This is a genomic window from Arthrobacter sp. LAR12-1-1.1, from assembly GCF_040676555.1.
Taxonomy (GTDB): Bacteria; Actinomycetota; Actinomycetes; order Actinomycetales; family Micrococcaceae; genus Arthrobacter.
On sequence record NZ_JBEGIG010000023.1, the window covers coordinates 395,192 to 620,125 of the forward strand.

The window sequence follows — 224,934 nt, forward strand, 5'->3', positions numbered from 1 at the left end:
CTCGCCTCGGACCACGGTTCCTACATTTCCGGAGCAGTCCTTCCGGTCACCGGAGGCAAAGGACTCTGAGCCCGCTCCGGACCCGTCCCAATGCCAGCTAGTCCCATTTCCAACGACAGGAGCAATGACATGACTGACAACCAGCAGGATCCGAAGACCGCCAAAGAAGAGGGCGGCTACGGCGCGCCGACCGCCGAGCAGGAAATGGCCGGCCGGCATGTCCGGGCGGAGTCCGGGGCTGCCGTGCCGTCTGCCGAGGCCGAAATGGACCCGGCAAATACCGACGAGCCTGCCCCCGGGCGGTCCTTCTCCTCAGAGTCCGGGCAGGATGCTGCAGGATTGCCGGACGGCTCCGGGACGGACCTGCCGGAGAGCAGGTCGCCGAAGGACCGCGACGACGACAAGGACGCCTTCGACGCCGGCTAGTCCCCGCGCCGTCGCCCCCCGTCGCCCCTCCGCTGCGGCGCTGCCGTCCCAAGGAGTGGCCCTGACAGCGAAGGAGGCCGGACTCCTGCCTGTGGGCGGAGTCCGGCCTCCTTCGTCTGCGGTAAGTAGCCCGTTCGCGGCGCTTCTTAGCGGAGTTTTTTAGCGGCGCTTCTTGGGAGTGCGCTTTGTGGCTGCCTTGACCGCGGCCGTCGAGGCCGCAGCCGGTGAAGGATCTTCAGTTTCCGGCTCTGCCACCGTGCCGCGCACCTTCGCGATTGCCTTCATGCCGTGGTAGATCACCAGCGCCGCAGCCGAGCCCAGCGCGATCCCGGTGAACTTCAGGTCCCCGATGGTCCAGGTGTAGTCGGCAATCCCGACAATGAGGGCGACGGCGGCCGTGGTCAGGTTGATCGAGTTGGAGAAGTTCACCTTGTTCTGGACCCAGATCTTCACACCCAGCACGCCGATCATGCCGTAGAGCATCGTGGCCGCGCCGCCCAGGACGCCGGCGGGGACGGTGGCGATGAGTTCGCCAAACTTCGGCGAGAAGCTCAGGATCACTGCAAAGACCCCGGCTACCCAGTACGCCGCCGTCGAATACACCTTGGTGGCAGCCATGACGCCGATGTTCTCGGCGTACGTGGTGGTCCCGGACCCGCCGCCCAGACCGGCAAGTACAGTGGCGGCGCCGTCTGCCAGCAGCGCCCGGCCGGAGACGCCGTCGAGGTTTTGCCCTGTCATGGCCGACACGGACTTCACATGGCCGATGTTCTCCGCCACCAGCACCAGCACCACCGGCACGAAGAGGCCCACGACGCCGAGGTGGAACTCGGGAGTCTGGAAGTGCGGCAGGCCGACCCACGCCGCGCCGTCTATCTTGGAGAAGTTCACCTCGCCCCGGATCATCGCAACAAAGTAGCCCACCAGAACGCCCACCAGGATGCTCAGCCGGCCCAGCATGCCGCGGAACAGCACGCTGACCACGATGATGACGGCCAGGGTGATGAAGGCTGTCACCGGGGCCTGGTCGAAGCTGCTCTTCGCCGCGGGCGCCAGGTTCAGCCCGATCAAGGCCACGATCGCGCCGGTCACGATCGGCGGCATGACCCGGTTGATCCAGCCGGCGCCGAACTTCTGCACCACGGCACCAACCACGGCGAGGGCCGCGCCGGCCAGCACCACGCCGCCCAGCGCCCCGGGGATGCCGAACTGCTGCTGGGAAGCCATGATCGGTGCGATGAACGCGAAGCTGGAACCGAGGTAGCTCGGCACGCGTCCCTGCGTGATGACCAGGAACAGCAGGGTGCCGATGCCGGAGAAGAACAAGGTGGTGGCTGGCGGCATGCCCGTGATGATCGGGACCAGGAAGGTGGCACCGAACATGGCCACAACGTGCTGCATCCCGATCCCTACCGTCAGGGGCCAGATGAGCCGCTCATCCGGCCTGACGACCTCACCGGGGCGGATGGACTTGCCCGTGCCGTGGAGCTTCCATTTGGTGCCGAGCATGCTCATGCCGGGAGCCTTTCAGAGAATGTGGGGAGGGGGCGGAAGGAATCTTCCCGAGCAACTTTACCGCCCAGGGGTTTACCGGCCGATCCTCTACCGGCCGTCCGTTGCCTCCGGAGGGCGTGTGTTGGAGGGCGTGGATCGGGACGGCGCGGATCGGGACGGCGCGGATCGGGACGGCGGGGTGTGCCGGGCTGGTGTCCGACGTCACAGGACGCCGCGGGAAGCAGACGCAGGCCGTTGAAGTTGCAACTATGGACAGCAGGAGAAGCCGGCCACCCAAGAGTGCGCCAGCCCAGGGAAAGGGATGCGAATGACGATCGCCCATGAAGAAGCAGTAATCGACGCAGCAGCGGTGGACGCCATCTTTGCCGAGGCCCGCACCGCGAACGCCTTCACCGGCGACGTTACTGAGGACCAGGCCCGCGCCATCTACGAACTGACGAAGTTCGGCCCCACCGCCTTCAACTCCCAGCCGCTGCGCGTAACCTACGTGCGCTCCGACGAAGCCCGGGCCACGCTCGTGGACGCACTTTCCGCCGGAAACCGTGCCAAGACGGCCTCCGCGCCGCTCGTCGCGGTCCTGAGCTACGACACCGCCTGGCAGGAACAGTGGGACGCGTTCCTTCCCGGCTACAACGCCCCGAAGGCCATGTATGACGCCGCGCCGGACCTCGCCGCGGCCACGGGCAACAACAACGCCCACCTGCAGGCCGGCTACTTCATCCTCGCGGTCCGCTCCCTGGGCCTCGCGGCCGGCCCGATGACCGGTGCCGACTTCGCCAAGATCGACGCCGCGTTCTTCCCCGACGGGAGCCAGAAGAGCTTCCTGGTGGTCAACATCGGCCAGCCCGGGGAAGATGCATGGGGCGCAGCCAAGCCGAAATTCGCCTACGAGGACGTCGTCCGTACCGTCTAAGGCCCCAGCGCCGCCCTCCGGCGCTGTCCGCCCCTGGAGGTGCCTCCGGCGCTGTCCGCCCGCGGAGGTGCCTCCGGCACTGTCCGCCCGGCGCCGCCCTCCGGCGCTGTCCGCCCGCGGAGGTGCCTCCGGCACTGTCCGCCCGGCGCCGCCCTCCGGCGCTGTCCGCCCGCGGAGGTGCCTCCGGCGCTGTCCGCCCGCGGAGGTGCCTCCGGCACCATGGGGGACAGGCCGGAGGCACGCGGGATGCGATTCTGCGGTTCAGCGCAAGGCCCACATCCAGGGCCACTTCCTATTTTAGTCCGTGCCTTCGCCGCCGGCACTGTGCGTTTTGCGACGGCCGCCCGGTCCGTAAACGCCGCGACGTGGCACACTTTTCCCATGCGGAACCTGATCGCGGTGGCCTTCGTGGAACCGGTAGCCGAGGGGCTCGAGTTTCCCCGTGATGACTGGCCGCTGCACCTCACCCTGGTTAAGTTCGACGTGGTTAAGTTCGATGTGGTTAAGTTCGGCGCCGTCGAACCCCGCGAGGAAGCCGGCACCGAACCTGAACCTGACGCGCCGGCCTCAGTCGATCCGCTCGCCGAACGGATCGCCACCCTCATGGCGGACCCGGTGACCGCTGCCCTGGGCTGCCGGCTCAGCGTGGACGGCGAAGCCGGGTTCGGGCGCGCAGGGTCGATCCCGGTCAACCTGATTGAGCCCAGCGAAGAGCTGCAGTTCCTCCACAACGAGCTGGTCCGGATCGTGGAGCAGCTGCCCGGCAGGATCTCGACGCCCGCCTACACCCTGGAAGGATACCGGCCGCACGTCTCGCACCACGGCGACAAACGGCTCCAGCAGGGCGACACCTTCGCCCTTGACCGGATAGCGCTGGTGGACATGGCGCCCGACGGCGGGCACGCCACGCGCCGGATCCTGAAGTTGTGGACCGAAGACCCGGCGTAAGCGCCGGAACGGTCTCATGGGATAGCCTTCCCGTCATATCCGGGACACCGGCGGTGGATTCCTGCGGGCCGGGTGCCATACTTGGGTCAACTTCGACGGTGAAGTGACGTATTCGGGCAAATCACGGCGGACCGGGGGGACCACTAAATGATGCTTGACACCGCGACACTGCGGGTTGCCTTGGCGCTTGTCGACCTCACACTGCTCATGCTGTTCTACTTCATCACGTTCCGGCGCACCCGGTCGCCCTACAGCGGCTGGTGGTGCATGGCCCTCTTGCTGTTCCTGGTCGGCAACGCCGCGTACCTGCTGGACGGTACGGTGCACCAGGGGTGGGCCAACCCTGCCGGCAACGTCCTGCTGGTCGCCGGTGCCGCCAGCATCTGGGCCGGCGGACGATCGCTGAGGGCCCCCTCACCCCGGCTCTGGCACCTCGCGGCCGGCCCGGCTGCCACCGCCGTCGCTTCAGTTCTTGACCACCCGGCCACCAACACGTGGGCCGGAGGCCCCGTGTACCTGGGATTCATGGCCGTGCTGATCGGCTTGGGATCCCGGGAGCTGTTCCTGCTCGAGCGCGACTACTCGCGCGTCCACCGTCCCCTCGCCGTCGGCGCCGGCATCCTGGCCGTTTTCTACCTTGGCCGCCTCTTCGCCTTCCTGACGAAGGGACCGGACGGTGCGGTTTTCACGTCAGTCTTCGGATCCGTCCCCATGACGGTCTTCTCGATGGTGACGCTGGTGGTTGCTTCCTTCACCATGGCCGAGCTGAGCTACGAACAACAGACCCGGGATCTGCGGGCCCGCGCCACCGTGGATGGCCTCACGGGCCTGCTCAACCGCTCGGCGTTCCTGGATCTTGCGGAAAACGAACTGCGCCGCTTGCGCCGGACCGGCACCACGGCGTCGCTGATCCTGGCGGACCTGGACCACTTCAAGACGATCAACGACCAGTTCGGCCACTCAGCCGGAGACTCCGCCCTGCAGGCGTTTGCCAGGGCCTGCGCCGGTAGCGTCCGCTCCACCGACCTCGTGGGCCGCTACGGCGGCGAGGAATTCATCCTCCTGCTGCCGGGCGTCACGCCGGACCGGGCGCAGGAAATCGCGGCCGACATCAGCGTCCGGCTCCATCAAACCGGCTCGGCAGCCGTTCCCCGGCTGCCCACCGTGAGCTACGGCATCGCGTCCACCGGCTCCGGACCGGACGGCCTCGACGCTGCAGTGGTCCTGGCCGACGCGGCCCTCTACCAGGCAAAAACGCTTGGCAGGGACCGCGCCGAGTTGGCCACCGGCGGCTGAACTACGAAATAACGCCGTCCACCAGCGCCTTCGCCTCGGCCTGGACCTGCTTGAGGTGCTCGGCACCCTTGAAGGACTCGGCGTAGATCTTGTAAACGTCCTCCGTGCCGGAGGGCCGGGCCGCGAACCAGGCGTTCTCGGTCACAACCTTGAGGCCGCCAATCGCCGCGCCGTTGCCCGGTGCCTCGGTCAGCTTCGCCGTAATCGTTTCGCCGGCCAACTCTGTCGCGGTGACGTCGGACGAAGAGAGCTTGCCGAGGGCCGCCTTCTGCTCCCGGGTGGCCGCCGCGTCGATCCGGGCGTAGACCGGGTCGCCGAACTGGTCGGTGAGGCCCTTGTACAGCTGCGACGGTGACTTGCCTGTTACCGCCGTGATCTCCGAGGCCAGCAGTGCCAGCAGGATGCCGTCCTTGTCGGTGGTCCAGACGCTGCCGTCCATCTTGTTAAAGGAGGCACCGGCGGATTCCTCGCCGCCGAAAGCGCCTTCTCCGGACAGCAGCCCGGGGACGAACCACTTGAAGCCCACGGGAACCTCGACAAGCTTGCGGCCCAGGCTTTCAGCCACGCGGTCAATGATCGAGGAGGAGACCAGGGTTTTGCCGATCACGGACTGCGGGTTCCAGCCGGTGCGGTGCCGGTACAGGTAATCGATGGCGACGGCGAGGTAATGGTTCGGGTTCATCAGCCCGCCGTCCGGCGTAACGATTCCGTGGCGGTCGGCGTCCGCGTCGTTGCCGGTGGCGACGTCGAACTTGGCGCCGTCGGACATGCGGTTGATCAGGGAGGCCATCGCCGACGGCGAGGAGCAATCCATCCGGATCTTTTCGTCCCAGTCGAGGGTCATGAAGGCCCACTGGGGGTCGACGGTGGGGTTGACCACGGTGAGGTTCAGGTGGTGCCGCTCGCCGATCTCGCCCCAGTAGTCCACCGACGCGCCGCCCATCGGGTCGGCGCCGATCCGCACGCCAGCCTCGCGGATCGCATTCAGGTCCAGCACCGAGGGGAGGTCGTCGACGTAGCTGCTGAGGAAGTCGAACTTGCCGGTGGTCCCGGCGGCGAGGGCGTCGGCCACTGGGATCCGCTTGACTCCGCGCAGGCCGTTTTCGAGGAGCTCGTTGGCGCGGTTGGCGATCCAGCCGGTGGCGTCGGTGTCGGCGGGGCCGCCGTGCGGGGGGTTGTACTTGAATCCGCCGTCTCCCGGCGGGTTGTGGCTCGGGGTCACCACGATGCCGTCGGCCTGCGGCGCGCCCGGAGCGGCGTTCCGGTTGTGCGTAAGGATGGCGTGGCTCAGGGCAGGGGTGGGGGTGTAGCCGTGGCGCGCGTCGATGAGGACGTGCACGCCATTGGCCGCCAGCACCTCAAGGGCGGAGTTTTGTGCGGGCTCGCTCAGGCCATGGGTGTCCTTCGCCATGTAAAGGGGGCCGGTGATGCCTTGGCCCGCGCGATATTCCACGATCGCCTGCGTGATGGCGAGGATGTGGGGTTCGTTAAAGGACGCCTTCAGGCTCGATCCCCGGTGCCCGGAGGTACCGAAGGCCACCCGCTGGCCCGGGTCCGAGAGGTCCGGCGAAACGTCGTAGTACGCATCCAATAGCGCAGTGAGGTCAACAAGGTCTTGGGGTTGGGCAACAGTGCCCGCGCGGCTAGCCATGGCACCAGCATGCCAGACGAGGGCGGGGTGCAGCACGGTTTCGCGTCAAACCCGTTCCTGTGACGAAAGAAAACCCGCCGATCGGCCCGGTCCCAAGCCAACCCTGCGGCGGTACGCTGGATCCAGAGACTTCTTGAGGGGACATGCCATGACTGAACAGCCAAAACAAGGCAAAGACGAGACCCCGGAGGGTTACCAGCCGACCCTGCGGCTCCCGGACCACCAACCGGACTTTCCGCCAGAGCAGGCACCGCCCGCCAGTAAGGACCACGGACAGTCGGCGACGCAGCAGTTCGCGCAGCCGGGGTCAGGGCAGCAGCCCTATGCGGGCGCGCAGCCGGGGTCCGGGCAGCAGCCCGACACGGGCCAGCAGCCCCACGTCGGCCAGCAGCCCCACGCGGGCCAGCAGCAGCCCGGCCAGCAGCAGCCCGGCCAGGCGGCACCTGGCCATGGCCAGTTCTCAAGCCCGTACCCTCCGATCTACGGCGAGTCCGACCGGGCGCCATATGCGGCGGGCCAGCCGGGCTACGGCCAAGCGGCCTACAACCAGCCGGCCCCACCGTATGGCCAACCGTCGCCGTACGCTCAGCCGGGCAGTCCCAACGCCTACGGTCAGCCCGCGTACTACGGCGCACCGGCGGCGCCCAAGAGCCTGAGCATCGCCAGCATGTGCTGCGGCATCGCCGCGCTGGTGGGATTCGGATTCTTCCTGCTCCCGCAGCTGGCCGCCGTCATCCTGGGACACCTGGCCCTGCGGCGCGAACCGGCCGGCAGGGGCATGGCGATCGCCGGCCTCGTGATGGGATACGTCGGCATCGCCGTCACTATCCTGGTGCTGGTCATTTTCGGACTGGTCATCGGCACCGCACGCAACAGCGGATACGGCGTCTAGGCCTGCCCTGCGGCCGGGGCCTGCGTCGGCTCAGCGTGTCAGCGCAGCCACGAGCGCTCCGGCATTGGCCTCAAGCCAGGCACGCCGCCGGTTGATCTGGCCGCCCACGCCGTCCTGCCACATCCGCGCCCAGCCGCCGCCCAGGGCCGCGGCGTTGTGCCGCATCCGTTCGAAGCTGAGCGCCGCGGCCTCGATCCCGGCGCCGGGCACCCGGCGTCGTTCATCCTCGGTCCAGCCGTAGGCGTCGGCGAAGGTGCGCAGCCGGCGGAACGGGTCGTGGTCATCCCAGCCCGGCCACGCGTCTGACGGGTCGCGGAGCGGCACCCAGTGCATGGCGGTATTGAGCGAATCGTGGAGTGCCGTGGCGGGTCCGGCGAGGTCGAAATCCGCCAGTCCCGCGGCCAGGCCGTCCCGGACCACCACGTTCTGGGGTGTGACGTCCAGATGGCAGATGAGCCCGGCGGCATCGGAGGGGTTCGGCCGGACCGGCCGGGGCGGGAACGCGTGGACCTGCGGCACGAAGCCCGCTGACGCGGTGTGCAGGCGCCGCACCAGGCGGGCCACGGAGGCCAGCAGGTCCTCGGACTGCACCCAGGCTTCCGGCGGCGCCCCGGCGCACTGTCCCGGCACGAAGGTCAGGACGTCCCGGCCTTCTATGTCGCGGCCGAGGAAGCGCGGGGAGCCCTCAAAGCCGGCGTCGTGGAGCCAGTCGAGATACTCGGCGACGGCGAATGATTGTTCCTGGTGCGGGCGGCGGATGGTTCCGCCAACCCGCACCACACCCGCGGTGACATCGCCCGCCGGCATACTTTCGACGTCGGACGCCTCGCCCGGGGCGGGGGTGTAGACGCGCGAAGCAACCGGGACGCGATGCACGGGGTTCATCGGGTCAGCGTACGCCGCCCATGAGCTTCTTGATCGCCGGGGAGGCGACCGCCAGGCCCACAGCCAGCAGCATCGCGGTTCCACCGATGCCGATGAAGTAGGGCAGCTCGTCCTGCGGGTTGTACAGGCCGGACAGGATGCCGGCCACCGTGGTGCCCAGGGACACGGAGAGGAAGAACAGCGCCACCATCTGGGTGTGGAAGGCCTTGGGCGCCAGCTTGGTGGTGACGGACAGGCCGATGGGGGAGAGAAACAGCTCCGCGAGAGTGAAAAGGAGCAGGATTCCAACGAGTGCCAGCAGAGGGGTCTTGCCGGCGCCGGCCAGCGGGATGAAGGCAAGGAAAGCAAGGCCCATCACGAAGAGGCCTATCGAGAACTTCAGCGCCGAACCGGGCTGCTTCCGGCCGAGCCGGGTCCACAGGGCGGCCATGATGCCGGCAAAGATGATGATGAACACCGGGTTAATGGACTGGACCCAGGCGGCAGGCATTTCCCAGCCGAAGAGATTCCGGTCCAGTTTCTCCTCCGAGTACACGGCAATGAACGTGAACTGCTGCTGGAACAGCGCCCAGAACGCGGCCGAGGCGATATACAGCGGGATAAACGCCGCCACCCGTCCGCGCTCGGTGGCGGTGATCTTCTTGCTGCTGAAGATCAGGGCAAAGTACAGCACAGACGCGCCAATGGCGGCGTAGGCCATGGACACGGCAAGGTTCTCGGCGTTCACGGTGCCGGTCACGAGCAGCACGGCGATGATCACGGCGATGCCGGCGAAGATCAAGCCGTACCGGGTGCGCTGGGCGGCCGGGAGGGGATTCGGTACCCGGTGTGCTTCTGCGGGCAGTTTCTTGCGGCCCAGCGAGTAGATGACCAGGCCCACGGCCATGCCGACGGCGGCGGCGCCGAAGCCCCAGTGGAAGCCCTGGCTTTCCTGCAGCCAGCCGGTGACCAGCGGGCCGATCAGCGCACCGGCATTGATGCCCATGTAGAAGATGGAGAACCCGGCGTCGCGGCGTTCGTCCTTCTCGCCGTACAGGCTGCCGACGAGGGCGGTGGCATTGGCCTTCAGCCCGCCGGAGCCGACGCCCACCAGCACCAGTCCGGCGATCAGGCCGGGTACGCCGGGCACGAGTGCCAGCCCGATGTGGCCGGCCATGATCAGGACGGCCGCGCCGAACAGCACGCGCTCGGACCCGAAGAGCCGGTCCGCGAGCCAGGCGCCGAGGATTGTGGAGAGGTAGACGCCGCCACCGTAGGCGCCGACCAGGCCGGCCGCCAGGGCCTGCGGAATCTCAAGGCCACCCTGGGCGGCCGAGAAGTACATGTAATAGAGGAGGATCCCCTGCATTCCGTAGAAGGAGAAGCGCTCCCACATCTCTACGGAGAAAAGGCTGGCCAGCATCTTTGGGTGGCCAAAAAACGACGTGTCGTCCGGCGTCTTCGTGGGGGGACTGAACGAGGGATCGCCCGGCGTTGTAGCGGGGGGATGGGATAAATGAGTTGTGCTCATTTACTTAATGGTGACATTGTGACGCGCGATTGTCACATTCGCGCAGGCCCCAGGCAAGCAACCCAAACCGTGTTTTGCCTCTCTTTCGGGAGGACTTCCCGGGGCGTGCCGGGCCGCGCGGCTATGTCCTAGGCGGTCTCCCCGGCGGGCTCGCCGACGGGCTCGTCCGCGTCGAACATGATGATCTGCCGGATAGCGTGGCCGTCTGCCAGCTGGTCCATGGCCCGGTTGATGTCGGCCAGGGCGATGCGGTCCGAGATCAGCTCCTCGACGGGGAGTTTCCCGTCCCGCCACAACTGGGCGTATTTCGGGATATCCCGCGACGGGACGGCCGAGCCAAGATAGCTGCCCACAATTGTCCTGGCTTCTGCGGTGACGGTCAGGGGCGCCAGCTGGGCGCGGGCATCGGGGGAGGGTAGCCCGGCCGTGACGGTGGTGCCGCCGGGGGAGGTCGCAGCGAACGCGGTTTCGAACGCGCGCGGATTTCCCGCGCACTCGATCACGAACCTGGCTTTAACCCCGGCCTCGAGGACCTGCTGCGGAGTGTATGTCTCGTGGGCGCCGAGGCGGCGGGCGTGATCGAGCTTCTGCTCCAGCGTGTCCACGGCGATGATCCGCGAGATTCCTTGGGAGATGGCGGTGATGAGCGCCGCCATCCCCACGCCGCCGAGACCGACGATCATGATGCTGTCCTGCGGGCGGGGCCGGGCCGCGTTGAGCACCGCGCCGCCGCCGGTCAGCACGGCGCAGCCCAGGACCGCCGCAATGTCCGCGGGGATGTCGTCGTCTACCGGCACGGCGGAAGCGCGGTCCACCACGGCGTGGGTGGCGAAACCTGAGACGCCCAGGTGGTGGTGGACGGGTTCGCCGTCGCGGCTCAGGTGCCTGGATCCGTGCAGCAGCGTTCCGTCGTTGTTGCTCTGCGAGCCTGCCGTGCAGGGCAGCCGGCCGTCCTCGGCGCAGTTCGCGCAGCTCTCGCACCGGGGCAGGAAGGACATGACCACCCGCTGGCCGGGCTGAAGGTCCGTGACGTCGGAACCGACCGTCACGATGCGGCCCGCCGCTTCGTGGCCCAGCAGCATGGGTACCGGCCGGACCCGGTTGCCGTCGACAACGCTCAGGTCCGAGTGGCAGATCCCGGCGGCCTCCATCCGGACGAGGATCTCGGTGGGCCCGGGAGCCGCGAGTTCCAGCTCGGAGATGCTGATGGGCCTGGAGTCCGCGAAGGGGCGCGGGCGGCCGATTTCCTCAAGTACTGCACCGGTGATCTTCATTGATCCTCTTTCGCGGCCTGGTCGGGTTTGAGTGAACGATAGCCGCCGGCCGCAGCCAGCGTCCATTTGGGGCTTCCCGACGGCGCCCGCGCTGGCCGTTAGCGGCTGGCGGAGGGCCGCGCCCCGGCGCCACGGAGGGCCCCGGGCCGCCCCCGCAGGCAAGAAAACCTCAAGGTGGCAGGGCCAGAGTGTGAACCATGGCTGGTCGGGGAAAGCTCTGTCGTCCCCCGAACCCGGCAGGGCCGCGGTGAGGGTGGTGAGGGTATTGCCTTCCTCAACAACGGCCTCTGTTCCGCGGCCACCCCGGTGGCCCTCGGCCCCGGCCCCGTCAGGAAGGTCCGCCACATGGGCCCACGGCCGGTGGCTTCACCGCTTCCTGATCGGCCTGGCGGTTTCTGCCCTCATGATGGCGGGCCTTGTACCGGCGCAGGCTGTAGGGAAAGTCACCACTCTTCACGTCTTTCTCGCCGCCGGGCAGTCGAACATGTCCGGGCGGGGCGTTCCCATCATTGAAACGGCAGACACGGCGCCGAACCCACGAATCTTTCAGTACGGAGCCAAGATCCGCTCGCTCCGCCCTGCCTCTGTCCCGCTGGACATGAACGACACGCCCAGCGGCATTTCCCCCGCGATGACCATGGCCCGCGAGTATTTGAAGACCCAGCCCCCCGACGTCGGAGTCCTCATCATCCCGGCCGCGCACGGCGACACCGCATTCACCAGCTTGCCGGGGACCCTGACCTGGGCCGTCGGCGCGGCTTCGGCCCCGGAGTTCGATTTGCCGACGCTCGCCGTCAAGCAGACGTTGAGCGGCATCGCGGCGGCGAAAACGGCCGGCTACACCGTGAGCCTCAAGGGCATCCTCTGGCACCAGGGCGAGAGCAACTCCGCCACAAGCACTGCCACCTACAGTGCGAGGCTGGACCAGCTCATTGCCTTCTTCCGCGACCGGCTGTCCGCGCCGAAGCTGCCCTTTGTGCTGGGACGGATGTCGCCGGAAGGCATCGCGGCCACTCCGGGCAGGGGCAACGTGGACAAGAGCCAGTACCAGACTCCGGGCCGCGTCGCCTATACCGGCTTCGCGCCCTCCCTGGCCTGCGCCCTGAATCCGGGGGACATGACCCACTTCTCCCGGGCCGGCATCGAATACCTGGGAAGGTCATACCTTTCCGCGTATCGGAAGGCGATCGCGAACACTCAAGCGTCCGGCATTGCCACTCCGGATCTCGCAGTGCCGAACTGTGCGGGCCGGGCCATTGCCATCGATCCGACGCGATTCCTGGACACCAGGGTCTGGCCGGGCCGGGTGGCTGCGGGCAAGTCGGTAACGTTCCGCGTTGCCGGCGTCCGCGGCGTGCCGGCCGACGCGTCCGCCGTCGTCGTGAACCTGACGGTGACCTCGCCGACGTCGTACGGCGTCATCACCGCCTACGCCTCCGGAACAAACAAACCAGGCACCTCAAACCTGAACTACGTTGCCGGGCAGACCGTTTCAAACCTCGCCATGGTGCCCCTGGGCGCGGACGGCCGGCTGACGCTCACCAATACCTCGTCCGGGACAGCGCATCTGATCGTAGATGTGTCCGCCTATTTCCACGAGGGCAAGCCGTCGTCGCCGGGGACGTTCAGTTCCGTGGCGCCCACCCGGCTGCTGGACACGCGGCTGTCCTCCGGGCCGGTTGCCGGCGGAAAATCGGTGTCCTTCATGGTCGGTGGCAAGCTGGGGATCCCGACGAACGCCTCGGCGGTGGTCCTGAATCTCACGGCGACCCAGACAGCGAGCTTCGGTTTCCTGACCGCGTACGCCGCGGGTTCCTTGATGCCGAGGGCGTCCAATGTCAACTACTCGGCGGGGCAGACCGTGCCCAACCTCGTCGTGGTCCCCGTCGGGACGGACGGGAAAGTGACGGTGTCGAACACCTCATCCGGGGCCGCGCAGGTCATTGCTGACGTCGCGGGATACTTCCTGCCCGGCAAACCCGTCCAGGCAGGCGCCCTCCGCGCCCTGAGCCCCACGCGCTTCCTGGACACGCGGGTCTCCTCCGGCCCCGTCGCGGCCGGGGCCTCGCTGACGTTCCACGTGCGCGGCGTCAAGGGAATCGCGACAACCGTGGCCGCCGTGGTGGTCAACCTGACGACCACCGAGGCAAAGTCCACCGGGTTCCTCACGGCGTTCGGCTCGGGGTCGCCCACGCCGAACGCCTCGAGCCTGTTCTACGTGCGCGGCCAGACGATCGCCAACCTGGCCGTGGTTCCGGTGGGGCCGGACGGCAACGTCAAGATTACGAATAACTCGAGCGGATCCGTCCAGATCATCGCCGACGTCGCCGGCTACTTCCGCGGGTAGGGGGCCGATCCGTCGCGGAACGAAGGGCGGCCCGCTGGATTCCTGGGTGCCACGGGGTAGGTGTCTGGCTGGCTTCCTGGGCCCGGCCGGGGGACATGCCCATTCTTGGCGCCCGCGGGTGGACATGATGGCATTGTGTCCAGCGGCCGCGGCAAGGGGTGGGCATGTCCCCGATGAGCACCGGACATGTCCCGGGTGCGGCGTGGGGAATGGGCATGTCCTCAACGGTGGAGGGTGGGCATGTCCCCTGTTTGACCTGCGTTCCGAAAATGTCCCGTGTCCGGCGTGAGAACTGGGCATGTCCCCGGTGAGTGGCGGGTCCTTGGCTAGAACCCCAGTTGGGCGGCCACCTGCAGCAGCAGCCCCTCGGAACCCATTGGCCCGATCAGCTGGATGCCCATCGGCAGGCCGGAACCGGGGGCGCCGCCGGTCCAGTGCACCGGGACACTGATCGCCGGCAGCCCGCAGACGTTCACCATGGACGACCACGGCGCGTATTCGCACTGTTTGCGGTAGTCGTCGTCGGCGTCGCCCGCCCATTCCGCGACCGGCCAGTAGCCCCCGCCGTGGGTCGCGCCCGTGAACCAGCCCACCGGGCGGGGTGTCTGTGCCAGGGCCGGCGTCAATATGAGGTCCCATGGGGTGTACTGCGCGATCGTGTCCCGCTGGAACTGCCGGAGGAACCCGACCGATTCGTTGACTTTGGCCGCACTGCGCTGCTGTGCGCGCCGGCGGAACGTCCTGGTGAGCGGGGTCAGCAGCGCCTCGCGCTGGGGCGCGATTCGCGCGCTGCCAATGCCGGCGGTCCACGCTGTGGTGAAGGCATCCGGGTAGCGGTTGTCATAGCGAATCGCTGCAGTCGAGGTCTCGTGGCCCGCCGCCTCAAGCCGCGCGACGCCGTCGGCCAGCGCGTCGAGCGCCTCCGGGTCCGGGATCACAGGGAAGATCGATTGCCACGGGCTGTCGAGGCTTATCCCGATCCGCAGCCGGCGCGGCTCCCTGGCAGTCAGTTCGAGATATCCGGCCTCCGCCGGGCCTGCCGCGGCCGGTCCGTCCTCACTTTGGCTTGCACCGTGCGGGGCCGCGCCGGGCATCAGGGCATCGAGCAGCAGGGCGGCATCGGCGGCGGAGCGGGCGAGCGGTCCGGCAACCACGAGCTGCGCGGGATCGCCGGAGCTTTCCCCGGCCGGCACGAGCCCACGTCCGGGCTTCAGCCCGACCAGCCCGCACGCCGCGGCCGGGATCCGGACGGAGCCGCCGCCGTCGGACCCGGGCGAACGGCAACAGTCCCGCGGCCACGGCGGCAGCGCTGCCGCCCGAGGAGCCGCCCGAACTGCGGCTGAGCGCATGCGGATTGCGCGACGGCGGAGCGACCCGGTTCTCGCTGTAGGCTGTCAGGCCGAACTCCGGGACCTGGGTCTTGCCCAGCGAGATAACCCCCGCAGTCTTGAGCGCGACGGGAAGTGCGCCGTCGGCCAGCGCCGGTTTACGCTCCAGTGCGGCGCTGCCATGCGTGGTAACGACCCCTGCCACATCCGTCAGGTCCTTGAACGCGACCGGTATCCCATGCAGCGGCGGCAAGGCGCCGCCGTTCCGGCTCCGGAGGGCGTGGAGCCGGTCAGCTGCCGCGGCGTCCTTCTGCGCCTGCTCCGCGGTGACGGTGATGAAGGCCCCGAGCTGCCGATTGTGGGCTTCGATGCGGTCCAGGAAATGATCTGTGGCCTGCCTGGCGGACAGTTCCCCGGACCGGAGCGCATCGCGGAGCTCGACGGCCGAGAGCTCGTGGATCTCAGCCAAGGAGATGGGGTCCCGGCCGTTCCGTGGGCCGCGCGGCCCGAATCCCCGCGGGACATGCCCATTCTTGGGAACTGCGGAAGGACACAATGGCATTATGCCCAGCGCTCGCGGCCAGGGGAGGGCATGTCCCGTGGCGGGGGCCGCGGACGGACCGCTCCGCGGGGTGTTGGGCTGCCATGAGGTCTCCTTTGCGGTCTCCAGAAGCGTAACCTGCCGCCGGCGTGGGCGCGCTGGAAGCGGCGGGGGATACGCTGGGATCGGAGCTTCAAATCTGCGGAAAGGGTGAACATGAGCGACTTCCAGACCGTGAGCGTGTCGGGCATCCCCGATGGTGCCAAGATCGTGGACGTCCGCGAGGACTACGAATGGGTTGCGGGCCACGCCGAGGGTGCCCTGCACATTCCCATGGACCAGCTGCCGGCCCGGGTCGAGGAGCTTGACCCGGACGAGGACCTCTATGTTATTTGCCGCACCGGCGGCCGTTCCTACCGGGCCACTCAGTGGCTGGTCGGAATGGGATATTCCGCGGTGAATGTGGCCGGCGGCATGGACCAGTGGGTCGAGTCCGGCATGCCTTTGGTGTCCGACAACGGGCTTAAACCGGTCGTCCTGTAACCGAAGAAGGAAGAACTGATGCCCGCACCAACGCTCACCTACACATTCCTCGGACCCGAGGGCACCTTCACCGAGGCTGCCCTGATGCAGGTCCCGGACGCGGCCGAGGCCATCCGCATCCCGTCCTCGAATGTGAACACGGCGCTGGACAAGGTGCGGAACGGCTCCGCCGATGCGGCCATGGTGCCGATCGAAAACTCGGTCGAGGGCGGCGTCACGGCCACCCTCGACGCCATCGCCACCGGCCAGGAACTCAGGATCCTCCGGGAGGCCCTGGTGCCCATCAGCTTCGTCCTGGTGGCCAGGCCCGGCGTCGCAATCGGGGACATCCGGCGCGTCTCCACCCACGGTCATGCCTGGGCCCAGTGCAGGCTCTGGGTTGAAGCTAATATTCCCAATGCGGAATATATCCCCGGGTCTTCCACCGCCGCTGCCGCCATAGGCCTGCTGGACGGCGACAGCGTCCATTACGACGCCGCGATCTGCGCCCCGATAGTGGCCACAGAGCAGCCCGGCCTGAAGGTGCTTGCGGAAAACATCGGCGACAACCCGGGCGCGGTCACCCGGTTCGTGCTCGTGGGCCGGCCGGGCGAATTGCCTGCCCCCACCGGCGCGGACAAGACCACCGTGGTGGTGCCCCTGCCCGAGGACCGGCCGGGTGCGCTGATGGAGATCCTGGACCAGTTCGCCACCCGCGGCGTGAACCTGAGCCGGATCGAATCCCGGCCGACCGGGCAGTACCTGGGCCATTACTTTTTCAGCATTGACGCCGACGGCCACGTGGCGGACGCCCGGGTGGCCGACGCGCTCGCGGGTCTGCACCGGATCAGCCCGGCCACACGCTTCCTCGGTTCCTACGAGCGTGCCGACGGCCATCGCACCAGCGTTGCCCCGCATACCTCGGACCACGCATTCCGCGCCGCGCATGCGTGGGTGAAAGACATTCTGGGCGGCGCATCTGCTGAGGCGGAATATACCCCGGGGGCTTCGCCCAGAGCGTAGGCAAATGCCATATGGCGCACTTCCACCACTTCCCAACTGTGCGTATGCTTGCCTGATCCATATTGGGGAAGTCCCCTACGGGAGGGAGCGGGTCATGTCAGGCACCAGCACAGAAAATGACGGCCAGGGAATGATTGTCAATCCCAAGCCGACTGCTGAGAACCAGGACTGGGACGGCGACGACGCCGACCGCGCGGACCGCTTGCGCTTCGAAGAGGAGCAGGCAATGATCCGGGAGCAGTCCGAAGCCCGGGCCGCCAAGGCTGCAGCAGAGGCGAAAAAAGCGGCTGAGGCGAAGAAGGCCGCCAGCGCCTAGCCCTCGCTCCAGCCGCCGTCGGCGCCTAGCCGCCTTTGATACCGTCCTTGACCCGGACCAGCAGGGATCCCGGGGCCACTTCCACGACGACCTTCGTGGCCTCCCCGGAAGGATCGCCGTCCACCTGGGTGGGCATAGGTTCGGGGCATCGGATGGTGATCTTGCCGGAGCGGTAATAGGTCATGACCGGCAGGTCTTTCTTGTGCTTTAGCACGATTTTTGTGGACATGGCCAGCCAGCCGATTGCACTGCGCGGGCTCATCACCACGATGTCCAGCATCCCGTCATCGATCATGGCCTGCGGGATGAAGTCGATTCCCCCGGGGATCAGGCCGCAATTCGCGAACAAAACGCTGCGGATCTTCCGGGTCTGCTCGGGTTGGTCATCGAGCGCTATCGAGACCCTCTTGCGACGCCCCGCAAGGTGCCGGACCCAGGCTTCTGTGTACGCCAGCCAGCCCACGGCCTTCTTCAGGCCATCTAGGGTGTCAGTGACCACTTCGGCGTCCATGCCGATGCCCGCGATCACGAGGAACGTGTACTGCGCGGATTCCCCGGTGCGTGAATTCTCCAAGGTGAGCCGCGCCGTATCGATGAACCGCTGGTGTCCGAACAAAGAGGCCTGCACGTTGCCGGGGAGGTCGTTCACCTCCAGATGCACATTGCGGGCCAGGAGGTTCCCGGTGCCCAGCGGGACCAGGCCCATCGGGATGTCCGTCCCGGCAAGGACCTCGGCCACCACACGCACGGTACCGTCGCCGCCACCGGCCAGTACGACGTCGGCCCCGTAGGCCACCGCCGCCCGCGCCTGCGAGAAGCCGGGGTCCTCCGCGGTGGTTTCGAAGACGCGCGGCGCCGGCCAGCCCGCCTCCGCGCACGCGGCTTCAATCAGGCCCCGGGCCTCGGCCGATCTCGCCTTGATCGGGTTCAGGACCACGGCAACCTTCTGGCGGCCCGTGCCAGGGCTGTGGGTTTCCTCCCACACGGCAGGGCGGGTGTGCTTGGCCTTGAGCCGGCGCACCCCCCACCAACTGGAGGCGGCAAAGACCAAGACCCCAGCGATGACGAGGTAGAGCAGCCAGTCGCGCATTGTGATCCAACAGTATCCCGCCAGCGCCCCCGACCGGCTTGCCCGGCAACGGTGGCCGGATTGGATACTCTTGTCTGGTGATCGACGTAAAAGACCTCAGCGAATATCCGGACAAGTTCCGTGCCAGCCAGCGCGCCCGCGGCGCCGACGAATCCGTGGTGGACGCGATCATCGCTGCGGACTCGGCCAGGCGAGCGGCGCTGATCCGGTTCGAGAACCTCCGGGCCGAACAGAATGCCTACGGCAAGAAGGTCGCCCAGGCCAAGGGCGAGGAAAAGCAGGCCCTCCTCGCCGAGCTGAAGGTTCTGGCTGCCTCCGTCAAGAGCGCATCGGCCGAGGCCGATGTAGCTCAAACGGCCCAGGAGGAACTGCTCCGCGCCATCCCCAACCTGATCGAGGACGGCGTCCCGGCTGGCGGCGAGGACGACTACATTGTGGTCAAGAAGGTGGGCACGCCGCGCGAATTCCCCGACTTCGAGCCGAAGGACCACCTGGAGATCGGTGAGCTAATCGGGGCCATTGACATGGAACGCGGGGCGAAGGTTTCCGGATCCCGGTTCTACTTCCTGCGCGGAGTCGGCGCCCGGCTGGAAATGGCGCTGCTCCAGATGGCCATGGAACAGGCGATCGAGGCCGGGTTCGTCCCCATGATCACGCCCACCCTGGTCCGCCCGGAAACCATGCAGGGCACCGGCTTCGACGTCAAGCACGACGCCGAGATCTACCGTCTCGCCGAAGACGACCTGTACCTGGTGGGCACCTCGGAAGTGGCCCTGGCCGGCTACCACGCCGACGAGATCCTGGACCTTTCGGCCGGCCCCATCCGCTACGCGGGCCAGAGCTCGTGCTACCGCCGCGAGGCAGGCTCGCACGGCAAGGACACCCGCGGCATCATCCGGGTCCACCAGTTCAACAAGGTGGAGATGTTCATCTACACCACGGTTGAGGAGGCGGCCGCCGAGCACGACCGCCTCCTGGCGTGGGAAGAGGAGATGCTGGCCAAGTGCGAACTCCCGTACCGTGTCATTGACACCGCTGCCGGGGACCTTGGCAATTCGGCGGCGCGGAAGTTCGACTGTGAGGCATGGGTCCCCACCCAGGGCGCGTACCGGGAGCTGACCTCGACCTCGAACTGCACCACGTTCCAGGCGCGCCGCCTGAACATCCGGGAACGGGTTGTGAACGAGGACGGTGCGCCCAAGGGCACGCGGGCCGTGGCTACGCTCAACGGCACCCTGGCCACCACGCGCTGGATCGTGGCCATCCTGGAGCACCACCAGAACCCCGATGGCTCCGTCAACGTCCCCGCCGCGCTGCAGAAGTACCTCGGCGGCATGACGGTCTTCCCCGTCCTCTAACCCCCGTCCCTAACCCCAGCCAGGCCTCCGGTGGCCGCCGGGTAAACATTCACACTGGGGAGAAGCTGTGGGTGTTTACCACAAGTTAACACGCTGCTGTGGCGTGTGTCCTAGCGGCCGTCGGGGGTGTCTGCTCTACTTGTGAGATGACAACCATGACTGAATCCTCAGTCGCCGGCAACGATGACCGGCGCACCACACACCAGAACACGACAGACAAGAACACGGCAGACCAGAACACGGCAGCCCCGATCAAGTCAGCCCCGATCAAGTCAGCGCGGGACAGAAGCGCCCGGAACGGCGCCGGCGAAAAGATGCTGATCGCCCTGGACGTCGATGGCACCCTCGTGGACCACGACGGGCACATGTCGGTTCCCGTCCGCGAGGCCGCCCAGGCCGTCGTGGCCGCCGGCCACCACGTCATGATCGCCACCGGCCGCTCCCTCAACGCCACGTTGCCCGTGATCGAACACATCGGGATCGACAACGGCTACGCCGTGTGCTCCAACGGCGGTGTGATCCTGCGCGTCGACTCCGGGCTGCCGGACGGCTATGAAATCCTCCATAAGGCAACATTTGACCCCGGGCCGGTGCTCCGCGCCCTGCGCAAGCGGCTGCCCACTGCCAAGTACGCGCTCGAGGACGCGGACGGCAACTTCCTGTCCACCGAACGCTTCCAGGACGCCAGCTTCGGCGTCGAAGCGGTCGGCGTCGACTTCCAGACCATGCTTGAGGCAACCGCCGTGCGCGTGGTGGTCTTCAGCTCGGAGAACACCCCCGAAGAGTTCAACACCGCGATCCGCCACATCGGGCTCGCCGGCGTGACGTATTCGGTGGGCTGGACGGCGTGGCTGGACATTGCCGCCGCCGGAGTCACAAAGGCCAGCGCGCTGGAACAGCTCCGGGACCGGCTCAGCATTGAAGCGCACCGCACCATCGCCGTCGGGGACGGCCGCAACGACATCGAGATGCTGACCTGGGCGCGCCGCGGCGTGGCCATGGGCCAGGCCCCCGTTGAAGTGATTGCCGCCGCAGATGAAGTGACGAAATCGGTCTACGACGACGGCGCCGCGCACGTGCTTCGCAGCCTCCTCTAGGCATCGCGGGGCGGACGGTTCCCGGAAGGGACCGGGCCGGCTAGCGGACGTCCAGGATGAGGCCCAGGAGCCGTGCCGCGCCCGGCCGGGCCGCGTGCTCTTCGTTCCACTGGGACCGGGCCACGGCTTTGCTCACGGCCTGCGTAGTGATCCCGAGTTCCTCCGCGACTGCCTTCTGCTGACCCCGTACCCCCGGAGTGAGCAGGTCCAGCACCCGCCATTCCGCGTGGCTCCGGTCGTGCACAATGTGGCCCAGGAGGCGCAGGACGGCCTCGGCTTCTGCCGCAATATCGGCCAGCGGTCCCTCCACGGCCACCCGAACGCGGTCCTTGTGGTTCCGGAGGCGATCCACGGCGCGCCTGGCATAGATCAGCCCGTGTCCGGAGGCGTCCTTGATCTGGTTCGGCAGGGGTTCATTGACCGGTCCCACGCCAATGCCGACGTACCAGCTGCCGCTGCGCAGGGCGATCATGGCCGCTTCCACCGCCTGATGCGGACAGTCCACGATCCCCTGTACCTCGTCCTCCACGGAACGGTCGAAATCGAGGCGCGCCGGAATGTGCCGCAGGTCCCTCAGGAGCTGCGGCACGCGGTCGCCGTCGCGCCGGCTGTCGGTTTGATTGATGGTCAGCGTGAACATTCTGGATGACACACTACCTGCTGGCACTTGGGGGGCAAGTCGCCGGCAGCGCCCGTGGACCGGGGTTGTGTCCCGTCCGCCGGACGTGTTGCGATGGACAAAATACGCCGAGGCAGGACCACGGATGCGAGGACCCCAGTGAGCAGTGACATGTCCAGCAGTGACCTGAATGGAAGCACCCGCACTCAAATGCCGGCCGACGGCCCGATTCTGGCCGGCCCGATCCCGGACGGTGCGGCCATGGACCTGGTGGACCGCTGGTGGCGGGCGGCGAACTATGTCTCAGTGGGGCAAATCTACCTCCGGTCCAATCCGCTGCTGCGCGAACCCCTCAGCGCAGAACACACAAAGTCCCGGCTCCTTGGCCACTGGGGGACCACGCCCGGACTGAATTTCGTCTATGCCCACCTGAACCGGGCCATCCGCCGGGACAGCCAGCAAATGCTGTTCGTCGCCGGTCCCGGCCATGGCGGCCCCGCATTGGTGGCCAACGCCTGGCTGGAAGGCACGTATTCGGAGATTTACGGGCACGTCGGCGACGACGAAGCCGGCCTGGCCGAGCTGTTCCGGCAGTTCTCCTACCCGGGAGGCATTCCAAGCCACGCCGCCCCTGAGACCCCCGGCTCGATCAGCGAAGGCGGCGAGCTCGGGTACTCACTCGCACACGCGTACGGGTCCGTCTTCGACAACCCGGAGCTGATCACCGCCGTCGTCATCGGTGACGGCGAGGCCGAGACCGGGCCGCTGGCCGCCAGCTGGCATTCGCACAACTTCCTGGACCCGGCGGCCGACGGCGCGGTGCTGCCCATCCTGCACCTGAATGGCTACAAGATCGCCAACCCCACGATTTTGGCCCGCATGCCAGAAGCCCAGCTGGAACAGCTGCTGCGCGGCTACGGGCACGTCCCCCATTTCGTCACCGTGGCCGATCCGGCGGACACGGCCGCGGCCCACCGGGATTTTGCGGCCGCGCTGGACACCTGCCTGGCCCAGATCCGGACCATCCAGCAGGCCCACCGCAGCGGCCGGACGGCGCAGGACGGCACTGCGCAGGACGGGGCAGCGCAGTGGCCGATGATCGTGCTGCGTTCCCCCAAGGGCTGGACCGGGCCCAAGGAGGTGGACGGGCTGCAGGTGGAGGGAACCTGGCGCAGCCACCAGGTTCCGCTGGGCGGGGTCAGCACCAACCCCGAGCACCTGAGCCAGCTGCAGCAGTGGCTCGAGTCCTACCGGCCCGAGGAACTCTTCGACGGCCGCGGACGGCTGCTGCCGGAGACGGCCAGGAACGCCCCTGCCGGCCCGCTGCGGATGAGCGCAAACCCTCACGCCAACGGCGGGCTGCTGCTGCGTCCGCTCACCCTGCCGGACTACCGCCGGCACGCCGTCGACGTCGCCGAACCCGGCGTCGAGCGGATCAGTCCGATGACGACGCTCGGACCCTGGCTGCGGGACGTTATTGCCCTGAACCCGGACACCTTCCGGCTCTTGGGCCCGGACGAGACCGCATCGAACCGGCTGCAGGCCGTCTACGACGCCACCGACAAGGTCTGGCAGTACAGGATTGATGCGCTGGATGAGCATATTGCCCGCGCCGGGCGGGTGATGGAAGTCCTCAGCGAACACCTCTGCCAGGGCTGGCTCGAGGGGTACCTGCTGACCGGCCGGCACGGGGTGTTCAACTGCTATGAGGCGTTCATCCACATTGTCGATTCGATGTTCAACCAGCACGCCAAGTGGCTCAAGGTCCACCGGCAGCTGCCGTGGCGCCAGCCCGTGGCCTCGCTGAACTACCTGTTGTCCTCCCATGTGTGGCAGCAGGACCATAACGGTTTTTCGCACCAGGACCCCGGTTTCATTGACCACGCCGTCAACAAGAAGGCCGAGATCATCCGGGTCTACCTGCCGCCGGACGCCAACACACTGCTGGCCGTGATGGAGCACTGCCTGGACTCCCGCGACTACATCAACATCGTGGTCAGCGGAAAGCAGCCCTCGCCAACCTGGCTCGGGCCGGACGAGGCCTCGCACCATTGCCGCCGCGGCCTGGGCATCTGGGAGTTCGCCGGCTCCGAAGTCAGCGGTGAGGAGCCCGACGTCGTCCTGGCCTGCGCCGGCGATGTCCCCACAGTCGAAACCGTTGCCGCGGCCGAACTCTTGAAGCAGGGGGCGCCCGGGCTGAAAGTGCGGGTGGTCAACGTGGTGGACCTCATGCGGCTCCAGGACGCCAGCGAGCACCCTCACGGGCTGACGTCCCGGGACTTCGACGGCATTTTCACGGCGGACAAACCGGTGATCTTCGCCTACCACGGCTATCCCGCGCTGATCCACCGGCTCACGTACCGGCGCACCAACCAGGAGGGCCTGCATGTGCGCGGCTACAAGGAGGAAGGCACCACCACGACCCCCTTCGACATGGCCATGCTGAACGGGATCGACCGGTTCCAGCTGGCAATTGACGCGATCGACCGGGTCCCAGGGTTGTCCGAGAAGCACTCGCTGCTGCGCCAGTCCCTGCAGGACAGCCGCATGCGCGCCCGTGACCACACCCGGGAGCACGGCGAGGACCCGGCCGCGATCAGCAACTGGTCGCTGCGAGAGTAGCCCCTCCGTCGGGGCTAGCCCGAGAGCTCTTGCAGCCCGCCCCGGGGGATGTGGATCCAGCCCTCGGTCAGGGCGACCCGGCGATGTCCGTCATCGGGGTGCAGCGTCCTGCCCAGGGCCACTGCCCGCGCGGTCAGGGAGGCGATGAGGGCGTCGAACATGTCATCGGAGGCGGCCAGCCGGTCATCATGTCCGGCCAGGTCCAGCCACGGTGCGGCCGTCGACAGCGCGTCCAGGGCCACTGCCAGCCGCTCCGTTTCCGGTGCGCCCCGCCCCTTGTAGCCGCGGGTCGGCAGGCCCCACAATTTCAGCGAAGCCGCCGGGTACACCTCGGCGAGCCGGCCGCTGCCGTCCCTGGCCTGCACCCCGAATTCCCGGGCGATCTTTGCCTGGATGACGGCACAACGCATCGCCGGGTGGGCCAGCCGGTCAGCGGAGACGCTGAGCGGGATCAGGCCCGTTTGGCCGGTGACGAACCTGTCTGTGTCCCGGTAGGCCAGCAGCCGGCGGCCTTCGATCCCGTCATGGTCCAGCACCGGATGGGCGTCGAAGTTCAGGTGCCCGGCGATAAAGGGAAGAAACGCGTCCGGCCAGCCCAGGGGGCAGTCGATTCCCGTCATGTCGCTGGTGCCGAAGAGCCGGAGGATCTCCTCGTCGCCAACGTCCAGGGACAGTTGCGCCAGGCGTGCCGCGCCGTCGGCCCATTCGATGACCGCCACCGCCGTTTTCTTCTCGGCGGCAGCGAGGTCGACGCCGAGGGTCCTCACCGTTGCGCCGTCAGTAAATAAAGAAACGCGGGGTCACTTGCCGCCCGGTCCGGAGGTCCGGATGGGCGGCAAGTAACCCCGCGTTGGAGCGCAGAAACGGTCAGTGGCCGGCTGCCGGAACGTAGCGCTTGATGGACGCAGCCAGTTCGGCTTCGGCGGCGGCGCGGTCGCCCCAACCTTCGGCCTTGACCCACTTGCCCGGCTCCAGGTCCTTGTAGCGGGTAAAGAAGTGCTCGATTTCCTTGATCAGGAACTCGCTGACATCGCTGATCTCTTTGATGTGGTCGAACCGGGCATCGGTCGGGACGCACAGGACCTTGGCGTCCCCGCCGCCGTCGTCGGTCATGTTGAAAACGCCGATCGGGCGGGACTCGACGATCACGCCGGGGTAAAGGTCGAAGTCCTGCAGGAGCACCAGTGCGTCCAGCGGATCTCCATCCTCACCCAGGGTGTTCTCGAAGAAACCGTAGTGGGTGGGGTACTGCATCGACGTGAACAGGACGCGGTCCAGGCGGACGCGGCCGGTCTCGTGGTCGACTTCGTACTTGACGCGCGATCCCTTGGGGATCTCGATGGTCACGTCATGCTTCATGGAATGCTCCTTGACGAATTCAGGGGTGCGCGGCACGTGCATAAGGGCTGTCGGTGCCGCCGACTACTATTGAGGATATAGCGAGAGGCGCTGGTTTCAGGAACTAGTGGGGACATTTCAGGACTAAGGACCAGCAGCAGCATGAAACCGAGAACCAGCCGCGCGGGCACCGAACAGGCGGCCGGCAGGATTCGCGGGATCCCCGTACTGCTGCTCCAGACCCTCCTGGTGGTAGCGGTGGCACTGCCCGCCGGCATCGCCATCGCCCCGGCATTCCTCGGCCCTGACCGGCCCTTCGGCGCCTCGCAGGCAGCCCCGCCCTGGCAGCAGATCCCCGCCACGCTGAGCGCCCCCGGCAGCGGTGCCGCTGGAATCGGGCCCCTCAGCGATAACGCGCCAGTCCCAGCCGGCGCTGCCCTCGCGGCGCAGCTCAACGGGACGCTAAAGCCCGACGGCGCCGGCTCCTTCACCGGGATCGTCCAGGATGCCACCACGGGGCAGGTGCTCTTTGACCGCGCGGCCGACGAGGCCCGCATTCCGGCGTCGAACATGAAGCTCCTCACAGCGGGCGCGGCCCTGCGCGTCCTGGGCCCGGACCGCCGCTTCAGCACCCGGGTGGTGGCGGGGCCAACCCCCGGCTCGGTGGTCCTGACCGGCGGGGGCGACGTCCTCCTGGGCTCCGGAGAATCCGCCCCCGGGGCCGTTCTGGGCCGTGCCGGGCTCGCGACGCTCGCCGACGCGACGGTCGAGGCCCTCCAGGCCGGCGGCGTGACCGGCGCCGTGAGCGTCCTGCTGGATGACTCCCTCTTCACCGGCCCCTCGCTCAGCCAGGCATGGAGCCCCGAGGACGTGGCCGCCGGGGAGATGGCCCCGCTGTACCCGCTGGCCCTGAACTCCGCCAGGTTCGATCCCGCCAAGACCACCGGACCCCGCCCGCAGGACGGGGCCATGACCGCCGCCGAGGCGTTCGCCGCCCGGCTCGCGGCGGCCGCGGCGGCCGCGGGGCTGTCCGTGGCCCCCGGGGTCGCCCGGATCGGCGCCGGCGCACCGGACAGCGCATACGACAGCGCACACGCCAAGGTCCTGGCCGAGGTCCAGTCCGCCACGGTGGGGCAGCAGGTGGACTTCATGCTGCAGACCTCGGACAACTATCTCGCCGAGGTGATGGGACGGATGACCGCCCTCGGCGCCGGCCGGCCCGGCAGCAGCGACGACGCCATTGCCGCCGTGCTGGCGCAGGTCCGGGATATGGGCGTTCCCACGGACGCCCTCCGGGCCGCGGACGTCTCCGGCCTGGCCCTGGCCAACAGGGTCTCGGCCCGGCAGCTCACGGACGTGGTCCGGGCCATGACCTCGGGGACAGACGCCCGGCTGCGCGCCGCCCTCAGCGGGTTCCCGGTAGCCGGTCTCACCGGCACGCTGGGGGACCGGTACACGGACGCGGCTTCGGCCGCGGGCGCCGGGCTGGTCCGCGCCAAGACGGGCACGCTGAACACGGTCATTGCGCTCAGCGGCTACGTCGTCGACGCCGACGGCCGGCTTCTGGTCTTTTCGTTCGTCGGCAACGGGCTGACCCCGGGTGCCGCGAACAAGGCCGCGCTGGACCGCTCCGCCGCTGTCCTCGCCGGCTGCGGCTGCCGCTGACAGTCGGCGGCCCGGCTGGACCCCGGTGCCCGCCCGTGACTTGGGCCGGCTGGTTCGCCGGTCAGCGAAAATTAAGGCGGATTGTCGGGCCTCTGTGTTCTGATGGATCCCATGGAGCCCTCTGCACGCGAGACATCAAGCAAGCCATCACCAAGGACGCCGAGTGGGACATCAAGCGAGGTCCAGGCCCAAGATCTCATCAACTGGGAGCTCGCCGCGTCCACGGCGGCCCGCCTGACCCCGGCGGGCCCTGTTTTGAGCGCTGCCGAGATCGGCGCCGCCGTCGAGAACCTGCGGCTCATGGCGGACATTTCCGTGCCGCACGTCCACGACATCACCGGCCTTGACGCCGCCCGGGACCTGCGCGACTCCGAGGTCCTCGTGGTGGACAGGGCCTCATGGGCCAAGGCCAACACGCAAAGCTTCGCCGTCATGCTCAAGCCCGCCATGGAAAAGCTGCTGGAGGGCCGCGGATCCCTCAGCCCCGGAGCTGCCGGCGTCAGCGCGGCCATCACGGGCAGCCAGCTCGGCGCCATCCTGGCCTTCCTTTCCAGCAAAGTCCTGGGCCAGTACGATCCCTTCTCCGCGTTGGCTGAAAACTCCACGGCCCCCGCATCCGGGCGCCTGCTGCTTGTCGCTCCGAACATCATCTCCGTGGAACGCGAATTGAACGTCGAGCCCGCGGACTTCCGGCTCTGGGTCTGCCTCCACGAACAGACGCACCGGGTGCAGTTTGCCGCCGCCCCGTGGCTGCGGCACCACATGCTCCAAGAGATCGAAAACCTGAGCGGGCTGTTGCTGGGCAACGTCGATTCCCTGATGGAACGGGCCTCCGCGGCCGCGAAGTCGCTGAAGGACCGCGCGGCACCCGGCGCCGCGCCCGGACGTGGCGCCATCCTGGACCTGCTCCAGAACCCGGAGGAAAAGGCGGCCCTGTCCCGCCTGACGGCTCTCATGAGCCTGCTCGAGGGCCACGCCACTGTTGTCATGGACGCCGTGGACGCCAGCATCGTCCCCTCGGTGAAGACCATCCGGCAGCGTTTCAATGCCCGCGGCCAGGACCGCGGCATGATCGAGAAGTTCATCCGCAACCTGCTCGGCCTCGACGCCAAGATGCGCCAGTACACTGACGGCGCCAAGTTCGTCCGGGAAGTGGTGGACGCCGCCGGCATGGCAGGCTTCAACAAGGTCTGGGAGTCCGCTGAGCATCTCCCCAGCGAACCCGAGATCCACGACTCCAAGCTCTGGCTCGACCGGATGGGCCTCTAACCGTCATGACTGCCCGCAACGGGGCCGGTTCGACCTCAGTTTCCAGCGGACGACGCCGGCCCGGCCGCCTCGCGCCGGTGGTCGGCACGGCGCGAAAAATGCTGCAGGACGCCCTTGCCGGGGCCGGCTACCCCGAGCGCGTCCTGGTCGCCTGCAGCGGCGGGCCGGACTCGCTCGCTCTCGCCGCCGTCGCCGCCTACTTCGCCCGCCGCGGTCACGTGGGCGGCCGCCCTGTGTCCATTGGCGCCGTCGTCGTGGACCACCAGCTGCAGCCGGGCTCGGCCGGGGTCGCCGCCACCGCCGCCCGGACCCTTGAGGACCTCGGGCTCTCTCCCGTGCAGATCCGGACTGTCGACGTCGCATCCACCGGCGTGGGCCCCGAAGCGGCAGCCCGGGACGCCCGCCACGCGGCCCTCGAGGCCGCCGCGGATGAGGCGGGTGCAGGCGCGATCCTGCTCGGCCACACCCTCGATGACCAGGCCGAGCAAGTGCTGCTCGGCCTGGCGCGGGGGTCGGGCACCCGGTCCCTCGCCGGGATGCGACCTTCCCGGGGCAGGTTGCTGCGCCCGTTCCTGGGCCTGCGGCGTGCGGACACCCTTGAGATCTGCCGGGTGGAGGCCCTGGTGCCCTGGCACGACCCGTCCAACACGGACCCGGTGTACGCGCGCTCCCGGACCCGGGTTGAAGTGCTGCCCCTGCTTGAGGACAAGCTCGGCCCCGGCGTCGCCGAATCGCTCGCCCGCACGGCCGCGATCCTCCAGCTGGACGCCGATTACCTGGAGGACGTGGCGAACGACACCTTCGACCGGCTGCGCGAGCAGACCGGGGAGGAGATCAGCCTCCCGGAAGCTGAGCTGCGCGATCTTGCCCCGGCCGTGAGGTTCCGGGTGATCGCCAAGGCCGCCGCCGCCGTCGGAGGCCAGCAGCCCAGCTACCAGCGCCTGCTCGCAGCGGAAGCACTCTTGCGCCGGCAGGGATCAGCCGGTCCGGTGGAGCTTCCCGGTGCGGTCAGCGTCTACCGGCTCTCGCTCGCGCAGCTCCTTGCTGCGGAGCCGTCCGGTGCCTCCGGTGTTCCCCGCGAAGCCGCCCGCTGTGGGAAGCTTGTATTCCGGCCTCAACAGCCGCCCCGAAATTAGTCGCACCCCGCATCTACACAGGAGCCATTGGTGGATTCAAACGACGTCCAGGCAGACCTCAAACACGTTCTCTACACCAAGGAACAGATCCAGGAACGGATCACCGAACTCGCGGCGCAGATCGACAAGGACTACGCGGGCCGTGACCTCCTGATCGTCGGCGTGCTCAAGGGCGCCGTCATGGTCATGGCGGACCTGGCCCGTGCACTGCACAGCCACGTCTCCATGGACTGGATGGCCGTCTCCTCGTACGGCTCCGGCACGCAGTCCTCAGGCGTGGTCCGCATCCTGAAGGACCTCGACACCGATCTGATGGGCAAGGACGTCCTGATCGTCGAGGACATCATCGATTCCGGCCTCACACTGTCCTGGCTCAAGACGAACCTGGAATCCCGCGGCACGGCGTCGGTGGAAATTTGCACCGCGTTCCGCAAGCCGACGGCCGCCAAGGTCAAGATCGACGTCAAGTATGTCGGCTACGACATTCCCAACGAATTCGTCGTGGGCTACGGCCTGGATTACGCCGAGAAGTACCGCAACCTGGACTTCGTTGGCACCCTGGCCCCGCACGTCTACGAGTAAATCGTTCGTGCAGAGGCACCCCTCCGCCCGGCGCCCGGGTGCCGGGGAGGCCCGGCCCCGCTACGCCCACAGGGAACTTTTGCACTCCGCCGTGCGTGAGTTAGTGCGACGGTGTATAGCTAGAACCTGACGCAGCACCACACGCGCGCAGAACGGTCGCCGTGCAGCACTACCAGGAGGGACGGGGCCAGCCCCGAACAGATGAAAGCTAAGAGTTTCTTCAAGGGCCCCGGCATCTGGATTGTCGTCGTGGTGGCCATGCTGCTGCTGGCATTTGCCACCCTGGCACCGGGCGGCGCGAGCCGGATCGACACCGACAAAGGCCTTGAACTGCTGACGGCCGGCGGCAAGGTTGAACAGGCCAAGATTTTCGACGCCGAGAACCGTGTGGACCTGGTCCTTAAGGACAACCTGCAGGTCGACGGGCAGGACAAGGGCAAGAACGTCCAGTTCTACTTCGTCAACGCCCGGGCCCAGGACGTCGTCAAGGCGGTCACGGACTCCAAACCGTCGGGCGGCTTCACGGACCAGCCGCTCGAAAACAACTGGTTCTCCGGGCTCTTCTCCCTGCTGGTGCCCGTGCTGTTGCTCGGCGTCCTGTTCTGGTTCCTGCTCTCCCGGATGCAGGGCGGCGGGTCCAAGGTCATGCAGTTTGGCAAGTCCAAGGCCAAGCTCGTCAACAAGGACATGCCCCAGGTGACCTTCAGCGATGTCGCCGGCGCCGATGAGGCCGTCGAGGAACTCGAGGAGATCAAGGAATTTCTGCAGGAGCCGGCCAAGTTCCAGGCCGTCGGCGCCAAGATCCCCAAGGGCGTGCTGCTCTACGGTCCTCCGGGCACCGGCAAGACCCTCCTGGCCCGCGCGGTTGCCGGCGAGGCCGGCGTTCCCTTCTTCTCCATCTCCGGCTCCGACTTCGTGGAAATGTTCGTCGGTGTGGGCGCCTCCCGCGTCCGCGACCTCTTCGAGCAGGCCAAGTCCAACGCGCCGGCAATCATCTTCGTCGATGAGATCGACGCCGTCGGCCGGCACCGCGGCGCCGGAATCGGCGGCGGCAACGACGAGCGCGAGCAGACCCTGAACCAGCTGCTGGTGGAAATGGACGGCTTCGACGTCAAGACCAACGTCATCCTGATTGCCGCCACCAACCGCCCCGACGTCCTGGACCCCGCACTGCTGCGTCCGGGCCGCTTCGACCGGCAGATCTCGGTCGAGGCCCCCGATTTGATCGGCCGCGACCAGATCCTGCAGGTGCACGCCAAGGGCAAGCCGATGGCTGCCGGCGTCGACCTCAAGGCTGTTGCCAAGAAGACCCCCGGCTACACCGGCGCGGATCTGGCCAACGTCCTGAACGAGGCCGCCCTGCTGACGGCCCGCTCCAACGCCAACCTGATCGATGACCGCGCCCTCGACGAGGCGATCGACCGCGTCATGGCAGGCCCGCAGAAGCGCAGCCGGGTCATGAAGGAACACGAACGCAAGGTCACCGCGTACCACGAAGGCGGCCACGCCCTCGTGGCGGCTGCCCTGCGGAACTCCGCCCCGGTCACCAAGATCACCATCCTGCCCCGCGGCCGTGCCCTCGGCTACACCATGGTGGTCCCGGAAAACGACAAGTACTCCATCACCCGCAACGAGCTGCTCGATCAGATGGCCTACGCCATGGGCGGCCGCGTCGCCGAGGAACTCGTCTTCCACGATCCGTCCACGGGTGCCTCCAATGACATCGAGAAGGCCACCGGAATCGCCCGGAAGATGGTCACCGAGTTCGGCATGAGTGAAAGGGTCGGGTCGGTGCGCCTCGGCCAGGGCGGCGGCGAGCCGTTCCTGGGCCGCGACGCAGGCCACGAGCGCAACTACTCGGACCAGATCGCCTACATCGTCGACGAAGAGGTGCGCCGCCTGATCGACGGCGCGCATGATGAGGCTTACGCCATCCTGACCGAGAACCGGGACGTCCTGGACGAACTGGCGCTGGAACTGCTCGAACGCGAGACGCTGAACCAGGCCGAAATCGCGCAAGTTTTCACCAACATCCGCAAGCGCGACTTCCGCGACGTCTGGCTCTCCAAGGAGACCCGCACGCTCCAGTCCGCCGGCCCGGTGGAGTCGCGCCGCGAAAAGGCGGAGCGTGAAGCGCAGGAGGAAGCTACGCAGGCCCGGCTCGAAGAGCCCCTGGATGCCCAGCCCCCGCATGCCCAGGGCGTGTCCGGACAGGAGTCCTTCCAGGGCGGTGCAACGGATATCGGGACTGATGGTCATCCCGGCTAGGCTTCTTCTGTGACTTCTAACTTCGACGACGACGTTCCCGCCCCCGCTGCTGCTTCGGCGGGGGACGGGGAATCCCCGCATTCACGGTCCAAGGTGGACCGCCCCAGGATCGAAGCCGCCGTGCGGGAAATCCTGCTGGCCATCGGCGAGGACCCGGATCGCGGCGGTCTCCTGGACACCCCGAAGCGGGTGGCCAAGGCCTATACGGAAATGTTTGCCGGCCTGCACCACGACCCCTCCGAGATCCTGGCCACCACCTTCGACCTCGACCACGAGGAACTCGTGCTGGTCAAGGACATCCCGTTCTACTCCACATGCGAGCACCACCTGGTGCCGTTCCACGGGGTGGCGCATGTGGGCTACATCCCGTCTCATGACGGCAAGGTTACGGGCCTGAGCAAGCTGGCCCGGCTCGTGGACATGTTCGCCAAGCGCCCGCAGGTACAGGAACGCCTGACCACCCAGATCGTCGAGGCCCTCGTCACGCACCTCAAACCGCGCGGCGCGATCGTCGTCGTCGAATGTGAACACCTGTGCATGTCCATGCGGGGAATCCGCAAGCCCGGCGCCAAGACCGTCACCAGCGCAGTGCGCGGGCAACTGCATGACCCGGCCACCCGTGCCGAAGCCATGAGCCTCATACTCGGAAGGTAAGAACACAGACTATGGACTCCCTAGCTGCAGCCCCGGGGACCGGGCCCGCCACCTCGCCCCTGCCCATCCTGCGCAAACCGCGCCCGGCGGCGAAGTTCCAGGACCTGCCCGCGGACCGGACACTCGTGATGGGAATCCTCAACGTCACCCCCGACTCCTTCAGCGACGGCGGAGCGCACGCGACCCCGGACACGGCGATCGCGGCGGGACTGCGGATGTTCTACGCCGGGGCGGACATCATCGACGTCGGCGGCGAATCCACCCGCCCGGGTGCCACGGCAGTCGGCGTTGACGAGGAACAGCGCCGGGTCCTGCCGGTCATCGAGGCCCTGGTCAAGGCAGGCGCCCTCGTCAGCATCGACACCACCCACGCCGTGACGGCGGCTGCGGCCCTGAAAGCCGGCGCCGCGATCATCAACGACGTCTCGGGCCTGACTATGGAGCCTGAAATGGCGGAACTGGCCGCCCGCACCAAGGTCCCCTACATCCTGACGCACCGCCGCGGCGACGCCAGCACCATGAACTCCCTGACGGACTACCGTGACGTCGCCGGCGAAGTGGTGACGGAACTCGCCGGTGTCCGCGAAAAGCTCTACGCCGCCGGCGTCACGCCGGAGCAGATCATTGTGGACCCGGGACTGGGCTTCGCCAAGAACGAGGTCCAGAACTGGGAGCTCCTGCAGCACCTGGATGTGCTGCAGGCCATGGGTCACAAGGTCCTCGTCGCCGGCTCACGCAAGCGCTTCCTCGGCAGCCTCCTGACCGTCGCCGGCAAGGCCGCCCAGCCCGTTGAACGCGACGCCGCGACCGCCGCCGTGACCGCCATCAGCGCCTTCCGCGGTGCCTGGGCCGTACGCGTGCACGACGTCGGCGCGAGCCTCGACGCCGTCAAGGTCGCCGCCCGCATGGCACCCCCGACGCCCCCGGCAACGGCTGGTTCCGCCGACGCCGGCACCAACTGATCCGGCCGGCGCCATGGACCAGATCACGCTGAGCGGCGTCACCGCCGTCGGCCATCACGGTGTGTTCGATTTCGAGCGCCGCGACGGCCAGCCGTTCGTCGTTGACGCGGTGCTGCACCTGGACTTCAGCAAGGCCGCGGCTTCCGACGACGTCCTGGACACGGCGCATTACGGCGAAGTGGCCAATTGCATTCGGGACTGGATCACGGGTGTTCCGCTGAACCTGATCGAGGCCCTCGCCGTGCGGATTGCCGAGGACGTGCTGCAGAAATTTCCGGTGGCCGCTGTGGACATCACCGTGCACAAGCCCAAGGCCCCAATCGAAGTCGACTTCGGCGACGTTTCCGTCAGCGTGCACCGGAGGCGGCCGTGAGCCCGCTCTACACCCGCGCCGTGATCGCGCTCGGCAGCAATCTGGGGGAGCGCAGCGACACGCTCTCTGCCGCCGTCGCGGACCTCGTCGACCCGCCGGAGGTGCGCCTGCTGGCCATCTCGCCGATCGTCCAGACGAAGGCCGTGGGTGGCCCGCCCGGCCAGCCTGACTTCCTGAACATGGTGATTGCCGTCGAGACGTCCCTGCCGCCGCGTGCCCTGCTGGAGCACTGCCACGCCGTGGAGCAGAAGCATTTGCGTGTGCGCGAGGTCCGGTGGGGGCCGCGGACCCTGGACGTGGACATCATCACCTACGGGGACGTGGTGAGCTCCGACCCGGAGCTCACCCTGCCCCACCCCCGGGCCGCGGAACGGGCGTTCGTGCTCTACCCGTGGTCGTTGATCGATTCCGCGGCGGAGCTCAACGGCGAACGCGTGGGCGACCTCGCCGCGAAAGCCGCCGATTTCGGCGACCTCGCCACGTTTGACGGCTTCCAGAGCACCGCTGGCGCGGACATCGCAGCCACAGGGCGCTCCGGCGTGTCCGGCGCGGCGGAGCGGCCGTGAAGCTGACCAGCCCCTTGCTCCTGCTGGCCATTTGCGTGGTCCTGGCCGTGGCCGGCTGGTTCGCCACCATGCTCTCGGGCCGCTACGGCCTGGCCACCCCGGTGCTGCCGCTGACGGGGCTGCTGACCATGGGCGTGATCGTGGCCCTCACCCTGGTGCTGGGCATCCGCGTGCTCCGGTGGCGCAACGGCAAGAAGAAGAAAATCCTCAACCCCATCCTGGCGGCCTGGACCCTGGTCCTCGCCCAGGCCTGCGCCTATACCGGCACGGTCCTGCTGGGCTGGCACGCGGGAATTGTGCTGGAGCAACTGCGGCTGTGGAACCTGCGCAGCAACCAGGACCTCACCTGGCAGGCCCTGGCAATGGCCGGCGGCGGGCTGATCATGGTGATCGTGGGGCTCGTCGTCGAGCGGTTCTGCCGGATTCCGCCCGAGGACGGCGAGGCCGAATCCCGGCCCGGCGTGCAGGGAAAGCGCAGCAAGCCCTCGGCGGAAGGCGAATATGCGTACCGAAGCGATTGATCCCCCGGGCATCGACTGGCTCAGGGTGTCCCCGAAGTACGTCACGGTGCGCCTCGCCGGGTGGGCGCTGGGAAACCTGATCGCGGTGTCCCTGCTGTCGCTTCCCCTGGTCCTGGTGCTTGCCGGCGCGTGGACCTGGCCGCCGGTCTGGCTGGGCATCGCCATTCCCGCCGCCTGGCTGCTTCTGGCGTTGTGGCGGCTCGTGCTGATTCCCCGGCAGGTGCGCTCGATCGGCTACGCCGAGCGGGAGGACGACCTCCTGATCCGGCGGGGCATCTTCTTCCAGCGCACCCTCGTGGTCCCTTACGGGCGGATGCAGTACGTGGACATCTCGGTGGGCCCGGTCGAGCGTCCGCTGGGCCTGTGCACCCTGAAATTGCACACCGCCGCAGCCGCGACCAGCGCCGAGATTCCCGGCCTGCCCGCCAGCGAAGGGGCCAGGCTCCGCGAACAGCTGTCCGCCCGCGGCGAAGCCCGGCTGGCCGGGCTGTGACGGGAAGAGCGTGACGGGATGGCGCTGACACCGCAGGGCGCCGGACCCGCCGGCGACGGAATCGCCGCCGGAACGGCAGACGCCGGCGGACCCGCCGACGACGTCTGGCTGCGCGTGCACCCGGCGTCCCCCTTTGTCCGCGGCTGGGTGGCGCTGGCCGCACTGTTGTTCTTTTTTGGACGTGACAGTTTCGAACGTCTCCTTCAGGGTGGCCCGCTCTTTGACGAGCGGTTGGCCGGACGGGCGCCGTGGCTGCTGGCCGGCGGCGGCATCCTGCTGCTGCTGACTGTCTTCGGTTACGTCCTGAGCTGGTACTTCACCCGCTACCAGGTCGCAGGCGGCTACGTGCGCGTCAACACTGGTTTCCTCTTCAAGCAGCAGCGGCAGGCCAGGCTGGACCGGGTGCAGGCAATCGACGTCGTGCAGCCCCTGCTGGCACGGATCTTCGGACTCGCTGAACTGAGGTTCGAAGTCGCCGACGCCGGCGAATCCGCCGTGCGCCTGGCGTACCTGCGCGCGGACGAGGCCCGACAGCTCCGCGCGACAATCCTGGCCCGCGCCTCAGGCGCCTCAGGCACCTCCGGCGGGTCGCTGTCGCCGTCGCCGGAGCCGGGACAGCCCGAGACCGCCGCCGTGGAGGCCCCGGAACGGGTGGTGTTGACCGTGCCGCCGCCACGCCTGATGGGCTCGCTGCTCCTGAGCGAACAAAGCGTCGTGATCCTGGCCGGCGGCATCGCCTCAGTGCTGCTTTCCGCCGTCACCGAAAACCGGAGCTTCGCGGTCTTCCTGATCCCTGCCGCGATCGGACTCGTGGCCTCCTATTGGTCCTCGTTCAACAAGGGCTACAACTTCACCGCCGCCGTTTCCCCGGACGGCATCCGGCTGCGCTACGGCCTGCTGGACACACAGGCGCAGACCGTGCCGCCGGGCAGGATCCAGGCGCTGAAGGTCAGCCAGCCGCCGCTGTGGCGGCTGTTCGGCTGGTACCGGATCCAGGTCAATGTGGCCGGTTACGGCCTGGCCGCCAGCGCCGGCGAAGGATCAGCCCGGACCACGCTGCTTCCGGTGGGATCCCTCGCCGACGTCCTGGAAATCCTCGCCCTGGTGCTCCCGGATCCAGGCACTCCGGATCCGCTGGGCGTGTTCACCGCAGGGATCACCGGCCTCGCGGACGCCGCCGGGACGCCAGGCAGCGGAGGCGGGCAGGACACCGACGGCGGCTTCGTGACCAGCCCGCGCCGGGCCCGGTTCCTGGCACCGCTGGGCTGGCGGCGCAACGGCTTCACGGCAACGGAGACCGCCCTGCTCCTGAGATCGGGCCGGTGGTGGCGGAACCTCGTGGTGGTGCCGCATCAGCGCACCCAGTCCATGGCCCTGCAGCAGGGCCCGCTCGCCCGCAGATTCCGCGTGGCGGACCTGGTCCTGCACACCACGGCAGGTCCGGTGGCCCCGCGGCTCATCCAGGCCGGCCTCGACGAAGCCCGGGCCCTGCTCGATGCCCAGTCGTCCCGTGCCCGCGCCGCGCGCAAGCGCCAGAAGAGCGAGCACTGGATGGAGCCGGCGGCCAAGCCGGCCGCACCACCCGCAGACGACCCCCAGGAAGGCCCGCATCATGGCTAAACCAGGACGCCTCGGCGTCGGAATCATTGGCGCCGGGAAGGTCGGTGCCGTCCTGGGGGCGGCGCTGCGCGGAGCCGAGCACGCTGTCATCGGGGCGTCCGCCGTTTCGGACGCCAGCCGGGAACGCGTCGAAACACTCCTGCCCGGCGTCCCGATCCTGGACGTGCAGGACATCGTGGAGCGCGCCGAGCTGGTCCTGCTCGCCGTCCCTGACGATGCCCTGGGCCCGCTCGTGAACGGCCTGGCCAAGCTCGGCGCCTGGCAACCCGGCCAGCTCGTGGCGCACACCTCCGGGCGCTTCGGCGTCGGGATCCTGCACCCGGTCCGTGCCGCCGGCGCCGTGCCGCTCGCGCTGCACCCGGCCATGACGTTCACGGGCATGAGCCTGGACCTCACGAGGCTCCTGGACTGCACCTTTGGCGTCACGGCCGACGCCGCGATGCTGCCGATCGCCCAGGCACTCGTCGTCGAAATGGGCGCCGAGCCCGTCGCGATCGCCGAGGCCGACCGCGTCCTCTACCACGCTGCCCTCGCGCACGGCTCGAACCACCTGGTCACGCTCGTGGCGCAGGCCTCGCAACTGCTCCGCGACGTCGGCGTCGAGGCCCCGGACCGGATGCTGGGCCCGCTGCTGCGCGCCACCCTCGAGAACGCCCTCGCCTCCGGCGAATCGGCCCTGACCGGGCCCGTAGCCCGCGGCGACACCGGCACGGTTGCCGCGCACGCCGGCGCCCTCCGCGAATACGACGGCGGGGCCGCCGGCGATATTCTTGAGGCGTACCTGGCCATGGCCCGGGCGACAGCCCGCCGGGCAGGAAGCCGCGGACTCCTGAAGCCGGAACAAATCGACGGCATCGAACAGGCGCTCGGCGGCCCCGACCAGAACGGGACGCACGCCCCGGAAGGACCCTGACATGGCAATCCAACTCGTGACCACGGCCGCCCAGCTCCGCGCCGGAAGCGCCCGGCTGCTGGCGCAGAAAGGTGGCACGTCCCAGGGGCTCGTGCCGACCATGGGCGCACTGCACGAGGGGCATGCCCAGCTGGCCCGGACAGCCGTCGCCCAGAACGACGTCGTGGTGGCCAGCATCTTCGTCAACCCGCTGCAGTTTGGCGAGGCCACGGATCTGGAACGCTACCCCCGGGCGCTCGATGCCGACCTCGCGCTGCTCGACGCCGAGGGCGTGGACCTGGCGTTCGCGCCCGGCGTCGAGGAGGTCTACCCCGGCGGGGCACCCCTGGTACGGATCACGGCGGGACCCCTGGGGGAAAAATGGGAGGGCGCGTCCCGGCCCGGCCACTTCGACGGCGCGCTGACCGTCGTCGCGAAACTGCTCCACTATGGCTTCCCGGGGACCGGCCTGCCCGGCGGCGGACAGCCGGCCTACCGCGCCTATTTCGGCCAGAAGGACGCGCAGCAGCTGGCGCTCGTCCAGCGCATGGTGGCGGACCTGAATTTCCCTGTGGAGATCGTGCCCGTGCCCATCGTGCGCTCGGCCGACGGCCTGGCACTGTCCAGCCGCAACCGCTTCCTCTCCGAGGACCAGCGCGAGGCCGCCCTGGTGCTCTCCCGCGCGTTGCGGCTCATCGGGGAGCGCGCCAACGCGCATGAGCCGCTGGACATCGAATCCGCGCAGGACCTGGTCCGGTCCCAGCCGCTCGTGGAACTGGACTACTTCGAAGTGGTGGATCCGCGCACCCTCGAGCCCCTTGCGGAAAACTGCAGGGACACCCCGTTCCGCGGCGAGGGGCTGGCGATCATCGCCGCCAAGGTCGGTCCCGTCCGCCTCATCGACAACGCGCCCCTGAACTCCTGACACATACCCCACATTGGTTTTCCGGCGACGGGAATGCCCCCGGGGCCTAGACTGTTGGAATCTGCAGCAGCGCCGACGCTCACCGGACCCACACCCAACTCCCTGAGGGAATTCCCATGTCAACAGACATCTCTTCCAACGCCGCCGGCGATCCCGCACGGGGCGCTGCCCCGGCCCTCGCAGCGCCTGCCGCGTCTGCAGCAGCGACGACGGCGCCCACCGCGCCGGCGAAGATGTCCCGGGAGTCCGTCACCATCATCGTCACGCTGCTGGTGGCCACCTTCGTGGTGATCCTCAACGAAACCATCATGAACGTGGCCCTGCAGCGGCTGATGGTGGACCTGAACATCGATGCGCCCACCGTGCAGTGGCTCTCCACCGGCTTCATGCTCACCATGGCTGTCGTCATTCCCACCACCGGGTTCATCCTGCAGCGCCTGAGCACCCGTGCCGTCTTCATGCTGGCCATGGGACTCTTTTCCGGCGGCACACTGCTGGCCGCCCTCGCGCCGGGCTTCGAAGTCCTGCTGCTGGCCCGCATCGTCCAGGCCGGCGGCACCGCCATCATGCTGCCGCTCCTGATGACCACCATCCTCACACTCGTGCCGCTGGAACGCCGCGGCGCCGTCATGGGAAACGTCAGCATCGCCATCTCGGTAGCGCCGGCCCTGGGCCCCACGGTTTCCGGCCTGATCCTCCAGCACTTTTCCTGGCGGTTCATGTTCGTCTTCGTGCTGCCGATTGCCCTCGCCGCGCTGGCCATCGGGGCCAAGTATTTGACCAACATCGGCAAAACCGAAAAAACGCGGTTGGACGCCCTTTCGGTGGTGCTAACGGTCCCGGCCTTCGGCGGCCTCGTCTACGGCCTGAGCCAGATCGGCGGCGGCCAGGCCGGATCCCGTACCCCGGCGGTGCTGTCGCTGGCCGTCGGCGTGGTGGCCCTGGCGGTGTTCGTCCTGCGCCAGCTGAAGCTGCAGAAAACCGACGGACCCCTGCTGGACCTGCGCGCCTTCACTTTCCGGATGTTCACGGTGTCCGTGCTGCTGCTGGTTGTGGCCATGATCGCGTTGTTCGGCGCCGTGATTCTGCTGCCGTTGTACCTGCAGGAGATCCGCGGCCTGACCTCACTTGAGACCGGCCTGGTGCTGCTGCCCGGCGGCCTCGCCATGGGCCTGCTGGGGCCCTTCATCGGCCGCGTTTTCGACAAGATCGGGCCCCTGCCGCTGACAGTGACGGGGTCGATCATGATGGTGCTGTCCCTCTGGCAGTTCTCCATGCTGGACGCCGCGTCGCCGGTGGGGTGGATCATTGCCCTGCATGTGGCACTGAGCCTGGGCCTGGCGCTGCTGTTCACCCCCGCCTTCACGACCGGCCTGAACCCGCTGCCGCCGCACCTGTATTCACACGGGTCGGCCATCATGAGCACGCTGCAGCAGGTGGCAGGCGCGGCCGGCACGGCGCTCCTGGTCTCGATCTATGCCTTCGTGTCCGAAGCCTCGGGCATGGTTGCCGGCATGCATGCGGCCTTCCTGACCGCGGCCGTCATAGCGGTCGCCGCCGTCGTGCTGTCCACTATGATGCGCAAGACCGAAGGCGCGCCGCACCCGGCCGCCCACTAGAGGCTCAGCCCGCGTAAAACGCGCTGAGCTCTGCGATCAGTTTGTCCGGCGCCTTGTTGACACCGTCGTGGCCCATGCCCGGCAGGATCGTATAGCTGGAACCGGAGAGGACGTCGTGGATCTGGGCACAGGCCACGCCGAAGTATGCCGGGCTCTTCTCGCCCACGATGATCAGCGTCTCCAGCGGCAGTTCCAGGAACGGTTCGGCCGGCATGTCCGCGGCGATGATCGCCTTAATCTCGCGGACACCGGTCTGCATCAGGTCGCGCAGCTGCTTGCCCATCGGAGTGCCCGCCGAAAGCTTGTTCGCCAGCGTCAGCATGGACAGCGGCATCCGGGACAGGGCGCTGCCGGTCTCCAAGCCCCTGAGCAGGACGGCGAGGGCCCGGTCGTCGTCGCCAGCTGCGGTCGCCCGCTCGTATTCGGGCGTCCAGTCCGCCGTCACGCTGTGGTTGACGGACACGGCGGGGTCGTACACGGCGAGCCGTTCCACCGGCAGGGTGCGGGCCGCGTGCAGGGCCACCGCCCCGCCGAAGCTATGGCCGAAGACGTCGGTGCTGGCCGTGTGCTTCATGACGGCGTCGAGATCGTGGATGTCCACGTCCAGGGTGTAGTCCTCCGGCTGCGGGGAGGAGGAGCCGCGGCCGCGACGGTTGAAGGTGTGCACCGGCCGGCCCAGTGACGCGCTGAGTTTCTGCGCGAAGCGCGTGTAGTCGGCGGCCGTCACCATCGAGGCCGGCACGACGACGATGCCCGAACCCGCCGAGGCGAGCTCGGCGCCCGTGCTGAAAAGCTCGATTGTTCCGCCGTCGGGGGTTCTGATGTTCTCGCGGGTCATGCTCCGAGCCTAGCCGAGGCCGCGCCCCAGTGCAGTAAGCCGCAACTCAGTAGGCCGCAGTGCAGTAAGCCGCAGTTCAGTAGGCCGCAGTTCAGTAGGCCGCAGTTCAATTGGGTACAGCATTGCGCCGGCGCGCTGGCGCTAGTTGCCCAGGCGGCCGCCGGAGACCTCGAGGTAGCAGGCGCCGCAGAGCGACTCGTACCAGACGTCCTGGCCGTCAATCGCAACCTGGTTTCCGTCGAAGACCACCTGGTCCCCGATCCGGCGGGTGTTGAAGATGGCCTTCCGTCCGCAGCGGCAGATGGTCTTGAGCTCTTCGAGGGTGTGCGCAATCTCCAGGAGCCGAAGGGAACCGGGGAACGCGCGGGTCCGGAAGTCGGTTCGGATGCCGTAGGCAAGGACGGGGACGTTGTCCAGGACCGCGATGCGGAAAAGATCGTCCACCTGCTCCGGTTCGAGGAACTGGGCCTCGTCAACCAGCAGGCAGGCCACCGGCGGGGTGTCCACGTGCTGCAGCAGGGCGTCGGGATCGTCCCCGTGGGCCTGGGCGGTGAAGAGCTCGCGGGCCGACGCGCCGGCGGGGATCAGGAAGTCCACCGAACGGGTCATGCCCAGGCGGGACACGACGTCGGAGTCGCCTTTGGTGTCCACGTCCGGCTTGGCCAGCAGAACGTGCTGCCCGCGTTCCTCATAATTGAACGCCGCCTGCAGCAGCCCCGTAGATTTGCCGGAGTTCATGGCGCCGTAGCGGAAGTAGAGCTTGGCCAAGGGGGTCCTTTCGAAAGGGTCGCCCACCGATTGTAAGGCGCACCCGTCAGTGGCCCAGCTTGAGCCGCCGCCTGGGCGCCGGGAGGGGCCGCAGGTGTCCTTCGCCGGCAAGGAGGAAACGCGCAGTTGCCCGGGGCAGTCGGATCCCGGGCCGGAGCGGGCTTTCATGGAGCTGCCCTGGCAACACGGCAAATTCAAAGGAAGGGACGGCGGCGGCAAGTTGCCGGCCGGTCTCGGTAAAGTACTCCGGGCTCCAGCCGCCGCTGAGCAGCAGCGTGGGGGTGGTCACGGCTGCGAAGTCGTCCAGTTCGGCGTCGGCGTCGAGCACCGCCCGCATCTCCGCGACGGCGGTGGGCAGCAGTTTGCGCATCTCGGCGCCCATGTTGGTCCGGGCGGAGAGGATGCTGAGCATCCGCAGCGCGCCCAGCGGGAGCTTGGATACCGGTCCGCCCACCTCAATGCCCTGGACCAGATGCGCCCAGGCCTCGTCGAGTTCCCCGGCAGCAACTGAACGCTCCAGTTCGGGCCGCCAGCGGTGGGTGAGGTTTCCGGAGAGGGACACGGCCGCGTCATAGGTCACCATCCTGCGGATCGGCACCGTCCGTGCCGCCTGCAGGGCCACGAAGCCGCCGTAGCTGTGCGCCACCACGTCGCTCGATCCCGTTTCCCGCATCACCGCCGCCAGATCACCGACCTCCGTGGCCACCGAGTAACCGGCCGGTTGCGGGGAGGACCCGGCGCGCCCGCGCCGGTTGTAGCAGTGCACGGGGCGGCCCAACAGGCGGCTGATCTTCCGCGCGAACGGGCGGTACAGCGCGGCGGTGATCATGGTGCCGTGCACGACGACGATGCCTGGCGCGGGCGGCCGTCCGGGCGTCGAACCTGGCGCGGGTCCCGGGGCGGGTGCTGGCGCCGGAGCCGGGCCGGCAGCCGGACGGAAGGAGTGCAGCTCGAGGTGCCCCTCGCCGTCGTCGGTGCTGATCCTCCGCGTCTCCACAGCCTGAGTCTATTCCGCCGTGGCCATAGCCGGGCGGAACCCGCCCCGGTGGAATCCCCGGTAAACTTGGGGATTGTGACTTCCCAAAACACCCCCGCCCCGAACACCGCCGCCGAGCCGCACGATGCCAGCGAGCAGACCCGCATCCGCATGGAGAAGCGCGCCAAGCTGATTGAACGCGGCGTCGAGGCTTATCCGGTGGGTGTCGAACGCACACACTCGCTCACGGAAATCCGGGAGAAATACGCCTACCTCCAGGCCGATGAAACCACCGGCGACGTCGTCGGCGTGACCGGCCGCATTGTCTTCATCCGCAATACGGGCAAGCTGTGTTTCGCCACCCTCCAGGAGGGCGGAGTGGACGGGAAGGCTGTGCGGCTGCAGGTCATGCTGAGCCTGGCCAACATCGGTGAGGAGGCGCTCGCGGAGTGGAAGTCCCTCGTGGACCTCGGCGACCACGTCTTCATCAAGGGCGAGGTCATCTCCTCGCGCCGCGGCGAGCTGTCCGTCATGGCGGATTCCTGGACCATGGCTTCGAAAGCGCTGCGCCCGCTGCCCGTGCTGCACGCCGGGCTTAACGAAGAAACGCGCGTCCGCCAGCGCTACGTGGACCTCATTGTCCGCGACGAAGCCCGCGAGATGGTCTACACCCGCGCCGCGATCACCCGTTCCATCCGCGAAACCCTGCACCGCCAGGGCTACGTCGAGGTCGAAACCCCCATGCTGCAGCTGGTTCACGGCGGCGCCACGGCCCGTCCCTTCGAGACGCACATGAACGCCTTCGACCAGAAGATGACGCTGCGCATCGCTACCGAGCTCTACCTCAAGCGCACGGTGGTCGGCGGGATCGACCGCGTCTATGACATGGGCAGGGTCTTCCGCAACGAAGGCGTGGACTCCACGCACAGTCCCGAGTTCACCACTTTGGAGTCCTACGAGGCGTGGGCGGACCAGTTCGTCATGGCGGACCGGATCAAGGAGATCATCCTGGACGCCGCCGACGCCGCCGGTGTGGGCCGCGTGCTGCAGACCGAAGCCGGGGAGATCAACCTCGACGGTGACTGGACCTGGCTGGCCGTCTACCCGGGACTGTCCGAATTCGTGGGCCAGGAAGTAACCCCGGACACCACGGTTGCCGAACTGCTGGAACTGGCCGCCAAGCACGACGTCAAGGTCGACGCCGGCTGGGAAGCCGAGAAGCTCGTCGTCGAACTCTTCGGCGAACTGGTGGAGCCCACTTTGCTCAACCCCACGTTCGTTTACAACTATCCGCCGTCCGCCCAGCCGCTGGCCCGCCAGCACCGCGAAGACGGCCGCCTGATCGAGGCCTGGGACCTCATCATCGGCGGCATGGAGCGGGGCACGGCGTTCTCCGAACTGATCGACCCGGTGATCCAGCGCGAACGCCTCACCGAACAGTCCCGCCGGTCCGCCGCGGGCGACGTGGAGGCTATGCAGCTGGATGAAGACTTCCTCCGTGCGCTCGAGTACGGCGCGCCGCCCATGGGCGGGATCGGCCTGGGCATCGACCGCCTCGTGATGCTCTTCACCGGCGCCGGCATCCGCGAAACGATCCTCTTCCCCCTGTTGAAGCCTGAAGGACACTGAGCATGGACTATATCGCCGTATTGCTGCCCCCCATCGTGGTGGGCCTGCTTTTCTGGTTTGCCATGAAATCCATATTCAATGCCGACAAATCAGAGCGGCAGGCAGAAGCCCGCGCCCATGCCGAAGCGGAAACGCGAGCGGTAGCTCAAACCAAGGAGCAGGATTCCGGGCCCTCGGGGGCTAATTACCCGGGAAAGTAATAGTCCCCTATTGCCGCCTGTGGTTTTCCTTTGAACAGAGTTTTGCGCTTTGACTCCCTGCTGTAACGCGGAGGATACTTATTCCAGATACATCCTGCTTTTCTAAACGCTCGATCTTTGGAAAGAGAGTCCTTTATGGCACAGAAAGTAAAAATCATCCTCGTTGATGATCTGGATGGGGGATCCGCGGACGAAACTGTCCGGTTTGGCCTTGACGGCGTGAGCTACGAAATAGACCTGTCGTCAAGCAATGCTTCAGAACTGCGCTCCGCGGTGGAGCGTTTTGTGGTGCACGCACGCAAGACGTCAAGCGGACGCGCCACGCGTACGAAAATTTCCAGCGGACGGAATCAGGACTCTGCCCAGATCCGTCAGTGGGCACGGGACAACGGCTATGCGGTAAACAGCCGCGGACGTATCCAGGCTGAAATTCAGGAAGCGTACCAAAAGGCTAATTCCTAGCCGGGACCGCGCGTCAGGGTGCCGTATCAGGACCCAGTAACAGGTCGCAATCAAGTCCCAATGAAGTCGCAGTCAAATGCCAATGCCCCCGTTATCTGGCGGGGGCATTTGCATGCCGACGGCGGTGCGCCCGTGCGCCCGTGCGCCCGTACCGCACGCCGGCCCGCCGACGGGCCGGGCCGGAACGTCCGGTTGCGCCCGCCGGGAAGGGGCGGAGGGTCCCGCCCGGGACATCCGGTTGCGCCCGCCGGGAAGGCTTCCGGACGGTTCCCGCCCCGTCCGGGGACGGGGTCCGGGCAGGGGCGCGCAAACCCTCCGGTTTCCCCTGTGGCGAACAAGCCCCAAATCTGGAACCCGGCCACGTAGCATCAAAGTACGTCGTAGCTAGGAGTGTGGCGAAATGTTTGAGCGATTTACGGACCGTGCCCGTCGCGTAGTTGTGCTTGCCCAAGAAGAGGCACGCATGCTGAACCACAATTACATTGGTACCGAACACATCCTCTTGGGTCTGATCCATGAGGGTGAAGGTGTTGCCGCCAAAGCCCTTGAATCCTTGAGCATTTCGCTCGACGGTGTCCGCGAGCAGGTCCAGGAGATCATCGGCCAGGGCCAGCAGGCCCCCTCCGGCCACATCCCCTTTACCCCTCGCGCCAAGAAGGTCCTGGAGCTCTCGCTGCGTGAGGCCCTGCAACTGGGCCACAACTACATCGGGACCGAGCACATCCTCCTCGGCCTCATCCGGGAGGGCGAGGGCGTTGCCGCCCAGGTGCTCGTCAAGCTCGGCGCCGACCTGAACCGGGTCCGCCAGCAGGTCATCCAGCTGCTCTCGGGCTACCAGGGCAAGGAGGCCACCGGCGCCGGCGTCGGCCCCGGCCAGGCCGAGGGCACCCCCGCCGGTTCCGTGGTCCTGGACCAGTTCGGCCGCAACCTGACCCAGGCGGCGCGCGAGAACAAACTGGACCCCGTGATCGGCCGCGAGCAGGAAATGGAACGCGTCATGCAGGTCCTTTCCCGCCGCACCAAGAACAACCCCGTGCTGATCGGCGAGCCGGGCGTCGGCAAGACCGCCGTCGTCGAGGGCCTGGCCCAGGCGATCGTCCGCGGGGACGTCCCTGAGACCATCAAGGACAAACAGCTGTACACCCTGGACCTCGGGTCCCTCGTGGCCGGCTCCCGCTACCGCGGCGACTTTGAAGAACGCCTGAAGAAGGTCCTCAAGGAGATCCGCACCCGCGGCGACATCATCCTGTTCATCGATGAGATCCACACCCTGGTGGGTGCCGGAGCCGCCGAAGGCGCCATCGATGCGGCCTCGATCCTGAAGCCCATGCTGGCCCGCGGCGAACTGCAGACCATCGGTGCCACCACGCTGGACGAATACCGCAAGCACATCGAGAAGGACGCCGCCCTGGAGCGCCGCTTCCAGCCGATCCAGGTCAAGGAACCCTCCGTTGCGCACGCGATCGAGATCCTCAAGGGCCTCCGCGACCGGTATGAGGCACACCACCGCGTCACCATCACCGACGGCGCCCTCGCCTCGGCGGCGGCCCTTTCCGAGCGCTACATCTCGGACCGGTTCCTGCCGGACAAGGCGATCGACCTGATCGACGAGGCCGGGGCACGGCTGCGCATCCGCCGCATGACCGCCCCGCCCGAGCTCAAGGTCATGGACGAGAAGATCGCCGCCATGAAGCTGGAGAAGGAATCCGCGATCGACGCGCAGGACTTCGAAGGCGCCGCGTCGCTGCGCGACAAGGAGCAGAAGCTCATTGCCGAGCGCGCCGAGAAGGAACGCCAGTGGAAGACCGGCGGCATGGACGACATCTCCGAAGTTGATGAGGACCTGATCGCCGAGGTGCTGGCGAACTCCACTGGCATCCCGGTCTTCAAGCTGACCGAGGAAGAGTCCTCGCGCCTGCTGAAGATGGAAGATGAGCTGCACAAGCGTGTGGTCGGCCAGGACGAGGCCATCAAGGCCCTGTCCCAGGCGATCCGGCGCACCCGTGCAGGGCTCAAGGACCCCAAGCGTCCGGGCGGCTCGTTCATCTTTGCCGGCCCCACCGGCGTCGGCAAGACCGAGCTCGCCAAGGCCCTCGCCGAGTTCCTGTTCGGCGAAGAAGACGCGCTGATCACCCTGGACATGTCCGAGTACTCGGAGAAGCATACGGTCTCGCGGCTCTTCGGTGCCCCTCCGGGCTACGTTGGCTACGAGGAAGGCGGCCAGCTGACCGAGAAGGTCCGCCGTCGTCCGTTCTCCGTGGTCCTGTTCGATGAAGTGGAGAAGGCGCACGCCGATCTCTTCAACTCGCTGCTGCAGATCCTGGAAGACGGCCGCCTGACCGACTCCCAGGGCCGCGTGGTGGACTTCAAGAACACCGTGATCATCATGACCACGAACCTCGGCACCCGGGACATCTCCAAGAGTGTTGCCACGGGCTTCCAGTCCGGCACGGACACCCAGACCGGCTACAACCGGATGCGCGCCCGGGTCACGGAGGAGCTCAAGCAGCACTTCCGCCCCGAGTTCCTGAACCGTGTTGACGATGTTGTGGTCTTCCCGCAGCTGACCCAGGACGAGATCATCGAGATCGTGGACATGTTCGTTGGCCGCCTCGAGAAGCGCCTGAAGGACAAGGACATGGGCATCGAGCTCACGTCCGCGGCCAAGGTGCTCCTGGCAACCCGCGGCTACGACCCCGCCATGGGTGCCCGGCCGCTGCGCCGCACCATCCAACGCGAGATCGAGGACCAGCTCTCCGAGAAGATCCTCTTCGGCGAACTGCACTCCGGCGACATCGTGGTGGTGGATGTGGAGGGCGAAGGCGACGACGCGAAGTTCACCTTCGCCGGCAACGCCAAGCCGCGCATCCCGGAGATCGCTCCGAGCGTCTAAGCATCAAGACCAAGGCCCCGCTGTCCTGTCAAGGACGGCGGGGCCTTCGCGTTTGCTCTTCCCGGGCCGCGCTCCGTGGGGGTTCTGGGGACCGGGGCTGCCAGCGCCCCACGTGTCTGGGCCATTTGCCAGAGATGGCCGCTAAGGGGCCGGGCGTAGCGGCCATCGTCGTCAATTCGCTGACCTGTAGCGCCTCATACGCGGGTCTGTGGCGCCTGCGCGTCCCGGCGGTGATCGCACGTGCTTAGACCGGAGTGCCCGCTCGTACTCTGAAAGCACCGTTTCACTCTCAGTGAACTTTCTGTGATCGATGCCACATACAGTGTTGAATCGGTGCATGGCTGCCAAGGACTCAGAGACCCTGAGCGAACAACCCGAGACCCCCTTCCATGATCTGGACCACTACCTCGCCATCCCCAAAGTGAGTGGTTTAACGCTGAGCCCGGACGGTGACCGGCTGGTCACCACTGTGGCGACACTCGGCGCGAAGGGCACCGAATACTGCACCGCGCTGTGGGAAGTGGACCCGGGCGGGGTCAAAAAGGCCCGCCGGATCACGCGCAGCGCCAAGGGGGAGGCGGGTGCGGTGTTTGCCGCCAACGGCGACCTCTACTTCACCTCGGCCCGTCCCGATCCGGAGAGCCCCGAGGCTGACCCCGTCAGCGCCCTCTGGATACTCCCGGCCGACGGCGGCGAAGCCCGGGTGGCCCTGTCCCGCGCCGGCGGAATCGGCGGGGTCCACGCCGCCAAGGACGCCGACACCGTGGTGGTCGCGGCCTCGGTGCTGGCCGGCTCCACGGACGAGGACAATGACGAAGAACGCCGCAAGGCGCGCAAAGACAACAAGGTCGCGGCCATCCTGCACAGCGGCTACCCCGTCCGCTACTGGGACGCGGACCTGGGCCCGGCGCAGCCGCGGCTGTTCGCGGTCGAACCCGGCGAGCCGGTGGAGGCCGGTAAGCCGACCACCGTCGACGCCGCGCCGCCGCTGAAGCTCCGCAACCTGACGCCCGACGCCGGCACCCGGCTCAGGGACGCCGAATCGGTGGTCAGCCCGGACGGCACGATGATTTACAGCAGCTTCGCCAAGCCCTTCGCGAACGCCGATTCACGTTCCGTGCTGGTCGCCATCGACGTCGCCACCGGCACCCGGACGGTTCTGCTGGACACGGAAGGTCTGAGCTACTTCCCGGGCCCGGTCAGTCCGGACGGGCGGAGCCTGGTGGTGGTCAGTGAAAGCGACACCACGCCGCTGGCGGCCCCGCAGGTCAAGCTGCACCTCCTCGACGTCGCCGGCCCGGCAACAGGCGAGGCCGCCCTGACGCCGCTCGCCCATGACTGGGACCGCTGGGCCCGCCCCGCCGCGTGGCTGCCGGACGGATCGGCCCTGCTGGTCACCGCCGACGAGGACGGCGCATCGCCGGTATTCCGGATCGGTGTCGCGGGGGACCCGGGCCAGGCTGGCCAGGTGCTCCGCCTGACGGACGACGCCGCCGCGTACACCGACGTCGTCGTCTCGCCGGACGGACGCAGCGCCTACGCCCTGCGCAGCTCCTACGAATTCCCCGCCGAACCTGTGCGGATCGACCTCGCCGGCGGCGGCGTCGTCCGCCTGCCCGCACCCGCTGAGCGCCCGCACTTCACGGGGACGCTGGAGCGCGTGGAGACGACGGCGGCCGACGGCGCCCGTGTGCCCGCGTACCTGGCCCTGCCCGAGGGCGCGTCCGCCGCGAGCCCGGCCCCGCTGCTGCTGTGGATCCATGGCGGCCCGCTGGGATCCTGGAACGCCTGGACCTGGCGCTGGAACCCGTGGCTGCTGGTGGCCCGCGGTTACGCGGTGCTGCTCCCGGACCCTGCCCTCTCCACCGGCTACGGCCAGGAGCACATCCAGCGCGGCTGGGGGGAATGGGGCAAGGCTCCCTTCACCGACCTGATGGCCATCACCGACGCCGTCGTGCAGCGCCCGGACATCGACGAGACGCGTACCGCCGCCATGGGCGGTTCCTTCGGCGGGTACATGGCCAACTGGGTAGCCGGGCATACGGACCGCTTCAAGGCAATCGTCACGCACGCCAGCCTCTGGGCCCTCGACCAGTTCGGTCCCACCACCGACGCCGCGCAGTACTGGCTCAAGGAGATGACGGCCGAGATGGCGCTGGAGAACTCCCCGCATCTGCACGTGGAAAACATCCGGACTCCCATGCTGGTCATCCATGGCGACAAGGACTACCGTGTCCCGATCGGTGAGGGGCTCCGGCTTTGGTACGAGCTGCTCGCCAAGTCACAACTGGCGGCAGACGGGAACGGCGAAACGGACCACCGTTTCCTGTACTTCCCGGACGAGAACCACTGGATCCTGCAGCCGCAGCACGCCAAGGTCTGGTACGGCGTGGTGGAGCACTTCCTGGCCAGGAACCTGCTGGACAAGGACATTCCCGTCCCCGACGAACTGGGTCTCTGACACTCCGTCCCCGGGACCGGCCGCGAGCCGGCCGGACCCGGGGCACCCGTAAGATTGGGCTGTGACTGAGACCGTGACTGAGACCGCGACTGAGACGATCCGCATCCGCCCTGCCCGCACCGGCGACGTTGGCGCCATCAAGACGCTCGTGGCGCCGCTGGCCGACCAGCGGATCCTCATGGCCAAAGAAACCGTGGCCTACTACGAAAGCCTGCAGGAATTCCGGATCGCCGAATCGCAAGACGGCGAGGTGATCGGCTGCGGAGCGCTGCATGTCATGTGGGAGGATCTCGCCGAGGTGCGCACCCTCGCGGCTTCGGATGCCTGGCGCGGCAAGGGCGTGGGCCACGCGCTGGTGGAGCGTCTGCTGGGGGATGCCCGCGCGCTGGGAGTCTCGCGCGTCTTCTGCCTGACGTTCGAAGTGGATTTCTTCAAGAAACACGGCTTTGAAGTCATGGCTGACCAGAGCGCGGTCGATCCCGTGGTGTACTCCGAACTCCTGCGCTCGCATGACGAAGGCGTGGCCGAGTTCCTGGACCTGGCCCGGGTCAAGCCGAACACGCTCGGCAACACCAGGATGATCAAGGAGCTGTAGCGCCCGCCGGCTGTGCCCGTCCGGGGAACTTTCGGCGGATTCCGGCCGGCACCCGCAGCCGCCTGGAACACGACGTCCGCCCGGGGCTTCCCTTCAATAAATTTGGTGGATAAACTGATCCCGGCCCAGGGGGTGGGCCGCCATACTTTCGGAGGCAAAAAATTGCATAAAGACGTGATTTTTCCCGATTTCTCCGCCGTTCACAGGACAATAGCCAGCGCTCCGGCAGTGCCGCCGGTCCAGCTGCCCGGCCAGCCGCTGGAAGCGCCACCGGTAGAATCCACCAACCGCTCCTCGCCCGGCACGGGTGCTCCCGTGACGGGACAAACCGCTGGCCCGGCGCCTGCAGCCGCAGCGCCACCGGCCACGTCCCGCGCCCGCAAAGGCCGGCTCGCAGCGCCGCCGTTCTCATGGCTGGGCGTCGACGCCTGGCCGCATTTCCCGGCGTGGGCCGACAAACAAGCCTGAAGCATCCGCAGGAACGCACCGCAACAACCCGCCGGTCCGGGATTCGAAGCCCCGCCAGGAGCCCCCGGGCCGAGGGAATCGGGAGCCTACCGCCGGCCGTGCCCCGGTAGTAGGGTCTAAGCAAGCAGCCAGGACACCATCCAGGGAGCACCGCCATGAAGAAACTCATCAATGATCCCAAAGCCGTGGTCGACGAGTCAGTGGAAGGGTTCGGGCTTGCACACGCCGACCTCGTGACCGTCTTTCCGGACCCGAAATACATCGTGCGCAAAGACGCGCCCGTGGCGGGGAAAGTCGGACTCGTCTCCGGCGGCGGCAGCGGACATGAGCCGCTGCACGGCGGCTACGTGGGAATGGGCATGCTCGACGCCGCCGTTCCGGGCGCCGTGTTCACCTCGCCCACCCCGGACCAGATCCTGCCGGCCACGCTGGCCGTGAACTCCGGCGCCGGCGTCGTGCACATCGTGAAGAACTACACCGGTGACGTCCTGAACTTCGAAACCGCCGCCGAACTCGCGCAAGCAGAAGGCGTCGAGGTCCGCACCGTCCTGGTCAACGACGACGTCGCCGTGCAGGATTCGCTGTACACGGCCGGCCGCCGGGGCGTCGGCGGTACTGTCCTGGTCGAGAAGATCGCCGGGGCGGCCGCCGAACGCGGCGACAACCTGGACGCCGTCGCCGCGATCGGTGACCGCGTCAACCAGAACGTGCGCAGCATGGGCGTTGCTTTGTCCGCCTGCACCGTTCCGCACGCGGGAGTCCCCAGCTTCGAGCTCGAGGAAAACGAGATCGAGATCGGGATCGGCATCCACGGCGAGCCGGGACGGCACAAGATTGCCATGGAAAACGCCGACGGCATCACCGACCGCCTCCTGGACCCGGTGGTCAGCGACCTCGGACTTAGCTCCGGGGACCAGGTGCTCCTCTTCGTCAACGGCATGGGCGGCACCCCGGCAAGCGAGCTGTACATCGTGTACCGCCGGGCCGCGCAGAGACTGGCGGAGCAGGGCGTCACCGTGGCACGCTCCCTCGTGGGCAACTACATCACGTCCCTGGAAATGCAGGGCTGCTCCATCACGGTCCTGCGCCTCGATGACGAAATGACGTCGCTCTGGGACGCTCCCGTCCACACTCCGGCCCTCCGCTGGGGCGTCTGACGGTGGGGCTGGATGTCGGCTGGGCCGTGCGCTGGCTGACCCTTTCGGCGCAGGCCATGGCGGATCACCGGGTGGAGCTGATCGAGCTGGACCGGCCTATCGGGGACTCGGACCACGGTGAGAACATGGACCGCGGCTTCAAGGCCGTGATGGACAAACTCGCCGAGACACCGCCGGAAACCCCGGGCGCCGCACTGAAACTGACGGCCATGACGCTGATGTCCAAGGTGGGAGGGGCGGCCGGTCCGCTGTACGGCACGGCATTCCTGCGGGCCGCCACAGCGCTGGGCAACACCTCCGACGTCGACGCCGCCACCTTGGCCGCCGCCCTGCAGGCCGCCCGCGACGGCATCGTCGTCCGCGGTAAGGCCGAGTCCGGGGACAAGACCATGGTGGACGCGTGGACGCCCGCGATCGAGGCCGCCGCTGCCGCGGCTGGCGACGGCGACGTCCGGAAGGTGCTGCTTGCCGCGGCGGAGGCCGCCGAAGCCGGCGCCGTGTCCACGGATCCGATGCTCGCCCGCAAGGGCCGCGCCAGCTACCTCGGGGAGCGCAGCATCGGCCACCGTGACCCGGGAGCGGTCTCCAGCGCACTGATCCTGCGCGCCGCCGCCGGGGCAGCCGAATGACAGTCCGGCTAGTCGTTGTCTCGCACAGCGCCAAGATCGCGGACGGCGCCGCCGAGCTCGCTGCCCAGATGGCCCCCGACGTCCTGATCCTCCCCGCCGGTGGTACCGACGACGGCCGGATCGGCACGAGCCTGGAGAAGGTCATGGCTGCGCTCGAGCAGGCCGCCGGTGACGGCGTCGTGGTACTCACGGACCTCGGATCCGCCGTGATGACGGCCGAGTCCGCAGCGGAGTTCGCGCCGGATCCGGGATCGGTGCTGCTCGCGGACGCACCCCTGGTGGAAGGACTGGTTGCAGCAGCGGTGGCTGCCCAGGCGGGGGCCGAAGCGGCGGCGGTGAAGGACGCGGCCGAGGCCGTCTACCGGCCCCCGGCCCACCCCGCGGAGGCCGAGCACGTACACCAGCAGCCGCCGGACGCCACGGGGGACTTCGAGCTCGTCAACCAGGCTGGCATGCACGCCCGGCCGGCGGCGAAGATTGCCGGCGGCCTGTCCGCCATGGACGCCGACGTGACCGTCAACGGCGCCGATGGCGCCTCCATGACCGAGCTCATGATGCTCGCCGCGGGCAAGGGAACAGTCCTGCATGTGGAGGCCAGCGGCCCGGACGCCGCCAAGGCGGTCGGCTACCTGGAGCGCCTGGTCAGTTCGGGGTTCGGAGAACCGTAGGCGGGGCCTGGATTTCGCAGGCAAACCTGGCGGGCCGTGCGGGTCTGGCTGGCCGAGCGTCCGGGGCTGGGGTTCCGGGGTGCCGGGGTTAGGGTGCCTGCCGAAGGCCGGCCGCGTCCAGCACCACGCCGGCCGTGATGAAGGTTCCGCACTGCTCGCCAAACGGCTGCGCCGCGCGGGGCGTGAAGGCCGCGGTCCGTGCCGGCAGCGGGTTCCCGGCGGTATCCGTGCCCGTGGCCGTCACCCCGATGGGGCTGGCCGTCAGCGTCTCCATCATCAACATGCCGGTCAGGGTGCCGTCGGGCGAAGACGTGGCCGAACAGACGCCGTCGCCGCCGTAACGGCCGGGTTCGCAGCGTTGGTCCACGGTGGTGCTCCCGGGAACCAGTTCCAGGTCCGCTTCCTTGCAGCGGCCGTCCTGGCAGGCCAAAAGGTGGATGGTCCGCACCGACGGTGCGTATTCCCGGTCCACGGTCAGGGACACGACGGGCGCCTGAGCGATCGCCGGGCAGGCGGCCTCCGGCCGGCACGAGGTTACCAGGACGGCGGTGAGGGCCAGTGCGGCCGCGGCCGCCAGCTTGCGCATGCTCCAGCGTAGATCCTCAGCCCGGAAGCCGGAAGCCGCCCCGGTGCAGTTCCGCGAGGCCGTCGCCCAGCAGGCCGGCCAGCGCCCGTTCCAGCTGCTCGGGAGCCGCGTTGAGCCGGTGCAGGGCCGCGAGCGGGATCCCGATTCCCTGCGGTTCGAAGCCCAGGTCCGCAGGGGCCTCGTGGAACAGCACCGGCGACACGGGGTCCTCGGCTACGCGCAGGACGGCCATCACGGCGCCGCGCACCTGCCGGTCCGTGCCGTGCCAGGCCTGTCCCTTGGGCGTGTACGTTGGCGGCGGCTCGCCGGCAGCCAGCCAGGCGCAGGACTCCCGGACAGGGCACTGGCCGCACTTGGGGGCCCGCGCCGTGCAGACCAGTGCACCGAGTTCCATGACGGAGGCGTTCCAGCGCACCGAGGCGCCGGGGTCGTCCGGGAGCAGGGACGCCGCCAGCCGCATTTCGGCAGCGGTCAGGGCCTGCGCCGGCAGGGCCGAGCCGGTGAGAAGCCGCGCATGGACCCGGCGGATGTTCGTGTCCACCACTGTTTCGCGGCGTCCGTAGGCGAACGCCGCGACGGCCGCGGCCGTGTAGCTGCCCACGCCGGGGAGATCCAGGAGCTCGGTGTAGGCGTCGGGGACGGCGCCGTCGTGGCTGTCCCTGATGGCGACGGCGGCCGCGTGCAGGCGCAGGGCGCGCCGGGGATACCCCAGCCGGCCCCAGGACCGGACGGCTTCCCCGGCGGGCTCGCGCGCCAGATCGGACGGCTCCGGCCAGCGGCGCAGCCATTCCTCCCAGACCGGCAGGACCCGGACCACCGGCGTCTGCTGGAGCATGACCTCGCTGACCAGCACGCCCCAGGGCGTGCACTCCGCAGCCCGCCATGGCAGTTCCCTTGCATTGGCTGCGAACCAGTCGTCCAAGGCGGCATGAAGCGCGGTGAGATCGGCGGCGCGGGCGCGCGGCCCGGCGGGCAGGGGTTGCCGCTGTGCCGGAGCGGATACGGGGGGCGTTGGGGTTAGAGTTTCGATCCATTCAGCGTAATAGATCGGGGTAACGGATCGGGACGGCGGCAGGTCCCGCGGCGTGGTCGGGCGCCATAGCCCGCACGGTTCTCTAGGCTAGAAGAATGGTCAGGCAAGGCAATTCAGGAACGGGCGGTTCGAGGACGAAAGGTTCGCCCCCAGGACAATCCGGGCGGAAAACCGGACGGCCACCACTCCGCCCGGTATACCGCCGTCGCCGGCTGTTTGCTGGCCTGGTCCTGCTGCTCGTCATCGCCGTGGTCTTCGGTGGCTTCGTCGCGGTCTCGAGTGCCATGAGCGGCGGCCAGTCTTCTGGCGACCAGCCGTCCGGAGCGGCGCCGGCGAGCCTGCCGGCCGCGTCCGCGTCCGGTAGCCCCAAGGCGTCCAGGGATCCTTCGGCGTCACCCGCCGCATCATCGGGCGATGGCTGCGAGCAGAACCTGGTGATAGTCACAGCTGCCACCGACAAGCAGGTCTATGCCGCGGGGGAGAAGCCGCTGCTGAGCCTCAAGGTGACTAACAACAACAAAGTGCCGTGCGAGGTCAACATCGGCACTTCCCAGATGGAATACATGATCACCAGCGGCTCGGACCGGATTTTCTCTTCCAAGGACTGTCAGGCGGAGAGCACGGACCTGACGAAGACCATTGCGCCGGGCAAGAGCGAGACCGCCAACTTCCCGTGGCAGCGCAACCGCACGGTGCAGGGCTGCGAACCCGTCGAGGCCGAGCCCGGTGCCGGCGGCGCCTACTATGTCTTCACCGCCCGGCTGGCGAACAAGACCAGCCCCAAGGCCGTGTTCCAACTCAACTAACCCCAGTCAGCCCCGCTAACCCCCGTCGGTAGGTGCCCTTTTGGGCGATCAAAAGGGCATCTGGGCCCACGCCGGCAGGGTTCCCTGGCCGAGCTTGCGAGGCGAGGGGGCCGGCGGGGAACAACCGACGGGTGTTGGAGGGGGTTAACGGGTATTGGAGAGGGTTAGAGGAACCGGTCCAGCAGGCTGGCCTCGGCCATGCGGCTCAGGCCTTCCCTGACGGTCCTGGCGCGCTGGTCACCGATCCCGTCCACGGTCATGAGGTCATCGATCGTTGCCGCCATCAGGAACTGCAGGCCGCCAAAGTGGTCGACGAGCCGGTCGGCGACTGCCTTCGGCACGGCCTTAAGGCCGGAGAGCAGCCGGTAGCCGCGCGGCTGGACGACGGCGTCGAGGTTGGCCTCGCCGCCGGCGAAGCCGACGATCCCGGCGATCTTGCCGAGGTCAATCAGCTCGGTTGGGCCCAGGCTGACAAGGGCTTTGACCGCGTCGTCGATGTCCTCCGCCGTTGCGGCCGGGCCGGAGTAGTCGCGGATGATGACGTCGCTGCCCGGGCCGCGGCCCACGGTGAGCTCGTCCAGCTGCAGGGAGAGCAGGCGGCCGTCCTCGCCCAGTTCCAGGACGTACTGGGAGATTTCCTCGGAGATCCTGCGCACCATTTCCTGGCGCTGAAGCGTGACCGCGACGTCGCGGACCGTCACCATGGCCTCGATTTCCAGGGCGGAGAGCGAGCTGGTCACCTGGTCCAGGCGCGAGCGGTAGCGTTCCAGGGTTGCCAGGGCCTGGTTGGCGCGGGCCAGGACTTTCTCGGAGCCCTCCAGGACGTGGCGTAGTCCGTGCACGTACAGGGCGATGATCTGCATTGACTGGCTGACTGAGATGACCGGGACACCCGTCTGGATGGCCACTCGTTCCGCGGTCCGGTGCCTGGTGCCCGATTCCTGCGTTTCGATGCTCGAGTCCGGGACGAGCTGGACCGCCGCGCGCAGGATGTTGCTGGCATCCTTGTCGCAGACAATGGCACCGTCCATCTTCGCCAGTTCCCGCAGCCGGGTGGGGGAGAAGTCGATGCCGATCTCGAAGCCGCCCGAACAGATGGACTCGATGGTCCTGTCGATGCCCAGCACGATCAGCGCGCCGGTCCGTCCGCGGAGGATGCGTTCCAGGCCGTCGCGGAGGGCTGTGCCCGGTGCCACCCTGGCCAGAGTCGCCTTGAGCGCATCTTCAGGGCTCCGAGCCATAGATTTCCCCTTCAAAGGTGCAGGCGAGAGCCTGCAAGTGCGCCGGTTTCCAGGGTCCCCCGGCAGGATCAAAAGTACTCAGTTCCCCGCTCTCCCCATGATAGGGGCAAAGTACCGCAACTTCCGCACAGGCAAGCCTTAAAGTGGTCCATTGCGGCATGCCGCCGGAAGCCCCCGGAACGGCTGTCCCGGGTCCCGTCCGTGAAGGCATTTTGGCGCTGAATGGCCGCCGCTTCGTGCGCGGTCCGCGGCCTGCGATAAACTTGAGTCCTTGGGTGTACCGCGGGCTCTCCGCGCCGTGACCCGTCCACAGCCGCAGCGAAAGTAGCATCGTGTCTCAAGAAGTCCTCAGCCCCGCCCGAGTCCAGGAGATTCACAAGCAGGCGGCCCGGCGCCGGACTTTCGCGGTCATTTCGCACCCCGACGCCGGCAAATCCACCCTGACGGAGGCCCTTGCGCTGCACGCAAAGGTGATCGGCACGGCCGGCGCCTCCAGCGGCAAGGCCAACCGCAAGGAAACGGTCTCGGACTGGATGCAGATGGAAAAGGACCGCGGCATCTCCATCAGCTCCGCCGCCCTGCAGTTCGGCTACCGGGACACCGTCATCAACCTCCTGGACACCCCGGGCCACGCGGACTTCTCCGAGGACACCTACCGCGTGCTCGCAGCCGTGGACTGCGCCGTCATGCTGGTCGACGCCGCGAAGGGCCTGGAAACCCAGACCATGAAGCTCTTCGAGGTCTGCAAGCAGCGGAACCTGCCCATCATCACGGTCATCAACAAGTGGGACCGGCCCGGCCTGGACGCCCTGGCCCTCATGGACGAGATCACCGAGCGCACCGGACTGCAGCCCATGCCGCTGACCTGGGCCGTGGGCATCTCCGGCGACTTCCGGGGCGTCTGGGACCTGCGCAACGACCGCTTCGCGCAGTTCAAGCGGAACAACTCCGGCGCCAACATCGCCCTCACCGAATACTTCACCCCGGACGAGGCCGCGGCCAGCCAGGGCGAGGACTGGTCCAACGCCGTGGACGAGGCCGGGCTGGTCATCGAATCCAACCTGGCGTTCGACGTCCAGGCCTTCCATGCCGGCAAGGCGACGCCGATCCTCTTCAGCTCGGCCGCGCTGAACTTCGGCGTAAAGGAAATCCTCGACGCCCTCGTCGACTTTGCGCCGCCCGCTGCCCCGCGGCCCGACGTCGAAGGCGAGCCCCGCCCGGTCGATGCCCCGTTCGCCGGATTCGTCTTCAAGGTCCAGGCCGGCATGAACAAGGCCCACCGGGACCACGTTGCCTTCATCCGGGTCTGCTCCGGCATGTTTGAGCGCGGCATGGTGGTCACCCAGAGCCGGACAGGGAAATCCTTCGCCACCAAGTACGCCCAGCAGGTCTTCGGCCGCGAACGCGAGGTGATCGACGAGGCATTCCCGGGCGATGTGGTTGGCCTCGTCAACGCCTCCTCCCTCCGGGTGGGGGACAGCCTGTTCCTGGACCAGCCGGTGGAGTTCCCGGCGATCCCGCTGTTCGCCCCGGAGCACTTCCAGGTGGCGCGCTCCAAGGACCCTAGCCGGTTCAAGCAGTTCCGCCGCGGCATCGAACAACTCGAGCACGAGGGCGTTATCCAGGTGCTCCGCTCCGATATCCGCGGCGACCAGGCGCCCGTCCTTGCCGCCGTCGGCCCCATGCAGTTCGAAGTCGTCGAAGACCGCATGGCACACGACTTCAGCGCCCCGATGCGGCTGGAACGACTCCCGTATTCCATGGCCCGGATCTCGACCGCCGACGCCATGCCGGCGCTGGCCAACGTCCCCGGCGCCGAAGTCCTGTTGCGCTCTGACGGGGAATATCTGGCCCTGTTCAACGACGTCTGGGCCCTGCGCCGGATCGAAAAGAACCACCCTGACCTCACCCTGGTGCCGATCGGGACCCACAACCCCGCGAAATAGCGGCAGGACGCCGGGCCGGAAGACCGCCCGGACGTCTTCCGAAATCCGGTTTCCGCGCTATCATAAGTAAGCTTGCTTATGATGCGGGTGCCGGGATCAGTTTTCCGGCTTTGGACTGATCCGCCCGATTCCAGCGGCGGCCCCATTAGAGGGACCACGTAGACCTTTTGACAACCATGGACCCCGGTTTCCTGCTCAGCGGGCGCTACCGGATCGAAGAACTCATTGGCCGGGGCAGCCAATCGAGTGTGTACCGTGCCACGGACGAGGTCCTGGGACGCGAAGTGGCGGTCAAACTTTTCCGCGACGGCACTGTGGACGAGGAACGGACCCGCAGGCAAAGCGAGGAAGTGCGGATCCTGGCAGGGATGGCCCACCACGCCCTCGTGACACTGTTCGACGCCGGGACCGACCTGAGTGACCCGAGCCGCCGGCTCAGCTATCTGGTGATGGAACTCGTCCGCGGCCCCGACCTCCGGCGCCGCTCGGCCGAGGGCCCGCTTTCGGCGGCCCACATGGCGCTGATCGGGCACGATCTCGCCGACGGACTGGCGCACATCCACCACCACGGCATCATCCACCGGGACGTCAAACCGGCCAACATCCTGCTGGTGGACTACAGCGCCGAGGACCGGCGTCCACGCGCCAAACTCAGCGACTTCGGCGTGGCCATCACCGTCCGCGAGGGCCACTGCGGCGACCCCGACGACAGCTCCGGCACCCCGGCCTACCTCAGCCCCGAACAGGCCGCCGGTGAACCGGCCGGCCCTGCCAGCGATGTCTATTCGCTGGGGCTGGTCCTGCTGGAAGGCCTGACCGGGAAAATGGCGTACCCCGGCGCGCCGGTCCAGTCCGCCCTGGCCCGGCTGCTCCAGGACCCGCACATCCCCGAAGAGCTGGCGCCCCTGTGGTCGGTCCTGCTGACCTCCATGCTGGACAGGGATCCGGCGGCCCGCCCGCCGGCCCGGGAAGTGTCCCTGGCCCTGCGCCAGGAAGTCATCAATGGCGCGGGTCGCCACCGCAGGGAAGCGGCCGCGCTGCTGACCGACGAAGACGGGCGGATGCAGGCGGTCGGGCGGTACGGGATCCTCGACACTCCCGCGGATGGCGCCTTCGACCGGATCGCGGCGCTGGCCGCACGCATGTTCTCGGTGCCCGTGGCAATTGTCAGTGTTGTGGACCATGACCGGATCTGGTTCAAGTCCCACCACGGCACGGACGTTACCGAGATCGGCCGGGACCCCGGGTTGTGCGCCTCCGCCGTCCTGCAAGGGGATGCCTGGATTGTCCGGGACGCCATCAACGATCCCCGGACGCTGTCCAACCCTCTCGTGGCCGGCGAGTTCGGCCTGCAGTTCTATGCAGGGGTGCCGTTGCGCACTCCGGACGGCTACAACCTGGGCACCTTGTGCATCCTGGACCGTGAGCCCCGAGACTTCAGCGATGAGGACACCGCTGCGCTGGAGGACCTGGCGGCGCTCGTGATGCACGACCTGGAGCTGCGGCTCCACAGCCGGCGGGCGCTCGCCGGGTAATCCGGGGCCCGCCGCCGGGCGCGGGCGCTCGCCGGGTAATCCGGGGCCCGCCGCCGGCCCCCGAAGTCGGTGCCGACGTCGAACGCCGGCCTCGCCCGGCCGCCTACCGCCGGCCGGCGTGCAGGGCCAGTTCGAGTTCGAAGCGCGCCGTTGGATCCTCGAGGGCGTCGCCGAAGAGCTCGCGCAGCTGCGCGGCCCGGTAGCCCACGGTCTGCGGGTGGATCCCGAGCTCGGCGGCCACAGGTGCCCGCTGGCCCCAGTGCCGCAGCCAGGAGAGCAGCGTTTCGGCGAGCCGCTCGCGTTGCGCGGGCCGGAGCCCTTCGAGCGGCGCGAGCCGCCGGGTGGCCAGTTCGGTGATTGCCGAGGGCTCCGCTCCGAGAATCACCTGCGCCAAATGCTCGTCGGCCCAGATCGGGGGATCGTCCGGCCCTTCGCGCGGAGGCAGCGCCGCGGCCGCCAGCACGGCCAGCCGCAGTGAATCCGGAACCCTCTCCCAGCCGCCGGACGGCCCCACGGAGGCGCCGCGCCCCTTCAGGGCACGGTCCAGGTCCTCCCGGGCGGACTGCGATTTCCGCGCCGGAACCAGGGCCACGACGTCGGTCTCGCGCTCAATCACTAGGGTGCCTGGACCGAGGCGCAGCCGCAGCCCGGCTGCCCGGTCCAGCGGAAGCGTCACCACCGCCATGCGCTGGGGCAGGGACCAGTCCGCCATCGCCGCCGTCTGGCGCAGGGCCGCCTCGTCGGCCTGGCCGAGCAGGAGCAGGTCCAGCAGTTCTGTGCGTCGCCGGTCCACCGCTCCGGCGCGTTCGGATTGTTCAAAGGCGTAGGCCTCGGCGCTGACCGCCGACAGCTCATCGATGTACGCGAGGATCGATTCGCCCAGATCCACCACGACGCCCTGGCCCAGGTGGTGTTCCACGGAAACCTTGGACATTTCCCGGAAGGTCACGCGGGCACCCATCCGGTAGGCGCTCAGGAGCGCGTCCATGCTCCGCCCCTGCCGGAACTCGCCGCTGCCCAGCCCGGCCACCAGCTCCCGGCTTTCCTCGGACAACGCCGGCAGCCGGGTCCCGGGCAGTTGCAGGAACCGGTCCAGCGCCGCGGCCACGCCCCTTCTCAGGCCCCTGCCGAAGCGCCCCTCAATCGGCCTGGCGTACGCCGGAACGAGCTGGGGGACGGCCTCGATGATCGCCTCGACGATGCCGGGCATCCTGGGACGCAGCATGTCGCTGACCTCCCGCGGCAGGGCCAGCCATGGCGGATCGTAGGCGGGGGCGGGGCCGGCGGGCTCCCTGGCAGGGTATGCGTTCATGGACAATCCGATGAGTTGTTGCGGCGGGATAGTTTTCTCGAGTCGATCGTATGCCTTGGGTGAAGAAGTATGGCCCAATCTGACATAAGCTTGGTGAATGATCCGGCTCCGTAAGCTGGCGCGCGCCGCATCTCTACTGACCACCCCCCTAGCTCCAGAAGACATTCTGTCGCTGTTCAATCCTGTGTTTTCCGCCCGCCAATTGCGCGGCGTGGTTACCAAGGTGGTTCCAGAAACGGCCGATTCCGCCACCATTTTCTTCCGTCCCGGCCGCGGCTGGCAAGCGCATCTTGCCGGCCAGTGGGCCCGTATTGGCGTCGAGCTCGACGGCGTCCGCCACTGGCGGTCTTATTCGCTCAGCGCCCCCGCCGGACAGGATCCGGCAATCACCGTTACCGACATGGGCGCCGTCTCCGGGGCCCTCGTGCGCGGCACCAAACCGGGCGACGTCCTGTTCCTGGCGCCTCCGCAGGGCGACTTCGTCCTGCCGGAACACCCGCGCCCGCTGCTCATGCTCACAGCCGGCAGCGGAATCACGCCGGTGATGTCGATGATCCGCACCCTCGTGCCGCACCGCCCCGACTCCGACGTCGTCCTGATCCATACCGCCCGCACCGCCGCGGACACCATCTTCCGTGAAGAACTCGCCGAGCTCGCCGACCAGTTCCCCAACCTGCGCGTCACGCACTGGTTCACCGGGGAGCGCGGACGGCTGGACTTCACCTCTGCCGCCGACCTGGACCGGCTGTGCCCGGACTGGCGCCAGCGCGCCGCCTACGCATGCGGCCCGGAAGGCTTCCTCAACGACGCCGAGGCGCTGTGGGAAGCCGAAGCCGAGGACGCTCAGCAGGCCGCGGCGGCCCGGGCGGGCACCCTGACGATCGAACGCTTCAGCACCAGCCTCGCCGGCGGTGCCGGGCACGACGGCGGACTGGTCACCTTCGAGGCCTCCGACCGCGAAGTCGAGGCAGACGGGGACACCCCGCTGCTCGATGTCGGCGAGGACGCCGGCATCCTGATGCCCAGCGGCTGCCGCATGGGCATTTGCCACAGCTGCCTCATCCCGCTGCGTGCCGGCCAGGTCCGTGACCTTCGCACGAACGAAGTGCACGGCGAGCCCGGCCAACTAATCCAGACGTGCGTGTCGGCAGCCGCCGGCCCCGTTAACCTCGACCTCTGAGGAGTATCACCGCATGACGATTGTTTCCAACAAACCGGATATTTCCGACAACGACGCCACCGCCGCAGGCGGTACAGACGGGTCAGCCGCCGGCGCCCCAGCAGCAGAGGTGCGAACGGCCGCGAAGACGCGGCCCGGCGCCCTGGCCGAGACCGGCAGCCCGTTGCTGCGCCCGCCCGCGGCCGCCCACCTCTCCGACGAGCAGGTGGCGGAGCTGGGGCGCGAACTCGACGCCATCAAGGACGACATCCTCGCCAAGCGCGGCGCATCTGACGCCGCCTACATCCGGCGGATGATCAAGATCCAGCGCGGCCTGGAGCTCTCCGGCCGTGCCCTGCTGCTGGTCAGCAAGAAGAAGCCCGCCTGGATCGCCGGCACCACACTGCTGAGCTTCGCCAAGATCCTGGAAAACATGGAACTCGGGCACAACATCCTGCACGGCCAGTGGGACTGGATGCGGGACCCGGACATCCACTCCACCACGTGGGAATGGGACTTCGTCACCCCCGCACGCTCCTGGCAGCACACCCACAACGATCTCCACCACCGCTGGACAAATGTGGTCGGCAAGGACAACGACATCGGATACAACCTGCTGCGGATGGATCCGGACCAGGAATGGACGCCCTTCAACCTGGGCAATCCGCTCTACAACGCACTGCTGGCACCCGTCTTCGAGTGGGGCATCGCGATCTACGACCTCGAACTGGTGGACTACAAAGAGGGCCGGAAATCCAAGGAAGCCCTGACCAAGGACCTGAAGGCCCTCGGCCGCAAGGCCCTGACGCAGTTCACCAAGGACTACGCCGCCACGCCCGCCGTCGCCATGCTGACCGGTTCCGGCAAACAGGCCCTCTACGGCACCCTGACCGCCAACGCCGTCCGCAACGTGTGGGCGCACGCGGTGATCTTCTGCGGCCACTTCCCCGAAGGCACTGACACCTTCACCGAGGAAATGGTGGAAGGCGAGACCCGCGGCGACTGGTATGTGCGCCAGATGATCGGCTCGGCCAACATCTCCGGCTCCAAGTTCATGCACCTCATGACCGGCAACCTCTCGCACCAGATCGAGCACCACCTGTTCCCGGACCTGCCCTCGAACCGCTACGCGGAAGTGGCACCGAAGGTGCAGGAGATCTGCAAGCGCTACGGACTGCCGTACACCACGGGTCCGCTGCTGAAGCAGGTCGGTTCCACGTGGGCCAAGGTCTTCAAGCTGGCCCTGCCTCCGAAGAAGGCCTAGCCGGCCGGGCCCAACTTCCAGGGCCCAGCGGCCCGGTTTGAACGCCGGGTTTGAATGCCGGGTTTAAATGATTGACCAGAGGGGCGTCTGCCATCGCGGCAGGCGCCCCTCTGTCGTGCGCCCCCTCCGTTGTAACGGCGTATGCGGGCCGGGGGCTCAGGACTTGCTCGCCATCCCAAGAACGTGGGCAAGCCGCGGGTTGCCGGGGAGGACCGAAAAGCCAAAGCGCTCGAGGCCCTGCACGGTGAGGCCGGCCCCGGCGATCACGGCGGCTGTGTCGCGGTTCGGGTGGCAGCCGCCTGCCACCCGGCTCCATAGCGGGGTGACCAGGTCTTCGGCGGCGCCCAGGACGCGGTGTGCGGAGCGGACGTGTTCATAGAACAGCAGCAAGCCGCCGGGGCGCAGGACCCTGACCACCTCCGCCAGCGCGGCGGACTGGTCCGCCACGCTGCACAGCACCAAACTGGAGACGACGACGTCCACCGAGGCGTCCGCCGCCGGCAGCGCTTCCGCCACGCCGTCTTTCACCCTGACAGGCACCGGTGCCTTGCTCGCGGCGGCGAGGGCCAGCCCCCGGAGCGTGGGGTCCGGTTCGAGGGCCAGCACACCGGTCACCGCTGAAGGGTAAAACGCGAAGGTGGCCCCGTAGCCCGCCCCGATTTCGATGACGACGCCGTGAGCCGCTGCCACGAGCCGCCGGCGGTGCTCCGTTGCCCCGCGGGCATCCATCCGCGGACCCACGCGGGCATAGGATCTCCCGAAGGATGACTCGCGGCGGCTGGTTTCCGGCATGGGGGCGTCCTTGCGGTCAGCCGACAGCGGCCGGGTTGAGCTTGAGCCTGCGCAGCAACTGGGCGTTGAGGGCAACCACAATGGTCGACGCCGACATCATCACGGCGCCCGCGGCGGGGGAGAGGACGATCCCCGCGAAGGCGAGGACCCCGGCCGCCAGCGGCACCGAGATGATGTTGTATCCGGTGGCCCACACGAGGTTTTGCCACATCTTCCGGTAGCTCGCCTTGGACAGATCCAGCATCGACAGCACGGCCCGCGGATCGTTGCCGGCCAGGACCACGCCCGCGGATTCCACTGCCACATCCGTGCCGCCGCCAATCGCGATCCCCACCTCCGCCCGTGCCAGTGCGGGGGAGTCGTTGACGCCGTCGCCCACCATGGCCACTTTCAGTCCGCGGCCCTGCAGTTCCGCCACCTTCTTGTCCTTGTCGGCGGGGAGGACCTCGGCGAACACTTCATCGATGGCAAGTTCCGCGGCGACGGCGTGCGCCACCTGGCGGGCGTCGCCGGTGACCATGGCCACCTTGATGCCGCGTGCCTGGAGGGCCCGGACGGCCTGGCGGGACTCGGGCCGCACGGCATCCTCGAGGCTGACAGCGCCCACGACTGTGCCGCCGTCGACGATGTGGAGCACCGCCGCGCCGCGCTCCAGCCAGGCGCCGGTGGTGGCGGCCAAAGACCGCGGTTCCTGCAAACCCAGCTCCCGGAGCAGGGCCGGGCCGCCCACCTGGACCGTGCGGCCATCGACCGTGGCGCGGACTCCGCGGCCGGTCAGCGAGGTGAACCCGTCCGCCGTCGGAATCTTTAGTCCCCGGTCCCGGGCGGCGGCAACGATCGAGCGGGCCAGCGGATGTTCGCTGTCCGCCTCCACGGCGGCCGCGAGTCCAAGCACTGCGTCCTGGCCGGCTGCTGTGCCCGTGCCTGCGGCGGCGACCTCCTTGAGCTCCGGCTCGCCCCTGGTCAGGGTTCCGGTCTTGTCGAACAGCACGACGTCGACTGTCCGCATGCGCTCCAGCGCCATCCGGTTCTTGATCAGGACGCCCGCCCGGGCCGCCCGCTCAGTGGAGATGGCGATGACGAGCGGGATGGCAAGCCCCAGCGCGTGGGGGCATGCGATCACGAGCACGGTCACAGTGCGGGTGACGGCGTCGGTGACGCTGCCCATCAGGGTCCAGAAGATGAAGGTCAGGACGCCGGTGCCGGCGGCGAAGTAGAAGAGGAACGCCGCAGCCCGGTCGGCGAGGGCCTGGGCCCGGGAGGAGGATGCCTGTGCCTCGGCCACGAGGCGCTGGATCCCGGCCAGGGCGGTGTCCTCGCCGATGGCTGACACCCGGACCCGCACGGAACTGTCCGTGGCGATGGTACCGGCCACCACGGGATCACCGGGTGTTCGCAGGACGGTCTTTGATTCGCCGGTGATCATCGATTCGTCGAAGTCGGCCTGGCCGTCGCTGACCGTGCCGTCGGCCGGCATCCGGCCGCCGGGGCGGACCAGGATGGTGTCCCCGGCGCGGAGCTGGGAGACGCTGACAGTCTCCAAGCCGGCGTCCGTGACACGTTCCGCCTCATCGGGCAGCAGCGCCGCCAGGGCGTCCAGTGCGCCTTGGGCCGAGCCGAGGGCGCGCATCTCGATCCAGTGGCCCAGCAGCATGATGGGGACCAGCAGCGCCAGCTCCCACCAGAAGTCGAGATCGAAACCGCCGATGCCGAGGCTGGTCACCCAGGAGGCGATGAAGGCGACGCTGATGGCCATGGCGATCAGCAGCATCATGCCCGGCTTACGGGTCTTCAGTTCATTGAGCCCGCCCTTGAGGAACGGCCGGCCGCCGTAAAGGAAGATCACCGTACCGAACACGGGCGGGATCCAGGCAGAGCCGGGAAAGGCGGGAGGTGCGTAGCCCAGGAGCTCCGCGAACATGGGGCTGAAGAAGAGCACCGGCACGGCCAGGGCCAGCGTCAGCCAGAACCTGTCCCTGAACATGGCGACGCTGTGCCCGGCGTGTTGGCCGTGGCTGTGCACGGTGTGGTCGTCCCCGGCGGAGCCTGCGGTGGCAGGGACGGCGGCGGGGGAGGCGCCCGGCTTCGCAGCATGGTTACCGTGCGGCGTCGGGTGCGTGCCTTGATTCTGGATGCCCTGGTCCGCGCCTGGGCTGCTGTGCCGGTGTTCCATGGTGCGTGCTCCTGAAGGAAGTTCAGTCATCTGCGGCTACGCCAAAGATACCCCCGGGGGGTATCTTTGGCAAGAGCTTATCTGTTTCAGCGGACCTGGATGACACGCATCATCCCGCGCGCCGCGGCCTCCGCGGCGTCAGCTGATCAGCAGCCCCAGCGCCTCGGCCAGGTGGCCGACCTCGCGGACCGAAAAGCCCGCGGGAACCGGGCCGTGCCCGTTCGGGCTGGCCGGCACCACGGCATGGGTGAAGCCGAGCCGGTGCGCCTCCTGGATGCGCTGATTAATGCCGGGCACTGGACGGACTTCGCCGGCCAGGCCCACCTCGCCGAACGCTATCAGCCGCTGGGGGAGCGGCTTCCTGGCCTTGGCGGAAGCCACCGCCAGGGCCACGGCGAGGTCCGTGGCGGGTTCGCTGAGCTTGACCCCGCCGACCGTTGCGACATAGGAGTCGTCCTTGTGCAGCAGGCAGCCGGCGCGCTGCTGCAGGACGGCCAGCAGCATGGCCACGCGCGAGCTGTCCAGTCCGCTGGTGGCGCGGCGCGGCTGGGAGCTGGCGCTCTCGGCGAGCAGCGCCTGCACCTCGGCCAGCAGCGGGCGGCGGCCCTCCAGCGTGACCGTGATGCAGGTTCCCGAAACGGGCTCCTTGGTCCGTGAAACGAACAGTCCACTGGGATCGGCGAGGCCCTCGATGCCGTCCTCGTTCAAATCGAAGCAACCGACGTCGTCGGTAGGTCCGTAGCGGTTCTTGACGGCGCGCAGCAGCCGCAGCCGCGAGTGCCGTTCGCCCTCGAACTGGCAGACGACGTCCACGAGGTGTTCCAGCAGCCGGGGCCCGGCGATGGAGCCGTCCTTGGTCACGTGCCCGACCAGCAGCGTGGTCATGTTGCGGCGCTTGGCCGCGGCGATCAGGGAGGCCGCGACCTCGCGCACCTGGGACACCCCACCGGCGCTGCCCTCGACGTCGGCGCTGCTGAGGGTCTGCACGGAGTCCACCACCAGCAGCCGCGGTTCCAGCTTCTCCACCTGCCCCAGGGCCTGCCCGAGGTCCGTTTCGGCGGACAGATACAAGGATTCGGCCACGGCGTCGATCCGGTCCGCGCGGAGCTTGACCTGGGCGGCGGATTCCTCACCGGTGATGTAGAGGACGTCCTGCGCCGTGCGGGCGAACTTGGCCGCGACATCCAGCAGCAGCGTGGATTTGCCCACCCCGGGTTCGCCCGCGAGGAGGATGACGGCGCCGGGCACCAGCCCGCCGCCGAGCACGCGGTCGAGTTCATCCACCCCGGTGGGCAGGAAAGCGGCAGTTGTGGCGTCGACGTCGGCGATCCGGCGGGCCGGTTCAAGGACCGTAGTGGCCGCCGTCGTCCGGGCGACGGCGGTGCCGGTCTCCTCCACGCTGCCCCACGCCTGACACTCGCCGCAGCGGCCCACCCATTTGGCCGTAGTCCAGCCGCATTCGGCGCATTTGTAGCCGGGTGCCTTCGGCCCCCGGGAAGTCTTCGTAGCCATTGGTCCACACTATCGGGGCCCAGCGACAACCAAGGGCGCCGGCGGTGGGGTCAGCAGTGCCAGGGCGGGCTACAGCGGGGGAAGAATGTCCCGGGCTTCCTTGGAATCCAGCCCGGCGGCCTCCAGTAGGTCCACCATGAGCGGGCGGAACAGCATGACCACCGTTTCGCCCTCAAGCAGCTGGACGTCCAGCATCCGCGGATGCAGGCGGACGGCGATCTCCCGCAGCTCGGACCGGGCCGTGCGCAGGTGGGCGCGGCGGGCGCCGTCGTGGACTTCCGCCAGGCCGCGCGAGAGCTCGTCAACGGCGGCGGCCGTCTCCTGCAGGACCTCGGAAATGTTCTGGGTGGCCTCGTCCGAGAGCGCCGCATGGTTGATGGCGCTGGTCAGGCGGCGCGCAAAGACCCGGCTGTTGCGCAGCGCGAGGTCGATGTAGTCCAGTGACTGCTCCATATGGTCCAGCTCTTCCCGGTGCCGCCGGTAGGCGGGGGCCAGGGTTGCCACTTCGCCGGAGGCGCGCAGCGACTGGCGCATGGCGTCGACGAGGGGCTGGCAGTTCCGGCCCCGGATGAGGGCATGCCAGGCCTGGGTGGAGTCGCTGTAGCTCAGCGCCGACGCGCATTCCCGCAGCACCTCGGCGAGCTCGTGCAGGAGCTTCTTGACGTCACTGCGGGGTTCGCGCCGGGGGTCCTTGGGAACGAGGATGGTCACCAGGAGCGCGAATACCCCGCCCACCACGGCGTCGATGCTGCGGGTGAAAGGCCCCCCGAGGGGCGCGGGCAGGAGCACCACGAGCACGGACTGCAGGCCCAGCTGGGTGGTGAAGATCGTCCCGCTGTCCAGGAACCTGGCCAGCAGGATGGAGAAAAGGAGCACGACGGCGGCCTGCCAGATTCCGGAGCCCAGCCAGTGCAGCAGCAGGTCCCCGACCACGATTCCGATTGTGCAGCCCATGCCCACCTCGATGACGCGGCGCAGCCGGGGGTCGCGGGAAAACCCGAGGGCAATCAGGGCTGACGTCGCCGCAAACAACGGCGCGGAATGGCCCAGGACGTATTCGGCGAACGCGTAGGCGCCGACGGCGCAAGCGGTCATCTGGATGGCCGGGACCAGGGAGTTCCGGCTCCGGACAAAGCCGGTCCGGACCCGGCCGCGCAGGAATCGTGCGCTTGCGGTGAGTCCAGTCGCGGAGGCCATGCCCTCCAGTCTATTTGCTGCCCGGGGGCGGCCGTTCGCGGCAGGCCGTTCGCGGCAGGACGGAGCCCGGGCCAATCAGCCGGGACAGCACCCGCCATCACACTGAAGCCGATACGACTGTGACGCACAGAACACAATGCCTGCCCGGCATATGTAAGCCAATAGCCCTGCGTCGTTAACCGGCTGTTCACTTTGGTCCGCAATTCTCTTTACCTGGGCCACCTACGGTCGGTAAAGGTACAAACCGTACGCATCCCTGCGGGCCTTCTCCTGGCCCGGCACTCACAGCCCTGGAAGGGGTACAACTCAGTGAAGGCACTCCGCTTCGGCCGCAACGCGGCTATCGCTGTAATCGCCGTCGGCGCACTCGCGCTGACCGCCTGCGGTTCGGACAACGCAACCAACACGGCCCAGACCACGGCGCCGTCCGCCTCGGGTCCCGCGGTCACCGGCACCCTGACCGGTATCGGTTCTTCCGCCCAGGGCGCAGCCATGGATGTCTGGAAGACCAACTTTGCTTCAGCCAACCCGGGCGCCAATGTGCAGTACTCCCCGGACGGTTCCGGCGCCGGACGCAAGGCGATCCTTGACGGCTCGGCCCAGTTCGCCGGCTCGGATGCCTACCTCAAGGATGAAGAGCTCGCCAGCTCCAAGGAAAAGTGCGGTCCCGACGGGGCCATCGACATCCCGGTCTACATTTCCCCGATCGCCGTGGCCTTCAACCTGCCTGGCATCATGGACCTGAAGCTTGACGCTCCCACCGTTGCCAAGATTTTCCGCGGCGAGGTCGCCAACTGGAACGACCCCGCCATCGCGGCACTGAACCCGGGCGTCACGCTTCCGGACCTCAAGGTCACCCCGGTGAACCGCTCCGATGACTCCGGCACCACCACCAACTTCACGGACTACCTCGCCGCCGTCGCCCCTGAGGTTTGGACCGACAAGGCCGCCGGCATCTGGCCCGCGAGCCTGAAGGGCGAGAACGCCAAGGGCACCTCCGGCGTCGTCAAGACTGTCACCGACACCCCCGGCGCCGTGACCTACGCCGACGACTCCGCTGTGAGCGGCAAGCTCGGTACCGCGCAGATCAAGGTCGGCGACTCCTTCACGAAGATCTCCGCCGATGCCGCTTCCAAGGCAGTCGACGAGGGCAAGCCGGTTGAAGGCCGCAGCGCCAACGACCTCGCCATCAAGCTGGACCGCACCACCACGGTCGCAGGCGCCTACCCGATCGTTCTGGTGTCGTACCACATCGTCTGCACCACCTACGACACCCAGGCCACCGCTGACCTGGTCAAGGCGTTCGTCAAGTACGCCGCTTCCGACGCGGGCCAGCAGTCCGCCGCCGACGCCGCCAAGTCGGCGCCGCTGTCCAAGACCCTCCAGGACAAGGCAATCGCTGCCGTCGAAACCGTCAAGGCCAAGGCCTAGGGTTACGCTGCACCGCGAGGCATAGTGGAAACACGAGCCTAATCAAGGTTCCCTGCATCATGGCGGCCGTCACCGGCGGCCGCCATGGAGCAGGGAACCGACGCGTTTGTTCCATACATCAAGATTTGCCGGGCGCCGGCCGCGGGGCTTTCCGCAGCCGGCAGCCGGATCCCGATCCAAACCGAAGGGCCGTGAAGTGACCACCACCTCCCTGACCAAGTCCCGGGGCGCAGGCCACGTCGGTGACAAAGTCTTTTCCGCAGCCACCTTGGCGGCAGGGTGTCTGATCCTCGTCGTGCTCTTCGGCGTGGCACTGTTTCTGGTTATCCAGGCGTTCCCGGCCCTCGTGGCTTCGCCGGACAAGATCCAGGGCGGCGAAGGATTCTTCACCTACATCTGGCCGCTCGTCATCGGCACCCTCATCGCATCGGTGATCGCCCTCGTGATCGCGACGCCGATCGCGATCGGCGTCGCGCTGTTCATCTCGCACTTCGCACCTCGCAAGCTCGCCTCCGGCCTGGGCTACGTGATTGACCTGCTCGCAGCAATTCCTTCCGTGGTTTACGGTGCCTGGGGCGTTGCGTTCCTGGCCCATGAAATCTCCCCGGCCTACAACTGGCTGGCCAACAACATGGGCTGGCTGCCGATCTTCCAGGGTCCCGCTTCTGCCACCGGAAAGACCATCCTCACGGCCGGGATCGTGCTCGCCGTCATGGTCCTGCCGATCATCACGTCCCTGAGCCGCGAAATTTTCCTGCAGACCCCCAAGTTGCACGAAGAGGCCGCGCTTGCGCTCGGGGCCACCCGCTGGGAGATGATCCGGATGACCGTGCTGCCGTTCGGCCGGCCCGGAATCATCAGCGCCGTGATGCTGGGACTAGGCCGGGCCCTCGGCGAGACCATGGCCGTGGCGCTGGTCCTGTCCTCCGGAGCCCTGACCGCCAGCCTGATCCAGAGCGGCAACCAGACCATCGCCGCCGAGATTGCCCTGAACTTCCCCGAGGCCAGCGGGCTCAAGGTCAGCACGCTGATCGCCGCCGGCCTGGTGCTGTTCGTCATTACCCTCGGCGTGAACATGATTGCCCGCGGGATTATCACCCGGCACAAAGAATTCTCGGGAGCCAACTAAATGACCTCCACCCTGACTCCGGTACGCAAGCGCTCGGCACTGACCAAGGGCCAGCTGCCCAAGGCTGCGCCGTACATTGTCCTGGCCGTTGCCCTGGTCCTCGGCGCGGCGATCCTGGCGCTGATCGGCTTCAATGCCTTCGGCTGGGCAATCGTCTCCGCCATCCTCTTCGCCGCCGGCCTGGTGGGCTGGAGCCTGGTTGTGGAAGGCGCCCGCAAAGCCAAGGACAAGCTGGCCACCTGCCTGGTTGTGGGCGCCTTCCTGGCTGCCCTGCTGCCCCTGTTCTCGGTGATCTGGACCGTGCTGGTCAACGGGCTCCCCGGGCTCCTGGACCCCGGATTCCTCACCACCTCCATGAACGGGGTCACCGGCGCCTTCGACAACAAGACGGTCGAGGAAGGCGCCCCGTTGCTGGGCGGCATCTACCACGCGCTCATGGGCACACTGCTGATTACGGTGCTCGCCACCATCATCTCGGTCCCCGTGGGCCTGCTGACCGCGATTTACCTCGTGGAATACGGCGAGGACCGCGCGCTGGCCCGGGCCATCACCTTCTTCGTGGACGTCATGACCGGCATCCCCTCGATCGTCGCCGGCCTGTTCGCCGCGGCCGCCTTCTTCGCCGTGGTCGGCCCGGGCACCAAGACAGGCGCCGTTGCCGCCGTCGCACTTTCGGTGCTGATGATCCCGGTGGTGGTCCGCTCCAGCGAGGAAATGCTCAAGATCGTGCCGAACGAACTCCGCGAGGCCGCCTACGCCCTCGGCGTCCGCAAGTGGCGGACCATCCTCAAAGTGGTCCTCCCGACGGCGATCTCCGGCATCGCGTCCGGCATCACCCTGGCGATCGCCCGCGTGATCGGCGAAACCGCACCGATTCTGGTCACCGCCGGATTCGCTACCACCATCAACACCAACGTGTTCAGCGGCTGGATGGCCTCCCTGCCGACGTTCATCTACACCCAGATCCTGAACCCCACCTCGCCGTCCAACCCGGATCCGTCCTCCCAGCGGGCCTGGGGCGCGGCCCTGGTGCTCATCATCCTGGTGATGCTGCTCAATCTTGGCGCCCGCCTGATCGCCCGCATGTTCGCCCCCAAGACAGGCCGCTAGGCCACCGCCGCGCCCGCCGCCCATACCTCCAGCAAGTGAAGGAACACCATGTCTAAGCGCATCGACGTCAAGGACCTGAACGTCTACTACAGCAAATTCCTGGCCGTCGAAGACGTCAACATCAACATCGAGGCCAAATCCGTCACTGCCTTCATCGGCCCCTCGGGCTGCGGCAAGTCCACCTTCCTGCGCACCCTGAACCGCATGCACGAGGTCATCCCCGGTGCGAGGGTTGAGGGCGAGGTGCTGCTGGACGGTGACAACCTGTACGGGCCCGGCGTTGACCCGGTCACGGTCCGTTCCCAGATCGGCATGGTGTTCCAGCGACCCAACCCGTTCCCCACCATGTCCATCCGGGACAACGTGCTGGCCGGCGTGAAGCTGAACAACACGAAGATCTCCAAGGGCGAGGCCGATGTCCTGGTGGAGCGCTCCCTGCAAGGGGCGAACCTGTGGAACGAGGTCAAGGACCGTCTGGGCAAGCCCGGCTCCGGACTCTCCGGTGGCCAGCAGCAGCGCCTGTGCATTGCCCGCGCTATAGCCGTGGAGCCCCAGGTGATCCTCATGGACGAGCCCTGCTCCGCCTTGGACCCGATCTCGACGCTGGCCATTGAGGACCTCATCAACGAGCTCAAGGACCAGTACACGGTGGTGATCGTGACCCACAACATGCAGCAGGCTGCCCGCGTGTCGGACAAGACGGCCTTCTTCAACATTGCCGGTACCGGCAAGCCGGGCAAGCTGATCGAGTTCGGCGACACCCCGACGATCTTCAGCAACCCGACCGAGAAGGCCACCGAGGACTACGTCTCCGGCCGCTTCGGATAACCGGCGAGGCCCTTACAGGCCGGCCACCGGCGAGAGCGCCAGCTGAAGGACGAACGCGGCGCCGGCGGTGGCAATCGGGGTCAGGACCCAGAACGCCAGGATGCGGATCACCAGCCGGCGGTTGGTGTCCGGGAAATTCTGGTTGGCGCCGGCGCCGAGGGTTGCCGCCGTCACCGTGTGCGAGGTGGAGACGGGCCAGTGCAGCCCGATCGCGCCCACGAGCAGCATTACCGTGCTGAACATTTGCGCGACAAAGCCGCGCAGGGGGTCGATCCGGGTCAGCCGGTAGCCGATGGTGTACGAAATCCGCCAGCCCCCTGCCAGGGTCCCGGCAGCCATCATGACGGCCGTCAGCAGGGCCACCCAGACGGGCACGGATCCGCCGTCGGAGAGCCCGGCCGCGAGCAGCGCCAGGATCACCACCGCGCTGGTGCGCTGGCCGTCCTGCAGCCCGTGGCCGAAGGCGACGGCGCCGGCAGCGATGGCCTGGGCCCGCCGGGAGCGGGTGTTGACGACGTTGGGCGGCGTGTAACGGCCGGCCCAGCCGGCAGGCCAGACCAGCAGGAACGACCCGACATATGCGATCACCGGTGAGACCAGCAGCGGGATCACCACCTGGGACAGGAGCGAGGCGTCAACGCCCGTCACGGGGTTACCGCCGACGGCGACGCTCGCGACCCCCGCCCCGGCGAGCCCGCCGACCAGGGCGTGCGTGGAGGACGCCGGGATGCCGCGCCACCACAAGTACAGGCCCCAAAAGATAGCGCTGAGCAGCCCGGCCAGGAGGATCGTCAGGCCGTTCGTGCCCGGCGGCAGTGACAGCCACGCCTGGCTCACGGCCAGCGTCAGGGCGGCGCTGAGACTGGCGCCGATGAAGTTGAACAGGCTTGCCAGCAGCACCGCCACTGTTGGAGTCAGCGCCCGCGTCCGCACGGCCAGGGCCACCGACGAGGACGCATCCCTGAAGCCGTTGAGAAATGCGAAGACCCCGGCGCTGAGCAGCACCAGGGCAAGGAAGAACATCACCACGTCAGGATTCCTTGACGATGATGCTGCCCACCTGCGTGGCGATCCGGCGCATGTCCTTCGTGACTTCCACGAGCTGGTTCGCGACATCGCGGTTGCGCGCGTACTGCATCGCCTTCATCTCGTGGAGCATGTCCGCGACCCAGACCCGGTGAGTGCGTTCGGCACGTTTGGCCAGGCGCAGGATCTCGATCCAGTAGTCCTCAAGGTCGTCCAGATTGTTCAGCTGCCGCATGGCCTCGACCGTGAGTTCGGCCTGGCGGCTGATGATTTCCAGCTGGTCCGCGGCGCGTTTGGGCAGCCGTTCGAGCTTGTAGAGGGACACGAGCTCGGCGGCGGCGTCGAGCTTCTCCATGGCCTCGTTGAGGAAGCGGGACAGCGTGTACATGTCCTCGCGGGGCAGCGGGTTTACGAAGCTGGTCCGCATGTGGGTCAGGAGGGCAAAGTGCAGTTCCGCCGATTTGGCCTCATGGTTGTGCATGTCTTCCACGAGCCGGGCATGCTCACTGGCCGGGGCGCCGAGGATCTCCGAGAGTGTGCCAGCCGCCAGCACGATCTGGCGCGCCATCTGGGAGAGCAGGTTCAGTCCGGCGGACTCTTGCGGGAACAGGCGCAGCTTCACGTGGTGTCACCGGTCTTCCGAAGAGGGGCTCGCGGGTGGAGTCGGCCGGCCGTGTGACTTGACGGAGACCAGCGCATACGCATTACCTTACCGTCCGTGTTGGGCCCGGACCGGCGGGACGCGGCATATGACGGCGCAGGCAGGAACGCATCTAAAAGGGCAGCTCAAACGGACATGAAAATGGTGCCGAACCGGATACGCCTCTCGGCGGTAGGCCGCTCTAGGCGGCTAAATGTTGAAGCCCGGGGGTTTCGCGGTTCGGCACCGCTTTCAGTTTTCTACGTAGGTTCTTGCAAGTCAACATTGACAGCCTGCCCCTGCCGTGCGTGGCCGCCGGTAGTGCGGGCCCGGCGTCCGGGTGCCCGCCGCCCGCCGGCTGGCCCTTCAGTCCAGTTCGCCGAGCCGCCACGCATTGGCGGCGTGCTCGAGGTCTTCGGCCGTCTTGACCAGAAGATGCGAGTTGCGGGTGAGCTTGCTGGCGTGGTTCTCGTTGCTGTGCTCGGCGTTGTCGGCAAGCGTCGCCTGGCCCAGGGCCACCACGCGGCAGAATGCGGCAGAACGTTCCAGTGCGACGTCGAATTCGCCGTCGAACGCCCCGGAGAGAATGGCGTCCGCCATGGACTTCATCTCATCCGCGCCGGGCGGTTCGGCGGCGCCGGCCACCACATGCGAAACCTGGGCCGTGTCCTTGCCCGCCTTGAAGTAGACGGAGATCCGCTCGGGATCCTGGATGGTGGCGGCCCGCAGGGCGTACAGGCGCCAGAGCGCGCCGGGGAGGGACCGAGCGGGGCTTTCGGCCCACATTTCGGCGATCGCTTCCAGGCCCTGCTCATCGGCAAGCTTCACGAGCCGCTTGGTGACTTTGGGATCGTCACTGTCGCGGCCGCGGCGCACCAGCGCCTGCGCGGCCAGATGGGCCGCCTCCGAGACTCGGGCGGGATCGGCCCCGCCGGCGAAGGGCTCAAAGTCGATCGGCGCGAAGGGTTTCGGCTTGTGGTGCCGCGGGGCGGGGGCGCTTGATCCTGCTTGCTCGCTCATGCCCCCACGCTACTCCAGTGCCGCAAGGGAATCGAGGATGGGCCGGCGCTGCTGCCGGTGACGCCCGGACCGACGACGACGCCGGTCCGGGCAATGTGAAAAAAGCCGGCCCAGGTCTGGGGTACAGTGTTAACGTCCAGAAATGGACTGGGCTGAAACGCGCCGCAGCAGCGGATTTATCCGCTGGTTCGGAGCTATCGGCTGGGGCCTTTAGCTCAGTTGGTAGAGCATCGGACTTTTAATCCGTGGGTCGTGGGTTCGATCCCCACAGGGCCCACTCTTTAGCGAAGAGTGGAAAAATCCCCGGTTTCCTGGCAACAGGAGGCCGGGGTTTTTTGTGCCCGCCGTCGGCCTGGATTGCACGGCAGGCTACTTACCAGTTCCGCTAGGCTTGGCGGATGGACTCCCACGGCGCCTCCGGATATTGGTATGGCCCCGATGGCAGCCTGGACCCCCCTGCGGCCATCCTGCAGGCTCTCCGCGACTATCGGATCTCGGAGGTGGCGACCAGGCGGTCCACCCGCGATTCGATGGGGATGGGCGAGACGGACCTGCTGGCCCTGCGCTACCTGCTGCGGGCCAAGGCGACCGGCGAACGGGTGGGGCCGAAGGACCTCAGCCGCGTCCTGGGCATCACCACCGCTTCCACGACGTCGCTGATCGACCGGCTGGTGGCCAGCGGGCATGTCCGGCGCGAGCCGCACCCGACCGACCGGCGCTCGCTCGTGATCGTGCCTACGGTGGAGACGGATTCCGAAGTCCGCGCCATGCTCGGCCACATGCACCGGCGGATAATGGAGGTGGCCGAGTCCATGAGCGCCGAGGACGCCTGGGTGGTCATTACGTTTCTGCGCCGGATGGGCGCGGCCATTGGCGACGAGCGGCGCAACTAGCTCGTTTAACTATTCATATGTATGCTTACTACTTGATTTTCGACATCAGACGAGAGTAGGCGACGTGGCTGAATCCGCAACCCTTGCCGGGAACCCGGCAACGGTTCCCTCGCCCTGGGCCCCGCTGCACTGCGGCGCACCCATGCAGTGGCGCTCGCCGGAGCCGGGCGCCATGTCCTCCTACTCGTTCGGGCCAGCCGACCCTTCCTTGGCCCTCCCGGCTGTGTGGCGCTGCCCCTGCGGTTTCCAGCTGGACGGTGATTTCCAGCCGAACGGTGATTTCCAGCTGAACGGTGATGTCCAGCTGAACGGTCTCGAACAGGATCACGCGGGCGTCAGTCCCTCAATCTCGCGTTGAGGGCCGGGCCGGCACCAGCGCGGTAGGGGAGGCCACAGGGAGCCGGTCCGCGGGACTTTCCGGCAGCCCTGATTCCGCGTCCAGGGGAAACGTCACGACGTCGCCGGAGCGTTCGTGGGCGACGTGCAGCAGGCCATTGCGGACCAGGTGGTGCCGGGGCCAGTTGCCGCCGCTGGGGACATCGGCCACCGGACGCAGCGCCGCGCCTCCGGCCCCCACCTCCAGCACACTGACCCGGTTCGAGCCACGGACGCCCACGTAGGCGTGCCTGCCGTCGGCCGCCAGCGCGATCTCGGCCGCCGAATCTCCCGGCAGCGCCCCGCCGGCGGTGGCGGACCCGACGAAACCGAGCCGGAAGGCCCCGGACTCCGGCGACAGCCCGGCCACGGCAACGTCAATTGAATACTCGGTCACCACAAAGACGTTGCCGCCCGGGTGCTGGACCAGGTGCCTGGGGCCGCTGCCCCGCGGCAGGACCACCTCATGGTCCAGGACCGGTCCCAAAGCCAGCCCCGGCCCGGGGCGGACCTTCCAGATCCGCAGGAGGTCGTGGCCTAGATCGGTGGTCATCACCCGGCCGTCGGCCAGCATGAGCGCGGCGTGGGCGCGGCTTGGCCGCTTTTGTTGTTCGGGGGCACTGCCGTCGGGAGCGTCACCGTAGGGGTCGCGTGATTCCGTCGCGGCGGTCCGGGCCGTGATCCCGCCGTCGGCGTCGAGCCCATAGAACAACACCTGGCCGTCGCCCCAGCAGCACACCACGAGGAACCTGCCGGAGGGCTCGACGGCGACATGGCAGGCCGCCTCACCGGCCGGCCATGCGGGGCCCGCGGGCTCCAGGCCAAACGCGCCGTCCCGGCGGTAGGCCCGGACAGTCCTGGCCTGCTCGGCCACGGCGTAGACCACTTCAAGTGAGGGGTGTACCGCCAGGAAGGACGGAGAGTCGGCCGCCGCTGCGACACCGAGCCAGTGCAGGGTGCCGTCGGCCGCCGTGGCAACCGCGCCGATCCCCGCGCCGCTGCCGCCAGAGTCTGCCGTGTAGGAGCCGGTCCAGATGAGGCCGTGTGCAGGGATGGAGTCCATGCTGACATCCTGCCAGCCGCCCGGCCAAGGTGCGGCACCCCAGCAAACAACCGTCCCAAACAAACGTCACGAACCGCAGCAGCAATCACCGCGGGCCCAATCAGCTGGGAACCTGCGCCTTCGGTAGCATGGGGGAGTCCGAGCAACTGCAGCAAAAGGAGGTGGGTCCCGTTCACGCAAGTCCAGAAAGGGTGCCCTCCCAGCGCCGGCTGCGGCCAGCTCACGGTGAGGGCGTCTGACACCAGACCGAAAGGCGCTCCCATGCCAGCAATCCGCCAACTTTCCCCGCACGAGACCCTCACGGCCAGGCTCCGTGCATCCGGCTGCGTGTTTGCCGAAGACGAAGCCCGCCTGCTGATCGACGCAGCCCCGACGCCGGAGGCACTCGAGGCGATGGCCAGCCGGAGGGTTGCCGGCCTGCCCCTGGAACACATTCTCGGCTGGGCTGAGTTCTGCGGACTCCGCATCGCGGTCGATACCGGAGTCTTCGTGCCGCGGCGCCGGACGGAATTCCTCGTCCGGCAGGCCGCCGCGCTGCTGGACACCTGGCGCATAGTGCCCGGTCCTGGCCGCGCGGCGCCCGTCGTCGTCGATCTCTGCTGCGGATCCGGTGCTGTCGGCGCGGCGCTTGCCGCGCTGGCCGGCCCCGCCGAACTCCACTGCGCGGATATCGACCCCACGGCCGTGGCATGTGCGCGCACCAACGTCCTGCCACTGGGCGGGGAGGTCCACGAAGGCGATCTCTATGCTCCGCTCCCCGCTGGACTTCGGGGCCGCGTCCGGTTGTTGGCCGTCAATGCCCCCTACGTTCCCTCGGCGGACATTGAAACCATGCCACAGGAGGCGCGCGTGCATGAGCCGCGGGCCTGCCTCGACGGCGGCGCCGACGGGCTGGAGGTACAGCGGCGGGTCGCCGCCGGCGCGCGGGAGTGGCTGGTGCCCGGCGGCCATGTGCTGATAGAGACCAGCCGCCGGCAGGCCGCACAGACGGCCGGAATATTTCGCAGGCACGGGCTGGCGGCCCGCGTTCTGCGCTCGGAGGAGCTGGGGGCTACGGTGGTGGCCGGCGCGCTGGTGCCTTCCGGCGGGCGGTAGCTGCCCGAGGGAGGCTCAGGCGGTCCCTGCCGGGAACGCCTAGGGCAGCTTGTCCCCGCCCACACTGGTGGCCGGACCCGCCGGGGTGGCGCCGCCCTCGTCCGACCAGTCCTGGCCGTGCTGATCTGTGAGCGCCGGGTCGGAATGGACATCAGGGGCCACAGTCACGGGCGTTCCGGGCGTGGCTGTGCCCTGCGTGGGCGCGGAGGTGCTCCCGTGTCCGGCATCGCGGTGAACGGCGGAGCTGATGACAGTACCCGCGCGGCGGGCGGCCTCGCCGAGCTGCTCGGAGACCTCGGGGGCTTTATCCTTGAGCGTTTCGGTGGCCGCGGCCACCTTGTCCTGGACGGGCTTGCTGCGCCACAGTTCTGCACTCCGGGCTTTGAGCTGGTCATAGGCGGCGCGGCCGGACCTTGATCCCAGGACATATCCTGCTGCCACTCCGATGCCGAAAAGAAGTTTGCCTTTCATGCTGTACTCCTGCTCCCTGACGTAGGTGAAAAGTAGACGTTTCTGAACAGGGGTGGCGGGGCCGACTCAAGCGGTCCGCAGGCCACCTTCCCTGTCAAAGTAGTGCAAAAAACCGGCCCCGGGAATATCCCGGGACCGGTTTCCGGTCAGTCTCCGTGTTAGCGGGCTGAGCGCTTGCTGATCATGCCGTAAACGAGCAGGACGATGATCGCACCGCCGATGGCCAGCAGCCAGGTCGACAGCGAGAAGAACTCATTGATGCCCACGCCGAACAGTGCGCTGCCGATGAATCCGCCCAGGAGGGCGCCGACGACGCCGAGGATCAGGGTGATGATAATGCCACCGCCCTGACGGCCCGGGAGGATGGCCTTAGCGATTGCTCCGGCGATGAGGCCCAGAATCAGAAATGCGAGAAAACCCATTTTTTCGTTCCTTCTTCTTTCATAGAGGAGGCACCCGGATCGCCGGGTGCGCTTCATCCTTCTGCCTCAATACTAATCATGCTTAGTATCAAAGAGCCACCCGGCCTGTCGTGGGTTTGAGCGGCGGGGTGCCAAAACAGCCAACTGTGGCCGGACGATTCACGGAAGTTCATGCCGTGTGCGGGCGTTGTTCGGGCGTCGTTCAGTTGTTCGGTAGTCCAGTTGTTCGCTGGGATGCCCGACGCCTACCATGCGTAGTCTTCGGGGGCCGTGCGGTGGCCAGGGAAAATCTCGTCAAGGCGCTTGAGTGCGTCGGCGTCGAGCTTCAGCTTGTGCGCCCTGATGGAGCCTTCGAGTTGATCGAGGGTACGCGGGCCGATGATCGGAGCGGTGACTGCCGGCTGGTGGAGCAGCCACGCCAGGGCCACGTCCGCCGGGTCCTGACCCAGTTCGGCGGCGAAGTCCTCGTATCGCCGGATCTGTTTCTGGTGCGACTTGAGCGCATCGAGGGCGCGGCCCGCGATGCGGCGGACGCCGTCGGCCTCATTCTTCAGCACTCCGCCCAGCAGGCCACCGTGCAGCGGCGACCATGGCAGGATCCCCAGTCCGTACTGCTGGGCGGCAGGGATGACTTCCAGTTCCACGCCCCGGGTCAGCAGGTTGTAGATCGACTGTTCGCTGACCAGCCCGTAGTAATTCCGGCGGGCGGCGGTTTCCTGGGCGCGGGCGATGTGCCATCCGGCGAAGTTGCTGCTGCCGGAGTACAGGATCTTGCCCTGCTGGACGGCGACCTCGATAGCCTGCCAGATCTCCTCCCAGGGCGTGTTCCGGTCCACATGATGGAACTGGTAGAGATCGATGTAGTCCGTCTGCAGCCGTTTCAGGCTGGCATCGAGCGCCCGCCGGATGTGCAGGGCCGAGAGCTTGGACTCGTTGGGCCGGTCCGTCATGGTGCCGAACAGTTTGGTGGCGAGCACCGTGCGTTCACGGCGCTCGCCACCTTGGGCGAACCAGCGGCCGAGTATTTCCTCCGTCCACCCGCGGTGGCTCGAGCCGCCGTACACGTTGGCGGTATCGACGAAATTGATGCCGGCGGCCTGGGCGGTGTCCAGGATGGCGAAGGCCTGGGTCTCCTCGGTCTGCGGGCCAAAGTTCATGGTCCCCAGGCACAGGCGCGAGACCGTCAGGCCGGAGCGGCCAAGATGCGTGTAGCGCATGAAGCGTTCCTCTCCGTCCTGACCTCCTCTGCCCTGACGTGTTGCGGGGTTTCTCCGAAGGCCGACCGGCGCGTGCCGCCGCCGCTCCGGAGGCTGGGCTCAGCGCTCCAGGCGGAACCCGAGCTTGATGGTGACCTGCCAGTCGGCGACCTGCCCGTTTTCAAGGTGGCCGCGGATCTCCTTGACTTCGAACCAGTCAAGGTTTCGGAGGGTCTTGGCGGCCTCGGCGATGCCGTTCCGGACGGCCGCATCGACGCCCTCGTTCGAGGTTCCGACAATTTCAGAAATGCTGTAAGTGTGATTAGACAACTTCGCTCCTCGTGATCGCCATCGATTCCCGGCTGGGGGCCGTTCCTGCAGACTAGCCGACTGAACCCGGCCGGACTAGGGGTTTGTGCCCGGAGTCGGGAACCCCGGGAGGCGGACCCGGCAGCGGGCGTTTGGCCTGCCGCGGCAGGGCGTCCGCCCGCGGCCTGATCCGGCTCACCACCCAGGGCAGCATGTAGTGCGCCACCCAGGCCAGGTCACCGGCCCGGGCTTCCCGCCAGTTGCCCGGCGGCATGGGCTTGGGCTCCAGCGGCCGCAGGCGGTGTGGCACGCTGAGCGTGTCCAGGACCATGGCCGCAATGGTGTGGTGCCCCAGCGGCGAAAAGTGCAGGCGGTCCGGGTCCCACATCCGCGGATCGCTCAGTTGCCGCAATGCCCACAGATCAGCGATAACGACATCGTGCCGGGCGGCGATGACGCGGATATGTTCATTGAATACCGCGACCTTCCCCCGGATGTGTCCGAACACGGCCGTCTCGCCCCAGTCCGGGCCGGTGAACAGGACCACCGTGGCCCCGGTGGCCGAGAGTGCCGCCACGGCGTCGTCGAGCGCGGCGGCCATCCGGTCCGGATCGCCGCGATGGAACACGAGATCGTTCCCGCCGGCTGAGAGGGTGACAAGGTCCGGCTTAAGGCTCAGGGCCGGTCCGAGCTGCTGGTCGAGAATTTCGCGCAGGACCAGTCCGCTAATGGCAAGGTTTGCGTACCCGAACTCGCCGCGGCCCTCACCGAGTTCCTCGGCAATGCGGTCGGCCCACCCCCGCATGCCGCCGGGGCTCAGCGGTTCCGGGTCGCCGACGCCAGCCGTAAACGAATCCCCCAAGGCGACGTACCGGCTCCAGGGCCGCGAACGCCGGATGCCGGAATGCCCTTGTGCGGAGCTCTGATCCCCTGAATGCCACGGCCCCGCGGCGGGGATATTGACGCCGGTATGGCCGGCGTCCGGTTCAAGGAACCTGGCGGCGTTCACATCACCAGCATTACGCCGATATTCCATGCCGCGCTAGGTACTTATGCCCCTAGCGAGGCATCCTGGAGGCGTCCGCGCCCGCACCGCGCCCCTCGGCCGCCAGGCGGCCAAAATACTCAGGGGGGTATGATGTGAAGCCCGACGCATCGAACCGGAGGAACCAATGGAACTCGATCCCACCGACATGAAGCCTGTCATCAACCGGCTTCGCCGCGCCCAGGGACAGCTCGCGGCAGTCACCAGGATGATCGAGGAGGGCCGTGACTGCAAGAGCGTCGTGACGCAGCTGGCCGCCGTCTCGAGCGCCCTGGACAAGGCGGGATTCTCCATCATCGCCACGGGTCTGCAGCGCTGCATGCAGCAGGACGACCCCACTCTGGACCGGGCCGAGCTCGAGAAGCTCTTCCTCTCGCTCGCCTGAGCCGGGCATCCGGCGAAGCGCGGTTTCGCGTCAGGCGGTCCCCTCGGCCAGCACGAACGTCTTCAGGTCGTCGAGGGTCTGCTGCATATGGGCGTCCATGGCGTCACGGGCGCGGTGCGGGTCGCGTGAGGCCAGCGCATCCGCGATGTTCTGGTGGTGCCCGATGGCATGCTCCTGGATCTGGGGCACCTTGGACGTTTCCGTCCGCCGCTTTTCCAGCACGCGGTGCAAGGGTTCGAACAACACGGCGACGAACACGTTTTCCGAGGCCTGCAGGATGAGGTCGTGGAAGGCGAGGTCCGCCTCGACGAACGCCGGAAGATCGTTGTTCTCATGCGCGAGCCGCATCTTTTCGACCTGCGCGCGCAGGGCCTCGATGTCCGTATCCGCCATCCGCCCGGCGGCCAGTTCGCAGGCGCCCGTCTCCAGCATCCGGCGCAGCTCAATGAGCTGAATGGCGGCTGAGGCGTCGTTCTCGCCCTCCGAGGCCGCCCGCAGCACAGCGTCCAGGGAGCCCCAGCGGTTGACCGGGTTCACGAACGTGCCGCGGCCCCGCTCCACGCTGAGAATCCGCTGGGCTTCAAGGGTCTTCATGGCTTCGCGCACGGTCATTCGGCTGACTTCGTGGCGGGAGCTGAGCTCAAGTTCGCCGGGGACGCTCGCGCCGGGCGGAAACTCGCCGGCAATGATCCGGTCCAGCAGTTCGTCGGCCACAACGCCGACCAGCGATTTCCTAGCCAATTCTCCCCGTCCAGCGACCCGGCTTTGCCTGATGGCGTGCTCCTGATGGCCAAGTCTACTTGCGCGTCGTTGTGCCATATGCCACACTAACACCCAGAAATAAAATGTCTGACATCTTACATTTACTCAATTCTGTGGCTCCCGTAGAGCCGCAGGTTTCCACCGATTGATCCCCACACAATGGAGTGCATAGTGCCCCTCGAAGCAGACGTGCTGGCCGCCTTCCCCGCGGAAGTACAGATCCCCGCCCGGCTAGTGGCAGACAGCGTGGCTGCCTCGTCCGAGGCATCTCCCCGCGTCCTGGTAGTGCTCGACGACGACCCCACCGGCACCCAGTCCGTGTCGAACCTGCCGGTCCTCACCCGCTGGGACGTGGCGGACTTCGCCTGGGCGTTCGGCTACGAAGTCAACGGCCAGCGCCAGCGCGCGGTCTACGTGCTGACCAACACGCGCAGCCTTGACCCTGCCGAGGCGGCCGCCCGCAATGAGGAAATCGTCCGGAATGCCCTCGCGGCCGCCGCATCCGCGGACCCCGCGCTGCGGCTCAGCTTTGTCAGCCGCAGCGATTCCACGCTCCGCGGCCACTACCCGCTCGAACCCGACGTCATCGCCGCCACTGTCACCGCCGTCAACGGCGAGACGACGGACGGCGTCGTGATCGTTCCCGCGTTCCCCGACGCCGGCCGCGTGACGATCGGCGGCGTGCACTTCACCCGCGGCACCGGCGAGGACGCCGGACAGCTCACCCCCGTGGCCGAGACCGAATTCGCCCGGGACGCCAGCTTCGGCTTCGCGAATTCGGAGATGGCCAAGTACGTTGAGGAGAAATCGAACGGCCGGTTCCCCGCGGATTCGGTGATCGTGCTGGATCTGGACATCATCCGGGCCTCCACCGATCCGAACATCTCCGCCAAGGCCATCGCCGACGCCATCGACGCCGCCACGGACTCCACCCCGATCGTGGCAGACATCGTCACCGAAAATGATCTGCGCGCCCTGTCCCTGGGCCTGGAAGAAGCAGAACGCCGCGGCAAGAAGCTCCTCTACCGTGTGGGCCCGCCGTTCGTCCGGGCACGGATCGGACAGGAAATCCGCACCGAACTCAGCGGCGAAGAAGCCTATGCGGGCAACACCCCCTCGGTTGCCGGCGGCCTGATCGTCGTCGGCTCGCACGTCGGCGTCACCACCCGCCAGCTCAACGCCCTCACCGAGCAGCACAGCGCGGCCCGGATCGTGGAGATCGACGTCGAAAAACTGCTCGGCGAGAGCGCGCGGGAGTACCTGGACGAAACCGTCGACACGGTTGTCACGGCCCTCCGCGGCGGCGACGTGATCGTCCACACCAGCCGGCTCCTGATCAAGACCGCCGACGCCGCCGAAAGCCTGCGGATCGCCCGCACCGTCTCCGCCGCGGTCGTCGCCGTGGTGAACCGCACGCTCAAGACCTTCCCGCCCCGCTTCGTGATCGCCAAGGGCGGCATCACGTCCTCGGACGTGGCCGCACACGGCCTGGAGATCCGGCACGCCATTGTCCGCGGGCCCATGCTGCCGGGCATTGTCAGCCTGTGGGAGCCGGTGGACGGCCCGGCCAAGGGCATCCCTTACATCGTTTTCGCCGGCAACGTGGGCGATGACCAGTCCCTCGCCGATGTCACGCGCAAGCTCAGCAACACCTTCTGACCAACATCTTCTGCTCAACACCGCACGCCACAACACGTCATTCGATGGAGAACACCATGACCAGCAACTACACCGTCACCGTCCTGGGCCTTGGCGCCATGGGCCTGCCGATGGCCACGCGCCTGGCAAGCCAGCTCACCGTCCACGGCTTCGACATCGCCGAGCCGCGCCTGAAGCTGGCTGAAGAGGCCGGCATCCGCACGTTCGCCTCCGCCCGGGAAGCCTCGGAAGGCGCCGATGCGCTGCTGCTGGCAGTGCGCAACGGCGAGCAGCTCAACGATGTCCTCTTCGGCGAGAACGGCGTGGCCTCCGTGCTCAAACCGGGCTCCGTCGTGATCCTGGGCAGCACCGTGGGCACCGACGCCATCCCCGCCACGGTGGACCGCCTGGCCGAATACGGCGTCGAGCTGGTTGATGCCCCGCTTTCCGGCGGCCCCAAGCGTGCCGGCGAAGGCGACCTGCTGATCGTGGTGGGCGCATCGCCCAAGGCCCAGGAAAAGGCCCGCCCGGCCCTCGAGCTGCTGGCCTCCACCCTGACCGTGGTCGGCGACAAGCCCGGCGACGGCCAGGCCCTCAAGACCGTCAACCAGCTGCTCTGCGGCATCCACATCGCCGCCGCCGCCGAGGCAATGGCCCTGGCCGACGCCCTCGGCCTGGACCAGGCCAAGACCCTCGCCGCCCTCGAAGCCGGCGCGGCGGGCTCCTTCATGCTCTCCAACCGCGGCCCGCGCATCCTGGAGGCCTACACGGAAAACGGCGCCGAGGTCCTCAGCCGCCTGGACATCTTCGTCAAGGACATGGGGATCGTCGGCAAGGCCACCCGCGCGGCCGGCCTCGCCGCCCCGGTGGCCGCCGCCGCGGAGCAGCTCTACCTCCTGGGCCAGGCCCAGGGCCTGGCCGCCGCGGATGACTCCGCCGTGATCAAGGTCCTCGCGCCCACCAAGCGCACCGCCTAACCAGCCATCCCACCCCCGACGACGGCGGTCCCCCCTCCGCCGTCGTCGGGCCCCTCCCCGCCCCTGGTCCCGACGACTGACTCGTCGGGCGACTTTCCTGTCGAAGGAGACGCCTCTTCATGACCCCCCTGCTCAATTCCCTGATGGTGCGCGCGGCCGACGCGCCCGTCATCAAGCCGGCCGTGGAGCTGGGAACTCCGCTGCTGCTGACAATCGCGGCTGCCAGCGTCGCCCTGCTGCTGATGATGATCATCCGGTTCAAGATCCAGGCCTTCGTGGCCCTGCTGACCGTCAGCATCCTGGTGGCCGTGGCCGCACAGATCCCGCTCAAAGACGTGTTCACCGTGGTTGCCGCTGGAGTGGGAGGCACCATGGGCAAGGTCGCCCTCCTGATCGCGCTCGGCGCGATCCTGGGGCGGATGATCGAGGTCTCCGGCGGCGTGCAGTCCCTCGCGGCGCACTTCACCGCCAAGCTCGGCGCCCGGCGAGTGGCCGTGGCCCTCACCGGGGTTGGCTTCCTTGTGGCAATCCCGGTGTTCTTCGAGGTGGGCATCATCGTGCTCGTACCGATCGTCTACGCCTTCGCGAAGATCGCCAACGTGCACCCGGTCAAGTTCGGCCTCCCCATGGCCGGCATCATGCTGTCCATTCACGTGGCTGTGCCTCCGCACCCGGGCATCGTGGCCGGTGCCGGGGTGTTCGGCGCCGACATCGGACTGATCACCCTCATCTCGCTGCTCATCTGCATCCCGCTCGGCTTCCTGTCCTACTGGGTTGCCAGCATCATGAACAGCAGGGATTACGAGCTGCTGCCCGCCGTCAAAGCCCAGGTGGACGAGTACGGTTCAGACTCCCTGGTGCGCGTGGGCCACGAAGGTCCAGGTGCCCACGCCGTTGCCCCGCCGCGTCCGGCCCTGATCATCTTCCTCATCGCTGCCCCGATCGTGCAGATCCTGATCGGCACCCTGGGCACCCTCACCATTCCCAAGGACAACGGCTGGTACGGCCTGGCCGCCTTCATCGGCAACCCGTTCTTCGCCCTGCTGGTGGCCGTGGCACTCTCCTTCTTCCTGCTGGCCGTCCGTCGCAACTGGTCACTGAAGGAAACCGGCGAAATTTTCGAAGGCGCGCTGCCTCCCATCGCGTCCATCCTCATGGTCGTCGCGGCCGGCGGTGTGTTCGGCGAGGTCCTGCGGACCTCCGGTATCGGTGCAGCCCTGTCCCAGACGCTGGACCACCTGGGCCTGCCGGTCATCGTTCTTGGTTTCATCATTTCCCTTGCCCTCCGCGCCGCCCAGGGCTCAGCCACTGTCGCGATCGTCACGACCACCGGCCTGCTGACCTCCGCCGTTGCCGGCGGCGGCTACTCGCCGGCCCAGATCGCCGTGATTGTGATCGCCATCGGCTTCGGTGCCCTCGGCCTGTCCCACGTGACCGACGCCGGATTCTGGACCGTCGTGCGCTACTACGGCCTGACCGTCTCCGACGGCCTCAGGACCTGGACGGTGCTGACGACTATTCTCGGGCTCGCCGGCTTCGCGCTGACGTTCGTGGCCTGGATCCTGGTGGGGGGCTTGAGCGCCTGATGCGTACCCAACTCGATCACCTTGTGGCCTCAGCCCTCCAGCAGGGCTCCGCTGTCCCTGCCTTCACCTGCTACGACTTCACCACCGCGCTCGCCGTGGTGGCGGCGGCCGAGGAATCCGGCCGGGGCGCCATCCTGCTGGTCGCGCCGAAGACCGCGGCCACGCCCAACGGGCTGCGGCTGATCGCCGCTCTCCGCGGACTCGCCGACGCCGCCGGCGTTCCGATTGCCGTGCAGCTCGATCACGCCACCGACCCGCAGGTGATCGCCGACGCCGTCAGCGCCGGGGCCGACTCGGTGCTGGTCGACGGGTCCTCGCTGCCCTATGAGGACAACATCGCCCTGGTCCAGGGCGTCCGGGCGGCCTTGGCGGCGCAGGGCAGCGCCGACGTCGTAATTGAAGCCGAACTTGGCGGACTCGCCGGTGACGAGGACCGGGCCTTCGGGACCGACGTGGCGGAGGAACCCGCCGGCCTCACCGACTCCGCCCAGGTGGAGGACTTCGTGGCCCGCACCGGGGCGCAGCTGCTCGCCGTAGCCGTGGGCAACGTCCATGGCAAGTACACGGGGGAGCCCCGGCTGCGCTGGGACGTGCTGCAGGACATCGCCGTGCGGACCCGGATTCCGCTGGTCCTGCACGGCGCCTCGGGCATCCCGGCCGAGGAACTGGTCAAGGCCGCCGCCATGAACGTGGGCAAGGTCAACTTCAACACCGAGCTGCGCACCGGCGTCCTGGCGGTCCTTGAGGAACAGACCGCCGCCCACCGGGCCGACGGCGAGAACCTCCAGGCGCTGCTGGGCCACTGGGATGCATCAGCGCGGACGTTCGCCGCAACTGCCCTGGCCACACTCTCCCGCTGACGGCCTGTTCAACCCGCAACCGGCGGAACGGGAGGCTGGGATCGAACCATGATCCTGGCCTCCCTCGGCATGCTGGAGCTGCTTAGCGCCTGAACACCGGCACGGAACTGGGCCAAACTGCTCTGGCCGTCAAGGCGCCCCAGGGCCGACAATGATGCGACACAGCCGGCCTTCCCAGGGGGCGCCATGGTTCCACAGCAGCGGTCAGCCGGCGGCCCGGCCCCGATGCCGGACCGCGACCCGGTGATCGACCTTGTCCGGTTCTTCTGCCTGGCATTGGTGGTGGTCGCGCACACGATGATGGTCAGCCCGGTCCTGCACCCGGACGGCACCGTGACCACCGAGAACATCCTGGGCGATCAGCACTGGTTTGAGCCGGTGGTGTGGGTCTTCCAGATCATGCCGCTGTTCTTTGTGGCCGGCGGGATCACCGGTCTGCACTCCTGGCAGCGGCTGCGCGCCAGGGGCGGCAACGCCTTCGATTTCATGCAGGGCCGGTTGCTGCGCCTGATCCGTCCGGCTGCCGTCCTGCTGGCTGTCATGTTCATCGCCCTGTCCGCTGCCCGCCTGGCAGGGGTTGACGCCCAGGTCATCGAGCTGCTGACCAGCGGAGCCGGAATGCCGCTGTGGTTCCTGGCCGCGTACCTCGCCGCGCAACTCAACCTTCCCTGGCTGGCGGCTCTCCACTCGCGCGCGCCGTGGCTGACCCTCGCCGGGCTGACCTCCCTGGTGGTGGCGGTCGATTGCCTGCGGGGAGTGCTGCCGCCGCTGGCCTACCTGAACATGGTGTTCGTGTGGTGCGCCGTGCAGCAGCTCGGATTCATCGTGGCAGACGGCGAGCGGCTGCTGCCGGGCCGGCCGGCGCATTTTGGCATCATGGTTGCCAGCAACATGCTGCTGGGGCTGATAGTGCTGCTGCGGCTGTACTCCGGGAACATGCTGGTGAACCTCAATCCGCCGAACGTGACGCTGCTGCTCCTGGGCATCTCCCAGGCCGCCGCCCTCCAGCTCTTCCGGCCGGGGTTGTCCCGGATCGCGTCCCTGGCCGGCGTGCGGCGGATGATGGGCGTGGCCGGCCGGCGGTCCATGACCGTCTACTTGTGGCACCTGCCCCTGCTGGCGGCGATGTCCGGGCTGCTGCTGCTGACGGATTTTCCCCAGCCGGCCGGAGGAAGCGCGGCCTGGTGGTGGGGGCGGCCCCTGGTGCTGATGGGCGTCATCGCGCTGTTGCTGCCGGTGCTGGCGCTGTTTGGCAGGCTGGAGGAGCGGCCGACGGCGTCCGGCCCGGCGCAGAGCCGCCCGGCGGCCGCCGTGCTGCTGGCCGCGGTCGCCGTTTTTGTCCCGGCGGTCAACGCGGCGCTCAACGGGCTCATGCTTGGGCTCCTCGGCGGGGGTGCCGCCTGCTTCGCGCTCGCCGTCGTGCTCCTGGGACGGATTCCTATCCGGCTGACCACCCCACATGACGGGCAGAGCGGATCTGAACCGCCATTGCCACGCCCGCCATTAAGTGCCAATGTCGAACCATGACGGAGAACTCGGCAACCACGGAAGACACCTTCGCCCCGGACGTCTCCACCATCAGAAACGACGAGCTGCACCGCTACGAACTCCGTGTCGGCGGCAAGCTGGCCGTCCAGGTGCGTTTCATCGACAGGCCGGGCCATATCGACTTCATCCACACGGATACGGCTGAGCAGTTCCAGGGCCAGGGGCTCGCCAAGGTGCTGGCGCACTTCGCCCTCGATGACGTCGTTGCCTCCGGCAAGCGGATCATCCCGAATTGCCCGTTCATGTACCGCTACCTGCGCAAACATGAGTCGTACCACCAGTATGTGGACTGGCCCGAGCGGGTACCTGAGGGGGCCTGAACGCCTGATCCGGCAGGCCCGGATCTGTACGGGTGCCGGGCCCGCTTGTGAGCCGGAGAACAACCTCGTAAAGTTTGAGCAGAGTTATGCAGTTGGCTCTTGGACAGGTCCCTTTGGAGAACCCCATGAACCATAAACTGCGTGTGTTTGTCCGGATGGACATCGATCCCGCCCGTGTCACGCTCGAAATTACCGGCTGCGTCGCCCCGTCGGATTCGGCTGCCCTCATGCATATCGTGCGTCGCGCCGGCCGCATCGGTGCCGGGGACGAGGTGATCGTAGACCTCCACGGCACGTCCCACCTGGACCCGGATGTGCTGCTGGACCTCCGGCGGCTCGCGGATGCCAGCCCCTTGCCGTTTCCGGAGCCCCAGGATGCCGTGGACCCCGGAGCGGCCGTGCCATTCCGCCTCACCCTCGAGGAACCGGCTGAGCTGCCTATCTGCCTCCTCCACGTCGGCGCCGACGCCGAAGTCCTCGCCGGACTCGACGCCGGTCTCAACTCCGGGCTCGACACGGGCCTGGACTCCGACCTGGACTCCGGGCTTGGGGCTGCCAACATTCCGCTGGCCACGGAGGCCGGCATCGTCAGTGACCTTGGCGCCATGGACGGGCTGGCGCTTTCGGAGTACTTCGAGGACACACTGGATCCGGCGGCCACGGTCCGGGCCCTGTCCGACACTGCCCTGTGCCGGCTCGCCGACGCCCTGTACCGCCACCTCGACACCAGCAGTCCGTCGTACGGAGCGCACACCTGGTATGAACTCGCGGCCGAAGAGCTTCAGAACCGCCACCTGGCCGATGGTGACGGCCTGGCGGAGGGCGACGGCCAGACGGGGGACGAAGTGGCGTCGGACACGGCCTTTGCCTGAGCCGGTACACCGCTAGGCTGTCGCTATGAATCCACAAACAGCGTCCACTCCGGACACCACCGCTCTCATTACGGGCGCCACGGCAGGCCTGGGCGCCGAGTTCGCCCGCCAATTGGCCGAACAGGGCCACCGCGTGGTGCTCGTGGCCCGGGACGCTGGCCGCCTCGCGGCCACTGCGGCGGAGCTGGAGAACAGCTACGGGGCCGGGGCGGAGACGATCGCCGCGGACCTGACCGACGACGCCGGGATTGCCGCCGTCGTCGCCCGCCTCACCGATCCCGCACGGCCGGTGGAGATCCTGGTCAACAATGCGGGAATCGGTTTGTTGCGGTCCTTCGAGGACAACGACATTGCCGAGGAGAAGAAGCACCTGAAACTCCATGTCGAAACCGCCATGGAGCTCAGCCACGCCGCCCTGCAGGGCATGCTCGCGCGCCGGTCCGGCAGGATCATCAACGTCGCCAGCGTGGCGGCCTTCCTGCCCCGCGGAACGTACTCCGCAGCGAAGGCCTGGCTGCTGAGCTTCTCGCGCTCAGCCAACATGGCCTACGCGGCGCGCGGGGTAAAGGTCACCGCGGTGTGCCCCGGCTTCACCCACACCGAGTTCCACGACCGGATGGGGATGGACAAGACCGTGACGCCGCGCTGGATGTGGCTCGAGGCGCGGCAAGTGGTCAGCGAGGGCCTGGCGGACAACGCTAAGGGCAAGGCCGTCTCCATCCCCAGCAAGCGCTACAAGGTCCTGACCTCGGTTTCACGGGTGCTGCCGTCAAAGCTCGTCGCTGGGCCGGCGCGGCGCGCCAAGTAGGCGCCGGGCACATCAGGGCATAGCCAGGCGCCCGCGCCGTATCAGCACGACCACCAGAATCCCGACGGCGGCGCCCACGCCGGTCTCTACGGCCCGTTCGGCTATCAGGACGCCGGGATCGGTCGGCGCCGCCAGCTGTCCGACCAGCAGGATCACCGGGGTGAAGGACACCATGGCCAGGCCATAATGCCGGGTCATGAACAGTTCGGTGCTGAACTGCAGGACGATCACCAGGCAGACCAAGACGGCGGCCTCCTGTCCGGGGAAGGCCAGCAGCGGCGAGCCCGGCCACGGGAACAGGATGGCTGCAACCACCACCAGGCCCACGAGGGTGCCGACAATCCGGTGGACGCCGCGGTACACGCTGCTGGGCAGATCCGCGCCGGAAAGCGGCACCGCCGCCGCGGCCATGGCCCAATGCGGGTGGCCGCTGCCGCTGAGGACCCCGAGGGTCCCGGCGGCGGCGACAGCGCTCACGTAACGGGCGGCATGCAGCCACACCGCCCGGCGGCCTGCCCCGCTCAGCACCGTGACGTCCCGCCGCCAACCTCGCTGCCAGGTGCGGCCCCGGAACCAGCCGCCAAAGCCGATCACGATCGAGAACGCGGCCGATCCCGCGGCGATGAGAACAGCCGCCTGCCAAGGGACTGCGGCCGGAACAGAAGCGCACGCGCCCAGGGCCAGGATCCCGAAGAAGGGGCCGGCCGGTTTCAGGGCCGTCCTGTCCGTGAACAGCGAAGCCACGCCGGCAAACGCGGCCTCCGCGATCACCAGGGCCCACGAATGAATGTGATGGACGGAGAGGAAGACGCCGACCCCCACACCGCTGAGCAGCAGGACAGCCGCCTGGCCTTGGTGGCGGAGCCGGAGCTGATGGGGCTCGGTGCGGCCGTACATGCCCGTCAGCGCGCCGAAAACGGCGTAGCCGGTCAGCTCGGGGCGCCCTGCCGCCAACAGCACCAACGACGGAACGGCCACGCTGATCGCCACCCGCCAGGCCGACACGTGGTCCTTGTTGGCCGGGGCCAGGCTGTGCAGCGAACGGATGTGGTGCAGCAGGGTCATCACAACTGCCTCTCCGTTTTCGGTGTTTTTCCCCGGGGCCCCGGGTCCCCGGGGACTGAAAGTGGTGTGGACACGCCTAAGGCCTGTTCCGGATGCTCCCCCAACGGGTAAACATACGGAACAGGCCTCGAAGGGCGGGGCTGTCAGCTACGTAGCCTGGGCTACCGCTGCCGGGACCGGTCGGACCGGGCAGGTCAGACTGAGGCCGGAACTTTCTCGGCTTCCCCGCGCCCTGCGGTGGCCGGTGCGACCATGGGCATATCCATGTGCTCAAGGTCGATCAGCGGGTTCTCGTCCTGCGTCGCGACCAGTTCCCGGGCCTCGGCCTGGGTGTCCACGCTCGGCATGGAGCCAGGCAGCGGCATCTGGGCGGATTCCTTGAGGAAGTAGATCGCTACGGCGCCGATCGCCGAGGTGGCCATCAGGTAGTAGGCCGGCATCATGTCGTTGCCGGTTGCGGTGATCAGGGCAGCAACGATGAACGGCGTGGTGCCGCCGAAGATGGCCACCGAGAAGTTGTACGCGATGCCCATGGCGCCGTAGCGGCTTGCCGTCGGGAACTGGGCCGGCAGGGCCGAAGCCAGGTTGGCCACGTAGAACGTCACCGGGAATGCAATCAGGGAAAGGCCGGCCAACGTGGACCAGACTTCGCCGATGCCGATCAGGAGGAACGCGGGGGTGGCCAGGACCACCGTGCTGATGGCGCCGATCCACAGCACGGGGCGGCGGCCGATCCGGTCAGAAAGCTTGCCGGTCAGCGGGATGCAGAGGCTCATGATGACCAGCACGGGGATGGTCAGCAGCGTGCCGTGCAGCTCGTCGTAGCCCTTGGACTCCGTGAGGTACGTCGGCATGTAGGAGGTCAGTGCGTAGCCGGCGGTGTTTGCTGCCGCTACCAGGATCATCGCGACGATGAGGGAGCGCCAGTACGCCTTCACGATGCCCACCGGGCCCTTGGAGGCTGCGGTGTCCGAGGCGGTTGCGTCCTTGGCGAGGCTCTCCTGGGCATCCAGGGTTGCCTGGAACTGCGGCGATTCCTCGATCTTGCTCCGGAAGTACACGGCGATCAGGCCGAGCGGGCCGGCAATGAGGAACGGGATGCGCCAGCCCCACTGCTCCATGGTGTCCTGGCCGAGGGTCAGCTGCAGCACCGACACGAGGGCTGCGCCAAGGGCGAAGCCGAGGTAGCTGCCCATGTCCAGGAAGCTGGCGAAGAATCCGCGGCGCTTGTCAGGGGCGTACTCGCTCACAAAGGTCGTGGCGCCGGCGTATTCACCGCCGGTAGAGAAGCCCTGGATAACTTTGAACAGGACCAGCAGGACCGCAGCCCAGATGCCGATCTGCGCGTAGCCGGGCAGGAGCCCGACAGCAAAGGTGCTGGCGGCCATGATCATCAGGGTCGTGGCAAGGACCTTCTGGCGGCCGATCTTGTCGCCAAGCCAGCCGAACACGACTCCGCCGAGGGGGCGGGCGATGAAGGTGGCGGCGAAGGTTCCCAGCAGGAACAGGGTCTGGACGGACTTGTCCGCCTCCGGCAGGAACACCGGTCCCATGGTGGTGATCAGGTAGCCGAACACGCCGACGTCGTACCACTCCATGGTGTTACCCACGATGGTGCCGCCGAGCGCCTTCTTGAGCATCGGCTGGTCGACAACGTTGACGTCGGACTCGCGGAGTCGACGGCGACGTAGCTTTGGTTTCTTCACACCCTTGGGCGCGCCTTGGTTGGTTCCGCTGGCGTTAATAACGCCTGCTGAAGAGTCGGTCGTGCTTCGGTCTGTGGGCATTTGGGCCACTCCTATGGAGGTCATTTGCTTGCGACTTGTAGCTGCCCCGCTCTGGGCAGGCTTTCAATTTTACGGGATTTCTCTGGAGTTTCCGAGTTTGGTGCCGTATGATCGCTCATTTCGGGTGGCATTTGGGGCCACTCCGCTATTTTCTTTTGCCCCGTTTCGCCGCGCGATTACTGGGAAGCGGCGATCCCGGCGGCGCCGCGGCCAAAATTTTCCGCACCAGCCCTTGCAAACGCGGATTTTTGGGCGGAATTCGGGCCAATGGAGAGTCAGCCACAGCCACTACAGACATCTCATCCGTGCAGTCCTACGATTGATGGACACTTCACTTCACAGCGGTTATTACAGCGGAAAGGAAGATCAATGGCGGACCATCAATTCGGAGAAGAAATCGAGCCCGAGGTCGCGGGCCATCTGGCGCAGTCCATGGCTGACGCGCCCGGACCGGAGACCCTGCACCATGCTCCCCCCGGGGCGGGCCAAGGACAGCAATGGCCGGACGGCAGTGGCAAGCAGCGTCACCCCAAGGACCGCGATACCGCCCGCGGGCGGCAAGGCCAGCAGGTGGCCACTGGAGCCATGCACCGGCAAAGCCGTCCACAGATGCCCCACCACGACTAGCCCCATCACAACCGGCCCCCTAACTAGGGGCCGGCGGCAGGGTCGACCACGACGTCGGCTGGCGTCTTATCCAGGCGCCAGCCGCGCCACACCGGGTGCCGGAGCTTCCCGGTGCCGGTCCATTCCCCGAAGGTGACCTCGCCGACGAGTTTTGCACTCACCCAGTTGGCGTCTGCGGCGTCGGCGTGGGGCACCTCCCGGAACGGGGAGGTCTTCCGCGGCAGGGCGTCCAGTTGTTGCCTGAGTTCCTTGAGTTCACGGTCGCTGAAGCCGCTGCCCACCCGCCCCACGTACCGTAGCTTCGAGCCGTCCGGTATTCCCAGCAGCAGCGAGCCAACGGAATCCCCGCGTTCGCCCTTTCCGGGCCGCCAGCCGCCCACCACCACCTCCTGGGTCCGCTCAATCTTGAGCTTCAGCCAGGACCGGCTGCGCTGGCCGACATAGCGCCCGTCTGTCCGCTTGGCCATGACACCCTCCAGCCCCAGCTCGGCGACGCTTTCCAGGATGTGCGCGGCGTCGCCGTCAATCACGCCGGAGAGTTCCACCGGGCCGGCGGAAGGGCGGAAGAACTGCTCCAGCCGGTGCCGGCGCTCACTCAGCGGCAGGCGGCGCAGGTCCTGGCCGGCGTCGAAGAGCAGATCGAACAGCATCAGCCGCACAGGCGTCGACTCCTGCGCCCTGGTGACGTCGGCGGCCTTGCTGAGTTTCATCCGGCTCTGCAGCAGGCCGAAGTCCGGCCGGCCGGAGCGCCCGACGGCGATGATCTCGCCGTCGGCGACGAAGCCCTGTTCCGGCCAACGGGCCCGGTCCGTGAGTTCGGGGTAGCTCACGGACATGTCGATGCCGTTCCGGCTGATGAGCCGGATTCTGGTGGCGTCGCCGATGACCAGGGCCCGCACGCCGTCCCATTTGAGCTCGTACTGCCAGTCCAGGTCCGGCAGGTCCGCCAGGGTCCCGGACGTGGCCAGCATCGGACTGAACCCGGAGGCGTCGGGGGCCGGTTCGGCGCCGGTGCCGGCGTCCGCTCCGTCGTCGCCCTCGACTTCGCCCTCGACGTGGCCGCCGCCGCCGTCGTCGGCGTCGTCCGCTGTGCCGGACGGGCGCCGCGCGCCGGGGTGGCCTTTGGCCGAGCCCGCCGGGTCCATCAGGTGGATGAGCCATTGGTCGTTGGCCTGACCGGTGTGGATCAGGGCGAACCTGCGGGGCCCGCCAAGGCCGCCGCCCTCCGCTCCGGTCAGGGTGGCGATGACCTCCTTGCCGGCGATCCACTTTTCGCATTCGTAGTATCCGCGGTCCCAGATGCTGACCGTCCCGGCGCCGTACTGGCCCTGGGGAATGTCACCTTCGAAGTCGGCGTAGTCCATCGGGTGGTCTTCGGTCTGGACCGCGAGGTGGTTCTTGGCCTTGCTGGTCGGGACGCCCTTGGGCAGTGCCCAGGACACCAGCACCCCGTCGCGTTCGAGCCGGAAGTCGTAGTGAAGCCGCCTGGCGTGGTGCTCCTGGATGACGAATTTCTCCTGCCGTGTCCCGCCGTCGTCCCCGGCCTGGTGCCGTTCCGCCGTGAAGGGCTCTGGCGTGCCTGCCCGGTCCCGTTTGGTGCGGTACTCGTCCAGCCGCGGGTCGGTGTCGCCGCCGTTGCCGGCCTGCTCGGGAGATGTCTCGGTCCGTCCTCCGGGTGGGTGTTCCGCCGCGTGGGCCGCGGCGGCTCCGCCGTCGTGCCGGCCGCCGGAGACGGGAGCGAACGGATCCTTGCCGGCGGCGACGCGTTTCATTACCTCCTGGAAGTCCAAGTGGTGCAGCGAGGGGGAGCCGAGTTCCCGCCACGTGCGCGGTGCGGCCACCGTAGGCCGGGGCCGGCCGCGCAGCGAGTACGGCACGATGGTGGTCTTGGCGGCGTTGTTCTGGCTCCAGTCCACGAGCACCCTGCCGGCGCGCAGGGTCTTCTTCATGTCGCTGACGGCCAGATCCGGGTGGTCTGCTTCGAGCGAGCGGGCCAGTTCGTGGGCGAAATCGGAAATCTGGTCCGAGCTCTGGGATCCGTCCAGGGCGGCGTAGAGGTGGATGCCCTTGCTGCCGCTCGTTACGGGCACGGGATCTAGGCCCACGTCCTGCAGGATGGTGCGGGCCAGCCGGGCCACCTCCACGCACTCCGCCAGTCCCGCACCCTCGCCGGGGTCCAGGTCCAGCACCAGCCGGTCGGGAGGCAAGGCATTGCCGTGGGAGTCCACCCGCCACTGCGGCACGTGGATCTCCAGGGCCGCGATCTGGGCCAGCCAGGTCAGGGTGGCGGGATCATTGACCAGGGGATATTGGATGGTCCGGTCCTTGTGCGTGATGGCGGCGCGGGGCACCCAGCCGGGCGTTGAATGGTCCAGGTTCTTCTGGAAGAACATCTCCCCGGGGGCATCGGCGGTCCCGACGCCGTGGACCCAGCGCTTCCGCGTGGCCGGCCGGTTGCGGGCCGCGGGGATCAGCACTGGTGCGACGGCGGCATAGTAGGCCAGGACGTCGGCCTTGGTGGTGCCCGTCTCCGGGTACATGACTTTTTCCAGGTTGGTGAGCACCAGTTCGCGTCCGTCCACCCGGACGCGCTCTTTACCGTTGGGCAAAACCCTTCACCTCCGCGCAACTGTGATGTTCACTTGATCCATGAGAGCCATCTGGAAAGGCGCAATAGCGTTCGGGCTGGTCAACGTGCCGGTCAAGGTCTATAGCGCCACCGAGGACCACGACATCAGCCTCCACCAGGTCCACAACGCCGACGGCGGCCGGATCCGCTACCAGCGCCGTTGCGAGGTCTGCAGCAAGATCATCGACTACGAGGACATCGACAAGGCGTATGAGGACGATGGCCGCACGGTGGTCCTGACCCGCGACGAGCTCAAGTCCATCCCGGCGGAAAACAGCCACGAAATCGAAGTGGTCCAGTTCGTTCCGGCCGATCAGCTCGATCCCATGATGTTTGAAAAAAGCTACTACCTTGAACCCGACTCCAAGTCGCCCAAGGCCTATGTGCTGCTGCGGCGGGCCTTGGAGGACACGGACCGTGTGGCAGTTGTGCAGTTCGCGCTCCGGGACAAGACGCGGCTGGGCGCGCTGAGGATTCGCGATGAGGTCCTGGTGTTGCAGTCGCTGTTGTGGGCCGACGAAGTCCGCGAAGCCAGCTTTCCCGCACTCGAGACCTCCATCCGGATCTCGGCGCAGGAACGCGAGATGTCCGCCGCCCTGGTCGATTCGATGGCCTCCGACTTTGAGCCGGACCAGTTCACGGACGACTATCAGGAGCAGTTGCGCCAGCTGATCGAGGCGAAGCTGGACAAGGGGGAGTCGCTGGATACGGAGGAGACCTTCGGCGCCCCTGCCGAGGCCGGCGAGGGCGAAGTGATCGACCTGATGGAAGCCCTCAAACGCAGCATCGAGAAAAAGCGCGGCGGAGGGGGAGGTGCCGCGGAGGCGCCGGCCGGGGCTTCCGGACCGGCGGCCAAGGCCGCCCCCAAGGCAGCCGCGAAGACGCCGGCGTCCAAGTCCACAGCCACCAAGGCGGCATCCACCAGGGCTGGTTCTGCCAAGACTGCGGCTTCCAAGACGGCGGCGGCTCCCACAGCGACGGCCGCGAAGACGGCCCGAAAGGGTGCCTGAGCCCGGAAGCCGGCTGGCGCCGTCGCGCACGCTAATCAGGAGTTCCGCAGGGCGGAGATGAGCTCGCTCTTCTTCTTGGCAGAGTAGCCCGTGAGGCCGATCTCCTTGGCGCGTGCCTTCAGCTGCGGCACTGTCCAGTCCTCATAGTCTCCGGCCTTGCCGCCCTTGCGGCCGACTGAGGAACGGCCCCGTTTGGCGGCGGCGTTGGAGATCCTGGCGGCTTTTTGCTTGGAGGCGCCGTCCTCGAGCAGCTTCTCGTAGAGCTCGGGGTCCTTGATGCTGGGGCTTTCTGAGCCGCGGGGCTCGCCCTTCTTTGTTGGCATGGCTGCGCGATCATCTCCTTCGGCCGGGAACCACTTGGGCGGCGGCCCGCGGACGGTGCCGCCGGGGATTCCAAACTAGCCGCGCCGCGGAGCCGTGACAAGCATTCACTAAGCTCACTGACAAAAATCACGGTCTCCCGCGCAGCCAGCCCAGCCAGCCCAGCCAATTCAGCCAATCCAGCCAGTTCAAGCCGGCGCAGCCACAGGGGTGGCCCGGCAACGCGAAGGCCCGGCCGGCCCCTCATCGGGGGCGGCCGGGCCTTCTGAAGCTGCCGGTGTTCCGGCGCGGGGCCGGAAGGTGAGGCTATTCGGCGTCGTGATCCGTCTCAAGGATCTGCACGAGGCGGTCCAGTGCCGCGTCGGCGCCTTCGCCCTTGGCACGCAAAACCACAACCTCGCCGTGGGAGGCGCCCAGGCTCATCAGCGACAGGATGCTGGCGGCGTCCATGGCCTCGTCCTCCGGCTCGCCCAGGCGGGCGATCGTGATCTCGAGGTTGTCGAACTCGCCTGCAGCCTCGGCGAAGATGGCTGCCGGACGGGCATGCAGCCCAACGCGGCTGGCAATGGTGGCGTTACGTTCGGTCATTTCTGCTCCTTGAAGTCAGCTTCTGTGTTTATCAGCTGTGGGTGTTTGCTTGAAAGAATCATGCACTGGTTCAGGCGGCTACGGGAACCGTTTCCACCGTATCAACCGGCTTCTTGACTGCCCAGCGTTTGAGCGCGATCACGGCGAAGGCACTCACGACGGTACCGGCCGCAATGGCGACGACGAACATCAGGAAGGGATCGATCGCGAAGAAGACGAAGATTCCGCCGTGCGGGGCCTTGGACCCCACGCCCGCCGCCATCGAGATGGCGCCTGTCACGGCTCCGCCGAGCATGCTGGCGGGGATGACGCGCAGCGGGTCGGCGGCGGCGAACGGGATGGCGCCTTCGGTGATGAACGAGGCGCCCAGCAGCCAGGCGGCCTTGCCGTTTTCCTGTTCCGCGAGGCTGAAGAGCTTCTTGTTCAGCACGGTCGCAGCAAGTGCCATGGCCAGCGGCGGGACCATGCCGGCGGCCATGACGGCTGCCATGATCTGCCACGGGGCCTGGTTGGTGATGGAGGCTGCACCCAGGCCGGCGACGGCGAAGGAGTAGGCCACCTTGTTGACCGGACCGCCGAGGTCGAAGCACATCATCAGGCCCAGGATGACGCCCAGGGCGATGGCGCTGGCACCGGTGAGGCCGGACAGGAATTCGTTGAGCCCGACAGTGACCCGGGCGATGTAGGCGCCCAGGAACACGAACAGCAGGCCGGAAGCCGCGAGCGACGCTATGAGCGGGATGATGACCACCGGCATCAGGCCGCGCAGCCAGCGGGCCACGTTGAGCTTGCCGATCGAATGTGCCACGTAGCCGGCGATCAGGCCGCCCACGATGCCGCCGAGGAACCCTGCGCCCATGAAGACGGCAACAGCGCCGGACACGAAGCCCGGGGCGATGCCGGGCCGGTCAGCGATGGCGTAGGCGATGTAGCCGGCCAGTGCGGGTACGAGGAAGCCCAGGGACAGGGCGCCAATCTTGAACATCACGGCACCGAGGTATGCGCCCAGCGGGCCCCACGCCAGTTCCGGATACACGGTGGGCAGGTTGAAGAGGCTGTTTTCCGCCAGGATCTTGTCCGCGAAGGCGGTGATGTCGTAGCCGCCCAACAGGAAGCCTAGGGCGATCAGCAGACCGCCGCCGGCCACGAACGGGATCATGTAGCTGACACCGGTCAGGAGGGCCTTCTTCAGCTTCGTGCCGATGTGTTCGCTCTTTTCCTCGGCCGCGAGCTCGGCCTGCTCCTCGGCGCCGAAGTGCGGCACGCGGTGGGCGTGCGGATTGTCCGCGGCGGCGAGTGCTTCGGCGACCATCTTGTCCGGTTCGTCGATGCCGCGCTTGACCGGCGCGTTGATGACCGGCTTGCCGGCGAAGCGCTCCTTGCCGCGCACATCCACGTCCACGGCGAAGATCACGGCGTCGGCGGCCGCGATCACGGCGGGGTCAAGGGCCTTGGCGCCGGAGGATCCCTGGGTTTCCACCTGCAGGTCCACGCCGACTTCCTTGGCCGCGGCAACCAGCGAGTCGGCGGCCATGTAGGTGTGGGCGATGCCGGTGGGGCAGGCTGTGACGGCGACGAGGCGCTTGGGCCTCTTGGCCTTCGCTGCGCCGGCACCTTCTCCCTCAGCACCCGCGACAGTGGCTGAGGCGGCGGCCGCGGAAGCGGCGCCGGTCGCTTCGGCAGGGGTGTGGGCGGCCGGCTTGTCCGCCAAGGCGGCGTCGACGAGCTCGACAATCTCCGCCTGGGAGGTCGCGGCGCGCAGGCTGGCCGTGAAGTCCTTTTTGATCAGTGACCGCGCCAGCTTCGACAGCAGCTTCAAGTGGTCCTGGTCCGCGCCTTCAGGAGCGGCGATGAAGAAGATAATGTCCGCGGGCCCGTCCTTGGCGCCGAAGTCGACCGGCTGGGACAGCCGCGCCATCGCCAGGGTGGGTTCGGTGACCGCCGTCGAGCGGCAGTGCGGGATCGCGATGCCGCCCGGGACTCCCGTGGCGGTCTTCGATTCCCGGGCAAAGGCGTCGGCGAAGAGGCCTTCGGCCTCGGTGGCGCGTCCGGTGGCTGCAACTCTGCCTGCCAGATGCCGGATCACGTCCTCGGGCGAGCTGCCCAGATTCTGGTCGAGCTCGACCAGTTCGGTAGTAATGAGCTGTGTCACTGTCAATCCTTCCGGAGGGCCGTGATGGTTACGGCATCAGGGGTGGTTTGGTTGACTGCCGGGACAGTGGAGCCAGGCAGGGAAGCGGCGGCGGCACCATGGGCCACCGCCTGACGGAGGCAATCGACCGGGGCGGCGCCCTGGCTGGATGCGAGCAGGTATCCGGCCAGCGAGGAATCGCCGGCGCCGACAGTGCTGACCGCGGTGACCGGCGGGTGCGTGGCCAGCCACGCGCCGTCGGCCGTCACAAGAACGGCGCCCTTGGAACCGAGGGTGGCCAGTACAGCACCCACTCCGGAGCGCACGACGGCGGAGGCGGCCGCTGCTGCAGCCTCCGGGTCCGCTTCGAGCTCCTCGGCGGACTTGTTCGTGGCGAACCCGGCTGCGGCAGCCAGTTCCACCAGTTCCTCGGCGTTGGGTTTCAAGAGGTCCGGTTTTCCCGAGGTGTCGCCGGAGACCGCTGCGGCGAGGGGTTCGCCGGATGAGTCGACGGCGACCCGAGGTGCGGTCTCGCCGTCGAACAGGGAACGCAGCCGCCGCGTGACGGTCGCGTAGAAGTCGGCTGGAACCCCGGGTGGGAGCGAGCCGGCCAGGACCACCCAGGCGGCACCGCGTGCGTGGTCCAGCAACAGGCTGATCAGGGCCTCCTGCTGATCCGCGCTGAGGACCGGTCCGGGTTCGTTGATCTTGGTGGTGACGCCGCCGGGCTCCGTGAGGGCCACGTTGCTGCGCAGCGGCTCGCCAATCGGGAGGGCCGCGAACGGAACGTCGGTCTCCCGCAGGCCCGTGAGGACAGGGTCGGCCTCCGAGCCGGGGAGGACAGCAATTGTCTTGAGCCCCGAGGCGACGAGGGCGCGGGAGACATTGACTCCCTTGCCCCCGGATTCCTGGCGGACGGAGATGGCCCGCTGAACTTCCCCGCGGAGGAGCGGGCCGGGCAGCGCTACGGTGCGGTCCAGGCTGGGGTTGGCGGTGAGGGTGACAATCACGCGACCACCACCTCCACTCCGGCTTCCGCAAGGGCGTCGGCGAGTTCCCGGCTGGGTTGCGTGTCTGTGATCACGGTGTCCAGATCTTTCAACGAGGCGAACTGGACAAGCGTCTCCGCGTCCAGCTTGGAGGAATCAGCCAGCACCACTATGCGGCGCGCTGATTGGACGAAGGCAGCCTTGACAGCGGCTTCTTCAGGATCGGGTGTGCTCAGCCCGAAGGCTGCATGGATTCCGTTGGTGCCGATGAAGGCGATGTCCGGGCGGATCCGGCGCGCGGCCTCCACCGTGGACTGGCCGACAGCGGCCTGGGTCAGGCCGCGGACTTTGCCGCCGAGCAGGTGCAGGGCGATGCCGGGTTCGCCGGAGAGCCTGGATGCGATGGGCAGGGAGTGGGTGATGACGACGAGTTCGGCGTCGGACCCGGGTCCGGGCAGACTGCCGGCTGCGGCGGCTCCGGCGGCCCGGGCGGACAGGAGCTCGGCGAGGGCCTCCGTGGTGGAGCCGGCGTCGATCAGGATGCTGCCGGTGAGGCCCGGGGGCATGAGGGCAAGAGCGGCCTCGGCGATCCGGATCTTCTCGGGCTGCCGCTGAACGGTCCGCTCGAGGATGCTTTCCTCCGTGGTGCTGAAGCGGTCGGGGGAAACAGCGCCGCCGTGCACCCGGCGGACGCTGCCGGCGGCTTCCAGGGCGGCGAGGTCCCGGCGGACGGTTTCGGTGGTGATGCTGAAGCGTTCGGCCAGGTCCGTGACGCTGGCCCGGCCGCTGGCGTAGATGAGCCCCACGATCAGCTGCTGGCGCTCTTCGGCGAACACTTACCCTCCATTGCGTACTGCGTCTGACTTGGTTTTGTTCTTGCCCGGGCTTCCGTATTTCGAAAACCCGTTCCCGCCGCTTCGGTGACTCCCGTCACATGAAGTGGAATTGTTTGACTTTATCTTCGTTCGTGTTGGTTTGTCAATGAAAAACCACATGAACGCAGAAAGTTGTGTCCGCGGCGGGGGACATGTCCATTGTTCGGGGATGGCTGCGGGGCGGGTTCTGCGGGACATGTCCAGTGTTCGGGCCGGGGAGCGGGCAGGTTGGGATTATGTCCATGGCTCCTCCGGGGGGCGGGACATGTGCTCCGCCCGGGGTGGCTGCGGGGCGGGTTCTGTGGGACATGTCCAGCGGTGGGAACAAACAGCCCGCATGGCGGAAGCCGGGCCCGACCTCAAGGTCCGGCCCGGCTTCCGGGTCGTTGGATTCCGCGCCGCGAAGGGTGCACGGGAAAGTCTCAGAGGCCCGCGTCGCGGCTCTCATTGCGGGTGATGGTTTCGCCGGTGTTGGGGTCCACGACCGTGCGGCTTTCGCTGACCCGGCGCGTGCGGCCGCGTCCGGGGGAGGCGAGGACGAGCGAGGCGATGAGCCCAATCACGCCGACCGCCATCAGGATGTAGCCGATCATGGCCTGGTTCACGTTGGGGATCAGCCCCGGGGCGACGGCCCAGGCAAGGATAGCGCCGATGGCGATGAGGAAGATTGCGGAACCGATTCTCAAGACGATCTCCTTGGTGCCTGCAGGGGCAGTTTGGTGATGCTAAGCATGCTGTCCAGCGTCACGCTACAACCCCGACCCTGCTGTTTCAATGAATCACCCCCGGACCGGCCGGGATATTTCCGCGCCGATTCCGGACATCCGGCCCGTAATCGGACGGCCGCGCCGCGGATCCGGGGGGCAGAAGTCCGCTTCCGCGGCGGAACTCGGGGCCGGTCAAGGACGCTGCGCCAAGCATGCTGCGCGGAGCCCGAGCCCGCGCTGGATAGGCTGGGCCCATGGAGACGGTCGTCTGGTCAAAACCCGAACACGAACGCGCCGGCACGCCGCTGCTGGTGATGCTGCACGGCTACGGCACGGACGAGTTGCGGATGTCCAAGCTGTTCGGTTCCCTGCCGCCGGAGTTCAGTTGCGCCGCCCTGCGCGGGCCCAAGGACATCGGAGACCACCACGGCTGGTTCCTTTTGGATTACTTCCTCACCCACGACTTTGCCGATGTCATTGCCTCCACGAACGCGGTCTTCGCCTGGATCGAGTCCGTCAAGTCCCGGCACAGCAGCGTCAGCCTGTTCGGATTTTCGCAGGGGATGGCCATGGCCAGCACGCTTCTGCGGCTCCGGCCTGACCAGTTCCGCGCGGTGGTCGGGCTCTCGGGTTTTGTCCTGGACAACGAACTCCTGACTATGAGCGAATCCTTCACCTCCCGCCCGCCGTTCTTTTGGGGCAGGGACAGGGCCGACGTCGTGATTAACGACGCCGCCGCCGAACACACCGAGGAGTGGCTGGAGCAGAACACCCAGCTCACGGCCCGGACGTACCCCGGCATGGGACATTCGATTTCCAAGGCCGAACTCGTGGACGTCAGTGCGTTCCTGCGGCACTACGTACTGCGCTGACCAGACGCTGAGCAGCCGCCGCCCGCCCGCAGTCCTGGACGCCGTCCCGCCGGCCGCCCAAACACCCACCCGACATGGGACCATCCACTTGCATGCCAAATTTGTAAGCGCTTACAATCGACCTCGGCCATGAACACCGGGCCCACTACTTCGGGGGGAGAAAGGGCTGAGCCCGTGCCGCAGGCCAAGACCTCGCGCGTGAGAATCCAGGACGTCGCCGCGCTCTCCGGGCTCTCCATCTGCACCGTCTCCCGTGCACTCCGGCAGCTTCCCAACGTCTCGGCACAAGCCAAGGCAAGGGTCGGTGCCGCGGCAGCCCAGCTGGGCTACAAGGCCTCGGCGGCAGCATCCCGGCTGGCCGGCGGCAACACCGGTTCCGTGGCCATCATCGCCCCGACCGCCACGGCATGGTTCTTTGCCCGGGCGGTGGAAGCGGCCGAGGAAGTCTTTGCCGACAGCGGCTATGACACCGTCCTGATCAGCCTCCGGAACCGGCCCAGCCTGCAGCAGAAGCTTTTCGGCGACCTCGCGGGCCTGGCGCAGCGCGTGGACGGTGTGCTGCTGCTCAACATCGGCCTCGGTGAGGCCGACATGGCCGCGCTCGCAGGGTCGGGCCTCGCCGTGGCCAGCGTCGGGATGCACGGCGTGCCGTGGGACAACGTGGGGATCGACAACGCGGAAGCCGCCCGCGCCGCCACCAACCACCTGCTGGAACTGGGCCACCGGGACATTGCAATCCTCGCCGGCAGCGAAACCGGTGCGCCCTCCCTCGTGACCGCCAGCGAGCGGCGGCGGGGCTTCGAGCAGGCCCTGGCCGGCCACGGCCTCGAGGTCGATCCGGACCTCGTGCTCGACGCCGGCTCCAGCATCGAAGGCGGCCGGCTGGCCATGGTGGAGCTCGTGGAAAACCGCAGAATGCCGTCCGCGATCTTCGCCGGCTGCGACGAGACAGGGTTCGGAGCGCTCATGGCGATGCGGGAGTTCGGTTTGTCAGCGCCGGAAAACGTGTCCATCATAGGAATAGACGATCATCAGATGAGTTGGTTCCTGGGCCTGACCACTATTGCCCAGCCAGTGGCCGACCAGGGCGCTTTCGCGGCCACCCTGCTGATTGAAAGACTTCATTGCTCGGGACTTCCCAATCCGCCCCTTGCCGGTCCGCCGTCGAACCATCTGCTGGACACCAAACTGCTGGAACGCACCAGCACGCGCCGCCGCTGATCCGGACGGCGCCCGCCGCCGGAACGACCCCAAACACAGCAGCAAAGGCCGGGGCCGCCGTCGCAACGGACAGCGCTTGGACCGACTGCCCTGCACTGACTGCCTTAGACCATAACTTTGATCAAACCGTCTTGCCTGCCCGTTGTCTGAAAGGACTTTGACTCATGACTGTAGTTCCCGACACCTCCGGCCTCGCCGGTGCGCTCTCCGGCGCATCCGCCATCCTTTTTGACCTCGACGGCGTCCTGACGCCCACCGCGGTGGTACACGAGCAGGCCTGGAAGCAGCTCTTCGACGGCTTCCTGGCCTCGGTCCCTGAGGCTGCGCCGTACCGTGAGAGCGATTACTTCGACCACATCGACGGCAAGCCGCGCTTCGACGGCGTCCGAGACTTCCTGGCCTCCCGCGGGATTGTGCTGCCCGAGGGTCCGGCGGACGACGAGCCCGCGCATGACACCGTCCATGGGCTGGGCAACCGCAAGAACAAGGTCTTCAACGACATCGTCGAGGCCGGCGGAGTCCAGCCCTACGAGGGCTCCGTCCGGCTTGTCGACGCAGCACTGGCCCGCGGACTCAAGCTCGCCGTCGTCTCCTCTTCGCGCAATGCCCCTGCTGTGCTCAAGGCTGCCGGGCTCTCCGATTACTTCCCCGTGGTGGTCGACGGCGTCGTCGCCGTCACCCAGGGGCTGCCCGGCAAACCCAGCCCGGCCACCTACGAATACGCCGCCCGGCTCCTGGATCTGCCGAGCCAGGACTGCGTCGTGGTGGAGGACGCCGTCTCCGGCGTCCAGGCCGGCAGCGCGGGAGACTTCCGCTCGGTGATCGGCGTCGACCGCGGAGCCGGCCGGCAGACGCTGCTCGACGCCGGGGCCACGGTTGTGGTCAACGACCTCGCCGAACTGCTCTAGCTCTGCGACGGCTTCCGCCGCCTAACACCTCATCCCTCCCGGCTCCCACCGCCTAGCCCACTGCCCACTCCCGCCGAAGGAACCCCCTAAAACCATGGCTCTCATCACCTCGGACCGCGCCCGGTTCCCCAACGATCCCTGGCAGCTGGTCGAGACCGTCCATCTCCCCGGCAATGCCGGCACCTTGGAGACCCTGTTCAGCCTCGGCAACGGGCACCTGGGCATCCGCGGCGCGCATTGGGGCGCCGCTGATGCCGAACTTCCCGGCAGCTTCATCAACGGCTTCCACGAGACCTGGGACATCAAGCACGCGGAAAACGCCTACGGCTTCGCCCGCACCGGCCAGCGGATCCTCTACGTCCCGGATGCCAACAACTTCACCGTCATCATCGACGGCGAGCCGTTGAGCCTGGACGAGTCCACGGTGCTGGACTACCGCCGCTCGGTCGATTTCGCCACGGGTATCTACGAGTGCCGGATCACGTGGCAGTGCCGCTCCGGCGCGACCGTGACCACCACCGAACGCCGTGCCGTCGGCTACGAATCCCGCGGCGCGCTGGGCATCAGCCTCGAAGTGGCGGCGGACCGGGATATCTCCGCCGACGTCACGTCCTCGGTCATCAACCGCCAAGACCAGCCGGTGGACGACCACTCCGCCCACGATCCGCGCCGCGCCGGCCGCCACGCCGGGCGCGTGCTGCTGCCGCTGAGGCTCGACGGCGGGGACGGCTCCCTGCGCCTGTCCTGGGAAGCCTCCGAATCCAAGCAGCGGCTCGGGATGGCCGTGGACCACTGGACCTCGGCCGGGGTGCAGCCGTTCGACACCCAGGTGGACCAGGACGACAGCAGCGTCCGCTTCGTGCTCGCCGTCAGCGCGGACGTACCGTTCGTGCTGGAGAAGAGCGTCAGCTACGCCGTGGGCCAGGCCGCCGAGGACCTCGCGGACAGCGCCGAAGCCAGCCTCAAGCCGGTCAGCGAGATCTTCACCCAGAGCGAGGACTACTACCGCGGCTACTGGAGCACAAGCGACATCGTGGTGGCGGGCCAGACCGAGCTCCAGCAGGGCATCCGGTGGAACCTCTTCCAGCTCGCACAGGCCACTGCCTGCGCCGATGTGGCCGGCATCCCGGCCAAGGGCGTATCCGGCTCCGGCTACGACGGCCACTACTTCTGGGACCAGGAAGTGTACCTGCTGCCCTACCTGACCTACACGAACCCAGGCAACGCCCGCCAGGTCCTGGAATTCCGCCACGACCTGCTGCCCGAGGCGAAGATCCGCGCCAAGGAGCTCAGCGTGGACGGCGCCCTCTTCCCCTGGCGCACCATCAACGGACTCGAGGCCAGCGCCTACTACGCGGCAGGCACCGCGCAGTTCCACATCGCCGCCGCGATCGCGTTCGCGACCAACCGGTACATCTGGGCCAGCGGGGACACCGAGTTCCAGGACACCCTGGGCTCCGAGCTGCTGATCGAGACCGCCCGGATGTGGGCGTCCCTGGGCTTCTTCGGCAAGGACGGGCTCTTCCACATCCACGGCGTCACCGGCCCCGACGAGTACACCGCCGTCGTCAACGACAACCTGTACACAAACGTCATGGCGCGGTTTAACCTGCGCGCCGCGGCGGCGCTGGACCACCCGGAGATCGACGACGCCGAACGCGAGTTCTGGGAGCAGGCCGCCAACCGGATGCAGCTGCCCTACGACGAAGACCTCCAGGTCTACTCCCAGGACAACGACTTTATGACCCTGGAGCCGTGGGACTGGACCACGCCACGGTCCAAGTACCCGCTCCTGCTGCACTTCCACCCGCTGGTGATCTACCGGCACCAGGTCCTCAAGCAGGCGGACAGCGTGCTGGCCATGTTCCTGCAGTGGCAGGACTTCACGGCCGAGGAAAAGCGCCGCGCGTTCGACTTCTACGACCCCATCACCACCGGCGACTCCACGCTGTCCGCCTGTGTCCAGGGCATCATGGCGGCCGAGGTCGGCTACGGCAAGGCTGCGCTGGACCACTTCACCCACGCCCTGTTCATCGACCTCGACGACACCCACGGCAACACGATCGACGGCGTCCACATCGCCAGCACCGGCGGGGTGTGGAGCTCGCTGGTCAGCGGCTTCGCCGGTCTGCGGGACCAGGGCGCGGTGCCGTACTTAGATCCGCGGCTGCCGGCCGAATGGGACGGACTCGAGTTCCACCTGAAGATCCAGGGCAGGCTCCTGCACATCGGGCTGGAGCAGGGCTCGATCAGCCTGACCGTCCGTGAGGGCGCGCCGCTGGAGGTCGACGTGCGCGGGGAACTGCTCACCGTCGACGGCAACCCGGCCCGGGTTCCGCTGGCGCCCGTCACGGACCCGGAGCCCACCATCTTCCCCAGCGGCCTTCCCACGGCGTCGATCCCGGTGGTGCGCGCCGCGGTCTGAGCCCCCGCGGCCTGAGGCGCCGGTGCCCTGACGGTGCGGGCGTCCGGTTTGCGGCGGTCGCCGCGGGGGCAGATGAGGGCGGATCGGCGGCGTCGATCCGCCCTTAACTGCCCGCCAGACCGTCCTCGGCGGGTTCTTCCGCGCCGCTGGATTGTTCTGTTTCACGGGCCTCTTCGGCGCCGCCGGCGAGCGGATGGGCCAGCTCGTCGGCCGGCATCCGCGCCACCACCATCGCGACGGCGGCCATCACCGGACACACGGTTCCCGCGACGAGGAAGATCAGCCACAGCGGCAAGACTTCGGCGGCCGGTCCGGCCAGTGCCATGGAGACCGGCATGAGGGCCAACGACACGAAGAAGTCCAGGCTCGAGACGCGGCCCAGCAGATGCGGCGGCACACGGCGTTGCAGCAGGGTTCCCCAGATCACCATGCCCACGCTGCCGGTGGCGCCGAAAACGAACAGTGCGGCGGCCACGGCCCAGAAACTGTCCATGATTCCGATGGCGGCGATCGGCAGGCTTCCCAATCCCCATGACACCATCATCACGGTGAGGTAGCGGCGAGGGAGGGGAAAAGAGGCCGTGGCCAGCGAGGCTGCGGCGCCGCCGACGCCCATGATGGCGAGCAGGAAGCCGAACATGCGCGCGTCCCCGCCGAGCTGGTCCCGGACCACGAACGGGATGAGGACCTCGATGGGGCCGATCAGGAACAGCACTGAAATGCAGGCCCAGAGCAGCGTCCACAGCAGCCAGGGCGTGCGGACGGTATAGCTGACGCCCTCGCGGAGGTCGTGGCGCAAGGACTTCTTGGCCCGCGTCTGGCCTGAAACGTTGGCCCCGCCGCCGGCCGTACCCTCGCTGCCCACTGTGCCCGGCGCCCCTGCCGCGGGCTGGCGGTGGAGGAAGTTCAGGATGCAGAAAGCCAGCAGGTGGCAGACCGCCACACCGGTGACGGCGTACGCGGGGGACATGGCCGCCACCAGGACCCCGGCAACGGCCGGCCCGGCGGCCTGCTGCAGGATCGGCCGCATGGTCCCCTCCAGGCCGTTGGCCGCCAGCAGGTCCTCGGGCGGCAGGATCCGCGGCAGGATGGCGGAATAGGCGGGGAAGAAGAACGCCGCCCCGACGCCGAGCACGAAGGCCCCCAGCGCCAGATGCCAGAGCTGCAGCAAACCGGCCATGGCCAGCGCGCTGATGCTGGCGATGACGGCGAGGTTGGCGCCCTCGACCGCGATGATCAGCAGCCGCTGGGGGACGCGGTCCGCGGCGATGCCGCCGGCCAGCAGAAATGCCACGAGCCCGACGCTGCCCGCCGCGGCCACGAGCGAGAGTTCCAGCGGACCGCCGCCGAGATAGATCACCTCGTAGACCATCGCAACGGCCCACATCCCGGAACCGAAGATGGAGATGGCCAGCGCCGTGATCAGCACGCGGTACTCCCGGTGCGCGAAGGGGCTGAGGGCTCGCAGGGCGGGCATGGGCCCAGTCTAGTAGCCGGCCACGCGGCCGGACCGGAGGGGTGCGCCGGCCCCGGGGCTGGGTCTGGCCGGCCCGTGTGTAGTGTTAAGTGCACTTAGTTTTATGGTTCCGACGAGAGGCGATCATGGCCAAGCGCAGCAACCCGGCAATGAAGATTGCCCAGGAAACAGCCCACAGCGCGATGTTCGACGCCGCAGGCCAGCCCCGGCCCGGCCTGCACAAGGTGCTCCTGCGCGCGGTTGAAGTCCAGCGGCCCCTGGTGCTGGCCAATATCCGCAGGCTCCAGCGCAGGCACCCGCACGCCACCGCGGCGCAGCTCGCCGCCATCCTGGAACGCGACTACCTGCTGGCCGTCACCGGCGGCGGCGCGCTGGTGGGCGGGGCGGCCGTGATTCCGGGCGTCGGAACTGCCGCCGCACTCGGTCTCTCGGCCGCCGCAGCCGTCGGGTTCCTCGAAGCCACCGCACTGTATTCCACAGCGCTCGCTGAACTGCACGGCGTGCGGATGGTGGATCCGGACAGAGCCAGCACCCTGGTCATGGCGATCATGCTGGGAGAGGAAGGCACCCAGCTGCTGAGCTCGCTGAGCGGACAGGCGGCGGGCCGGGGCAAGGGGCCCACCCAGGCCTGGGCCGCGGCCTTCACCCGGCGCGTCCCCCTCGCCGGCTTCGGTGCCGTGCGGGCCAAGATCCAGACGATGTTCCTGCGCTCCCTCCTCAAGACCCAGGGCACAGCCTGGCTGGGCCGTGCCCTGCCCTTCGGCATCGGCGCCGTCGTAGGCGGAGTGGGCAACCGGGTGATGGGCCATGCGGTCGTGGCGAACGCCAAGGAAGCCTTCGGGCCCATCCCGGACACGATCCCGGGAGAACTGCAGGCCTTGGCAGAAACCACCGGGCCGCTCGCGCTCTACGAAACTTCCCTGGACACGCCACCGGGGACGACGCCGGACAGCGGCACCCCGAGCAGCGGCACCCCGAACAACCCAACGAAGGGCGGCGGCACGTTTTGGATCTGAACGCTGACCTGGGGGAGTCCTTCGGGACCTGGACCATGGGCGACGACGCCGCGATGTTTCCGCTTGTCACGAGCGCCAGCGTGGCCTGCGGGATGCACGCCGGCGACCCTGTGACCATGCTCGACACCTGCCGGGCCGCCTACGAGCTCGACGTCAACGTCGGCGCCCACCTTGGCTACCCGGATCTGGCCGGCTTCGGCCTGCGCTCGCTGGACATGACCTTCGATGACCTGTTCGGCGCGGTGCTGTACCAGCTCGGCGCGCTCGACGGCGTTGCCCATGCCGTGGGCGCCTCGGTGGACTACGTCAAGCTGCACGGGGCGCTCTATGACCGCACCGTGCGCGACGCCGAGCAGGCCTCCGCAGTGATCGCCGCCATCCAGGCCTACGATCCCGGACTGCCCGTCCTGGGCTTCCCCGGCTCAGCCTTGCTGCAAATCGCCCGGGACGCCGGACACCCCGTCTTCGCCGAAGCCTTCGCCGACCGCGCCTACCTCCCGGACGGCACCCTCGTGCCGCGCACGGAGGAAGGCGCCGTGCTGCTCGACGCCGGACAGGTCGCCGAGCGGGCGGTCAGGCTCGCCACGAAGGGCGAGGTCGAGGCGGTGGACGGATCGGTGATCGCGGTGAGGGCTAATTCGCTCTGCCTGCACGGGGACACGCCCGGCTCCGTCAGCGTTGCCGCCGCCGTGCGGGCCGCGCTGGAGGCCGCCGGCGTGGAGCTGGAGAGTTTCGCCTGACCCGCGGCCGGGCAGCCCCCAAACCGGCACCGGCCGGCGTGCGCACCGTGTCCTAAGGCCCTATCCGGGCCAGAAAGTGCATCCTAGCTTGAAGGCATGACTGCCGGAGGCGCCGCGGGGTTGGACGGACCCGCCTCGGATGCAATGTTGAAATTGGGCCGATTTTTCACGAAATGGGACCAGACCGACGACGGCAGGGCGGTGTTCCGGGAAGGCGGCCGCAAGGGCGACATCTTTTACCGGGACCGGTGGAGCCACGACAAGGTGGTCCGGTCAACCCACGGGGTGAACTGCACGGGCTCGTGCTCCTGGAAGGTGTACGTCAAGGACGGCATCATCACCTGGGAATCCCAGCAGACCGACTACCCCTCGGTGGGCCCGGACAGCCCGGAATACGAGCCGCGGGGCTGCCCCCGCGGGGCGGCCTTCTCCTGGTACACCTATTCGCCCACCCGGGTGCGCTTTCCCTATGCCCGGGGTGTCCTCATCGAGATGTACCGCGAGGCCAAGGCGCGGCTGGGTGACCCGGTGCTGGCCTTTGCCGACGTCGTGGGGGACCCGGCGCGGCGCCGCCGCTACCAGCAGGCCCGCGGCAAGGGCGGCCTCGTGCGCGTCTCGTGGCAGGAGGCGATCGAAATTGCCGCCGCCGCGCACGTGCACACCATCAAGGCCTACGGGCCGGACCGCTGCGCCGGCTTCTCGCCCATCCCGGCCATGTCCATGGTCTCGCACGCCGTCGGGACCCGCTTCATCCAGCTGATCGGCGGGGTGATGACGTCCTTCTACGACTGGTACGCGGACCTGCCCGTGGCCAGCCCGCAGGTGTTCGGGGACCAGACCGACGTCCCGGAATCGGGGGACTGGTGGGACGCCCGGTACCTCATGATGTGGGGCTCCAACGTCCCCGTGACCCGCACCCCGGACGCGCACTGGATGGCCGAGGTGCGGTACCGCGGCACCAAGGTGGTCACGGTCAGCCCGGACTATGCGGACAACACGAAGTTCGCCGACGAATGGCTGCCCGCCCAGGCCGGGACGGACGCCGCGCTGGCGATGGCCATGGGGCACGTGATGCTCAAGGAATTCTTCGTCGAGCGCGACGTGCCGTTCTTCACCGACTACGTCCGCCAGTTCACCGACCTGCCGTTCCTGGTCCGGCTGGAACGGCGCGACGACGGCTCCCTCACCCCGGCCAAGTTCCTCACCGCCAAGGATCTTCCAGACGAGGCCGGGGCCGAGGACGCGGCCTTCCGCACCGTCCTGTTCGACAAAGCTACCGGCCGTCCGGCCGTGCCGAATGGCTCTTTGGGGTTCCGCTACTCCGGCAGCGGCGAGGGCAAATGGAACCTGGACCTTGAGGGGATCGAACCGGCCCTGTCGCTCCGCGAGGTCTCCGGGGACAGCGCCGAGATCCTGCTGCCGTGCTTCGAGGACGCCGGCGGGAACGGCAGCGTGCTCCGCCGCGGTGTTCCCGTCCTGGAACTGGATGGCCAGCTGGTCACCACCGTGTTCGACCTCATGCTTGCCCAGTACGGGGTCGGCCGGGACGGGCTCCCGGGGGAGTGGGCCGCCGGCTATGATGACGCCGCGACGCCCTACACCCCGGCCTGGCAGGAGGAGATCACTTCCGTCCCGGCACAGGCCTGCATCCGGGTGGCCCGCGAATTCGCCCGCAACGCCGAGCAGTCCAAGGGCCGGTCCATGATCATCATGGGCGCCGGGATCTGCCAGTGGTTCCACGGCGACACCACCTACCGCGCCGTGCTGGCCCTCGTGATGCTGACCGGCTGCATGGGCCGCAACGGCGGCGGCTGGGCACACTACGTGGGGCAGGAAAAGACCCGGCCCGTCACGGGCTGGCTGTCGCTGGCGAACGCACTGGACTGGTCCCGGCCCCCGCGGACCATGATCGGCACCGGCTACTGGTACATGCACACGGACCAGTGGCGGCAGGACGGCTACTCCGCGGACGCGCTGAAGTCCCCGCTCTCCACCGGAAGCCTGGACGGCATGCATACCGCGGACGCGCTGGCCCAGTCCGCGCGGCTGGGCTGGATGCCGTTCTACCCGCAGTTCGACCGGAACCCGCTGGACCTCGCGGACGAGGCGGAAGCCGCCGTCGGCGCCGGCACCGCGAAGGATACTCCCGGCTACATCGCTGACGCGCTGAAGAACCGTACCCTGAATCCGGCAATCGAGGACGTGGACGCCCCGGAAAACTGGCCGCGGACCCTCGTGTTGTGGCGTTCGAACCTGTTTGGCTCCTCGGCCAAGGGCAACGAGTACTTCCTCCGGAACCTGCTGGGCACCCACAACAATGTCCTGGGCCCGGACCATGCCGAGGGGCTCAGGCCCAAGGACGTGAAATGGCACGAGCAGGCACCGGAAGGGAAACTGGACCTCCTGGTCTCAGCGGACTTCCGGATGACCTCCACCACCCTGCTCTCCGACGTCGTGTTCCCGGCCGCCACCTGGTACGAGAAGCACGATCTGTCCTCCACCGACATGCACCCGTTCGTCCACGCCTTCAGCCCCGCGATCGACCCGCCGTGGGAGACCAAAACGGACTTCGACGCCTTCCACCTGCTGGCCCAGGAGTTCTCCCGGCAGGCCAAAACCCACCTGGGCGTCCGCCGGGACCTGGTGAGCGTGCCGCTGCAGCACGACACACCTGGCCAGCTCGCCCAGCCGGGCGGGATCGTGCGGGATTGGCGGGACATGTCCATTCCCGCGGTCCCGGGGCAGAACATGCCCATTTTTTCCGTCGTGGAGCGCGACTACACCGCCATCGCCGACAAGCTGGCCGCCGTCGGGCCGCTGGCTGACAAACTCGGCTTCACCGTCAAGAACGTCACCTACAAACTCCAGGGGCCGCTGGAGAGGCTCAGCCGCTCCAACGGGGTGATGCTCGGCGGCGCCGCGGACGGCCGCCCGGCGATCGACACTGACGCGAAAATGGCGGAGGCGATCCTGGCCTTCTCCGGCACCACCAACGGCGCGCTGTCAGTCCAGGGCTTCAAGGACCTGGAAGTCCGCACCGGGAAGAAACTGGCGGACCTGGCCGAGGGCTCCGAGGAAAAATTCATCACCTTCGCCCAGACCCAGGCCGCCCCGGTGCCGGTGATCACCTCGCCGGAATGGTCCGGCTCCGAGACCGGTGGCCGGCGCTACGCACCCTTCACCATCAACGTGGAACGACTCAAGCCCTTCCACACCCTGACCGGGCGAATGCACTTCTTCCTCGACCACGACTGGATCCGGGACATCGGCGAGGCCCTGCCGATCTACCGGCCGCCGCTGGACATGCACCGGCTCTTCGGCGAGCCCAGACTCGGCCAGGACGGCTCCATGGAGGTGGTGGTCCGCTACCTGACCCCGCACTCCAAGTGGTCCATCCACTCCGAATACCAGGACAACCTGCTGATGCTCTCGCTCTCCCGCGGCGGACCCACGGTCTGGATGAGCCCCGCCGACGCGGCAACCATCGAGGTCAAGGACAACGACTGGGTGGAGTGCCTGAACATCAACGGCGTCCTGGTGGCCCGGGCGATCGTCAGCCACCGGATGCCGGCCGGCGTGGTGTACGTGCACCACGCGCAGGAACGCACCATCGACGTGCCGAAGTCCGAGGCCACCGGCCGGCGCGGCGGCATCCACAACTCCGTGACCCGGCTGCTGGTCAAACCCTCGCACCTGATCGGCGGTTACGCCCAGCTGGCCTACGCGTTCAACTACCTTGGCCCCACCGGAAACCAGCGCGACATGGTGGCCACCGTCCGGCGTCGTTCCCAGGAGGTGCAGTACTGATGCGTGTCATGGCTCAAATGGGCATGGTCATGAACCTGGACAAATGCATCGGCTGCCACACCTGTTCGGTGACCTGCAAGCAGGCCTGGACCAACCGTGCGGGCACCGAATACGTCTGGTTCAACAACGTCGAGACCCGCCCCGGCCAGGGCTATCCGCGCCGCTACGAAGACCAGGAGAAGTGGCACGGCGGCTGGGCGCTGAACAAGCGCGGCAAGCTGGTGCTCAGGGCCGGCGGCCGGGTCAAGAAGCTCTTCGGGATCTTCGCCAGCCCCGTCCAGCCCGAGCTCAAGGACTACTACGAGCCCTGGACCTACGACTACAAAACCCTCGTGGACGCGCCGCTCGGCGACGACTTCCCGGTCGCCCGGCCCAAGTCCCTGATCACCGGGGAGGACACCAAGATCACCTGGTCCGCGAACTGGGACGACGACCTGGGCGGCTCCGCCGAGAACGGCCACCTGGATCCGATCGTGGAAAAGGTCCGGCGGGAATCCGAAGACAAGATCAAGTTCGCCTACGAACAAACCTTCATGTTCTACCTCCCCCGGATCTGCGAGCACTGCCTGAACCCCTCCTGCATGGCCTCGTGCCCCTCGGGAGCGATCTACAAGCGCGTGGAGGACGGGATTGTGCTGGTGGACCAGGACAAGTGCCGCGGCTGGCGCCAGTGCGTCACGGGCTGCCCCTACAAGAAGATCTACTTCAACCACAAGACCGGCAAAGCCGAGAAGTGCACCTTCTGCTACCCGCGGGTGGAAGTGGGGCTGCCGACGGTCTGCTCGGAGACCTGCGTGGGACGGCTGCGGTATTTGGGGCTGTTTTTGTACGACGCCGACGCCGTCACCGCTGCGGCGTCCGTCACTGACCCCCAGGAACTCTACGACGCCCAGATGGACGTGCTCCTGGACCCGAACGACCCAGCCGTCCAGGCCGAGGCCCGGGCCCAGAATATCCCGGAAGACTGGATCGACGCCGCCCGGCGCTCGCCGGTCTACGCCCTGGCCAAGGTCTACAAGGTGGCCCTGCCGCTGCACCCGGAATACCGGACCATGCCGATGGTCTGGTACGTGCCGCCGCTCTCGCCCGTTGTGGACCTGCTGCGCGACCAGGGGCACGACGGCGAGGACGCCGGCAACCTCTTCGGCGCCATCGACGCGCTGCGCATCCCGGTGGAATACCTCGCCGAACTCTTCACCGCCGGAGACACTGAACGGGTCGCCGCGGTGCTCAGGAAGCTCGCGGCCATGCGGTCCTTCATGCGCGGCATCAGCCTCGGCAACGACCCGGACGACGCCATCCCCGAGGCCGTGGGGATGGACAGCCAGAGCATGTACGAGATGTACCGGCTGATGGCGATCGCGAAGTACGAGGAGCGCTACGTCATCCCGAAGGCGCATGTGGAGCAGGCCCACGACCTCGAAGAGATGGGCTGTTCGCTCGATTTCGAGGGCGGGCCCGGCATGCAGGATTCGGCCCCGTTCGGCGAAGCCAGCGGCAGGCCCGTCCCGGTGGCGGTGGAAACCTTCAACGCCCTCCGCGACCGGCAGACCTCCGGCTCCGCGCCCGGCGAAAGCACCCTGCGCGGCAGGGTGAACCTGCTGAACTGGGACGGCACAGGCGCCCCCTCCGGGCTGTTTCCGGAAAAACCGCCTCCCATGAAACCGTCGGCCCCCGAGGACTCCCCGGACTCTCCTCCGGCGGGGGAACAGCCATGACCCGCCGCCAGCAGGTCCTCTACCTCGCCGCGGCGTGGTGCCTGTCCTACCCGGATGAGGAACTGATCGGCCGGGTTCCGCTGATGCGGGCCGCGCTGGCCGAGTTCCCGGGGGCCGCGGCGGACTTCGTGGAGGTCCTGGACCGGCTGGAGTCCACACCGCCCATTCAGATCCAGGCCCAGTATGTGCGCGAGTTCGACCTCGGCAAGCGCCACGCCCTGCACCTGTCCTACTGGACTGACGGGGACACCCGGCGCCGCGGCGAGGTCCTGGGCAACTTCAAGAAGACCTATCGGCAAAGCGACATCCTGGTGGACACGCACGGCGAACTGCCGGACTACCTCCCGATGGTCCTCGAATACGCCGCGCTGGTGGACCTCGCGGCCGGCCGCGAGTTGCTGACGCGCTTCCGGGCGAGCCTTGAGATGCTCCGCTTCGGGCTGCTCCGGGACGAGCTCCCGCACGCCCGGATCCTGCAGGCCGTCTGCGCCACCCTGTCGGGGAAATCACCGGCCGACGAGCAGGCCGTCATGCGGATGGCCGGCTACGGCCCACCCACCGAGGCCGTGGGCCTGGACCCCTACGATCCGCGGCTGCTGCCCGTGAAGGGGGCCTGACCATGCTGGCATTCGAAGCCGAGACCGGATCCGCCGTCGACATCTCCGCACTGGATATCCTGCTGTGGGGCGTGCTGCCGTACGTCATGGTGGTGGTCCTTGTTGGCGGGCTGGTCTGGCGTTACAAATACGATCAGTTCGGCTGGACCACGAGGTCCTCCCAGCTGTACGAGTCCAGGCTGCTGCGGATCGCGTCCCCGCTGTTCCATTTCGGCCTGCTCGCCGTGATCGCCGGCCACTTCTTCGGTCTCGTCATTCCGATGGCGTGGACCCAAGCGGCTGGGATGAGCCAGGAGTTCTACCACTTCAACGCTCTGTTCGTCGGCGGTGTGGCCGGGGTAGGGACCCTGGGCGGGATCATCCTGCTGATCTACCGCCGCCGCACCACCGGGCCCGTCTTCATGGCCACCACCGGGAATGACAAGACCATGTACGTGGTGCTGACGGCGGCGATCGTCTTCGGGCTGTGGACCACGCTGGCCAGCGTCTTTGAGGGCGAGCACGGGCACAATTACCGCGAGACCGTCGCCCCGTGGTTCCGCTCGCTGTTCATCTTCCAGCCCGACATCGCGGCCATGGCCGGGGCGCCGTTTTCCTTCCACCTGCACACCCTGGTGGGCATGGCGCTGTTCGTGATCTGGCCGTTCACCCGGCTGGTCCACGCCTTCACGGCACCGTTCCACTACCTCTTCCGCCCCTACATCGTCTACCGCTCGAGGGACCGGGACACCGGCGGAGCCGGAGCCAAAGGGACAGCCGGCGCCGCCGGTGCCCGGAACCCGGTCGGCGCGCGGCGGGGCTGGTCCGCCGTCGGGACCCGGGACCGCGACACCAGGAACCGGTGAACACCTGCGATTCCTGACCTGCACTGCTGAACTGCATTCTGAACTGAACGTTGCCGAACCGAACGTTGCCGAACCGAAAAGGAGACCACCGTGGCCGGAGCAGTGTCCCCTTTCGTCGCCGCCCCCGCCGGCCGGACGCTCAACCTGGCACTCGCCACCTCGGCGTCGGTGGCGTGCTTCTGGGCCTGGAACTCCATCGCCACGCTCGGCGCGTACTACACCCAGAACCTGCACCTCAATCCGGCCACCACCGGGGTGCTGGTGGCCATGCCCGTCTTCGTTGGCTCGCTGGGACGGATCGTCGTCGGCACCTTGACGGACAAGTACGGCGGGCGCGCCATGTTCACCTTTGTCCTGCTGGCCTCCATCATCCCGATCCTGCTGGTGGCGGTGGGCGGCACCATCGACTCCTTCGCGCTGGTGCTGGGCGCCGGACTGTTGCTCGGGGTCGCCGGCACGGTCTTCGCCGTCGGGATCCCCTTCGTCAGCGCCTGGTACGAGCCCGCCCGGAGGGGCTTTGCCACCGGTGTCTTCGGCGCGGGCATGGGCGGAACGGCGCTGGCGGCCTTCCTGAACCCGCGGCTTGTCGCGAGCATCGGCTACGTTCCCACGCACGTGCTGATCGCCGCGATCCTGGCGTGCATGGCCGCCCTCATCTGGTTCCGAATGAAGGAGGCGCCGGGCTGGACCCGCAGCAACGCGCCCGTGATGCCCAAGCTGCTCGACGCCGTGAAGACCCCGGTCACGTGGAAGCTGTGCTTTCTCTACGCCGTCCTCTTCGGGGGTTTCGTTTCCTTCGCCACGTATCTGCCCACCTACCTCCGGGATGTCTACAGCTTCGATCCCAGCGCGGCCGGCGCCCGCACCGCAGGGTTTGCGCTGGCCGCCGTGCTGGCGCGGCCCCTGGGCGGGGTGCTCGCGGACAAGGTCGGCCCCAAGCCAGTGGTGATCGTAGCGCTCGCCGGCGTCGCGGCGCTCGCCTGGGTGGTGAACCTGCAGCCCGACGGCGACGTCCCCGCCGGCCTGACGTTCGTCGCCATGGCCGGCGCGCTCGGCCTGGGCACAGGCGGGGTGTTCGCCTGGGTGGGTGTGCTCGCGCCGCAGGGCAAAGTGGGCAGCATCAGCGGGGTGGTCAGCGCCGCCGGAGGACTCGGCGGCTACTTCCCGCCGCTGATCATGGGTGCCACCTACGACGCCGCAGCGCACAGCTACGCGATCGGGCTGCTGCTGCTCGTGGTGACAGCGCTCGGGGCGCTGGCCTTCACGATCTTCGCCATGCAGGGCCGGACCAAGGCGGAGGTCGCCGCTGCCTGACCGGAGCCGGGACCGGAGGGTAGCTAGCCGAACAGCATGTTGGCCACCGTGAAGATGGCCAGCCCGGCCAAGGCGCCCACCACCGTGCCGTTGATCCGGATGAACTGCAGGTCCCTGCCCACCTGCAGTTCGATCTTCTGGGACGTTTCCTCGGCGTCCCAGCGGGCCACGGTGTCCGTGATGACCCCCGCGATGTCCGAGCGGTAGGTCTTTACGAGGTAGCCCGCCGCGTCGCCGATCCAGGCGTTCACCTTGCCGGCGAGCTCGGGATCGACCACCAGCCGGGTGCCGAAGTCATGTATGGCTGCCTTGAATTTGACGGTCAGTTCGCTGTGCGGGTCATCGACGGCGGTGAGCAGGGCCGTCTTGATGGTGTCCCAGGTGCGGGAGGCGAGCTCCCGGACCTCGGGGTCGCCGAGCACCTGCGCCTTGATGCCCTCGGCACGGGCGATCATCACCGGATCATGCTGCAGATCCTGCGCCAGGTCCTTGAGGTACTTATCGATCGACAGGCGGACCTGATGCTGCGGATCGGACTGTACGGCGCGGGTGAACTTGAGGATCTCCACGTACACCTTGTCCCCAACCAGGCCGTCCACGAACGACGGTACCCACGTCGGGGACCGGTCGGTGACCAACCTGTTGACCGTCTCCTGGTTGTCCCGCACCCAGTCCACCGTCCGGTCCACGAGCACGTCCACCAGTGCGTGGTGGTGCCCGTCGTCGAAGATCCGCTCAGCGAGCCGGCCCACGGGCGGCCCCCACGGCGGGGTGAGCAGGTGCTTGCGGACCATGGATTCGATCACGGCCTTGACGTCGTCGTCGTTGAGGACCTTGAACGCGCCGCGGATGACGGCGGCACCCTCCTTGGCGACGCGGTCCGGGCCGCCGGGGCTGGAGAGCCAGGCGCCGGCCTTGCGCGCAATGTCCGCGGACGCCAGCTTTTCCTGGACCACCTGTTCGGAGAGGAAATTGGTCTCCACGAATTCGCCCAGCGAGGCGCCGATCTGGTCCTTGCGGCGCGGGATGATCGCGGTGTGCGGGATCTTGATTCCCATGGGGTACTTGAACAGGGCCGTAACGGCAAACCAGTCCGCCAGGGCACCCACCATGCCGCCCTCGGCCGCGGCGCGGACGTACTCGAGCCCCGGATACTGCTTCTGCAGGGCAAACGCGACGACGAAGATCACGGCCATGACGATCAGGAGCGCCAGGGCCAGGAGCTTCATCCGGCGCAGCGCCGCGGCCTTCTCGGCGTCGCTGGACGCAGCGGCACGCTGTCCGGGGGGACCATCCGGGCGGACACCGCCCGGAAGTCCCGCGGCACCGGTCAGGGATGTTGGCTCAGTATTCACCTGCATGAGCCCAGCCTAGTCCCGCCACGGAAACGGGCCGTCCGCTAACGTGGCACCATGACGACTGACGAGTCCGCCGCCGCCCGTCCTCTGGTCTATGCCCACCGCGGCTCCAGCGGAGCCTTCGCCGAGCACACCCGGGCCGCGTACCTGCAGGCAATCGCCGACGGCGCCGACGGTGTGGAATGCGATGTCCACCTGACCCGGGACCAGCACGTGGTGCTCCTGCACGATGCCACCCTGGACCGCACCTCGGACGGCACCGGCCAGGTGGCCGACCGGACCCTGGAAGAGCTCCGGCCGCTGGACTTCTCCTCCTGGAAGGGAGCCCGGATCCCGGAAGCCTACGGTGCCAAGTCCGAGCAGCTCCTGACCCTGCCGGAACTGATCGACATCCTGCGCGGGGCGGGCCGCGGGATCGGACTGGCGATCGAGTTCAAGCACCCGAGCCCGTACCAGCTCGGACTCGAGGACCGCGTCCTCGAGGTCCTGAGGGACGAAGGCTGGAATCCGCGGACGTCGATGCTGGACAAGATCGTCGTTTCCTTCATGAGCTTTAGCCCCGACTCCGTCAAGCACCTTCTCGAGTCCGTGCCGGCAGGGGCCGTCTGCCAACTCGTGGACAACGTCAATGTGGCGGACATCAGGGAGGAACTGGGCCTCGGTGCCCTGACCGGCGGGGCCCTGGCCAACGTGATGAAGGCCGCCCAGGCGGAGGGCGAACGGATCCTGGATGGGGCTGAGGCGGGCATTGCCGGCCCCGGAATCGGGTACGTCCGCGCGCACGCCCCCACCGTTCAGCGCTGGCTCGCCTCGGGGCTCCGGTTCCGGGTGTGGACGGTCGACGCCGAGGACGACGTCGAACGGTGCCGGGAACTGGGGATCCACGAGATCACCACAAACTGGCCGGCCCAGGTCCTGTCCCAGCTGATGTCGGTCAGTCCGCCCCTCCGCTAAGAGCCCGGCCGCGCTGCGGAGCTGGGGCGGATTCCTGCGGAAACCGTTACGCGCCCCGGCGGATTACGGCCGGAGTGACCGCTGTGGTTGAGTGGTTGCATGCCATTTCGCTGGTCCGGCCCGGACCTCCAGACCCTGTCCGCGGCAGCGATGTGCGCGCTGCTGCTCACGAGCGCCGCCAAGCACTTCCGCGAACCCGAATTTTTCCACCCGGTGGTTCCCGACATCCTGTGCCGGGACGACTCCGGTGAGCAGCCGAACGGCCCCCTGGCCGTCCTGTCCCGGGAGGAATGGGTGGCGGCGAGCGGGCTGCTGGAAGCCGCTGTCGCCGTCGGGCTCCTGATCCCGGCCACCCGGAGGGCCGCCGCCGGCGCCGTCACGGCACTGTTCACCGCGTTTCTTTCCGGCCACGTGGACGCCCTGCGCCGGGCCTACGGGGCAGACGGCACGCCGCGCGCGCGACGCGTGCATACCTTGCGGCTCCCGCTCCAGGCGCCCCTCATCGCGTGGGCCTGGACTCTGACGCGGCGGAACCCGCGCCCGTGAAAATCCTGCAGTCGCCGGCAGTGCGGATCGGCTTGTCGATCAGCATTGCCACCGGTCTCTACGGCGTCTCCTTCGGCGCACTGTCCGTCACCTCGGGCCTGGATTTCTGGCAGACCATGGCCCTGAGCCTGCTGCTGTTCAGCGGCGGATCCCAGTTCGCCTTCATCGGCGTGGTGGCCGGCGGCGGGTCCGGAATCGCCGCGATGGGCGCCGCGACGCTGCTGGGCATGCGCAACGGCATCTACGGCATGCAGATCAACGCCCTGTTGCAGCCGCGCGGGTGGCGCAAGTTTGCCGCCGCCCAGCTGACCATCGACGAGTCGACCGCCACCAGCACGGGGCAGACGGACCCGGACGAGCAGAAGCGCGGCTTCTGGACAGCCGGAATCGGTGTCTTCGTCCTCTGGAACCTGTTCACGGCCCTCGGCGCACTGGCCGGCGGGGCACTCGGGGATCCCAAACAGTGGGGGCTCGACGGCGCCGCCGTGGCGGCCTTCCTGGGCCTGCTCTGGCCCCGCCTGAAAGGCAGGGAGCCTGTCGCCATCGCGGTTGTCTGTGCGCTGGCCACCGTGCTGGCCGTGCCGTTCGTGCCCCCGGGAGTGCCGATCCTCGTCGCCGCCGTCGTCGCGGCCGGAATCGGCTGGTTCAGCCACGGCCGCAGCGACGAGGGCCTGGAACCGGACGTCGATCCCTACGCGGAGAACCACGTGCACCACCACCACGACCCCGCCGGCGACCACCGCGATCGCACTGGAGACGACGCATGAACCTTTGGATGTGGCTGCTGCTCTCCTGCCTGCTCGCCTACACCTGGAAGCTGCTGGGCTACCTGGTGCCAGCCAGCCTGCTCCGCAACCCGCGGATGTCCAGGATTGCCGGCACCATGACGATCGGGCTGCTGGCGTCCCTGACGGTGGTCAATGCCGTCGCCTCGGGCCAGTCGCTTGTCCTGGACGCGCGGCTGGGTGCATTGGCGGCGGCGGGCATCGCTTTGTGGTTGCGGGCGCCGTTCCTGGTGGTGGTGATCGCCGGCGCGGCGGCGGCCGCCGGGCTCCGGCTGCTGGGCTGGGATTGACCCGCCCAGGGGACCCCTAGCGGTGCTGCTCGGCGATCCGATTGCGGTACGGCCGGAATGGTCTTTAGTCCCTACTTGGCGCGGGGATCGCGTGGGAGCATTCGAACATGAGCGAACACGACGGCGAGCAGGCGGCTGCCGACCAGCCGGCTGCGGAGCATGAAGCTGCGGAGCATGAAGCTGCGGAGCAGGAGGTCGCGGAGCCACGCAAGGATCAGAGGTCCAAGCAGCACGAGCCGTTCGTTTCTGGAGGGGCTGAGTCCACCAGGGAAATGCGCGAAATGTCCCGCCGTCGCCGGGAAGCCGAAGAGAAGCTGCAGCACCACCTTCTCGAAGCCAAGGAAAAGCCGGCCGAGGACGCTTAGACTGGCGTCCCGAGCCCGGCGAGCCGCAGCATGACGGCCAGGCCCTCCGGGGTTCCAGGCCAGTGGCGCCGGACGGCGTCGCCCCCCGCGCGGGCTACCACCGAGCGCAGCACCAGAGCCACTATCACGACGTCGTCCGCGTAGCCGATCACCGGTATGAAGTCCGGTACGAGGTCGATCGGGGAGGCCAGGTAGACGAGCAGGAGCGCCAGCCGGACCCGGACCCCCACCGCCACCGAACGGTCGGCCAGCAAGCGCCGGATGAGCCGAAGAAGGTCCGGCAGCAGCCGCAAAGCATCCTTCATGGTGACGGTCTCGGGGTGCCGGCGGGCATAGCCCCACAGCAGCAACAGCAGGACCGCATAGACCACCAGTACACCGCCGACTACCCCGGCAAGGGTTTCCCATCCCATGGGCTAGATCCTATCCACTCTGCCAAGAACGGCGGCCCTAGCCGAGAACGGAGTCGAACGCGGTGCCCGGCAGCGGGGCCTGCGGTGGCAATGCCCGGTCCGGCCGCTCCGTCCGGATGGCGTCCTCGACCAGCGCCACGGGGCGCCGCCAGGCGTCGGAGCCCGGCTCCATCGTGTCGACGGCGCCGATCAGCATGGCCAGCAGGCGGATCATGTCTGTCATGGAAATATCGTTGCGCAGGGTGCCCTGGCCCTGGCCACGGCCCAGCAGCACGGCGATGGATTCAACCAGGCCGCCGGTGATCCCCGCCAGCAGGCCGCGCCGGCCGGCAACAGCTCCCAGGAGGTTGGCCTCTTCGCTGGCAACACGCATCGTGGCATCGATGACCCGAAAGAGTCCGGCTGCGGCGTCCGGATCGGCCAGCGCCTCATCAATGGCCGGATCCACCTGAAGCCGGAGCTGCCTGTTCAGGGCAGCGAGCACCAGTTCTTCCTTGTCGGCGAAGTTCCGGAAGAGGGTGGCCGGACCCACCCCGGCGGTGACGGCAATGGTCTGCAACGGCACCTCGGGGCCGTGTTCGCGGAAGCACTGCCGGGCCGCGGCGATAATTTTGTCCACGTTGCGCGCGGCATCTGCGCGGAGCGGCCTGCGATCTACTGCCCGGTTCATTTGCCTAGGTTAGCAACGCGACGGGTGCGCGAACCTGTTACCGGCGGGTAGTGATTTATGTGACGGTTTCGACGGTTCGCCCGGGCGCTGTCGGGGCGGAATCCCGTGAAAGACTAGTGTCGGACAGCCCTGGAATTTTCGCCCCGCTGTCCGAACTGAGTGAAGGGAACCACCACATGCTGGTCGCATTCTCCGTAGCACCCTCCGGTGACCCCGCCAACGGACAGGCGCCCGGCGACGCGTCGGTCCATGACGCCGTCGCGGCCGCGGTGCGGATCGTCCGCGAGTCGGGTCTGCCCAACCGGACGAGTTCCATGTTCACCGAGATCGAGGGCGAGTGGGATGAGGTCATGGACGTGGTCAAGCGGGCCACAGACGCGGTCGGCGCCTATGGTTCCCGCGTCTCGCTGGTCCTCAAGGCGGACATCCGGCCCGGCTACAGCGGCGAGCTGACCGGCAAGGTGGAGCGGCTCGAAAACGCCATCGACGGGCAGGGCCCCGGCGGCACCGGGCCGCAAATTCCAACCACGCCGGAAACCTAGCGCCGGTCCGCACGCCGGAATCCGGCCCAAAACCGGACGGAAACCGCGCCCGGAGACTACCGCCGGGCGCGGGCGGCTGGAACACTGGGGACATGATCGAGCATCAGTCCACCCCCGGCTGGGTCGCCGTGGAGAACTTCCTCTCCGACGCGGTGGTCCGCCCGGATAGTTCGCTCAAGCGCGCCGTGACCAGCGCCCTCGAGGCCGGCATGCCGCCAATCGAAGTGGCCCCCAACGCCGGCAAACTCCTGAAATTGCTGGTCCAGCTCTCCGGTGCCAGCCGCGTCCTGGAGATCGGCACGCTGGCCGGTTTCAGCACCATCTGGATGGCCCAGGGGCTGCCGGACGACGGCCGTCTGGTCACCTGCGAGTACCTCCCCCTGCACGCCCGCGTTGCGCGCGCGAACGTTGACGACGCCGGCCTGGGCCACAAGGTGGACATCCGGGTCGGCGCGGCACTGGACACCCTGCAGGAGCTGGAAAGCGAGGCGGGACCGCCCTTCGATTTCGTGTTCATCGATGCCGACAAGGAAAACAGCCCCCACTACCTGGACTGGGCCATCCGGCTTGGCCGGCCCGGCACCACCATCGTGGTGGACAACGTCGTGTGGGAAGGCGCCGTGCTGGACGCGTCGATGGACCCGGTGAACGCCCCCGGAATCATCAGCACGCTCCAGATGCTGGGCGATGACCCGCGGTTGGACGGCACCGTCATGCAGACCGTGGGTTCGAAAGGCTGGGACGGCTTCGCCCTCGCGATCGTCCGCTAGGTGCAGGAGGTTGTCCGCCAGGGCGCACGAGCGCCGGTGGCATCGCATGCGTGGGGCCGGCCGGCCAGCAACAAGTGCTAAGTATGCTTAGATTGCTTGTCGACGGCGCCAGCGATGGCGGCGCGGCCGCGGACGCGCAGGACTCCAGCCACGTAGCCAGCCCACACGCCTTCCGCACAGCCCGAATCCGCCCAGTCCGAAGGAACACAGGCAGTCGCAATGAACGGGATCCCCACCGCCCACTACCCCCTACCTGTCAGGATCAGCTCCGCGGCCGCCGCCCTGGACGCGCTCAGCCCCCTGCTGTCCGAGGCACACGCCGCCGTCGGCGATGTCCCGGCGCTGCTGGACCTGGCCAAGGCGGCAGCGGCGACGGCGCCGAAGCCCGGGGACGGCCGGACCGCGTTCCTGTGGGAGATTCTGGCCTCCGTGACCGCCGTCGACGTCGCTGCCGGACGCGTGCTGGAACCGCAACTGGACGCCGTGGCGATCCTCGCCCAGGCCGCAGGCAAGGCGGCACAGGACGGCGGCGACTTCCCGAATCCCGACGGCGCCGAGTTCGAGGGGACCTGGGGGGTGTTCGCCGCCGAGGCGCCCGCCCTGCGGCTTGAGGCCAAGGAATCCGCCGGCGGGTGGATCCTCCAAGGGTCCAAGCCCTGGTGCTCGCTCGCCGCGCAGCTGGACCATGCCGTGCTGACGGCCCATCTGGAGAACGGGGACCGGGCGGCCTTCGCCGTCGACCTCCACGCGCACGGCGTGAGCTTCGCGAATCCGGAGTGGACCAGCCGGGGCTTGCGCGAGATTCCCAGCGGCACCGTCCACTTCGAGGCCGTCCCCGCCGTGCCCCTCGGCGGCGCCGGCTGGTATTACCGGCGCCCGGGCTTCGCCTGGGGCGGCATGGGCGTGGCCGCCTGCTGGCTGGGCGGCGCCGTCGCGGTGGCGCGCAGCTTCACCGCCTCCTTGCAGCAAGCAGCCGACGGCGGACGGGAGCCGGACCAGATAGCCCTGGCCCATCTCGGCGAGATTGACCGGACGCTTGCCGCCCTGACCGCCTACCTGGCCGGAACGGCCGCGAGGATCGACGCCGGGGAGCTCTCGGACCGCGGCGCGTGGAAGGAAGCCCTGCGCGTGCGGGGAAGCGTGGCCGCCGCCGTCGAACGCGTCCAGACGCTCGTGAGCCAAAATCTGGGGCCGGCCCCGCTCGCCTTCGACGAGCGCTACGGAAAACGGATGGCCGATCTCGCCCTGTACATCCGCCAGCACCACGCCATGCGCGACGACGCGCAACTGGGCACCCTGACGCTGACAGGAAGCAACCCATGGTGAATTTCACCCACAACGATGCCGGGACCAGCGAGGCCGCGTGGGCCGGCAGCCGTGCCGCCGGGCTGCCGGAACTGCCGCTGGATGACGCTGCACTCGCCGGCCGGGCCTTCATTGTCCTGGCCGCGCACCCGGACGACGAATCGCTCGGGGCCGGCGGGTTGCTGGCCCGGCTGCACGCCGTCGGCGCCACGGTCCGCGTGCTGCTGTGCACGGCAGGGGAAGGATCGCATCCCGGCTCGCCAACGACGACGCCGGAACAGCTCGCCGCGGTCCGGCTGCAGGAGTTCGGTGACGCCCTGGAACGCCTTTCCGGGGGCGGCGGTGGGGACCGGAACTGGCAGTGCCTTGGCCTGCCCGACGGACAACTCGCCGGGCACCGGGAGCAGATCCGGGCCGCGGTCCGCGAGGCGTCGGCCGCGTGCGGGCGCACCGCCGACAAGACAGTTCTCGTGGCGCCGTACCGCTCCGACGCTCACTCCGACCACGACGTCCTCGGATCCGTTGCCGCAGAGCTCAGCGCCGCGGCGGGCTACGCTTTGCTCGAATACCCTATCTGGTACTGGCTGTGGGCGGCACCAGATGGACCGGAAGACCCGGCCGGCGGGGCATGGCGGGGCTGGTTCCGGCTGCCGCTGCGCCCGGCAGAGCTGCAGGCCAAGGCTGCCGCCATGGCGGCGCATACGTCCCAGGTGCAGCCGCTCTCCGGGCTGCCGGGCGACGAGGTGCTCCTGCCTCCGGACTTCCTGGCGCACTTTGAGCGGACCTGGGAGACATTTGCCTGGCATCCGGCGGACGGCCCGGCCGAAGGCGGATCCGGCGCTGAGGCGAAAGCCCCGGCCGAGGGCGGATCCGCACGCCCCTACGCCGCGGGGGACGCGGAGCGGCTCTTCGATGCGGTCCACGCCAGGGACGAGGATCCCTGGCAGTACACCTCGAGCTGGTACGAGCAGCGAAAGCGTTCCCTCACGCTGGCCGCGCTGCCGGGCGACAGCTACACGGCCGGGCTGGAGATCGGCTGCTCGATCGGGACCCTGAGCGCGGAGCTCGCGCCGCGGTGCGGAAGCTTCCTCGCCGTTGACGCCAGCGGCACCGCCCTGGACCGCGCCGCCCGGCGGCTCGCCCACCTGCCCGCGGCAACGACGCGGCACCTGACAGTCCCGCACGAGTGGCCGGACGGATCATTCGATCTGATCGTGGTCTCAGAGGTGGGTTACTACCTCTCGCCGGCAGAGCTCGCCGGACTGTTCGACCGGATTGAGGGCTCTCTCATGCCTGGCGGGACCCTCGCGCTGTGCCACTGGCGGCACCCCGTTTCCGGCTGGGAACTCGACGGCGACTCGGTCCACGCAGCGGCCCGGCGGCACCTGGGCTGGACCGGCGGCGGGATCTACAAGGAACGCGACTTCGTCCTCGAAGTGTTCCTCGCACCGGACGCCGCACCGGACACCGCACCGGACACCGCACCGGACACCGCACCGGACACCGCGACTCACACCGAGCCGGGCACCGCCCCGGACACCGCGCCTCACACTGAGCCGGACCGCGCCCCCGAACGGACGGGGTGACCCGGATGGCGGCGTTGCCGTTGCCGCGCGGGCACCGCATCGACCGGGTCGCCGTCGTCATGCCCGCGCACGACGAAGAAGACCACCTTGGGCAGGCACTGCAGGCCGTTCAGCGGTCCGCGGACGCCCTGCAGAAGGTCCGGCCCGACGTCGACACCCGCGTGACCGTGGTGCTGGATAGCTGTACGGATGGCTCCGCCGCCATCACCGCTGCCTACGCTGCCACGGACCCGCGTATCAGCGCGCTGGAGGTCAGCTGCCGCAGCGCCGGCGCCAGCCGGTCCGCGGGCGTCCGGGCCTCCGGCATCGGCGTGCCACGGCGGCGGCCGCCCGGCGAGCGTTGGACGCCGCCGCCCTGGGCAGGCCGGACCTGGCTGGCCAACACCGACGCCGATTCCCGGGTGCCGGAGAACTGGCTGGTGCGCCAGCTAGAGTTCGCCGAAGCCGGGGCCGACGCTGTGCTTGGATCCGTGGAACCGGACCCCGCCGGGATGGACCCTGAGCTGCTCCGGCGCTGGCGCGAACGTCACCCCTTCCACGAGGACCATCCCCACATCTACGGCGCGAATTTCGGGGTCCGGGCCTCGGCCTACCTGACCGCCGGCGGGTTCGCACGGGTCACGTCCGAAGAAGACCGGACCCTGGTGCACAGCCTCCGCAGCCGCGCCTTTACGGTCACGGCGACGGACAGCACCCGGGTCCTGACCTCCGGCCGGACCCACGCCCGGGCACCGCACGGCTTTGGCACGTACCTGCGGAGCCTGGGCCCGTTGCCGCCTCCGCCTGCCGGCTGAGGATTTCGTTGACGCCGGGACCGCTCCGCCCCACACTGAAGGAGTGACTGACGATGCGAAAGAACCCAGCATTGATCAGGTTGTCGACCGCCTGGCCGCCCGGTTTCCGCACGTTCCGCGGATGCACATCGCCGGGATTGTAGGCGAGGAATTCGACGCCCTGAACGAAGGCCGGATCAGGACATACATACCCACGCTGGTTGAGCGCGGCGCCCGCGTGCGGCTGAAGAGCCAGTTCGGGATCAGCGCCGCCAACGACTAGCTCCAGTGTCCCGGTAGCCGCGAGTTCGCCGGATACCGGCCACATCGCCGTAACGTCCCGGCGAACCCGCAGCTTTCCGGCGATTTCGACGGCGGCCGGGGCCGAGGGCGCGCAGGGCGTTCAGGATCGTGGCGAGATCCACCAGTTCCTGGGTCAGTGCGCCGGCGATGGCCGGCACGTACCCCGCGGCGGCGGCCAGCATGAGGACCACGCTCAGCCCGATGCCGATCCAGATGCTCTGCAGGGCCACCTGCACGGTGCGCCGTCCGATCCGGACGGCCGACGCCACCTTGGAGAGGTCGTCGAGGATGATCACGACGTCGGCGGATTCGCCGGCCGCCGTCGAGCCGCGGGCGCCCATGGCGATTCCGACGTCGGCGACCGCCAGGACCGGGGCATCGTTGACGCCGTCGCCGACCATCATGACCGGACGGTCCGGCAGCGATTTGACGGCCTCGACCTTGTCCGGCGGGAGGCACTCGGCGCGGATGTCTGAGAGCCCGGCCTCCTCCGCGATGTGCCGGGCCGTGGCGAGCGCGTCGCCGGTCAGCATGACCGTCCGGCCCACGCCCAGCGCCTTGAGCTCGCCGAGGGTGCGGCGGGCCTCGTTGCGGATGGGATCGCTCATCACGAGCGAGCCCACGAATTCGCCGCCGGCACCGACGTAAATGGCGAGCTCGCCGCTGGTGAGCTTCGCCTCCGTCACGCCGGATGCCCACTCCGCCACGAACGCCGGCTTGCCCACCACGACGTCCCGGCCGTTGAACCGGGCCCGCACCCCGTGGGTGGCGACTTCCGTGGCCTCGGTGGCGGACGAGAAGGCCATCCCGCGGTTCCTGGCCGCGTCCATCACCGATGCGGCCAGGACGTGCGAAGAATACTGTTCAGCGGACGCCGCCAACTGGAGGACCTCGTCGGCCGTGCGGCTCCCGGCGGTCCGGATGCCGACCAGGGCCGGGCGGCCGTACGTGAGGGTTCCAGTCTTGTCGAAGGCGGCCGTCTTGATCCGGCTTAGCTGTTCGAGCACTCCGGCGTACTTGACGATGATGCCGGAGCGCGCGGCGCGGCTCATCCCGCCGAGGAACGCCACCGGCGCGGCGATCAGCAGGGGGCACGGGGTGGCCACAACGAGGACCTCGGCGAATCGTTCCGGGCTGCCGCTGACGATCCAGCCCACGGCGCCGAGAACGTACGCGAGGGCGGTGAACGGAACGGCATAGCGGTCGGCCAGCCGGACCATGGGAGCCTTGCTATCCGCCGCCTCCTTAACGAGGGCGACGATCCTGCTGTATTGCGAATCCTCCACGCGTGCCGTGACGCGCATTCGGACCGCGACCTCACCGTTCAACGACCCGCTCATGAGGCCGTCCCCGGCGGACCGTTCCACCGGCAGGCTTTCCCCTGTGAGTGAGGATTCATCGAACGACCCGGAATCGGAGAGCAGGACGCCGTCCAGCGGGACCACCTCGCCGGGCCTGACCAGCAGGATGTCCCCGATCTCGACGTCGGTGGCGGCGACGTCCTCGTTCTGGCCGTCTGTGGGGGTTCCGGCGGCGGCGCTGCCGTTGCGCTCCCGGTGTGCCGTCTGCGGGACGCGTTCGAGCAACGCGGTGAGTTCGCCCCTGGCCCGCCCGGCGGCGTAGTCTTCGAGGGCCGTACCGCCGGCGAGCATGAGGACGATAATCATCGAGGCGATGTACTCACCTACCAGCACCGTGCTGACGATTGCGGTCACGGCCAGGATGTCGATGCCCCACTGCCCACCTGCCAGCCGGCGCGCCATCCCGACGGCGAGGTAGGCCGCCACGGTCAGGGCATAGGCGCTCGCGGCGACCCGGGCTATGCCTTCGTGGCCAGCGGCCAACATGGCCACCACCGCCAGCAGCGCAAGGAATGTCCCCGTGACGAGCGGATACCGCAGCACGAATTTCACGAAAGTTCTGCCTTCGACGGCCTGTCCTTCACTACTGAATCCTACTTCGACGCTCTTTGCGCCCGCGTCGCCGCGAGTTCGCCGGATACCTGCCAGATCGCCGCAACGTCCCTGTGTGTCAGGCGAGCCCGCACCGTTCCGGCGATTTCGACGGCGGCGGGCGCGGGACCACCCGGGCTAGGTCGGCTCCATGTGCAGCACGGCCGCCCCCGTGATCCGGTCCTCCGCGAGGTCCCGCAGGGCCTGGTCCGCGGCCTCGAACGGGTAGGCCACGGTGGTGGGACGGAGCGGGATCTCGGCGGCGATCCGGAAGAACTCCTCGCCGTCGGCCCTGGTGTTGGCCGTGACGCTGCGCAGCTGGCGCTCCTGGAAGAGCTCGTCGGTGTAGTGCAGGGGCGGGATGTCGCTCAGGTGGATGCCCGCGACGGCGAGCGTCCCGCCGCGGTCCAGGGCGCGCAGCGCAATCGGCACGAGCCCGCCTGCGGGGGCAAAGAGGATCGCGGCATCCAGCGGATCCGGCGGCTGCTCCTCGGCCCCGCCGGCGAACGTGGCGCCCAGATCCAGGGCCAGCTTGCGCGCCTCCGCGGACCGGGTCATGACGTAGACGCGGGCACCCCGGTACAGGGCAATCTGTGCTGCCAGATGCGCGGATCCGCCGAAGCCATAGATGCCCAGCCGGCCGCCGATCGGCAGCTCCGCCCGGCTCAGGGCACGGTAGCCGATGATGCCTGCGCACAGGAGGGGCGCGGCCTCCTCGTCGCTGAACGTCTCCGGGATCCGGTAGGCGAAGTTCTCGGCCACCGTGATGAGCTCGGCGTAGCCGCCGTCGCGGTCCCAGCCGGTAAAGGTGGGGGAAAGGCAGAGGTTTTCCTGGCCGCGCACGCAGAACCGGCAGGCGCCGCAGGTGCCGCCCAGCCAGGGAACGCCCACCCGTTCGCCGAGGCCGAACCTGGCCGCCCCCGGTCCCTGTCCGATCACCTCACCCACCACCTCGTGTCCCGGGATGGTCCCGGGGTGCCGCGGCCGGAGGTCGCCCTCGGCCAGGTGTAAGTCCGTGCGGCACACACCGCAGACGCGCACTTTCAGCAGGACCTCTCCGCGTCCCGGCACAGGATCCGGGCAGTCGGCGGCGACGAGGGGACCGCTGGACATGGGCCCCGGAAGTCCAACTCGCCAGGCTCGCACCGCGGCCTCCTTCTCTGCAGCATCCCCAGGTCCGAATTGGTTACATTTGCGGCGGCTAGCGGGTGACCAGCACGTTGCAGTGCGCCTTGTGCAGCACGGCGGAGACCGTGTTCCCCGGTCCTGCCGAGGGGTTGTGGGTCCCGAGCACCAGGACGTCGGCGTCGTCCGCGGCGTCGAGCAGCTCCCTGGCACCATGGCCCTCGCGCAGGGCCCCGGAAACCTCCAGGCCGGATGCCAGCCCGCGGGCCTCAGCGACGGCCCGGTCCAGCAGCTCCTGGCCGTGGAGCCGGGCATGGCGGCCGTGCTCCTCCCGTGCCCCGGCCCGGAGCGGATCCACGTGGACGAGCTGCAGCGGGGCGCCGAGGACTTCGGCCAGCGCGATGGCCTCGGCCACGGTGGCTGGGCTGCGGGGCGAGGCGTCAACTCCCACGACGACCGGGTGATGCGGGCGGCGCGGGCGCCGGATCACCATCACCGGGCAGGGTGCCGATCCGGCCAGATCGATGCAGACCGAGCCGGCCACCTGGCCCAGGACGGCGCCAAGGCCACGGCTGCCCACCACCAGCAGCCGTGCGTCCCGGGCAGCGTCGCGCAGCACCGGTGCCGGGAGCCCGGCCTCCATGACGCCGTCGACGGCGGGGGCCGCGTGTTCCGTCGCATTTTCGGGAACGGCACGATCGGGAACGGCACCCTCGACGCCGGGCGGCGCGGCTCCGGCCGCTTCGAGGGCGGTGGCGCGGGCCAGTTCGATGCCCTCGGCGAGGATGGCTTCCGCGGAGTGCCGCAGCCCGCTGCCGGCCACGCCTTTGACAGGGCCCAGGTTCTTGGTGAAGACCGGCCACACCCAGGCATGGACCACCCGGAGGTTCAGGCCGGCGGCGGCCGCGTAGCCGGCGGCCCAGCGAACGGCGAGTTGGGCGGCCTCGGACCCGCCGTAGCCGACCGCCACGATGCCGCCCTGCTGCCCTGCGGGTGCCGACATTTTTCCTCCCGGCTCGGCGGACGCACCCCCTCGCCCGGCAGTATGTGCAGCCCCAGTAGAACCCTGCGATCCGGGAATGGGTAGGGGCTTTGGTCCCGCGGACGGCCAGCGGACGGCCAGCGTCCGGCCGCGCGGGGCCACTCCAGCCGGGGATCGGGGTCCGGGGCACCCCTGCCGGTGAACCACTGCCGGTGAACTAGGGTTGAAACATGCACAATGCGGGGGATAGCTGATGGCCAAGCGGGGCAGGGGGCGAAGCACCGGAACCGCGGAACCCGGAGTGGTGGAAGTGCCCAAAGGTTCCCGGCCGGCCGGTCCTGTGGCCGGGGTGTACTACATCGACACGGGGGACTGCGAGCTGATCCCGGACCAGGACAATTCCACCGGCTGGCTCCTGCGCATCAACGGGGTCATGAGCTCGCACATTGATCTCGCAGACCCGTTGTTCCTGGACTTTGAATACATGCGCTGGATCGCCGCCCTTGTCGAGTCGCGCTGGCCGCGCGATTCGAAGCCAAAGCTCCGCGCCCTGCACCTCGGCGGGGGAGCATGCTCACTGGCCCGCTACTTCCACGCCGCCTATCCGGACGCCCGCCAGGTGGTGGTGGAGCTGGACGGCAAGCTCGCCGACTACGTCCGTGGCTGGTTTGACCTGCCCAAGGCCCCGCTGCTGCGCCTGCGCGTGGGAGAAGCCCGGGAAGTCACCGAGAGCCTGACCCCGCAGACCCGGGACCTGATCATCCGCGACGTCTTCGCAGGCTCGCTGACCCCGCGGCCGCTGACAACCCGGGAATTCACCGAGCACGCCAAGCGCGTCTTGGCACCCGGCGGGATCTACGTGGTGAACTCCGGCGACGCCCCTGACCTCAGGAATGCCCGCGAAGACGCCGCCACCATCGCCGACGCCTTTGCCCACACCGTGATCATCGCGGATCCGGCCATGCTCAAGGGCCGGCGTTACGGCAACATGATCATGGCCGGCAGCGACAGCCCGTTCGACGACGATCCCGGCCTCGCGCGGCGCCTGCTCGGCGGAGCGGTGCCGGCCCACATCTGGAACGACGGGAAGGTGCGGGCGTTCGCGGCAGGCGCCGCCGTCCGCCACGACCCGGCACGTTCAACCCCGGCTGAACCGCCTGCTGAGACCCTTGCTGAGCCGCCGACTGCTCCGTAACGCCCTTTTTGCGGCACCATAACGGCGCCTACGGAGCAATCGATGTGGTGGCTCCCCGCCCCAGCAGGGCATCGCGGTGCGCCGCGGTCTGTTCCCGCAGTGCCTGCACGAGGGCTGCCACTGCCGGCCGGCGCATCGAATCGGGCCGGAGCACCATCCAGTAGGGGAGCAGCTCCGCGAATTCCTCGGGCAGGAGCCGGACGAGGTCCGGATGCAGGTCGGCCGCGAAGCAGGGCAGGAACCCGATCCCGGCGCCGGCGCGGGTGGCCTCCACGTGGACAAAGACGTTGGTGGAGCTCAGCCCGTCCCGCATTGTGGGCACCAGCCGACGCGGGGCGTCCAGATCGTCCACCTGCAGCATCGAATCCACGAAATAGACCAGCGAGTGGGCCGTCAGTTCCTCCACGTTGGCCGGGGTGCCGTACTCGGCCAGATAGCCGCGGGAGGCGTACATTCCCAGCATGTACTCGCCGAGCTGCGCGGCCTCTGCCCGGTGCACCTGCGGCTCGCCGACCACCACTTCGATGTCCAGGCCGGAACGCTGCTGGAGCGCCCGGCGCGTCACGGTGATGATCTCCACGCTGAGGCCGGGATGGTCGCGGCGGAGCCGGGCCACGGCCGGGGCGGCGATGTAGGCGCTGAAGCCGTCCGTCGCGGTCATCCGGACGACGCCGGTGATGGGGTCCGGGGTGTGCCCGGGCTGCTCCAGGGTGCGCACGGCACTCTCGACCTGCTCGGCCACCCGCACGGCCTCGGCACCGAGCTCGGTGAGCTCCCAGCCGCCGGACGCGCGCGAGAGCACGCGGCCGCCCAGCGCCTTCTCCAGCGCAGCGATCCGCCGGGAGACGGTGGTGTGGTTCAGTCCGAGAGTCTGGGCCGCCGTCGTAAATTTCGCCGAACGGGACACCGCGAGCAGGACCAACAGGTCATCGGGATTGGCGTTCATATCTGCAATTCTGCACATGCCGGGTGCCAGTTTGGCCATTGAATCGCCGTAAATGTGCGGCAATACTCAATGGAGCCATTTCAGTGCTGTGCGTCACAGCGCGTGTCACCGATGACACTAAGGAGAACCAGATGAGCGTAAACGAACGCTCTGCAACAACCCCCGCAGCACCCGCATCCAAGGGTTCCGGGCTCAAGAAAATCGTCGCAGCTTCGATGGTGGGAACCGTCGTCGAGTGGTACGAATTCTTCCTCTATGCCACCGCCGCCACCCTGGTGTTCGGCAAGTACTTCTTCCCCGCCACCGGCAACGAGCTGGACGGCATCATCCAGGCGTTCCTGACCTACGCCGTCGGTTTCGTGGCCCGCCCGCTGGGCGGCATTGTCTTCGGCCAGATCGGCGACAAGCTCGGCCGCAAGCCCACCCTGCAGCTGACCATCATCATCATCGGTGTCTCCACCTTCCTGATGGGCTGCCTCCCGGGCTTCGCCTCCATCGGCTACCTGGCCCCGGCGCTGCTGGTCTTCCTGCGCTTCATCCAGGGCTTCGCCCTCGGCGGCGAATGGGGCGGCGCTGTTCTGCTCGTCGCCGAGCACAGCCCCAACAAGTCCCGCGGCTTCTGGTCCAGCTGGCCCCAGGCCGCCGTTCCCGTGGGCAACCTGCTGGCCACCCTGGTCCTGTTCATCATGTCCAACGTGCTCAGCGCCGCCGACTTCCTCAGCTGGGGCTGGCGTGTGGCGTTCTGGCTCTCCGCCGTGATCGTGTTCGTCGGTTACTACATCCGCACCCACGTCTCCGAATCGCCCATCTTCCTCGAGGCCAAGGCCCAGCTGGAGGAAGAGCAGTCTGTCAGCTACGGCGTCCGTGAAGTCATCCGCAAATACCCCAAGGGCATCCTGCAGGCCATGGGCCTCCGGTTCGCGGAAAACATCATGTACTACCTCGTGGTCAGCTTCGCGATCGTCTACCTGAAGTCCGTGCACAAGTACGACACCTCCTCGCTGCTGCTGGCCCTGCTGATCGCCCACGTCATCCACTTCCTGGTCATCCCGCAGGTCGGGCGCCTCGTGGACAGCTGGGGCCGGAAGCCGGTCTACCTTGTCGGGGCCATCGCCGGCGCCACCTGGCCGTTCTTCGCCTTCCCGATGTTCGATACCCGCAATCCGGTGATCATCGTCCTGGCCGTCACGATCGGCCTGTGCCTGCACGCCTTCATGTATGCCGGCCAGCCGGCCCTGATGTCGGAGCTTTTCCCGACCAGGATGCGCTATGCCGGGGTCTCCCTGGGCTCGCAGGTCACCTCGATCTTCGCCGGTTCGCTGGCGCCGCTCCTGGCCACCCAGTGGCTCAAGGACACCGGCTCGTGGCTGCCCACCGCGATCTACCTGGTGGTCGCCTGCGCCATCACCACCGTGGCAGTGCTTAGCCTGAAGGAAACCAAGGGCATCGCACTGGAGGACGTGGACCGGGCCGACGCCGAACGCGAAGGCCTGCCCGTAGCAGCCATGCGCTGAGCTGCTTGCGTTACTGGGCCGCTTGCGTTACTGGGCTGCTTGAGTAACTGGGCCGCTTGCGTTACTGGGCTGCTTGAGTAACTGGGCCGCTTGAGTTTGGGCCGGCTCCAGCCACGCTGGAGCCGGCCGCCTCATCGAATCTTTAGATATGGAAGGCTGAGTTATGGAAAACACGCTGAACGGACGCAAGGCCCTGGTCACCGGCGGCGCCGGCGGGATCGGCGCAGCCAGCGTCCGCGCCCTGGCGGCACGCGGGGCCAAAGTGGTGATCGCGGACGTGGACGAGTCCGCCGCCGCAGCACTCGCCGACGAGGTCGGCGGCACTGTGTGGGCCGTCAACCTACTTGACGTTGAATCCCTCCAGACGCTCAGCCTGGACTGCGACATCCTGGTGAACAACGCCGGAATCCAGCGCATCAGCCCCATCGAGGAGTTCGATCCGGCCGACTTCCGCCGCATCATCACCCTCATGCTCGAGGCGCCGTTCCTGCTGATCCGGGCCGCGCTGCCGCACATGTACGCCAACAACTTCGGCCGGATCATCAACCTGTCCTCCGTGCACGGGCTGCGGGCCTCGCCGTTCAAGAGCGCCTATGTTTCGGCCAAGCACGGACTGGAAGGCCTGAGTAAGGTGACGGCACTCGAAGGCGGGGCGCACGGAGTCACGTCCAACTGCATCAACCCCGGCTACGTCCGGACACCCCTGGTGGAGTCGCAGATCGCGGACCAGGCCAAGGTGCACGGCATTCCGGAGTCCGAGGTCCTCGCAAAGATCATGCTGACCGAATCGGCGGTCAAGCGGCTGGTGGAACCCGAGGAAGTGGCGTCCCTCGTGGCGTGGCTGGCATCGGACGACGCCGGCATGGTCACCGGCGCCAGCTACACGATGGACGGCGGCTGGTCCGCGCGGTAGCCGGTCGCCGGCACGGCTGGGTTGCGGCTCGCTTGCCGGCCGGGTTGCCCGGCTAATTGCCCGGCTGGAACTCCGCAGAGTTGCCCACGAGCGCGAGCGTGCCGCCCAGGCCGATCATCATCACGCCGCCGGTGGTGCTGAGCGCGGCGATCCGCCGGGGCGAGCGGGCAAACCAGTGCCGGGCCGTTCCCGCCGCGAGGGACCACGTGCTGTCTGAGACCAGGGCAATCAGCAAGAAGATGGCCCCCAGGGTTCCGAGCTGCACCGGAATCGCGCCGGCGGAGTAGTCCACGAACTGCGGAAGCACGGCCACGAAGAACACAATCGACTTGGGGTTGGTCGCACCCACGATGAAGCCCTCCCGGAGCACGCGGGCGGTCGAGGACGGGTTCGAGGACGATGCCGTCGCCGGTCCGCCGCCCCGGTGCCGGATCGCCTGGATCCCGAGGTAGACAAGATAGGCGGCGCCCGCGAATTTCACCACGCTGAACAGCAGCACGGACTGGGCCAGCACCACGCCGACGCCCAGGGCCACGGCGGCGATCTGCACCACCTCGCCGGCAGCGTTCCCCAGGACGCTCAACAGCCCGCCCCTGCGTCCCAGGGCCAGGGTCCGTCCGATCACGAACAGCACGCTGGGCCCCGGGACGGCGATGAGCACGAGGGAGGCGAGGGCAAAGGCGAGGACGTTGGGCACGGGGACCATGCCTGATCTTAACCCCGCGGGGCCACTCCCGGGAGCGGCCCCTGAGGGGGAGGCGCCGTTTACCGCCCGGCGGGAACCTGCGGGAGCTGGGCCGTTTCATCCACGAGTTCCGCCCGCGCCCGGCCGTGGCCGCGGACCCAGAGCCGGTAGGCGAGTACCAGGACGCCGAGCCAGACGGCGCCCACGTACAGCGCCACGCGCGTGTCCTCGAAGACGCCCAGAATCACGATCACGAGGGCCATGAACGCGATGGTCAGCACGGAGGCGGCGGGCCACCACGGTGAGGGGAACTCCGACGCCGGCAGGGACTTGCGGGCGATCTCGCGTTTCATGGCGACATGGGAGGCCAGGATCATGGCCCAGACCCACACGGTGGCGAAGGTGGCGATCGAGGCGATCAGCAGGAAGACGTCCTCCGGGATCACGGCGTTCAGGACCACTCCCACCAGCAGGATGCCGGTCATCATCACCACGGTCATCCACGGCACCCCGTGACGGGAGACCTTGCCGAAGCTCGCCGGGGCGTGGCCCTGCCGGGCAAGGCCGAAGAGGATCCGGCCGGCGCCGAAGATGTCGCTGTTGACTGCCGAGAGCGCCGCCGTGATCACGACGGCGTTGAGGATGTGGGGCGCTGCCGGGATGCCCAGACCGCTGAAGATCTGCACGAAGGGGCTGCCGTTGCTGCCAATTTCATCCCACGGGAACAGGCTCATCAGCACGCCGAGGGTCAGCACATAGAACAGCAGGACCCGGACGGGAACGGTGTTGACTGCCTTGGGGATGACCTTTTTCGGGTCGGCGGCTTCACCGGCGGTGATGCCGAGGGTTTCTATGCCGCCGAACGCGAACATCACGACGGCGAAGGAGGCCAGGAGCCCTTCGAACCCGTTGGGGAACACGCCCCCGTGGTCCACGAGGTTGCCAAGCCCGGGCGCCACGGTGGCGCCGCCGGCCTGGAAACCGAAGACGATGATCGCCGCCCCACCCGCGATCATGGCGATGATGGCCGCAACCTTGATCAGGGAGAACCAGAATTCCAGCTCACCGAACACCTTGACGCTGAGCAGGTTCAGGGCCGCCAGGAAGAAGATGATGGCCAGGATCCAGACCCAGCGCTCCACGTCGGGGAACCAGAATCCCATGTAGATGCTGAAGGCCGTGACATCCGCGATGGCCACGATCGCCATCTCGAAGACATAGGTCCAGCCGGTCACGAACCCGGCCAGCGGCCCCAGGTAACGGCTCGCGTACTGGCCGAAGGACCCGGATACCGGGTGCCGCACCGCCATTTCGCCCAGGGCCCGCATCACCATGAAGACTGCGGCGCCGCCGATCATGTAGGCAAGCAAGACGGCGGGCCCGGCCTTCTGGATGGCGGAGGCGGAGCCGTAGAAAAGCCCCGTGCCGATCGCCGATCCCAGCGCCATGAAGCGGATGTGGCGGACGTTGAGTCCCCGGCTGAGTACGGAGTCAACGGCTGCGCCGACGGTGGTGACGGCGCTGCCGGTGCCTGCTTCGTCAGGTGCCGGCTTCGTGGCGGTTTGGGCTTGTTGCATGCGAATACCTTCTCGTCATTGGGAGGGGGATCGCTATCCAGCAGACCATGTCCGGCCTTGCTGTGATGAGTCTCACGGGTACTTCGTGTCTTTGATTTCAGACTGTGCGGCGTCCCCGCCGCCGGGATTCCCCACCTTTGGCGGGGCCTTGCGGCGTGTGGTCCCGCGATGGCGGCGCGTGCCGGCGTCGTGGTGGCAAAGGTGGGGAAACTCCGCGCGGGGACCAAGCGCGGTCGGATCGAGGGCGGCACGGTCGCCGCCGTCGGACCCAAACCTAAAGCGAGTCGAAAACTCTTGACACCATGTCAGGTTTTCTTTACTTTTAGGATGTCAGGTTTGTTTTACATCGATTTGGTTGCGCGGGAGCGGCAGATGTCATTTGAAGAAAAGAGCGCCTGGATCATGGGGGTGCTTGCGGCCGCAACCTACACCGCGTACCTCGCCGTCGTTCTTGGTCTGGCCGGCACCATGCCGCTCACGGAAGTGCCGTACGTGGCGCCGCTGCTGTGGACGGTCGGCGCTTCGATCGGCCTCTCGATCGTGCTCCATCTGGCGATCCGGGCCCTGTCCGCCAAGGACGCCGGCATGAAAGACCAGCGGGACAAGGAGATCTACCGCTTCGGCGAGTACATCGGCCAGTCCTTCCTCGTCGTCGGGGCCGTGACGGCGCTCCTCCTGGCCATGGCCGAGCTCGACCACTTCTGGATCGCCAACGTCATCTACCTGGCCTTCGTCCTTTCGGCAATCCTGGGATCCGTGGCCAAGGTGGTCGCCTACCGCAAGGGCTTCCAGCCGTGGTGAAGCCGACCCGGGTCACCAACTCCATCCGGCGCCTGCGCTTCGAAAGCGGCGAGCTGACCCAGGCGGAGCTCGCCGAACGTATCGGTGTGACCCGCCAGACGGTCATCGCGATTGAACAAGGCCGCTACTCGCCGTCGCTTGAACTGGCGTTCCAGATCGCCCACGTTCTCAAAGTTCCGCTCGATGACGTCTTCCAATACCCCGACTTTGAAGGAGAAACACCATGAAAGCGATCGTTCAGGATGTTTACGGTTCCGTTGAAGTGCTGGAACTGCGCGAGACCGAAGCCCCCGTGCCCGGCGATGACGACGTGCTGATCCGGGTACGGGCCGCCGGCGTCGACCAGGGCGTCTGGCACCTCATGACGGGGCTTCCGTACCTGACCCGTGCGGTCGGCTACGGGCTGAGGAAACCGAAGACCCGCATCCGGGGCCGGGCCGTGGCGGGCCAGGTGGAGGCTGTCGGCCGGAACGTCGTCGGCTTTCGCGCGGGGGATGAGGTGTACGGCACCTGCGAGGGATCCTTCGCCGAATACGCGTGCGCAAAGGAAGCCCGGCTCGCGCTGAAGCCCAAGAACCTCAGCTTCGAGCAGGCCGCCGCCGTCCCGATCTCCGCCGTCACGGCCCTCCAGGCGCTCCGGGACGCCGGCAGGGTCCAGGCCGGGCAGGAGGTCCTCGTCATCGGCGCGGCCGGCGGTGTCGGCGCGTATGCGGTGCAGCTCGCCAAGGCGTTCGGGGCGCAGGTGACGGGGGTGTGCAGTACTGCGAAAACCGATCTGGTCCGCTCGATCGGCGCGGACCATGTCATCGACTACAAACATGACGACTTCGCGGACGGGGCCAGGCAGTTCGACCTCATTGTCGACACCGCCGGCAACCGCCCGGTCGCCGTCCTCCGGCGGGCGCTCAAGCCGAAGGGAACGCTCGCGATCGTCGGCGGGGAAGGCGGAGGGCGGCTGGCCGGAGGCATTGGACGCTCGCTCGGCGCGGCTCTGCTCTCCGTGTTTGTCGGCCAGCGGCTCACGGGCGTCATGTCCGCAGAGCGCGCGGAGGACCTCCGGTTCCTGACCGGGCTCATCGAGGCGGGCGCGGTGACCCCGGTTATCGGCAAGTGCTATGCCCTGGCGGACGCTCCGGCGGCAATCCGGGACCTGCGCGATGGCCACCTCCGCGGCAAGGCCGTCGTCACTGTTTGACCTGGCCTACTGAGCCGGCCTACGGCGTGTCCGCGTGAAAGCGGGCGACGTACCGCCGCTGCCCCGGAGTCTCCACCGTCCGACGCCGGTACTTGCGCCTGACGTAGGACACCGCCTGGGCGGGCGGGACTCCGTCCAGGATGGCGATGCAGGCCAGTGCGGTTCCGGTCCTGCCGATGCCGCGCCAGCAGGCCACTTCAACCCGCTCGGCCGCCGCCCGGCGCCAGGCCTCGCGGAATGCGTCGAAGGCGTCATGCTCGTCGGCCGGCAGCCGCAGGTCGGGCCACAGCAGCCATCTGGACTCCCACTCCACCCGGGGCGGCTGTTTGCCCAGCAGGTAGAGGCCGAAATCAGGCAGCGGGCCCTCGGGCAGCGCGTAGTGCAGCCCCCGGCCGCGGACGCTCCGGCCGGACGGAAGAACCAGGACGCCGTCCTGGGATGGTTCCCACGTCTGCTTCATGCTCCAGATCGTAGTCCTTCCGCCGGGGTGGGGCCTTGTCCGCCCGCGCTGTGCCCGGGCTGGCTGCCGCCGGCGCACGAGGGTGGGGGCCCGGAGTCAGCGGTCAGCGGTAGCCGGCGGCATCGGCGTCGAGTCCCGCTTCCTGGACTTCGACGAGGTATCTCCAGCAGTCCGGCTGCGAGCCGTCGGTGTCGGTGAAACCGTACTCGCGCGCCAGCGCTCCGGAGGAATATGAGCCGCCCGTGCGGCTGAGCACGTTGGGGTCCGCCGCCAGGGCCGCGACCGCGCGCCCGACGAACAGCGGGCTTTCCGAGATCGCGGCAAAATGCGGTTGCGTGCTGGCGGCTTCCCGCCAGTTCGCCTCGGTGACGCCGAAGTGTTCGAGCATCATCTCGGAGCGCATCCAGCCGGGCGTCAGTGCCAGCGCCGTGCACCCGGACAACTTCAGCTCCTCGGCCTGGCTGAACGCCAGGCGGAGCACCGCGGTCTTGACGAGATCGTAAAACACCGACACCCGGTAGTGCCGCGCGTTGTACTCGCCGGTGCCGTCGGTCATCTCCACCACCAGGCCGCCGGGGCGGCGGGCGAGCAGCGGGAGCGCGAAGTGGCTGGTGATGAGGTGGGTGTCGAGGCCAAGGTGGAGCATCTGCAGCCCGGCGTCCAGATTGTGCGCCCAGAGCGGCGTGTTCCATTCAATGAAGTCCTCGCCACCCCAGATGTCGTTGACCAGGATATCCAGCCGGCCTTGTTCCTCGTCGATCCTTTGGACCAGGGCTTCGACCTCGGACGGTACGAGATGGTCGACCGCGACGGCGATCCCGGTGCCGCCCGCGGCGCTGACGAGGCCGGCCGTCTCATCGATCGTCTCGGGCCGGTTGTAGTCGGAGCGGTGGCTGGAGGTCGTGCGGCCGGTGCAGTACACCACCGCTTCCGCCTCGCCGAGGGCGACGGCGGTGCCGCGGCCCGCGCCGCGCGTGGCCCCTGCTACCAAGGCGACCTTGCCCGACAACGCTGCAACCATGCCTTCGCTACCTTCCTCCGCGGACCCCTCCCGGGCCCAGGGCATTCATCTTTAGCGGACACTTCATGGCGACCGCAGGTCATCGAGCAGCCGTTGCAGGTACTCGGGCCGCTCGATATTGGCGAAGTGTCCGCAACGCGGGATCGTGACGAGCTGGGCGTGCGGGACTATTTCGGCCAGCCGGTTCAGGTCAGAAGGAGGCGTGAACAAATCGCTGTCCCCGCGCGTCGCGAGTACCGGGCAGCTGATGCCGCGCCACTGGCCAAAGTCGTAGTGCGCCGCGGCCCGGACTGCTGCGGAGAAGCTGGCCGGCCGGGCGTCGTCGCCGAGCCCGCGAAGCACGCCCGCCGGGATGGTTGCGGGTTCTGCGAAGAAGGGGGACAATACCAGTCCCGTCACGGGTGTGCTGCCGACTGCACGGACCAGCGCCGGCCCCGCCGGGCCCAGGGCCGCCATGGAGCGCATGAGCAGCAGCAGGCCGACAAACGTCGGGAAGCTTGAAAGGCTGTGCAGAGGCCGCCGGGCCGCCTCGGACACGCCGAATGTAGTGGCCGAAATGGTGGCGACGCTGGCCGTCCTCTCCGGCCAGGCCGCGGCAATGTGCAATGCCAGGAAGCCTCCCATGGAGTGGCCCACCAGGTTCCACCGCCGGTAGCCGAGCGAGTTCAAAACTTCGGTGACAACCTGTGCCATCGCCTCGATGCTGAAATGCTCCAGCCGGGCACCCTTCGTGGATTCGCCCCAGCCCGGCAGATCAATCAGCACACGGTCATGGGCTGGCGCCGCGGATAATAACGGCGGGAAGGAAGTCCAGGATCCCGCGGCGCCGTGAAGGTAGACATCCGCTGTGCCGGGCGCGGGACACCGGCTTCCGGTGCCCTGCTGGACCCGCACCGTGCAGGAGCCCAGTTCCGTCGGAAGGACGTGCCGCCGCAGCGTGGCCGCTCCATTGCGGCCGGATTCGTGTTGAACACTCATAGTCACTTCCTGGTCCTAGTCTCTAAACGTCGCTGAGACTGATTCGGAGCCGTAGAGGTACCGGACCGGCCGCTGCCAGTGAGGATGACGAATCCGGGCGGGACGGGGAAGCCTGCACGGGTGAGCTCTCCCAGGTTGGCGCCCCTGCCTCCTGCGGTCGCGACGTCGTCGCCGCCAGTGTCCTCAACCCGCTGCGTGAAGCCCATCGCCGATAGTCCCTCGATGCCTGTTCGCCTGATCCCGGCCCTGACGCCCGTGGTTCCGCGGGCCGTGGTGCCGACTCAACGGTAATCCGGTGTTTTGGCTCGGGGGAAGGGCCAAAAGGAACACCCGGGGGAGACTTGTTTGGATTTATTGCCCCACTGTCATTTGACTGAAAGCCCCTGCGCCAGCCACAGGCACGCGCGGCTTGCTGCCTTGCCTCGGAAGTCGCCCTAGGAGAAGTCCGACGTCGGCCTTGCAGGTGTCCGGAATTCCAGACACCGGTGGGGCTGAATGGCCTACCGCAACCCGCCCGGCGGGGGCATTCTTAAGTACGGGATACCGGACACCGCCCGATCTTGAAGAGGACCCATGCCAGCCAGCAGCACCACCCTGACCCACCAACCCGCGGCATCGGATTCGCCCGCTGCCGCTGCCGCTCCCGCGCCCGGCGCCGCGGCGGCCAAGCCGGCACCGGCTCCCGCCCCGGTCCGCCGAGCCGCCGGCACCAGGGCGACGTCGAAAGTCCCTGCCGCCGAGAACACCCTGCGCATCCTCAAGCTGCTGGCCTCCCGGCGCGGACCGATGGCGGCGTCGAACATTGCCACCGCGCTGGGGCTGCCGCGCTCCAGCGTCTACCACCTGCTCGGAGTGATGGAAGCGAACGGCTTCGTGCTCCATCTGCATGAGGAGCAGCGCTACGGCCTGGGCATCAGCGCCTTCGAACTCAGCTCGGCCTATTCGCGGCAGGAGCCGCTGTCCCGGCTGGGCCGGCCGATGCTCGCCTCGCTCGTGGACGTGATTGGCGAAAGCGCGCATCTGGCTGTGCTGCACGGCCGCGACGTGCTCTACATCGTGGAAGAGCGGGCCAAGAACCGGCCGTCTTTGGTGACCGACGTCGGGGTCCGGCTGCCCAGCCACCTCACCGCGAGCGGCCGCGCGATTCTTGCCGCGCTGCCGAAGTCCCAGGTGCGGGCGCTGTACCCGAACGCTGCCGCCTTCACTGCCCGGCACGAAACCGAATCGCCCATCATGAAGTACTCCGCGCTGTCCTCCCATCTGGACCAGGTCCGGCAGCGCGGCTACGCCACCGAACACGGCGAGGTGACCCCCGGTTTCGGCTCGATCGCCGCCGCCGTGACCGACCACGTGGGGTGGCCCACCGCCGCCGTCGCCGTGACCTTCCTCGAGGACAAGCTGCCCGCGGACCAGTGGCCGGTCCTGGCCGCCCGGGTCCAGAAGGTCGCCGACGAGCTCTCGGTCCGGATCCACGGCCGCCCCGCCTGACCCACCCCCACCCGCCCCTCCTCCCGGTTGCGCTATCACTTACGGCTCCCATTCGCCCGTTTTGGCAACCGGAACTGATAGCGCAACGGGGGAGGGGAAGGGTCTGGAATCCCGGACAGCACCCCCGCGATGGGCCTGTTTCCACGGCCGTGAAGGGGCTTTAGTTGATACAGAACCTCATTCCTCCCGATTTCGCCCCAGCACAGACACCATCCAGTACAGACACCATCCAGCAACACATCCAGCCACAAAGGAGATCCTCATGGCACCCGCCGATTTCACCACCGGTGCCCGCCCGGTCAAAGCAGCCCGCGGCACCGAGCTCACCGCCAAGAGCTGGCAGACGGAAGCCCCGCTGCGCATGCTCATGAACAACCTCGACCCCGAGGTCGCCGAGCGCCCCGATGACCTGGTGGTCTACGGCGGCACCGGCCGTGCCGTCCGCAGCTGGGCCGCATTCGACGCCATCACCCGGACCCTGGAAACCATGGAGAAGGACGAGACCCTGCTGGTCCAGTCCGGCAAGCCGGTCGGCGTCTTCCGCACCAACGAATGGGCCCCGCGCGTGCTGCTGGCCAACTCCAACCTCGTCGGCGACTGGGCGAACTGGCCCGAATTCCGCCGGCTCGAGGCCGAGGGCCTGATGATGTACGGCCAGATGACCGCCGGGTCCTGGATCTACATCGGCACCCAGGGCATCCTGCAGGGCACCTTCGAGACCTTCGCCGCGATCGCCCGCAAGCTCACCGGTGACGAAAACGGCACCCTCGCCGGCACCCTGACCCTCACCGGCGGCTGCGGCGGCATGGGCGGCGCCCAGCCGCTCGCCGTCACCCTGAACGACGGCGCCTGCCTGATCGTCGACGTCGACGAGACCCGCCTGCGCCGCCGGGCCGGCAAGCGCTACCTCGACGAGGTCGAAACGGACCTCGACGCTGCGATCGCCAAGGTCCTGGCAGCCAAGGAAGAGCGCCGCGGCTGGTCAGTGGGCTACGTCGGCAACGCCGCCGAAGTCTTCCCCGAGATCCTGCGCCGCCACAACGCCGGCGAGCTCACCGTGGACATCGTCACGGACCAGACCTCCGCGCACGACCCCCTGAGCTACCTGCCCGAGGGCATCACGGTTGAGGAGTGGCACCGCGAGGCCGCCGCCGATCCGGAAGGCTTCACCAAGAAGGCCCAGGCCTCGATGGCCAAGCACGTCCAGGCCATGGTCGAGTTCCAGGACGCCGGCGCCGAGGTCTTCGACTACGGCAACTCCATCCGTGACGAGGCCCGCAAGGGCGGCTACAGCCGCGCCTTCGAATTCCCCGGCTTCGTCCCGGCCTACATCCGCCCGCTGTTCTGCGAGGGCCTGGGCCCGTTCCGCTGGGTTGCCCTCTCCGGCGATCCTGAGGACATCGCGGTCACGGACAAGGCCATCAAGGAGCTCTTCCCCGAGAACAAGCACCTGCACCGCTGGATCGACGCCGCCGCCGAACGGGTCGAGTTCGAGGGCCTGCCGGCCCGCATCTGCTGGCTCGGCTACGGCGAACGCGCCAAGGCCGGCCTGCTGTTCAACCAGCTCGTCAAGGAGGGCAAGGTCAAGGCGCCCATCGTGATCGGCCGCGACCACCTCGACTCCGGCTCCGTCGCGTCCCCGTACCGCGAAACCGAGGCCATGGCCGACGGCTCCGACGCGATCGCCGACTGGCCGCTGCTCAACGCCCTGCTCAACACCGCCTCCGGCGCCACCTGGGTTTCCCTCCACCACGGCGGCGGCGTCGGGATCGGCCGCTCCATCCACGCCGGCCAGGTCTCCGTCGCCGACGGCACCGACCTCGCGGCGGAGAAACTCGAACGCCTCCTGACCAACGACCCCGGCATGGGCGTCATCCGCCACGCCGACGCCGGCTACGACCGCGCCGTCGAGGTCGCCAAGGAACGCGGCGTCCGCATCCCCATGTCAGAGTCCCGCTAACCAAGCCCGCGAAAACCTCGTCGATTGCTCCGAAAACGCCGTTTTGAACCTTGAAAAGGGCCGCAACGGAGCAATCGACGGGGACGCCGGACCAACAATTAGACCAAGGTAGATTTCAATGACCATCACCACCCACTCACCGCTCACCGTCACCCTCGGCTCCAGCGGCGTGACCCCCGAGGACGTCGTAGCCGTCGCCCGCCACGACGCCCACGTGACCATCGCCCAGGACGCCCTCGACGCCGTCGCCAAGGTCCGCGCCCACATCGACGACCTCGCCCACAGCGAGGTCCCCGCTTACGGCATCTCCACCGGCTTCGGGGCGCTGGCCAACCGGCACATCCCCAACGAGCTGCGCACCCAGCTGCAGAAATCGCTGATCCGCAGCCACGCCGCCGGCATGGGCCCGGCCGTGGAACGCGAAGTGGTCCGCGGCATCATGTTCCTGCGCGCCAAGACCCTGGCCTCCGGCCGGACCGGTGTCCGCCCGGTGGTGCTGCAGACCATGGTGGACGTGCTCAACGCCGGCATCACCCCGGTGGTCCGCGAATTCGGTTCCCTCGGCTGCTCGGGTGATCTCGCGCCGCTGTCCCACTGTGCCCTGGTCCTGATGGGCGAAGGCGAAGCGACCGGCCCCGACGGCGAGCTCTATGGCACCAAGGGCGGCCGCACCGTCGCGGAGCTCCTCGCCGAACACGGGATCGAACCTGTCACGCTCGCCGAAAAGGAGGGCCTGGCCCTCGTCAACGGCACCGAGGGCATGCTCGGCATGCTGCTGATGGCCATCGCGGACATCCGCCAACTGCTCACGACGGCGGACATCACCGCGGCGCTCAGCGTCGAGGCGCTGCTCGGCACCGACCAGGTGTTCCTGCCCGAGCTGCACGCAGCGCTGCGCCCGCACCCGGGCCAGGCCGCCGCCGCCGACAACATGCTCCGCGTGCTGTCCAACTCGCCGATCGTGGCCTCGCACCGGATCAACGACACCAAGGTCCAGGACGCATACTCGCTGCGCTGCGCACCCCAGGTGGCCGGTGCTGTCCGCGACACCGTTGATCACGCCGCCCTGGTCGCCTCCCGCGAACTGGCCGCCGCGATCGACAACCCGGTGGTCCTGCCCGACGGCCGGGTCAGCTCCAACGGAAACTTCCACGGCGCCCCGGTGGCCTATGTGCTGGACTTCCTCGCGATCGCCGTTGCGGACCTGAGCTCCATCGCCGAGCGCCGGACCGACCGGATGCTGGACCCGGCCCGCTCGCACGGGCTGCCGGCCTTCCTGGCCTCGGACCCCGGCGTCGACTCGGGCCTCATGATCGCCCAGTACACGCAGGCCGGGCTGGTTTCGGACAACAAGCGGCTGGCCGTCCCGGCGTCGGTGGACTCGATCCCGAGCTCGGCGATGCAGGAGGACCACGTTTCCATGGGCTGGCACGCGGCCCGCAAGCTCCGCCGCGCGGTCGAGAACCTGCGCCGCGTCCTGGCGATCGAACTGGTGACCTCGGCCCGTGCCCTGGACATCCGTACCCAGCTCTCCGGCGGCGAACTCACTCCGGGTCCTGCGGGCGCGGCCGTGATCGCTGCGCTGCGCGACGTCGTCGACGGTCCGGGCACGGACAGGTTCCTGTCCCCGGAGCTTGAAGCGGCGGACGTCCTGGTGGCGTCGGGCAAGGTCCGGGCGGCGGCCGAATCCGCCGTCGGAACTCTCGCCTGAAGAGAAATAAAGTGCACGGCGGCTGAACAATTCCCGGCGTCCCCGAAATCTTTGGCCGACACGGAAGGCGGGGACCCGGGAACTGTAGTACAAATGGAAAGTCACACCAATGAAGTTGTGGCAAAGAACACATACAAAGGGGTAAGAGTTCTATGAAAGCACGCGGCACGGTACTGTCCAGGCGCCTTGCATCCGCAGCTACGGTTTCCGACTGGAGCGGCCTCCGGGTCGGCGAACGCGTCGAAATCGTCAAGCACGCACAGGTCATTGCAGCCGGCGAGGTCGAAGAAGTCTCACTGAGCGGAAATGTGCTCTGGTTGGTCCCCGCCGGGCCGTCCGAGACGGAGCTTTTCCTGCAGTCCGACGGCGTGCAGGTGCGCCGGGCGTAGCTTCAACACTTCAACAGGAACCGGGGTTCGTTCGCCGTTCCGCACCATGGTGGTGCGGTGTCGCGAACGGGCCCCGGTTTTTGTCTGTGGCGGACGGACTTGGGGAGACCGGAAACGGGGCGGTGCTACCTAGCGGCTGACCACGGCCCGCAACAGCTTGACCGCAACGGATAATGCTGCGATGTCCACCGGGCCCGGCTTGATGGCCTCCTGGATGGTTTCCTGGATCCTGCCGAGTTGTTCGATGTTTTCGCGTTCCCAGGCGACGATGCGCTCGACCGGATCGCCTCCGGGGGCGGAGGGGCGTGGCGTATTCCTCACAACAGCCTTCGTCATGCCGGCAAGGACCAAATACACGTCGTCCCTAAGCGCCGCCCGTGCGAGGGCCTCCCAGTGCGTTTCCCGCGGCAGCGCCGTGATGTGTTCAAGAATGGGGACCGCCGAGATCCGCTCGAAGACGGCAAAGTACACTTCGGCCACGGTGTCCACCGGCTCTTGGAGCTCTTCGGATATGGCGGAGATGTCTAGAAGACCGTAGCTGACCAGGATCTCGGAGGCGCGCACGCCCAGTTCATGGGGCAGGCCGACGGCGTCGGTGTGGGCCAGCCGGATCAGCGCATGCTGCAGATTCACGCCGTGAAGGTAGCTGCCGAACTTTGGGCGCAGAAGCGACATGGGGGGCTCGAGCCGGGCCAATGCATCGGCGATTGGCTTGTCCCGGAAATCGTGGGTGACATACCACCGGGTCGAGCGGTCCAGCAGGCGGCGCATGTCGAGTGCCACCGCACACCCGTGCTCGCCGGGGATGCTTGCCGGCAGCTGTGCGAGGGCTTGGGTGATGGAGCCAAAGTCCCAAATCTTGCGCATGACCACGAAGCCGCGGGCCACGGCGGCCGCCGATACCGTGGTCTCCTCCATGGCCCTGAAGGCGAAGGCGATGCCCCCCAGGTTGATCATGTCGTTGGCAATAACAGTGGCCACGATCTGCCGCCGCAGCGGATGCGTGGACAGCTCCTCCCCGAACCGCTCCGCCAGCTGGCGCGGAAAGTAGCCGCGTACCGTCCGGGCGAACCAAGGGTCATCGGCGAGTCCGCTGATTGTGAGTTCCCTTGCCAGCTCGATCTTGGCATACGCGGCCAGCACGGAAAGCTCCGGAGATGTCAGGCCGGCGCCGGTCTGCAGGCGGGCGTGCAGTTGCTCTGTGCTGGGCAGGCATTCAAGGTTCCTGTCCAGGTCCGTCACGGTCTCCAGCCAGTCCATGGTGCGCTCGAAGCTCGGGCTCCATTGACCCACCAGTTGGCGGTCGTTGAGGAGGAGCACGTTCTGGTCCACATTGGTTTTCAGGACCAAGCGTCCGACTTCCTCCTGCAGGGAGTGCAGGAAGCCTGTCCTTTCCTCCGAGGACATCCTTCCCGCGGCGATCATCCGGTCGAGGAAGATCTTGATGTTCACTTCGTGGTCCGAACAGTCCACGCCGGCGGAGTTGTCGATCGCATCGGTGTTCAGCAGGACCCCGCCCAGCGCCGCTTCCACTCTGCCCCGCTGGGTGATGCCAAGGTTGCCGCCCTCGGCGATGATCCTGGTCCTCAGCTGGACGGCGTTGACACGGATGGGATCGTTGGCCTTGTCTCCCACGTCCGCGTGGGTCTCGGTGGAGGCCTTGACGTACGTGCCGATGCCGCCGTTGTAGAGCAGGTCCACAGGTGCCAGGAGGACGGCCTTGAGCAGCTCCGGTGGGCTCATCGCCGTCGTTCCCGGCTCCAGCCCCAGGGCAAGGCGCACCGCTTCGGTGATCTCGATCGACTTTTCCAGCCGGGAGAACACGCCGCCGCCCGCGCTGATTTTCGAGACGTCGTAGTCGGCCCAGGAGGAACGGGAAAGCCCGAACAGCCGCTGCCGCTCCGCATAGGAGGCGGCCGGATCGGGGGTTGGATCGAGGAAGATGTGCCGGTGGTCGAACGCCGCCACTAGCAGGATGTGGCGGGACAGCAGCATGCCGTTGCCGAACACGTCACCGCTCATGTCGCCAATGCCCACTACCGTGAAGTCCTCGGCCGCGGAATCGATGAGCAGTTCGCGGAAATGATGCCGGACCGACTCCCAGGCCCCGCGTGCCGTGATGCCCATCTGCTTGTGGTCATAGCCCACCGAGCCGCCCGAGGCGAAGGCGTCGCCGAGCCAGAATCCGTACTCCAAAGCCAAGGCATTGGCGATGTCCGAGAACGCGGCCGTCCCCTTGTCCGCGGCAACAACCAGGTAGTAGTCATCGCCATCGTGCCGGACCACCCGCTCGGGCGGCACAACCAGCTCGGTGGACCCGTGGGCGCCGTCGGGGGATGTGAGCAGATTGTCGGTGATGTCCAGCATGCCGCGGATGAAGATCCGGTAGCTCTCCTGACCCTCCGCCAGCCAGGCCGCCCGGTCGGTGGCGGCGTCGGGCAGCTGCTTCGGATAGAAACCACCCTTGGCGCCCGTTGGCACGATCACAGCGTTCTTGACGGTCTGCGCTTTGACGAGTCCCAGGATCTCCGTCCGGAAGTCCTCCCGGCGGTCGGACCAGCGAAGCCCGCCGCGGGCAAGGGCGCCAAAGCGCAGATGCACCCCCTCAACCCGGGGCGAATAGACCCAGATTTCGTATTTTGGCCGCGGGGCAGGTGCGGCCGGGACGCCGGAGAGGTTGAGCTTGAAGCTGAGGTAGGGCTTGTTCAGGAAGTAATTGGTGCGCAGGGTCGCCTCGACAAGACTCGCGAAGGACCGCAGCAGACGGTCGGCGTCCAGGACGGGCACGGCGTCGATGGCAGCCGTCAGCTCACTTCTGGCCGAGTCCATGCCACCGAGGCGGGTTGGCTGGTCGAGATCCGGATCGAACTTTGCCTCGAACAGTGCAAGGAGTGCGCGCGTGGCCCGGACATTCGTCCGCAGGGTGTCCGCCATGAAGCCGTAGGAGTTGGTGGTTCCGAGCTGCTGCAGGTATTTCGCATAGCCGCGCAGGATGGCTGTCTGGCGCCAGCCGATTCCTTCCCTGATAACCAGTGCGTCGAAGGTGTCGGACTCGATGTCTCCTCTCATGGCGGCGCAAAACGACTCGGCCAGCAGTCCGCTGGTGCCTGCGGGGTCCACGCCGGAGGGGTATTTGAGCCCGAGGTCGTACAGGAAGAACGTGTGTCCGTCGGCACGCCGGACGTCGTAGGGGCGTTGGTCGAGCACCTCGAGCCCCAGGTTGTGGAAGAACGGCAGAATCTGCGTCAGGCTCTTCGGCCGTGTCAGATAGAGGCGGATCCGGGCGTCCTCGGCCAGCACCGGAGTCCCTGGGCGTGCGTAGACGGAAAGCAGCGGGTCATCGCGGTTCCCGCCGTCCGGCCCGCCCAGGCTTTCGAATTTGATAATGTCCTCGACGGCATCCTCCGCCTGGTAGTCGGCCTTGTAGCTGGCCGGAAACGCCTGGGCCCACTGCATGGACAGCCGGGCGGCGTCGCCGGCGGGGAATTTGTGCTGCAGAGCCTCGTCCAAGCCCTCCGCCCATGACCTCGTGGCAGCAATGATGCGCAGCTCCAGTGCTGAGGCGTCGACGGCGGGCTGTCCGCCGCCCGGCAGCAGGATCCGGAAAAACACCCTGGCCATGGCCGACTCGCTGAGACGGACTTCGAACTCGACGGCTTTCGAGTTGAAGCCCTCCCGCAGTTCCCGCTCGATGTTGAGCCGAACCGCCGTGCTGTAGCGGCGGCGGGGAAGGAAAACCAGGGCGGACATGAAGCGTCCATAGGAATCGGGCCTGAGGAACAGCCGGGTGCTGTGGCGTTCCTGGAGGCGCAGGATTTCGCGCGCATGGCTGGCCAGATCGTTTGCGTCGATGTGGAAGAGCTCGTCACGCGGATAGGCCTCGATGGCGCCCAGCAGTTCCTTGCCGGCATGGGACCCGGGCGGGAATCCGGAGCGGTCCAGTACCGTGGACACCTTGTCCCGGATGACCGGGATTTGAAGTACGGACCGGTTTGCAGCGCTGGGGGCGAAAAGGCCAACAAAGCACACTTCCCCGGCAGGGTTGCCGGCCATGTCAAACCTCAGGAGGCTGACTTCGTCCAAGTAGGCGTCCCGGAGGACCGTGGAACGGATACCTGCTTTCGTGAGGGCCAGGGCCGGGGCCGGACCCCGCGCCCCCGGCCTGGCGGAACCCCGCAGCGGCCGGCTCTGCTCACGGTGCCGGAGGAGCCCGAGCCCGGACCCCGGCTGTGCCGCGAGGACCGGCAGTCCGTCGTCGTCGGCGATGTCATACCCGCGGTATCCGAGAAACACGAAGTTGCCCTCGTCCAGCCAGAGCAGCAAGTCCCTGGCTGCCTGCACTGTTGCAACCACTGAATCCGCAGCGCTGGCCGCGGCGGTTTTGGCATCCAGGGCGGCAACTTCCGCGGCCACGTGCCGATGGATGGCTGCGGAATCCTCGGCGGCCGCACGAACGTCGGCCAGGACCGCTTGGAGATTATGGATGAGCCGATCGGCGCTGGCCTGATCCGGCACTCTGGCGGTTTCGACGGCGATCCAGGCCTCCGTGCAGGTCAAATCTCCAGTGGATTCACGCGGCGACGGCATCGCGGGAGGTTCGTTGCCCACCGGCAAAGCAGTGCGCAGCGGTACCGGCCGGATGCCCACGAGCTTGTTCGTCCCGGGGGTCCTGCCAACGGTGAAAGTGGGGTGGACCAGCAGGCGTATGGCGGCGTTGTCACGGGCGAGTGCCGCCGTGATGGAGGGAAGCAGATACGGCATGTCCTCAGCCACGATTGCCACGACGCTGGCGTCCGTCTCACTCAGCACTCCGATGACGGCGTGGCCCGGGGCCCGGGTTGCGGCCAGCGAACGATGGTATTCCGCGCGGCTCCGGAGCGATTCGGCAGTGTAGTTCCGGATGTCGTCGTCGGCCACATGCTCGTAGTAGTCCGTCAGGAACGTGTCCGGGGAGCCGGCGGAAGCGTCCGCCGGGGCATGATCTGCAGGGCCGGATGTTGGGGACATTGCGCTGCGCCTCCATCGCGCAAGGAGAAGCCGTGTTGCTGCGGTCGCCGAAACCTCGCGCCTGCTTTCATGATCGCTGGCGCAGGGCGGGCAGTCCATCCCTGCGGGGCCGGAGCGCCGTCTCCGAACCCTTGCGCGCCCCTACCCGAGCAGCGTATTGACCAGCCGCGCGGCCACCTTGGCGGTGCGGCCGTCGATATCAAACTCCGGGTTCAGCTCGGCGATATCCAGATGCAGGAGCTTCCCGCTCGCGGCCACCTGCCGGCACACGGCGCTGATCACCGGCAGCGGCACACCATAAGCGGCCGGAGCGCTCACCCCCGGGGCCACCGAGGCCGGCAGCACGTCCAGGTCGATCGTCAGGTACAACGCGTCCACCTGCGCCAGGAACGCCGCCACAAACGTGGCCGCGGCCTCCGCCGAGCAGTCCTCATCCAGCAGGTAGTCCACGCCGAGCTCCTCTGCCGTCCGGAACAGCGCCCGGGTGTTGTTCGGCTCGGAAATCCCGACGACGGCGTAGCGCAGTTCGCGGCCGGCGGCGGCTTCCGCGCGGGCCATCTGCAGGAACGGCGTGCCGGAGCTCGGCACGGACTCGTCGCGGAGGTCGAAGTGCGCGTCCAGGTTCAACACGCCGACGCTCAGGCCCTCGCGCACGGCCGCGGACCCGGCCACGCCGAGGTAGCTGGCAAAGGCAGTCTCGTGTCCGCCGCCCAACACCACGGGAAGCCGGCCGGCGTCGAGCAGCCTGGTGATGGCGAGCCCGGCACGTGCCTGCCCTGCCTCCAGCGCGTCCCCGGCCACGGTGACGTCACCGGCGTCGTGGACGCCCCGCGAGAGGTGGAAGGCGAGCGGGCCGAGCGCGGCCCGGATGGCGGCGGGGGCGGCCGCGGCGCCGGTCCGGCCTTTGTTGCGCCGCACCCCGGCGTCGCTGCCGAAGCCGAGGATGACGGCGGGGCGCGGACCGGGGGAAGCCACCGGAACCGTGCTTGCAGCGGAGGGGGTCACGGCCTGCCACCAGCGCCGGTGCTCGTCGCCGTCGCCGTCGAACCGGCCGGTCCAGGGCTGCGGCGGGACATCAACGGGGAGCGCGGGAGAAACCATGCCCCTAGCTCACCGCATGCCGGGCCGCAAAACCAGCAGCGCCGCCGTCGGACTGTCCGGAATCCCGGAATCCCCGTTTAAACACCGCCGAGACCGCAGCCCGTGGCAATGTTTTCGAAAAACACTGCCACGAAGTGCGGTCTCGGCGGGAGGGAACGGGGGAGCGGGCCCTAGTGCAACCCGAGGGCGGCCTCGATCGGGCCGATCGCGAAGAACAGCAGGAACGCGGCAGCCACGGCCCACATGAGCGGGTGCACCTCGCGGGCCCGGCCCTGGAACAAGCGGATCAGCACGAAGCTGATGAAGCCCGCGCCCAGGCCGTTGGCGATCGAGTAGGTGAATGGCATGAGGGTGAACGTCAGGAAGGCCGGGATCGCGATGCCCCAGTCCTGCCAGTCGATCTTGCCCACCTGCGAGACCATCATGAAGCCGACGATCACGAGGGCGGGGGCCACGGCCTCGAACGGCACGAGGTTGATCAGCGGGGTGAAGAACATGGCCACGAGGAACAGCAGGCCGGTGACGACGGATGCCAGGCCGGTGCGTGCGCCTTCGCCGATGCCGGCACCGGATTCGACGTAGATCTGGTTCGAGGAGACCGAGGCGCCGCCGCCGATGATCGCGCCCAGGGCGTCCACCTGCAGCACGCGGTCGACGTTGGGGATGTTGCCGTCCTTGTCGATGGTGCCGGCCTCGGTGGCCAGGCCCACCATGGTGCCCATGGCATCGAAGAAGATGCTGAGCAGGATCACGAACGCCAGCAGGGTCGCCGCGACGAAGCCGAGGTGCTCAAAGGCGCCAAACGGGTCGGCACTGCCGAGCAGGGACAGGTCCGGGGCCGCCCATTCGGAGAACTTCGGGGCCACGAGGGACCAGCCCTGCGGGTTGTGGTTCGTGCCGTCAAAGCTGGGCCCGATGTGCAGGATGGATTCCAGGATCACGGACAGGATGGTCGAGGCCACGATGCCGATCAGGATGGCGCCCTTGACCTTGCGGACCACGAGCGCGATGGTCAGGATCAGCCCGAACACGAACACGAAGGTGGGCCAGCCCAGGAGCTTGCCGTCGAAGCCCAGGCCGACCGGAACGGTGGTTCCGGCGACATCCGGGATGCGGCGCACGAAGCCGGCGTTGACGAGCCCGATCAGGGCGATGAACAGGCCGATGCCCACCACGATCGCGGTCTTCAGCCCCTCGGGAACGGCCTTGAACACAGCCGTCCGGAAGCCGGTGAGGACCAGGATCAGCATGGTGATGCCGGAGAGCATCACCAGGCCCATCATGTCCGGCCAGGACAGTCCGGGGTTCGTGGCCACGGTGACGGCGACGAACGCGTTGACGCCGAGCCCGGTGGCCAGGGCGAAGGGATGCTTGGCCCACGCGCCCATGAGGATGGTGAGGATGCCGGCCACGAAGGCGGTGACGGCGGCGACGGCGGGGAAACCGAGGGTCGCGCCCGTGGAGTCGGGCCCGGAGAGGATCAGCGGATTCAGCACCACGATGTAGCTCATGGCGAAGAACGTGGCGAACCCTCCGCGGATCTCGCGCGAGAAGTTCGACCCCCGCTCGGATATCTTGAAATACCGGTCGAGTGCGGAGCCCTGCTTGAGCATTAGGTCTTGCATTAGTCCTCCGGGAGTGATGGGTGTTGCTTAAATCCTATTTGGAGCCCGACGGCCAACCCTGCGTTTTCGCCTAGTCTGTAAGGAAGCCAACACTAGGAGTAGCCTGCCCATGCCCCGTATCCGCCAGCTTCGCAGTGCCCTGCTGGGTGCCGTCGTCCTCGTGGCCGTCCTGCTGGGAGCCATGAGCCCTGCGTCGGCGCACGACACCGCGGAGTCCACCAGCCCGGCTGCCGGAGCAACCGTCGCGGCACCGCCGGAGCAGGTCTCGGTCACTTTCAACCACAATCCGCTCGCCCTGGGGTCGCAGATCCTGGTCAACGACGCCACGGGCGCCAACTGGGCGGACGGCCCCGTGGAAATCGTGGACAGCGTCGCTGCGCAGAAGCTGAAGTCCGGCGCTCCTGCCGGGCAGTACACCGTGCACTGGCGGGTGGCCAGTTCCGACGGCCACCCGATCGAGGGCAGCTTCACCTTCACCGCGACGGCGGCTGCAGCGGGCCCGACGTCGGCTGCTGCGGTCCCCACGATGGGCACCGCCCAGCCGGGCACCACGCAGGCGCCCGCCCCTGCGCCGGCCGGGTCGGAGCAGTTTCCCTGGAGCGTCATGATCTTCGTCGCCGTGGGGGTCGGCATCCTGGTGGCCCTGGGCCTGATGGCCAAACGCCGCCTCACCCCGGACGAAGGCAGCGACGCCGACAGCTGACCCAACACCGGAAACCACAGCAACGCCCGGGAACCGCGTGACCCCGGGGATCCCGGGTATCAGGCGGGGGCGGCCAGGGCAAAGCCGCCTGGCAGCAGCGTGGGGACGCCATTGGGGTAGACCTTGGCGGAAATCGTCTGTCCCACGACTTTGGCCTGGCGAAGGACTTCCTTGGGCGTCGGCGTAATGAGCTCGCCTACCCCCACGAGGTACATCCCGAGGGCATGCATCGCCGCCATGAGGTTCTGCCCGGCTGCCATGCCAAGCTCCGAGAGCATGCGGCGCAGCTGGCTGTGGGCGCAGCGGGTCAGGACAAGATGGTCGGCCAGCAGGACGCCGCCCGGGGTCTGGACGGCCCACTTCTCGGTGGGTGCCCCGTCCGTGCCGGCCTCAAGGAGGTCCAGCTGCAGGGCCCGGATGTTGTTCCGCACGTCGAGTTTGTGGCTTGCGGCGTAATTGCGCAGGTGCCGCAGGATTTCGTTGCGCTCCCTCAGGCTGGCGGCGTCCGCCGCGTCGCAGCGCTGGAGCGAGGACGTGTTGGCCGGATGGCCGGCACCCAGGAGGTCGAGCCCGTCCACAATGATGGACGCAACACCGCGGCGTTGGAGCTCGCTGGCCACAGCCAGGCCGGAAAGCCCCGTCCCGATCACTACGGCGGTGGTCCGCTCGATCCCGCCGTACAAAGGCATGCTCGACACTGCAGGGTTCCTCCTTGAAATGGTGCCAGTCGCGGGGAAGACCCCGGACGCCAACCTAGGCCTGGTTGCGCAGCCCCAGCGGCTGCGTTCTGAAATACCAGTCTCGGTTCAGCAATGCCTCGAAGGATACCGAAGATTCCCGCCCGTGGATAGGGGAGGTAGGACATTGGCTGTGGTCCCGGATTTCGGGGGTTTCCGTGCCCGGGAACCTGTGGAAACCGTCCCGAAAGCCCGGGAACCCGCGCAACGAAACGGCGTGTTAACTCTGCGTAAATCCTTCGGACGCGGGCCGCCAGGGACGCCCTGCCGCCGTCTTGAATGTTCGCAATTAACCGAGAATAGTGAGGAAAATCAGGGGTTCCTGCACGCAGATTCCGGGTCGCCTCGCCGGTGGACGCCGGGCGGCGGTACTTCTGGCAGAATAGCCGCAACATCAGGCAAGAATCGCGAGGAGGCGGACCCCATGGGCCGTGAACAGGTGCACCCGGACCCGGCGTGGGAGGCCGGCGGCGAACCGGCGCCTCCCCGGGGAATCGTTGTTGGTGTGGATGGCTCGGACCACAGCCACTGCGCCTTGGTGTGGGCAGCCCGCGAGGCTGAGCGCCGCCGCCGCCCGCTGCACATCGTGACCGCCTATTCGGTGCCGATCTTCGCCGCTTCCGGGCTCGACGGCGGCTACGCCACGGTGGACGACTCAGTGATCCGTGAGGGCGCCGAAGCCATTCTCAAGCACGCCCTCGACAAGGTCGCGGTTTACAACATCGACGTCGACGCGTCCGTCGAGAACGGGGACGCGTCCGGCGTGCTGCTGGAAATCAGCGAAACCGCGGAGCTTCTGGTCTTCGGAACCCGCGGCCGCGGCGGCTTTGTGGGCCGGCTGCTCGGCTCCGTCAGCAGCGCTCTGCCCGCCCACGCGAAGTGCCCCACGGTGACTGTGCCGCTGATCTGCGCGGACCGGCTGGGCGAAACCACTGACGACAAGCATGTCCTGGCCGAACGGGCGAAGCTGGGCCACCAGCCGGTCGAGAACGTTGTGGTGGTCGGAGTCGACGGCTCGGAGCAGGCCCGAATCGCGGTACTGGAGGCTGCAGCCCAGGCCGAACGGCTCTCCGCCCGGCTGCGCGTGGTGTGCGCCGTGCCGCAGTACACCGGCTCGCTGGCCTGGGTGCCCACCCCGATGGACCGGGACGCCCTGTTCGCCGACATCAAGGTCCAGCTCGACGCCGGCGTTGCCTGGCTGCGGAGCCATTTCCCCGCCCTCCAGGTGGAGACACAGCTGGTGGACGGCTCTCCCGTCGACATCCTCGTCGACGCCAGCCGGCACGTGGAACTTGTGGTGGTCGGCACCCGCGGGCGCGGCGGCTTCGCCGGAATGCTGCTGGGCTCCACATCCGACGGCGTCCTCCACCACGCCAAAGGGCCGATCATGGTGGTGCCGGACCGTGACGACCCGCGGCTGGCGGACAGGGCCAGCTTCGGCCCGATGCTCGGCGACTCCTAAAGTCACGAGGCCACAGGTCCGGCGTCGGAAGGACGGTTTGCGGATGGAGCACCCCGGGGAGCCGGACCCTGCCCAGGACGGGCCGGTCCTGGCCTTGGAACGCCTTGGCCAGGACATGCTGGCCAAGGTCGGCGGCAAGGCGGCCAACCTGGGCGAGCTGGCACGGGCCGGCCTTCCGGTTCCCCCCGGCTTCTGCCTGACCACCCGGGCCTACCTGGACGCCACGGCATCTCCGGCGCTGGCGGACGTGCACCGGGCCCTCGCCGCGACCACCCCCGATGACCTGGCAGGGCTGGCTGCGCTTGCCGCGAAGGCCCGCGCGCTGGTGCTCGACGCCGACGTCCCCGCCGGCATCGACGCCGCCGTGCGCGCCGCCTATGCGGCGCTGGGCGCGGACACCGCGGTCGCGGTGCGGTCCTCCGCGACCGCCGAAGACCTGCCGTTCGCCAGTTTCGCCGGCCAGCAGGACACATTCCTGAACGTGGTCGGCGCGGACGCCCTGCTGGCTGCCGTCCGCCGGTGCTGGGCCTCCCTGTGGACAGACCGCGCGGTGACGTACCGGGCGGTGCAGGGGATCGAGCCCTCCGCCGTGTCCCTCGCAGTGGTCGTCCAGCGCATGGTGGACGCAGCCGTGGCCGGAGTGCTGTTCACCGCCAACCCCGTGACCGGCCGGCGGCACGAGGCCGTCATCGACGCCAGTCCCGGGCTGGGCGAGGCCGTGGTGTCGGGGGCCGTCAACCCGGACCACTTCGTGATCGACGGCGCCACGGGACGGATCCTCGAGCGGCGCATTGGGGACAAGGGCATGCTCATCCGTCCCCTGCCCGGCGGCGGCACAGAGCGTGTGCCCCAACCTGGCGCAGGGGCGGCGCCCAGCCTGGACGATGCCCAACTTGCCGCGCTGGAACTCCTGGGCCGCCGCGCGGAGGTGCACTTCGGCTCGCCGCAGGACCTTGAATGGGCCATCGGCCAGGACGGCACCGTGTGGCTGACGCAGTCCAGGCCCATCACCACGCTGTATCCGATGCCGGACAGAACGCCGTCCGGACCGGCGCCGCGCGTCTATCTCTGCTTCAGCCTGGCCCAGGGGCTGACCCGGCCCCTGACGCCGATGGGCCTCGCCGGCATCCGGCTGATTGCGTCCTCAGTCGCGGGGGCAGCGCATTTTCCCGTGCCGGTGCCCCGTGACGGGCCCGCACCGTACGCGGAGGCCGGGCAGCGCATTTTCTTCGATCTCACGCCCGTTCTCCGGAGCAAACCCGGGCGCGCCATCGTCCCCCGGGTATTCGACATCATGGAGGCGCGATCGGCGGCCGTGCTGCGCAACCTTTTCACCGATCCCAGATTCTCCGTCACCATAAGATCGCCCTGGCCGCTCCTGCGCCACATCATTCCGGTGGCGGCGCGGGCGAGAGTCCCGGAAACCCTGATCCGCGGCCTTATCCGGCCCGAGGAGGCGCTGCGCCGGTCCGACCGGGTGGGCGAACAGCTCAGGGCCGCACTCACGGTGCCCGCCGGCGCCACCGCCACACAGCGCCTGGACCACGTCGAGCGGATCCTTGGCCGGCACGTCTTTCCCGTGGTTCCGGCCATCCTGCCGCTGCCCGCTTTGGGGTTCGCCTTGCTCGCCGCGGCCGGAAAACTCGCGGGGAGCCCCGGGAACGGGGCGCTGCAGGAAGTCCTGCGGGGCCTGCCCAACAACGTGACAACAGAAATGGATCTGGACCTCTGGTCGCTGGCTACAGCCATCCGCAACGACCCGGCGTCGGCTGCGGTGTTCGGAGAACCGTTGCCCGAGTTAGCCCGGCGTTACCGGGCCGCGGATCTTCCCGGCGTCCTGCAGTCCGGGCTGTCGGACTTCTTGAGCCGGTACGGCCACCGCGCCGTGGCGGAGATCGACGTCGGAATGCCCCGCTGGTCTGACGACCCGACCCACATCATCGGGGTCCTGGCCAACTATCTGCGTGTGGATGATCCCGCGCTCGCCCCGGACCGGCAGTTCGGCAAGGCGGCGCGTGAGGCTGAGGCGCAGGTCGGCCGGCTTGTGGCTGCAGCGCGGCAGCGCAGCCGCCTGCGGGGTGCACTGGTGCGGGCAGCGCTGCGGCGGACCCGAATGTTCGCGGGCCTGCGTGAACTGCCCAAGTACCATCTCGTGGAAGCGCTCGGCGCCGTCCGCCAGCAGCTTGCGGCTGTGGGGGCCGAACTCGCCGCGGCCGGGACCATCGATGCGGCGGACGATATCTTCTTCGTTGACCTGGCCGAGGCGCACCGGGGGCTGGGCGGCGCGGCGCTGCAGGGTGTCGTGGCGCAGCGCCGGGCGGCGTACGCGGCTGAACTGGGCCGCCGGCGCATTCCCCGCGTGCTGCTCTCGGACGGCACCGAGCCCGAGGCAGTGCAGGCCAACGCTGTTCAGGTCGGCGCTGACGGCAGGGCCGGACAGCTCTCCGGGACGCCGGCCTCGGCCGGCACCGTCATGGCCCGGGCTCGCGTGATCCTGGACCCCCAGGGCGCGCACCTGGAACCCGGCGAGATCCTCGTGGCGCCGTCCACGGATCCCGGCTGGACGCCGTTGTTCCTGACGGCCGGCGGCCTCGTGATGGAAATGGGCGGGCCCAACTCCCACGGCGCCGTCGTGGCACGGGAATACGGGATCCCCGCGGTGGTGGGGGTCCCCGACGCGACGGCGAGGATCGCCACGGGCGACAACCTTACGGTCGACGGCGCCGCCGGCACCGTGACGCCCTCCAAGTAGCGCCGGCCTAATAGCGCCGGGCCGCAACGGCGGCGGGGCCCGCACGTCTGCGCGGGCCCCCGGCTCGCTACAGTGGGGCCATGAGCGAAGTGCGCGGTTCCGAGGGCGAGGACCCCGGGACCACCGGAATACCCGCCGCGGGCACCCCGGTACCTGATACCCGGTCGCCCGATAACCCCCGCTCCGAAACCCCCGGGTCCGGCGCCCCCGGGTCCGCGGACCCGGACGCGTGGCTGCCGGCGTGGCTCGTGGAGCGTCCGCTCACGGCCGGCTGGGCGTGGGCCGGGTTCTGGGCAGTGCTGATCGTGGCCGATGAATTCCTGGATCTGGCCGGCTGGTCCTGGTATGTGCTGGTCGGCATGGCCGCGCTGCCGACGCTCCTGGCGAGCCTTGCCCTGCTGCACGCCACCCCGCGCCGCTACCTGAAGCCGCGCCGGGACTCGGTGCTGGACCACTTCTTTGTCCGCTTCCTTGCCCTGATCGCCGCCTTCCTCGTGTGGGGGGTGTCCGTGGTCATGAGCGCATCGATTTCAACAACCGTTCAGACGCTCGTTGGCGAGTCCGAACGCGAGGTCACCGCGGTGGGCTTCAACCTCCTGCTGGCCGGGATCCCGTTGGTGGTCTCCGTGCTGTGGCTGGCCTTCATCATCCGCTGCGCCTGGTTCCTGCGCCGGCTCCGGGGTTGGAAGCAAACACCGGAGCCTGGCACTGTGCCCAAGAAGTTCCTGCGGGACAGGCCGCGGCTGAAGCGCGTGGTGGTGGGCCTCGCCCACCCCGGGCTGCTGCTCGTGGCGGGCCTTGGCACCTCCGTGCTCGCACTCCTGCTTGGCTCCGTGGAACTGACCATCAATGTGCTGAAGTGAGGCAACCAGGCCGCCGGGGCCAGGCGTACTGTTGACCTATGAGCTGCACTGAAGCGCGCATTCCTCAGACGCGGATATTTGGATCATCTCTTGCCGGGGCGCGGTCACGATGACCCGCAAGTGGCTGCGCTGGCTGCCCGCCGTCGCCGTTCCTGCCGTCATTGCCGCCGGCGCGCTGGCCGGATCCCTGCCCGCGAGGGCGGGGGATCCCCTGCCGCCCAGGACGCCGGAGCAGGTGCTGCAGTTGATCGCCCAGCACCGCGAGCCTGCCCTCTCCGGAACCCTGGAACAGTCCTCCGAGCTTGGTCTTCCCGAGCTCCCCAAGACCGGAGCCGGCTCGGACTCGTCAGGCACGGCCTGGCTCGAACTGCTGACAGGTCCGCACACCGCGCGGGTTTATCGCGACGGCCCGGACAACGCCCGCATCCAGGTGCTGGACCGGCTGGCCGAGCGCAACGCCGTCCGCCACGGCAACGAGGTTTGGTTCTACAACTCCAAGGACAACACGGCCTCCCACCTCCAGCTCCCGGCCGGCACCGCCGACCACTACGGATCCGGTAAAGACGTCACGGCCACGCCCGACCAGCTCGCCGCGATGTTCCTGGCCAAGGTCGACCCGAGCACGGACGTGTCCGTCGGCGCCGACGTCCAGGTAGCCGGACGGGAGGCCTACAACCTGGTGCTCACGCCAAGGTCTGACGCCACCTTGGTCTCATCCATCGCGGTTGCCGTTGACGGCCAGACGGGTCTGCCGCTGGGCGTCGAGGTCAAGGCCCGGGGGCAGTCAGAACCCGCCTTCCGCGTCGCCTACACGAGTCTGACCCTCGGTGCCCCCGACGCGTCGGTCTTCACGTTCAGCCCGCCGCCGGGCGCCACCGTCAAGGAGATCCAGGTCCCGGAGCATCAGGAGGGCAAGGAGTCCGCGAACGCTACGCCGCCGGCAGCCAAGGACAGCACCCACAAGCCGGTTGTTACCGGCTCCGGCTGGGAATCGGTCGCTGAGTTCCCGGCGGGAACCGCCGGTTCGACGCCGGACGCGGCGGCACTCCTTGAACAGGCCACTGTTCCGGTCCAGGGCGGCAGGCTCTTGTCCACTGCATTGGTGAACGTGCTGGTGCTCGACGACGGACAGGTCTTCGTCGGCTCCGTGCCCCTGGAGCGGCTCCAGGCCGCTGTCTTGCAGAAGTGATTACGGGCGCGGTATCCGGCGGCCGTCCGGTGACGGCCGCGTGAGCACCGGCGGGCCGGGGGCCGAGCTGAGCATCGAGACCAGGGGGCTGACCAAACGGTTCGGCCAGCAGTTGGCCGTCAACGGCGTCGATCTGGCCGTGCCGAAAGGCGCAGTCTTCGGATTCCTGGGCCCGAACGGCTCGGGGAAGACCACCACCATCAGGCTCCTGCTCGGCCTGGCCACGGCCACCGGCGGCACCATGCGCGTCCTGGGCGAGGACATGCCCCGGAAACTTGCTGACGTGCTTCCCCGGGTCGGGGCGCTGGTCGAGGGGCCGGCGTTCTACCCGTTCCTCTCCGGCGCTGCCAATCTGCGCCGCATGGACGCCGCGGACCCCTACGGTTCGGCGGCGACGCGGCGCGCCCGTGTCCAGTCAGCCCTGGAACGGGTGGGTTTGACGCACGCCGCGGACAAGCTGGTCCGGGCCTATTCGCTCGGTATGAAGCAGCGGCTGGGGATCGCCAACGCCCTGTTGGCTCCGCGCGAGCTCCTGGTGCTGGACGAGCCCACCAATGGACTGGATCCGCAGGGCACCCGTGAAGTGCGGAGCCTGGTGCGCTCCCTCGCGGCGGACGGCGCTACGGTGTTCGTCTCCAGCCACCTGCTGGCCGAGGTCGAGCAGATTTGCACGCATGCTGCCATCATGAGCGCGGGCCGGCTTGTGGCGCAGGGAACCCTGGCGGAACTGCGCGGGGCGGGCCAGGCAAGGATCCGCGTGCTGACCCCGGATCCGGGCGCGGCGGCGCAGGTGCTGACCGGCCTGGGCCTTACGGCCGCCCTGAGTACCGACGGCCGCACTTCCGGAGGCGCTGGTTCGGGTGCCGCTGGCTCCGGGACGGACGCAGCCCTGTTCGCTTCGCTGCCTGCGGCTCCGCCAGGCGCGGCGGCCCGGGAAGATGCAAGTTCGGCTCTGGCCGTGGAACCGGAAGCTGTAGTGGCTGCCCTCGTGGCGGCGGGGGTCCGGGTCCGCGGCTTCGCGACCGAACAGGCCAGCCTTGAGGACCGCTTTGTGGCATTGACGGGGGAGGGGTTCGACGTTGTCCAGTAACAGCTCATCTTTGGGCGATCCATCAGCCGGTCCGTCAGTCGCCCCGGCCGGCGGCCGCAGTGGAGCGGCCGGCGGCGCGGGCGGCGACGCCGGGGCAGGCCGTCCGCCGGTCCGGCGCGGATCCCTGACCGGCGGACTGCTGGCGTCCGAGCTCGGCGTGCTGTTCCGCCGCCGCAGGACGTGGGCCATGTTGTGCGCGCTGGCGGCCATCCCGATCCTGATCGCCGTGGCGGTGCGGGTCTCCTCGGCTGTACCGCCGGGCCGCGGGCCCGCCTTCTTGGACCGGATCGCCCAGAACGGCCTGTTCGTGGGCGTCACGGCCCTGGTGGTGTCCGTTCCCCTGTTCCTGCCGCTTACCGTCGGCGTCGTCGCCGGCGACACGATCGCCGGCGAGGCCGGGCAGGGAACCCTGCGCTACCTGCTCGTGGCCCCGGCCGGGCGGGTCCGTCTCTTGATCGTCAAATATGCCGGGACGGCTCTGTTCGTGGTCGTTGCCCCGCTCGTGGTGGCCCTGACCGGGGCCGGAATCGGCGCGGCGCTCTTCCCAGTGGGACCGGTGACGCTGCTGTCCGGCGACACGATCGGTCCCGGCGAGGCAGTGGTCCGGCTCCTGCTGATCGCAGCCTACCTGGCCGTTTCACTGCTGGGGCTGTCGGCGATCGGCCTGTTCATCTCGACCCTGACGGACGTGCCGGTGGGGGCCATGGCGGCCACCGTGGTGCTCTCGGTCGTCGCCCAGGTCCTGGACGCGCTGCCGCAGCTTGAGTGGCTGCATCCCTGGCTGTTCAGCCACTACTGGCTGGACTTTGGCGACCTGCTCCGCCAGCCGGTGTCCTGGGACTCCTTTGCCGTCAACGCCCTTCTGCAGGGCGGCTACATCGCCGTCTTCGGCGCGCTGGCCTACGGCAGGTTCATCACCAAGGACGTGCTCTCGTAGTCGACCGACGTGCCGCTGCGTAACCGGACCCAGGAACCGGGCCTCAGTATCGGGCCGCGTAGCCGTACAGCTGCATCCCGGACATGGCGGCAACATCGGTCACAGTGATGCCGGCGTCCGGGTTGAGTGCCTGGACCACGCGGCCACCGCCTATGTAAATGGCCACGTGGTAGAAGCCCGGGGACGAACCCCAGACAAGCAAATCGCCGGGGCGCGCCTGGGAGAGCGGGACATGGACGGGGGCCTGGGCGAACTGCTGGGAGGCAGTGCGGGGCAGGTACTTGCCGGCCGCGGCGAACGCGCTCTGCACCAGGCCCGAGCAGTCAAACCCATAGGTCCCGGTTCCGCCGTACTGGTAGAAGAACGGCGATCCGGTCTTGCCGAGCGCAACTGAAATGGCGGTCTGGTTTGACCCGCCGGAAATCGGCGCAGGAACGGGCGCCGGCACCGGAACAGGTGCGGGAACCGGAACGTGAATCGGCGCGGGATCAGGGGCAGGCGCCGGATCGGGGGCGGGCGCAGGTGCAGGTGCTGGAGCAGGTGCTGGAGCAGGAGCAGGTGCTGGAGCCGGTGCCGGAACGGGAGCCGCCGGCCCTTCGGCCGGAGCCGGAGCTGCCGGCTGCTGCGCGGCCGAGTCGTCCCGTCCCGGTGATGCCGGGGCAGGCTGCGAACCCGTGCCCGGCTGTGAACCGGTGCCAGGCTGCGGCGCGGGACCGGCCGCCGCGGTCAGTGCTGCGAGCCGGTCCTGCTGGCGCTGGCGGTCGAGGGCGTCCACCCGGGCCGATTCCAGCGCCGCCGTAGTGTTTCTCAGGCTTGCCAGCTGGTCCACGAGCGCGCTGCGCTGCTCCTTGGCGTCGGCCACCACCTGGCGCTGGGCCGCGGTGGCGCGATCGGCGTCGACCTTGCGGTCTTCCGCGGCCGCGGCGGCCTCGTCGGCGGCACGGTTGGCGTCCGCTGCGGCTTCGGTCAGTGACTGCGCGGCAGCAGCAGCGGTTTCCGCGGACTCGAACGCCCGCGCGCGTCCGGCGGTTACAGCCTCCAGCGTGGCTGCATCCTCGAGGGCCTGTCCGGTGCCGCTGACAAAGCTGCTGAGGGCAGGATTCAGGCCGCCGTTACGGTACAGATCCCCGGCCAGTTGGCCGATCTGCTTACGGGACTTGGCCTGTTCCGCTTCGGCGGCGGCAGCCCTGGCGGCCGCTACAGCCGCCGCGTCACGGCGCGTGGCCAGCTCCACGAGGGCCTCGCCGTACGCGTTGTTTGCTTGCAGGGACGCGGCCAGGCTGGCTTCCTGGCCGGCTGACGCGTCGGCCAGAAGCCCATCGATCCTGGTGACCTCCGCCGCCGTCGCGCTTTCACTGGACTTGGCGGCTGAGATCTCTTCAGGTGAGGGGATCTCCGGCGACGCCGGAACCCGGACGGCGGCCGCCAGCGGCTTGGAGACCGGCGCGGAAGTCAGCGGTGCGGCCTGTGCCGGGAGCGCGAGCGTTCCAAGAAGGACGACGACGGCGCAGAGCACAGCAGTCTTGTGACCGGATCCGGTCCAGCTCATGGGCAACCCTCGAGGTCTCAGGCTGGAATGAGCGAGGTCGGAATTTGACACATGAAAGCCCCTCTGCGGATCACCCAGCAGGCATGAGGCTACGGGTCAATGGTCACTTTGGCAACACAAGTCACATGAATAACATAAACAACACTGGCCTTTTTGAAGGCCGCGACAGCGGGCCTTCAGTCTCTGACTGGCCTCAATAGGCAAAGTCTCCCTGGCCAGTGATGTGGTCGAAGTCGATCGTCTCGAAGATAATTCCCGCACAACATGAAATGAATCAGGTTCTATTAGGTGGGAAGGCGCGCGGCATGAAGATGCTCCGACTCATTTGGGATTCCTTAATGTGTGTGACAGTTGGCGTTTTCGGAAGCTTGGTAGGGTGGCTCCTTGCCAAGGCGCCGTCAGGCGTCATACCAGATTACTGAAATTTATTCAGTGGATTTTCGGAGCCGCAGGGACATGGAACAGTCCACACTGACCGCTGACGTCATCGATACCTTGAACCTTCCCGCGTACCCTGATCTGGGCGATCTAGTGACTGCGGTCGAAGAAAAGTACGGCAAACGTCTGGTCTTCGAGGAAGGCACAGTGGACAGCCTTGGAGAAGGTGTCACCGGTCAGTGGATCGATACCCCCAGCCATGGCATCGTCCGCTACCTGCGGGGTGCCAAGGCCTGGAGTGTCCACGTCGTGCTACATGAACTTAGCCACATCCTCTTGGGCCATAAGGGGAAGCCTCTCGACGGACTTATCGCGGGGTCTTTCTTCTCCGGTATTGGCAAGCGGAACGGCGTCAGCTGGATGTGCCGTGCAGTGGACGTTCCCCTGGACGAGGCGGAGGCTGCCGCCGAAAATTTGGCCTTTGGCCTGGCCCGGGTTCTGCATGCCACGCCCGTGAAGGAGGCCACGAAGGCCGAACGAGTGTTTGGCCTATGACCGCCGCTGCGTTCTGGATCTTGGCAACAGTATTTGCCTTTCGCCTATATTTTGTCGCTCGCTGGGGCGCTTCAACGGCCTTTGTTGGTGCGATCGGAATCGGTGTCCTCGGCCTCTTTCTTACAGGTGTCGTCGTACCCGAAGAAACCATCGATGCGGCCGTTGGCGGCGTCAACTTCCTGCACCTTGTTCGCAATTTGTGTGTCACAAGCGCCGTCTGGCTGGTACGGGAGGGAATCTTCGCTGCCTACTCTCCGGATGAGAGCTACCGGTCACGCCTTAGTCACCGCCCGCTTGCTGCCGGCCTCGGAGCAGCTGCGATTACCGTTCCGTTCCTGTTCCAGCGCTTCGTTCCGACGACTCAGAGCTACGTGCCGGAAAACGTCCAGCAGTTGCCGGTCTTCATCTACGCCAGCGTCTACATGGGCATTTTGGCGCTGTTGGCCGTTTCTGTTCTTCGAATTTGCCTCCGGCCCCAGGAAAGCCTGCCCGTCCGCGTGAGTTCCCGGGTTGTTGCATCCGGCATGGCTCTGGTCGCACTCGCGTCGGTCGAAGAGATCGCCTACATGACCGCCTTGCACACCGATGTGGGCGGTTCGTCTCTCCACCACGTTCTGTACGTCCTGTTCAATCCGCTGTTCTACGGCGGGGTTCTGCTGACTTCTCTCGGGCTTGGCATCCCGCCAGTGGTTAAGGTGTGGCGCCGCCTGCAGCTTTGGGACCGGGCCGCCTTGGTCTTTCTTACGGCCATGCTGGGCAGAGCATATTGGGGACTCTCCCGTGCGGCGTGGCTGGCGGCCATTGTGACCGGCTTCTATGCGAAGCACCCTTCCGTCCGCCTGTACCAGTACGTTATTCGCTCCAGCGATCACAAGGTCGCTCTCTCGGGGCGATCCACACCCATGCTTGCCGACCGTGTCCTAGACGCAGTCCAAGCCCGATTTGATGGCGGCGTCGGTTCTCTGGAATCTGTGCTGCCGGTAAAGGCACGTCAGTGACAGCAGAAACCACGACCCTAACCACATCAGAGAGGTCCTCCACGGCCATTGGGCGTGTGGCTCGGTCCGCAACCGAGATTGCGCAGCCGCCGCTGGTGTTGTCCCTCCTGCTGATTTTGGCTTCTCTGCTGAGTGACCAGTGGATGGTCTCCATCTGGTCGGGCATTATCGCTGCCCTCTTCATCTGCCTGGTGCCGTTTTCCGTCGTACTGCTGCTTGCCAAGAGGGGCCAGTTGACGGACCACCATGTTGGGGACAAGAAACAACGCCGCCCGGTCATGCTCTGGACCTTGGGCTCGTCGCTGCTTGGCTGCGCAATCCTCTCGATCATGGGCGCACCCCAGCCAGTCTGGGGGCTAGTTGGCGGGATTCTCTGCGGGATTGTGGCGCTCATTCTGGTCAGCCCGATTTGGAAGATATCGGGCCATGCAATGACATTGGGCGGCGCGACCGTGTCAGCTGTACTGATGTTCGGCTGGCTGGGGCTTCCGTTCGTTGTGGCGGCCCCTCTTGTCTGCTGGTCCAGGGTCTATCTCCGGGACCACTCAGCTCCACAGGTCATTACCGGGTTCATAACTGGCGTAGTCGCTTTCGGAGCCTCATATACTCTCATTGTCGGCTGATTCTTCGCGTGGCATCCCACGAAGCCACCAGGCCTGGCAAACGGTGCAACCATGACGGATTAAAAAGGAGGGCTGTGACTTCGCTACAACTGGGAAAGCGCTGCCCTCGGGATGTGGCCGCCTTTGTTGGCCGGGAGCAGGATCACGCGTGAATTCGAACGACAACCCTATAGATTCCCGCAGCGACAAAGAGGTTCTAGCCTCAAAAATCCAGCTTCTTCTCGACATCGTGCATGCCAAAGACGCCGACAGTTTCACGTATGAAGACGTTCGACAGGGTCTCGCGGAACAAGGGCTCACGCTCACAAGGACGCGGTGGCACCGGTTACTGGCCGGCTCTCCTGATAACCGCTGGGATCCGGAGCTACTGAAGGCACTGGCGTACTTCTTTGACGTTGACGAGAACTACCTGCTTCAGCGCAGCGGTCCGATCCCGGAACGCGTCGAGGCTGAACTCCGCCTGATAGAGGCTTACCGCATTGCCGAGGTAGAGCACTTCGCCGCGAGGGTCCTGGGAGAAGTGAACGTGGACGCTCTTCGCGCGGTGACTGAAGCTCTCCGAAACCTTCCGCCCAGGCCCGAGAAAAAAAGTCCGTCCAACTGAAAAATTTTCACTACTGAATTTTTTTCAGTAGACTCTGAAGCATGGGGTGCTCCAGGCGCCCGCATGGGGGCTTGAGAACCAATGCTCGGGAACGTCGCGCTTTGGCCGGTGGGGCCAGGTAGCAAGGGTCCTGGTCGGCGCCGCTGTTACGCCGGGCCCGTGTGCCGGCGGCGGGGCACCGTCCGGCGCTTGTTTGTCGAGGTGGTCGTAGATCGTGGAGCGCGGGACCTGAATCGGATCGGCGATGCGCTGAACGGCCTGGTCCCCGGCGTCGTAGAGCAGAGGGGCGTGGTGGACCTGGTCGGGGTTTCAACGTTCATGCGTTGAAACCGCGGTTTATCTACCTGATAGAACGTCTTATCCAGGACTGGTTCTCTGGGTACCGCAGGACGAAATTCTATCCGAAGAGTCGCCATAAGCTGTGCTGGAATTATCTTGTCCCGGGAACGGGGCAAAGGGGAGGGGGATGATGTCGCGGTGCAGGAATTATCGGTGGTTGTCGGTGTCTCGGAGGCTCAGTTGCATTCAGTTCTCAATGCAATCTTTCGTTTCAATTCGCAGACGCGAGCCTTGTTCAGTCGAGCAACGTCGCCACTCGAGCTCGCTGCCGATTGCCGGGCGCATCAGGCCGACCTTGTCGTCGTTGATGCGCGGTTGCACCGCGGCCATGCGGCCCCCGACCTCCTTCCCGTACTGAGCTTCTATCCACAGGCCCATCTCATCGTCTTCATCGACGCCGGCGCATCCGAGAGGATCCGGGACGTCATGGATGCAGGTGCCCGCGGAATTCTCACGAGCGATGCTTCGGTTCGCGAGATTCAGGGTGCGGTATCCGACGTTACGGCGGGCCACGTCTTCTTGTCCCGATCCGCTCTCATCGGTTTGTTGGAGGTGGTGCGGAGAACGCGTCCCGCCGAACAGGTGCTGTCCCGCACCGATCTGCCCGCACTGACGAGCCGGGAACGCGAGGTTGTTGAGTGCCTGGGTCAGGGCCGGTCCAATCGAGACATCGCGAGGGAACTCGGTGTCTCGGAGGCGGCCATCAAGGGCCACCTCTCACGCATCATGGTGAAGTGGTGCGTCCAGGATCGGCTGCAGGTGCTCGTCGCCGCCCTCGAGGCCGGCGTGCTCCGCGTCGGGCCGCAGGTCGGGAATGTGCTCGGGTCCGAGGGGCTCGAACCGGCTGCCACCCGGTAGTCAAATTCCCTCGTCATTTATCCAAAAGTATATATCTAAAGGATAATAGAATACTGTTTAGTGATCCATCTGAAAAATAATGTTGACAGCGTATTGGGGGATTCCCGAAACATCATCATTCGCTTTCAGAGGGGGACTATAAATGGGTGCCGTATTGAGGTTTGTTTGGTGGGTCCTGCAGCAATTCTGGCGTTGGGGAGTCGGGGTCGTGAATTCGATCGCCCGGTGGGCCAGAAACAACTGGGGGACGGTCCAGCGGTGGCTTGAGCGGGGCGTGACCTTCGGTACGATCGCCCAGTGGATCATGCAGATCCTCGGGATCGGCTGACATGAGTCTGGCACTGGTGTGGCCGGGGCCCACGGCCCCCGGCCACACCAGTGCTCCGGGAATACCGAGTACATGTCGTTAGCAGAACATACAGAAGGGGGCTCAGTGGCCAGCACACAGGCTGACGGCCGGGGCAAATGGTCGGCGTCGGGCCGGGCCGCGCGTACGCATGCCTATGCGCTGACGCTGCCGCCGGTGGCCTTGCACTACCTCATGATCCGCTCCACCGTCGAGGTGCTGATGACGGGAGCCCTTGCGTGCGGTCTGGCACTCTGGCTCGTCCCCGACGGCTGGAGGCTGCCAACCCTCGTTGTCATGGCGATCCTCATCATCTCCGGTCTGATCGTCGATGTGCCGATTGTCAGCCGCCTTACGATGCGCCACACGTCATACCACGTGGGCGCCGATGCGGTGCGGATCAAACGGGGTTACCTCCTGTCCAAGGACACGGTCCTGTCCACCGCCCAGATCCTGAATGTCTCCATCATCGAAGGGCCGCTGTTGCGGCGATTGGGCCTCGCTAAAGTCAGGTTCACCACCCTCAACCACGTTGAACCGCTGGGGCCCGTGGAACGTGGTGTGGCCGTAGAGATCCGTCGGCAGGCGTTGTCCACCTATATAGAGGCGTCCACCGGTGGGCACTGACGCCCCGCAGCGGCTGCCCGCCAAGGCCATGGCGGCGATGTCCCTCCGTGGAGCCCCGAGCGTGGTCAGCCTGTTGATCGGCGGATTCCTGTACTGGGACAGGCCCGGGCTGTGGCCCGGGCCGGCGGCCGTCTACCTGATCGGCGGCCTGCTCATCCTCCGGTTGGTCCACCCCGTCTACGCCTGGGCGACGCTGAGGTACGCGATCTCTAAGGATGACTTCTCCCTCACCCGCGGGCTGTTATTCAGAACCACGAGCACGACCGCTTGGCGTGACGTCTTGGTCGTGGACATCGACTCACCCTGGGCCTTCCGCCGGTTCGGGCTGGGGGTCGTCTCCCTGCGCTCCGGCGGCAAAGACGATGCGAAGATCGATGTCCCCGGCATCGACCACGCAGACCTTGAAGCCATCGTGGGGTTGGCACGGGCCCACGGGGTTCCGGGGGCACAGTCTGCACGCTCCGGCAGCGCGGCCAGTGGCTTCCACGGCACGGTTCCGGGGTTGTCGGATACGACGGGCCGGACCGTGTTGTACACGGCCAGGCGGAGGGACCTCGCGGCCGCCAACCTGATCTATGGCCATGTGGTGGTCCTGGGGACCGGTGCCGTTCTCGCGGTGCTGGATACGGCGGACCAACTGACGATTTTGGACGGTGCCGTGGAGGTCTTCGGCTCGCATCCCTTGGCGGGAAGCTTGGCGCTGTGCGGGGCGGTCCTCCTCGGCGGATCGGTCGCTGCGGTGGTGAAATACCATGAATTCACGGTGAGCAGTGATCCTGCTGGGTTGTCCATCAGATACGGATGGCTCTCCACCAACCAACGTAACGTGAGGTCCTCGGCCGTCGGCGGGATCACGGCACGCCGCAACCTCATCGAGATGCTTCTCGACCGGGTCCGGGTCGCGCTCCTTACGACGGACTCGGATGCACAGATGGGAACCAACATGGTCCTCCCGTCGTTGCCGCGAAGGCAGGTGACGCAGATCCTCGACACATCGCTGCCCGAGCTTCCGCGCCCGGCCCTTCTGAAGTCCTCGGGCCGCGGATCCGTCGCCGGATCGTTGGTGCTCTTCGCAGCGATCGGCGTACCCGCACTCGGTTTCGGTTGGGTTCTGCACCGCGTGACAGGTGGCGCCCTCGTCCTGGCCGCGGTGGCAACAGTGGCCCTCTGGTGCGTTCTCTCTCTGGTGGTCCGCCTTGCCAGGGCCCGGTTCTCGGTAGCGGGAAACAGGGTCGGTTGGGTCAGCCGTTCCTTCGTTGACCATGAGGTGGTCCTGGCCGCCACCAGCCTGCACTCCGTGTCCGCCACCGGGGCTCGAGCAGCTAGGGTGTCCCTCGTGCGGGCCCACTACTTCGCGGGTCGGCCCAAGACGTTGGCTGCGCTCAGCTTCGCCCGGGCGGTCCCGGATCAGATGGGCCGCCTGGTGGAAGACACCTCACCGGAAATCGCCGCCCTCCGGAGGCACCCCACTGTCAAGCAGCCCACCACCGAGGAGTTTGTTCATCCATGATCCACGTCGAGAACCTGAGCAAAAGCTTTGGCAGCAAGAGGGTGCTCCAGGACGTTTCCTTCACCGCCGAACCGGGGCGGGTCACCGGATTCGTCGGACCCAACGGCGCAGGGAAGTCCACCGTGCTGAAAATCATTGCCGGGCTGGTGCGTCCTGACGCGGGCACCGTCAGCGTCAACGGAAAAGACTTCTCGCAAGCCCTGCTTCCGGGGAAGACCATGGGACTTTTCTTATCGGCGGAATGGCTCCCGGAGCAGGCCACCGCTGCCGGCATCATCGACTACGTCTGCCGTACGCAGGGACTGCCAGTTTCGTGGGGCAGAGACACCCTCGAGACGGTCGGACTGGCAGGCGTGGCCCAACACCGGGTCCGCACCTTCTCGTTGGGCATGCGTCAGAGGCTGGGCATCGCCACGGCGACCGTGAGCCGTCCGGACGTACTGGTCATGGACGAACCCATCAACGGGCTTGACCCGGACGGGATTGCCTGGATCAGGTCGTTCCTGAGTTCTGCGGCGTCACAGGGTGCAACGGTCCTGCTGTCCTCACACCATATGGCCGAACTGGCAGAAACGGCGGATGACATCGTTATGATTGGCGGTGGCCGGATCCTCGGGCAGGGGAGCATCGGGGATTTCGTGTCCCATCCGGACGAAACGGGGTACTACCTCGAGTCCCCGGACCCCGAGAACCTGCTGGTTGCCATGGCACAAAGGGGTTTCCGCGCCACGCGCGAACGGGGGGGAATACTGGTCCATCATACGAACCCGACCGAGCTCGCCTCCGTCGCCTTGGAGTCCGGTGCGGGGATCTCGCATCTGTCCCGGGTGACCCGAAGCCTCGAAGACACCTACTTCGCGGTCCTGGCCCGGAGCGCATCCGGGGGAAGGGAATGACCATGACCGAATCACAGATCGACGACCGCACCACGATGGCACCCGAACAGAGGTTTGGCGCCGTGACCCGGGCCGAGGCGCGCAGGCTCCTCCGGAAGGGCGGCGTGCCCATCCCGGTCATCGTCGCGATCACCGCGGCGCTGGCGAGCGGGATACTGACGATGCTCATCATGAAGTCACTGGCCTCGGAACCCACCAGGGTCATCACCACCACATCCGTCGAAACCGGTGCGTTTGTCAGTGCGCTGGTCCTCTCTGTGGCCGCCGTCTTCGCGGTTGGGCGGGACCACACTGGGCAGCTGGGCCTGGCGCTGTCACTGACACCGAAACGGGAACGGCTCTTCATGGCCAGGGCCCTGTCCTGGGCTGCCCTGACGGCAGTCAGCACGGCCTTCGTCACGATCGTCCTCGCGGGACTCGGACTTGTCCTTTCTGGAGGCGACTTTGTCGGGTCGGGGCTGCTGGGCGTGGCGGCAACCGTCGTCGGCAGCACCAGCATGGTGCTGGTTGCCGTGGCCCTGGCCCATCTCGTGGGACGGGCCTTCGGGTCCGTGTTACTGCTCATCGGCGTCAACGTCCTCCTGCCCCTGGCGGTCTTCGCTGTGGGCGCCATGATCCCCGAGCAGGCGGCCGGGGCTGTAGACGCCTTGGTGAACGTGACACCGACGCCCCTGTTCATGCGGGCCATCAGCGCGACGACAGTCGAGGATCTGGGACTGGGTCGCCTGCTCATCGGCCAGTTCGGTCTTGCGGTGTGGGCCCTTGTCCTCGGCGGACTGGCGCTCACCGTCTTCCGCCGCCGGAACCTTTAACGCCTTCCCTTGAGCACGGCTCACCCGCCGGTATCAGCACCACACACGACAACGAAGGAAAACCATGGCAGAGATCAAAGACCGGCGTCATGCGGACAGTTCCTCTCGGAGAAAGCCGCCCGGTGAACCGGCGTCGATGGTGGCACTGTTCGTCACCATCCTGGTCGTCAGCATTGGGCTGGCGCTGTGGGCTGACATGAACATCGGCCTGCGCGGGCTCATCGCCATCGTCGCTGGCATTGCCGCGGCCGCCATCACCCTGACCGTGGTCAACCGGAGCGTGGCACGGGTGGGTCGGCGGGACCGGACCCCTCAGGTGACGGTCCCGCCGACCCACCCGCCGGAACACGACGGGCAGGCCAGGGTGCACCAGCAACAGCCAGGCCACCCTCCATATTCGGATTAGGGGATTGGATCTCTTAAGTACCCCCTGTTGAGGTGGGGTGGTCGTCGTTTACGGTTGCCTTGAGAGGGGCCGGGACAGCTGGCACTGCGCCGGGCCGTGGTCTGCCGGGCCGGCGCCGTCATTGACGGCAACCGGTACTGGCGGCGGCTGCTGTCCTTTGCAGCGGCGGCATCGGAGAGAGGCTTCGCCGCTCAACTGAGAAATTTTCACTACTGAATTTTTTTCAGTAGACTCTGGAGCGTGACATGCTCCAGGCGCCCACTATGGCCTGACCGTGCGCATTGAGTGGCATCAAAGGTGTAGCCCCTACGACAGGTTTGGGGGGGTGGTAGGGGCTGCACCCCCGCAGCGTGCGCACCTCGGGGGACGTACACGCTGACCCATCCCAGACGCGGCCGATCTCCGCAGGGCATTGCCGAGCGCCGGTGCCGGGTCAGGCGTGCTGGTGGGCCTCGTGCTCCGAATGCGTGGCGGGCTCGAGCTGGAACGTGCAGTGTTCGGTGTCGAAGTGGGAGCCCAGGCAGCTAGTGAGTTTGTCCAGGACGCGGTCGGCGCCCCGGGCACCCAGCGCCGCGTCCTCCACCACCACGTGGGCGGAGAAGACGGGGACGCCCGAGGTGATGGTCCAGATGTGGATGTCGTGGACGGACACGACTCCTTCCACGGCGAGGATGTGTTCGCGGATCATCTGCACGTCCACACCCTTGGGGGTGGCCTCGAGGAGCACGTCCACGACGTCGCGCAGCAGGTGCCAGGCCCGGGGCAGGATCATGAGCGCGATGAGGATCGAGGCAATGGTGTCAGCCGCCTGGAACCCGGTGACCATGATGACCACCGCCGCCGCAATGACGGCAAAGGACCCCAGCAGATCCCCCAGGACCTCGAGGTAGGCGCCGCGGACGTTCAGGCTTTCCTTCTGGGCGCCGCGCAGGATCAGCAGGGATACCAGGTTGGCGACGGCGCCGAGGACCGCCGCGGCGAGCATGATGTCGGTGTGGACCTCCGGGGTGGCGCCGAGCCGGCGGATGGCCTCGGTGAAGATGACCACCGAGATCACGATCAGGACCAGGGCGTTTGCCAGCGCCGCCAGGACCTCGGCGCGTTGGTAACCGTAGGTGCGCAGATCGCTGGCGGGCCGGGCGGCGATCCACGCGGCCAGCAGGGCGATGAAGACGCCCGCGGCGTCGGAGAGCATGTGCCCGGCGTCGGCGAGCAGGGCCAGGGACCCGGAGACCACGGCGCCAATCGTCTGCACGAGCACGACGGCGAGCGTGATGGCCAGGACGGCGACCAGGCGCTTCCGGTGCTTCCCGGTGGCGGTTACACCGTGCGAGTGGCTGTGGTCGTGTCCCATGCCTACAAGGCTATCCCCAGCCGAGCTCGTGCAGGCGCGCGTCGCTGATGCCGAAGTGGTGGGCGATTTCATGGACCACGGTCACGGTGACTTCCTCGATCACCTCATCCCGTGAGGCGCAGATGTCCAGGATGGGCTGGCGGAAGATGGTGATCCGGTCCGGCAGCGAGCCGGCGTCCCACCAGGAGTCCCGCTCGGTCAGGGGAACCCCTTCATAGAGCCCGAGCAGCACGGTGTCCGAATCCTCCCCGGGCTGCGGGGTGTAGTCGTCCTCGATGAAGATCGCGACGTTGCTCATGGTCTTCGCCAGCTCCGGCGGGATCCGGTCCAGGGCGTCACTGACCGCGGCCTCGAAATCGGCCTCGGACATCGGGAAGGGTCCGTCAGACTCGCCGCCACCGCCGTCACTGCCGTCCCCGCCGTTCGGAACGATCGGCAGGCCGGGCGGGAGGGATGAAGGCATAGGGAAACTCTAGCGGGACCGGCGCCGGGTCAGCCCCACACCCACCAGGCAGATCACGCCGCCCACCAGGCCCCAGACGGTAGGAATTTCGCCCAGGACCAGCCAGGAGATCAGGATGGTGGTGCCCGGCACCAGGTAGGTGGTGGCGGCGAGGCGCCCCGCGTCAATCAGGGAGAGCGCGTAGGCCCACGTGGTGAACGCGATCGCAGTGGGGAAGATGCCCAGATAGACCAGGCCCAGCGTGGCCGGCAGGGGAGCGGCCTGCAGCTCGGTGATCAACTGGCCGCTGAAGGGCAGGCAGCAGAGCGCGCCCACCATGATGCCAAACCACGTGGCCTGGGCGGCCGGGAACTTGCGCAGCACCGGCTTTTGGACGATCACGCTCACGGCGGCCAGTGCGGCCGCGAGCAGGCACAGCAGCACACCGGCCACGTCCGCCGTCGACCGCTGGCCGGATCCCAGCGCTATCACGGCCACGCCTCCGAACGCGATCAGGCTGCCGATGATCAGCCAGCGCGGGAAGCCCTCTTTCAGTATCACGCCGGCCATCACGGCGACCAGGATGGGGTTGACGTTGATCAGCAGGGCTGCCGTGCCGGCGTCCAGCATGTGCTCGGCGGCGTTCAGGGCCACGTTGTAGCCGCCGAACCACATGACGCCGTAGGCCAGGATGGGCCACCATTCGCGGCCCCGGGGCAGCCCCCTGAGCTTCGGCACCACCAGCAGGCCCAGCACGACGGCGGCGACCGCCAGGCGGCCGAGCGTCAGGGAGCCGGGGGAGAAGCTCGGGCCCACGGCCCGGATGCCCACGAATGCCGAGGCCCACAGGACCACGGTGACGACGACGGCGGCGATACCGAGCCTGCTGATCGGGGCCGGCTGTCCGGGACGGGTTGGTGCGGGTTGCGGGGCGGGTGCGGGGGCAACGTTCGCAGACCCTTCGTGGGGGCGTGCGGACGGAGTGGGGCCGGATGCGGAGGTTGTAGCCATGCTGCCAATCTAGCCGCTACAGCACGGTCAGGACTGGCGGTAATCGGTCACGTCTAGCCGAGATGCTGCCAACCTGCCGGACGGCCTCAGCGGAGCACGCGCGCCGCCGCCCGGACGGCGTCCGCGACGTCGGTCAGCGCCGCCGAGCCGCGCCGCCACTGCTGCCAGTAGAGGGCGACGTCCACGTGCGCGCGGCGGGAGAGCGTCTCGAGCCTGCCGGTCTCCAGATCTTCGCCAATTTCGATCTCGGGCATCATGCCCCAGCCCATGCCCCAGCGGATGGCATCGCCAAACTCCTGGGCGGCCGGCACGTAGTGGCGCGGCGGCTGAAGGGGTGCGTGGCTGAGCCGGCGCAGCCAGCGGTCCTGCAGATCGTCCTTGCGGTCGAAGACCACAACGGGAGCCGCGGCCACCGTCGCGGCGCTCACCCCTGCCCCAAACCAGCGGCGGGTGAAGTCCGGAGCGCACACCGGAAAATAGCGCATGATGCCCAGCTTGCTGGACGAGCAGCCGGGCACGGGCTTGGCTGTCTCCGTGATGGCGGCGGCGGCGGCGCCGGCGCGCAGCAGGTCCAACGAGTGCTCCTGGTCTTCGCGCAGGATCTCCAGCTGGACGTTGTCACTGGCCGCCGCGAGGCCGGCCAACGCCCAGGTGTGCAAGGAATCGCTGTTGATCACCAGCGTCAGGCGCGTTCCTGCGCGGGGCTGCTCAGGCTGCAGTTCCTCGGCCAGGTCCGCGGAGAGCAGTTCCAGCTGCCGGGCGAACCGCACCACGGCCTCGCCGGACTCGGTAAGCCCGGGCGGCCGCGCGCGGGTCAGGACGGGCCGGCCGACGGCGGCCTCGAGGGCCCGTACACGCTGGCTGACGGCCGAAGGCGTCACGGACAGATGGGCTGCGGCGGCGTCGAAGCTCCCGTACGTGAGGATTGCGGCCAGCGTCCGGGCCTGCTCGGGGGAAATTTCCATCATTAGACCATCTTATGTATCAGCAGAATCTTTAACTGGCTTCATCTTCGGCGGACCCCTACCGTGGAATGGTGATCCTTCCACTGTTTTCCGGCCTCTCCGCCGGACTGTCCCTCATCGTTGCCATCGGCGCGCAGAACGCATTTGTCCTCCGCCAGGGCATCCAGCGCTCCCACGTCGTCATGGTGGTGGCAGTCTGCGCGGTTTCGGACCTCGTGCTGATCCTGCTGGGCGTCGCGGGCGTCGGTGTCCTCCTGGACCGGGCGCCCGCTGCCATCGTGGTGATCCGGTGGGTCGGGGCCGCGTTCCTCCTCGTCTACGGGGCGCTCGCGGCCCGGCGCGCGGTCCGGGGGTCGCAACTGGAGAATCCCGGCGACAAGCCGGCCGGTGGCCGGGCCGCCGTGCTGGGCACCTGCCTGGCCTTCACGTGGCTGAACCCGCACGTCTATTTGGATACGGTGTTGCTGCTCGGGTCCCTCGCCGCCGCTCAAGGCGAAGCCGGGCGCTGGTGGTTCGCCGCCGGGGCCGGCCTGGGGAGCATTGCCTGGTTCACCGCCCTCGGCGCGGGGGCGCGTTTCCTGACGTCGCTCTTCCGGCGCCGGGCGGCCTGGCGGGTGCTCGACGCCGGAATCGCCGTCGTGATGATCACCCTTGCCGTGCTGCTGCTCGCCTGAGCACCGCGTCTGCCTCCCGTTCCTGAGCACCGCGCAAGGAGTGGAAAACCCATGCCGGTCCGGAGCCGGCCCTCAGGTCTGGGGTCGGTAGGCCCTTGTCCGCTCAATGTGGCGGGGTCACGATTGCTGGTATGACAGCATCCCCAGTGTCGGCCGGCGAAAGGAAGCGCGCAGCCATCGGTACGGCCGTCTTCGCGGTTGCCCCCGCAACGGCCGCCGGCCTGGTGCCGTGGCTTCTGACCCGCTGGGAAGTGGCCTCCCCGGTCCCCGGCGGGGTGCCTGCGCAGATCACCGGCGCCCTGCTGATCGGTGCGGGCGCGGCGGTGATCGCGAACTCTTTTGTGCATTTCGCCGTGGAGGGCATCGGGACCCCCGCGCCATTTGCCCCTCCCAAGAAGCTGGTGGTTGGTGGGCTCTACCGATACGTGCGGAATCCGATGTATGTCTCCGTCGCGGCGGCCGTCGCCGGGCAGGGACTCCTGCTAGGCGCGCCGAAGCTCTTCGTGGCCCTGGGCATCGGCGCCGTCCCGGTTGTGGCCTTCGTCCGGCTGTACGAGGAGCCGGTACTGACCCGGAAGTTCGGTGCGGCCTACGAAGAGTATCGCCGTAACGTCCCGCGCTGGCTGCCCAGGCTCACGCCGTGGCGGCCCGAGGGTCCGGAACCGTCCCGGGGCTAGTGCCGGGGCTAGGGCCAAACCCACGGCCGGTACCGGGCTGGGGCGAGACCTAAGGCATGGGTGCGGCCGCTACTTTCCGCGCCCGGACCACTCCAGCAGCCGATCCAGCGGCCAGGTGGTGACGATCCGCTCGGCGGGCACGCCGTTCGAGGCCGCGCGCTCGGCGCCGTACTGCAGGAAATCCAGCTGGCCCGGCGCGTGGGCGTCACTGTCGATACTGAAGAGGCAGCCGGCGTCCAGGGCCAGTCGGATCAGCTCGTCCGGCGGATCCTGCCGTTCGGGACGGGAATTGATTTCGACGGCCACGTTATTCTCGGCGCAGGCCGCGAATACGCGCTCGGCGTCGAATTCGGACTGCGGTCGGGTTCCCCTCGATCCCTGCAACAGCCGCCCGGTGCAGTGGCCGAGGACGTTCGTGTGCGGATCGTTGATGGCGCCCAGCATCCTCTCGGTCATGGTGCGCCGGTCGGAGCGGAGCTTTGAGTGGACGCTCGCCACCACGATGTCCAGCTGGTCCAGCAGGTCCGGGGACTGGTCCAGGGTGCCGTCCTCCAGGATGTCCACCTCGATCCCGGCCAGAAGGCTGAAGTCCCCGCCGTCCCCGTTGATGTCCGCAACAACGTCGAGCTGCTCCCGAAGGCGTTCCGCGCTCAGGCCGTTGGCGATCTTGAGGCTAGGGGAGTGGTCCGTCAGGGCGAGGTACTCCCGGCCCAACGTCCGGGCGGCGTCAGCCATGAGTCCGATCGGGGACCCGCCGTCGGACCAGTCGCTGTGGCTGTGCAGGTCGCCCCGGAGGGCGGAGCTCAGTTCTGCGCCGCCGGTCGCGAGCGGCTGCTGCCCGCGTTGCCGCAGGCCCTCAAGGTAGTCGGGTACGCCGCCGTCGACCGCCTGCCTGATGACTTCGAAGGTTCTGTCCCCGATCCCCTTCATGCTCTTCAGCCTGCCGCTGCGTGCCCGCGCCGCGACCTCGTCCGGCTCCAAGGCGCCGACAATCCCAGCTGCCTTTCGGAACGCCTGAATCTTGAAGGTGGGGGCGAGCTCGCGTTCCAGCCAGAACGCAATTTCATTGAGGGCATCAACGGCATCCATCCGTCCATCTTGCACCCACCTTGCGCCCAACTTGCACCGGCGGATGGACCGATTTTGGATAATCAGGGGGTCTGCCCTTATAGTTTTATAGTCCAGTTCGGAGGAACCCGAAAGGACAAAAACGACAGGCTTCGGCCCTTAATTTTTGCCCCGACAAGTTCAACCGGATGGCGTCCTGGCCCCCATCGTCTAGCGGCCTAGGACACCGCCCTTTCACGGCGGCGGCACGGGTTCGAATCCCGTTGGGGGTACGCAAGGAACTGGTCAAACCGGATGGAAAAGTCTGGTAGGCTAAAGGCCTTGAAAATTTGCGGTAGCGATACCGCAGACAGCAGGAAACATGCAGTACAAGCAATAAACAAGCAAGGCCCTGTAGCGCAGTTGGTTAGCGCGCCGCCCTGTCACGGCGGAGGTCGCGGGTTCAAGTCCCGTCAGGGTCGCTCTGATTGCCGGAAGAAATTCCGGCCATCAAGGTGACATGTCACCTAGGCTCTGTAGCTCAGTTGGTAGAGCGTTCGACTGAAAATCGAAAGGTCACCGGATCGACGCCGGTCGGAGCCACCAGCTAGAACCCCGCAGTTCCCAGTGTTTACACGGGAGCGGCGGGGTTTTTTCGTTGCTGCGTGAAGCCCAGGATTCAGCCTGTGTCAGCCGGAATCAGCCAAATTCTGGGACGGACCTCTGGTATCCCCTTGGTACATCGACCTGTTTCGAGAACTATTTGTGAGAACCGGGGGCCGGACGCCACTTCTCCTTTGCAGGGCTGGTTTCTGCGGCAGGTGTGACTGTTCGATGGGGATGGCGGTTTTTTCACAGCTCGGTTTGGCAGTTATAGAGAGTGGCGAGATCGTTTCGGACGCGATTCTTCGCTGGGGGTTTGGCGGTATGGCCGGCATGCGGCCGTTTGTAGACTCGCAGGCCTTCATCTTGCAGGAACATGAGTCGGCCTTTTCCTTCGTCCTGGTGAAGCCACAGAACGCTGCCGTCGAGGGCAAGCATGTCTATATTTCCTTGTGCGATGATCTCGCCCTGACGGTAGATTTCCACGTAGTCGTATCGTGAGAGTTTGTACCAGTTGCTGATGGGTTCCGGTTTTTGGGGTGTTTCCTGCTTTGGCCCGGGCGCGTGTGGGTAGGTTGTCAAGCTCTTGTCCTTGGGTAGCCGGTTGCGGCGGATGTGAGTTGGAGGTGGCAGGGTGGCATTCCAGCCACCCTGCCTCCTTCGCGTTGGCTCTATCCCGCCCCGTCTTTCGGGTTGCCTGTTGCGGTGGCATGCAGGATTAGGGTTCACGCATGCCGGAATTGGATCCGGCGGTCGGTGGAGTCTCTGGCCCTGATGACGCGGATTCTGCGCGCTGTCTGGCGGGCTAAACGTTCGACGAGACGCGTCGCGCGGGCTTGACGGCCCGGCGCGTGCAGGTGTCGGTGGCTTGCTTTAGCGGCGGGAACCGGTCAGTGGGTGTTGCAGTGCTGTCTCTCGAAGAAGCTGCAGGCGCAGGGTACGGGCTGTTTCCATGTGTTGCCGGGCGATCTTTCCCGCTTCATCGGCGTCCTGCTGCTCGATGGCGTGTATCAGGGCCTCGTGCTCGTCCAGTGCCGCCTCCCAGCGGTTAGCGGTGGAGAGTGTGGAACGCGGTGCGTGGATGAGGTGAGTTGACAACCTATCCAGCAGGTCCTGGAGGACCGGGTTGTGGGCACAGTTCCACACGGCGGCGTGGAACTCCAGGTTGGTGGTGATCCTGGTGTGGTCATCCGGTTCTTGAAGTTCCCGGTCCCGCTGCAGCAACGCCTCAAGCCGCATCAGGTCGGGGAACTGCCTGGCACGGGCTGCCTGGCGCGCGGCCTCCTCTTCGAGGAGAATCCGCATGTCATAGATTTGGATGACCTGCTGGGGGTCCACTTGGGGAACCTGGAGGCCCCTGGCCACGCGCTCGAGGAGCCGTTCCTGCTGCAGGCGCGAGAGCGCCTCCCGGACAGGTGTCCGGGAGACGCCGAAACGCGTGGCAAGCGATGTTTCCCGAACGGCGGTGCCAGGCTGATGGACTCCGGACAGGATTTCGCTGCGCAGGGTCTGGAAGATGCTCTCTCCATCAATACGTGGAGTTGCTGTGTCCGTCACGTGGCTGGTCCTTGAGGCGTTGGAGTGGTCATCGCAGAGTGCTTGTTCGAAAGGAACTTTACGCCAGAACGCCTGCGCGCCGTCCGAAGACGCAGCCTGCAGCAAGTCCGGTGCCGCCGGGGTAGTTGGTGCTGAAGAGTCCGCCGAGCATTTCGCCGGCCACGAAGAGGCCGTCGATGTGCTTTCCGTCTGCGTCCAGGACGCGGCCGTGGGTGTCGGACTTGATGCCACCGAACGTGAACGTAATCCCGCACGTGACGCCGTAGGCGTAGAACGGTCCGGTTTCGATGGGGGCGGCCCAGTTGCTTTTGACCGGTTCGGTGGTGGCCTTCCGGCCGTCCTTGATGGTGGGGTCGAACGGGACGGAGCGGTCGATCGAGTTGTTGAAGTCCGTGATGGTCTTGGACAGGCTCTCTGGGTTCAGGCCGATTTTGGCGGCCAGGTCCTCGATGGTGTCCGCGATCTCGACGGAGATGCCGGGCATGTCGTATTCCTCGCCGCGCAGCATCGGTCGCAGGGTTGCGTCGAAGATCTGGTAGGCCACTGACCCGGGCTGCTTGAGGATTTCCTTGCCGTATTTGGCGTAGGTGTAGTTCCTGAAGTCCGCGCCTTCGTCCAGGAATCGTTTGCCGTCGGTGTTTACGATGATGCCAAACGGGTAGCTCTGCCGGGTCAGCCGGTTGGTGAGCTCGCGGTTGCTCTCGTTGGTGGCCGTGAAGGCATCCCACTGGACACTGTGGCAGGTGCCCCAGTCGCCGCCCTTGGTCGCGCCGATCGCCAGGGCCGCGGCAATCATGTCACCGGTGTTGTACGGGGTTCCGCGGACCTTGGCGTTTTCCCAGCCTTCGCCCAAGTGCTCCTGGCGCCACTGGGGGTCCGCCTCGAAGCCGCCGGCGGTGAGGATGACGGACTCTGCCGTCAGGCGCAGTTCGCCTTCGGCGGTTTTGACTACGACGCCGGCAACGCGGCCGTTTTCGACGACGAGGCTTTGTGCCTCGTGGCCGTAGCGGACATCGATGCCGAGCTCTGCGGCAAGCCTGGTGTGGTCCTCGATCAGGCCCTCACCGCCGCCCACGTTCCCCACATGCAAGCCGCCCCAGAAAAGGTAGGACCCGTCGGCGCGCTCATAGGCCTGACGCTCGTACATCAGGCGGTACTTCAGACCCAGGCTGTTGAGCCACCGCAGAGTGGACTGGCTCTCCGCGATAAGAACCTCCGTCAGTGCGGGATCGTTCCGGCCCTCCGTGACCTTTTCCAGGTCCGCTGCATATTCTTCAGCGCTGTAGGAAGGAACAACAGTGCGGCCGTGCCGCTCATCCGGTTCCACCAGGCCCTGCAAATCATCCAGACCGTTATGCACTATCCGGGTGGCGCCGGCGGTGTAGAAGCTGTTGCCGCCTGCCATGTCCTTTTCGCCTTTTTCCAGCAGTACAACGCGCCGCCCGCGCTCCGCTGCAGCGTGCGCCGCCGTAAAACCGGCGTTCCCGCCGCCCACCACAATCACGTCAACGCTGTCCGTAATCCGCGGTCCGGCTCCATTACCGATCGACATTGGCTGTCCTTTCACTGGTTGATGAATCCAACTGTATACAAACGTATGCATATGGCGCAAGATCGATATTGCAGATCAAAACTTGCCCGTGACTGCCATCACAGGTATAACTGTATTTCATTGTGTACAACAGTATCCCTGAGTGCTCTGAGAGTCTTGGATCACCGGGATGCGGCTGAGGCCAAGGCCCCAGCAGAGTACTTTCGCACCGCCCAACAACGTCGTTACGGAACGAGAACCATGAAAAATCCCCTACGCAATGCCGTGTTCGGCCTGGTCGTGGCCGTCGTGGCCACGCTGGCGTTCATCAATGCCGGCACGGCCGGTGGAACGAGCACGGCCCGGAACAAGCTCACCCTGATCGCCCCGGCAGCACCTGGTGGCGGCTGGGACGGATTTGCCCGTGAAGGGCAGCAGGCGCTCAAGAGCGGCGGCGTGGTCAATAACGCTCAGGTGGTCAACGTGCCCGGAGCCGGCGGGACCATCGGCCTGAGCCAGTTTGTCCAGATGCCCGGGCGCGAAGACGCCCTCCTGGCGACCGGTGGTGTGATGGTGGGGGCCATCGAACTCGGAGACAACCCGGAGTCCATGGCTGACGTTGTTCCCATCGCCCGGCTGGCCGATGACTACGCGGCGCTGGTGGTCCCGGCTGACTCTGAGTTCAAGACCCTCGACGATTTCCTGGCCGCATGGAAGCAAAACCCCGGCGGAACCTCAATCGGCGGCGGATCCCTGGGCTCGATCGACCATCTTCTGAGCGCCATGGTCGCCAAAACGGTCGGCATCGATCCTCAGGAAGTGAACTACATCGCCTACTCCGGCGGCGGTGAGGCCCTGACCTCGCTCCTGTCCCACACCACGTCCGCCGGCATGTCCGGCTACAACGAAGTCAGCGACCAGATCGAGGCCGGAACACTGCGCGCCCTGGCCATCTCTTCGGAAGAGCGGCTGGAAGGCGTAGACGTTCCCACCTTCAAGGAGCAGGGCGTAGACGCGGCGATGTCCAACTGGCGAGGATTTGTGGCCGCGCCAGGCATCACCGATGAGGCGAAAGCGGAGTTCATCAAGATCGTCACCGAGATGCGCAGCACCGACCACTGGCAGGAAGCGCTGAAGCGCAACGACTGGACGGACACCTTCACCACGGGCGAAGAATTCGAACAGTTCATCAACAACGAAGTTGCAACGGCCCAAGAAATCGTAAAGGACCTCGGCCTATGAGCATCACCCAGAACCAGCCAGAAGCAGGATCCGCCCTGGAGCCGCACGGTAAACCGAAGCGCCGCTTTGGGACAGGCCGCAGCGAATTCGTTGTCGTCGCCGTGCTTTATGCAGTGGCCATCCTCCTCACCATCGGCACCGTGACCATGCATGTGCAGGGCAAATCATCCCCCGGACCGCAGTTCTTCCCCATCATCGTGTGCATCCTGCTGTATCTGGTGGCGACCCTCCTGGCCATCCAGATCCTCCGCTCACCGCAGATCCCTGACAATTCCATCCACCCCGGACACGGACAGTTCTCGGCGGACATGCTGCACGACCTCGGTCACCTGGGGAAGGAAGAAGCCGAAGCGTTTGACGATGCGCCATCCAAAACCCCAGCCAAAACCTGGAAGACGTACTCGGACTGGCGGACGGTCGGCCTGATGCTGGCCGGGGTCGTGGCCTTCGTCGCGCTGCTGGAACCGCTGGGCTGGATCATCAGCGCGACGATACTGTTCTGGGTTGTTGCCTACGCCCTCGGCAGCCACCGACGATTCTTCGACATCGGCGTGGGCCTGCTCTTCTCCTCAATCATTCAACTGGCCTTCGGCGCCGGGCTGGGCCTCAGCCTGCCTTCCGGCTTCATAGGAGGGATCCTCTAATGGAACAACTCGAACTCCTCATGGGTGGCTTCGCCAGCGCCCTGACCCCCATCAACCTCCTCTGGGTGCTAATCGGCGCACTCCTCGGCACCGCCGTCGGCGTCCTGCCGGGGCTCGGCTCCGCCATGGCCGTGGCGCTGCTGCTCCCGGTGACTTTTTCACTGGAACCGACCGCGGCATTCATCATGTTCGCCGGCATCTACTTCGGCGGCCTCTTCGGCGACTCCACCTCAGGAATCCTGCTCAACACCCCCGGCCACTCCTCGGCCATCGCGTCCACGTTCGAGGGACACCGGATGGCCAAAAGCGGACAGGCGGCCAAAGCGCTTGCCACCTGCGCCATCGGAGCCTTCATCGGCGGCCTAATCGCCACCACCCTGGTGGTCTTCTTCGCCCCCACACTGGTCAAAATGGCCACGGTCTTCGGCCCGGCCGAGTACTTCGCCCTGGCAGTGTTCGCCTTCCTCGCCATCTCCGCCGTCGTCTCCGAATCCGTGATCCGCGGCATCGCGGCCCTCGGAATCGGCCTCGCCCTGGCCCTCGTCGGCATTGACGGCCCCAGCGGCACCGCCCGCTTCACCCTCGGCATGCCCCAGCTCTTCGACGGAATCTCCGTCATCGTCATCACCGTCGGGCTCCTGGCACTCGGCGAGGTCTTCCACATCGCATCCCGCATCCACCGCGACCCGATCGCCACCCGGATCGAAACGAAGGGCCGGGCGAGGCTGAACCTCGCAGACTTCAAAAAGGCCCTCCCGGCCTGGCTGCGCGGCACCGCCTTCGGCGCCCCCTTCGGGCTGATCCCCGCCGGCGGCGCAGAAGTCCCCACATTCCTGGCCTACGGAACCGAAAAACAACTGGCCAAGCGCCGGAACGATCCGGATTTCGGCACCACCGGCTCTATCCACGGCCTCGCAGCCCCGGAAGCCGCAGCCAACGCAACGGCCGGCACCGCCATGGGCGCCCTGCTCGCACTGGGGTTGCCAACGTCGGCCACGGCCGCGATCATGCTTGCAGCATTCCAGCAATACGGCATGCAGCCAGGCCCGCTGCTCTTCGAACGAAGCGGTGACCTGGTCTGGGCCCTGCTGGCCTCACTGTTCATCGGCCTGGTCATCCTCGTGATGATCAACATCCCGTTCGCCTCCGTCTGGGCAAAGCTGCTCAGCATCCCCAAGCACTACCTCTACGCCGGCATCACCGTCTTCTCCATGCTCGGCGTATACGCGGTGAGCTCCGCAGTGCTTGATCTGTGGCTACTGATCGCCATAGGGCTCGTCGGATTCCTGATGCGCCGCTACAACATCCCGCTGGCACCCGTTCTGATCGCAGTGATCCTCGGCCCGATGGCCGAGACTGAACTCCGCCGTGCACTGGCAGTCTCCGAGGGCAACCTGGGCATCCTGATCGACAGCCCCATCACCATCACTCTCTACCTGGTCCTGGCCGCCGCCCTCGCTCTCAGCGCCGTCCAGCACCTCCGCCACCGGGCCAGCCGGAAGGTCTAGTCACCTGAGCCGCAAACGAGGCCCCTGGCCTCTCGATTGCCCGCACGGACAATCGAGAAGCCAGGGGCCTGTCATCTTTCGGACTGACAAAACCGCAAGCCGACCATCTGTCCTCAGTTCAAGTAAACCGGGTTCCGGCCGCTTCAAATACGACCGTTTCCGCTACAAACCACCAGGCGCGATTTGCTGCTTCGGTCCGCCGGTATCGTGCTCGAATTTGGGGACATGGACTTCCGGCCGCCGGTGTTCCATGACCTGAGGCCACCGCCGTCAGCCTGTATCTGTCCGTGACCAAGAACGTCAAGCATGTGCAGCGTATTGCCGGTCACAAGGACGGTACGACGACGATCAACACCTACGGCGCACTGTTCGATGACGATTTCTTCAAGGCTGCGGCCGGGCTGGATTCGCTGACCAAATGAATCGAAAGGTCACCGGATCGACGCCGGTCGGAGCCACCACTGGGAAGCATCAGTTCATTGAGAACTGGTGCTTTTCTTCTTTAACACCATCGATCGCTCCGTAACGGCCCTTCTGAAGGGTCAAAAGGGCAGTTACGGAGCAATCGACAGGGAGACGGACGGCCGCATCGACGGGGGCCGACGGCGGCGACCGGTTGGGGGCCGGGCCGCTGGCCGGGCTAGACTCGCACGCTGGGGAAAGAACACCAAGGCCGTCGGAAGCCCGGTCCGGGCAGGCGGCGCAATCTCAACCGAAAAGTGATTCTGCAACGTGATTTCGAAGAATATTGCCCGTCCTCTCACCGCCGCCACCCTCCTCGCAGCCCTCGCCCTCGCCGGCTGCTCGGCACCCCAGGCCGGCAGCGCGCCGTCGTCCGCCGCGGGCCCGTCCACTGCTTCAGCCTCAGGCACGCCGAGCCCCAGCAAGACCTCCGGGCCGTTCGGCGGTTTCGCCAGCGCCGGCGAGGCCTGCACCAAGATCTCGGAGCAGGCCACCGGCGCCACGCTCCTTCCCCTCTCGGCCGCCCAAGGCAAGACGGCGGAGCTGGAACAGTTCAAAGCCGACCTGGCCGAGACGGCCGAGCGCGTTCCTGACAGCCTGAAGGCCGATTTCGCCAACCTCAAGGAAGTGGCCGTCGCGGGCGTCACCGACCAGACCGTCTTCTCCAGCGGCAAGCTCCAGGCCGCCATGGCACCCGTAACAACCTGGATCGCCACCAACTGCAAGTAGGGAGTCAGATCAGGCCACCGCCCGCATCGACTCCCGGCTGACGTCCCGCAGCTGACCAGCGGACGCCAGTCCTGCTCCCCGACGCACTTCGCCGGTTCCCACGGCCCGCACCTGCGCCGGCCGTGGGAACGGGCGCGGCAAGATTCCCCCGCGCGGCCCAAGGCAGGGACTAGGGTTGTGTCAAAGAGAAGGGGGAGTGCGTTATGGAATACCAGAATTCTCAACCCGTTGCCGGTCCCGCGGCCGGTCAGCCCGTTCCCGCGGCCGGTCAGCCCGTTGCCGGTCAGCCCGTTTCGGGTCCCGTTGCCGGGCTGCCCGGTGCAGGTCTGTCCGTGCCGGCGGGCACCGGCCGCACGGTTATATCGGAAGCCGCAATCGCCAAGGTCGCGGGCATCGCCGCCCGATCGGTACCAGGGGTCTACTCGTTGGGATCAGGGCCGTCACGCGCCCTGGGGGCGATCCGCGACGCCGTCGGCAGCGCCGATCACGCAGCGGGCGTCCGCGTGGAAGTCGGCGAAACCCAGGTGGCCGTGGACATCGATCTCGTCGCGGTGTACGGTACCCCCTTGCATGCCCTCGCGGACCAGATCCGCACCGCCGTCTACTCCGCCGTCGAGGAACTGGTGGGGCTCGAGGTGATCGAGGTAAATATCGAGATCAATGACGTTTATGTGCCCGGCCCGGCCAAACCGGCCCCGTCCGCCGAGGCCCGTCCGGTCAGGGAGGCAATCCAATGAGTCTGACGGTAGTGGGAATCGCCATGGGGGCCTTTGTGGCTTTCATGTCCTTCCAGTTCGGCGTCTGGGGCTTCCTCGGTGCCCTGTTCTTCATGGGCATCGGCGCTCTCCTGGGCCGGGCCGCAGACGGGAAGCTGGACCTGCGCAGCGTGTTTGACGCCCTCACGGGCCGGCGTTCCTCCTCATGAACATGACGGCTGAAACGCCGATCCGCGGCGCCGCAATGGCCGGGCATAACCGCATCAGCACACAGGCCCTGACGAGTGTGGCGAGGGCCGCCGCGGGTGAGGCCCTCGGTGTGCCGGCGCACGATGTGCGCGCCGAGTGGTCGGACGATGACGGGCTGCTCGCGCTCTCGCTCGTCATGCCCGTCGCGGTCCCGAATCTCAGGGTGGTTCTCCGGGATCCCGGCCGCGTCGCCGGCTTCGGCGGTTCCATCTGGGAGCGTGCCGTCGCCGCCAAAGCCCAGATCCTGCGACGCGTGACCGAACTGACCGGCGCGCAGCTGAGCCGGGTGGACATCCGCATCAGCGGGGCCACCGTGCGCGGGGGAGGTCGGGTGCGTTGAGCCAGGACACCCAAAACACCGGTATCGGCTCCGGCCCGTACGAGGCAGATGCGGTGGCGGGGAGCGAACCCCTGGGCTCCGGTGCCGCGGGCATGGACCGGATTCTGAAACGGGAGACGCACTCATCGCGGGCCGTCGTCTCCGTGCTGGCCGCCGCCCTGGTCATGGCCGTGTGCGGTTACGCGCTGCTTGAAACTGCGGTCCGTGCGGTCGGGCAGCCGCCGTGGCTCGTGGATCCGCAGACCGCGGCCGAGCGGGTGGTCGCGCTCCCGGCCGGAATCGGCCCGCTTCTACTGCTCGTCATAGGCGTCGTGATCGCCATAGCCGGATTGTTTTTCTTCCTCAACGCCGTGCTGCCCGGACGGCGGGCGCGCCACCTGCTCCCGGACCGCCGGGCCGCCGTCGTGGTTGACGATGAGGTGATCGCCGCGGCCCTGGCGCGCCGAGCCCGGCTGGCCGCCAACGTGACTCAGGAACAGGTGATGGTGGTCGTGTCGCGGAACCGGGTCATGGTCAACGTCCGGCCGACCTCCGGTGTGCCGCTGCGCCCGGACGCCGTCCTGGACGCTGTGCGGCGTGAGCTGCAGGAAATGGGCCCCTGGCCCATGCCGGAAGTGCGGATCCAGGTCTCCACGGCAGGGGTGGTGGGGGCATGAACAACACTCCCAGGGTCCTGAACCGCATCCTGATCGGCATCCTTGGCATCAAGCTTCTAGCCATTGGCGTGCTTGTGGTGCTGCTGGCGAGCGTCCCCGCCGTCGGCGTGTGGTGGCATGACTGGGCGGGCGGCGTCCTGAACTTCTGGCTCGATTTGTTCGAACGGACGCAGTTCCCCCGCCGCCAGGAGAGCTGGCTGTGGCTCGTCATCTGCTTTGTGCTGGTGGTGGTGCTTGGCCTGATGGTCGCCTGGATTGCCCAGCAGGGCAAGGGCCGGACCAGCCTGATCGTGGCCGAGGAGGACCCGGGCGACGTGCCGGGCAACGTCGGAATCGGCGGCGGCGTGGCGGAGCAGACGATCCGCGCGGCCCTTGCGGATCGGCCCGACCTGACCGGAGTCTCGGTAACCGCCTACGAGATCAAGGGGGAGCCGGCCCTCAAGATCCGGGTGGAGCCCCGACAGGGCGTCGCCCCGCAGGCGCTTGCCTCCGAGGTTTCTTCATTGGTAGAGGCGCTCGACGCCGTGATCGGCAAGCGCACCCCCGTCCTGATCCACATCGGATCCGGGGCACGGTCGCGGTTTGGCCGTGCCGAGCGGGTCCGCTGAGGCGGCTCCCCGACGGGGCCACGGAATCTCCTTTGCATAAAGGTTTCATGTAAACGCTTGCATTCTGCATGACGTGTTGATTACTGTGATGGTCGGCACACCATCAGTACGGCCGTTTTTCACCGGTACTCAGCGAGGAGCACTCCAGTATGAAAACCCGCAATTTCCTACTTCCCGCCGCCACGGCAGGCATTTTGGCCATCACCCTTTCGGCGTGTGGCGGCGGAGGTGGCGGCACTACCAGCGGCAGCGACGCCGCCTCGCAGGGCCTGGATGGACGCGGCCCCATCACTTACGTCCAGGGCAAGGACAACAGCAACGTGGTCCGCCCGCTGATCGAGAAGTGGAACGCTGCCCACCCGAACGAGAAGGTCACCTTCAAGGAGCAGACCGACCAGGCGGACCAGCAGCACGACGACCTCGTCCAGCACTTCCAGGCCAAGGACCCCGGCTACGACGTTGCGAGCGTCGACGTCGTCTGGACCGCCGAATTTGCCGCCAAGGGCTGGCTGCAGCCGCTCAAGGACAAGATGGCGCTGGATACCTCGGCCATGCTGAAGCCGACCGTCGAGGCCGCCTCCTACAAAGGCACGCTGTACGCGGCACCGGAATCTTCCGACGGCGGCATCCTGTACTACCGCAAGGACCTGGTCCCCACGCCCCCGAAAACCTGGGACGAGATGATGGGCATGTGCTCCATCGCCAAGACCAACAACATCGGCTGCTACTCCGGCCAGTTCAAGAAGTACGAGGGACTGACCGTCAACGCCTCCGAGGCGATTAACTCCGCCGGCGGAGCCGTGCTGGACGAGAATGGCAAGCCCAACCTGCTCACCGCGGAAGCAAAGGCTGGCATGGCCAACCTGACCAAGGCCTACGCAGACGGCGAGATCCCGAAGGAAGCCATCACCTTCCAGGAAGAGGAAAGCCGCCAGGCGTTCCAGGACGGCAAGCTGCTGTTCCTGCGCAACTGGCCCTACGTCTACAACCTGGCCACCACCGAAGGATCCTCCAAGGTCAAGGACGTCCTGGGCATGACCGCCCTCCCCGGCAAGGAAGGCCCGGGCGCCTCGTCCCTGGGCGGCCACAGCGCCGCGATCAGCGTCTACTCGAAGAACAAGGCCACCGCAGTGGACTTCCTGAAGTTCCTCACCACGGAAGAAACCCAGAAGTTCTTCGCCACGCAGGGTTCGCTCGCCCCGGTGCTCGGCAAGCTCTACGATGACCAGGAGCTCGTCGCCAAGCTGCCGTACCTGCCGGTCCTGAAGACCTCGATCGAGAACGCCGTGCCCCGTCCGGTCACCCCGTTCTACCCGGCCGTCACCAAGGCCATCCAGGAAAACGCGTACTCGGCCATCAAGGGCGAGAAGACCGTAGACGCGGCCCTGTCTGACATGCAGAAGTCCATCGAGTCCGCTAGCGCGGGACAGTAGGTCCATCATGGCAACTGAAGTAGGCCCGACGTCGGTCAAGGCACCGGCGTCGGGCGGGGCACCGATCCACCACGCACCCAAGGGTGTTGGGGAGGACAACCGCATCGCGACGCAGGGGCGCTGGGCAGCCTGGCTCCTGGCGCCGACTATCCTCGCATTGTCAGTAGTGATCGTGTACCCGATCATCACCGCCATTGTGATGTCATTCCAGAAGGATGCCGGTCTGGACCCCGCCACGGGGCTCTTCGTCGAGGGCGGCCCGGCCGGCTTCTCGAACTACTACAACTGGATCTTCCAGCAATGCCCGGCTCCGGACGGCGGAACCGTGGACTGCCCGCCGGGAACCCTCGGCGCGCAGTTCTGGTCCGCCACCGGCACCACCTTCTTCTTCACCATCGTCACGGTGGCCCTGGAGACAGTGCTCGGCTTCTGGATGGCCGTCATCATGGCACGGGCCTTCAAGGGCCGCAGCCTGGTCCGTGCAGCCGTCCTGGTGCCGTGGGCCATCCCCACCGCCGTTACGGCCAAGCTGTGGCTGTTCATCTTCGCCTTCGAAGGCATCGGCAACAAACTCTTCAACACCACCGTCCTGTGGACCGGCAGCGAATGGCCTGCCAGGTGGGCCGTGATCATCGCGGACGTCTGGAAGACCACTCCCTTCATGGCGCTGCTGATTCTCGCCGGCCTGCAGATGATACCCGCGGAAGTGTACGAGGCAGCCAAGGTCGACGGCGCCTCAGCCTGGCAGCGGTTCCGCATGATCACCCTGCCGCTGGTGAAACCGGCGCTCATGGTGGCCATCCTGTTCCGCACCCTGGACGCACTGCGCATGTTCGACCTCCCGTACATCCTGACCGGCGGAGCGAACAACACCACCACGCTGTCCATCCTGGTGATCAACCAGATCAGGCAGGGCTTCAACGCGGCGGCAGCCTTGTCCACCATCACATTCATCATCATCTTTCTGGTGGCTTTCATCTTCGTACGCTTCCTTGGAGCGAACGTCGTGGAGCAGCAGACCGGCGCAGGTAAGGGGAAGAAATGACCGCCGCGACGAGCGCCGCAACCGAGCTGCGCGCACAACAGGACAAGGGCCGGAAGGCCGCGCAGAACCGCGAGAAGTGGGCTCAGGGACGCACCTACATCAGTGCGGTCGTGATCCTTTTCTGGTGCCTCGCTCCGGCTTACTGGATGGTGGTGACGGCGTTCCGCGACGTCGGCTACACCTACGACACTTCGATCCTGCCGACCCACGTGACGCTGGACAACTTCAGGACGGCATTCGACACGTCCTTCGGCAACCACTTCGGCCAGGCACTGCTCAACAGCTTGTTCATCGGCACCGTGGTCACCCTGGTTTCGCTGGTGATTGGCGTGTTTGCCGCCTATGCCCTGGCCCGCCTGAACTTCAAGTTCAAGTACCTCGTGCTGGGCTTCATCCTGGGGGCCTCCATGTTCCCCGGCGTCGCCCTCATCACCCCGCTGTTCCAGCTCTTCACGAACATCGGCTGGATGGGCACCTACCAGGCCCTGATCATCCCGAACATCTCGTTCGTGCTGCCGCTGACCGTCTACACCATGACCTCCTTCTTCCGCGAAATGCCGTGGGAGCTCGAGGAATCGGCGCGCGTCGACGGCTGCACCCAGGGACAGGCGTTCCGGAAGGTGATCATGCCGCTGGCCGCCCCGGCCATCTTCACGACCGCCATCCTGGCGTTCATCTCCTCGTGGAATGAATTCCTGATCGCCAGCCAGCTCTCGTCCGACGCAACGCAGCCGGTCACCGTGGCCATTGCCAGCTTCGCCGGTGCGCAGCCGAACCAGATCCCGTACACCGCGATCATGGCCGCAGGCACCATTGTGACCATTCCCTTGGTCATCCTGGTGCTCGTGTTCCAGCGTAAGATCGTTGCGGGCCTCACCGCCGGCGCGGTTAAGTGACTGCGGCGCCATGACTGACGAGCAGAACCAGGGCCACGTGCCGGCGACGCGTCGAAAGGTGCGTTCCGGCGAGGACTTCGACATCATTATCGGGTTCCTGGGCTTCTGGGCCGTAGTGCTGCTGGTGGTCACCGTCTGGATGGAGGTGACCGCCCAGCCGGCCCTCTTCTGGGCCCTGGGTCTGCTCGCCATGCTGCTGGCCCTCTACGGCATGATCCGGCTGCGCCGGCGCTTGCCGCGCCGGACCGCCAGCCGGCGCGCCTAGGCAGCCCAGGGGCCAGGCCTATTTATCCGCCGCGGCGAGGCGGGTGCAACACGTCTGCGGGCAGCCGACCGGCTTCCGCGGACCGTCAACAAGGGGACACAAGTGGCACGGACAGAAAGGGCGCAGCGCGGCGGCCACTCCGGCGTCAGCATTGAGGATGTTGCCGCCGCTGCCGGCGTATCCACGGCCACCGTATCCCGGGCCGTCCGCGGTTTGCCCCGCGTTTCCCCGGCAACGCGGGAGAAGATCCTCGGCATTGCCGAATCCCTGGGCTACGTCGCCTCGTCCTCGGCGTCGGGCCTGGCGACGGGCCGGACCAAGACCATTGGGGTGCTGGCACCGTTCGTCAGCCGCTGGTTCTTCTCCAAGGCCATCGAGGGCGCCGACCGGGAACTGCACTCCCGTCAGTACAACCTTTCCCTCTTCAACCTCGGCGGCCACGGCAGCAACCGTGAGCGGCTCTTCAGCAAGACCATGGTCTACAAGCAGATCGACGCACTGCTGGTCCTCTGTATGGCGCTCACCCACGAGGAAATCGAGCATCTCCAGAAGATCGATATCCCGCTGGTGGTGGTGGGCGGCCATGTCGAGGAGTGTCCCTACATTGGCATTGACGACTACGCCGCGGCCGCGACCGCAGTCCGCCACCTGATCGGGCTGGGCCACACCGACATCGCGCTCCTGCACGGCGATGACGAAACCGACCTCAACTTCGACGTCCCCAGGGTCCGGATCCAGGCCTTCCACGACATCATGCGCGAGGCCCGGCTGCCCGCCCGGGCCGAATGGGACGTGTGGGGGGACTTCACCGTTCGCAGCGGCCAGGAGGCGTTCCGGCGTCTCTGGGCCGCCGACGGGTCCAAGCCCACAGCAATCTTCTGCGCCTCGGATGAGATGGCCATGGGCGTCATCTTCGAGGCGAGCAAGGCCGGTGTGCGCGTCCCGGAGGATTTGTCGGTCATCGGCATCGATGACCACGACTTCGCCGAGGCCATGGGGCTCACCACGGTCGGGCAGCGGCCGGACCTGCAAGCCGAACTCGGCACCAAGATGCTGCTGGACGAGCTCGACGGAATTGCCGGGGCCGTTCAGTCCGCCGTGGCGCCGCACCGGCTGATTGTGCGGACCACGACGGCGCCGCCGCTGCCTAAGTCCGCTCGGCTCCGCTAGCGACGGTGTTCGGCGGATCAGCTGTGTCAGCCGTCCCGCGCCCGCCGCAGGGGGTTGCGGGCCGGTGAGGCCTAGGAAGCGCGGGCCAGCTGGCGGATCGGCACCCAGCGTGAGGCCAGCCGGCGGTAGGCCGCGGCGGCGCCGGTCATGTCGCCCTCCGCCAGGCACTCGATGCCGAGGCGCACGTCCAGGGGCGAATCGTCCGGATAGACCTTGTCGGCCACTCCGCCGTAGTCGAGTTCCACGGCCGAATCCGGGTGGAAGAGCTCAAGCCATTCCGTGAGCTGGGTCAGGTCCTCGAGCATGTCGAGATCAGGTGCGGCGAGGGCCAGGTGCGCCACCGCGTAGCTCACGCGCTCCAGTGCCTTGCCGATGCCCGCACGGATGCGGACCGTCACGATGTGGCCCTCGGATTCGACGACGTCGGTCGGATCCGATTCCTGGAAGAGGCAGAACCAGCTGAAGGGAATGCCCCACGTGGACGCCCGGGTATGGACCCGGCTCAGGCCATCGTGGGCCCGCACCTCATCAATGCGTTCCTGGTGCTTGTCCCGCTGTTCTTCCGGGATCAGGAGCTGGGCCAGGGGCCCGTGGATGCCTTCCATCAGGGCATTGGCGGCCAGCCCGGCGCGGAGGACCATCTGGCTGGGGCAGTACAGCAGCCGGTCCGCCTGGGGTGCGGCGGAAGTCCCGGGACCGGACTCGGCGTCGTTGTGCGCTGCGCCGGACGGCGCCCGCCGTGCCGGGGCCGGGACAACGCGGACGAGGTCGGTCCGGCCGGTGGGAAACGGGTCCCCGTCGGACCGGGTGATGCGGCCGAGGGACGCCAGGAGCTCGGCGTTCTCCACAGCAGCGCGGGACGCCTGCCCGGCGCCGGCGGCCCGCAGGGTTTCCTGCTGCTTCTCGGGGAACGCCTCGAGGGGCTCATAGATCCGGAGCGCGGAAGAGAACGGCAGTCCGGCCTGTCCATGGTAAATGTTCCCCGTCATTGGATCACGACGCTTCCTGGGCGGCAGCCATTAGTCCGCCAGTTCCGCAAGCACCGGGGCGTGGTCTGAGGCGCCCTTGCCCTTGCGCTCTTCGCGGTCGATCATCGCACCGGTGACCCGTGCCGCCAGGGCCGGGGAGGCAAGAATGAAGTCGATCCGCATTCCTTCCTTTTTCGGGAAGCGGAGCTGCGTGTAATCCCAATAGGTGTAGACGCCAGGTCCCGGGGTGTGCGGGCGGACCACATCCTGGAAGCCGGCCTCCTCAAAGGCGTGGAAGGCGGCCCGCTCGGGCTCGCTGACGTGCGTGAGGCGCTCGGCGCGGAAGTAGTCGATGTCCCAGACGTCGTCATCCTGGGGTGCGATATTGAAATCGCCCATCAGCGCAATCTGCGCCTCGGGGTCCTCCTTTACCCAGGTGCCCGCGTGGGTTTTCAGGATGTCCAGCCAGTTGAGTTTGTAGGGCATGTGTTCGTCGTCGAGGGCGCGGCCGTTGGGGACGTAGAGGCTCCAGACCCGGACACCGCCGCACGTGGCGCCGATGGCGCGGGCCTCCTGCACGGCGTCCTTGCCGTTCTTGCCGAACACAGGCTGGTCCAGGAAGGTGCGTTCGACGTCGTCCAGTCCCACGCGGGAGGCGATCGCGACGCCGTTCCACTGGCTCAGGCCGAAGTGTGCCACCTCGTAGCCCATGCTCTCGAAGAGCTCCCAGGGGAAGTTCTCGTCCTTGCACTTGGTTTCCTGGATGGCCAGGACGTCACAGTCCGTGCGCTGAAGCCAGGCCTCCACGCGGTCGGCGCGGGCGCGGAGCGAATTCACATTCCAGGTAGCTATCTTCACAGTCCCTAACTTACCGAACTTGGCCCCCGGACGAAGCCGCCAGCGGATTCTGTCCTCTGGAAATTAGTAGGAAGTCCGAGTATATTCGGCTGCAGAGATGATCTAGGTCACATGCAAAGGAGCATTCGGTCATGGTTCGAGAACTATCCCATTACATTGACGGGCAGCGGGTGGACGGCACCTCCGGCCGGTTCAGCGATGTGTTTGATCCCTGCACCGGCGAGGTCCAGGCCCGGCTGCCGCTGGCCAGCGCAGAGGAAGTGCGCAATGTGATTGCCAGCGCGGAAAAGGGGCAGGTGGAATGGGCCGCGATGAACCCGCAGCGCCGCGGCCGGATCCTGCTCAAGTTCGTGGACCTGGTCAACGAGCACATGGACGAGCTCGCGACCCTGCTGTCCTCCGAGCACGGCAAGACCTTCCTCGATGCCAAGGGTGACATCCAGCGCGGCATCGAAGTGGTCGAGTTTTCCGCCGGTGCCCCGCATCTGCTCAAGGGCGAGTTCTCGGACAACGCCGGAACCGGCGTCGACGTGCACTCGATGCGCCAGCCCCTCGGCGTCGTTGCCGGCATCACGCCGTTCAACTTCCCGGCCATGATTCCGCTCTGGAAGTCCGGGCCGGCGCTGGCCGCCGGCAACGCCTTCATCCTCAAGCCCTCCGAGCGTGACCCCTCCGTGCCGCTGCGCCTGGCCGAGCTCTTCACCGAGGCGGGCCTCCCCGACGGCGTCTTCAACGTGGTCAACGGGGACAAGGAGGCCGTGGATGCGCTGCTGGAGGATCCCCGGGTTCAGGCCATCGGGTTCGTCGGCTCCACACCCATTGCCCAGTACATCTACGCCACCGCCGCAGCGAACGGCAAGCGCGCCCAGTGCTTCGGCGGCGCCAAGAACCACATGGTGATCATGCCCGACGCGGACATGGACATGGCAGCGGACGCCCTGATTGGGGCCGGCTTCGGCTCCGCTGGCGAGCGCTGCATGGCGATCTCGGTAGCCGTTCCGGTCGGCCGGAAGACCGCGGATGTCCTCGTGGAGAAGCTGCAGGCGCGGATCGCCGGCCTCAAGGTCGGCCATAGCCTGGCCAAGGATTCCGACTTCGGCCCGGTTGTGGCGGCCTCCGCGAAGGAGCGGATCGAAGGCTACATCGCCTCCGGCGTCGAGGAAGGAGCCAGCCTCGTGACCGACGGCCGCGGCCTGAAGGTGGAAGGCTATGACGGCGGCTTCTGGGTCGGTCCCACGCTGTTCGACAATGTCACGAAGGACATGAAGATCTACAAAGAGGAGATCTTCGGCCCGGTCCTCAGCGTGCTCCGCGCCGAAGATTACGACGAAGCCCTCCGGCTCTGCAGCGAACACGAGTTCGGCAACGGCGTGGCCATCTTCACCCGCGACGGCGACGCCGCCCGCGACTTCGCCAGCCGGGTCCAGGTGGGCATGGTGGGCATCAACGTCCCCATCCCCGTGCCGATCGCGTACTACACCTTCGGCGGCTGGAAGGCCTCCGGATTCGGCGACCTCAACCAGCACGGGGCCGACGCCTTCCGCTTCTACACGAAGACCAAGACGGTCACCAGCCGCTGGCCATCCGGCATCCGCCAGGGCGCCAGCTTCGTCATGCCGGAAGGCAGCTGATGGGGGCGGAGGCTGCGCAGGAAGCGGCCGGCGAGGCCTTGAGCGAGGAAGTCCTGTTTGAACGGCGCGGCCGTCTGGGCGTCGTGACCCTCAACCGGCCCGCGGCCGTCAACGCCCTGACGGCCGCGATGGCCGCCGCGATGCTGGAACAGCTCACGCTCTGGGCCGACGACGACGCGATCGCCGCGGTGCTGGTCCGCGGCGCCGGCGACCGGGGCCTCTGCGCCGGCGGCGACATCGTCGCCATCTACCGGGACATGCTCGACGGCGGGGACGCCACCGCGGACTTCTGGGCCGACGAGTACCGGCTGAACCTGCTCATTTCTGAATACCCCAAGCCGTACGTGGTGTTCATGGACGGGCTGGTCCTGGGTGGCGGCGTGGGGATCTCGGCTCACGGCTCCGTGCGGATCGTCACCGAACGCACGCGCACTGGAATGCCCGAAACGACGATCGGGTTCGTGCCCGACGTCGGCGGCACGCTGCTGCTCTCCGGCTCGCCGGGGGAGGCCGGCACGCATGCGGCCCTGGCCGGCGCCCACCTGAGCGGCGCGGACGCGCTGTTCCTGGGTCTCGCCGACTGCTTTGTGCCCTCCGCCGCCCTGGCTGAACTGGCGGTGGCACTCGAGACCGAGGCGGTGGAAGCCGCCGTCGCCCGGTTCGCCGAACCGGCTCCGCAGTCAGTCCTCGCCGGACAGCAGGATTGGATTGACGCCTGCTACTCCAGCGACGACGCCGAGGAGATCCTGCGCCGGCTGCGCACGGTGGGCGGGGAGGCCGCTGGCGCCGCGGACACTATCGAGGCCAAGTCGCCGACGGCGGTGAAAGTGGCACTGGAGTCCCTGCGCCGCGTCCGCGGACTGGGCCTGGAGCAGGCACTGGAGCAGGAGTACCGCGTGGGCCTGCGCTTCCTCGCCGGGCCGGACTTCCGCGAAGGGATCCGCGCCCAGGTGGTGGACAAGGACCGCAATCCCCGCTGGAAGCCCGCCACTCTCGCGGAGGTCACCGAAGCGGACGTCGCGGCCTACTTCGCCCCGCTGGGCGGGCGCGAACTGACGCTTTCTCCGAAGGAGAAGAACATGGAGAAGAACAATGTCTGAAGCAGGAGCCTCTGTTACCGGCACCATCGCCTTCCTGGGCTTGGGGCACATGGGCGGCCCGATGGCCGTCAACCTGGTCAAGGCCGGCTATCGGGTGACCGGCTTCGACGTGGTGCCGGCGGCCCTGGACGCCGCACGGGAGCACGGCATTCCAACCGCCGGGACGGCAGCCGAGGCGGCGGCGGGCGCCGCCGTCGTGCTGACCATGCTGCCCAGCGGCAAGCACCTCCTCGATGCCTACCGCGGGACCGGCGGTGCGCCCGGCCTGCTTGAACTGGCCGCCCCGGACACCATGTTCCTGGACTGTTCCACGATCAACGTGGACGAGGCCCGCGAGGCCGCCGAACTCGCGGTCGCGGCCGGACACCGTGCCGTCGACGCCCCCGTATCCGGAGGCGTGGTGGGGGCAGAGGCCGGCACGCTCACGTTCATGGTCGGTGCCCTCCCCGAGGACTTCGAAGCCGTCAAACCTCAGCTGGAAGTCATGGGCAAGCGCGTGGTCCACTGCGGCGCGCACGGTGCCGGCCAGGCGGCCAAGATCTGCAACAACATGATCCTGGGCGTCTCGATGATCGCTGTCAGCGAGGCCTTTGTGCTTGGCGAGAAACTCGGGCTGACCCACCAGGCACTGTTCGACGTCGCCTCCGCCGCCTCGGGACAGTGCTGGGCGCTGACCACCAATTGCCCCGTGCCCGGACCGGTCCCGACGAGCCCCGCCAACCGGGACTACCAGCCCGGCTTCGCCGGGGCGCTCATGGCCAAGGACCTCAACCTGGCCCTGAACGCGCTCCAGAGCACCGGCGTCGCGGCCCGTCTCGGCCCGCTCGCCGCCGAAATTTACGATACCTTTGCCGCGGAAGGCGGTGCCGGCCGGGACTTCTCCGGCATCATCACCGACATCCGGGACAAATCAGAAGCCGGCACGGCCGGGGATTAGTCCCGGACCGAAGCCACACGCAGAAACAGAACCAGAACCAGCACCAGACGAGCACCACCGAAGGGGACCACTCATGACGGAACAGTACGCGAACATCCTGGTGGAGCGCCGCGGCCGCGTGGGCCTCGTGACGCTCAACCGGCCTGCCGCCCTCAACGCCCTGAACAAGGCAACGATGGACGAGCTGGTGAAGGCCGTCACCGGGATGGACGCGGACCCGGCGGTCGGTGCCGTGGTGGTTACCGGTTCCGCGAAGGCCTTCGCCGCCGGCGCGGACATCAAGGAAATGCAGTCCAAGGGCTACATGGACATGTACGCGGCGGACTGGTTCCGCGGCTGGGAGGACTTCACCCGGCTCCGCATACCCGTCGTGGCAGCCGTGTCCGGCTTCGCGCTGGGCGGGGGCTGCGAGCTGGCGATGATGTGCGATTTCATCATCGCCGGGGACAATGCCAAGTTCGGCCAGCCGGAGATCAACCTCGGCGTGCTCCCCGGCATGGGCGGCTCGCAGCGCCTGACCCGCGCTGTGGGCAAGTCCAAGGCGATGGACATGATCCTGACCGGCCGTTTCATGGACGCCGAGGAGGCCGAACGCGCGGGCCTGGTGTCCCGTGTGGTCCCGGCCGCGGACGTCGTCGAGGAAGCGCTGAAGGCTGCCGAGGTGATCGCCTCCAAATCCAAGCCCGTGGCGATGGTGGCCAAGGAAGCAGTGAACGCGGCGTTTGAGACCGGGCTTGCCCAGGGCGTGCTGTTTGAACGGCGCGTGTTCCACTCGCTGTTCGCCACCGAGGACCAGAAGGAAGGCATGGCAGCCTTCACGGAGAAGCGGCAGCCGGAGTTCAACCACCGCTAGTTAGCTGCCGGCGAGGGCGCGGCGGCGCCAAAAGCCGGTACGTCGGCATCACGTGAAGATGTCGGCCACGTACCTGCCATGCGTGCGTTCAACTTCATCCATCCACGCCTCGGCCTCCTCCTTGGAGGCACCTGTCGCTTCCTGGTAGATGAGGGCGCAAGTGTCCCGGACCTGCGGCGCCATGTTCTTGCCGTCGCCGCAGACGTAGACCGTGGCGCCCTGCCGGACCAGCTCGACGACGTCGGCCCGGTCTGCCCAAAGCCGGTCCTGGACATATTTCAGGCCGTCTTCGGGGGCGGTGGAAAAGACCGGCCGCAGATCGAGGTTGGCCTGCTCGGCCCACGACGCAAGTTCCGCGCGGTAGAGGAAGTCGGTGTCCGGGGCCCGGCAGCCGAAGAACAGCAGGGCAGGCGCCGGCGTCGTGTCCTCGGCTTCGGCCCGCAGCGCCCGGTCCTGGACGAATCCGCGGAAGGGTGCCAGCCCGGTCCCTGCACAGACCATGATGAGCGGGACTTCCAGGGACGGTGGCGGGTGGAAAGCCGCGTTCGAGGGCCGGACAGTAACCGCCACCCTTGACCCGGGCCTGGCCTGGGCGAGGTAGGTGGAAGAGGCCCCTTCGAAGACGCCGCGGCCCGACCACGCCGGAGCCTCGATGACGGCGAAGGTCAGGGTCGCGTGGTCGGGGCTCCAGAGCGGGGACGAGGAGATGGAGTACCGCCGGGGGGTCAGCTGTGTCAGCAGTTGCAGGAACGAGGTGAACGAGAGCTGGCATGACGGATACGTCTCCAGCAGATCCAGGAGGGAGACCCGCTTGTCGAGAATCTCGGCCGCGTACCGCCCCCGGTCCTGGGCCAGGGCCTCAAGTTCGGCGCGGTGGGCAGGATCCGCCGCGACATCAGCCAGGTCCTCGAGCTGGGTGCGGGTGGCGGGGACCGCGAGTTCCACGTAGCTGCTCAACAGTTCGCCCACGGCCACAGGCGCACTGGTGGGCAGGAAAGTGTCCCCGCGCTCCATGCTCAGCTGGACGTGCGAGTCGTAGTCGAGGTTGAAATGGGCCAGTGCGCGCTGCACGAGGGCGCTGGGGTTCAGCGGCAGCACGGCCAGGTAGTCCCCGGTCCGGTAGCTCATTCCCTCGGGCAGTGCGATCTCGACATGCCGCTTGGACCGGGCGCCGGGCTTGGCCAGATCGACCAGTTCCCGGTTCGCGACGACGGTACCGAGTGCCAGCCCGTTCTGGCGCAGCAGCGGATCCCGGACGTTGCCGATGAACTGGAGTTCCAGCTGGGGCTGCGCGGTCGGCGGGCTGGTCCTCTGCCCCAGGGCGGCGTCCACCGCGGGCCAGAACCCCGCGTACCACTCGTCAAAATCGCCGAAGAAGTCGCCGCGGGCGTTGGCTTCGCCGCGGGCATAGATCCGTGTCGCGCCGGCAGCCTCGAACCGGGCGTCGATGGCCTTGGGCACCTCCTGGTACGTTCGCGCCCAGTCCTTGTTGCCGTTGCCGAAGACCGTGTACCGCACCCCGGCGAGGCTGCCCGGCTGCAGGCCTTCGGTCCAGGCCACGAACTTTCGGGCGTTGTCCGGCGGCTGTCCCTCGTAGGAGGACGTTACGACGGTGACGAGGCCCCCCGTCGGCAGCCCGCCGGCCGCCTCGTCGAGCGGACCGATGGTGGGGCTGTAGCCGCGCCGTCCGGCGTCGTTGGCGATGCGCTGGGCGAAGTCCTTGGACGTGCCTGCGTTGGAACCGTAGAGCACACGGATCGGGACGCCGTTGGGCGCGGCGGCCGCCGCCGCCGCTGCCGCTTCAGCCTGCGCGGCTTGTTCGACGGCGGCCGGGGGTCCGGCTGCGATCGTGACGTCCCGCCTGCGCACGTGGATGAACAGCCCCTCAGGCTTCATCGTCAGCGTGTGCTTGATCTGAAGTTCATAGCCCGGATCCGCCGCCGTGACCTCGAAGCGCTGCAGGAGCTTGGCCAGGAACAGCATGGCCTCCTGCAGGGCAAATCCCCGGCCGATGCAGGAGCGCTGCCCGTTGCCGAAGGGCTTCCAGGCATTGGCAGGGATTTCTGCGGCCCGAACAGGTGAGAATCGGTCCGGATCGAAGATCCCGGCGTCCTCGCCCCAGGCCGCCTTGTCCCGGTGCAGCTGCGGGATCAGGACCATAATGGGCTGGCCTGCCGGGACCTCGTAGCGGCCGCCAAGCGTGGTGTCCTCAAACGGGGCGACGTTGAAGGCCGGGGCGGTGGGCCACAGCCGGAGTGTCTCCTTGAGGATCTGGTCCAGGTACCCCAGCCGGGGCAGGTGCTCGAACCGGGCGCTCTCGGTGCCGAGGACCTCGTCCACCTGGGCGCGAGCCTTGGCCAGGACATCCGGATGGCGCAGCAGTTCGTAGAGCGCAAAGGACAGCAGGCCGCTGGTGGTCTCATGCCCGGCCACCAGGAAGGTAACCATCTGGTAGCGGACGTTTTCCTCGCTCAACCGCTCGCCGGTCACCGGGTCCGCCGCATTGAGCATGGTGTCCAGGATGTCCTCGCTGCCAGCCGGGCTGGGGTTGCGCCGCCGGTCGCTGATCATCTGGTCGGCGACCTCGAACATCAGGGCATGGTCTTCCTCGAGCTGGTGGCGTTTGCGCAGCATGATCTTGTTCTGGACCGGGAGCCTGCGCGCCCGGTCCCCGGATTCGACCAGGCCGCGGACCATGGCCCCGACGAAGGGATGCATGTCTTCCCGGTAGAGGCTGTTGAAACGGTAGCTGAACGAGCACAGGGCAATGGTGTCCAGGGTCAGCCGGGTGGTGTTGTCCGGTACATCGATCCGGGCCGCGGGGCCGAGTCGCTCCCACTTCAGCAGCAACTGCTCGGCGATGTCGTCCATGCCGTTGAACATCCGCTTCAGCGCCGCCGGCCCGAACGCCGGCATCAGGATCCGGTGCGCTTTTTGCCAGTTTGGTTCTTCTGTTCGTGCGGTGAACAGTCCGTCGCCGATGAAATCCCGCACCTGCCGCAGGGAAACGCCCAGTACCTTGCCGAACCGGGACTCGTCGCAGACTTCGTTGACGAGCTGCTGGGACGAGATGGCGATGATGCTGCGGTTGAAGAACTGGATGCGGACAATGGGGCCGTACCGCTCGGCCACCTCGACTATTCCCAGGATTCCCTTGCTGGAGTCGATGTCGGCCAAATTGCCGACCACCGGCTTCGTGGGAGGCTGCGGTATGGGGATGCTGGGCGAAGTCATGGCCCCTCCTAGGCGATCGCCAATCGACGCTCTGTGAGCACTAATTGCTGCCTGGCCGGACGGCACCGTCCGGCTCCGAACCACGATACTCCCGTCAGATTCCGGGCAAAATAGGCACCCATCAAGGCGGGGCGGGTGATTCTCATGTGACAGGTGGTGCCAATGATTCCCTGCTACTATCCCAACGGTGGGCAGAGGACAACTTCACCGGACTGTAGGTCTGGTCATCGCAGTAATCGCCGGCACCGCGGCGGCGATCCTGTGGGCCGCCGTCGCCGCGGGGGGACGCGCACAAGCCGAAGGGGAGCCGCACGGGTTCATCCTGGGGGTGTGGAACGTGCTCTACAGCACGAACGCGCCCGGAGCCCGGATCCTGGGCGCGGCGGTCGCGCTCGCCGTGCTGCTGGCCGCCGGCGTCGCCCTGCTGGAGCGCCGGATCACCACCCGGTCGCGGCGGTCGGCGAACGTTCGGATCGCTCCGCTGGCACCGAAGATCGTGATGGGAGCCACCCGCGGAGTCTATGCGGGCCCTGTTACCGTCACCGTGCTCATCCCGGCCCACAACGAGGAAGTCTCACTGCCCTCCACGATCGCCTCCCTGCGGGCGCAGTCCCACAGCCCCGAACGAATCATCGTGGTGGCGGACAATTGCACCGACAGCACCGTGGAGATCGCCCGCGACGCCGGCGTCGAGCTCTATGAGTCGGTCGACAACACGAAAAAGAAGGCCGGCGCCCTGAACCAGGTGCTCAAGCAAATCCTTCCCAGGCTCGGTGCCAACGACGTAGTGATGGTGATGGACGCCGACACCCAGCTCGATGACGGCTTCCTCGGCGCGGCCGTGAACCGCTTCGTGGACGACCGCGCCCTGATGGCGGTGGGCGGCCTGTTCTACGGGGAGGAAGGCCACGGCGTACTCGGCCAGTTCCAACGCAACGAGTACCTCCGCTACGGCCGGGAAATCAAGCGCCGGCGGGGGAGGGTTTTCGTCCTGACCGGGACCGCGTCGCTTTTTCGCCCGGTCGCCCTGCGCACCATCGCCGAGCAGCGGGGCGATTCGCTTCCCGGGACGAAGGGCGACGTGTACGATACCGCGGCGCTGACTGAGGACAACGAACTGACCATAGCGCTCAAGTCGCTTGGCGCCCTGATGATTTCACCGACGGCATGCACCGTGGTTACCGAACTCATGCCCACTTGGTCCACGCTGTGGGCGCAGCGGCTGCGATGGCAGCGGGGAGCGCTGGAGAACATTGGCGCGTACGGGGTCACGTCCCAGACGATGCGCTACTGGGTGCAGCAGCTCGGCATCGGTTATGGCGTGATTGCCCTCAGCGCCTACCTGCTGCTGATCTTCCTCATGATGTTCTCCCTGGACGTGTGGATCTGGTTCCCGTTCTGGCTGGGACTTGGCGGGGTGTTCATGATCGAACGCGTCGCCACCGTCTGGAAGGGCGGCTGGCGGGCCAGGATTTTGGCCCTCACCCTCTTCCCCGAACTCTTTTTCGACATGTTCCTGAACGTCGTCTACATCAAGGGCATCATCGACATTTCGCTGGGCCGGACCGCGAACTGGAAACACGTCACCCGCACCAACGCCGCCGAGGCCGTCAAGGAGTCCGCATGAGCCTCACCGGCGTGCCCGTCCCCACGGGGGTTCTCTTCCCGCAAGCGCTCCTGAACTCGGAGTGGTTCGCCATCCTGGCGACGTTTGTTGCCATCAATACGGTCATGTACGCGGCCCTGGCGGTGACCAAAGTGCTGCCAAAGGTCCACCGTCCCGGCTGGCTCCGGCCCCCGCATGAACGCGGCGAAACCCGGAGCATCCACCCCGACGCGCCCCGCTGAGGATTTCCACCAGGCGGGCCTGCCGTGAACGTGCCCGGGAAGCCGCGGCATCACCGGGCCAGCGAAGCGGCCAGGGCTGCCGCGCCAGCGATCGACAATGCGCATCGCACGGTGTTGGCCCGGTTCCAGGCCCGCTCGAACGTCCGCCAGGAGTCCGCCGCGCCTGCTCCAGCGGCGTCGATCCGGGCCAGGGCGTTGTTGCGGGGCACGTTGAATCCAATCGTGACGGCGACACCGGCCAGGGCGTTGTTGCGGGGCACGTTGAATCCAATCGTGACGGCGACACCGGCCAGGGCAAGGCCCGCCCCGGCCACCCGCAGCGGGCCCTCCTGCGCCACCGTCCCTGCGGTAATGGAGGAAACCGCCACCACCGCGGAGGCCAGCGCTCCACCAAAGAACACGGTCATGAACGGCGGACGCACTGCCATCTCATTTATCCGCTGCATCGTGGCAACTGCCTCGCCCGCAGGGCGGGAGTTCAGTGCCGGCATGACCATGGCCGAGAACGCGAGGTAGACGCCTCCGGCGGCTCCGGCTCCGACCGCGGCCACTGCGCACGCAGCGGTCTCGACGATTCCGCTCATGCCGGTGCCCCCGCTGGTGCATTCCAGATGCCGGGGGCATTAGCGGCGCCGGTGCGGCGGGTGCTGCCGCCAACAAGAACTTTTGATTCAGTCATATAACAAGCCAACACCACCGCGGAAAGACGATCCATAGCTCAGAGTCAAGAATAGATACGCATTCGTCTAGAATGCAGTTATGGATCCGCTGACCCGGTTGCTCGACGGCCCACATGCCCGCCGCGCGTTCGCCCTGCGCGTCGTCATGGACCCGCCGTGGTCAATCCTCGTGCAGGACCGCGCACCGCTGACACTGATGGCGGTGCTTGCCGGGCAGGCTTGGCTTGCCGCGGACGGCGAGCGGGTCCTCCTCGAATCCGGTGACATCGCCGTCGTCCGCGGGCCTGACCCCTATCTTCTGGCCGACGACCCCGGACGGGCGGCGACCATCATCATTCATCCCGGTCAGGAATGCACCACCCCTTCCGGCGAGACTGTCCACCTCAGCATGAGCCACGGCGTTCGCACCTGGGGCAATGCGTCGGCAGGGGAAACGGTCGTGCTCGTCGGCACCTACACCACCGAGGCGGAAATCGGTTCCGCGGTAACAGCCGTGCTGCCCCGTGTCGCCATCATCCCCGCCGGCGGCGTTGATGCAGCCTTGGCGCGGTTCCTCGGCGGCGAGATCACCACGAACGCCCCGGCACAAGGAAGCGTGGTCGACCGGATGCTGGATGTGCTGCTGGTCCACGCCGTGCGCGCCTGGGCGGCCGAGCATCCCGGGCGGGCCACCGGCTGGCTGGCGGCAGGCACGGATTCCCTGGTGGCCCCGATGCTGGAGCTTATGCACGATTCCCCCGCCGAAGCCTGGACGCTCGAGACCTTCGCCGCCCGCCTGCACGTCTCCCGCGCCACGCTGGCCAGCCGCTTCCGCGATGTCGTCGGCGAGCCGCCGATGACCTACCTGACGAACTGGCGGATGCTGCTCGCCAGCGAGCTGCTCGCGGACCCGAACCTCACCACCGCCCAGGTCGGGTACGGGGGCCCGTTTGCGCTGAGCGCGGCCTTCAAACGCCGTTTCGGCCTCAGCCCGACAGCCTACCGCCATCTCAAATATGCTCCGCCGACACCACAGGCCGTCTAGGAATGTGTCGGGCAAGACGGCCAGTCAGCCGCTGAAATCCCCGGCGTTCCGGCGGAACGTGCCCAGGATCCGGATCAGCTGGTCCACGTCCTGGTCCCCGAAACCCGATTGGCCGAAGACCTCGGAGTTCAGCACCGCCGTCGCCCGTTTGGCCAGGGCGCGCCCGTCGGGGGTGAGCTCGATCAAGGTGGTGCGGCCGTCCGTGGGATGCGGTGAGCGCATCACCAGCCCGGCGTCCTGGAGCCGGTCCACGGCGTTGGTGACCGATGTGGGGTGGACCTGCAGCAGCGCGCTCGCCTTGTTCATGGGCAGCGCCCCGCTGCGGGCGAAGCTGAGCAAGGCCAGCAGCTCGTACCGGGCAAACGTGAGTCCGAACGGCTTGAGAACGGCCTCGATCCGGCCCAGCAGGATCTGCTGGGTCCGCATGATGGCGGTGATCGCGGCCATCGGGGCGGCTACGTCGGACCAGCCGTGGCGCTCCCAGTTCAGCCGGGCGTCGGCGATCGGATCTCGCGGCAGCGGTGTTCCCACGCTCACCCCTGACTCTTGAGCCCGGGAAAATCGGAGTCGGAGTACTCGACGCCGAAGCCTTCGGGAACAGGCCCGCCGCCGTGGCGCAGCTCCTCGCTGTGCCGCAGCTCCACCCGCCGGATCTTGCCCGAGATCGTTTTGGGGAGTTCGGCAAACTCCAGCCGGCGGATCCGCTTGAACGGGGCCAGGTGGTCCCGGCAGTACCGCAGGATATCCTCGGCCAGCTCCGGGCCGGGCTGGTGCCCGGCCGCAAGGACCACAAACGCCTTCGGCACCGACAGCTTGAGCGGGTCGGGAGAGGGGACGACGGCGGCCTCCGCCACCGCCGGGTGCTCAATCAGCACGCTCTCCAGTTCGAAGGGGGACAGCCGGTAGTCGGAGGACTTGAAGACGTCGTCGCCGCGGCCCACATACGTGATGATGCCCCGTTCGTCCCGGCTCGCCATGTCCCCCGTGTGGTAATAACCGTCCCGGAAAGCCTCCGCCGTCTTGTCCGGGTCGCCGTAGTACGCCTTCATGAGCCCCACGGGGCGGGGGTCGAGGCGCAGGCAGAGCTCGCCGTCGTCGGCCTCCGCACCCGTAGCGGGGTCCACGAGCACGACGTCGTAGCCCGGCAGCGGCTTTCCCATGGCGCCGATCTTGATTGGCTGGCCCGGGGTGTTCGCGATCTGCACCGTCGATTCGGTCTGGCCGAAGCCGTCCCGGATTCTCTGGCCCCAGGCACGGTGGACCTGGTCGATCACCTCGGCGTTGAGCGGTTCGCCGGCGGACACCACCTTTGTGGGCGGGTTCAGCAGCCGGGTGAGATCGGCCTGGATCAGCATCCGCCAGACCGTCGGCGGGGCGCAGAAGCTGGTCACGGATTCGCGGTCCATCTGTTCCATGAGGGCCTTGGCGTCGAAGCGTTCGTAGTTGTAGATGAACACGCACGCCTCGGCGATCCACGGGGTGAACACATTAGACCAGGCGTGCTTGGCCCAGCCCGGCGAGGCCACGTTGAGGTGCACGTCGCCCGGTTCCATCCCGATCCAGAACATCGTGGACAGGTGTCCCACCGGGTAGGAGGTGTGCGTGTGTTCGACGAGTTTGGCCTTGGACGTGGTGCCGGATGTGAAGTACAGCAGGAGGGTCTCGTCGGCAAGGGTGGGGGCGTCCGGGGTGAAGTCCACTCCGGCGGCGGCAGCGTCGGCGTACTGCCGGACATTGTCTGGGGCTGCGGAGGTACTCGCGGGGCTGCCGCCGATTTCGATCAGCGTGTAGTCACCGGCGACGTCGGCGAACTTGGCGATGTTGGCACTGCCGACGGCGGCCCAGGATGCGCCGCCGCGCTCCACCCGGTCCTGCAGGTCGGCGGGTCCCATCAGGGTGGTGGTGGGGATCATGACGATGCCCAGCTTGATGCCGGCGAGCATAAGTTCCCAGAGCTCCACCTGGTTGCCGAGCATGATGATCATCCGGTCCCCGCGCCGCACGCCCTGCGCGCGCAGCCAGTTGGCCACCTGGGACGAGCGCCGGGAGAGGTCCGCGAAACTGCGCCGGGTCGCGGACCCGTCCTGTTCGACGATCACCAGCGCCGGTTTGTCCGCCCTGGCCGGGTCTGCCGCGAGCTGGTCGAACCAGTCCAGTGCGAAGTTGAATTCCTCGAAGCGCGGCCACTGGAATTCGCTGCGGGCGCCGTCGTAGTCCCCGCGCAGGGCCAGCAGCCGGTCCCGCGCGGCCCGGAATTCCTCAGTCACGGTCATGGTGCACCTTTCGAAGTACTCTGGCGCTGCCGTTCCGGGCTTGGCGCCGCTGCCTGGGATCCCGCCGGTCCGGCACGGTGCCTGCCTAGTGATCCCCATCACTGTGCAATATACTAGGACATCCAAGGGTTTGGAAGAGCGGCGCTGCTCTGCAGGCGGCGCGCATGAGGAAGGGATACGTGCCCGTGCAGCCACAAGGACGTGCCAGCGGACAGCCGGCGCCAGCCGAAACAAACACGGAATCAAACACGGCGGAGACAGGCGCCGCAGCAGCAGTTGCGCAGCCGCCGTTCCCCGACGCCGACCTGATGTACATCGTGGACCTGCTGCCGCCGGACGAACAGCTCCGCTACCAGGAGGTCCGGGAGTTCCTGCAGTCCCGGATCCGGGCCGCGTCGATCGACTACTGGAACCGCGAGGAGTTCCCCTTCGGCCTGCTCGCGGAACTCGGCAAATACGGTCTGGGCGGGCTGCAAACGGACGGCACGTCCAAGCTCTTCAAGGGGCTCATGTACGTCGAGGTGGCCCGCGCCGACGTCTCCCTCTCGGCGCTCGTAGGCATCCACAACGAGCTGATTGTCGGCATGATCGATGAGCTGGGCTCGGAGGAACAGAAGGCACGCTGGCTCCCCGGCCTCACCGCGTTCACCCAGCTCGGAGCGTTCGCCCTGACGGAGCCGGACCACGGCTCGGACATCGCCGGTGGCCTGGAAACCACCGCGCGGCTGGACGGCGGCGAATGGGTCCTCAACGGCGCCAAGCGATGGATCGGCGCCGGCACCATCGCGGACTTCGCCCTTGTGTGGGCCCGGGACGTTGCTGACCAGCACATCAAGGGCTTCATCGTGGAGACGGACCGTGCCGGCTACACCGCCACGAAGATCGCCAACAAGATCGGCCTGCGCATCATGCAGAACGCCGACATTGTCCTCGACGAGGTCCGCATCCCGGCGGCCAGCCTCCTTCCCGGCGCCACCGACTTTTCCAAGGCCAATGAGCTCCTGCGGGATTCACGGGCCTGGGTGGGCTGGCAGGGCGCCGGCATCCAGCTGGCCGCGTTCGACGTCGCACGCGCCTATTCGCTGCAGCGCCGCCAGTTCGGCAAGGAACTGGCCCGCTTTCAGCTCATCCAGCAGCAGCTCGCCGAGATCCTGGGCAACGCGACGGCCTCCCTGGCCCTGATGGCCCAGCTGGCGCGGATCCAGGAAGACGGCAAGCTCGAGATGGTCCAGGCCGCGATGGCCAAATCGACCACGACGCGGCTGGCGCGTGCCTCGGTGGCGATGGGCCGGTCCCTCATGGGCGGCAACGGCATCAGCAGCGACTATGAGATGGGCAAGCTCTTCGGCGACGCCGAAATCCTCTATACCTATGAGGGCAGCTACGAAATCAATTCGCTGATCGTGGCCCGGGCCGTGACGGGGAAGTCCGCCTTCGTCTAGGCCCCGCGCGTGTCCGTGCCGTCCCGCGCCTGGCCGTTCCGAGCCTGGCCGGCCGAAGCGGTCCGGCCCGCCGGGCTGGCGTGACCGTACCGGGACGTGCGGTTGCGGCCGGCGTTCTTGGCCTCGTACAGGGCCCGGTCCGCGCAATCCAGGAGGGAACCGGCCGTGGCGTCGCCCTGCTCGCAGACTCCGGCGGAGATCGTCAGGAAACCGACTTCCCCGAACGGCTCGCAGGCGATGGCCTCGCGGGCCCGTTCGGCCGCGAACAGGGCCTCGGCGCCGTCAGTCTCCGGGAGCAGCCACACGAACTCCTCACCGCCGAAGCGGGCCACGATCTCGTTGGCGCGGGCGACCGACCGGAGCCTGGCCGCGACCTCCGCGAGGACGACGTCGCCCATCAAGTGACCATGGGTGTCGTTGACTCTCTTGAAGTGGTCGATATCCAGGACGACGGCACTGAGTCTGGTCCCACGTCTCCCGGCCAGCGCCACCTGTTCGTCGAGGTGCTGTTCCAGCGCCCGCCGATTGGGCAGGCCGCTGAGGGCGTCGGTTGTCGCCTGGAGCTCCAGATCGGTCCATGCCTCCGTGTTGCCGATCGCGATCTCGACGAGTTCCGCGAACTGGGCCAGCCGCTCCATCATGGCTTCCGTGACACCTGTGCGGGACTTCGAGGTCAGGCTCACCACGCCCCAGAGGCTTCCCCGGACGCGGACCGGCGCTGCCGCCGCGGACTGGAACCCGCCGGCGCGCATCTGCTCTGCCGCCGGCCCGCCCTCCGGCCCGTACACAACGAGGGCCGGCTTGCCGGTCACGGCCACCCGGACGGTGGCGGACTCGTCTGTCGGGGCGAAGATGTGCCGGCGGCTCAGCGTCGGCGGGAGGCTCGGGGCCATGGCGACAATTTCCGCCGAGGACGGGCCCGTGAAACGGACCACGGCGGCGGAGTCCACGTTGAACAGCTCGCGGACAATGGAGGCGACCCGCTCGGAAATGTCTGCAGGGGCGGCGTTGCGGGCGACGGCGGTCGCTATCTCGTGCAAGGCCTCCCATACCTGCTGCTGCTGCAAGCGCTCAGTGACGTCAACGGCCACCACCATACCGGCCGCGCCGTCTTCGTCGGAGTAGACCGGTCCGGCCTTGAGCCGGTAGGTGCGGTGGCCGATCTGCCGGCTCCAGGAGACCTCGCGGCCGGCGAGGGCTGCGCGGTAGCGCGGTTCGAGCTCGCTGGCGAGATTGCCCCTGAGTACGTCCTGGATGCGCCGGCCTTCGAGCTCTTCCGTGCGGTAGCCGAAGGTCTCCAGTTCCTGGCCTTCGGCGATCAGGTAGCGTAGCTCGGCGTCGAAGAGGAGCACGAAGACGCCGGGGACGCTGCGCGCCAAGGCGCGGTACCGGTCCATGTCCCGTTGCCGGCGCCGGTCGGCCAGCACCCGCTCCGTGATGTCGGTGACCACGACAAAGAAGCCCTGCACCGCGCCGTCGCGGGTATCGGGAGTGTACGTGACCTCGGTGTAACGTGACTCGCCCGCGGCATTCACGAGGGTCCGGTCAAAGTGTTGCGCCTCTCCGGCGAGCACCAGTTCGATGATCGGCCGGGTCGCTTCGAAGGCCACGTCACCGAGCACGTCCCGGACGTGCATGCCGTTCAACTGCTGCGGCTTGATCCCGAACCACTCGCAGTAGGCATCGTTGGCCAAGCGGCTGCGGAGACCCATGTCCCAGTAACCCACCATGGCCGGGATCCCGTTGAGGACTGCCCGCAGCTGCGCCGGGATCTCCGGCAGCGCCGACGGGCCGGCATCGTCCCTGTTGAGCGGGCTGCGATTAGTCATTGCCCCAGTATCCATTGCCGGCCCGGCATCGGAAAACCATCAGGGCATGAACCGGTAGCC

The 224,934-nt window shown here is 67.7% G+C and carries 209 protein-coding genes, 4 tRNA genes and 1 pseudogene (2 of these 214 only partly in view); 140 read left to right on the plus strand and 74 right to left on the minus strand.

Annotation, left to right across the window (positions count from 1 at the left end):
• Together MRBLAR12_RS14715 and MRBLAR12_RS14720 are read left to right on the plus strand one after the other, a co-directional pair.
• Positions 1 to 69, plus strand: the 3' portion of a protein-coding gene (locus tag MRBLAR12_RS14715; RefSeq protein WP_229995637.1) for an SDR family oxidoreductase. Its footprint begins 864 nt before the window's first position; the window shows 69 of its 933 coding nt (coding positions 865-933); its start codon lies beyond the left edge, outside the window; its stop codon occupies positions 67 to 69.
• Positions 70 to 129: 60 nt separating this feature from the next.
• On the plus strand, positions 130 to 426 hold the full coding sequence (locus MRBLAR12_RS14720) for a hypothetical protein (RefSeq protein WP_229995636.1): 297 nt from the start codon (positions 130 to 132) through the stop codon (positions 424 to 426).
• A 159-nt stretch (positions 427 to 585) separates the two neighbouring features.
• Here MRBLAR12_RS14720 and MRBLAR12_RS14725 read toward each other — a convergent pair whose 3' ends face one another.
• Positions 586 to 1,941 carry a uracil-xanthine permease family protein gene (locus MRBLAR12_RS14725; RefSeq protein ID WP_364746868.1) on the minus strand — a complete coding sequence of 452 codons (1,356 nt, stop codon included), beginning with the start codon at positions 1,939 to 1,941 and terminating at the stop codon, positions 586 to 588.
• 307 nt (positions 1,942 to 2,248) lie between these two features.
• Here MRBLAR12_RS14725 and MRBLAR12_RS14730 point away from each other — a divergent pair, with 307 nt between their 5' ends.
• The 3 genes from MRBLAR12_RS14730 to MRBLAR12_RS14740 all read left to right on the plus strand — a co-directional run bounded on the left by MRBLAR12_RS14730 (position 2,249) and on the right by MRBLAR12_RS14740 (position 5,098).
• On the plus strand, positions 2,249 to 2,854 hold the full coding sequence (locus MRBLAR12_RS14730; protein WP_229995634.1) for a malonic semialdehyde reductase: 606 nt from the start codon (positions 2,249 to 2,251) through the stop codon (positions 2,852 to 2,854).
• 381 nt (positions 2,855 to 3,235) lie between these two features.
• Positions 3,236 to 3,802: a hypothetical protein gene (locus MRBLAR12_RS14735; RefSeq protein WP_364746870.1), complete on the plus strand. Its 567-nt coding sequence runs from the start codon at positions 3,236 to 3,238 to the stop codon at positions 3,800 to 3,802.
• A 147-nt stretch (positions 3,803 to 3,949) separates the two neighbouring features.
• On the plus strand, positions 3,950 to 5,098 hold the full coding sequence (locus tag MRBLAR12_RS14740; RefSeq protein ID WP_229995632.1) for a GGDEF domain-containing protein: 1,149 nt from the start codon (positions 3,950 to 3,952) through the stop codon (positions 5,096 to 5,098).
• Position 5,099: 1 nt separating this feature from the next.
• On the opposite strand, the gene pgm is transcribed toward MRBLAR12_RS14740, so the two are convergent.
• The gene (gene pgm / locus MRBLAR12_RS14745) at positions 5,100 to 6,749 is read right to left on the minus strand and encodes a phosphoglucomutase (alpha-D-glucose-1,6-bisphosphate-dependent) (protein ID WP_229995631.1); all 1,650 of its coding nucleotides are present in this window, start codon (positions 6,747 to 6,749) and stop codon (positions 5,100 to 5,102) included.
• Positions 6,750 to 6,897: 148 nt separating this feature from the next.
• Here pgm and MRBLAR12_RS14750 point away from each other — a divergent pair, with 148 nt between their 5' ends.
• Positions 6,898 to 7,641, plus strand: coding sequence for a DUF4190 domain-containing protein (locus tag MRBLAR12_RS14750; protein WP_229995630.1), 744 nt, complete (start codon positions 6,898 to 6,900; stop codon positions 7,639 to 7,641).
• Positions 7,642 to 7,671: 30 nt separating this feature from the next.
• Here the strand turns inward: MRBLAR12_RS14750 and MRBLAR12_RS14755 are convergent, their stop codons facing one another.
• The 3 genes from MRBLAR12_RS14755 to MRBLAR12_RS14765 form a co-directional block, all read right to left on the minus strand.
• Entirely contained in the window at positions 7,672 to 8,526 is an 855-nt protein-coding gene (locus tag MRBLAR12_RS14755; protein ID WP_229995629.1) for a phosphotransferase, read from the minus strand.
• Between the two features lie 4 nt (positions 8,527 to 8,530).
• The gene (locus tag MRBLAR12_RS14760) at positions 8,531 to 10,036 is read right to left on the minus strand and encodes a peptide MFS transporter (protein ID WP_364746873.1); all 1,506 of its coding nucleotides are present in this window, start codon (positions 10,034 to 10,036) and stop codon (positions 8,531 to 8,533) included.
• A 128-nt stretch (positions 10,037 to 10,164) separates the two neighbouring features.
• Complete coding sequence (locus MRBLAR12_RS14765) at positions 10,165 to 11,310, minus strand: alcohol dehydrogenase catalytic domain-containing protein (RefSeq protein WP_364746875.1); 1,146 nt, start codon at positions 11,308 to 11,310, stop codon at positions 10,165 to 10,167.
• A gap of 403 nt (positions 11,311 to 11,713) precedes the next feature.
• Between MRBLAR12_RS14765 and MRBLAR12_RS14770 the strand changes: the two genes are divergently transcribed.
• Complete coding sequence (locus MRBLAR12_RS14770; protein WP_364746877.1) at positions 11,714 to 13,657, plus strand: sialate O-acetylesterase; 1,944 nt, start codon at positions 11,714 to 11,716, stop codon at positions 13,655 to 13,657.
• A gap of 326 nt (positions 13,658 to 13,983) precedes the next feature.
• Here the strand turns inward: MRBLAR12_RS14770 and MRBLAR12_RS14775 are convergent.
• A pseudogene (locus MRBLAR12_RS14775) lies at positions 13,984 to 15,454 on the minus strand (amidase).
• Between the two features lie 288 nt (positions 15,455 to 15,742).
• Between MRBLAR12_RS14775 and MRBLAR12_RS14780 the strand changes: the two are divergent.
• From MRBLAR12_RS14780 to MRBLAR12_RS14790, 3 genes are all read left to right on the plus strand, one after another.
• Positions 15,743 to 16,069 carry a rhodanese-like domain-containing protein gene (locus MRBLAR12_RS14780; RefSeq protein WP_229995920.1) on the plus strand — a complete coding sequence of 109 codons (327 nt, stop codon included), beginning with the start codon at positions 15,743 to 15,745 and terminating at the stop codon, positions 16,067 to 16,069.
• Between the two features lie 18 nt (positions 16,070 to 16,087).
• A complete protein-coding gene (pheA, locus tag MRBLAR12_RS14785; protein ID WP_229995921.1) occupies positions 16,088 to 17,071 on the plus strand; it encodes a prephenate dehydratase in 984 nt (327 codons plus the stop codon).
• A 94-nt stretch (positions 17,072 to 17,165) separates the two neighbouring features.
• Positions 17,166 to 17,387 (plus strand): hypothetical protein, encoded by a 222-nt coding sequence (locus MRBLAR12_RS14790; protein WP_018774949.1) that lies wholly within the window; start codon positions 17,166 to 17,168, stop codon positions 17,385 to 17,387.
• Between the two features lie 25 nt (positions 17,388 to 17,412).
• On the opposite strand, the gene MRBLAR12_RS14795 is transcribed toward MRBLAR12_RS14790, so the two are convergent.
• Positions 17,413 to 18,477, minus strand: a complete 1,065-nt coding sequence (locus MRBLAR12_RS14795; RefSeq protein WP_229995922.1) for a diacylglycerol/lipid kinase family protein — start codon at positions 18,475 to 18,477, stop codon at positions 17,413 to 17,415.
• A 77-nt stretch (positions 18,478 to 18,554) separates the two neighbouring features.
• Here MRBLAR12_RS14795 and serS point away from each other — a divergent pair, with 77 nt between their 5' ends.
• Together serS and MRBLAR12_RS14805 are read left to right on the plus strand one after the other, a co-directional pair.
• Positions 18,555 to 19,835: a serine--tRNA ligase gene (serS, locus tag MRBLAR12_RS14800; protein WP_364746880.1), complete on the plus strand. Its 1,281-nt coding sequence runs from the start codon at positions 18,555 to 18,557 to the stop codon at positions 19,833 to 19,835.
• A gap of 146 nt (positions 19,836 to 19,981) precedes the next feature.
• Positions 19,982 to 20,932 carry an HAD family hydrolase gene (locus tag MRBLAR12_RS14805; protein WP_364746882.1) on the plus strand — a complete coding sequence of 317 codons (951 nt, stop codon included), beginning with the start codon at positions 19,982 to 19,984 and terminating at the stop codon, positions 20,930 to 20,932.
• Between the two features lie 40 nt (positions 20,933 to 20,972).
• Here MRBLAR12_RS14805 and MRBLAR12_RS14810 read toward each other — a convergent pair whose 3' ends face one another.
• On the minus strand, positions 20,973 to 21,572 hold the full coding sequence (locus MRBLAR12_RS14810; RefSeq protein ID WP_229994109.1) for a hypothetical protein: 600 nt from the start codon (positions 21,570 to 21,572) through the stop codon (positions 20,973 to 20,975).
• A 189-nt stretch (positions 21,573 to 21,761) separates the two neighbouring features.
• Here MRBLAR12_RS14810 and MRBLAR12_RS14815 point away from each other — a divergent pair, with 189 nt between their 5' ends.
• Complete coding sequence (locus tag MRBLAR12_RS14815) at positions 21,762 to 24,173, plus strand: phosphoketolase family protein (protein WP_364747073.1); 2,412 nt, start codon at positions 21,762 to 21,764, stop codon at positions 24,171 to 24,173.
• Positions 24,174 to 24,187: 14 nt separating this feature from the next.
• Here the strand turns inward: MRBLAR12_RS14815 and MRBLAR12_RS14820 are convergent, their stop codons facing one another.
• On the minus strand, positions 24,188 to 24,940 hold the full coding sequence (locus tag MRBLAR12_RS14820; protein ID WP_364746884.1) for a DUF429 domain-containing protein: 753 nt from the start codon (positions 24,938 to 24,940) through the stop codon (positions 24,188 to 24,190).
• Positions 24,941 to 25,040: 100 nt separating this feature from the next.
• A complete protein-coding gene (locus MRBLAR12_RS14825) occupies positions 25,041 to 25,532 on the minus strand; it encodes an inorganic diphosphatase (protein ID WP_018774943.1) in 492 nt (163 codons plus the stop codon).
• Positions 25,533 to 25,673: 141 nt separating this feature from the next.
• On the opposite strand from MRBLAR12_RS14825, the gene dacB reads away from it, so the two are divergent.
• From dacB to MRBLAR12_RS14900, 15 genes are all read left to right on the plus strand, one after another.
• On the plus strand, positions 25,674 to 27,176 hold the full coding sequence (gene dacB, locus MRBLAR12_RS14830) for a D-alanyl-D-alanine carboxypeptidase/D-alanyl-D-alanine endopeptidase (protein WP_229994111.1): 1,503 nt from the start codon (positions 25,674 to 25,676) through the stop codon (positions 27,174 to 27,176).
• Between the two features lie 111 nt (positions 27,177 to 27,287).
• Complete coding sequence (locus MRBLAR12_RS14835; RefSeq protein ID WP_414645516.1) at positions 27,288 to 28,445, plus strand: zinc-dependent metalloprotease; 1,158 nt, start codon at positions 27,288 to 27,290, stop codon at positions 28,443 to 28,445.
• A 98-nt stretch (positions 28,446 to 28,543) separates the two neighbouring features.
• Positions 28,544 to 29,581 carry a tRNA lysidine(34) synthetase TilS gene (gene tilS / locus MRBLAR12_RS14840; protein WP_229994145.1) on the plus strand — a complete coding sequence of 346 codons (1,038 nt, stop codon included), beginning with the start codon at positions 28,544 to 28,546 and terminating at the stop codon, positions 29,579 to 29,581.
• Between the two features lie 30 nt (positions 29,582 to 29,611).
• Entirely contained in the window at positions 29,612 to 30,163 is a 552-nt protein-coding gene (gene hpt / locus MRBLAR12_RS14845) for a hypoxanthine phosphoribosyltransferase (RefSeq protein WP_091564803.1), read from the plus strand.
• Between the two features lie 201 nt (positions 30,164 to 30,364).
• Positions 30,365 to 32,431 (plus strand): ATP-dependent zinc metalloprotease FtsH, encoded by a 2,067-nt coding sequence (gene ftsH / locus MRBLAR12_RS14850; protein WP_229994113.1) that lies wholly within the window; start codon positions 30,365 to 30,367, stop codon positions 32,429 to 32,431.
• 9 nt (positions 32,432 to 32,440) lie between these two features.
• On the plus strand, positions 32,441 to 33,085 hold the full coding sequence (gene folE, locus MRBLAR12_RS14855) for a GTP cyclohydrolase I FolE (RefSeq protein WP_364746887.1): 645 nt from the start codon (positions 32,441 to 32,443) through the stop codon (positions 33,083 to 33,085).
• Positions 33,086 to 33,096: 11 nt separating this feature from the next.
• Positions 33,097 to 34,047 (plus strand): dihydropteroate synthase, encoded by a 951-nt coding sequence (folP, locus tag MRBLAR12_RS14860; protein WP_229994115.1) that lies wholly within the window; start codon positions 33,097 to 33,099, stop codon positions 34,045 to 34,047.
• Between the two features lie 13 nt (positions 34,048 to 34,060).
• The gene (gene folB / locus MRBLAR12_RS14865) at positions 34,061 to 34,420 is read left to right on the plus strand and encodes a dihydroneopterin aldolase (protein ID WP_229994116.1); all 360 of its coding nucleotides are present in this window, start codon (positions 34,061 to 34,063) and stop codon (positions 34,418 to 34,420) included.
• Positions 34,417 to 34,986, plus strand: a complete 570-nt coding sequence (gene folK / locus MRBLAR12_RS14870; RefSeq protein ID WP_229994117.1) for a 2-amino-4-hydroxy-6-hydroxymethyldihydropteridine diphosphokinase — start codon at positions 34,417 to 34,419, stop codon at positions 34,984 to 34,986. Before folB ends, folK begins: the two co-directional genes overlap by 4 nt.
• On the plus strand, positions 34,983 to 35,507 hold the full coding sequence (locus MRBLAR12_RS14875) for a DUF3180 domain-containing protein (RefSeq protein ID WP_229994118.1): 525 nt from the start codon (positions 34,983 to 34,985) through the stop codon (positions 35,505 to 35,507). The genes folK and MRBLAR12_RS14875 overlap by 4 nt, the downstream gene beginning before the upstream one ends.
• Positions 35,488 to 36,000, plus strand: a complete 513-nt coding sequence (locus MRBLAR12_RS14880) for a PH domain-containing protein (protein ID WP_229994119.1) — start codon at positions 35,488 to 35,490, stop codon at positions 35,998 to 36,000. Before MRBLAR12_RS14875 ends, MRBLAR12_RS14880 begins: the two co-directional genes overlap by 20 nt.
• Positions 36,001 to 36,018: 18 nt before the next feature.
• A complete protein-coding gene (locus tag MRBLAR12_RS14885) occupies positions 36,019 to 37,620 on the plus strand; it encodes a PH domain-containing protein (RefSeq protein ID WP_229994120.1) in 1,602 nt (533 codons plus the stop codon).
• Positions 37,613 to 38,533 carry a Rossmann-like and DUF2520 domain-containing protein gene (locus MRBLAR12_RS14890; RefSeq protein ID WP_364746891.1) on the plus strand — a complete coding sequence of 307 codons (921 nt, stop codon included), beginning with the start codon at positions 37,613 to 37,615 and terminating at the stop codon, positions 38,531 to 38,533. The genes MRBLAR12_RS14885 and MRBLAR12_RS14890 overlap by 8 nt, the downstream gene beginning before the upstream one ends.
• 1 nt (position 38,534) lies before the next feature.
• Positions 38,535 to 39,437: a pantoate--beta-alanine ligase gene (gene panC / locus MRBLAR12_RS14895; RefSeq protein WP_229994122.1), complete on the plus strand. Its 903-nt coding sequence runs from the start codon at positions 38,535 to 38,537 to the stop codon at positions 39,435 to 39,437.
• 116 nt (positions 39,438 to 39,553) lie between these two features.
• A complete protein-coding gene (locus tag MRBLAR12_RS14900; protein WP_229994123.1) occupies positions 39,554 to 41,056 on the plus strand; it encodes a DHA2 family efflux MFS transporter permease subunit in 1,503 nt (500 codons plus the stop codon).
• A 4-nt stretch (positions 41,057 to 41,060) separates the two neighbouring features.
• On the opposite strand, the gene MRBLAR12_RS14905 is transcribed toward MRBLAR12_RS14900, so the two are convergent.
• From MRBLAR12_RS14905 to MRBLAR12_RS14915, 3 genes are all read right to left on the minus strand, one after another.
• Positions 41,061 to 41,894, minus strand: coding sequence for an alpha/beta fold hydrolase (locus MRBLAR12_RS14905; protein WP_229994124.1), 834 nt, complete (start codon positions 41,892 to 41,894; stop codon positions 41,061 to 41,063).
• Positions 41,895 to 42,035: 141 nt separating this feature from the next.
• Positions 42,036 to 42,662 carry a thymidine kinase gene (locus tag MRBLAR12_RS14910; RefSeq protein ID WP_229994125.1) on the minus strand — a complete coding sequence of 209 codons (627 nt, stop codon included), beginning with the start codon at positions 42,660 to 42,662 and terminating at the stop codon, positions 42,036 to 42,038.
• Positions 42,663 to 42,708: 46 nt separating this feature from the next.
• The gene (locus MRBLAR12_RS14915; protein ID WP_229994126.1) at positions 42,709 to 43,659 is read right to left on the minus strand and encodes an alpha/beta fold hydrolase; all 951 of its coding nucleotides are present in this window, start codon (positions 43,657 to 43,659) and stop codon (positions 42,709 to 42,711) included.
• A gap of 75 nt (positions 43,660 to 43,734) precedes the next feature.
• Between MRBLAR12_RS14915 and lysS the strand changes: the two genes are divergently transcribed.
• The 10 genes from lysS to dhaM all read left to right on the plus strand — a co-directional run bounded on the left by lysS (position 43,735) and on the right by dhaM (position 54,800).
• Positions 43,735 to 45,267 (plus strand): lysine--tRNA ligase, encoded by a 1,533-nt coding sequence (gene lysS / locus MRBLAR12_RS14920; protein ID WP_229994127.1) that lies wholly within the window; start codon positions 43,735 to 43,737, stop codon positions 45,265 to 45,267.
• Positions 45,268 to 45,269: 2 nt separating this feature from the next.
• Positions 45,270 to 45,467, plus strand: coding sequence for a hypothetical protein (locus tag MRBLAR12_RS14925; protein ID WP_229994128.1), 198 nt, complete (start codon positions 45,270 to 45,272; stop codon positions 45,465 to 45,467).
• 135 nt (positions 45,468 to 45,602) lie between these two features.
• Positions 45,603 to 45,929, plus strand: a complete 327-nt coding sequence (locus MRBLAR12_RS14930) for a histone-like nucleoid-structuring protein Lsr2 (protein ID WP_229994129.1) — start codon at positions 45,603 to 45,605, stop codon at positions 45,927 to 45,929.
• Positions 45,930 to 46,329: 400 nt separating this feature from the next.
• Positions 46,330 to 48,822, plus strand: a complete 2,493-nt coding sequence (locus MRBLAR12_RS14935; protein WP_229994130.1) for an ATP-dependent Clp protease ATP-binding subunit — start codon at positions 46,330 to 46,332, stop codon at positions 48,820 to 48,822.
• Positions 48,823 to 49,159: 337 nt separating this feature from the next.
• On the plus strand, positions 49,160 to 51,283 hold the full coding sequence (locus MRBLAR12_RS14940) for a S9 family peptidase (protein ID WP_364746895.1): 2,124 nt from the start codon (positions 49,160 to 49,162) through the stop codon (positions 51,281 to 51,283).
• Positions 51,284 to 51,344: 61 nt separating this feature from the next.
• A complete protein-coding gene (locus MRBLAR12_RS14945) occupies positions 51,345 to 51,878 on the plus strand; it encodes an amino-acid N-acetyltransferase (protein ID WP_229994132.1) in 534 nt (177 codons plus the stop codon).
• A 174-nt stretch (positions 51,879 to 52,052) separates the two neighbouring features.
• Positions 52,053 to 52,346 carry a hypothetical protein gene (locus MRBLAR12_RS14950; protein ID WP_229994133.1) on the plus strand — a complete coding sequence of 98 codons (294 nt, stop codon included), beginning with the start codon at positions 52,053 to 52,055 and terminating at the stop codon, positions 52,344 to 52,346.
• 155 nt (positions 52,347 to 52,501) lie between these two features.
• Entirely contained in the window at positions 52,502 to 53,503 is a 1,002-nt protein-coding gene (gene dhaK, locus MRBLAR12_RS14955) for a dihydroxyacetone kinase subunit DhaK (RefSeq protein ID WP_229994134.1), read from the plus strand.
• 2 nt (positions 53,504 to 53,505) lie between these two features.
• Complete coding sequence (gene dhaL / locus MRBLAR12_RS14960) at positions 53,506 to 54,132, plus strand: dihydroxyacetone kinase subunit DhaL (RefSeq protein ID WP_229994135.1); 627 nt, start codon at positions 53,506 to 53,508, stop codon at positions 54,130 to 54,132.
• Positions 54,129 to 54,800 carry a dihydroxyacetone kinase phosphoryl donor subunit DhaM gene (gene dhaM / locus MRBLAR12_RS14965; RefSeq protein ID WP_364746897.1) on the plus strand — a complete coding sequence of 224 codons (672 nt, stop codon included), beginning with the start codon at positions 54,129 to 54,131 and terminating at the stop codon, positions 54,798 to 54,800. Before dhaL ends, dhaM begins: the two co-directional genes overlap by 4 nt.
• 88 nt (positions 54,801 to 54,888) lie before the next feature.
• Here dhaM and MRBLAR12_RS14970 read toward each other — a convergent pair whose 3' ends face one another.
• Positions 54,889 to 55,386, minus strand: a complete 498-nt coding sequence (locus tag MRBLAR12_RS14970) for a hypothetical protein (protein ID WP_229994137.1) — start codon at positions 55,384 to 55,386, stop codon at positions 54,889 to 54,891.
• Between the two features lie 16 nt (positions 55,387 to 55,402).
• Positions 55,403 to 56,239 (minus strand): A/G-specific adenine glycosylase, encoded by an 837-nt coding sequence (locus tag MRBLAR12_RS14975; protein WP_356815756.1) that lies wholly within the window; start codon positions 56,237 to 56,239, stop codon positions 55,403 to 55,405.
• A gap of 614 nt (positions 56,240 to 56,853) precedes the next feature.
• Between MRBLAR12_RS14975 and MRBLAR12_RS14980 the strand changes: the two genes are divergently transcribed.
• Positions 56,854 to 57,225: a hypothetical protein gene (locus MRBLAR12_RS14980; RefSeq protein WP_356815750.1), complete on the plus strand. Its 372-nt coding sequence runs from the start codon at positions 56,854 to 56,856 to the stop codon at positions 57,223 to 57,225.
• Between the two features lie 164 nt (positions 57,226 to 57,389).
• On the opposite strand, the gene disA is transcribed toward MRBLAR12_RS14980, so the two are convergent.
• A complete protein-coding gene (disA, locus tag MRBLAR12_RS14985) occupies positions 57,390 to 58,466 on the minus strand; it encodes a DNA integrity scanning diadenylate cyclase DisA (RefSeq protein ID WP_229994140.1) in 1,077 nt (358 codons plus the stop codon).
• Positions 58,467 to 58,798: 332 nt separating this feature from the next.
• Here disA and MRBLAR12_RS14990 point away from each other — a divergent pair, with 332 nt between their 5' ends.
• On the plus strand, positions 58,799 to 60,412 hold the full coding sequence (locus tag MRBLAR12_RS14990; protein ID WP_229994141.1) for a peptide chain release factor 3: 1,614 nt from the start codon (positions 58,799 to 58,801) through the stop codon (positions 60,410 to 60,412).
• A gap of 176 nt (positions 60,413 to 60,588) precedes the next feature.
• A complete protein-coding gene (locus tag MRBLAR12_RS14995) occupies positions 60,589 to 61,947 on the plus strand; it encodes a protein kinase domain-containing protein (protein WP_229994142.1) in 1,359 nt (452 codons plus the stop codon).
• 103 nt (positions 61,948 to 62,050) lie between these two features.
• On the opposite strand, the gene MRBLAR12_RS15000 is transcribed toward MRBLAR12_RS14995, so the two are convergent.
• Positions 62,051 to 63,259: a helix-turn-helix domain-containing protein gene (locus MRBLAR12_RS15000; RefSeq protein WP_364746901.1), complete on the minus strand. Its 1,209-nt coding sequence runs from the start codon at positions 63,257 to 63,259 to the stop codon at positions 62,051 to 62,053.
• A gap of 97 nt (positions 63,260 to 63,356) precedes the next feature.
• On the opposite strand from MRBLAR12_RS15000, the gene MRBLAR12_RS15005 reads away from it, so the two are divergent.
• Positions 63,357 to 64,439: a ferredoxin reductase gene (locus MRBLAR12_RS15005; RefSeq protein WP_229995123.1), complete on the plus strand. Its 1,083-nt coding sequence runs from the start codon at positions 63,357 to 63,359 to the stop codon at positions 64,437 to 64,439.
• A 13-nt stretch (positions 64,440 to 64,452) separates the two neighbouring features.
• On the plus strand, positions 64,453 to 65,682 hold the full coding sequence (locus MRBLAR12_RS15010; RefSeq protein ID WP_229995122.1) for a fatty acid desaturase family protein: 1,230 nt from the start codon (positions 64,453 to 64,455) through the stop codon (positions 65,680 to 65,682).
• A gap of 156 nt (positions 65,683 to 65,838) precedes the next feature.
• On the opposite strand, the gene MRBLAR12_RS15015 is transcribed toward MRBLAR12_RS15010, so the two are convergent.
• The 4 genes from MRBLAR12_RS15015 to MRBLAR12_RS15030 form a co-directional block, all read right to left on the minus strand.
• Complete coding sequence (locus MRBLAR12_RS15015) at positions 65,839 to 66,474, minus strand: class I SAM-dependent methyltransferase (RefSeq protein WP_229995121.1); 636 nt, start codon at positions 66,472 to 66,474, stop codon at positions 65,839 to 65,841.
• A 16-nt stretch (positions 66,475 to 66,490) separates the two neighbouring features.
• Entirely contained in the window at positions 66,491 to 68,677 is a 2,187-nt protein-coding gene (locus MRBLAR12_RS15020; RefSeq protein ID WP_364746903.1) for a copper-translocating P-type ATPase, read from the minus strand.
• 108 nt (positions 68,678 to 68,785) lie between these two features.
• Entirely contained in the window at positions 68,786 to 70,159 is a 1,374-nt protein-coding gene (gene radA / locus MRBLAR12_RS15025) for a DNA repair protein RadA (protein WP_229995119.1), read from the minus strand.
• Between the two features lie 69 nt (positions 70,160 to 70,228).
• The gene (locus MRBLAR12_RS15030) at positions 70,229 to 71,356 is read right to left on the minus strand and encodes an FUSC family protein (protein WP_229995118.1); all 1,128 of its coding nucleotides are present in this window, start codon (positions 71,354 to 71,356) and stop codon (positions 70,229 to 70,231) included.
• A 309-nt stretch (positions 71,357 to 71,665) separates the two neighbouring features.
• Here MRBLAR12_RS15030 and pstS point away from each other — a divergent pair, with 309 nt between their 5' ends.
• From pstS to pstB, 4 genes are all read left to right on the plus strand, one after another.
• Positions 71,666 to 72,787, plus strand: a complete 1,122-nt coding sequence (gene pstS, locus MRBLAR12_RS15035; protein WP_229995117.1) for a phosphate ABC transporter substrate-binding protein PstS — start codon at positions 71,666 to 71,668, stop codon at positions 72,785 to 72,787.
• Between the two features lie 196 nt (positions 72,788 to 72,983).
• A complete protein-coding gene (pstC, locus tag MRBLAR12_RS15040) occupies positions 72,984 to 73,916 on the plus strand; it encodes a phosphate ABC transporter permease subunit PstC (RefSeq protein ID WP_229995116.1) in 933 nt (310 codons plus the stop codon).
• Positions 73,917 to 75,026, plus strand: coding sequence for a phosphate ABC transporter permease PstA (gene pstA / locus MRBLAR12_RS15045; protein ID WP_229995115.1), 1,110 nt, complete (start codon positions 73,917 to 73,919; stop codon positions 75,024 to 75,026).
• 48 nt (positions 75,027 to 75,074) lie between these two features.
• The gene (gene pstB, locus MRBLAR12_RS15050; RefSeq protein WP_229995114.1) at positions 75,075 to 75,854 is read left to right on the plus strand and encodes a phosphate ABC transporter ATP-binding protein PstB; all 780 of its coding nucleotides are present in this window, start codon (positions 75,075 to 75,077) and stop codon (positions 75,852 to 75,854) included.
• Positions 75,855 to 75,866: 12 nt separating this feature from the next.
• On the opposite strand, the gene MRBLAR12_RS15055 is transcribed toward pstB, so the two are convergent.
• From MRBLAR12_RS15055 to MRBLAR12_RS15065, 3 genes are all read right to left on the minus strand, one after another.
• Complete coding sequence (locus tag MRBLAR12_RS15055) at positions 75,867 to 76,877, minus strand: inorganic phosphate transporter (protein WP_229995124.1); 1,011 nt, start codon at positions 76,875 to 76,877, stop codon at positions 75,867 to 75,869.
• A 7-nt stretch (positions 76,878 to 76,884) separates the two neighbouring features.
• On the minus strand, positions 76,885 to 77,502 hold the full coding sequence (locus MRBLAR12_RS15060) for a DUF47 domain-containing protein (RefSeq protein ID WP_229995113.1): 618 nt from the start codon (positions 77,500 to 77,502) through the stop codon (positions 76,885 to 76,887).
• A gap of 384 nt (positions 77,503 to 77,886) precedes the next feature.
• The gene (locus MRBLAR12_RS15065) at positions 77,887 to 78,540 is read right to left on the minus strand and encodes a hypothetical protein (RefSeq protein WP_229995112.1); all 654 of its coding nucleotides are present in this window, start codon (positions 78,538 to 78,540) and stop codon (positions 77,887 to 77,889) included.
• 204 nt (positions 78,541 to 78,744) lie between these two features.
• Here MRBLAR12_RS15065 and MRBLAR12_RS15070 point away from each other — a divergent pair.
• The 3 genes from MRBLAR12_RS15070 (at position 78,745) to MRBLAR12_RS15080 (ending at position 79,791) form a co-directional block, all read left to right on the plus strand.
• Positions 78,745 to 78,817, plus strand: a tRNA-Lys gene (locus MRBLAR12_RS15070).
• Between the two features lie 121 nt (positions 78,818 to 78,938).
• On the plus strand, positions 78,939 to 79,433 hold the full coding sequence (locus MRBLAR12_RS15075; protein WP_229995111.1) for a MarR family winged helix-turn-helix transcriptional regulator: 495 nt from the start codon (positions 78,939 to 78,941) through the stop codon (positions 79,431 to 79,433).
• Positions 79,434 to 79,497: 64 nt separating this feature from the next.
• Positions 79,498 to 79,791 (plus strand): hypothetical protein, encoded by a 294-nt coding sequence (locus tag MRBLAR12_RS15080; RefSeq protein WP_364746908.1) that lies wholly within the window; start codon positions 79,498 to 79,500, stop codon positions 79,789 to 79,791.
• Here MRBLAR12_RS15080 and MRBLAR12_RS15085 read toward each other — a convergent pair.
• On the minus strand, positions 79,777 to 80,871 hold the full coding sequence (locus tag MRBLAR12_RS15085) for a lactonase family protein (protein WP_229995109.1): 1,095 nt from the start codon (positions 80,869 to 80,871) through the stop codon (positions 79,777 to 79,779). The two genes, MRBLAR12_RS15080 and MRBLAR12_RS15085, sit on opposite strands and share 15 nt — an antisense overlap.
• A 261-nt stretch (positions 80,872 to 81,132) precedes the next feature.
• On the opposite strand from MRBLAR12_RS15085, the gene MRBLAR12_RS15090 reads away from it, so the two are divergent.
• Complete coding sequence (locus MRBLAR12_RS15090; protein ID WP_229995108.1) at positions 81,133 to 81,966, plus strand: putative protein N(5)-glutamine methyltransferase; 834 nt, start codon at positions 81,133 to 81,135, stop codon at positions 81,964 to 81,966.
• 39 nt (positions 81,967 to 82,005) lie between these two features.
• Here MRBLAR12_RS15090 and MRBLAR12_RS15095 read toward each other — a convergent pair whose 3' ends face one another.
• From MRBLAR12_RS15095 to MRBLAR12_RS15115, 5 genes are all read right to left on the minus strand, one after another.
• Positions 82,006 to 82,437, minus strand: coding sequence for a YtxH domain-containing protein (locus MRBLAR12_RS15095; RefSeq protein ID WP_229995107.1), 432 nt, complete (start codon positions 82,435 to 82,437; stop codon positions 82,006 to 82,008).
• Positions 82,438 to 82,595: 158 nt separating this feature from the next.
• Positions 82,596 to 82,859, minus strand: coding sequence for a GlsB/YeaQ/YmgE family stress response membrane protein (locus MRBLAR12_RS15100; RefSeq protein WP_018774889.1), 264 nt, complete (start codon positions 82,857 to 82,859; stop codon positions 82,596 to 82,598).
• Positions 82,860 to 83,104: 245 nt separating this feature from the next.
• Complete coding sequence (locus MRBLAR12_RS15105; RefSeq protein ID WP_229995106.1) at positions 83,105 to 84,076, minus strand: aldo/keto reductase; 972 nt, start codon at positions 84,074 to 84,076, stop codon at positions 83,105 to 83,107.
• A 99-nt stretch (positions 84,077 to 84,175) separates the two neighbouring features.
• On the minus strand, positions 84,176 to 84,385 hold the full coding sequence (locus MRBLAR12_RS15110; protein WP_011690139.1) for a dodecin: 210 nt from the start codon (positions 84,383 to 84,385) through the stop codon (positions 84,176 to 84,178).
• A gap of 52 nt (positions 84,386 to 84,437) precedes the next feature.
• Positions 84,438 to 85,373 carry an SGNH/GDSL hydrolase family protein gene (locus tag MRBLAR12_RS15115; RefSeq protein ID WP_229995105.1) on the minus strand — a complete coding sequence of 312 codons (936 nt, stop codon included), beginning with the start codon at positions 85,371 to 85,373 and terminating at the stop codon, positions 84,438 to 84,440.
• A 163-nt stretch (positions 85,374 to 85,536) separates the two neighbouring features.
• On the opposite strand from MRBLAR12_RS15115, the gene MRBLAR12_RS15120 reads away from it, so the two are divergent.
• On the plus strand, positions 85,537 to 85,794 hold the full coding sequence (locus MRBLAR12_RS15120; protein ID WP_229995104.1) for a metal-sensitive transcriptional regulator: 258 nt from the start codon (positions 85,537 to 85,539) through the stop codon (positions 85,792 to 85,794).
• Positions 85,795 to 85,824: 30 nt separating this feature from the next.
• Here the strand turns inward: MRBLAR12_RS15120 and MRBLAR12_RS15125 are convergent, their stop codons facing one another.
• Positions 85,825 to 86,535, minus strand: coding sequence for a FadR/GntR family transcriptional regulator (locus tag MRBLAR12_RS15125; protein WP_229995103.1), 711 nt, complete (start codon positions 86,533 to 86,535; stop codon positions 85,825 to 85,827).
• A 192-nt stretch (positions 86,536 to 86,727) separates the two neighbouring features.
• Here MRBLAR12_RS15125 and MRBLAR12_RS15130 point away from each other — a divergent pair, with 192 nt between their 5' ends.
• From MRBLAR12_RS15130 to MRBLAR12_RS15165, 8 genes are all read left to right on the plus strand, one after another.
• Positions 86,728 to 88,215, plus strand: coding sequence for a four-carbon acid sugar kinase family protein (locus tag MRBLAR12_RS15130; RefSeq protein WP_364746912.1), 1,488 nt, complete (start codon positions 86,728 to 86,730; stop codon positions 88,213 to 88,215).
• Positions 88,216 to 88,271: 56 nt separating this feature from the next.
• Positions 88,272 to 89,171, plus strand: a complete 900-nt coding sequence (locus tag MRBLAR12_RS15135) for an NAD(P)-dependent oxidoreductase (protein WP_364746914.1) — start codon at positions 88,272 to 88,274, stop codon at positions 89,169 to 89,171.
• Positions 89,172 to 89,290: 119 nt separating this feature from the next.
• Positions 89,291 to 90,757, plus strand: a complete 1,467-nt coding sequence (locus tag MRBLAR12_RS15140; RefSeq protein WP_364746915.1) for a GntP family transporter — start codon at positions 89,291 to 89,293, stop codon at positions 90,755 to 90,757.
• The gene (locus tag MRBLAR12_RS15145) at positions 90,757 to 91,617 is read left to right on the plus strand and encodes a class II fructose-bisphosphate aldolase (RefSeq protein WP_229995897.1); all 861 of its coding nucleotides are present in this window, start codon (positions 90,757 to 90,759) and stop codon (positions 91,615 to 91,617) included. Before MRBLAR12_RS15140 ends, MRBLAR12_RS15145 begins: the two co-directional genes overlap by 1 nt.
• Positions 91,618 to 91,803: 186 nt before the next feature.
• The gene (locus MRBLAR12_RS15150; RefSeq protein ID WP_229995896.1) at positions 91,804 to 93,144 is read left to right on the plus strand and encodes an acyltransferase family protein; all 1,341 of its coding nucleotides are present in this window, start codon (positions 91,804 to 91,806) and stop codon (positions 93,142 to 93,144) included.
• Positions 93,141 to 93,485, plus strand: a complete 345-nt coding sequence (locus MRBLAR12_RS15155; protein ID WP_229995895.1) for a GNAT family N-acetyltransferase — start codon at positions 93,141 to 93,143, stop codon at positions 93,483 to 93,485. Before MRBLAR12_RS15150 ends, MRBLAR12_RS15155 begins: the two co-directional genes overlap by 4 nt.
• 125 nt (positions 93,486 to 93,610) lie before the next feature.
• Positions 93,611 to 94,357, plus strand: coding sequence for a hypothetical protein (locus tag MRBLAR12_RS15160; RefSeq protein ID WP_229995894.1), 747 nt, complete (start codon positions 93,611 to 93,613; stop codon positions 94,355 to 94,357).
• A gap of 25 nt (positions 94,358 to 94,382) precedes the next feature.
• The gene (locus MRBLAR12_RS15165) at positions 94,383 to 95,165 is read left to right on the plus strand and encodes an SDR family NAD(P)-dependent oxidoreductase (protein ID WP_229995893.1); all 783 of its coding nucleotides are present in this window, start codon (positions 94,383 to 94,385) and stop codon (positions 95,163 to 95,165) included.
• A gap of 12 nt (positions 95,166 to 95,177) precedes the next feature.
• Here the strand turns inward: MRBLAR12_RS15165 and MRBLAR12_RS15170 are convergent, their stop codons facing one another.
• Entirely contained in the window at positions 95,178 to 96,230 is a 1,053-nt protein-coding gene (locus tag MRBLAR12_RS15170) for an FUSC family protein (protein WP_364746919.1), read from the minus strand.
• A gap of 194 nt (positions 96,231 to 96,424) precedes the next feature.
• On the minus strand, positions 96,425 to 98,017 hold the full coding sequence (locus tag MRBLAR12_RS15175) for an MFS transporter (RefSeq protein WP_229995891.1): 1,593 nt from the start codon (positions 98,015 to 98,017) through the stop codon (positions 96,425 to 96,427).
• Positions 98,018 to 98,386: 369 nt separating this feature from the next.
• Between MRBLAR12_RS15175 and MRBLAR12_RS15180 the strand changes: the two genes are divergently transcribed.
• Complete coding sequence (locus MRBLAR12_RS15180; protein ID WP_229995890.1) at positions 98,387 to 98,644, plus strand: hypothetical protein; 258 nt, start codon at positions 98,387 to 98,389, stop codon at positions 98,642 to 98,644.
• A gap of 23 nt (positions 98,645 to 98,667) precedes the next feature.
• Here the strand turns inward: MRBLAR12_RS15180 and MRBLAR12_RS15185 are convergent, their stop codons facing one another.
• Complete coding sequence (locus MRBLAR12_RS15185; RefSeq protein ID WP_364746921.1) at positions 98,668 to 101,253, minus strand: ATP-dependent DNA ligase; 2,586 nt, start codon at positions 101,251 to 101,253, stop codon at positions 98,668 to 98,670.
• A gap of 40 nt (positions 101,254 to 101,293) precedes the next feature.
• Here MRBLAR12_RS15185 and MRBLAR12_RS15190 point away from each other — a divergent pair, with 40 nt between their 5' ends.
• Positions 101,294 to 102,283, plus strand: a complete 990-nt coding sequence (locus MRBLAR12_RS15190; protein WP_229995969.1) for a Ku protein — start codon at positions 101,294 to 101,296, stop codon at positions 102,281 to 102,283.
• Between the two features lie 35 nt (positions 102,284 to 102,318).
• Here MRBLAR12_RS15190 and MRBLAR12_RS15195 read toward each other — a convergent pair whose 3' ends face one another.
• The 6 genes from MRBLAR12_RS15195 to MRBLAR12_RS15220 all read right to left on the minus strand — a co-directional run bounded on the left by MRBLAR12_RS15195 (position 102,319) and on the right by MRBLAR12_RS15220 (position 107,873).
• Positions 102,319 to 102,606 (minus strand): DUF7218 family protein, encoded by a 288-nt coding sequence (locus tag MRBLAR12_RS15195; protein ID WP_364746923.1) that lies wholly within the window; start codon positions 102,604 to 102,606, stop codon positions 102,319 to 102,321.
• Between the two features lie 304 nt (positions 102,607 to 102,910).
• Entirely contained in the window at positions 102,911 to 103,192 is a 282-nt protein-coding gene (locus MRBLAR12_RS15200) for an HPr family phosphocarrier protein (RefSeq protein ID WP_229995967.1), read from the minus strand.
• 70 nt (positions 103,193 to 103,262) lie between these two features.
• Entirely contained in the window at positions 103,263 to 105,344 is a 2,082-nt protein-coding gene (locus MRBLAR12_RS15205; RefSeq protein WP_229995966.1) for a PTS fructose transporter subunit IIABC, read from the minus strand.
• Between the two features lie 2 nt (positions 105,345 to 105,346).
• Positions 105,347 to 106,333 carry a 1-phosphofructokinase family hexose kinase gene (locus tag MRBLAR12_RS15210; RefSeq protein WP_229995965.1) on the minus strand — a complete coding sequence of 329 codons (987 nt, stop codon included), beginning with the start codon at positions 106,331 to 106,333 and terminating at the stop codon, positions 105,347 to 105,349.
• A complete protein-coding gene (locus tag MRBLAR12_RS15215; protein ID WP_229995964.1) occupies positions 106,330 to 107,148 on the minus strand; it encodes a DeoR/GlpR family DNA-binding transcription regulator in 819 nt (272 codons plus the stop codon). Before MRBLAR12_RS15215 ends, MRBLAR12_RS15210 begins: the two co-directional genes overlap by 4 nt.
• A gap of 461 nt (positions 107,149 to 107,609) precedes the next feature.
• The gene (locus MRBLAR12_RS15220; protein WP_229993992.1) at positions 107,610 to 107,873 is read right to left on the minus strand and encodes a DUF6458 family protein; all 264 of its coding nucleotides are present in this window, start codon (positions 107,871 to 107,873) and stop codon (positions 107,610 to 107,612) included.
• Positions 107,874 to 108,148: 275 nt separating this feature from the next.
• On the opposite strand from MRBLAR12_RS15220, the gene MRBLAR12_RS15225 reads away from it, so the two are divergent.
• From MRBLAR12_RS15225 to MRBLAR12_RS15240, 4 genes are all read left to right on the plus strand, one after another.
• Complete coding sequence (locus tag MRBLAR12_RS15225; RefSeq protein WP_229993991.1) at positions 108,149 to 108,766, plus strand: alpha/beta hydrolase; 618 nt, start codon at positions 108,149 to 108,151, stop codon at positions 108,764 to 108,766.
• Between the two features lie 129 nt (positions 108,767 to 108,895).
• Positions 108,896 to 109,987 (plus strand): LacI family DNA-binding transcriptional regulator, encoded by a 1,092-nt coding sequence (locus MRBLAR12_RS15230; protein ID WP_364746926.1) that lies wholly within the window; start codon positions 108,896 to 108,898, stop codon positions 109,985 to 109,987.
• A gap of 164 nt (positions 109,988 to 110,151) precedes the next feature.
• Positions 110,152 to 110,895 carry an HAD family hydrolase gene (locus MRBLAR12_RS15235; protein ID WP_364746928.1) on the plus strand — a complete coding sequence of 248 codons (744 nt, stop codon included), beginning with the start codon at positions 110,152 to 110,154 and terminating at the stop codon, positions 110,893 to 110,895.
• A 94-nt stretch (positions 110,896 to 110,989) separates the two neighbouring features.
• Entirely contained in the window at positions 110,990 to 113,320 is a 2,331-nt protein-coding gene (locus MRBLAR12_RS15240) for a glycoside hydrolase family 65 protein (protein WP_364746930.1), read from the plus strand.
• Positions 113,321 to 113,423: 103 nt separating this feature from the next.
• On the opposite strand, the gene MRBLAR12_RS15245 is transcribed toward MRBLAR12_RS15240, so the two are convergent.
• Positions 113,424 to 114,797: an MFS transporter gene (locus tag MRBLAR12_RS15245; protein ID WP_364746932.1), complete on the minus strand. Its 1,374-nt coding sequence runs from the start codon at positions 114,795 to 114,797 to the stop codon at positions 113,424 to 113,426.
• A gap of 125 nt (positions 114,798 to 114,922) precedes the next feature.
• On the opposite strand from MRBLAR12_RS15245, the gene MRBLAR12_RS15250 reads away from it, so the two are divergent.
• The 7 genes from MRBLAR12_RS15250 (at position 114,923) to MRBLAR12_RS15280 (ending at position 124,854) form a co-directional block, all read left to right on the plus strand.
• Positions 114,923 to 115,813, plus strand: a complete 891-nt coding sequence (locus MRBLAR12_RS15250; RefSeq protein WP_364746934.1) for a hypothetical protein — start codon at positions 114,923 to 114,925, stop codon at positions 115,811 to 115,813.
• Complete coding sequence (locus tag MRBLAR12_RS15255) at positions 115,804 to 116,553, plus strand: 5-oxoprolinase subunit PxpA (RefSeq protein ID WP_364746936.1); 750 nt, start codon at positions 115,804 to 115,806, stop codon at positions 116,551 to 116,553. Before MRBLAR12_RS15250 ends, MRBLAR12_RS15255 begins: the two co-directional genes overlap by 10 nt.
• 96 nt (positions 116,554 to 116,649) lie before the next feature.
• Complete coding sequence (locus MRBLAR12_RS15260) at positions 116,650 to 120,360, plus strand: nitrate reductase subunit alpha (RefSeq protein WP_364746938.1); 3,711 nt, start codon at positions 116,650 to 116,652, stop codon at positions 120,358 to 120,360.
• The gene (narH, locus tag MRBLAR12_RS15265; RefSeq protein WP_229993983.1) at positions 120,360 to 122,078 is read left to right on the plus strand and encodes a nitrate reductase subunit beta; all 1,719 of its coding nucleotides are present in this window, start codon (positions 120,360 to 120,362) and stop codon (positions 122,076 to 122,078) included. The genes MRBLAR12_RS15260 and narH overlap by 1 nt, the downstream gene beginning before the upstream one ends.
• Entirely contained in the window at positions 122,075 to 122,695 is a 621-nt protein-coding gene (gene narJ, locus MRBLAR12_RS15270; protein WP_229993982.1) for a nitrate reductase molybdenum cofactor assembly chaperone, read from the plus strand. Before narH ends, narJ begins: the two co-directional genes overlap by 4 nt.
• A gap of 2 nt (positions 122,696 to 122,697) precedes the next feature.
• Positions 122,698 to 123,540 (plus strand): respiratory nitrate reductase subunit gamma, encoded by an 843-nt coding sequence (gene narI / locus MRBLAR12_RS15275; protein ID WP_229993981.1) that lies wholly within the window; start codon positions 122,698 to 122,700, stop codon positions 123,538 to 123,540.
• A gap of 90 nt (positions 123,541 to 123,630) precedes the next feature.
• Complete coding sequence (locus tag MRBLAR12_RS15280; protein ID WP_229993980.1) at positions 123,631 to 124,854, plus strand: MFS transporter; 1,224 nt, start codon at positions 123,631 to 123,633, stop codon at positions 124,852 to 124,854.
• Between the two features lie 23 nt (positions 124,855 to 124,877).
• On the opposite strand, the gene MRBLAR12_RS15285 is transcribed toward MRBLAR12_RS15280, so the two are convergent.
• Positions 124,878 to 126,083, minus strand: a complete 1,206-nt coding sequence (locus tag MRBLAR12_RS15285; protein WP_414645521.1) for a DUF445 domain-containing protein — start codon at positions 126,081 to 126,083, stop codon at positions 124,878 to 124,880.
• Positions 126,084 to 126,266: 183 nt separating this feature from the next.
• Between MRBLAR12_RS15285 and MRBLAR12_RS15290 the strand changes: the two genes are divergently transcribed.
• The 5 genes from MRBLAR12_RS15290 (at position 126,267) to MRBLAR12_RS15310 (ending at position 129,152) form a co-directional block, all read left to right on the plus strand.
• Positions 126,267 to 127,166 (plus strand): glycerophosphodiester phosphodiesterase, encoded by a 900-nt coding sequence (locus tag MRBLAR12_RS15290; RefSeq protein WP_229993978.1) that lies wholly within the window; start codon positions 126,267 to 126,269, stop codon positions 127,164 to 127,166.
• 99 nt (positions 127,167 to 127,265) lie between these two features.
• The gene (locus MRBLAR12_RS15295; protein WP_229993977.1) at positions 127,266 to 127,712 is read left to right on the plus strand and encodes a DoxX family protein; all 447 of its coding nucleotides are present in this window, start codon (positions 127,266 to 127,268) and stop codon (positions 127,710 to 127,712) included.
• Positions 127,709 to 128,479, plus strand: a complete 771-nt coding sequence (locus MRBLAR12_RS15300; protein WP_229993976.1) for an AzlC family ABC transporter permease — start codon at positions 127,709 to 127,711, stop codon at positions 128,477 to 128,479. The genes MRBLAR12_RS15295 and MRBLAR12_RS15300 overlap by 4 nt, the downstream gene beginning before the upstream one ends.
• A complete protein-coding gene (locus tag MRBLAR12_RS15305) occupies positions 128,476 to 128,787 on the plus strand; it encodes an AzlD domain-containing protein (RefSeq protein ID WP_229993975.1) in 312 nt (103 codons plus the stop codon). Before MRBLAR12_RS15300 ends, MRBLAR12_RS15305 begins: the two co-directional genes overlap by 4 nt.
• 107 nt (positions 128,788 to 128,894) lie before the next feature.
• The gene (locus MRBLAR12_RS15310) at positions 128,895 to 129,152 is read left to right on the plus strand and encodes a hypothetical protein (RefSeq protein ID WP_229993974.1); all 258 of its coding nucleotides are present in this window, start codon (positions 128,895 to 128,897) and stop codon (positions 129,150 to 129,152) included.
• Here MRBLAR12_RS15310 and MRBLAR12_RS15315 read toward each other — a convergent pair.
• Both MRBLAR12_RS15315 and MRBLAR12_RS15320 read right to left on the minus strand, forming a co-directional pair.
• Positions 129,149 to 129,565: a YkvA family protein gene (locus tag MRBLAR12_RS15315; RefSeq protein ID WP_229993973.1), complete on the minus strand. Its 417-nt coding sequence runs from the start codon at positions 129,563 to 129,565 to the stop codon at positions 129,149 to 129,151. The two genes, MRBLAR12_RS15310 and MRBLAR12_RS15315, sit on opposite strands and share 4 nt — an antisense overlap.
• Positions 129,566 to 129,602: 37 nt before the next feature.
• Positions 129,603 to 130,235, minus strand: coding sequence for a TetR/AcrR family transcriptional regulator (locus MRBLAR12_RS15320; protein WP_229993972.1), 633 nt, complete (start codon positions 130,233 to 130,235; stop codon positions 129,603 to 129,605).
• Positions 130,236 to 130,411: 176 nt separating this feature from the next.
• Here MRBLAR12_RS15320 and MRBLAR12_RS15325 point away from each other — a divergent pair, with 176 nt between their 5' ends.
• From MRBLAR12_RS15325 to MRBLAR12_RS15350, 6 genes are all read left to right on the plus strand, one after another.
• Positions 130,412 to 130,777, plus strand: a complete 366-nt coding sequence (locus MRBLAR12_RS15325; protein ID WP_229993971.1) for a thiamine-binding protein — start codon at positions 130,412 to 130,414, stop codon at positions 130,775 to 130,777.
• Positions 130,778 to 130,869: 92 nt separating this feature from the next.
• Positions 130,870 to 131,547, plus strand: a complete 678-nt coding sequence (locus tag MRBLAR12_RS15330) for an O-methyltransferase (protein ID WP_229993970.1) — start codon at positions 130,870 to 130,872, stop codon at positions 131,545 to 131,547.
• A 219-nt stretch (positions 131,548 to 131,766) separates the two neighbouring features.
• Positions 131,767 to 132,873 carry an acyl-CoA dehydrogenase family protein gene (locus MRBLAR12_RS15335; protein ID WP_229993969.1) on the plus strand — a complete coding sequence of 369 codons (1,107 nt, stop codon included), beginning with the start codon at positions 131,767 to 131,769 and terminating at the stop codon, positions 132,871 to 132,873.
• Positions 132,867 to 134,438: a bifunctional PIG-L family deacetylase/class I SAM-dependent methyltransferase gene (locus tag MRBLAR12_RS15340; RefSeq protein ID WP_364746944.1), complete on the plus strand. Its 1,572-nt coding sequence runs from the start codon at positions 132,867 to 132,869 to the stop codon at positions 134,436 to 134,438. The genes MRBLAR12_RS15335 and MRBLAR12_RS15340 overlap by 7 nt, the downstream gene beginning before the upstream one ends.
• Before the next feature lie 5 nt (positions 134,439 to 134,443).
• Positions 134,444 to 135,232: a glycosyltransferase gene (locus MRBLAR12_RS15345; RefSeq protein ID WP_229993967.1), complete on the plus strand. Its 789-nt coding sequence runs from the start codon at positions 134,444 to 134,446 to the stop codon at positions 135,230 to 135,232.
• 43 nt (positions 135,233 to 135,275) lie between these two features.
• The gene (locus MRBLAR12_RS15350) at positions 135,276 to 135,494 is read left to right on the plus strand and encodes a three-helix bundle dimerization domain-containing protein (protein WP_229993966.1); all 219 of its coding nucleotides are present in this window, start codon (positions 135,276 to 135,278) and stop codon (positions 135,492 to 135,494) included.
• Here MRBLAR12_RS15350 and MRBLAR12_RS15355 read toward each other — a convergent pair.
• The 3 genes from MRBLAR12_RS15355 to MRBLAR12_RS15365 form a co-directional block, all read right to left on the minus strand.
• Positions 135,475 to 137,427 carry a heavy metal translocating P-type ATPase gene (locus MRBLAR12_RS15355; RefSeq protein ID WP_364746947.1) on the minus strand — a complete coding sequence of 651 codons (1,953 nt, stop codon included), beginning with the start codon at positions 137,425 to 137,427 and terminating at the stop codon, positions 135,475 to 135,477. The genes MRBLAR12_RS15350 and MRBLAR12_RS15355 overlap by 20 nt on opposite strands.
• Positions 137,428 to 137,604: 177 nt before the next feature.
• Positions 137,605 to 138,612 (minus strand): zinc-dependent alcohol dehydrogenase family protein, encoded by a 1,008-nt coding sequence (locus MRBLAR12_RS15360; protein WP_290369362.1) that lies wholly within the window; start codon positions 138,610 to 138,612, stop codon positions 137,605 to 137,607.
• A gap of 55 nt (positions 138,613 to 138,667) precedes the next feature.
• Positions 138,668 to 139,594: a universal stress protein gene (locus tag MRBLAR12_RS15365; protein WP_229993963.1), complete on the minus strand. Its 927-nt coding sequence runs from the start codon at positions 139,592 to 139,594 to the stop codon at positions 138,668 to 138,670.
• Positions 139,595 to 139,826: 232 nt separating this feature from the next.
• On the opposite strand from MRBLAR12_RS15365, the gene MRBLAR12_RS15370 reads away from it, so the two are divergent.
• Positions 139,827 to 140,768, plus strand: coding sequence for a spermidine synthase (locus MRBLAR12_RS15370; RefSeq protein ID WP_229993962.1), 942 nt, complete (start codon positions 139,827 to 139,829; stop codon positions 140,766 to 140,768).
• A 28-nt stretch (positions 140,769 to 140,796) separates the two neighbouring features.
• On the opposite strand, the gene MRBLAR12_RS15375 is transcribed toward MRBLAR12_RS15370, so the two are convergent.
• The gene (locus MRBLAR12_RS15375; protein ID WP_229993961.1) at positions 140,797 to 141,714 is read right to left on the minus strand and encodes a LysR family transcriptional regulator; all 918 of its coding nucleotides are present in this window, start codon (positions 141,712 to 141,714) and stop codon (positions 140,797 to 140,799) included.
• Positions 141,715 to 141,845: 131 nt separating this feature from the next.
• Here MRBLAR12_RS15375 and MRBLAR12_RS15380 point away from each other — a divergent pair, with 131 nt between their 5' ends.
• Both MRBLAR12_RS15380 and MRBLAR12_RS15385 read left to right on the plus strand, forming a co-directional pair.
• Positions 141,846 to 143,228: an MFS transporter gene (locus MRBLAR12_RS15380; RefSeq protein ID WP_364746950.1), complete on the plus strand. Its 1,383-nt coding sequence runs from the start codon at positions 141,846 to 141,848 to the stop codon at positions 143,226 to 143,228.
• Between the two features lie 163 nt (positions 143,229 to 143,391).
• On the plus strand, positions 143,392 to 144,141 hold the full coding sequence (locus MRBLAR12_RS15385; protein WP_229993959.1) for a 3-hydroxybutyrate dehydrogenase: 750 nt from the start codon (positions 143,392 to 143,394) through the stop codon (positions 144,139 to 144,141).
• Positions 144,142 to 144,193: 52 nt separating this feature from the next.
• Here the strand turns inward: MRBLAR12_RS15385 and MRBLAR12_RS15390 are convergent, their stop codons facing one another.
• Together MRBLAR12_RS15390 and MRBLAR12_RS15395 are read right to left on the minus strand one after the other, a co-directional pair.
• Complete coding sequence (locus MRBLAR12_RS15390; RefSeq protein WP_229993958.1) at positions 144,194 to 144,847, minus strand: LysE family translocator; 654 nt, start codon at positions 144,845 to 144,847, stop codon at positions 144,194 to 144,196.
• A 59-nt stretch (positions 144,848 to 144,906) separates the two neighbouring features.
• A complete protein-coding gene (locus MRBLAR12_RS15395; protein ID WP_229993957.1) occupies positions 144,907 to 146,403 on the minus strand; it encodes an amino acid permease in 1,497 nt (498 codons plus the stop codon).
• A gap of 372 nt (positions 146,404 to 146,775) precedes the next feature.
• On the opposite strand from MRBLAR12_RS15395, the gene MRBLAR12_RS15400 reads away from it, so the two are divergent.
• From MRBLAR12_RS15400 to MRBLAR12_RS15410, 3 genes are read left to right on the plus strand one after another with little or no spacing between them, the layout of a single operon-like run.
• On the plus strand, positions 146,776 to 147,204 hold the full coding sequence (locus MRBLAR12_RS15400) for a hypothetical protein (RefSeq protein ID WP_364746953.1): 429 nt from the start codon (positions 146,776 to 146,778) through the stop codon (positions 147,202 to 147,204).
• The gene (locus MRBLAR12_RS15405) at positions 147,198 to 147,431 is read left to right on the plus strand and encodes a helix-turn-helix transcriptional regulator (RefSeq protein ID WP_090579051.1); all 234 of its coding nucleotides are present in this window, start codon (positions 147,198 to 147,200) and stop codon (positions 147,429 to 147,431) included. Before MRBLAR12_RS15400 ends, MRBLAR12_RS15405 begins: the two co-directional genes overlap by 7 nt.
• Positions 147,428 to 148,399 (plus strand): NAD(P)-dependent alcohol dehydrogenase, encoded by a 972-nt coding sequence (locus tag MRBLAR12_RS15410; RefSeq protein WP_229993955.1) that lies wholly within the window; start codon positions 147,428 to 147,430, stop codon positions 148,397 to 148,399. Before MRBLAR12_RS15405 ends, MRBLAR12_RS15410 begins: the two co-directional genes overlap by 4 nt.
• Before the next feature lie 19 nt (positions 148,400 to 148,418).
• Here MRBLAR12_RS15410 and MRBLAR12_RS15415 read toward each other — a convergent pair whose 3' ends face one another.
• The 3 genes from MRBLAR12_RS15415 to MRBLAR12_RS15425 form a co-directional block, all read right to left on the minus strand.
• The gene (locus MRBLAR12_RS15415) at positions 148,419 to 148,859 is read right to left on the minus strand and encodes a protein-tyrosine phosphatase family protein (RefSeq protein WP_229993954.1); all 441 of its coding nucleotides are present in this window, start codon (positions 148,857 to 148,859) and stop codon (positions 148,419 to 148,421) included.
• Between the two features lie 103 nt (positions 148,860 to 148,962).
• Positions 148,963 to 149,880, minus strand: coding sequence for an SDR family oxidoreductase (locus tag MRBLAR12_RS15420; protein WP_229993953.1), 918 nt, complete (start codon positions 149,878 to 149,880; stop codon positions 148,963 to 148,965).
• A gap of 63 nt (positions 149,881 to 149,943) precedes the next feature.
• The gene (locus MRBLAR12_RS15425) at positions 149,944 to 150,858 is read right to left on the minus strand and encodes an alpha/beta fold hydrolase (protein ID WP_229993952.1); all 915 of its coding nucleotides are present in this window, start codon (positions 150,856 to 150,858) and stop codon (positions 149,944 to 149,946) included.
• A 573-nt stretch (positions 150,859 to 151,431) separates the two neighbouring features.
• Here MRBLAR12_RS15425 and MRBLAR12_RS15430 point away from each other — a divergent pair.
• The 4 genes from MRBLAR12_RS15430 to MRBLAR12_RS15445 all read left to right on the plus strand — a co-directional run bounded on the left by MRBLAR12_RS15430 (position 151,432) and on the right by MRBLAR12_RS15445 (position 156,406).
• Positions 151,432 to 152,346: an IclR family transcriptional regulator gene (locus MRBLAR12_RS15430; protein ID WP_364746956.1), complete on the plus strand. Its 915-nt coding sequence runs from the start codon at positions 151,432 to 151,434 to the stop codon at positions 152,344 to 152,346.
• Positions 152,347 to 152,608: 262 nt separating this feature from the next.
• Positions 152,609 to 154,306: a urocanate hydratase gene (gene hutU / locus MRBLAR12_RS15435; protein ID WP_229994732.1), complete on the plus strand. Its 1,698-nt coding sequence runs from the start codon at positions 152,609 to 152,611 to the stop codon at positions 154,304 to 154,306.
• A gap of 118 nt (positions 154,307 to 154,424) precedes the next feature.
• The gene (gene hutH / locus MRBLAR12_RS15440; RefSeq protein ID WP_229994733.1) at positions 154,425 to 156,017 is read left to right on the plus strand and encodes a histidine ammonia-lyase; all 1,593 of its coding nucleotides are present in this window, start codon (positions 154,425 to 154,427) and stop codon (positions 156,015 to 156,017) included.
• 152 nt (positions 156,018 to 156,169) lie between these two features.
• On the plus strand, positions 156,170 to 156,406 hold the full coding sequence (locus tag MRBLAR12_RS15445; protein ID WP_229994734.1) for a hypothetical protein: 237 nt from the start codon (positions 156,170 to 156,172) through the stop codon (positions 156,404 to 156,406).
• Between the two features lie 129 nt (positions 156,407 to 156,535).
• Here MRBLAR12_RS15445 and MRBLAR12_RS15450 read toward each other — a convergent pair whose 3' ends face one another.
• From MRBLAR12_RS15450 to MRBLAR12_RS15460, 3 genes are all read right to left on the minus strand, one after another.
• Positions 156,536 to 161,413: an NAD-glutamate dehydrogenase gene (locus MRBLAR12_RS15450; protein WP_364746959.1), complete on the minus strand. Its 4,878-nt coding sequence runs from the start codon at positions 161,411 to 161,413 to the stop codon at positions 156,536 to 156,538.
• A gap of 141 nt (positions 161,414 to 161,554) precedes the next feature.
• The gene (gene hutG, locus MRBLAR12_RS15455; RefSeq protein ID WP_364746961.1) at positions 161,555 to 162,514 is read right to left on the minus strand and encodes a formimidoylglutamase; all 960 of its coding nucleotides are present in this window, start codon (positions 162,512 to 162,514) and stop codon (positions 161,555 to 161,557) included.
• 170 nt (positions 162,515 to 162,684) lie between these two features.
• Positions 162,685 to 164,127, minus strand: coding sequence for an NCS2 family permease (locus tag MRBLAR12_RS15460; RefSeq protein WP_229994757.1), 1,443 nt, complete (start codon positions 164,125 to 164,127; stop codon positions 162,685 to 162,687).
• Between the two features lie 121 nt (positions 164,128 to 164,248).
• On the opposite strand from MRBLAR12_RS15460, the gene MRBLAR12_RS15465 reads away from it, so the two are divergent.
• Positions 164,249 to 164,842, plus strand: coding sequence for a copper resistance CopC family protein (locus MRBLAR12_RS15465; protein WP_229994737.1), 594 nt, complete (start codon positions 164,249 to 164,251; stop codon positions 164,840 to 164,842).
• Positions 164,843 to 164,901: 59 nt separating this feature from the next.
• Here MRBLAR12_RS15465 and MRBLAR12_RS15470 read toward each other — a convergent pair whose 3' ends face one another.
• The gene (locus tag MRBLAR12_RS15470; protein WP_364747078.1) at positions 164,902 to 165,531 is read right to left on the minus strand and encodes an FAD-binding protein; all 630 of its coding nucleotides are present in this window, start codon (positions 165,529 to 165,531) and stop codon (positions 164,902 to 164,904) included.
• Between the two features lie 472 nt (positions 165,532 to 166,003).
• On the opposite strand from MRBLAR12_RS15470, the gene MRBLAR12_RS15475 reads away from it, so the two are divergent.
• The 6 genes from MRBLAR12_RS15475 to MRBLAR12_RS15500 all read left to right on the plus strand — a co-directional run bounded on the left by MRBLAR12_RS15475 (position 166,004) and on the right by MRBLAR12_RS15500 (position 173,872).
• Positions 166,004 to 167,041, plus strand: a complete 1,038-nt coding sequence (locus tag MRBLAR12_RS15475) for a universal stress protein (protein ID WP_229994738.1) — start codon at positions 166,004 to 166,006, stop codon at positions 167,039 to 167,041.
• Between the two features lie 43 nt (positions 167,042 to 167,084).
• On the plus strand, positions 167,085 to 169,793 hold the full coding sequence (locus MRBLAR12_RS15480) for a PEP/pyruvate-binding domain-containing protein (protein WP_364746963.1): 2,709 nt from the start codon (positions 167,085 to 167,087) through the stop codon (positions 169,791 to 169,793).
• An 80-nt stretch (positions 169,794 to 169,873) separates the two neighbouring features.
• Complete coding sequence (locus MRBLAR12_RS15485; RefSeq protein ID WP_229994740.1) at positions 169,874 to 170,656, plus strand: hypothetical protein; 783 nt, start codon at positions 169,874 to 169,876, stop codon at positions 170,654 to 170,656.
• Positions 170,657 to 170,765: 109 nt separating this feature from the next.
• Positions 170,766 to 171,845 (plus strand): LolA family protein, encoded by a 1,080-nt coding sequence (locus MRBLAR12_RS15490; RefSeq protein WP_229994741.1) that lies wholly within the window; start codon positions 170,766 to 170,768, stop codon positions 171,843 to 171,845.
• A gap of 40 nt (positions 171,846 to 171,885) precedes the next feature.
• Positions 171,886 to 172,935, plus strand: coding sequence for an ABC transporter ATP-binding protein (locus MRBLAR12_RS15495; RefSeq protein ID WP_229994742.1), 1,050 nt, complete (start codon positions 171,886 to 171,888; stop codon positions 172,933 to 172,935).
• Between the two features lie 187 nt (positions 172,936 to 173,122).
• Positions 173,123 to 173,872: an ABC transporter permease gene (locus MRBLAR12_RS15500; protein WP_229994758.1), complete on the plus strand. Its 750-nt coding sequence runs from the start codon at positions 173,123 to 173,125 to the stop codon at positions 173,870 to 173,872.
• 43 nt (positions 173,873 to 173,915) lie between these two features.
• On the opposite strand, the gene MRBLAR12_RS15505 is transcribed toward MRBLAR12_RS15500, so the two are convergent.
• Positions 173,916 to 175,421, minus strand: coding sequence for a C40 family peptidase (locus tag MRBLAR12_RS15505; protein WP_229994743.1), 1,506 nt, complete (start codon positions 175,419 to 175,421; stop codon positions 173,916 to 173,918).
• 456 nt (positions 175,422 to 175,877) lie between these two features.
• Between MRBLAR12_RS15505 and MRBLAR12_RS15510 the strand changes: the two genes are divergently transcribed.
• The 11 genes from MRBLAR12_RS15510 (at position 175,878) to MRBLAR12_RS15560 (ending at position 184,373) form a co-directional block, all read left to right on the plus strand.
• Positions 175,878 to 176,354 (plus strand): hypothetical protein, encoded by a 477-nt coding sequence (locus MRBLAR12_RS15510; protein ID WP_229994744.1) that lies wholly within the window; start codon positions 175,878 to 175,880, stop codon positions 176,352 to 176,354.
• Positions 176,351 to 177,352 carry a hypothetical protein gene (locus MRBLAR12_RS15515; protein WP_364746966.1) on the plus strand — a complete coding sequence of 334 codons (1,002 nt, stop codon included), beginning with the start codon at positions 176,351 to 176,353 and terminating at the stop codon, positions 177,350 to 177,352. The genes MRBLAR12_RS15510 and MRBLAR12_RS15515 overlap by 4 nt, the downstream gene beginning before the upstream one ends.
• On the plus strand, positions 177,349 to 177,975 hold the full coding sequence (locus MRBLAR12_RS15520; RefSeq protein WP_229994746.1) for a hypothetical protein: 627 nt from the start codon (positions 177,349 to 177,351) through the stop codon (positions 177,973 to 177,975). The genes MRBLAR12_RS15515 and MRBLAR12_RS15520 overlap by 4 nt, the downstream gene beginning before the upstream one ends.
• Positions 177,976 to 178,123: 148 nt before the next feature.
• Complete coding sequence (locus MRBLAR12_RS15525; protein ID WP_229994747.1) at positions 178,124 to 178,579, plus strand: hypothetical protein; 456 nt, start codon at positions 178,124 to 178,126, stop codon at positions 178,577 to 178,579.
• A gap of 570 nt (positions 178,580 to 179,149) precedes the next feature.
• On the plus strand, positions 179,150 to 179,776 hold the full coding sequence (locus tag MRBLAR12_RS15530; RefSeq protein WP_229994748.1) for a response regulator transcription factor: 627 nt from the start codon (positions 179,150 to 179,152) through the stop codon (positions 179,774 to 179,776).
• A gap of 208 nt (positions 179,777 to 179,984) precedes the next feature.
• A complete protein-coding gene (locus MRBLAR12_RS15535; protein ID WP_229994749.1) occupies positions 179,985 to 180,104 on the plus strand; it encodes an aureocin A53 family class IId bacteriocin in 120 nt (39 codons plus the stop codon).
• A gap of 105 nt (positions 180,105 to 180,209) precedes the next feature.
• Positions 180,210 to 180,749: a PH domain-containing protein gene (locus tag MRBLAR12_RS15540; protein ID WP_229994750.1), complete on the plus strand. Its 540-nt coding sequence runs from the start codon at positions 180,210 to 180,212 to the stop codon at positions 180,747 to 180,749.
• Positions 180,739 to 182,259: a PH domain-containing protein gene (locus MRBLAR12_RS15545; protein ID WP_364746969.1), complete on the plus strand. Its 1,521-nt coding sequence runs from the start codon at positions 180,739 to 180,741 to the stop codon at positions 182,257 to 182,259. The genes MRBLAR12_RS15540 and MRBLAR12_RS15545 overlap by 11 nt, the downstream gene beginning before the upstream one ends.
• A complete protein-coding gene (locus MRBLAR12_RS15550; protein WP_364746971.1) occupies positions 182,256 to 183,155 on the plus strand; it encodes an ABC transporter ATP-binding protein in 900 nt (299 codons plus the stop codon). The genes MRBLAR12_RS15545 and MRBLAR12_RS15550 overlap by 4 nt, the downstream gene beginning before the upstream one ends.
• Positions 183,156 to 183,157: 2 nt before the next feature.
• Complete coding sequence (locus MRBLAR12_RS15555; RefSeq protein ID WP_364746973.1) at positions 183,158 to 183,967, plus strand: hypothetical protein; 810 nt, start codon at positions 183,158 to 183,160, stop codon at positions 183,965 to 183,967.
• Between the two features lie 64 nt (positions 183,968 to 184,031).
• Positions 184,032 to 184,373: a hypothetical protein gene (locus tag MRBLAR12_RS15560; RefSeq protein WP_364746975.1), complete on the plus strand. Its 342-nt coding sequence runs from the start codon at positions 184,032 to 184,034 to the stop codon at positions 184,371 to 184,373.
• Between the two features lie 433 nt (positions 184,374 to 184,806).
• Here MRBLAR12_RS15560 and MRBLAR12_RS15565 read toward each other — a convergent pair whose 3' ends face one another.
• From MRBLAR12_RS15565 to MRBLAR12_RS15580, 4 genes are all read right to left on the minus strand, one after another.
• Complete coding sequence (locus MRBLAR12_RS15565; protein WP_229994755.1) at positions 184,807 to 185,727, minus strand: cation diffusion facilitator family transporter; 921 nt, start codon at positions 185,725 to 185,727, stop codon at positions 184,807 to 184,809.
• Between the two features lie 10 nt (positions 185,728 to 185,737).
• Positions 185,738 to 186,190 (minus strand): metallopeptidase family protein, encoded by a 453-nt coding sequence (locus MRBLAR12_RS15570; protein WP_364746977.1) that lies wholly within the window; start codon positions 186,188 to 186,190, stop codon positions 185,738 to 185,740.
• A 9-nt stretch (positions 186,191 to 186,199) separates the two neighbouring features.
• Positions 186,200 to 187,180 carry a DMT family transporter gene (locus MRBLAR12_RS15575; RefSeq protein WP_364746979.1) on the minus strand — a complete coding sequence of 327 codons (981 nt, stop codon included), beginning with the start codon at positions 187,178 to 187,180 and terminating at the stop codon, positions 186,200 to 186,202.
• An 86-nt stretch (positions 187,181 to 187,266) separates the two neighbouring features.
• Entirely contained in the window at positions 187,267 to 188,148 is an 882-nt protein-coding gene (locus MRBLAR12_RS15580; RefSeq protein WP_364746981.1) for an ArgP/LysG family DNA-binding transcriptional regulator, read from the minus strand.
• Positions 188,149 to 188,213: 65 nt separating this feature from the next.
• Here MRBLAR12_RS15580 and MRBLAR12_RS15585 point away from each other — a divergent pair, with 65 nt between their 5' ends.
• Both MRBLAR12_RS15585 and MRBLAR12_RS15590 read left to right on the plus strand, forming a co-directional pair.
• The gene (locus tag MRBLAR12_RS15585) at positions 188,214 to 188,819 is read left to right on the plus strand and encodes a LysE/ArgO family amino acid transporter (protein ID WP_364746983.1); all 606 of its coding nucleotides are present in this window, start codon (positions 188,214 to 188,216) and stop codon (positions 188,817 to 188,819) included.
• Positions 188,820 to 188,950: 131 nt separating this feature from the next.
• Complete coding sequence (locus tag MRBLAR12_RS15590) at positions 188,951 to 189,496, plus strand: methyltransferase family protein (protein WP_229993453.1); 546 nt, start codon at positions 188,951 to 188,953, stop codon at positions 189,494 to 189,496.
• Positions 189,497 to 189,565: 69 nt separating this feature from the next.
• Here the strand turns inward: MRBLAR12_RS15590 and MRBLAR12_RS15595 are convergent, their stop codons facing one another.
• Positions 189,566 to 190,585 (minus strand): PHP domain-containing protein, encoded by a 1,020-nt coding sequence (locus MRBLAR12_RS15595; RefSeq protein ID WP_364746985.1) that lies wholly within the window; start codon positions 190,583 to 190,585, stop codon positions 189,566 to 189,568.
• A gap of 178 nt (positions 190,586 to 190,763) precedes the next feature.
• Here MRBLAR12_RS15595 and MRBLAR12_RS15600 point away from each other — a divergent pair.
• From MRBLAR12_RS15600 to MRBLAR12_RS15610, 3 genes are all read left to right on the plus strand, one after another.
• Positions 190,764 to 190,836 (plus strand) — tRNA-Glu (locus MRBLAR12_RS15600).
• Positions 190,837 to 190,951: 115 nt separating this feature from the next.
• Positions 190,952 to 191,025, plus strand: a tRNA-Asp gene (locus tag MRBLAR12_RS15605).
• A gap of 48 nt (positions 191,026 to 191,073) precedes the next feature.
• Positions 191,074 to 191,149: transfer RNA gene (locus MRBLAR12_RS15610), tRNA-Phe, on the plus strand.
• 246 nt (positions 191,150 to 191,395) lie between these two features.
• Here the strand turns inward: MRBLAR12_RS15610 and MRBLAR12_RS15615 are convergent.
• The 3 genes from MRBLAR12_RS15615 to tcuA form a co-directional block, all read right to left on the minus strand.
• A complete protein-coding gene (locus MRBLAR12_RS15615) occupies positions 191,396 to 191,728 on the minus strand; it encodes a hypothetical protein (protein ID WP_229993455.1) in 333 nt (110 codons plus the stop codon).
• A gap of 291 nt (positions 191,729 to 192,019) precedes the next feature.
• Complete coding sequence (locus MRBLAR12_RS15620; RefSeq protein WP_229993456.1) at positions 192,020 to 192,703, minus strand: GntR family transcriptional regulator; 684 nt, start codon at positions 192,701 to 192,703, stop codon at positions 192,020 to 192,022.
• 58 nt (positions 192,704 to 192,761) lie between these two features.
• Positions 192,762 to 194,255: an FAD-dependent tricarballylate dehydrogenase TcuA gene (gene tcuA, locus MRBLAR12_RS15625; protein ID WP_229993457.1), complete on the minus strand. Its 1,494-nt coding sequence runs from the start codon at positions 194,253 to 194,255 to the stop codon at positions 192,762 to 192,764.
• A gap of 240 nt (positions 194,256 to 194,495) precedes the next feature.
• Here tcuA and MRBLAR12_RS15630 point away from each other — a divergent pair, with 240 nt between their 5' ends.
• The 15 genes from MRBLAR12_RS15630 (at position 194,496) to MRBLAR12_RS15700 (ending at position 206,197) form a co-directional block, all read left to right on the plus strand.
• Positions 194,496 to 195,476 (plus strand): Bug family tripartite tricarboxylate transporter substrate binding protein, encoded by a 981-nt coding sequence (locus tag MRBLAR12_RS15630; RefSeq protein WP_229993458.1) that lies wholly within the window; start codon positions 194,496 to 194,498, stop codon positions 195,474 to 195,476.
• Entirely contained in the window at positions 195,473 to 196,120 is a 648-nt protein-coding gene (locus MRBLAR12_RS15635) for a tripartite tricarboxylate transporter TctB family protein (RefSeq protein WP_229993459.1), read from the plus strand. Before MRBLAR12_RS15630 ends, MRBLAR12_RS15635 begins: the two co-directional genes overlap by 4 nt.
• On the plus strand, positions 196,120 to 197,628 hold the full coding sequence (locus MRBLAR12_RS15640; RefSeq protein ID WP_229993460.1) for a tripartite tricarboxylate transporter permease: 1,509 nt from the start codon (positions 196,120 to 196,122) through the stop codon (positions 197,626 to 197,628). Before MRBLAR12_RS15635 ends, MRBLAR12_RS15640 begins: the two co-directional genes overlap by 1 nt.
• 287 nt (positions 197,629 to 197,915) lie before the next feature.
• Positions 197,916 to 198,050, plus strand: a complete 135-nt coding sequence (locus MRBLAR12_RS15645) for a hypothetical protein (RefSeq protein ID WP_290369352.1) — start codon at positions 197,916 to 197,918, stop codon at positions 198,048 to 198,050.
• Between the two features lie 310 nt (positions 198,051 to 198,360).
• The gene (locus MRBLAR12_RS15650; protein ID WP_229993461.1) at positions 198,361 to 198,819 is read left to right on the plus strand and encodes a hypothetical protein; all 459 of its coding nucleotides are present in this window, start codon (positions 198,361 to 198,363) and stop codon (positions 198,817 to 198,819) included.
• Between the two features lie 203 nt (positions 198,820 to 199,022).
• Complete coding sequence (locus MRBLAR12_RS15655) at positions 199,023 to 199,556, plus strand: Asp23/Gls24 family envelope stress response protein (RefSeq protein WP_364746989.1); 534 nt, start codon at positions 199,023 to 199,025, stop codon at positions 199,554 to 199,556.
• Positions 199,553 to 199,744 (plus strand): hypothetical protein, encoded by a 192-nt coding sequence (locus tag MRBLAR12_RS15660; protein WP_229993463.1) that lies wholly within the window; start codon positions 199,553 to 199,555, stop codon positions 199,742 to 199,744. The genes MRBLAR12_RS15655 and MRBLAR12_RS15660 overlap by 4 nt, the downstream gene beginning before the upstream one ends.
• Complete coding sequence (locus tag MRBLAR12_RS15665) at positions 199,741 to 200,124, plus strand: hypothetical protein (RefSeq protein WP_229993464.1); 384 nt, start codon at positions 199,741 to 199,743, stop codon at positions 200,122 to 200,124. Before MRBLAR12_RS15660 ends, MRBLAR12_RS15665 begins: the two co-directional genes overlap by 4 nt.
• Positions 200,121 to 200,780 (plus strand): hypothetical protein, encoded by a 660-nt coding sequence (locus MRBLAR12_RS15670; RefSeq protein ID WP_414645517.1) that lies wholly within the window; start codon positions 200,121 to 200,123, stop codon positions 200,778 to 200,780. Before MRBLAR12_RS15665 ends, MRBLAR12_RS15670 begins: the two co-directional genes overlap by 4 nt.
• The gene (locus MRBLAR12_RS15675; RefSeq protein ID WP_229993465.1) at positions 200,777 to 201,388 is read left to right on the plus strand and encodes a hypothetical protein; all 612 of its coding nucleotides are present in this window, start codon (positions 200,777 to 200,779) and stop codon (positions 201,386 to 201,388) included. Before MRBLAR12_RS15670 ends, MRBLAR12_RS15675 begins: the two co-directional genes overlap by 4 nt.
• A 149-nt stretch (positions 201,389 to 201,537) precedes the next feature.
• A complete protein-coding gene (locus tag MRBLAR12_RS15680; RefSeq protein WP_229993466.1) occupies positions 201,538 to 202,821 on the plus strand; it encodes an ABC transporter substrate-binding protein in 1,284 nt (427 codons plus the stop codon).
• 7 nt (positions 202,822 to 202,828) lie between these two features.
• On the plus strand, positions 202,829 to 203,866 hold the full coding sequence (locus MRBLAR12_RS15685; protein WP_364746992.1) for a carbohydrate ABC transporter permease: 1,038 nt from the start codon (positions 202,829 to 202,831) through the stop codon (positions 203,864 to 203,866).
• Positions 203,863 to 204,762 carry a carbohydrate ABC transporter permease gene (locus tag MRBLAR12_RS15690; protein ID WP_364746994.1) on the plus strand — a complete coding sequence of 300 codons (900 nt, stop codon included), beginning with the start codon at positions 203,863 to 203,865 and terminating at the stop codon, positions 204,760 to 204,762. Before MRBLAR12_RS15685 ends, MRBLAR12_RS15690 begins: the two co-directional genes overlap by 4 nt.
• A gap of 10 nt (positions 204,763 to 204,772) precedes the next feature.
• Positions 204,773 to 205,027 (plus strand): hypothetical protein, encoded by a 255-nt coding sequence (locus tag MRBLAR12_RS15695; protein WP_229993469.1) that lies wholly within the window; start codon positions 204,773 to 204,775, stop codon positions 205,025 to 205,027.
• 102 nt (positions 205,028 to 205,129) lie between these two features.
• Positions 205,130 to 206,197, plus strand: coding sequence for a LacI family DNA-binding transcriptional regulator (locus MRBLAR12_RS15700; RefSeq protein ID WP_364746996.1), 1,068 nt, complete (start codon positions 205,130 to 205,132; stop codon positions 206,195 to 206,197).
• Between the two features lie 71 nt (positions 206,198 to 206,268).
• Here the strand turns inward: MRBLAR12_RS15700 and MRBLAR12_RS15705 are convergent, their stop codons facing one another.
• Both MRBLAR12_RS15705 and MRBLAR12_RS15710 read right to left on the minus strand, forming a co-directional pair.
• Positions 206,269 to 207,186, minus strand: a complete 918-nt coding sequence (locus MRBLAR12_RS15705) for a hypothetical protein (protein WP_229993471.1) — start codon at positions 207,184 to 207,186, stop codon at positions 206,269 to 206,271.
• Between the two features lie 30 nt (positions 207,187 to 207,216).
• On the minus strand, positions 207,217 to 208,023 hold the full coding sequence (locus MRBLAR12_RS15710; protein ID WP_364746998.1) for an exodeoxyribonuclease III: 807 nt from the start codon (positions 208,021 to 208,023) through the stop codon (positions 207,217 to 207,219).
• A gap of 131 nt (positions 208,024 to 208,154) precedes the next feature.
• Here MRBLAR12_RS15710 and MRBLAR12_RS15715 point away from each other — a divergent pair, with 131 nt between their 5' ends.
• The 4 genes from MRBLAR12_RS15715 to MRBLAR12_RS15730 all read left to right on the plus strand — a co-directional run bounded on the left by MRBLAR12_RS15715 (position 208,155) and on the right by MRBLAR12_RS15730 (position 212,544).
• Positions 208,155 to 209,654 (plus strand): CoA-acylating methylmalonate-semialdehyde dehydrogenase, encoded by a 1,500-nt coding sequence (locus MRBLAR12_RS15715; RefSeq protein ID WP_364747000.1) that lies wholly within the window; start codon positions 208,155 to 208,157, stop codon positions 209,652 to 209,654.
• On the plus strand, positions 209,654 to 210,754 hold the full coding sequence (locus MRBLAR12_RS15720) for an enoyl-CoA hydratase/isomerase family protein (protein WP_364747002.1): 1,101 nt from the start codon (positions 209,654 to 209,656) through the stop codon (positions 210,752 to 210,754). Before MRBLAR12_RS15715 ends, MRBLAR12_RS15720 begins: the two co-directional genes overlap by 1 nt.
• A complete protein-coding gene (gene mmsB / locus MRBLAR12_RS15725) occupies positions 210,747 to 211,691 on the plus strand; it encodes a 3-hydroxyisobutyrate dehydrogenase (RefSeq protein WP_364747004.1) in 945 nt (314 codons plus the stop codon). Before MRBLAR12_RS15720 ends, mmsB begins: the two co-directional genes overlap by 8 nt.
• A 73-nt stretch (positions 211,692 to 211,764) precedes the next feature.
• Positions 211,765 to 212,544 (plus strand): enoyl-CoA hydratase, encoded by a 780-nt coding sequence (locus tag MRBLAR12_RS15730; protein WP_364747006.1) that lies wholly within the window; start codon positions 211,765 to 211,767, stop codon positions 212,542 to 212,544.
• 48 nt (positions 212,545 to 212,592) lie between these two features.
• On the opposite strand, the gene MRBLAR12_RS15735 is transcribed toward MRBLAR12_RS15730, so the two are convergent.
• Positions 212,593 to 215,778, minus strand: a complete 3,186-nt coding sequence (locus tag MRBLAR12_RS15735; protein ID WP_364747007.1) for a bifunctional cytochrome P450/NADPH--P450 reductase — start codon at positions 215,776 to 215,778, stop codon at positions 212,593 to 212,595.
• A 187-nt stretch (positions 215,779 to 215,965) separates the two neighbouring features.
• On the opposite strand from MRBLAR12_RS15735, the gene MRBLAR12_RS15740 reads away from it, so the two are divergent.
• Together MRBLAR12_RS15740 and MRBLAR12_RS15745 are read left to right on the plus strand one after the other, a co-directional pair.
• Positions 215,966 to 217,405 (plus strand): glycosyltransferase family 2 protein, encoded by a 1,440-nt coding sequence (locus MRBLAR12_RS15740; protein WP_364747009.1) that lies wholly within the window; start codon positions 215,966 to 215,968, stop codon positions 217,403 to 217,405.
• Positions 217,402 to 217,626, plus strand: a complete 225-nt coding sequence (locus tag MRBLAR12_RS15745; RefSeq protein WP_229993479.1) for a hypothetical protein — start codon at positions 217,402 to 217,404, stop codon at positions 217,624 to 217,626. The genes MRBLAR12_RS15740 and MRBLAR12_RS15745 overlap by 4 nt, the downstream gene beginning before the upstream one ends.
• Positions 217,627 to 217,676: 50 nt before the next feature.
• On the opposite strand, the gene MRBLAR12_RS15750 is transcribed toward MRBLAR12_RS15745, so the two are convergent.
• A complete protein-coding gene (locus MRBLAR12_RS15750) occupies positions 217,677 to 218,210 on the minus strand; it encodes an anthrone oxygenase family protein (RefSeq protein ID WP_364747011.1) in 534 nt (177 codons plus the stop codon).
• Positions 218,211 to 218,385: 175 nt separating this feature from the next.
• Between MRBLAR12_RS15750 and MRBLAR12_RS15755 the strand changes: the two genes are divergently transcribed.
• Positions 218,386 to 219,330, plus strand: coding sequence for an AraC family transcriptional regulator (locus tag MRBLAR12_RS15755; protein WP_364747013.1), 945 nt, complete (start codon positions 218,386 to 218,388; stop codon positions 219,328 to 219,330).
• 24 nt (positions 219,331 to 219,354) lie between these two features.
• Here MRBLAR12_RS15755 and MRBLAR12_RS15760 read toward each other — a convergent pair whose 3' ends face one another.
• Positions 219,355 to 219,861, minus strand: a complete 507-nt coding sequence (locus tag MRBLAR12_RS15760) for a MarR family winged helix-turn-helix transcriptional regulator (RefSeq protein WP_229993502.1) — start codon at positions 219,859 to 219,861, stop codon at positions 219,355 to 219,357.
• Positions 219,862 to 219,863: 2 nt separating this feature from the next.
• Positions 219,864 to 221,603 (minus strand): AMP-binding protein, encoded by a 1,740-nt coding sequence (locus MRBLAR12_RS15765; RefSeq protein ID WP_364747014.1) that lies wholly within the window; start codon positions 221,601 to 221,603, stop codon positions 219,864 to 219,866.
• 308 nt (positions 221,604 to 221,911) lie between these two features.
• On the opposite strand from MRBLAR12_RS15765, the gene MRBLAR12_RS15770 reads away from it, so the two are divergent.
• Positions 221,912 to 223,045 carry an acyl-CoA dehydrogenase family protein gene (locus MRBLAR12_RS15770; protein ID WP_364747081.1) on the plus strand — a complete coding sequence of 378 codons (1,134 nt, stop codon included), beginning with the start codon at positions 221,912 to 221,914 and terminating at the stop codon, positions 223,043 to 223,045.
• Here MRBLAR12_RS15770 and MRBLAR12_RS15775 read toward each other — a convergent pair.
• The gene (locus MRBLAR12_RS15775; protein ID WP_364747016.1) at positions 223,042 to 224,874 is read right to left on the minus strand and encodes a sensor domain-containing diguanylate cyclase; all 1,833 of its coding nucleotides are present in this window, start codon (positions 224,872 to 224,874) and stop codon (positions 223,042 to 223,044) included. The genes MRBLAR12_RS15770 and MRBLAR12_RS15775 overlap by 4 nt on opposite strands.
• Before the next feature lie 39 nt (positions 224,875 to 224,913).
• Positions 224,914 to 224,934, minus strand: the 3' portion of a protein-coding gene (locus tag MRBLAR12_RS15780; RefSeq protein WP_364747018.1) for a response regulator. Its footprint extends 651 nt past the window's final position; 21 of the gene's 672 nt are visible here — the last part of the coding sequence; the start codon falls outside the window, past its right edge — the gene reads right to left on this strand; it ends in the stop codon at positions 224,914 to 224,916.

Excerpts from the sequence above, each read along its gene's own strand:
- MRBLAR12_RS15260 (WP_364746938.1), top strand. The coding sequence starts at position 116,650 with ATGACTGCCGGAGGCGCCGCGGGGTTGGACGGACCCGCCTCGGATGCA.
- MRBLAR12_RS14890 (WP_364746891.1), top strand. The coding sequence starts at position 37,613 with ATGGCTAAACCAGGACGCCTCGGCGTCGGAATCATTGGCGCCGGGAAG.
- MRBLAR12_RS15380 (WP_364746950.1), top strand. The coding sequence starts at position 141,846 with ATGAGCGTAAACGAACGCTCTGCAACAACCCCCGCAGCACCCGCATCC.
- MRBLAR12_RS14790 (WP_018774949.1), top strand. The coding sequence starts at position 17,166 with ATGTCAGGCACCAGCACAGAAAATGACGGCCAGGGAATGATTGTCAAT.
- MRBLAR12_RS15665 (WP_229993464.1), top strand. The coding sequence starts at position 199,741 with ATGAACATGACGGCTGAAACGCCGATCCGCGGCGCCGCAATGGCCGGG.
- pheA (WP_229995921.1), top strand. The coding sequence starts at position 16,088 with ATGCCCGCACCAACGCTCACCTACACATTCCTCGGACCCGAGGGCACC.
- MRBLAR12_RS15500 (WP_229994758.1), top strand. The coding sequence starts at position 173,123 with ATGTTGTGCGCGCTGGCGGCCATCCCGATCCTGATCGCCGTGGCGGTG.
- MRBLAR12_RS15465 (WP_229994737.1), top strand. The coding sequence starts at position 164,249 with ATGCCCCGTATCCGCCAGCTTCGCAGTGCCCTGCTGGGTGCCGTCGTC.
- MRBLAR12_RS15490 (WP_229994741.1), top strand. The coding sequence starts at position 170,766 with ATGACCCGCAAGTGGCTGCGCTGGCTGCCCGCCGTCGCCGTTCCTGCC.
- MRBLAR12_RS14755 (WP_229995629.1), bottom strand. The coding sequence starts at position 8,526 with ATGAACCCCGTGCATCGCGTCCCGGTTGCTTCGCGCGTCTACACCCCC.
- MRBLAR12_RS15770 (WP_364747081.1), top strand. The coding sequence starts at position 221,912 with ATGTACATCGTGGACCTGCTGCCGCCGGACGAACAGCTCCGCTACCAG.
- MRBLAR12_RS15715 (WP_364747000.1), top strand. The coding sequence starts at position 208,155 with ATGGTTCGAGAACTATCCCATTACATTGACGGGCAGCGGGTGGACGGC.
- MRBLAR12_RS15410 (WP_229993955.1), top strand. The coding sequence starts at position 147,428 with ATGAAAGCGATCGTTCAGGATGTTTACGGTTCCGTTGAAGTGCTGGAA.
- MRBLAR12_RS15000 (WP_364746901.1), bottom strand. The coding sequence starts at position 63,259 with ATGAACGCATACCCTGCCAGGGAGCCCGCCGGCCCCGCCCCCGCCTAC.
- hutU (WP_229994732.1), top strand. The coding sequence starts at position 152,609 with ATGGCACCCGCCGATTTCACCACCGGTGCCCGCCCGGTCAAAGCAGCC.
- MRBLAR12_RS15425 (WP_229993952.1), bottom strand. The coding sequence starts at position 150,858 with ATGAGTGTTCAACACGAATCCGGCCGCAATGGAGCGGCCACGCTGCGG.
- MRBLAR12_RS15680 (WP_229993466.1), top strand. The coding sequence starts at position 201,538 with ATGAAAACCCGCAATTTCCTACTTCCCGCCGCCACGGCAGGCATTTTG.
- MRBLAR12_RS15180 (WP_229995890.1), top strand. The coding sequence starts at position 98,387 with ATGGCGGACCATCAATTCGGAGAAGAAATCGAGCCCGAGGTCGCGGGC.
- MRBLAR12_RS15315 (WP_229993973.1), bottom strand. The coding sequence starts at position 129,565 with ATGGGATGGGAAACCCTTGCCGGGGTAGTCGGCGGTGTACTGGTGGTC.
- MRBLAR12_RS15200 (WP_229995967.1), bottom strand. The coding sequence starts at position 103,192 with ATGACCGAACGTAACGCCACCATTGCCAGCCGCGTTGGGCTGCATGCC.
- MRBLAR12_RS15675 (WP_229993465.1), top strand. The coding sequence starts at position 200,777 with ATGAACAACACTCCCAGGGTCCTGAACCGCATCCTGATCGGCATCCTT.
- MRBLAR12_RS15555 (WP_364746973.1), top strand. The coding sequence starts at position 183,158 with ATGACCGAATCACAGATCGACGACCGCACCACGATGGCACCCGAACAG.
- MRBLAR12_RS15430 (WP_364746956.1), top strand. The coding sequence starts at position 151,432 with ATGCCAGCCAGCAGCACCACCCTGACCCACCAACCCGCGGCATCGGAT.
- MRBLAR12_RS15330 (WP_229993970.1), top strand. The coding sequence starts at position 130,870 with ATGATCGAGCATCAGTCCACCCCCGGCTGGGTCGCCGTGGAGAACTTC.
- MRBLAR12_RS15105 (WP_229995106.1), bottom strand. The coding sequence starts at position 84,076 with ATGCGCTACACGCATCTTGGCCGCTCCGGCCTGACGGTCTCGCGCCTG.
- MRBLAR12_RS15685 (WP_364746992.1), top strand. The coding sequence starts at position 202,829 with ATGGCAACTGAAGTAGGCCCGACGTCGGTCAAGGCACCGGCGTCGGGC.
- narJ (WP_229993982.1), top strand. The coding sequence starts at position 122,075 with ATGACCCGCCGCCAGCAGGTCCTCTACCTCGCCGCGGCGTGGTGCCTG.
- pgm (WP_229995631.1), bottom strand. The coding sequence starts at position 6,749 with ATGGCTAGCCGCGCGGGCACTGTTGCCCAACCCCAAGACCTTGTTGAC.
- MRBLAR12_RS15145 (WP_229995897.1), top strand. The coding sequence starts at position 90,757 with ATGCGTACCCAACTCGATCACCTTGTGGCCTCAGCCCTCCAGCAGGGC.
- MRBLAR12_RS15550 (WP_364746971.1), top strand. The coding sequence starts at position 182,256 with ATGATCCACGTCGAGAACCTGAGCAAAAGCTTTGGCAGCAAGAGGGTG.
- MRBLAR12_RS15390 (WP_229993958.1), bottom strand. The coding sequence starts at position 144,847 with ATGGTCCCCGTGCCCAACGTCCTCGCCTTTGCCCTCGCCTCCCTCGTG.
- panC (WP_229994122.1), top strand. The coding sequence starts at position 38,535 with ATGGCAATCCAACTCGTGACCACGGCCGCCCAGCTCCGCGCCGGAAGC.
- MRBLAR12_RS14930 (WP_229994129.1), top strand. The coding sequence starts at position 45,603 with ATGGCACAGAAAGTAAAAATCATCCTCGTTGATGATCTGGATGGGGGA.
- tcuA (WP_229993457.1), bottom strand. The coding sequence starts at position 194,255 with ATGTCGATCGGTAATGGAGCCGGACCGCGGATTACGGACAGCGTTGAC.
- MRBLAR12_RS15135 (WP_364746914.1), top strand. The coding sequence starts at position 88,272 with ATGACCAGCAACTACACCGTCACCGTCCTGGGCCTTGGCGCCATGGGC.
- MRBLAR12_RS15015 (WP_229995121.1), bottom strand. The coding sequence starts at position 66,474 with ATGCCGGAAACCAGCCGCCGCGAGTCATCCTTCGGGAGATCCTATGCC.
- MRBLAR12_RS14880 (WP_229994119.1), top strand. The coding sequence starts at position 35,488 with ATGCGTACCGAAGCGATTGATCCCCCGGGCATCGACTGGCTCAGGGTG.
- pstB (WP_229995114.1), top strand. The coding sequence starts at position 75,075 with ATGTCTAAGCGCATCGACGTCAAGGACCTGAACGTCTACTACAGCAAA.
- MRBLAR12_RS15305 (WP_229993975.1), top strand. The coding sequence starts at position 128,476 with ATGAACCTTTGGATGTGGCTGCTGCTCTCCTGCCTGCTCGCCTACACC.
- MRBLAR12_RS15745 (WP_229993479.1), top strand. The coding sequence starts at position 217,402 with ATGAGCCTCACCGGCGTGCCCGTCCCCACGGGGGTTCTCTTCCCGCAA.
- MRBLAR12_RS15345 (WP_229993967.1), top strand. The coding sequence starts at position 134,444 with ATGGCGGCGTTGCCGTTGCCGCGCGGGCACCGCATCGACCGGGTCGCC.
- MRBLAR12_RS15735 (WP_364747007.1), bottom strand. The coding sequence starts at position 215,778 with ATGACTTCGCCCAGCATCCCCATACCGCAGCCTCCCACGAAGCCGGTG.
- MRBLAR12_RS14970 (WP_229994137.1), bottom strand. The coding sequence starts at position 55,386 with ATGCGCAAGCTGGCGGCCGCGGCCGCACTGGCCCTCACCGCCGTCCTG.
- MRBLAR12_RS15055 (WP_229995124.1), bottom strand. The coding sequence starts at position 76,877 with ATGTTCTTCCTTGCCCTGGTGCTGCTCAGCGCCGGGGTCTTCGCATTT.
- MRBLAR12_RS15150 (WP_229995896.1), top strand. The coding sequence starts at position 91,804 with ATGGTTCCACAGCAGCGGTCAGCCGGCGGCCCGGCCCCGATGCCGGAC.
- MRBLAR12_RS15755 (WP_364747013.1), top strand. The coding sequence starts at position 218,386 with ATGGATCCGCTGACCCGGTTGCTCGACGGCCCACATGCCCGCCGCGCG.
- MRBLAR12_RS15765 (WP_364747014.1), bottom strand. The coding sequence starts at position 221,603 with ATGACCGTGACTGAGGAATTCCGGGCCGCGCGGGACCGGCTGCTGGCC.
- MRBLAR12_RS15155 (WP_229995895.1), top strand. The coding sequence starts at position 93,141 with ATGACGGAGAACTCGGCAACCACGGAAGACACCTTCGCCCCGGACGTC.
- MRBLAR12_RS15565 (WP_229994755.1), bottom strand. The coding sequence starts at position 185,727 with ATGGGACACGACCACAGCCACTCGCACGGTGTAACCGCCACCGGGAAG.
- MRBLAR12_RS15515 (WP_364746966.1), top strand. The coding sequence starts at position 176,351 with ATGACCGCCGCTGCGTTCTGGATCTTGGCAACAGTATTTGCCTTTCGC.
- MRBLAR12_RS15385 (WP_229993959.1), top strand. The coding sequence starts at position 143,392 with ATGGAAAACACGCTGAACGGACGCAAGGCCCTGGTCACCGGCGGCGCC.
- MRBLAR12_RS14805 (WP_364746882.1), top strand. The coding sequence starts at position 19,982 with ATGACAACCATGACTGAATCCTCAGTCGCCGGCAACGATGACCGGCGC.
- MRBLAR12_RS14795 (WP_229995922.1), bottom strand. The coding sequence starts at position 18,477 with ATGCGCGACTGGCTGCTCTACCTCGTCATCGCTGGGGTCTTGGTCTTT.
- MRBLAR12_RS15290 (WP_229993978.1), top strand. The coding sequence starts at position 126,267 with ATGACGACTGACGAGTCCGCCGCCGCCCGTCCTCTGGTCTATGCCCAC.
- MRBLAR12_RS14810 (WP_229994109.1), bottom strand. The coding sequence starts at position 21,572 with ATGTTCACGCTGACCATCAATCAAACCGACAGCCGGCGCGACGGCGAC.
- MRBLAR12_RS15365 (WP_229993963.1), bottom strand. The coding sequence starts at position 139,594 with ATGTCGGCACCCGCAGGGCAGCAGGGCGGCATCGTGGCGGTCGGCTAC.
- dhaK (WP_229994134.1), top strand. The coding sequence starts at position 52,502 with ATGAAGAAACTCATCAATGATCCCAAAGCCGTGGTCGACGAGTCAGTG.
- MRBLAR12_RS15690 (WP_364746994.1), top strand. The coding sequence starts at position 203,863 with ATGACCGCCGCGACGAGCGCCGCAACCGAGCTGCGCGCACAACAGGAC.
- narH (WP_229993983.1), top strand. The coding sequence starts at position 120,360 with ATGCGTGTCATGGCTCAAATGGGCATGGTCATGAACCTGGACAAATGC.
- mmsB (WP_364747004.1), top strand. The coding sequence starts at position 210,747 with ATGTCTGAAGCAGGAGCCTCTGTTACCGGCACCATCGCCTTCCTGGGC.
- MRBLAR12_RS15195 (WP_364746923.1), bottom strand. The coding sequence starts at position 102,606 with ATGCCAACAAAGAAGGGCGAGCCCCGCGGCTCAGAAAGCCCCAGCATC.
- MRBLAR12_RS15420 (WP_229993953.1), bottom strand. The coding sequence starts at position 149,880 with ATGGTTGCAGCGTTGTCGGGCAAGGTCGCCTTGGTAGCAGGGGCCACG.
- MRBLAR12_RS15005 (WP_229995123.1), top strand. The coding sequence starts at position 63,357 with ATGATCCGGCTCCGTAAGCTGGCGCGCGCCGCATCTCTACTGACCACC.
- MRBLAR12_RS14725 (WP_364746868.1), bottom strand. The coding sequence starts at position 1,941 with ATGAGCATGCTCGGCACCAAATGGAAGCTCCACGGCACGGGCAAGTCC.
- radA (WP_229995119.1), bottom strand. The coding sequence starts at position 70,159 with ATGGCTACGAAGACTTCCCGGGGGCCGAAGGCACCCGGCTACAAATGC.
- MRBLAR12_RS15335 (WP_229993969.1), top strand. The coding sequence starts at position 131,767 with ATGAACGGGATCCCCACCGCCCACTACCCCCTACCTGTCAGGATCAGC.
- ftsH (WP_229994113.1), top strand. The coding sequence starts at position 30,365 with ATGAAAGCTAAGAGTTTCTTCAAGGGCCCCGGCATCTGGATTGTCGTC.
- MRBLAR12_RS14730 (WP_229995634.1), top strand. The coding sequence starts at position 2,249 with ATGACGATCGCCCATGAAGAAGCAGTAATCGACGCAGCAGCGGTGGAC.
- MRBLAR12_RS14765 (WP_364746875.1), bottom strand. The coding sequence starts at position 11,310 with ATGAAGATCACCGGTGCAGTACTTGAGGAAATCGGCCGCCCGCGCCCC.
- MRBLAR12_RS14780 (WP_229995920.1), top strand. The coding sequence starts at position 15,743 with ATGAGCGACTTCCAGACCGTGAGCGTGTCGGGCATCCCCGATGGTGCC.
- MRBLAR12_RS15705 (WP_229993471.1), bottom strand. The coding sequence starts at position 207,186 with ATGACGGGGAACATTTACCATGGACAGGCCGGACTGCCGTTCTCTTCC.
- MRBLAR12_RS15245 (WP_364746932.1), bottom strand. The coding sequence starts at position 114,797 with ATGCCCGCCCTGCGAGCCCTCAGCCCCTTCGCGCACCGGGAGTACCGC.
- MRBLAR12_RS15640 (WP_229993460.1), top strand. The coding sequence starts at position 196,120 with ATGGAACAACTCGAACTCCTCATGGGTGGCTTCGCCAGCGCCCTGACC.
- MRBLAR12_RS14995 (WP_229994142.1), top strand. The coding sequence starts at position 60,589 with ATGGACCCCGGTTTCCTGCTCAGCGGGCGCTACCGGATCGAAGAACTC.
- MRBLAR12_RS15225 (WP_229993991.1), top strand. The coding sequence starts at position 108,149 with ATGGAGACGGTCGTCTGGTCAAAACCCGAACACGAACGCGCCGGCACG.
- MRBLAR12_RS15485 (WP_229994740.1), top strand. The coding sequence starts at position 169,874 with ATGAGCGAAGTGCGCGGTTCCGAGGGCGAGGACCCCGGGACCACCGGA.
- MRBLAR12_RS15480 (WP_364746963.1), top strand. The coding sequence starts at position 167,085 with ATGGAGCACCCCGGGGAGCCGGACCCTGCCCAGGACGGGCCGGTCCTG.
- MRBLAR12_RS15460 (WP_229994757.1), bottom strand. The coding sequence starts at position 164,127 with ATGCTCAAGCAGGGCTCCGCACTCGACCGGTATTTCAAGATATCCGAG.
- MRBLAR12_RS15165 (WP_229995893.1), top strand. The coding sequence starts at position 94,383 with ATGAATCCACAAACAGCGTCCACTCCGGACACCACCGCTCTCATTACG.
- MRBLAR12_RS15230 (WP_364746926.1), top strand. The coding sequence starts at position 108,896 with ATGAACACCGGGCCCACTACTTCGGGGGGAGAAAGGGCTGAGCCCGTG.
- MRBLAR12_RS15580 (WP_364746981.1), bottom strand. The coding sequence starts at position 188,148 with ATGATGGAAATTTCCCCCGAGCAGGCCCGGACGCTGGCCGCAATCCTC.
- MRBLAR12_RS15655 (WP_364746989.1), top strand. The coding sequence starts at position 199,023 with ATGGAATACCAGAATTCTCAACCCGTTGCCGGTCCCGCGGCCGGTCAG.
- MRBLAR12_RS14935 (WP_229994130.1), top strand. The coding sequence starts at position 46,330 with ATGTTTGAGCGATTTACGGACCGTGCCCGTCGCGTAGTTGTGCTTGCC.
- MRBLAR12_RS14905 (WP_229994124.1), bottom strand. The coding sequence starts at position 41,894 with ATGACCCGCGAGAACATCAGAACCCCCGACGGCGGAACAATCGAGCTT.
- MRBLAR12_RS15310 (WP_229993974.1), top strand. The coding sequence starts at position 128,895 with ATGAGCGAACACGACGGCGAGCAGGCGGCTGCCGACCAGCCGGCTGCG.
- MRBLAR12_RS15010 (WP_229995122.1), top strand. The coding sequence starts at position 64,453 with ATGACGATTGTTTCCAACAAACCGGATATTTCCGACAACGACGCCACC.
- MRBLAR12_RS15160 (WP_229995894.1), top strand. The coding sequence starts at position 93,611 with ATGAACCATAAACTGCGTGTGTTTGTCCGGATGGACATCGATCCCGCC.
- MRBLAR12_RS14940 (WP_364746895.1), top strand. The coding sequence starts at position 49,160 with ATGGCTGCCAAGGACTCAGAGACCCTGAGCGAACAACCCGAGACCCCC.
- MRBLAR12_RS15560 (WP_364746975.1), top strand. The coding sequence starts at position 184,032 with ATGGCAGAGATCAAAGACCGGCGTCATGCGGACAGTTCCTCTCGGAGA.
- MRBLAR12_RS15085 (WP_229995109.1), bottom strand. The coding sequence starts at position 80,871 with ATGGACTCCATCCCTGCACACGGCCTCATCTGGACCGGCTCCTACACG.
- MRBLAR12_RS15660 (WP_229993463.1), top strand. The coding sequence starts at position 199,553 with ATGAGTCTGACGGTAGTGGGAATCGCCATGGGGGCCTTTGTGGCTTTC.
- MRBLAR12_RS14750 (WP_229995630.1), top strand. The coding sequence starts at position 6,898 with ATGACTGAACAGCCAAAACAAGGCAAAGACGAGACCCCGGAGGGTTAC.
- tilS (WP_229994145.1), top strand. The coding sequence starts at position 28,544 with ATGCTGCAGGACGCCCTTGCCGGGGCCGGCTACCCCGAGCGCGTCCTG.
- MRBLAR12_RS15415 (WP_229993954.1), bottom strand. The coding sequence starts at position 148,859 with ATGAAGCAGACGTGGGAACCATCCCAGGACGGCGTCCTGGTTCTTCCG.
- disA (WP_229994140.1), bottom strand. The coding sequence starts at position 58,466 with ATGGCTCGGAGCCCTGAAGATGCGCTCAAGGCGACTCTGGCCAGGGTG.
- MRBLAR12_RS15235 (WP_364746928.1), top strand. The coding sequence starts at position 110,152 with ATGACTGTAGTTCCCGACACCTCCGGCCTCGCCGGTGCGCTCTCCGGC.
- MRBLAR12_RS15190 (WP_229995969.1), top strand. The coding sequence starts at position 101,294 with ATGAGAGCCATCTGGAAAGGCGCAATAGCGTTCGGGCTGGTCAACGTG.
- MRBLAR12_RS15320 (WP_229993972.1), bottom strand. The coding sequence starts at position 130,235 with ATGAACCGGGCAGTAGATCGCAGGCCGCTCCGCGCAGATGCCGCGCGC.
- MRBLAR12_RS14885 (WP_229994120.1), top strand. The coding sequence starts at position 36,019 with ATGGCGCTGACACCGCAGGGCGCCGGACCCGCCGGCGACGGAATCGCC.
- MRBLAR12_RS15635 (WP_229993459.1), top strand. The coding sequence starts at position 195,473 with ATGAGCATCACCCAGAACCAGCCAGAAGCAGGATCCGCCCTGGAGCCG.
- MRBLAR12_RS14900 (WP_229994123.1), top strand. The coding sequence starts at position 39,554 with ATGTCAACAGACATCTCTTCCAACGCCGCCGGCGATCCCGCACGGGGC.
- MRBLAR12_RS15075 (WP_229995111.1), top strand. The coding sequence starts at position 78,939 with ATGGACTCCCACGGCGCCTCCGGATATTGGTATGGCCCCGATGGCAGC.
- MRBLAR12_RS14835 (WP_414645516.1), top strand. The coding sequence starts at position 27,288 with ATGGAGCCCTCTGCACGCGAGACATCAAGCAAGCCATCACCAAGGACG.
- folB (WP_229994116.1), top strand. The coding sequence starts at position 34,061 with ATGGACCAGATCACGCTGAGCGGCGTCACCGCCGTCGGCCATCACGGT.
- MRBLAR12_RS15340 (WP_364746944.1), top strand. The coding sequence starts at position 132,867 with ATGGTGAATTTCACCCACAACGATGCCGGGACCAGCGAGGCCGCGTGG.
- MRBLAR12_RS15595 (WP_364746985.1), bottom strand. The coding sequence starts at position 190,585 with ATGGATGCCGTTGATGCCCTCAATGAAATTGCGTTCTGGCTGGAACGC.
- hutG (WP_364746961.1), bottom strand. The coding sequence starts at position 162,514 with ATGGTTTCTCCCGCGCTCCCCGTTGATGTCCCGCCGCAGCCCTGGACC.
- MRBLAR12_RS15170 (WP_364746919.1), bottom strand. The coding sequence starts at position 96,230 with ATGACCCTGCTGCACCACATCCGTTCGCTGCACAGCCTGGCCCCGGCC.
- MRBLAR12_RS15240 (WP_364746930.1), top strand. The coding sequence starts at position 110,990 with ATGGCTCTCATCACCTCGGACCGCGCCCGGTTCCCCAACGATCCCTGG.
- MRBLAR12_RS15730 (WP_364747006.1), top strand. The coding sequence starts at position 211,765 with ATGACGGAACAGTACGCGAACATCCTGGTGGAGCGCCGCGGCCGCGTG.
- MRBLAR12_RS15370 (WP_229993962.1), top strand. The coding sequence starts at position 139,827 with ATGGCCAAGCGGGGCAGGGGGCGAAGCACCGGAACCGCGGAACCCGGA.
- MRBLAR12_RS15505 (WP_229994743.1), bottom strand. The coding sequence starts at position 175,421 with ATGAGCTGGACCGGATCCGGTCACAAGACTGCTGTGCTCTGCGCCGTC.
- MRBLAR12_RS15575 (WP_364746979.1), bottom strand. The coding sequence starts at position 187,180 with ATGGCTACAACCTCCGCATCCGGCCCCACTCCGTCCGCACGCCCCCAC.
- folP (WP_229994115.1), top strand. The coding sequence starts at position 33,097 with ATGGACTCCCTAGCTGCAGCCCCGGGGACCGGGCCCGCCACCTCGCCC.
- MRBLAR12_RS14740 (WP_229995632.1), top strand. The coding sequence starts at position 3,950 with ATGATGCTTGACACCGCGACACTGCGGGTTGCCTTGGCGCTTGTCGAC.
- MRBLAR12_RS15695 (WP_229993469.1), top strand. The coding sequence starts at position 204,773 with ATGACTGACGAGCAGAACCAGGGCCACGTGCCGGCGACGCGTCGAAAG.
- MRBLAR12_RS14770 (WP_364746877.1), top strand. The coding sequence starts at position 11,714 with ATGATGGCGGGCCTTGTACCGGCGCAGGCTGTAGGGAAAGTCACCACT.
- dacB (WP_229994111.1), top strand. The coding sequence starts at position 25,674 with ATGAAACCGAGAACCAGCCGCGCGGGCACCGAACAGGCGGCCGGCAGG.
- MRBLAR12_RS15285 (WP_414645521.1), bottom strand. The coding sequence starts at position 126,083 with ATGAAGCTCCTGGCCCTGGCGCTCCTGATCGTCATGGCCGTGATCTTC.
- MRBLAR12_RS14815 (WP_364747073.1), top strand. The coding sequence starts at position 21,762 with ATGCCGGCCGACGGCCCGATTCTGGCCGGCCCGATCCCGGACGGTGCG.
- MRBLAR12_RS14735 (WP_364746870.1), top strand. The coding sequence starts at position 3,236 with ATGCGGAACCTGATCGCGGTGGCCTTCGTGGAACCGGTAGCCGAGGGG.
- MRBLAR12_RS15065 (WP_229995112.1), bottom strand. The coding sequence starts at position 78,540 with ATGAGCGAGCAAGCAGGATCAAGCGCCCCCGCCCCGCGGCACCACAAG.
- MRBLAR12_RS15775 (WP_364747016.1), bottom strand. The coding sequence starts at position 224,874 with ATGACTAATCGCAGCCCGCTCAACAGGGACGATGCCGGCCCGTCGGCG.
- MRBLAR12_RS15720 (WP_364747002.1), top strand. The coding sequence starts at position 209,654 with ATGGGGGCGGAGGCTGCGCAGGAAGCGGCCGGCGAGGCCTTGAGCGAG.
- MRBLAR12_RS15450 (WP_364746959.1), bottom strand. The coding sequence starts at position 161,413 with ATGTCCCCAACATCCGGCCCTGCAGATCATGCCCCGGCGGACGCTTCC.
- MRBLAR12_RS15120 (WP_229995104.1), top strand. The coding sequence starts at position 85,537 with ATGGAACTCGATCCCACCGACATGAAGCCTGTCATCAACCGGCTTCGC.
- MRBLAR12_RS15020 (WP_364746903.1), bottom strand. The coding sequence starts at position 68,677 with ATGACTGAACTTCCTTCAGGAGCACGCACCATGGAACACCGGCACAGC.
- MRBLAR12_RS15095 (WP_229995107.1), bottom strand. The coding sequence starts at position 82,437 with ATGAAAGGCAAACTTCTTTTCGGCATCGGAGTGGCAGCAGGATATGTC.
- MRBLAR12_RS15295 (WP_229993977.1), top strand. The coding sequence starts at position 127,266 with ATGCCATTTCGCTGGTCCGGCCCGGACCTCCAGACCCTGTCCGCGGCA.
- MRBLAR12_RS14925 (WP_229994128.1), top strand. The coding sequence starts at position 45,270 with ATGGACTATATCGCCGTATTGCTGCCCCCCATCGTGGTGGGCCTGCTT.
- MRBLAR12_RS15140 (WP_364746915.1), top strand. The coding sequence starts at position 89,291 with ATGACCCCCCTGCTCAATTCCCTGATGGTGCGCGCGGCCGACGCGCCC.
- MRBLAR12_RS14760 (WP_364746873.1), bottom strand. The coding sequence starts at position 10,036 with ATGAGCACAACTCATTTATCCCATCCCCCCGCTACAACGCCGGGCGAT.
- MRBLAR12_RS15325 (WP_229993971.1), top strand. The coding sequence starts at position 130,412 with ATGCTGGTCGCATTCTCCGTAGCACCCTCCGGTGACCCCGCCAACGGA.
- MRBLAR12_RS15400 (WP_364746953.1), top strand. The coding sequence starts at position 146,776 with ATGTCATTTGAAGAAAAGAGCGCCTGGATCATGGGGGTGCTTGCGGCC.
- MRBLAR12_RS15590 (WP_229993453.1), top strand. The coding sequence starts at position 188,951 with ATGACAGCATCCCCAGTGTCGGCCGGCGAAAGGAAGCGCGCAGCCATC.
- MRBLAR12_RS15510 (WP_229994744.1), top strand. The coding sequence starts at position 175,878 with ATGGAACAGTCCACACTGACCGCTGACGTCATCGATACCTTGAACCTT.
- dhaM (WP_364746897.1), top strand. The coding sequence starts at position 54,129 with ATGACAGTCCGGCTAGTCGTTGTCTCGCACAGCGCCAAGATCGCGGAC.
- MRBLAR12_RS15250 (WP_364746934.1), top strand. The coding sequence starts at position 114,923 with ATGGCCAAGCGCAGCAACCCGGCAATGAAGATTGCCCAGGAAACAGCC.
- MRBLAR12_RS15375 (WP_229993961.1), bottom strand. The coding sequence starts at position 141,714 with ATGAACGCCAATCCCGATGACCTGTTGGTCCTGCTCGCGGTGTCCCGT.
- MRBLAR12_RS15175 (WP_229995891.1), bottom strand. The coding sequence starts at position 98,017 with ATGCCCACAGACCGAAGCACGACCGACTCTTCAGCAGGCGTTATTAAC.
- pstA (WP_229995115.1), top strand. The coding sequence starts at position 73,917 with ATGACCTCCACCCTGACTCCGGTACGCAAGCGCTCGGCACTGACCAAG.
- MRBLAR12_RS15090 (WP_229995108.1), top strand. The coding sequence starts at position 81,133 with ATGCCAGCAATCCGCCAACTTTCCCCGCACGAGACCCTCACGGCCAGG.
- MRBLAR12_RS15475 (WP_229994738.1), top strand. The coding sequence starts at position 166,004 with ATGGGCCGTGAACAGGTGCACCCGGACCCGGCGTGGGAGGCCGGCGGC.
- MRBLAR12_RS15445 (WP_229994734.1), top strand. The coding sequence starts at position 156,170 with ATGAAAGCACGCGGCACGGTACTGTCCAGGCGCCTTGCATCCGCAGCT.
- MRBLAR12_RS15030 (WP_229995118.1), bottom strand. The coding sequence starts at position 71,356 with ATGGCCTCCGCGACTGGACTCACCGCAAGCGCACGATTCCTGCGCGGC.
- MRBLAR12_RS15395 (WP_229993957.1), bottom strand. The coding sequence starts at position 146,403 with ATGCAACAAGCCCAAACCGCCACGAAGCCGGCACCTGACGAAGCAGGC.
- MRBLAR12_RS15470 (WP_364747078.1), bottom strand. The coding sequence starts at position 165,531 with ATGCCTTTGTACGGCGGGATCGAGCGGACCACCGCCGTAGTGATCGGG.
- MRBLAR12_RS15630 (WP_229993458.1), top strand. The coding sequence starts at position 194,496 with ATGAAAAATCCCCTACGCAATGCCGTGTTCGGCCTGGTCGTGGCCGTC.
- MRBLAR12_RS14825 (WP_018774943.1), bottom strand. The coding sequence starts at position 25,532 with ATGAAGCATGACGTGACCATCGAGATCCCCAAGGGATCGCGCGTCAAG.
- narI (WP_229993981.1), top strand. The coding sequence starts at position 122,698 with ATGCTGGCATTCGAAGCCGAGACCGGATCCGCCGTCGACATCTCCGCA.
- MRBLAR12_RS15570 (WP_364746977.1), bottom strand. The coding sequence starts at position 186,190 with ATGCCTTCATCCCTCCCGCCCGGCCTGCCGATCGTTCCGAACGGCGGG.
- hutH (WP_229994733.1), top strand. The coding sequence starts at position 154,425 with ATGACCATCACCACCCACTCACCGCTCACCGTCACCCTCGGCTCCAGC.
- MRBLAR12_RS15585 (WP_364746983.1), top strand. The coding sequence starts at position 188,214 with ATGGTGATCCTTCCACTGTTTTCCGGCCTCTCCGCCGGACTGTCCCTC.
- MRBLAR12_RS15750 (WP_364747011.1), bottom strand. The coding sequence starts at position 218,210 with ATGAGCGGAATCGTCGAGACCGCTGCGTGCGCAGTGGCCGCGGTCGGA.
- MRBLAR12_RS15100 (WP_018774889.1), bottom strand. The coding sequence starts at position 82,859 with ATGGGTTTTCTCGCATTTCTGATTCTGGGCCTCATCGCCGGAGCAATC.
- MRBLAR12_RS14720 (WP_229995636.1), top strand. The coding sequence starts at position 130 with ATGACTGACAACCAGCAGGATCCGAAGACCGCCAAAGAAGAGGGCGGC.